This window comes from Pseudomonas sp. GNP013 (assembly GCF_054343995.1).
In genome coordinates this window covers 1,485,650-1,716,335 of sequence record NZ_JBTGUT010000001.1, presented here as the reverse complement: position 1 = coordinate 1,716,335, position 230,686 = coordinate 1,485,650, and the positions used below count along the sequence as shown (strand labels likewise).

The 230,686-nt window shown below is 61.2% G+C and carries 188 protein-coding genes, 5 tRNA genes and 2 pseudogenes (2 of these 195 cut by a window edge); 102 read left to right on the top strand and 93 right to left on the bottom strand.

Annotated elements, in window-relative coordinates:
- On the top strand, positions 1 to 518 hold the 3' portion of the coding sequence (gene wrbA, locus ACXX81_RS07805; RefSeq protein WP_209982791.1) for an NAD(P)H:quinone oxidoreductase. 88 nt of this gene lie to the left of the window's left edge; the window shows 518 of its 606 coding nt (coding positions 89–606); its start codon lies beyond the left edge, outside the window; the stop codon is at positions 516 to 518.
- Between the two features lie 81 nt (positions 519 to 599).
- Here wrbA and ACXX81_RS07800 read toward each other — a convergent pair whose 3' ends face one another.
- Positions 600 to 1,271 carry a DNA-3-methyladenine glycosylase I gene (locus ACXX81_RS07800; protein WP_057007494.1) on the bottom strand — a complete coding sequence of 224 codons (672 nt, stop codon included), beginning with the start codon at positions 1,269 to 1,271 and terminating at the stop codon, positions 600 to 602.
- A 67-nt stretch (positions 1,272 to 1,338) separates the two neighbouring features.
- Positions 1,339 to 2,163, bottom strand: a complete 825-nt coding sequence (ttcA, locus tag ACXX81_RS07795; RefSeq protein WP_003232138.1) for a tRNA 2-thiocytidine(32) synthetase TtcA — start codon at positions 2,161 to 2,163, stop codon at positions 1,339 to 1,341.
- Positions 2,164 to 2,341: 178 nt separating this feature from the next.
- Between ttcA and ACXX81_RS07790 the strand changes: the two genes are divergently transcribed.
- The 7 genes from ACXX81_RS07790 to ACXX81_RS07760 all read left to right on the top strand — a co-directional run bounded on the left by ACXX81_RS07790 (position 2,342) and on the right by ACXX81_RS07760 (position 6,442).
- On the top strand, positions 2,342 to 2,836 hold the full coding sequence (locus ACXX81_RS07790) for a SprT family zinc-dependent metalloprotease (protein ID WP_057007496.1): 495 nt from the start codon (positions 2,342 to 2,344) through the stop codon (positions 2,834 to 2,836).
- A 169-nt stretch (positions 2,837 to 3,005) separates the two neighbouring features.
- Positions 3,006 to 3,398: a sulfurtransferase complex subunit TusD gene (gene tusD / locus ACXX81_RS07785; RefSeq protein ID WP_458571444.1), complete on the top strand. Its 393-nt coding sequence runs from the start codon at positions 3,006 to 3,008 to the stop codon at positions 3,396 to 3,398.
- 1 nt (position 3,399) lies between these two features.
- Positions 3,400 to 3,750 (top strand): sulfurtransferase complex subunit TusC, encoded by a 351-nt coding sequence (gene tusC, locus ACXX81_RS07780; RefSeq protein ID WP_209982799.1) that lies wholly within the window; start codon positions 3,400 to 3,402, stop codon positions 3,748 to 3,750.
- Positions 3,750 to 4,028 carry a sulfurtransferase complex subunit TusB gene (gene tusB / locus ACXX81_RS07775; protein ID WP_209982801.1) on the top strand — a complete coding sequence of 93 codons (279 nt, stop codon included), beginning with the start codon at positions 3,750 to 3,752 and terminating at the stop codon, positions 4,026 to 4,028. The genes tusC and tusB overlap by 1 nt, the downstream gene beginning before the upstream one ends.
- Positions 4,025 to 4,360, top strand: coding sequence for a TusE/DsrC/DsvC family sulfur relay protein (locus tag ACXX81_RS07770; RefSeq protein ID WP_322213941.1), 336 nt, complete (start codon positions 4,025 to 4,027; stop codon positions 4,358 to 4,360). Before tusB ends, ACXX81_RS07770 begins: the two co-directional genes overlap by 4 nt.
- Entirely contained in the window at positions 4,357 to 5,358 is a 1,002-nt protein-coding gene (locus ACXX81_RS07765) for a glycosyl transferase family protein (RefSeq protein WP_209982806.1), read from the top strand. The genes ACXX81_RS07770 and ACXX81_RS07765 overlap by 4 nt, the downstream gene beginning before the upstream one ends.
- Positions 5,359 to 5,446: 88 nt before the next feature.
- Positions 5,447 to 6,442, top strand: a complete 996-nt coding sequence (locus ACXX81_RS07760) for a glutathione S-transferase family protein (protein WP_458571443.1) — start codon at positions 5,447 to 5,449, stop codon at positions 6,440 to 6,442.
- A gap of 378 nt (positions 6,443 to 6,820) precedes the next feature.
- Here ACXX81_RS07760 and cysG read toward each other — a convergent pair whose 3' ends face one another.
- From cysG to ACXX81_RS07730, 6 genes are read right to left on the bottom strand one after another with little or no spacing between them, the layout of a single operon-like run.
- Positions 6,821 to 8,215 carry a siroheme synthase CysG gene (cysG, locus tag ACXX81_RS07755; RefSeq protein ID WP_209982811.1) on the bottom strand — a complete coding sequence of 465 codons (1,395 nt, stop codon included), beginning with the start codon at positions 8,213 to 8,215 and terminating at the stop codon, positions 6,821 to 6,823.
- Positions 8,216 to 9,496 (bottom strand): serine--tRNA ligase, encoded by a 1,281-nt coding sequence (serS, locus tag ACXX81_RS07750; RefSeq protein WP_231422930.1) that lies wholly within the window; start codon positions 9,494 to 9,496, stop codon positions 8,216 to 8,218.
- Between the two features lie 16 nt (positions 9,497 to 9,512).
- Complete coding sequence (gene crcB / locus ACXX81_RS07745) at positions 9,513 to 9,887, bottom strand: fluoride efflux transporter CrcB (protein WP_209982814.1); 375 nt, start codon at positions 9,885 to 9,887, stop codon at positions 9,513 to 9,515.
- Positions 9,887 to 11,209 (bottom strand): replication-associated recombination protein A, encoded by a 1,323-nt coding sequence (locus ACXX81_RS07740; RefSeq protein ID WP_209982816.1) that lies wholly within the window; start codon positions 11,207 to 11,209, stop codon positions 9,887 to 9,889. Before ACXX81_RS07740 ends, crcB begins: the two co-directional genes overlap by 1 nt.
- 27 nt (positions 11,210 to 11,236) lie before the next feature.
- Positions 11,237 to 11,860: an outer membrane lipoprotein periplasmic chaperone LolA gene (gene lolA, locus ACXX81_RS07735; RefSeq protein WP_057007506.1), complete on the bottom strand. Its 624-nt coding sequence runs from the start codon at positions 11,858 to 11,860 to the stop codon at positions 11,237 to 11,239.
- Positions 11,861 to 11,914: 54 nt separating this feature from the next.
- Complete coding sequence (locus tag ACXX81_RS07730) at positions 11,915 to 14,323, bottom strand: DNA translocase FtsK (protein WP_209982818.1); 2,409 nt, start codon at positions 14,321 to 14,323, stop codon at positions 11,915 to 11,917.
- Between the two features lie 498 nt (positions 14,324 to 14,821).
- Between ACXX81_RS07730 and aat the strand changes: the two genes are divergently transcribed.
- The 3 genes from aat to infA all read left to right on the top strand — a co-directional run bounded on the left by aat (position 14,822) and on the right by infA (position 16,585).
- Positions 14,822 to 15,502: a leucyl/phenylalanyl-tRNA--protein transferase gene (gene aat / locus ACXX81_RS07725; RefSeq protein ID WP_458571442.1), complete on the top strand. Its 681-nt coding sequence runs from the start codon at positions 14,822 to 14,824 to the stop codon at positions 15,500 to 15,502.
- Positions 15,503 to 15,558: 56 nt separating this feature from the next.
- The gene (locus ACXX81_RS07720) at positions 15,559 to 16,266 is read left to right on the top strand and encodes an arginyltransferase (protein WP_209982822.1); all 708 of its coding nucleotides are present in this window, start codon (positions 15,559 to 15,561) and stop codon (positions 16,264 to 16,266) included.
- A gap of 100 nt (positions 16,267 to 16,366) precedes the next feature.
- Positions 16,367 to 16,585, top strand: coding sequence for a translation initiation factor IF-1 (infA, locus tag ACXX81_RS07715; RefSeq protein ID WP_002553999.1), 219 nt, complete (start codon positions 16,367 to 16,369; stop codon positions 16,583 to 16,585).
- A 162-nt stretch (positions 16,586 to 16,747) separates the two neighbouring features.
- Here infA and clpA read toward each other — a convergent pair whose 3' ends face one another.
- The gene (gene clpA, locus ACXX81_RS07710; protein WP_057007510.1) at positions 16,748 to 19,018 is read right to left on the bottom strand and encodes an ATP-dependent Clp protease ATP-binding subunit ClpA; all 2,271 of its coding nucleotides are present in this window, start codon (positions 19,016 to 19,018) and stop codon (positions 16,748 to 16,750) included.
- Between the two features lie 29 nt (positions 19,019 to 19,047).
- A complete protein-coding gene (clpS, locus tag ACXX81_RS07705) occupies positions 19,048 to 19,416 on the bottom strand; it encodes an ATP-dependent Clp protease adapter ClpS (RefSeq protein WP_057007511.1) in 369 nt (122 codons plus the stop codon).
- Positions 19,417 to 19,639: 223 nt separating this feature from the next.
- On the opposite strand from clpS, the gene cspD reads away from it, so the two are divergent.
- A complete protein-coding gene (gene cspD, locus ACXX81_RS07700; RefSeq protein WP_209982824.1) occupies positions 19,640 to 19,945 on the top strand; it encodes a cold shock domain-containing protein CspD in 306 nt (101 codons plus the stop codon).
- Positions 19,946 to 20,019: 74 nt separating this feature from the next.
- Here cspD and icd read toward each other — a convergent pair whose 3' ends face one another.
- Positions 20,020 to 21,276 (bottom strand): NADP-dependent isocitrate dehydrogenase, encoded by a 1,257-nt coding sequence (gene icd, locus ACXX81_RS07695; protein ID WP_458571441.1) that lies wholly within the window; start codon positions 21,274 to 21,276, stop codon positions 20,020 to 20,022.
- 497 nt (positions 21,277 to 21,773) lie between these two features.
- On the opposite strand from icd, the gene ACXX81_RS07690 reads away from it, so the two are divergent.
- The 25 genes from ACXX81_RS07690 (at position 21,774) to ACXX81_RS07570 (ending at position 48,819) form a co-directional block, all read left to right on the top strand.
- Positions 21,774 to 23,999 (top strand): NADP-dependent isocitrate dehydrogenase, encoded by a 2,226-nt coding sequence (locus tag ACXX81_RS07690; RefSeq protein WP_231423826.1) that lies wholly within the window; start codon positions 21,774 to 21,776, stop codon positions 23,997 to 23,999.
- A gap of 133 nt (positions 24,000 to 24,132) precedes the next feature.
- The gene (locus ACXX81_RS07685; RefSeq protein ID WP_209982831.1) at positions 24,133 to 24,579 is read left to right on the top strand and encodes an NUDIX hydrolase; all 447 of its coding nucleotides are present in this window, start codon (positions 24,133 to 24,135) and stop codon (positions 24,577 to 24,579) included.
- Between the two features lie 59 nt (positions 24,580 to 24,638).
- Positions 24,639 to 25,763, top strand: a complete 1,125-nt coding sequence (gene mnmA, locus ACXX81_RS07680) for a tRNA 2-thiouridine(34) synthase MnmA (protein WP_209982833.1) — start codon at positions 24,639 to 24,641, stop codon at positions 25,761 to 25,763.
- Positions 25,760 to 26,383 (top strand): high frequency lysogenization protein HflD, encoded by a 624-nt coding sequence (gene hflD / locus ACXX81_RS07675; protein ID WP_209982835.1) that lies wholly within the window; start codon positions 25,760 to 25,762, stop codon positions 26,381 to 26,383. The genes mnmA and hflD overlap by 4 nt, the downstream gene beginning before the upstream one ends.
- Positions 26,384 to 26,508: 125 nt before the next feature.
- The gene (gene purB, locus ACXX81_RS07670; protein ID WP_458571440.1) at positions 26,509 to 27,879 is read left to right on the top strand and encodes an adenylosuccinate lyase; all 1,371 of its coding nucleotides are present in this window, start codon (positions 26,509 to 26,511) and stop codon (positions 27,877 to 27,879) included.
- A gap of 83 nt (positions 27,880 to 27,962) precedes the next feature.
- Complete coding sequence (locus ACXX81_RS07665; RefSeq protein ID WP_209982839.1) at positions 27,963 to 29,129, top strand: ribosomal protein uL16 3-hydroxylase; 1,167 nt, start codon at positions 27,963 to 27,965, stop codon at positions 29,127 to 29,129.
- The gene (locus ACXX81_RS07660; RefSeq protein ID WP_209982841.1) at positions 29,122 to 29,544 is read left to right on the top strand and encodes a GNAT family N-acetyltransferase; all 423 of its coding nucleotides are present in this window, start codon (positions 29,122 to 29,124) and stop codon (positions 29,542 to 29,544) included. Before ACXX81_RS07665 ends, ACXX81_RS07660 begins: the two co-directional genes overlap by 8 nt.
- Before the next feature lie 218 nt (positions 29,545 to 29,762).
- Entirely contained in the window at positions 29,763 to 30,488 is a 726-nt protein-coding gene (locus tag ACXX81_RS07655) for a secretin N-terminal domain-containing protein (RefSeq protein WP_209982842.1), read from the top strand.
- A gap of 179 nt (positions 30,489 to 30,667) precedes the next feature.
- Positions 30,668 to 31,993: an isocitrate lyase gene (gene aceA / locus ACXX81_RS07650; protein WP_209982845.1), complete on the top strand. Its 1,326-nt coding sequence runs from the start codon at positions 30,668 to 30,670 to the stop codon at positions 31,991 to 31,993.
- Between the two features lie 636 nt (positions 31,994 to 32,629).
- On the top strand, positions 32,630 to 33,043 hold the full coding sequence (locus ACXX81_RS07645) for an NADH-quinone oxidoreductase subunit A (RefSeq protein WP_015372409.1): 414 nt from the start codon (positions 32,630 to 32,632) through the stop codon (positions 33,041 to 33,043).
- A 10-nt stretch (positions 33,044 to 33,053) separates the two neighbouring features.
- The gene (locus ACXX81_RS07640) at positions 33,054 to 33,728 is read left to right on the top strand and encodes a NuoB/complex I 20 kDa subunit family protein (protein ID WP_012724951.1); all 675 of its coding nucleotides are present in this window, start codon (positions 33,054 to 33,056) and stop codon (positions 33,726 to 33,728) included.
- A 71-nt stretch (positions 33,729 to 33,799) separates the two neighbouring features.
- A complete protein-coding gene (gene nuoC, locus ACXX81_RS07635) occupies positions 33,800 to 35,584 on the top strand; it encodes an NADH-quinone oxidoreductase subunit C/D (protein ID WP_209982847.1) in 1,785 nt (594 codons plus the stop codon).
- A 2-nt stretch (positions 35,585 to 35,586) separates the two neighbouring features.
- Complete coding sequence (nuoE, locus tag ACXX81_RS07630) at positions 35,587 to 36,084, top strand: NADH-quinone oxidoreductase subunit NuoE (RefSeq protein ID WP_056861694.1); 498 nt, start codon at positions 35,587 to 35,589, stop codon at positions 36,082 to 36,084.
- The gene (gene nuoF, locus ACXX81_RS07625) at positions 36,081 to 37,439 is read left to right on the top strand and encodes an NADH-quinone oxidoreductase subunit NuoF (protein ID WP_003232078.1); all 1,359 of its coding nucleotides are present in this window, start codon (positions 36,081 to 36,083) and stop codon (positions 37,437 to 37,439) included. Before nuoE ends, nuoF begins: the two co-directional genes overlap by 4 nt.
- Positions 37,440 to 37,574: 135 nt before the next feature.
- Positions 37,575 to 40,289, top strand: coding sequence for an NADH-quinone oxidoreductase subunit NuoG (nuoG, locus tag ACXX81_RS07620; protein WP_209982851.1), 2,715 nt, complete (start codon positions 37,575 to 37,577; stop codon positions 40,287 to 40,289).
- A complete protein-coding gene (nuoH, locus tag ACXX81_RS07615; RefSeq protein WP_003232075.1) occupies positions 40,286 to 41,293 on the top strand; it encodes an NADH-quinone oxidoreductase subunit NuoH in 1,008 nt (335 codons plus the stop codon). The genes nuoG and nuoH overlap by 4 nt, the downstream gene beginning before the upstream one ends.
- A gap of 11 nt (positions 41,294 to 41,304) precedes the next feature.
- The gene (gene nuoI / locus ACXX81_RS07610; protein WP_003174725.1) at positions 41,305 to 41,853 is read left to right on the top strand and encodes an NADH-quinone oxidoreductase subunit NuoI; all 549 of its coding nucleotides are present in this window, start codon (positions 41,305 to 41,307) and stop codon (positions 41,851 to 41,853) included.
- A gap of 9 nt (positions 41,854 to 41,862) precedes the next feature.
- The gene (gene nuoJ, locus ACXX81_RS07605) at positions 41,863 to 42,366 is read left to right on the top strand and encodes an NADH-quinone oxidoreductase subunit J (protein ID WP_016974946.1); all 504 of its coding nucleotides are present in this window, start codon (positions 41,863 to 41,865) and stop codon (positions 42,364 to 42,366) included.
- Positions 42,367 to 42,368: 2 nt separating this feature from the next.
- A complete protein-coding gene (gene nuoK / locus ACXX81_RS07600; protein ID WP_003174727.1) occupies positions 42,369 to 42,677 on the top strand; it encodes an NADH-quinone oxidoreductase subunit NuoK in 309 nt (102 codons plus the stop codon).
- Positions 42,674 to 44,527: an NADH-quinone oxidoreductase subunit L gene (gene nuoL, locus ACXX81_RS07595; protein WP_458571439.1), complete on the top strand. Its 1,854-nt coding sequence runs from the start codon at positions 42,674 to 42,676 to the stop codon at positions 44,525 to 44,527. The genes nuoK and nuoL overlap by 4 nt, the downstream gene beginning before the upstream one ends.
- Before the next feature lie 48 nt (positions 44,528 to 44,575).
- Positions 44,576 to 46,108: an NADH-quinone oxidoreductase subunit M gene (gene nuoM / locus ACXX81_RS07590; protein WP_003232072.1), complete on the top strand. Its 1,533-nt coding sequence runs from the start codon at positions 44,576 to 44,578 to the stop codon at positions 46,106 to 46,108.
- A gap of 7 nt (positions 46,109 to 46,115) precedes the next feature.
- On the top strand, positions 46,116 to 47,579 hold the full coding sequence (gene nuoN, locus ACXX81_RS07585) for an NADH-quinone oxidoreductase subunit NuoN (RefSeq protein ID WP_322213956.1): 1,464 nt from the start codon (positions 46,116 to 46,118) through the stop codon (positions 47,577 to 47,579).
- 239 nt (positions 47,580 to 47,818) lie between these two features.
- Positions 47,819 to 48,169 (top strand): toxin, encoded by a 351-nt coding sequence (locus ACXX81_RS07580; protein WP_209982858.1) that lies wholly within the window; start codon positions 47,819 to 47,821, stop codon positions 48,167 to 48,169.
- Positions 48,159 to 48,473: a helix-turn-helix domain-containing protein gene (locus ACXX81_RS07575; protein WP_209982860.1), complete on the top strand. Its 315-nt coding sequence runs from the start codon at positions 48,159 to 48,161 to the stop codon at positions 48,471 to 48,473. The genes ACXX81_RS07580 and ACXX81_RS07575 overlap by 11 nt, the downstream gene beginning before the upstream one ends.
- Before the next feature lie 109 nt (positions 48,474 to 48,582).
- Entirely contained in the window at positions 48,583 to 48,819 is a 237-nt protein-coding gene (locus tag ACXX81_RS07570) for a DUF6555 family protein (protein WP_209982862.1), read from the top strand.
- Positions 48,820 to 48,851: 32 nt separating this feature from the next.
- On the opposite strand, the gene ACXX81_RS07565 is transcribed toward ACXX81_RS07570, so the two are convergent.
- From ACXX81_RS07565 to ACXX81_RS07550, 4 genes are all read right to left on the bottom strand, one after another.
- Positions 48,852 to 49,046: a DUF6021 family protein gene (locus ACXX81_RS07565; protein WP_231423821.1), complete on the bottom strand. Its 195-nt coding sequence runs from the start codon at positions 49,044 to 49,046 to the stop codon at positions 48,852 to 48,854.
- A 14-nt stretch (positions 49,047 to 49,060) separates the two neighbouring features.
- Positions 49,061 to 49,237, bottom strand: coding sequence for a hypothetical protein (locus tag ACXX81_RS07560; RefSeq protein ID WP_209982864.1), 177 nt, complete (start codon positions 49,235 to 49,237; stop codon positions 49,061 to 49,063).
- 56 nt (positions 49,238 to 49,293) lie between these two features.
- Positions 49,294 to 50,433, bottom strand: coding sequence for an MFS transporter (locus tag ACXX81_RS07555; RefSeq protein ID WP_209982866.1), 1,140 nt, complete (start codon positions 50,431 to 50,433; stop codon positions 49,294 to 49,296).
- Positions 50,434 to 51,084: 651 nt separating this feature from the next.
- A complete protein-coding gene (locus ACXX81_RS07550; protein WP_458571438.1) occupies positions 51,085 to 52,449 on the bottom strand; it encodes an MFS transporter in 1,365 nt (454 codons plus the stop codon).
- Between the two features lie 299 nt (positions 52,450 to 52,748).
- Here ACXX81_RS07550 and ACXX81_RS07545 point away from each other — a divergent pair, with 299 nt between their 5' ends.
- On the top strand, positions 52,749 to 54,365 hold the full coding sequence (locus ACXX81_RS07545; RefSeq protein WP_231422803.1) for an NADP-dependent glyceraldehyde-3-phosphate dehydrogenase: 1,617 nt from the start codon (positions 52,749 to 52,751) through the stop codon (positions 54,363 to 54,365).
- A 135-nt stretch (positions 54,366 to 54,500) separates the two neighbouring features.
- A complete protein-coding gene (locus ACXX81_RS07540; protein ID WP_458571437.1) occupies positions 54,501 to 55,562 on the top strand; it encodes an FUSC family protein in 1,062 nt (353 codons plus the stop codon).
- 34 nt (positions 55,563 to 55,596) lie between these two features.
- Here ACXX81_RS07540 and ACXX81_RS07535 read toward each other — a convergent pair whose 3' ends face one another.
- The 7 genes and pseudogenes from ACXX81_RS07535 to ACXX81_RS07505 form a co-directional block, all read right to left on the bottom strand.
- Positions 55,597 to 57,249: an immunoglobulin-like domain-containing protein gene (locus ACXX81_RS07535; protein ID WP_458571436.1), complete on the bottom strand. Its 1,653-nt coding sequence runs from the start codon at positions 57,247 to 57,249 to the stop codon at positions 55,597 to 55,599.
- Positions 57,250 to 57,262: 13 nt separating this feature from the next.
- Positions 57,263 to 58,447: pseudogene (tnpC, locus tag ACXX81_RS07530) on the bottom strand (IS66 family transposase); the annotation flags it as partial.
- An 18-nt stretch (positions 58,448 to 58,465) separates the two neighbouring features.
- A complete protein-coding gene (gene tnpB / locus ACXX81_RS07525; protein WP_458571435.1) occupies positions 58,466 to 58,825 on the bottom strand; it encodes an IS66 family insertion sequence element accessory protein TnpB in 360 nt (119 codons plus the stop codon).
- A gap of 505 nt (positions 58,826 to 59,330) precedes the next feature.
- Complete coding sequence (locus ACXX81_RS07520; protein WP_458571434.1) at positions 59,331 to 62,990, bottom strand: hypothetical protein; 3,660 nt, start codon at positions 62,988 to 62,990, stop codon at positions 59,331 to 59,333.
- A 717-nt stretch (positions 62,991 to 63,707) separates the two neighbouring features.
- Positions 63,708 to 67,496, bottom strand: a complete 3,789-nt coding sequence (locus ACXX81_RS07515) for an immunoglobulin-like domain-containing protein (protein ID WP_458571433.1) — start codon at positions 67,494 to 67,496, stop codon at positions 63,708 to 63,710.
- 293 nt (positions 67,497 to 67,789) lie between these two features.
- The gene (locus tag ACXX81_RS07510; protein WP_458571432.1) at positions 67,790 to 71,464 is read right to left on the bottom strand and encodes a YncE family protein; all 3,675 of its coding nucleotides are present in this window, start codon (positions 71,462 to 71,464) and stop codon (positions 67,790 to 67,792) included.
- A 301-nt stretch (positions 71,465 to 71,765) separates the two neighbouring features.
- Positions 71,766 to 72,518: a TetR/AcrR family transcriptional regulator gene (locus ACXX81_RS07505; RefSeq protein WP_209982879.1), complete on the bottom strand. Its 753-nt coding sequence runs from the start codon at positions 72,516 to 72,518 to the stop codon at positions 71,766 to 71,768.
- A gap of 360 nt (positions 72,519 to 72,878) precedes the next feature.
- Between ACXX81_RS07505 and ACXX81_RS07500 the strand changes: the two genes are divergently transcribed.
- From ACXX81_RS07500 to ACXX81_RS07485, 4 genes are read left to right on the top strand one after another with little or no spacing between them, the layout of a single operon-like run.
- Positions 72,879 to 73,580, top strand: a complete 702-nt coding sequence (locus ACXX81_RS07500) for an ABC transporter ATP-binding protein (protein WP_209982880.1) — start codon at positions 72,879 to 72,881, stop codon at positions 73,578 to 73,580.
- On the top strand, positions 73,577 to 74,776 hold the full coding sequence (locus ACXX81_RS07495; protein ID WP_458571431.1) for an ABC transporter permease: 1,200 nt from the start codon (positions 73,577 to 73,579) through the stop codon (positions 74,774 to 74,776). The genes ACXX81_RS07500 and ACXX81_RS07495 overlap by 4 nt, the downstream gene beginning before the upstream one ends.
- Positions 74,769 to 76,247, top strand: coding sequence for a TolC family protein (locus ACXX81_RS07490; protein ID WP_209982886.1), 1,479 nt, complete (start codon positions 74,769 to 74,771; stop codon positions 76,245 to 76,247). Before ACXX81_RS07495 ends, ACXX81_RS07490 begins: the two co-directional genes overlap by 8 nt.
- Complete coding sequence (locus ACXX81_RS07485; RefSeq protein WP_231422808.1) at positions 76,237 to 77,484, top strand: efflux RND transporter periplasmic adaptor subunit; 1,248 nt, start codon at positions 76,237 to 76,239, stop codon at positions 77,482 to 77,484. The genes ACXX81_RS07490 and ACXX81_RS07485 overlap by 11 nt, the downstream gene beginning before the upstream one ends.
- A 315-nt stretch (positions 77,485 to 77,799) precedes the next feature.
- Here ACXX81_RS07485 and ACXX81_RS07480 read toward each other — a convergent pair whose 3' ends face one another.
- The 6 genes from ACXX81_RS07480 to ACXX81_RS07455 form a co-directional block, all read right to left on the bottom strand.
- Entirely contained in the window at positions 77,800 to 79,194 is a 1,395-nt protein-coding gene (locus ACXX81_RS07480) for an FAD/NAD(P)-binding protein (protein ID WP_458571430.1), read from the bottom strand.
- A 12-nt stretch (positions 79,195 to 79,206) separates the two neighbouring features.
- The gene (locus ACXX81_RS07475; RefSeq protein WP_209982895.1) at positions 79,207 to 79,974 is read right to left on the bottom strand and encodes an ABC transporter ATP-binding protein; all 768 of its coding nucleotides are present in this window, start codon (positions 79,972 to 79,974) and stop codon (positions 79,207 to 79,209) included.
- Between the two features lie 211 nt (positions 79,975 to 80,185).
- Entirely contained in the window at positions 80,186 to 81,565 is a 1,380-nt protein-coding gene (locus ACXX81_RS07470) for an LLM class flavin-dependent oxidoreductase (protein WP_458571429.1), read from the bottom strand.
- On the bottom strand, positions 81,565 to 81,891 hold the full coding sequence (locus ACXX81_RS07465) for an acyl-CoA dehydrogenase (RefSeq protein ID WP_458571428.1): 327 nt from the start codon (positions 81,889 to 81,891) through the stop codon (positions 81,565 to 81,567). The genes ACXX81_RS07470 and ACXX81_RS07465 overlap by 1 nt, the downstream gene beginning before the upstream one ends.
- A 12-nt stretch (positions 81,892 to 81,903) precedes the next feature.
- Positions 81,904 to 83,100 (bottom strand): SfnB family sulfur acquisition oxidoreductase, encoded by a 1,197-nt coding sequence (locus ACXX81_RS07460; protein WP_458571427.1) that lies wholly within the window; start codon positions 83,098 to 83,100, stop codon positions 81,904 to 81,906.
- Between the two features lie 154 nt (positions 83,101 to 83,254).
- Entirely contained in the window at positions 83,255 to 83,818 is a 564-nt protein-coding gene (locus tag ACXX81_RS07455) for a helix-turn-helix domain-containing protein (RefSeq protein WP_209982903.1), read from the bottom strand.
- Between the two features lie 92 nt (positions 83,819 to 83,910).
- Here ACXX81_RS07455 and ACXX81_RS07450 point away from each other — a divergent pair, with 92 nt between their 5' ends.
- The 7 genes from ACXX81_RS07450 (at position 83,911) to ACXX81_RS07420 (ending at position 91,031) form a co-directional block, all read left to right on the top strand.
- Positions 83,911 to 84,840, top strand: coding sequence for a DMT family transporter (locus ACXX81_RS07450; protein ID WP_458571426.1), 930 nt, complete (start codon positions 83,911 to 83,913; stop codon positions 84,838 to 84,840).
- A 151-nt stretch (positions 84,841 to 84,991) separates the two neighbouring features.
- Positions 84,992 to 87,913, top strand: coding sequence for a monovalent cation/H+ antiporter subunit A (locus tag ACXX81_RS07445; protein WP_209982906.1), 2,922 nt, complete (start codon positions 84,992 to 84,994; stop codon positions 87,911 to 87,913).
- A complete protein-coding gene (locus tag ACXX81_RS07440; RefSeq protein WP_003192163.1) occupies positions 87,913 to 88,257 on the top strand; it encodes a Na+/H+ antiporter subunit C in 345 nt (114 codons plus the stop codon). The genes ACXX81_RS07445 and ACXX81_RS07440 overlap by 1 nt, the downstream gene beginning before the upstream one ends.
- On the top strand, positions 88,254 to 89,936 hold the full coding sequence (locus tag ACXX81_RS07435) for a monovalent cation/H+ antiporter subunit D (RefSeq protein ID WP_057007547.1): 1,683 nt from the start codon (positions 88,254 to 88,256) through the stop codon (positions 89,934 to 89,936). The genes ACXX81_RS07440 and ACXX81_RS07435 overlap by 4 nt, the downstream gene beginning before the upstream one ends.
- Entirely contained in the window at positions 89,933 to 90,421 is a 489-nt protein-coding gene (locus ACXX81_RS07430; protein WP_057007548.1) for a Na+/H+ antiporter subunit E, read from the top strand. Before ACXX81_RS07435 ends, ACXX81_RS07430 begins: the two co-directional genes overlap by 4 nt.
- Entirely contained in the window at positions 90,418 to 90,696 is a 279-nt protein-coding gene (locus ACXX81_RS07425; RefSeq protein WP_010209507.1) for a K+/H+ antiporter subunit F, read from the top strand. Before ACXX81_RS07430 ends, ACXX81_RS07425 begins: the two co-directional genes overlap by 4 nt.
- Positions 90,693 to 91,031, top strand: a complete 339-nt coding sequence (locus ACXX81_RS07420; protein WP_209982912.1) for a Na+/H+ antiporter subunit G — start codon at positions 90,693 to 90,695, stop codon at positions 91,029 to 91,031. The genes ACXX81_RS07425 and ACXX81_RS07420 overlap by 4 nt, the downstream gene beginning before the upstream one ends.
- Positions 91,032 to 91,059: 28 nt before the next feature.
- Here the strand turns inward: ACXX81_RS07420 and ACXX81_RS07415 are convergent, their stop codons facing one another.
- The 5 genes from ACXX81_RS07415 to ACXX81_RS07395 all read right to left on the bottom strand — a co-directional run bounded on the left by ACXX81_RS07415 (position 91,060) and on the right by ACXX81_RS07395 (position 99,268).
- Positions 91,060 to 94,419, bottom strand: coding sequence for a hypothetical protein (locus ACXX81_RS07415; protein ID WP_458571425.1), 3,360 nt, complete (start codon positions 94,417 to 94,419; stop codon positions 91,060 to 91,062).
- Between the two features lie 284 nt (positions 94,420 to 94,703).
- Positions 94,704 to 95,129, bottom strand: coding sequence for a hypothetical protein (locus ACXX81_RS07410; RefSeq protein WP_458571424.1), 426 nt, complete (start codon positions 95,127 to 95,129; stop codon positions 94,704 to 94,706).
- A 38-nt stretch (positions 95,130 to 95,167) separates the two neighbouring features.
- Entirely contained in the window at positions 95,168 to 95,821 is a 654-nt protein-coding gene (locus tag ACXX81_RS07405; RefSeq protein WP_209982919.1) for a hypothetical protein, read from the bottom strand.
- Positions 95,822 to 96,159: 338 nt separating this feature from the next.
- A complete protein-coding gene (cysS, locus tag ACXX81_RS07400) occupies positions 96,160 to 97,548 on the bottom strand; it encodes a cysteine--tRNA ligase (RefSeq protein ID WP_458571423.1) in 1,389 nt (462 codons plus the stop codon).
- 19 nt (positions 97,549 to 97,567) lie between these two features.
- On the bottom strand, positions 97,568 to 99,268 hold the full coding sequence (locus ACXX81_RS07395; protein WP_209982924.1) for a glutamine--tRNA ligase/YqeY domain fusion protein: 1,701 nt from the start codon (positions 99,266 to 99,268) through the stop codon (positions 97,568 to 97,570).
- A gap of 260 nt (positions 99,269 to 99,528) precedes the next feature.
- Here ACXX81_RS07395 and ACXX81_RS07390 point away from each other — a divergent pair, with 260 nt between their 5' ends.
- Both ACXX81_RS07390 and lpxH read left to right on the top strand, forming a co-directional pair.
- Complete coding sequence (locus tag ACXX81_RS07390) at positions 99,529 to 100,032, top strand: peptidylprolyl isomerase (protein ID WP_209982926.1); 504 nt, start codon at positions 99,529 to 99,531, stop codon at positions 100,030 to 100,032.
- Positions 100,029 to 100,778: a UDP-2,3-diacylglucosamine diphosphatase gene (lpxH, locus tag ACXX81_RS07385; RefSeq protein WP_209982927.1), complete on the top strand. Its 750-nt coding sequence runs from the start codon at positions 100,029 to 100,031 to the stop codon at positions 100,776 to 100,778. The genes ACXX81_RS07390 and lpxH overlap by 4 nt, the downstream gene beginning before the upstream one ends.
- Positions 100,779 to 100,911: 133 nt before the next feature.
- Here lpxH and ACXX81_RS07380 read toward each other — a convergent pair whose 3' ends face one another.
- The 7 genes from ACXX81_RS07380 to ACXX81_RS07350 form a co-directional block, all read right to left on the bottom strand.
- The gene (locus ACXX81_RS07380) at positions 100,912 to 102,441 is read right to left on the bottom strand and encodes a DHA2 family efflux MFS transporter permease subunit (RefSeq protein WP_231422823.1); all 1,530 of its coding nucleotides are present in this window, start codon (positions 102,439 to 102,441) and stop codon (positions 100,912 to 100,914) included.
- A complete protein-coding gene (locus ACXX81_RS07375) occupies positions 102,441 to 103,643 on the bottom strand; it encodes an HlyD family secretion protein (protein WP_209982931.1) in 1,203 nt (400 codons plus the stop codon). Before ACXX81_RS07375 ends, ACXX81_RS07380 begins: the two co-directional genes overlap by 1 nt.
- Before the next feature lie 15 nt (positions 103,644 to 103,658).
- Entirely contained in the window at positions 103,659 to 105,110 is a 1,452-nt protein-coding gene (locus tag ACXX81_RS07370) for an efflux transporter outer membrane subunit (RefSeq protein WP_458571422.1), read from the bottom strand.
- Complete coding sequence (locus ACXX81_RS07365) at positions 105,107 to 105,580, bottom strand: MarR family winged helix-turn-helix transcriptional regulator (protein WP_458571421.1); 474 nt, start codon at positions 105,578 to 105,580, stop codon at positions 105,107 to 105,109. The genes ACXX81_RS07370 and ACXX81_RS07365 overlap by 4 nt, the downstream gene beginning before the upstream one ends.
- A gap of 238 nt (positions 105,581 to 105,818) precedes the next feature.
- Positions 105,819 to 109,502: a translocation/assembly module TamB domain-containing protein gene (locus tag ACXX81_RS07360; protein WP_458571420.1), complete on the bottom strand. Its 3,684-nt coding sequence runs from the start codon at positions 109,500 to 109,502 to the stop codon at positions 105,819 to 105,821.
- Complete coding sequence (locus ACXX81_RS07355; RefSeq protein ID WP_209982939.1) at positions 109,502 to 111,229, bottom strand: autotransporter assembly complex protein TamA; 1,728 nt, start codon at positions 111,227 to 111,229, stop codon at positions 109,502 to 109,504. Before ACXX81_RS07355 ends, ACXX81_RS07360 begins: the two co-directional genes overlap by 1 nt.
- Before the next feature lie 64 nt (positions 111,230 to 111,293).
- Complete coding sequence (locus ACXX81_RS07350) at positions 111,294 to 111,944, bottom strand: GNAT family N-acetyltransferase (RefSeq protein ID WP_231422827.1); 651 nt, start codon at positions 111,942 to 111,944, stop codon at positions 111,294 to 111,296.
- A 169-nt stretch (positions 111,945 to 112,113) separates the two neighbouring features.
- Here ACXX81_RS07350 and xthA point away from each other — a divergent pair, with 169 nt between their 5' ends.
- Together xthA and ACXX81_RS07340 are read left to right on the top strand one after the other, a co-directional pair.
- A complete protein-coding gene (xthA, locus tag ACXX81_RS07345) occupies positions 112,114 to 112,926 on the top strand; it encodes an exodeoxyribonuclease III (protein WP_458571419.1) in 813 nt (270 codons plus the stop codon).
- 332 nt (positions 112,927 to 113,258) lie between these two features.
- A complete protein-coding gene (locus ACXX81_RS07340) occupies positions 113,259 to 114,590 on the top strand; it encodes a substrate-binding domain-containing protein (RefSeq protein WP_209982945.1) in 1,332 nt (443 codons plus the stop codon).
- 121 nt (positions 114,591 to 114,711) lie between these two features.
- On the opposite strand, the gene ACXX81_RS07335 is transcribed toward ACXX81_RS07340, so the two are convergent.
- The gene (locus tag ACXX81_RS07335; protein ID WP_057007562.1) at positions 114,712 to 115,941 is read right to left on the bottom strand and encodes an acyl-CoA dehydrogenase; all 1,230 of its coding nucleotides are present in this window, start codon (positions 115,939 to 115,941) and stop codon (positions 114,712 to 114,714) included.
- A gap of 151 nt (positions 115,942 to 116,092) precedes the next feature.
- Here ACXX81_RS07335 and ACXX81_RS07330 point away from each other — a divergent pair, with 151 nt between their 5' ends.
- From ACXX81_RS07330 to ACXX81_RS07320, 3 genes are all read left to right on the top strand, one after another.
- A complete protein-coding gene (locus ACXX81_RS07330; protein ID WP_003238359.1) occupies positions 116,093 to 117,028 on the top strand; it encodes a LysR family transcriptional regulator in 936 nt (311 codons plus the stop codon).
- 138 nt (positions 117,029 to 117,166) lie between these two features.
- On the top strand, positions 117,167 to 117,559 hold the full coding sequence (locus ACXX81_RS07325) for a MerR family transcriptional regulator (protein WP_209982947.1): 393 nt from the start codon (positions 117,167 to 117,169) through the stop codon (positions 117,557 to 117,559).
- A 16-nt stretch (positions 117,560 to 117,575) separates the two neighbouring features.
- Complete coding sequence (locus ACXX81_RS07320) at positions 117,576 to 118,475, top strand: hydroxymethylglutaryl-CoA lyase (RefSeq protein WP_458571418.1); 900 nt, start codon at positions 117,576 to 117,578, stop codon at positions 118,473 to 118,475.
- Between the two features lie 707 nt (positions 118,476 to 119,182).
- Here ACXX81_RS07320 and ACXX81_RS07315 read toward each other — a convergent pair.
- The gene (locus ACXX81_RS07315) at positions 119,183 to 120,817 is read right to left on the bottom strand and encodes an AMP-binding protein (RefSeq protein ID WP_458571417.1); all 1,635 of its coding nucleotides are present in this window, start codon (positions 120,815 to 120,817) and stop codon (positions 119,183 to 119,185) included.
- Between the two features lie 149 nt (positions 120,818 to 120,966).
- Between ACXX81_RS07315 and ACXX81_RS07310 the strand changes: the two genes are divergently transcribed.
- Genes ACXX81_RS07310 through ACXX81_RS07295 form a run of 4 tightly spaced genes read left to right on the top strand, consistent with a single transcriptional unit; the run spans position 120,967 to position 126,496 of the window.
- Positions 120,967 to 122,130 (top strand): isovaleryl-CoA dehydrogenase, encoded by a 1,164-nt coding sequence (locus tag ACXX81_RS07310; protein ID WP_209982954.1) that lies wholly within the window; start codon positions 120,967 to 120,969, stop codon positions 122,128 to 122,130.
- An 11-nt stretch (positions 122,131 to 122,141) separates the two neighbouring features.
- The gene (locus tag ACXX81_RS07305) at positions 122,142 to 123,749 is read left to right on the top strand and encodes a carboxyl transferase domain-containing protein (protein WP_209982956.1); all 1,608 of its coding nucleotides are present in this window, start codon (positions 122,142 to 122,144) and stop codon (positions 123,747 to 123,749) included.
- 15 nt (positions 123,750 to 123,764) lie between these two features.
- Positions 123,765 to 124,571, top strand: a complete 807-nt coding sequence (locus tag ACXX81_RS07300; protein ID WP_458571416.1) for a gamma-carboxygeranoyl-CoA hydratase — start codon at positions 123,765 to 123,767, stop codon at positions 124,569 to 124,571.
- On the top strand, positions 124,568 to 126,496 hold the full coding sequence (locus ACXX81_RS07295) for an acetyl/propionyl/methylcrotonyl-CoA carboxylase subunit alpha (RefSeq protein ID WP_458571415.1): 1,929 nt from the start codon (positions 124,568 to 124,570) through the stop codon (positions 126,494 to 126,496). The genes ACXX81_RS07300 and ACXX81_RS07295 overlap by 4 nt, the downstream gene beginning before the upstream one ends.
- Here the strand turns inward: ACXX81_RS07295 and ACXX81_RS07290 are convergent.
- Positions 126,493 to 127,128, bottom strand: a complete 636-nt coding sequence (locus tag ACXX81_RS07290) for a LexA family protein (RefSeq protein WP_209982961.1) — start codon at positions 127,126 to 127,128, stop codon at positions 126,493 to 126,495. The two genes, ACXX81_RS07295 and ACXX81_RS07290, sit on opposite strands and share 4 nt — an antisense overlap.
- Positions 127,129 to 127,257: 129 nt before the next feature.
- Between ACXX81_RS07290 and ACXX81_RS07285 the strand changes: the two genes are divergently transcribed.
- The gene (locus ACXX81_RS07285) at positions 127,258 to 127,608 is read left to right on the top strand and encodes a DUF6124 family protein (protein WP_209982962.1); all 351 of its coding nucleotides are present in this window, start codon (positions 127,258 to 127,260) and stop codon (positions 127,606 to 127,608) included.
- 460 nt (positions 127,609 to 128,068) lie between these two features.
- Entirely contained in the window at positions 128,069 to 129,220 is a 1,152-nt protein-coding gene (locus ACXX81_RS07280) for a M14 family metallopeptidase (protein ID WP_209982963.1), read from the top strand.
- Positions 129,221 to 130,074: 854 nt separating this feature from the next.
- Here the strand turns inward: ACXX81_RS07280 and ACXX81_RS07275 are convergent.
- A complete protein-coding gene (locus ACXX81_RS07275) occupies positions 130,075 to 130,623 on the bottom strand; it encodes a cytochrome b (RefSeq protein ID WP_209982964.1) in 549 nt (182 codons plus the stop codon).
- Entirely contained in the window at positions 130,620 to 131,702 is a 1,083-nt protein-coding gene (locus ACXX81_RS07270) for a catalase family peroxidase (protein WP_209982966.1), read from the bottom strand. Before ACXX81_RS07270 ends, ACXX81_RS07275 begins: the two co-directional genes overlap by 4 nt.
- Before the next feature lie 170 nt (positions 131,703 to 131,872).
- On the opposite strand from ACXX81_RS07270, the gene ACXX81_RS07265 reads away from it, so the two are divergent.
- On the top strand, positions 131,873 to 132,379 hold the full coding sequence (locus ACXX81_RS07265; protein ID WP_057007574.1) for a sigma-70 family RNA polymerase sigma factor: 507 nt from the start codon (positions 131,873 to 131,875) through the stop codon (positions 132,377 to 132,379).
- Positions 132,376 to 133,113, top strand: coding sequence for an anti-sigma factor family protein (locus tag ACXX81_RS07260; protein ID WP_209982968.1), 738 nt, complete (start codon positions 132,376 to 132,378; stop codon positions 133,111 to 133,113). The genes ACXX81_RS07265 and ACXX81_RS07260 overlap by 4 nt, the downstream gene beginning before the upstream one ends.
- Here the strand turns inward: ACXX81_RS07260 and ACXX81_RS07255 are convergent.
- From ACXX81_RS07255 to ACXX81_RS07225, 7 genes are all read right to left on the bottom strand, one after another.
- Positions 133,110 to 134,090, bottom strand: coding sequence for a Csu type fimbrial protein (locus ACXX81_RS07255; RefSeq protein WP_209982970.1), 981 nt, complete (start codon positions 134,088 to 134,090; stop codon positions 133,110 to 133,112). The two genes, ACXX81_RS07260 and ACXX81_RS07255, sit on opposite strands and share 4 nt — an antisense overlap.
- Before the next feature lie 70 nt (positions 134,091 to 134,160).
- Positions 134,161 to 136,470 (bottom strand): fimbria/pilus outer membrane usher protein, encoded by a 2,310-nt coding sequence (locus ACXX81_RS07250; protein WP_458572569.1) that lies wholly within the window; start codon positions 136,468 to 136,470, stop codon positions 134,161 to 134,163.
- 111 nt (positions 136,471 to 136,581) lie between these two features.
- Entirely contained in the window at positions 136,582 to 137,370 is a 789-nt protein-coding gene (locus ACXX81_RS07245; protein WP_209982972.1) for a fimbrial biogenesis chaperone, read from the bottom strand.
- 25 nt (positions 137,371 to 137,395) lie between these two features.
- Complete coding sequence (locus ACXX81_RS07240) at positions 137,396 to 137,884, bottom strand: Csu type fimbrial protein (protein ID WP_057007578.1); 489 nt, start codon at positions 137,882 to 137,884, stop codon at positions 137,396 to 137,398.
- A 2-nt stretch (positions 137,885 to 137,886) separates the two neighbouring features.
- Entirely contained in the window at positions 137,887 to 138,429 is a 543-nt protein-coding gene (locus ACXX81_RS07235) for a Csu type fimbrial protein (protein WP_209982974.1), read from the bottom strand.
- Between the two features lie 18 nt (positions 138,430 to 138,447).
- The gene (locus tag ACXX81_RS07230) at positions 138,448 to 138,990 is read right to left on the bottom strand and encodes a Csu type fimbrial protein (RefSeq protein ID WP_209982976.1); all 543 of its coding nucleotides are present in this window, start codon (positions 138,988 to 138,990) and stop codon (positions 138,448 to 138,450) included.
- Positions 138,984 to 139,484, bottom strand: a complete 501-nt coding sequence (locus tag ACXX81_RS07225) for a Csu type fimbrial protein (protein WP_435532506.1) — start codon at positions 139,482 to 139,484, stop codon at positions 138,984 to 138,986. Before ACXX81_RS07225 ends, ACXX81_RS07230 begins: the two co-directional genes overlap by 7 nt.
- A gap of 183 nt (positions 139,485 to 139,667) precedes the next feature.
- Here ACXX81_RS07225 and zapE point away from each other — a divergent pair, with 183 nt between their 5' ends.
- Together zapE and ACXX81_RS07215 are read left to right on the top strand one after the other, a co-directional pair.
- Positions 139,668 to 140,759: a cell division protein ZapE gene (zapE, locus tag ACXX81_RS07220; protein ID WP_209982979.1), complete on the top strand. Its 1,092-nt coding sequence runs from the start codon at positions 139,668 to 139,670 to the stop codon at positions 140,757 to 140,759.
- A gap of 40 nt (positions 140,760 to 140,799) precedes the next feature.
- Complete coding sequence (locus ACXX81_RS07215) at positions 140,800 to 142,101, top strand: leucine-rich repeat-containing protein kinase family protein (protein WP_209982981.1); 1,302 nt, start codon at positions 140,800 to 140,802, stop codon at positions 142,099 to 142,101.
- Positions 142,102 to 142,371: 270 nt separating this feature from the next.
- Here ACXX81_RS07215 and ACXX81_RS07210 read toward each other — a convergent pair whose 3' ends face one another.
- Together ACXX81_RS07210 and ACXX81_RS07205 are read right to left on the bottom strand one after the other, a co-directional pair.
- Entirely contained in the window at positions 142,372 to 143,079 is a 708-nt protein-coding gene (locus ACXX81_RS07210; protein ID WP_057007583.1) for a YebC/PmpR family DNA-binding transcriptional regulator, read from the bottom strand.
- 100 nt (positions 143,080 to 143,179) lie between these two features.
- Complete coding sequence (locus ACXX81_RS07205) at positions 143,180 to 144,037, bottom strand: LysR substrate-binding domain-containing protein (RefSeq protein ID WP_209982983.1); 858 nt, start codon at positions 144,035 to 144,037, stop codon at positions 143,180 to 143,182.
- Between the two features lie 112 nt (positions 144,038 to 144,149).
- Between ACXX81_RS07205 and ACXX81_RS07200 the strand changes: the two genes are divergently transcribed.
- The 3 genes from ACXX81_RS07200 to ACXX81_RS07190 all read left to right on the top strand — a co-directional run bounded on the left by ACXX81_RS07200 (position 144,150) and on the right by ACXX81_RS07190 (position 146,768).
- Positions 144,150 to 145,262 (top strand): 2-aminoethylphosphonate--pyruvate transaminase, encoded by a 1,113-nt coding sequence (locus ACXX81_RS07200; RefSeq protein ID WP_209982985.1) that lies wholly within the window; start codon positions 144,150 to 144,152, stop codon positions 145,260 to 145,262.
- A 3-nt stretch (positions 145,263 to 145,265) separates the two neighbouring features.
- Positions 145,266 to 146,093, top strand: coding sequence for a phosphonoacetaldehyde hydrolase (gene phnX / locus ACXX81_RS07195; protein WP_209982987.1), 828 nt, complete (start codon positions 145,266 to 145,268; stop codon positions 146,091 to 146,093).
- A gap of 114 nt (positions 146,094 to 146,207) precedes the next feature.
- Entirely contained in the window at positions 146,208 to 146,768 is a 561-nt protein-coding gene (locus ACXX81_RS07190; protein ID WP_209982989.1) for a cytochrome b, read from the top strand.
- Positions 146,769 to 146,891: 123 nt separating this feature from the next.
- Here ACXX81_RS07190 and ACXX81_RS07185 read toward each other — a convergent pair whose 3' ends face one another.
- Both ACXX81_RS07185 and ACXX81_RS07180 read right to left on the bottom strand, forming a co-directional pair.
- Complete coding sequence (locus ACXX81_RS07185) at positions 146,892 to 147,782, bottom strand: 1-aminocyclopropane-1-carboxylate deaminase/D-cysteine desulfhydrase (protein ID WP_209982991.1); 891 nt, start codon at positions 147,780 to 147,782, stop codon at positions 146,892 to 146,894.
- 57 nt (positions 147,783 to 147,839) lie between these two features.
- Complete coding sequence (locus tag ACXX81_RS07180) at positions 147,840 to 149,879, bottom strand: NADPH-dependent 2,4-dienoyl-CoA reductase (RefSeq protein ID WP_209982993.1); 2,040 nt, start codon at positions 149,877 to 149,879, stop codon at positions 147,840 to 147,842.
- A gap of 338 nt (positions 149,880 to 150,217) precedes the next feature.
- Between ACXX81_RS07180 and ACXX81_RS07175 the strand changes: the two genes are divergently transcribed.
- The 4 genes from ACXX81_RS07175 to ACXX81_RS07160 all read left to right on the top strand — a co-directional run bounded on the left by ACXX81_RS07175 (position 150,218) and on the right by ACXX81_RS07160 (position 155,758).
- Positions 150,218 to 151,843 (top strand): methyl-accepting chemotaxis protein, encoded by a 1,626-nt coding sequence (locus ACXX81_RS07175; RefSeq protein WP_209982994.1) that lies wholly within the window; start codon positions 150,218 to 150,220, stop codon positions 151,841 to 151,843.
- Positions 151,844 to 151,895: 52 nt separating this feature from the next.
- Positions 151,896 to 153,398 (top strand): putative bifunctional diguanylate cyclase/phosphodiesterase, encoded by a 1,503-nt coding sequence (locus ACXX81_RS07170; protein WP_209982997.1) that lies wholly within the window; start codon positions 151,896 to 151,898, stop codon positions 153,396 to 153,398.
- A gap of 190 nt (positions 153,399 to 153,588) precedes the next feature.
- The gene (locus tag ACXX81_RS07165; protein ID WP_209982999.1) at positions 153,589 to 154,719 is read left to right on the top strand and encodes a carbon-nitrogen hydrolase family protein; all 1,131 of its coding nucleotides are present in this window, start codon (positions 153,589 to 153,591) and stop codon (positions 154,717 to 154,719) included.
- Between the two features lie 4 nt (positions 154,720 to 154,723).
- The gene (locus ACXX81_RS07160) at positions 154,724 to 155,758 is read left to right on the top strand and encodes an AraC family transcriptional regulator (protein WP_209983001.1); all 1,035 of its coding nucleotides are present in this window, start codon (positions 154,724 to 154,726) and stop codon (positions 155,756 to 155,758) included.
- A 236-nt stretch (positions 155,759 to 155,994) separates the two neighbouring features.
- Here the strand turns inward: ACXX81_RS07160 and ACXX81_RS07155 are convergent, their stop codons facing one another.
- The 11 genes from ACXX81_RS07155 to ACXX81_RS07105 all read right to left on the bottom strand — a co-directional run bounded on the left by ACXX81_RS07155 (position 155,995) and on the right by ACXX81_RS07105 (position 166,379).
- Positions 155,995 to 156,798, bottom strand: coding sequence for a DUF2242 domain-containing protein (locus tag ACXX81_RS07155; RefSeq protein ID WP_209983003.1), 804 nt, complete (start codon positions 156,796 to 156,798; stop codon positions 155,995 to 155,997).
- A gap of 179 nt (positions 156,799 to 156,977) precedes the next feature.
- Positions 156,978 to 158,852, bottom strand: a complete 1,875-nt coding sequence (locus ACXX81_RS07150) for a SurA N-terminal domain-containing protein (RefSeq protein WP_458571414.1) — start codon at positions 158,850 to 158,852, stop codon at positions 156,978 to 156,980.
- A gap of 229 nt (positions 158,853 to 159,081) precedes the next feature.
- Positions 159,082 to 159,369: an HU family DNA-binding protein gene (locus tag ACXX81_RS07145; RefSeq protein ID WP_221034285.1), complete on the bottom strand. Its 288-nt coding sequence runs from the start codon at positions 159,367 to 159,369 to the stop codon at positions 159,082 to 159,084.
- Positions 159,370 to 159,503: 134 nt separating this feature from the next.
- Complete coding sequence (lon, locus tag ACXX81_RS07140) at positions 159,504 to 161,900, bottom strand: endopeptidase La (protein ID WP_209983006.1); 2,397 nt, start codon at positions 161,898 to 161,900, stop codon at positions 159,504 to 159,506.
- Positions 161,901 to 162,072: 172 nt separating this feature from the next.
- Positions 162,073 to 163,356, bottom strand: coding sequence for an ATP-dependent Clp protease ATP-binding subunit ClpX (clpX, locus tag ACXX81_RS07135; protein WP_003238279.1), 1,284 nt, complete (start codon positions 163,354 to 163,356; stop codon positions 162,073 to 162,075).
- 112 nt (positions 163,357 to 163,468) lie between these two features.
- On the bottom strand, positions 163,469 to 164,104 hold the full coding sequence (gene clpP, locus ACXX81_RS07130) for an ATP-dependent Clp endopeptidase proteolytic subunit ClpP (protein ID WP_003238276.1): 636 nt from the start codon (positions 164,102 to 164,104) through the stop codon (positions 163,469 to 163,471).
- Between the two features lie 91 nt (positions 164,105 to 164,195).
- The gene (gene tig, locus ACXX81_RS07125; RefSeq protein ID WP_057007596.1) at positions 164,196 to 165,506 is read right to left on the bottom strand and encodes a trigger factor; all 1,311 of its coding nucleotides are present in this window, start codon (positions 165,504 to 165,506) and stop codon (positions 164,196 to 164,198) included.
- 395 nt (positions 165,507 to 165,901) lie between these two features.
- Positions 165,902 to 165,977 (bottom strand) — tRNA-His (locus ACXX81_RS07120).
- 76 nt (positions 165,978 to 166,053) lie between these two features.
- Positions 166,054 to 166,138, bottom strand: a tRNA-Leu gene (locus tag ACXX81_RS07115).
- Positions 166,139 to 166,194: 56 nt separating this feature from the next.
- Positions 166,195 to 166,270: transfer RNA gene (locus ACXX81_RS07110), tRNA-His, on the bottom strand.
- A gap of 32 nt (positions 166,271 to 166,302) precedes the next feature.
- Positions 166,303 to 166,379: transfer RNA gene (locus ACXX81_RS07105), tRNA-Arg, on the bottom strand.
- 276 nt (positions 166,380 to 166,655) lie between these two features.
- On the opposite strand from ACXX81_RS07105, the gene folD reads away from it, so the two are divergent.
- Positions 166,656 to 167,510: a bifunctional methylenetetrahydrofolate dehydrogenase/methenyltetrahydrofolate cyclohydrolase FolD gene (gene folD, locus ACXX81_RS07100; protein ID WP_338477830.1), complete on the top strand. Its 855-nt coding sequence runs from the start codon at positions 166,656 to 166,658 to the stop codon at positions 167,508 to 167,510.
- 208 nt (positions 167,511 to 167,718) lie between these two features.
- Positions 167,719 to 168,642: a D-alanyl-D-alanine endopeptidase gene (pbpG, locus tag ACXX81_RS07095; RefSeq protein WP_209983012.1), complete on the top strand. Its 924-nt coding sequence runs from the start codon at positions 167,719 to 167,721 to the stop codon at positions 168,640 to 168,642.
- 84 nt (positions 168,643 to 168,726) lie between these two features.
- Here the strand turns inward: pbpG and ACXX81_RS07090 are convergent, their stop codons facing one another.
- Positions 168,727 to 169,389: a peptidase C39 family protein gene (locus ACXX81_RS07090; RefSeq protein ID WP_209983013.1), complete on the bottom strand. Its 663-nt coding sequence runs from the start codon at positions 169,387 to 169,389 to the stop codon at positions 168,727 to 168,729.
- A gap of 188 nt (positions 169,390 to 169,577) precedes the next feature.
- Between ACXX81_RS07090 and ACXX81_RS07085 the strand changes: the two genes are divergently transcribed.
- Complete coding sequence (locus ACXX81_RS07085) at positions 169,578 to 169,745, top strand: hypothetical protein (protein WP_163001008.1); 168 nt, start codon at positions 169,578 to 169,580, stop codon at positions 169,743 to 169,745.
- On the opposite strand, the gene ACXX81_RS07080 is transcribed toward ACXX81_RS07085, so the two are convergent.
- On the bottom strand, positions 169,726 to 170,130 hold the full coding sequence (locus ACXX81_RS07080) for a PA0061/PA0062 family lipoprotein (protein WP_458571413.1): 405 nt from the start codon (positions 170,128 to 170,130) through the stop codon (positions 169,726 to 169,728). The genes ACXX81_RS07085 and ACXX81_RS07080 overlap by 20 nt on opposite strands.
- A 192-nt stretch (positions 170,131 to 170,322) precedes the next feature.
- On the opposite strand from ACXX81_RS07080, the gene ACXX81_RS07075 reads away from it, so the two are divergent.
- The 13 genes and pseudogenes from ACXX81_RS07075 to ACXX81_RS07015 all read left to right on the top strand — a co-directional run bounded on the left by ACXX81_RS07075 (position 170,323) and on the right by ACXX81_RS07015 (position 185,327).
- Positions 170,323 to 173,544 (top strand): efflux RND transporter permease subunit, encoded by a 3,222-nt coding sequence (locus ACXX81_RS07075; RefSeq protein ID WP_458571412.1) that lies wholly within the window; start codon positions 170,323 to 170,325, stop codon positions 173,542 to 173,544.
- On the top strand, positions 173,534 to 174,697 hold the full coding sequence (locus ACXX81_RS07070) for an efflux RND transporter periplasmic adaptor subunit (protein ID WP_209983019.1): 1,164 nt from the start codon (positions 173,534 to 173,536) through the stop codon (positions 174,695 to 174,697). The genes ACXX81_RS07075 and ACXX81_RS07070 overlap by 11 nt, the downstream gene beginning before the upstream one ends.
- Complete coding sequence (locus ACXX81_RS07065) at positions 174,687 to 176,090, top strand: efflux transporter outer membrane subunit (RefSeq protein ID WP_458571411.1); 1,404 nt, start codon at positions 174,687 to 174,689, stop codon at positions 176,088 to 176,090. Before ACXX81_RS07070 ends, ACXX81_RS07065 begins: the two co-directional genes overlap by 11 nt.
- Positions 176,091 to 176,460: 370 nt before the next feature.
- A pseudogene (locus tag ACXX81_RS07060) lies at positions 176,461 to 176,919 on the top strand (REP-associated tyrosine transposase).
- Positions 176,920 to 177,039: 120 nt separating this feature from the next.
- A complete protein-coding gene (copC, locus tag ACXX81_RS07055; RefSeq protein WP_209983023.1) occupies positions 177,040 to 177,405 on the top strand; it encodes a copper homeostasis periplasmic binding protein CopC in 366 nt (121 codons plus the stop codon).
- 3 nt (positions 177,406 to 177,408) lie between these two features.
- Complete coding sequence (gene copD / locus ACXX81_RS07050; protein WP_458571410.1) at positions 177,409 to 178,263, top strand: copper homeostasis membrane protein CopD; 855 nt, start codon at positions 177,409 to 177,411, stop codon at positions 178,261 to 178,263.
- Positions 178,264 to 178,428: 165 nt separating this feature from the next.
- A complete protein-coding gene (locus tag ACXX81_RS07045) occupies positions 178,429 to 179,691 on the top strand; it encodes an OprD family porin (protein ID WP_458571409.1) in 1,263 nt (420 codons plus the stop codon).
- A 169-nt stretch (positions 179,692 to 179,860) separates the two neighbouring features.
- Complete coding sequence (locus ACXX81_RS07040) at positions 179,861 to 180,676, top strand: NAD-dependent epimerase/dehydratase family protein (RefSeq protein WP_458571408.1); 816 nt, start codon at positions 179,861 to 179,863, stop codon at positions 180,674 to 180,676.
- 30 nt (positions 180,677 to 180,706) lie between these two features.
- Complete coding sequence (locus tag ACXX81_RS07035; RefSeq protein ID WP_458571407.1) at positions 180,707 to 181,582, top strand: SMP-30/gluconolactonase/LRE family protein; 876 nt, start codon at positions 180,707 to 180,709, stop codon at positions 181,580 to 181,582.
- 52 nt (positions 181,583 to 181,634) lie between these two features.
- Positions 181,635 to 182,597, top strand: coding sequence for a TRAP transporter substrate-binding protein (locus tag ACXX81_RS07030; RefSeq protein WP_209983033.1), 963 nt, complete (start codon positions 181,635 to 181,637; stop codon positions 182,595 to 182,597).
- Between the two features lie 63 nt (positions 182,598 to 182,660).
- Entirely contained in the window at positions 182,661 to 183,188 is a 528-nt protein-coding gene (locus ACXX81_RS07025) for a TRAP transporter small permease (protein ID WP_209983035.1), read from the top strand.
- Between the two features lies 1 nt (position 183,189).
- The gene (locus tag ACXX81_RS07020; protein ID WP_209983037.1) at positions 183,190 to 184,470 is read left to right on the top strand and encodes a TRAP transporter large permease; all 1,281 of its coding nucleotides are present in this window, start codon (positions 183,190 to 183,192) and stop codon (positions 184,468 to 184,470) included.
- On the top strand, positions 184,470 to 185,327 hold the full coding sequence (locus tag ACXX81_RS07015; RefSeq protein ID WP_458571406.1) for an aldose 1-epimerase: 858 nt from the start codon (positions 184,470 to 184,472) through the stop codon (positions 185,325 to 185,327). Before ACXX81_RS07020 ends, ACXX81_RS07015 begins: the two co-directional genes overlap by 1 nt.
- 365 nt (positions 185,328 to 185,692) lie before the next feature.
- Here the strand turns inward: ACXX81_RS07015 and ACXX81_RS07010 are convergent, their stop codons facing one another.
- The 5 genes from ACXX81_RS07010 to ACXX81_RS06990 all read right to left on the bottom strand — a co-directional run bounded on the left by ACXX81_RS07010 (position 185,693) and on the right by ACXX81_RS06990 (position 191,502).
- A complete protein-coding gene (locus ACXX81_RS07010; protein WP_338487475.1) occupies positions 185,693 to 186,838 on the bottom strand; it encodes an HlyD family secretion protein in 1,146 nt (381 codons plus the stop codon).
- The gene (locus tag ACXX81_RS07005; protein ID WP_458571405.1) at positions 186,835 to 188,478 is read right to left on the bottom strand and encodes an MFS transporter; all 1,644 of its coding nucleotides are present in this window, start codon (positions 188,476 to 188,478) and stop codon (positions 186,835 to 186,837) included. The genes ACXX81_RS07010 and ACXX81_RS07005 overlap by 4 nt, the downstream gene beginning before the upstream one ends.
- Before the next feature lie 585 nt (positions 188,479 to 189,063).
- Positions 189,064 to 189,870 (bottom strand): sulfite exporter TauE/SafE family protein, encoded by an 807-nt coding sequence (locus ACXX81_RS07000; protein WP_458571404.1) that lies wholly within the window; start codon positions 189,868 to 189,870, stop codon positions 189,064 to 189,066.
- A complete protein-coding gene (locus ACXX81_RS06995; protein WP_458571403.1) occupies positions 189,871 to 191,115 on the bottom strand; it encodes an NAD(P)/FAD-dependent oxidoreductase in 1,245 nt (414 codons plus the stop codon). It lies immediately after the preceding gene.
- Between the two features lie 51 nt (positions 191,116 to 191,166).
- The gene (locus ACXX81_RS06990; RefSeq protein WP_057007617.1) at positions 191,167 to 191,502 is read right to left on the bottom strand and encodes an ArsR/SmtB family transcription factor; all 336 of its coding nucleotides are present in this window, start codon (positions 191,500 to 191,502) and stop codon (positions 191,167 to 191,169) included.
- Positions 191,503 to 191,596: 94 nt separating this feature from the next.
- Here ACXX81_RS06990 and ACXX81_RS06985 point away from each other — a divergent pair, with 94 nt between their 5' ends.
- Positions 191,597 to 192,460, top strand: a complete 864-nt coding sequence (locus ACXX81_RS06985) for an MBL fold metallo-hydrolase (protein WP_209983049.1) — start codon at positions 191,597 to 191,599, stop codon at positions 192,458 to 192,460.
- Between the two features lie 40 nt (positions 192,461 to 192,500).
- Here the strand turns inward: ACXX81_RS06985 and bkdR are convergent, their stop codons facing one another.
- Positions 192,501 to 192,989 (bottom strand): Bkd operon transcriptional regulator BkdR, encoded by a 489-nt coding sequence (bkdR, locus tag ACXX81_RS06980; RefSeq protein WP_003234208.1) that lies wholly within the window; start codon positions 192,987 to 192,989, stop codon positions 192,501 to 192,503.
- A gap of 195 nt (positions 192,990 to 193,184) precedes the next feature.
- Between bkdR and ACXX81_RS06975 the strand changes: the two genes are divergently transcribed.
- The 5 genes from ACXX81_RS06975 to ACXX81_RS06955 all read left to right on the top strand — a co-directional run bounded on the left by ACXX81_RS06975 (position 193,185) and on the right by ACXX81_RS06955 (position 199,326).
- Positions 193,185 to 194,420, top strand: a complete 1,236-nt coding sequence (locus tag ACXX81_RS06975; protein WP_458571402.1) for a 3-methyl-2-oxobutanoate dehydrogenase (2-methylpropanoyl-transferring) subunit alpha — start codon at positions 193,185 to 193,187, stop codon at positions 194,418 to 194,420.
- Between the two features lie 2 nt (positions 194,421 to 194,422).
- Positions 194,423 to 195,481 (top strand): alpha-ketoacid dehydrogenase subunit beta, encoded by a 1,059-nt coding sequence (locus tag ACXX81_RS06970; protein ID WP_209983053.1) that lies wholly within the window; start codon positions 194,423 to 194,425, stop codon positions 195,479 to 195,481.
- On the top strand, positions 195,482 to 196,732 hold the full coding sequence (locus ACXX81_RS06965) for a dihydrolipoamide acetyltransferase family protein (protein ID WP_458571401.1): 1,251 nt from the start codon (positions 195,482 to 195,484) through the stop codon (positions 196,730 to 196,732).
- A 4-nt stretch (positions 196,733 to 196,736) separates the two neighbouring features.
- Positions 196,737 to 198,116: a dihydrolipoyl dehydrogenase gene (gene lpdA, locus ACXX81_RS06960; protein WP_458571400.1), complete on the top strand. Its 1,380-nt coding sequence runs from the start codon at positions 196,737 to 196,739 to the stop codon at positions 198,114 to 198,116.
- A gap of 190 nt (positions 198,117 to 198,306) precedes the next feature.
- On the top strand, positions 198,307 to 199,326 hold the full coding sequence (locus ACXX81_RS06955; RefSeq protein ID WP_209983059.1) for a branched-chain amino acid aminotransferase: 1,020 nt from the start codon (positions 198,307 to 198,309) through the stop codon (positions 199,324 to 199,326).
- Positions 199,327 to 199,453: 127 nt separating this feature from the next.
- On the opposite strand, the gene ACXX81_RS06950 is transcribed toward ACXX81_RS06955, so the two are convergent.
- The 5 genes from ACXX81_RS06950 to ACXX81_RS06930 all read right to left on the bottom strand — a co-directional run bounded on the left by ACXX81_RS06950 (position 199,454) and on the right by ACXX81_RS06930 (position 205,102).
- Positions 199,454 to 200,347 (bottom strand): GNAT family acetyltransferase, encoded by an 894-nt coding sequence (locus ACXX81_RS06950; RefSeq protein ID WP_322214033.1) that lies wholly within the window; start codon positions 200,345 to 200,347, stop codon positions 199,454 to 199,456.
- Between the two features lie 663 nt (positions 200,348 to 201,010).
- The gene (locus ACXX81_RS06945) at positions 201,011 to 201,844 is read right to left on the bottom strand and encodes a TIGR03915 family putative DNA repair protein (protein WP_458571399.1); all 834 of its coding nucleotides are present in this window, start codon (positions 201,842 to 201,844) and stop codon (positions 201,011 to 201,013) included.
- On the bottom strand, positions 201,841 to 203,061 hold the full coding sequence (locus tag ACXX81_RS06940; RefSeq protein ID WP_057007625.1) for a putative DNA modification/repair radical SAM protein: 1,221 nt from the start codon (positions 203,059 to 203,061) through the stop codon (positions 201,841 to 201,843). The genes ACXX81_RS06945 and ACXX81_RS06940 overlap by 4 nt, the downstream gene beginning before the upstream one ends.
- Positions 203,062 to 203,161: 100 nt before the next feature.
- Positions 203,162 to 204,499 (bottom strand): lysine N(6)-hydroxylase/L-ornithine N(5)-oxygenase family protein, encoded by a 1,338-nt coding sequence (locus ACXX81_RS06935; RefSeq protein WP_209983065.1) that lies wholly within the window; start codon positions 204,497 to 204,499, stop codon positions 203,162 to 203,164.
- 120 nt (positions 204,500 to 204,619) lie between these two features.
- Entirely contained in the window at positions 204,620 to 205,102 is a 483-nt protein-coding gene (locus ACXX81_RS06930; protein ID WP_269325487.1) for a sigma-70 family RNA polymerase sigma factor, read from the bottom strand.
- Between the two features lie 282 nt (positions 205,103 to 205,384).
- On the opposite strand from ACXX81_RS06930, the gene ACXX81_RS06925 reads away from it, so the two are divergent.
- The 5 genes from ACXX81_RS06925 to ACXX81_RS06905 all read left to right on the top strand — a co-directional run bounded on the left by ACXX81_RS06925 (position 205,385) and on the right by ACXX81_RS06905 (position 212,054).
- Positions 205,385 to 206,533 carry an efflux RND transporter periplasmic adaptor subunit gene (locus ACXX81_RS06925; RefSeq protein WP_458571398.1) on the top strand — a complete coding sequence of 383 codons (1,149 nt, stop codon included), beginning with the start codon at positions 205,385 to 205,387 and terminating at the stop codon, positions 206,531 to 206,533.
- Position 206,534: 1 nt separating this feature from the next.
- Positions 206,535 to 208,508, top strand: a complete 1,974-nt coding sequence (locus tag ACXX81_RS06920; RefSeq protein WP_209983069.1) for a MacB family efflux pump subunit — start codon at positions 206,535 to 206,537, stop codon at positions 208,506 to 208,508.
- A complete protein-coding gene (locus ACXX81_RS06915; protein ID WP_458571397.1) occupies positions 208,501 to 209,913 on the top strand; it encodes an efflux transporter outer membrane subunit in 1,413 nt (470 codons plus the stop codon). Before ACXX81_RS06920 ends, ACXX81_RS06915 begins: the two co-directional genes overlap by 8 nt.
- A gap of 107 nt (positions 209,914 to 210,020) precedes the next feature.
- Positions 210,021 to 210,776 (top strand): alpha/beta hydrolase family protein, encoded by a 756-nt coding sequence (locus ACXX81_RS06910; RefSeq protein ID WP_209983070.1) that lies wholly within the window; start codon positions 210,021 to 210,023, stop codon positions 210,774 to 210,776.
- Between the two features lie 414 nt (positions 210,777 to 211,190).
- The gene (locus ACXX81_RS06905) at positions 211,191 to 212,054 is read left to right on the top strand and encodes a LysR family transcriptional regulator (RefSeq protein WP_209983072.1); all 864 of its coding nucleotides are present in this window, start codon (positions 211,191 to 211,193) and stop codon (positions 212,052 to 212,054) included.
- 16 nt (positions 212,055 to 212,070) lie between these two features.
- Here ACXX81_RS06905 and ACXX81_RS06900 read toward each other — a convergent pair whose 3' ends face one another.
- Positions 212,071 to 214,473 (bottom strand): TonB-dependent receptor, encoded by a 2,403-nt coding sequence (locus ACXX81_RS06900; protein WP_209983074.1) that lies wholly within the window; start codon positions 214,471 to 214,473, stop codon positions 212,071 to 212,073.
- 241 nt (positions 214,474 to 214,714) lie between these two features.
- Between ACXX81_RS06900 and ACXX81_RS06895 the strand changes: the two genes are divergently transcribed.
- Positions 214,715 to 215,143 (top strand): VirK family protein, encoded by a 429-nt coding sequence (locus tag ACXX81_RS06895; RefSeq protein ID WP_231423046.1) that lies wholly within the window; start codon positions 214,715 to 214,717, stop codon positions 215,141 to 215,143.
- A gap of 51 nt (positions 215,144 to 215,194) precedes the next feature.
- On the opposite strand, the gene ACXX81_RS06890 is transcribed toward ACXX81_RS06895, so the two are convergent.
- From ACXX81_RS06890 to thrS, 12 genes are all read right to left on the bottom strand, one after another.
- On the bottom strand, positions 215,195 to 215,506 hold the full coding sequence (locus ACXX81_RS06890; RefSeq protein WP_231423047.1) for a cupin domain-containing protein: 312 nt from the start codon (positions 215,504 to 215,506) through the stop codon (positions 215,195 to 215,197).
- A gap of 386 nt (positions 215,507 to 215,892) precedes the next feature.
- Complete coding sequence (locus ACXX81_RS06885) at positions 215,893 to 216,786, bottom strand: hypothetical protein (RefSeq protein ID WP_231423048.1); 894 nt, start codon at positions 216,784 to 216,786, stop codon at positions 215,893 to 215,895.
- A gap of 296 nt (positions 216,787 to 217,082) precedes the next feature.
- Positions 217,083 to 223,712 carry an anti-phage protein ProA gene (proA, locus tag ACXX81_RS06880; protein ID WP_458571396.1) on the bottom strand — a complete coding sequence of 2,210 codons (6,630 nt, stop codon included), beginning with the start codon at positions 223,710 to 223,712 and terminating at the stop codon, positions 217,083 to 217,085.
- A gap of 326 nt (positions 223,713 to 224,038) precedes the next feature.
- Positions 224,039 to 224,115, bottom strand: a tRNA-Pro gene (locus ACXX81_RS06875).
- Positions 224,116 to 224,205: 90 nt separating this feature from the next.
- Complete coding sequence (locus ACXX81_RS06870) at positions 224,206 to 224,562, bottom strand: MerR family transcriptional regulator (protein ID WP_003174972.1); 357 nt, start codon at positions 224,560 to 224,562, stop codon at positions 224,206 to 224,208.
- Positions 224,543 to 224,845, bottom strand: a complete 303-nt coding sequence (ihfA, locus tag ACXX81_RS06865) for an integration host factor subunit alpha (protein ID WP_002553164.1) — start codon at positions 224,843 to 224,845, stop codon at positions 224,543 to 224,545. Before ihfA ends, ACXX81_RS06870 begins: the two co-directional genes overlap by 20 nt.
- A 3-nt stretch (positions 224,846 to 224,848) precedes the next feature.
- Positions 224,849 to 227,227, bottom strand: a complete 2,379-nt coding sequence (gene pheT, locus ACXX81_RS06860; protein WP_458571395.1) for a phenylalanine--tRNA ligase subunit beta — start codon at positions 227,225 to 227,227, stop codon at positions 224,849 to 224,851.
- Between the two features lie 26 nt (positions 227,228 to 227,253).
- Complete coding sequence (gene pheS, locus ACXX81_RS06855; protein ID WP_209983088.1) at positions 227,254 to 228,270, bottom strand: phenylalanine--tRNA ligase subunit alpha; 1,017 nt, start codon at positions 228,268 to 228,270, stop codon at positions 227,254 to 227,256.
- Between the two features lie 109 nt (positions 228,271 to 228,379).
- Entirely contained in the window at positions 228,380 to 228,736 is a 357-nt protein-coding gene (gene rplT, locus ACXX81_RS06850) for a 50S ribosomal protein L20 (protein ID WP_003234252.1), read from the bottom strand.
- 29 nt (positions 228,737 to 228,765) lie between these two features.
- Positions 228,766 to 228,960, bottom strand: a complete 195-nt coding sequence (gene rpmI, locus ACXX81_RS06845) for a 50S ribosomal protein L35 (protein ID WP_002553160.1) — start codon at positions 228,958 to 228,960, stop codon at positions 228,766 to 228,768.
- A 60-nt stretch (positions 228,961 to 229,020) separates the two neighbouring features.
- Entirely contained in the window at positions 229,021 to 229,572 is a 552-nt protein-coding gene (gene infC / locus ACXX81_RS06840) for a translation initiation factor IF-3 (RefSeq protein WP_015884933.1), read from the bottom strand.
- Positions 229,572 to 230,686: the 3' portion of a threonine--tRNA ligase gene (thrS, locus tag ACXX81_RS06835; protein WP_209983090.1), read on the bottom strand. The gene runs 808 nt beyond the window's last position; the window shows 1,115 of its 1,923 coding nt (coding positions 809–1,923); its start codon lies beyond the right edge, outside the window — the gene reads right to left on this strand; its stop codon occupies positions 229,572 to 229,574. Before thrS ends, infC begins: the two co-directional genes overlap by 1 nt.

The window sequence follows — 230,686 nt, the reverse complement described above, 5'->3', positions numbered from 1 at the left end:
AAGGCGGGCTGGAAGCGCGCCTGCGCACGGTGCCGGCGATTTCCGCCGAGTGCGAAGCCGTGGCGCCGGGCATTCCGGAAGAAGGCGCAGTGTATGCGAGCCTGGATGACCTGAAGAACTGCTCGGCCCTGGCCCTGGGCAGCCCGACGCGCTTTGGCAACATGGCCGCGCCGCTCAAGTATTTTCTCGATGGCACCAGCAACCTGTGGCTCACCGGCGCCCTCGTCGGCAAGCCGGCCGGGGTGTTCACTTCCACCGCCAGCCTGCATGGCGGCCAGGAAACCACGTTGATGTCGATGCTGCTGCCGTTGCTGCACCACGGCATGCTGATCACCGGCCTGCCCTACAGCGAGCAGGCGCTGCTCGACACCCAGGGCGGCGGCACGCCCTATGGCGCGAGCCACCATGCCGGAGCGGACGGCAAGCGCCTGCTCGATCAACATGAAACAGCCCTGTGCCGCGCCCTGGGCCAGCGCCTGGCAAAAACCGCCCGGCTGTTGGACGGCCAACCGGGCTAAGGTCCTGCCACCCCGCTCCCACAGCTTGCAATGCATGCCAAATGTGGGAGCGGGCTTGCCCGCGAAGGGCTCACCCGGGTCTCAATGATTGACGGTATAAGCCAGCATCATCGACAACTGACACATCGGCCGCCCGCTCTCGGCGTGCCACTGGTTGAACGCGCCCTGCACCGCCGCCAGATCCCGCAGGCTGGTGGGCGCCCTGTCGACGATCTTCTGCGCATTCAGCGCCGCCACCACATCATCACTGGGCACAAAGGTGTCCTTGCCCACCATGCGCAAAAAGCGCGGTGCCGACAGCCCGCCCAACTGGTGGCCGTGCTTGCTCAGGTATTTCCATAAGCCGACGATGTCGGTCACCGGCCAGTCGGCGACAAAGGCGCCGAAGCTGCCCTTTTCCTGCTCGATATCCAGGATCATCTGCGCGTTGCGCGGCACGCTCTTGAGTTTGCCCAGGTGGCGGATGATGCGCGTGTCCTGCATCAGCCGTTCCAGGTGCTCGGCGCCCATCAACACGACTTTCTCCGGGTCGAAGCCGAAGAATACCTGCTCGAATGCCGGCCACTTGGCGTCCACCACGCTGTGCTTCAAGCCTGCGCGAAACACCCGCAACGCCAGGGTCGACAGGTAGCGGTCATCGCTGATCTTGCGCAACTGCGCGGCCGTTTTGGGCGTTGGCAGGTGAGCTTCCAGCTTGGCCGCCGAGCCGAAGCGGTTCAGACAATATTCGTTCAGCCACTTGTAATCGCGCATGCCCTCTCCCGGGGATTGAAATGAAAACGGCGCCCGTGAGCGCCGTCCTTCAGAGCGTTGCAGGGCCTCAGAGGTTCACTACATTGACGAAGCGCGAGGCGGCGCTCTCGTCGATACGCAGGCTGGTGAAGTCGAACAGGTTGCGGTCGGCCAACTGCGACGGGATCACGTTCTGCAGGCTGCGGAAGATGCTCTCGGTACGCCCGGGTGTCTTGCGCTCCCAGTCCAGCAGCATCTCCTTGACCACCTGGCGCTGCAGGTTTTCCTGGGAGCCGCACAGGTTGCACGGGATGATCGGGAACTGCTTGAGGTCGGAGTAGGCCTGGATATCCTTCTCGTTGCAATACGCCAGCGGGCGGATCACCACGTTGCGCCCGTCATCGGCGCGCAGCTTGGGCGGCATGGCCTTGAGCGAGCCGTTGAAGAACATATTGAGAAAGAAGGTTTCGACGATATCGTCGCGATGATGACCCAGGGCCATCTTGGTCGCGCCAATCTCGTCGGCAAAGGTGTAGAGCGTGCCCCGGCGCAGGCGCGAGCACAGCGAGCAGGTGGTCTTGCCTTCGGGAATCAGTTCCTTGACCACCGAATAGGTGTCCTTCTCGACGATGTGGTACTCCACGCCCAATGCCTTGAGGTAGGCCGGCAGCACATGCTCGGGAAACCCCGGTTGTTTCTGGTCCATGTTGACGGCAACGATGTCGAACTTGATCGGCGCGACCTTTTGCAGGTGCAGCAACACATCGAGCATCGTATAGCTGTCTTTGCCGCCGGAGAGGCAGACCATGACCTTGTCGCCGTCCTCGATCATGTTGAAATCGGCAACCGCCTCACCGGCCAGGCGACGCAGGCGTTTTTGCAGTTTGTTCTGGTTGACCGTAAGAGTGCCCATGGCGCTTGGATCCGCTGGAGGTGTGTGACGAAAAGCGCAGCATTTTACCGATAAGGCCGGAGAAGTTCCAATGCGCCCGCTGAGCCTTTAAACCCTGGGCAATGACCATTCGGCGCCTGACAGATTCGGAAACACCCCGCTTTGCGGCATACTGGACCGCTCTGGAGATAGATACAGCATGTCCGAGCCACTCAATACCCGCGTCGAAGATTGTTTCCTGCAAGCCGAATCCTTTTTCAAACGAAGCTTCAAACGCCCCCAGATCAGCCTCAAGCTGCGGGGCCAGAAAGCCGGTGTCGCGCATTTGCACGAAAATCTGCTGCGCTTCAATCCACAGCTGTACCGCGAAAACAGCCAGCACTTCCTGAAGCAGACCGTGGCCCATGAGGTGGCGCATCTGATTGCACACCAATTGTTTGGCGAGCGCATCCAGCCCCATGGCGAGGAATGGCAACTGATCATGCGCGGCGTTTATGAACTGCCGCCGGATCGCTGTCACACCTATGCGGTGAAGCGCCGCCAAGTCACTCGCTACATCTACCGATGCCCGTGTGCGGACAGCGACTTTGCGTTTTCCGCGCAGCGCCATGGCATGGTGGCCCAGGGGCGCAGGTATCTGTGTCGGCGGTGTCGGCAGACGTTGGTGTTCAGCGGGGAAACCCGCGTGGAATAAGGGCCTCATCGGGAGCAAGCCCTCTCCCACAGCGATCTGCGCTTAACTGACTGGCATTGGGGCTTGCCTGCGACAGCGCCCGGCACCGTCACCCCACTGTTTTGATCACGGCGGGCTTTTTCGCAGCCGCCGCTTTATCATGAGGCTACGTTTGTTTGCCGAGTGTTCCATGAAGTTCGCGATTGCACTGTATAGCGCCGCCCATGCGCCCTCCTCGCGCCGCGCCTTGCTGTTCGCCCAGGCGGTATTGGCCGGCGGGCACGACATTGTGCGGCTGTTCTTCTATCAGGACGGCGTGTACAGCGCGTCCAACAACATCGTTGCGCCGCAGGATGAGCAAGACATTGCGCGCCAGTGGCGTGATTTTGTCGGCCAGCATCAGCTTGACGGCGTGGTGTGCATCGCCGCCGCCCTGCGCCGTGGCGTGCTTGACCGCGACGAAGCCAACCGTTATCAGCGCAGCGCGGTGAATCTGGATGCGCCCTGGGCGCTGTCGGGCCTGGGGCAACTGCATGACGCCATCCAGGACGCCGACCGCCTGATCTGTTTTGGAGGGCCGTGACATGTCCAAATCCTTGTTGGTAATCAGCCGCCAGGCGCCGTGGTCCGGCCCGAGCGCGCGGGAAGCCCTGGATATCGTGCTGGCCGGTGGCGCATTCGATCTGCCGATCGGCCTGCTGTTCATGGACGACGGCGTGTTTCAGTTGGCCTCGGACCAGAACGCCAGGGCCGTGCAGCAAAAGGATCTGAGCGCCAACCTGCAGGCGCTGGAGTTGTTCGGCATCGACGATGTGTTCGCCTGCAACCACAGCCTGGAAGTACGCGGACTGAATGCGCCAGCCAGCGCCCAAGGCCTGGGCAGCGACGCCATTGCCCAATTGATCGACCGTTACGACCAGGTGATAACCCTCTGATGTCGACTCTCCATGTGCTCTCCCACTCCCCGTTCACCGACAGCCGTCTCGACAGCTGCCTGCGCATCTGTGGCGCCGAGGACGCGATTCTGCTCTGCGGCGACGGCGCCTACGGCCTGCAAAATGCCGCGCTGCAAGGCAAGGGCGTGAAAGTCTTCGTGCTGGCCGAAGACAGCCAGGCGCGCAACCTGCCACTGCCCGACTGGGCCGACAGTGTCGATTACCCCGGCTTCGTGCAGCTATCCGTCGGCTACGACAAGGTCAACACCTGGCTATGAACACCCTCACCGTAGGCGCGCGCTGCCTCGAACTGGACAAGGACGGCTACCTCGTCGACCTCAACGACTGGTGCGTGGACGTCGCCAACGCCCTCGCCGCTGCCGAAGGCCTGGCATTGACCGCCGCGCACTGGGAAATCCTCGAGTTGCTGCGCGGCTTTTATGCCGAGTTCCAGTTGTCCCCGGCCACACGCCCGCTGATCAAATACACCGCCTTGAAGCTGGGCCCGGAAAAGGGCAACAGCCTGCACCTCAACAAACTGTTCAACGGCACTCCCGCCAAACTCGCCGCCAAACTGGCGGGCCTGCCCAGGCCGACGAATTGCTTATGACCGACTTTGCCCCACTGACCCTCGCTACGCCCGAAGAGCACCCGTTTGCGCCGTTCGTGCGCATCCTCGGCAAAGGCAAGCGTGGCGCGCGCAACCTGACTCGCGCCGAAGCCCGCGAAGCCATGGGCATGTTGCTCGACGAAAAGGTCGAGGACACCCAGCTCGGCGCCTTCCTGATGCTGCTGCGCCACAAAGAAGAAAGCCCGGAAGAACTCGCCGGCTTCACCGAAGCCGTGCGCGAGCGCCTGAACGCGCCGGCGTTGAATGTGGACATCGACTGGCCCACCTATGCCGGCAAAAAGCGCCACCTGCCGTGGTTCCTGCTGGCGGCCAAGTGCCTGGCGCAGAACGGCGTGCGCATCCTGATGCACGGCGGCGGCGCGCACACCGCCGGGCGGCTGTACACCGAGCAATTGCTTGAAACCCTGCAAATCCCCCTGTGCCGCACCTGGCAACAGGTCGAGGCGGCTTATGAGCATGGCAACCTGGCGTTTATCCCGCTGGGCGATTGGGCGCCGCAGTTGCAACGCATGATCGACCTGCGCAACACCCTGGGCCTGCGTTCGCCGATCCACTCGCTGGCGCGCCTGCTCAACCCGCTGAAGGCCCGTTGCGGCCTGCAAAGCATTTTCCATCCGGGCTACCAGGGCGTGCACCGCGACGCCAGCGGCCTGCTGGGCGATAACGTGATCGTGGTGAAAGGCGACGGCGGCGAAATCGAGATCAACCCCGACACCCTCAGCCATTTGTACGGCACCACGGGCGGCCAGAGCTGGGACGAAGAGTGGCCTGCCCTCTCCGCCCAGCGCCACGTCAAACCGGCCAGCCTTGAGCCCGAGCACTTGACAGCGCTGTGGCGCGGCGACGTCGAGGACAGCTACCCGCAACTGGCACTGATCGCGACCATGGCGCTAGCCCTGCGCGGTCTTGGCCAGCCACGGGAGCAGGCGTTCGAACTGGCCCGGCACTACTGGTTAGCGCGGGACAAATCGATTTAATCGATGATTGTCGCCGGGTATTTGCGCTTTTAGTTCGAACTCACGCCTTTAGACTGGGCTCCAACGCTTATTAGCCAAGGAGCCAATCATGGGTTTGCTGATCGAAGGACACTGGAAAGACCAGTGGTACGAAAGTAGCGCAGATGGCGCTTTCCAACGCGAACAGGCACAACGTCGTCACTGGGTGACCGCCGACGGCGCGCCCGGCCCGAGCGGCGAAGGTGGCTTCAAGGCCGAAGCGGGCCGCTATCACCTCTACGTGTCGCTGGCATGCCCGTGGGCGCACCGCACCTTGATTCTGCGCACACTCAAGGGGCTGGAAAGCCTGATTGACGTGTCGGTGGTCAGTTGGTTGATGCTGGAAAACGGCTGGACCTTCGACAAGGCCCACGGCTCCACAGGCGACGCTCTGGATGATTTCCAGTTCATGCACCAGCGCTATACCGCCGACACCGCCGATTACACTGGGCGCGTCACCGTGCCGGTGCTGTGGGACAAAAAACTCAAGCGCATCGTGAGCAACGAATCGGCGGAGATCATCCGCATGTTCAACAGCGCGTTCAACGCGTTGACCGGCAACACCCTGGACTTCTACCCCGAGCCACTGCGCCCGACCATCGATGCACTGAACGAGCGCATCTACCCGGCCGTCAACAACGGCGTGTACCGCGCGGGCTTTGCCACGTCGCAGCAGGCGTATGAAAGTGCATTTGATGATGTGTTTGCCGAGCTGGACCATCTGGAGCAACACCTGGGCACGCATCGCTACCTGGCCGGTGAGTACCTGACCGAGGCGGATGTGCGCTTGTTCACCACGTTGATTCGCTTTGATGCGGTGTATTACAGCCACTTCAAGTGCAACCTGCGGCGCATTGCCGATTATGCGAATTTGTCGAACTGGCTACGGGAGATGTATCAGTGGCCGGGGGTGGCCGAGACGGTGGATTTTGCGCATATCAAGGGGCATTACTATGCGAGCCATCGCACGATCAATCCGACCGGGATCGTGCCGAAGGGGCCGCTGCAGGGGTTTGATGGCGAGCATGACCGCAACAGGCTGACTGGCCAGGGCGTTCACGGCTGACTGCACAACTTTGGGAAGCGGGCCTGCCTTCAGTCAAGCGCAGATTCCCTGTGGCCAGCAGGCTTGTCCTGCGCTGGGCTGCGCAGCAGCCCCAAAACCAGACGCTGAGCCGTATCAGGTAAAACGCGCTTTCCTTGATTGGGGGCGCTTCGCACCCCAACGCGGGGCAAGTCCTAATGCCGTTCAGTCAAGCGCGGATTCCCTGTGGCGAGCAGGCTTGTCCTGCGTTGGGCTGCGCAGCAGCCCCAAAACCAGGCGCTGAGCCGTATCAGGCACACCGCGTTTTGCTCGATTGGGGGCGCTTCGCACCCCAACGCGGGGCAAGCCCGCTCGCCACAATAAGCCCACAAAACCCTGGGTTGCCATCAAGAGGCGATGTCAGACCTGGGATTGGGCGCCTTCGAACCATTTGAGTTTTTCACGCAACACCACCACCTCACCCACGATCACCAGTGTCGGCGCATGCACTTCATGCTCCGCCACCATGCGCGGCAGGTCGGCGAGGGTGCCGGTGAATACGCGCTGGTTGGCGGTCGTCCCCTGCTGGATCAACGCAGCCGGGGTGTCCGGCGCGCGGCCATGCTGGATCAGCTGTTCGCAGATGATCGGCAACCCAATCAACCCCATGTAAAACACCAGGGTCTGCGACGGGCCGACCAGGTCCCGCCAGGGCAGGTCCGAGGTGCCGTTCTTCAAATGCCCGGTGATGAAACGCACCGATTGCGCATAGTCGCGGTGGGTCAGCGGAATCCCGGCATAGGCCGCGCACCCGCTGGCCGCAGTAATGCCCGGCACCACCTGGAACGGGATGCCATGGGCCGCCAGCTCTTCGATTTCTTCCCCGCCACGTCCAAAAATGAACGGATCGCCCCCCTTGAGGCGCAGCACGCGCTTGCCCTGTTTGGCCAGGCTGACCAATTGCTGGTTGATCTGCTCCTGCGGCACCGCGTGTTCAGCGCGGCGCTTGCCAACGTAGACACGCTCAGCATCGCGACGACACAGATCCAGAATCGCCGGTGCCACCAGGCGGTCATACAGCACCACATCGGCCTGCTGCATCAGGCGCAGCGCGCGGAAGGTCAGCAGGTCCGGATCGCCCGGGCCGGCGCCTACCAGATACACTTCGCCCGGCGCATAAGGCGGCGCACCGTTGACCTTTTCGATCAACAGGCGCTCGGCTTCAGCCCCCTGCCCGGCCAACTGACGGTCGGCAATCGGGCCTTGAAACACCTCTTCCCAGAACGCACGGCGTTGCTGCACATCCGGGTACAAACCTTTGACCTGAGCGCGAAAGCGTGCCGCCAGGCCGGCCAGTTGACCGTAAGTCGATGGAATCCAGGTTTCCAGCTTGGCGCGAATCAACCGCGCCAGCACCGGCGCATCGCCGCCGCTGGACACTGCGATCACCAGCGGCGAGCGGTCGACAATCGCCGGGAAGATCACGCTGCACAACGCCGGCGCATCCACCACATTGACCGGCACACAACGGCGCTTGGCATCATTGGACACTTGCGCGTTCAACGGCTCGTCGTCGGTGGCCGCAATCACCAGCACGCAACCGTCGAGGTCAGCCTCCTGATAACCGCGCAGCACGACCTCCCCGCCACTGCCCAGCACCAGTTCACGCAACTGACCTTCGACCTGGGGAGCAACCACCTGCAGCAACGCACCGGCTTCGGCCAGCAGGCGGGATTTGCGCAAGGCAATTTCCCCACCGCCAACCACCAGTACACGACTGCCGCGCAGGTTATGAAACAGCGGCAGAAATTCCATTTAACCGATGACCTCGACACCCGCCATGTAAGGCTTGAGCACCTCCGGCACGCGGATCGAACCGTCTGCCTGCTGGTAGTTTTCCAGCACGGCCACCAGGGTACGGCCAACGGCCAGGCCCGACCCGTTGAGGGTGTGCACCAGTTCCGGTTTGCCGGTTTCCGGGTTACGGAAACGCGCCTGCATACGCCGCGCCTGGAAATCGCCGCAGTTGGAGCACGACGAAATCTCGCGGTATTTGTCCTGGCTCGGCACCCACACTTCCAGGTCGTAGGTCTTCACGGCGCTGAAGCCCATGTCGCCGGTGCACAGCGCCAGCACACGATAAGGCAACTCCAGCAGCTGCAGCACGCGTTCGGCGTTGGCGGTCAGGCCTTCAAGGGCCTCCATCGATTTGGCGGGTTCGACCACCTGCACCATTTCGACCTTGTCGAACTGGTGCTGGCGGATCATGCCGCGGGTATCACGACCCGAGGCACCGGCTTCGCTGCGGAAACACGGGCTGTGGGCGACGAATTTGAGCGGCAGCTGCCTGGCGTCGAGGATCTCGCCGGCGACGATGTTGGTCAGCGACACTTCGGCGGTCGGGATCAGGTACAGGTCGGCTTCGCCATCGCGGCTGATCTTGAACAGGTCTTCTTCGAACTTGGGCAACTGGCTGGTGCCCATCAGCGCTGGCGCCTGCACCAGGTAAGGCGTGTAGGCTTCCTCGTAACCGTGCTCGGCGGTGTGCAGGTTGATCATGAACTGCGCCAGGGCGCGATGCATGCGCGCAATCGGGCCGCGCAGCAAGGCAAAGCGCGCGCCGGACATCTTCGCAGCGGTTTCGAAATCCAGGCCGCCGGTCAATTCGCCCAGGGCGACGTGGTCCTTGATCTGGAAATCAAACGCTTTGGGCGTGCCCCAGCGACGCACTTCGACGTTGCCGTCTTCGTCGGCGCCAATCGGCACTGACTCATGAGGGATGTTGGGGATGCCGAGCAGGATCGAATCCAGCTCGGACTGGATCCTGTCCAGCTCGACCTTGCCCTCGGACAGCTCGCTGCCCATGCGCTCGACGTCCGCCATCAACGGCGCGATGTCTTCGCCGCGCTGCTTGGCCTGGCCAATGGATTTGGAGCGCGCATTACGGTCAGCCTGCAGTGCTTCGGTGCGGGTCTGGACGGTCTTGCGCTGTTCTTCCAGCGCTTCGATGCGCGCAACATCCAAGGCAAAGCCACGGGATGCCAGGCGGTCCGCTACGTCCTGAAGGTTGCTACGTAACAGTTTGGAATCGAGCATGTCGGTCTCTCGTTTATCAAAGTTTGGTCAAGGACAGGCCGGCCCAGGTGGCGAGCAGCCCGCCGAACACGCTGATGCCCAGGTACCCGAAGGCGACCAGGGCCTGGCCGCTTTCCAGCAGGCGCAGCGTGTCCAGTGAAAAGGATGAAAAGGTCGTCAGACCGCCTACAAAGCCGACAATCAAGCCGGCGCGAATCTCAATCGGCACATCCGGACGCAACAGGAACCAGCCGTACAACAGCCCGATAATCAGGCACCCCACCAGATTGACCGCCAGGGTCGCCGCGTAAAAATGCTTCGGCCAGTTGGCGCTCACCCACGTCCCGGTGGCGAAACGCAATAATGTACCAGCGATGCCGGCAGCGGACACGGCAAGAATCGTCTTGAGCACTACTTTCTCCGTTGCCTGGGGCTGAGACGGTCGAGTTGAGCGAGGTGATTGAGCTTTTCGCCGATCTTCAGCTCCAGGCCACGGGGCACCGGCTGGTAGAGCGGCAATGGCTCAAGCTCATCGGGGAAATAATCTTCGCCGGCGGCGTAGGCGTCCGGCTCATCGTGGGCGTAGCGGTATTCATCGCCGTAGCCCAATTGCTTCATCAGCTTGGTCGGCGCATTGCGCAGGTGCATCGGCACTTCGAGGGAGCCGTGTTCGGCCGCCGCGCGCAATGCCGACTTGAAGCCCATGTACACCGCATTGCTTTTTGGCGCGCAGGCGAGATACGTGATGGCCTGGGCCACCGCCAACTCCCCTTCGGGGCTGCCGAGGCGCTCCTGCACGTCCCAGGCGGCGAGGCACAGACTCAGGGCGCGCGGGTCGGCGTTGCCGATGTCCTCGCTGGCCATGCGCACCACACGCCGCGCCAGGTACAGCGGGTCGCAACCGCCATCGATCATCCGCGCAAACCAGTACAACGCGCCGTCCGGGTTGGAGCCGCGCACCGATTTGTGCAGCGCCGAAATCTGGTCGTAGAAGGCTTCGCCGCCCTTGTCGAAACGTCGACGCGTATCGCCCAACAGGCTTTGCAGGAGATCGACGCCAATCTCGCTGCCGTCTTCGGCCAGGTCCGAAGCGTTTTCCAGCAGGTTGAGAAAACGCCGGCCATCGCCATCGGCGGCGGTGAGCAAAATCTGAAAGCCTTCGTCGCTGACGCTCAACTGGCGCTTGCCCAGGCCCTTGTCTTCGCCCAGGGCGCGCTGCAACAGCTTCTGCATGGCGGCGGCGTCCAGGCTCTTGAGCACATAGACCCGCGCCCGCGAGAGCAAGGCGTTGTTGAGTTCGAAAGAGGGGTTTTCGGTGGTGGCGCCGATAAAGATCAGCGTGCCGTCCTCGACGTAGGGCAGGAACGCATCCTGCTGCGACTTGTTGAAGCGATGCACTTCGTCGACAAACAGGATGGTGCGCTTGCCGTACTGGCCGGCCTGCTGCTTGGCGACTTCCACCGCCTGGCGGATTTCCTTGACCCCGGCGAGTACCGCCGAGACCGTTTCAAAGTGAGCGTCCGAGACCTTGGCCAGCAGCCGCGCCAGGGTGGTCTTGCCCACACCGGGCGGCCCCCAGAAGATCATCGAGTGCAGCGCACCCTGCTCCAGGGCTTCGCGCAGGGGCTTGCCGCGCGCGAGCAGGTGTTCCTGACCGACATACTCATCCAGGTTGGTCGAGCGCAGGCGCGCGGCCAGGGGCTGGGCAATCGGATCACTTCGAAACAGGTCCATGGGCAGCGTTTGTAACCTCTGGGCAGTTTATTCCTGGATCACGTCGGCACCCTTGGGGATGTCGAACTTGAACCGGGACGCAGGCACCGGCGTATTGGCCTTGACCCCGGTGAACAGGATATCGGTGCGCTGGCCGACGCTGTCGATCAGGCGCATGTTGTTGATCACGCCATTGCCGAACGACAGTTGCAGGCTGTCAAACAGCGTGTCTTTGGATTTTGGCTTGAGGGTGAACTCAATCACGTTGCTGGTTTGCTTGGAGGTGATGTCGAAGCTGTCGTTGATTTTCGACACATCACCGGACAGCAGCAGCGCCGGGGTCTGATTCAGCCGCGGGTCGAGCTTCTTGATGGTCGCCTGCTCCAGGTCCGGGTCCCACAGCGTGACCTTCTGGCCGTCGGAGACGATGGTCTGCTCGGACTTGCCTTCGGTGTGCCAGTAGAACAGGCCGGGGCGCTGCACGGCCATCTCGCCGGCGGTTTCCTGCAAGCGGGTGCCGCCGGCGTCCAGGGTCAGCTGGGAGAAGCGCGCGGTGAGGGTCTGGGATTTGTCCAGCAGGTTTTTCAGGCTGGCGACGGAGGCCGGGTCGGCGTGGGCCGAAACAGCAGTCAGGGCCAGGGCCGGCAACAACAGCATGCGGATAAGGCGCATGGGAGTCCTCATTGAGTAATCAGGGCGCGCCGCGTGCTGCCACGCGGCGCGAGGTCAGTCGCGCGCCTGCCCGGGGGCAATGACTTCACGCGAGCCGTTGGTGTTCATTGCGGTGACGACGCCGGCGTTTTCCATCGATTCGATCATGCGCGCGGCGCGGTTGTAGCCGATCTTCAGCTTGCGCTGCACGGCGGAGATCGAGGCGCGACGGCTTTCCAGCACGAAGGCCACGGCCTCGTCGTAGAGCGCATCGGTTTCGGCATCATCGTCGCCACCGCCGCTGCCGCCGTCGAAGCCGCTGCCGGCCTCTTCCACACCGGCGAGGATGTCGTCGTTGTATTCCGGCGCACCGCGCAGTTTCCACGCTTCCACCACACGGTGCACTTCATCATCGGACACGAAGGCGCCGTGCACGCGAATCGGCAGGCTGGTGCCGGGCGGCATGTAGAGCATGTCGCCGTGGCCCAGCAACTGCTCGGCGCCGCCCTGGTCGATGATGGTCCGTGAGTCGATCTTGCTCGACACCTGGAACGCCATGCGGGTCGGAATGTTGGCCTTGATCAGGCCGGTGATCACGTCCACCGACGGGCGCTGGGTGGCGAGGATCAGGTGGATACCGGCGGCACGCGCCTTCTGCGCGATCCGCGCGATCAGTTCTTCGACCTTCTTGCCGACGATCATCATCATGTCGGCAAATTCGTCGACCACCACCACGATGGTCGGCAGCTTGGTCAACAGCGGCGCCTCGTCGTGAATGCTTTCACGTTTGTACAGCGGATCGGTCAGCGGCGTGCCGGCGTCCTGGGCTTCCTTGACCTTGGCATTGAAGCCCGACAGGTTACGCACGCCCATCTTGGCCATCAGCTTGTAGCGCCGCTCCATCTCGGCCACGCTCCAGCGCAAGGCGTTGGCGGCGTCCTTCATGTCGGTGACCACCGGGCACAGCAGGTGCGGAATGCCTTCGTAGATCGACAGTTCGAGCATCTTCGGGTCGATCATGATCAGCTTGGCGTCGTCCGGGCCGGACTTGAACAGGATCGACAGGATCATCGCGTTCACGCCCACCGACTTACCGGAACCGGTGGTACCGGCCACCAGCAGGTGAGGCATTTTCGCCAGGTCCGTGATCACCGGCTTGCCGCCGATGTCATGACCCAGGGCCAGGGTGACCGGCGATTTGAAGTTGTCGTATTCCGGGGTCGACAGCACCTCGGAGAAGCGCACGATCTGGCGGTCCTCGTTGGGAATCTCGATACCCACGGTGGTCTTGCCGGGGATCACTTCCACCACGCGCACGCTGGTCACCGCCAGGGAACGCGCCAGGTCTTTGGCCAGGTTGGAAATACGGCTGACCTTTACACCGGCGGCCGGCTGGATTTCGTAACGGGTGATCACCGGGCCCGGGTGGATCGAGTCCACCGAGACTTCGACGCCGAATTCCTTGAGCTTGATTTCCAGCAGATGGCCGACTGCCGCCAGGGATTCCGGGGAATAGTTGAGTTGTTTCTTTTCAGCCGGGTCGAGAATCGAGATCGGCGGCAAGGTGCCTTCCACCGCGCTGTCGATGAACAACGGCGCCTGTTTCTCTTTCTGCACGCGATTGCTCGGCTCGGGAGCCTTTGTCGGTGCCGGGGCGATCACCGGCGGCACCTGCTTCTCGCGGTCCGACATGTGTTTGCTCAGGGCCTGCTCGCGCTCGATCAGGCGTTCCTTGACCTTGGCCTGCTCACGGCGGTCCGGCGTGGTCGGCGCGACCACCTCGTTGACGCGGGTGTCCACCTCGCGCAACTGCGCCACCATGCGTTTGCGCTCGACACGCGCCGACCACCAGCGGTTGGCGGCACCCTGGAACAGCTCCAGCAGGTCGAGGGTGATCTTGCCGGTCACGTCCATCACCTTGAACCACGACAGGTCGGTGAACACCGTGAGGCCGAACAGGAACAGCGCGATGAACATCAGCGTGCTGCCCTGGATATTCAGGCTCTTGCGTGCCAGGTCGCCGAGGCTTTCGCCCAGCGCACCGCCCGCACCCGCCGGCAGGCCGGTGGGCGCATGAAAGTGAATATGCGCCAGCGCGGCGCCGGACAGCACGAGGAATACCAGACCGATCAGGCGCCAGGAGAACAGCCAGCCGCTCCACTGCCACGGCTCGTGACGCTGGCGGAAGATCTGCCAGGTCTTGATCGCCAGCAGCAACGGGAAGATATAGGCGAAGTAACCCAACACCATGAACAGGATATCGGCGCTGTAGGAACCGGCAGGCCCGCCGAAGTTCTGCACGTCTTCGATCTTGCTGTTGTGGCTCCAGCCCGGATCGTCCTTGCCGTAGGTAAGCAAGGCCATCATCAGGAACAGGCACAGGGCACCGATGGCGATCAGCGCACCTTCCTTGAGTCGGTAGTGCAGGTGCTGGCGCCAGGCCGGCACGACTGCTGCTTTGGGTGTTGCGGCGGATTTCTTCAAAACGGGTCTTTTCCTGCGCCTTTGGCGCGTCCATCTGTTGAATGACTGCACATGCTGCCCAATCCGAGCAGCTGAAAAATGAACGAATGTCGGTAAATCTACTGTTAATACAGGGCGTTGGACAGGCGAAACGACGATAACGCCACGATGGCCGCATTGTACGGGTTTGCGTGCGTGATGCCACACACTTGCCCCTCACCCGCCAGCCTGGATAATTGGCGTGTCATGGCCTGTTCAATTTGAGCATGCATTGCCTTAGCTGACAAAGGCTTATGCGTGGTTTTTAGCATTCAAGGCAAGCTTGGCAAAGGGCCTGCATTGGCGCGACCCGATTACGACCGCACCCCTTGCGCAGAGTTGCAGAAACACTCGTTTACGCTAATACCCGACAATGTGCCCTTCGTACTGGCCGTGCGCTGCCACCTCGACAATAATCACCGCTCAAGCGGCAGGCGTCATATCTGCCACTCCCCTCCCCTTCTGCAAAGCCTGGATGCCATGCTGACCTGGTTACAACGCGACACCCTGACTTTTCCGCCGCTGGCCAAAGCCATGCGTGAACCCAATGGCTTGCTGGCCGCCGGTGGCGACCTGTCGGCCGAACGGCTGATCCAGGCTTACCGCCACGGCTGCTTTCCCTGGTTCTCCGAGGGGCAGCCGATTCTTTGGTGGTCGCCGGACCCGCGCACGGTGATATTCCCCGACGAACTGCATGTCTCACGCAGCCTGGGCAAGTTGCTGCGCCAGCAGCGTTACAGCGTGACGTACGATCAGGACTTCGCTGCGGTGATCCAGGCCTGCGCGGCGCCGCGCAGCTACGCCGACGGCACCTGGATCACCGAAGGCATCCAGAGCGCGTACCTGGCCCTGCATCAGCGCGGTTATGCGCATTCGGTGGAGGTATGGGACGACGATGAACTGGTGGGCGGGCTGTATGGCCTGGCGATGGGCCAGTTGTTCTTTGGCGAATCCATGTTCAGCCGCGCCGACAATGCCTCGAAATTCGGCTTTGTCACCCTTGCCCGGCAATTGCAGGCCTGGGGGTTCGTGCTGATCGACTGCCAGATGCCCAACGATCATCTGCACAGCCTGGGCGCCCGCGCCATCCCGCGCAGGGAATTCGCCGATTTCCTGCACAAACATCTGGATCAGCCCAACGCAGGCCCGTGGGTTTCCTAGGCGACATCCGCGCACCTGGCTTACACTTATTTCAACGCTTATCCCGAGGGTTGATCATGACCGAGCTGGCGCGCTTGAAGTTTTATGCCACTCAAGCCCACTCCTGCAGCTATCTGCCCGATGAGCAGGCCACCACGCTGTTCCTCGACCCCAGCCAGCCCATGGACGTGCATGTGTACGCCGACCTCTCGGAGATGGGATTTCGGCGCAGCGGCGATCACCTGTACCGACCACACTGCCAGCACTGCAATGCCTGCGTGCCAGCACGCATCCCGGTTGCGCAGTTTGTGCCGGACCGCAACCAGAAGCGCATTCTCAAGCGCAACGCCGACCTGACGGTGACGCCGGCCCTGCCCAGGTTCACCGAGGAATACTTCGACCTCTATCAGCGCTATATCGAACAGCGGCATGCCGACGGCGATATGTTCCCGCCCAGCCGCGACCAGTTTTCCACCTTTCTGGTGCGTGACCTGCCCTTTTCACGTTTTTACGAGTTTCGCCTGGAAGGCCGCCTGGTGGCCGTCGCCGTCACCGACTTGCTGCCCAACGGCCTGTCGGCGGTGTACACCTTCTATGAGCCCAGGGAAGAGCGCCGCAGCCTCGGACGTTTTGCAATCCTGTGGCAGATCGGCGAAACGCTGCGCCAGGAACTGGAGGCGGTGTACCTCGGTTACTGGATCAAAAACTGCCAAAAGATGAACTACAAGACCCAATATCGGCCCATTGAGCTGCTGATTAATCAAAGATGGGTCACGCTTAACTAGAACCCCTTGGCTTGAACACTCTTTTTCGGGCACAATGCACGCCGCTTTTGCCTGGCGCAGTTGCACCGGGCCATTCACTGGATACCGAGGGCTTTACTGCATGTCGAAAGAAGACAGCTTCGAAATGGAAGGCACTGTCGTCGACACCCTGCCCAACACCATGTTTCGTGTGGAGTTGGAAAATGGGCACGTCGTAACCGCGCATATCTCCGGCAAGATGCGCAAGAACTACATCCGTATTCTTACCGGTGACAAAGTGCGCGTCGAGCTGACGCCCTATGACTTGAGCAAAGGGCGCATCACTTACCGCGCTCGCTAAGCAAGTCAATACAAAACGCCCGGTTATGCCGGGCGTTTTTGTGTGTGCGTATTATTTATTTACCAACACCACCCTCCCACATTTTTATCTCTGCTGTGCTGAAAGTGGATTGTAGACAGCAAAAAGGCGCCTTTCGGCGCCTTTTGTATTGCTGTGGAACGATCAGGCCATTTCTGCGGTGGTCTCGAACTCGAAGGTCAGCTCGCCATCCTTCAAATCGATATGCACCACCCCACCATGATCGGCCAGTTCGCCGAACAGGATCTCTTCGGCCAATGGCCGCTTGATCTTGTCCTGGATCAGACGCGCCATCGGGCGAGCGCCCATTGCCGCGTCGTAACCACCCTCGGCGATCCAACTGCGCGCCGCTTCCGTTACGTCCAACTGCACGCGCTTGTCTTCCAGTTGCGCCTGAAGTTCGGTAAGGAACTTGTCCACCACGCTTTTGATAACCTCATGGCTGAGGCGACCAAACTGGATGATGGTGTCCAGACGGTTGCGGAACTCCGGCGTAAAGCTCTTCTTGATCACTTCCATTGCATCGGAAGAGTGATCCTGATGACTGAAGCCAATCGAAGCCCGCGCGGCGGTTTCGGCACCGGCGTTGGTGGTCATGATCACGATCACGTTGCGGAAGTCCGCCTTGCGCCCGTTGTTGTCGGTCAGGGTGCCGTGGTCCATCACCTGCAACAGCAGGTTGAAGACTTCCGGGTGGGCCTTCTCGATTTCATCGAGCAGCAGCACGCAATGCGGTTGCTTGGTGATCGCCTCGGTCAACAGACCGCCCTGGTCGAAACCGACATAGCCGGGTGGCGCACCGATCAGACGCGAAACGGTGTGGCGCTCCATGTATTCGGACATGTCGAAGCGCACCAGCTCAATACCCATGGCCTTGGCCAGTTGCCGCGCCGCTTCGGTCTTGCCGACGCCGGTAGGACCTGCGAACAGGAACGAACCGACCGGTTTGTCCGGCGACTTGAGGCCCGCACGCGACAACTTGATGGCCGTGGACAGCGAATCGATCGCCGCATCCTGGCCGAACACAGTGAGCTTGAGGTCACGTTCCAGGTTACGCAGCAGCTCCTTGTCGGAACTGGTGACGTGTTTTGGCGGAATCCGCGCGATCTTCGCCACGATGTCCTCAACCTGAGGCACATCAATGCGCTTCACACGTTTTTCGACCGGCTGCAGGCGCTGGTAGGCACCCGCCTCGTCAATCACGTCGATGGCCTTGTCCGGCATATGCCGGTCATTGATGTAGCGTGACGCCAGCTCGGCCGCCGCGCGCAACGCCTCATCGGTGTACTCGATGCCATGGTGCGCTTCGAAGCGCCCCTTGAGCCCGCGCAGAATGCCGATGGTGTCTTCGACAGAAGGCTCGGAAACATCGACTTTCTGGAAGCGCCGTGCCAGCGCACGGTCTTTCTCGAAGATGCCGCGAAATTCCTGGAATGTCGTCGAACCGATGCAACGGATATCACCCGACGACAATAATGGCTTGAGCAGGTTGGAAGCATCCATCACCCCGCCGGACGCCGCACCGGCACCGATGATGGTGTGGATTTCGTCGATGAACAGAATGGCTTGCGGGCGTTTTTTCAGCTCGCCGAGCAACGCCTTGAAGCGCTTCTCGAAGTCGCCACGGTACTTGGTACCGGCGAGCAACGCGCCGAGATCAAGGGAGTAGACGACGCTGTTGGCCAGCAGATCCGGCACCTGGTTGTCGACGATGCGCTTGGCCAGGCCTTCGGCAATCGCGGTCTTGCCAACGCCCGCCTCACCCACCAGCAACGGGTTGTTCTTGCGCCGACGTGCAAGGATCTGCGCCACGCGCTCGACTTCAAGCTCACGCCCTACCAGCGGATCGATCCGCCCCTGGCGCGCCAGTTCGTTGAGGTTGCTGGCATAAGCGTCCAGCGGGTTGCTTGAAGAAGAAGACTCACCGCCCTCGTCGTCCTGCATATCCTGCTCACCCTCGGAATGATCGCCGTGCCCGGGCACCTTGGAGATACCGTGGGCGATGTAATTGACCACATCGATACGGGCCACGCTCTGCTGCTTGAGCAGGAACACGGCCTGGCTTTCCTGTTCGCTGAAGATGGCCACAAGCACATTGGCGCCGGTGACTTCACGCTTGCCGGAGCTCTGAACGTGGAACACTGCACGCTGCAAGACCCGCTGAAAGCCCAGGGTTGGCTGGGTTTCGCGGTCCTCGTCATGCACGGGGATCAGCGGCGTGGTGGAGTCGATAAACTCCTGCAGGTCATGCTTGAGTTTGTCGAGGTTGGCGCCGCACGCACGTAGAACGGTGGCGGCAGCTTCGTTATCCAAAAGTGCCAGCAGCAGGTGCTCGACGGTCATGAATTCATGACGCTTCGAACGAGCCTCCTTGAAGGCAAGATTGAGGGTGACTTCGAGCTCGCGGTTTAACATAGCTTCACCTCATACCCAAGTGGTCGGCGTTAACCGTCCTTCTCGATTTCACAGAGTAGCGGATGCTGGCTTTCCCTGGCGTACTGGTTGACCTGCATGGCCTTTGTCTCGGCGATGTCGCGGGTAAACACTCCACATACTGCTCGTCCTTCTGTGTGAACGGCCAGCATTACCTTGGTCGCCAACTCGCGGTTCAGGTTAAAAAACACCTCGAGCACTTCGACCACGAAATCCATCGGTGTGTAGTCATCATTGAACAAAACCACCTTGTACATCGGCGGCGCCTGTAAAGCAGGCTTGGCCTCCTGAACAGCAATGCCTGCAGAACCGTCGTCATCGTGTTGGTGATCCGGGCGATCCTGATTGAAGGTTAGTCGAATCTGGCTGATTGCATGCATGGAAAGAAAGGTTCGTCAGTGGTTCAATAACAGTGGTGGGGGCGGGCTGTCAGAATTTCAACTCCCGACGGCGGGTCGCCTTGACTATCGGCAAATCGGTGTTACAACCAATAGAACCCACAGTGGGTAAAAAAGGTCCGCGCAGTCAACCTTATTTATTCGGGTTAGGACGGATAAACTGGATGATACTCCAGTGATGGAGTCTGGTGCAGAGGGATATGGTATGTCTGGCGTCAAGATCAATGGCAAGGTCAAATGGTTTAACAATGCCAAAGGCTACGGCTTCATTAATGAAATCGGGAAAAATGAAGACCTCTTTGCGCATTATTCGGCGATTACCATGGATGGGTATAAAACGCTGAAAGCGGGCCAGGAAGTGACGTTTGAGGTTATCCAGGGGCCCAAGGGGCTGCATGCCGTCGCTATCTGTGCGGCTTGCGCGGCAGACTCAAGCAAAACCCACGACGAGGCACACGAGAAAACCGCTGACAACGAGGCCTCCCCATCAAAGGTTAAACAACCGGCCTGACCCGCCACCCCGGTACAGAGCCTAAAAAAACCGGCCACTTTGACTGAAAAGGTGGCCGTTTTTTTTGGGGCTGCTTACATATGCGAAATCAACGCCTCGCCAAAGCCCGACGACGACACCAGCGTGGCCCCGTCCATCAGGCGTTCGAAGTCATACGTCACAGTCTTGGCCGAAATAGCCCCGTTAGTGCCCTTAATGATCAGGTCTGCTGCCTCGGTCCAGCCCATATGGCGCAACATCATTTCCGCCGACAGAATCAGCGAGCCCGGGTTGACCTGGTCCTTGCCTGCGTACTTCGGCGCCGTCCCATGGGTAGCCTCGAACATGGCCACGGTGTCGGACAGGTTGGCCCCCGGCGCAATGCCGATCCCCCCCACTTCCGCCGCCAGCGCATCGGACAGGTAGTCACCGTTCAGGTTGAGCGTGGCGATCACGTCATATTCAGCCGGCCGCAGCAGGATCTGCTGAAGCATGGCGTCGGCAATGGCGTCCTTGACCACCACATTCCTGCCCGTTTTGGGATTCTTGAACTGCATCCATGGGCCGCCGTCGAGCAGGGTCGCGCCAAATTCCTTCTCGGCGATGCCGTAGGCCCACTCCTTAAAGGCGCCCTCGGTGAACTTCATGATGTTGCCTTTGTGCACGATGGTCAGCGACTCACGGTCATTGTCCACCACGTACTGCAGGGCCTTGCGCGCCAGACGCTCGGTACCTTCTTTAGAGACGGGCTTGACGCCAATCCCGCAATCCTGGTCGAAGCGGATCTTGGTGACGCCCATTTCCTCCTTGAGAAACTTGATCACCTTGATCGCTTCCGGCGAGCCGGCCTTCCATTCGATGCCTGCGTAAATGTCCTCGGAGTTTTCGCGGAAGATGGTCATGTCCACATCCCCTGGCTTTTTCACCGGGCTGGGTACACCTTCGAACCAGCGTACCGGGCGCAGGCACACGTACAGGTCCAGCTGCTGGCGCAGGGCCACGTTCAGCGAACGGATCCCGCCGCCCACTGGCGTGGTCAGCGGGCCCTTGATGGACACCACGTAATCCTTGACCGCATCGAGGGTTTCCTGGGGCAGCCAGGTGTCCTGATCGTAGACCTGAGTGGCCTTCTCGCCGGCATACACCTCCATCCAGGAGATTTTGCGCTTGCCACCGTAGGCCTTTTCAACAGCTGCATCGACCACCTTGATCATCACGGGGCTGATGTCGACGCCGATGCCATCACCTTCAATGTAAGGGATGATCGGGTGGTCAGGCACATTGAGCGAATGGTCTGCATTGACGGTGATTTTGTCGCCGACGGCCGGAACCTGAATCTTCTGGTATCCCATGCTGAACTCCATCTATGGATTGAACATCTGGCTGCGTTCGAGCCTACTCCAGATAAATGACACCTGACACCTGGCGCCCTGCTCATTTGCATCGAAAACAGCATCATTTGTCGCCTACAAGCTTTATACCCATGGCAAAATCGCCAATCCTGAGCACATCGCGCAACCTCAAGCCTGCCCCGCCCGCCTGCGACCTTTAGACCAATGGACGACACACCTTTTGTGTGAAGGCTCTGCGTGAGCATAGCGACCTATGTATAATGCCGCCGCTGACCCAAGAGTCACGACGGCTGACCGCTCTGGAACAGGTGCCTTCAGCTGCCGAGCCGGACTACTACAATAGTCCACCCGCTTGACGCTCGACTGATGCAACTCAACATCACCGCGAAGAAACCTCGACATTTCGCTCATGGATGACTTTGAACGAACGCGCTCAACCCAGGCGCATCTCGAGTTTCTGCGCACGCTTTCAGCAAATGAAGAGAGTTAATCCGAATATGCCCACCCGCTCGAAGATCATCTATACCTTCACCGACGAAGCCCCGGCCCTCGCCACCTATTCATTGCTGCCTATCGTAGAGGCCTTCACCGCTTCCGCTGATATTGCCGTGGAAACCCGCGATATTTCCCTCGCCGGGCGCATCCTCGCAAGCTTCCCCGAGCAACTGGGCGCCAAGGCTGTAGCGGACCACCTCGCCGAACTGGGCGACCTGGCCGTAACCCCTGAAGCCAACATCATCAAGCTGCCTAACATCAGCGCCTCGACCCCGCAGCTGCAAGCCGCGATCAAGGAACTGCAGGCCCAGGGCTATGCCCTGCCGGACTACCCGGAAACCGTAACCACCGACGCGGAAAAAGAAACCCGTGCGCGTTACGACAAGGTCAAGGGCAGCGCCGTGAACCCGGTACTGCGCGAAGGCAACTCCGACCGCCGCGCACCGCTGTCGGTCAAGAACTACGCGCGCAAGCACCCGCATAAAATGGGCGCCTGGGCAGCTGACTCCAAGTCCCACATCGCGCACATGAGCAATGGCGACTTCTACGGCAGCGAAAAATCCGTACAGATCGACGCCGCTGACGCAGTGAAGATCGAACTGGTCGCTCAGGACGGCACTGCCAGCGTCCTCAAAGAAAAGACCTCGGTACAGGCCGGCGAAATCATCGACACCGCCGTGCTGAGCAAAAACGCACTGCGCAGCTTCATCGCCGCCGAAATCGAAGACGCCAAGAAACAGGGCGTGCTGCTGTCGGTTCACCTCAAAGCCACCATGATGAAGGTCTCCGACCCGATCATGTTCGGCCAGATCGTTGCCGAGTTCTATAAGGACGCCCTGGCCAAGCACGCCGCCGTGCTTGAGCAGATCGGCTTCAACCTGAACAACGGCATCGGCGACCTGTACGCACGCATCAAGGCCCTGCCGGCCGAGCAGCAAGCGCAGATCGAAGCGGATATCCAGGCGGTCTACGCCGCTCGCCCATCCCTGGCGATGGTCAACTCCGACAAGGGCATCACCAACCTGCACGTGCCGAGCGACGTGATCGTCGACGCCTCGATGCCGGCAATGATCCGTGACTCCGGCAAGATGTGGGGCACCGACGGCCAGTTGCACGACACCAAGGCCGTGATCCCGGATCGCTGCTACGCGACCATCTACCAGGCGGTCATCGAAGACTGCAAGGCTCATGGCGCCTTCGACCCGACTACCATGGGCAGCGTGCCGAACGTGGGCCTGATGGCCAAGAAAGCCGAAGAGTACGGCTCCCACGACAAGACGTTCCAGATCAAGGCTGACGGCGTTGTGCGCGTCACCGACAGCAAGGGCAACCTGCTGATGGAACAGACCGTCGAAGCCGGCGACATCTTCCGCATGTGCCAGACCAAGGACGCGCCGATTCAGGACTGGGTCAAGCTCGCCGTCAACCGTGCCCGCGCCAGCGACACCCCGGCCATCTTCTGGCTCGATCCGCAGCGCGCGCACGATGGTGTCGTGGTCGAAAAAGTTCAGGCCTACCTGAAAGACCACAACACCGAAGGCCTGGACATCCGCATCATGTCGCCGGTCGACGCGATGAAGTTCACCCTGGAGCGCACCCGCAAGGGCCTGGACACCATCTCGGTGACCGGCAACGTCCTGCGCGACTACCTGACCGACCTGTTCCCGATCATGGAACTGGGCACCAGCGCCAAGATGCTGTCGATCGTGCCGCTGATGAACGGCGGCGGCCTGTTCGAAACCGGCGCCGGCGGTTCGGCGCCCAAGCACGTGCAGCAACTGCTGGAAGAAAACTTCCTGCGCTGGGACTCCCTGGGCGAATTCCTGGCCCTGGCCGCGTCCCTTGAGCATCTGGGTGTGACGTACAACAACCCGAAAGCGCTGGTACTGTCCAAAACCCTGGACCAGGCCACCGGACAGTTCCTCGACAACAACAAGTCGCCTTCGCGCAAAGTCGGCAACATCGACAACCGCGGCAGCCACTTCTACCTGGCGCTGTACTGGGCCCAGGCCCTGGCCGCCCAGACTGAAGATACCGCGCTGCAGGCGCAGTTCGGCGAACTGGCGAAAACCCTGGCCGCGAACGAAGCAACCATCGTTGCCGAGCTCAACGCCGTACAGGGCAAGCCTGTGGACATCGGTGGCTACTACGCGCCGAACCCTGAGCTGACCAGCAAGGCCATGCGCCCGAGCAATACGCTCAATGCGGCGATTGCCAAGTTGAAGTAAGGCTGTAACGCAGTACCACGAACCCCGGCCGAGTGCCGGGGTTTGTGTTTCCACCGCTCAGTCACTGAAGAAACCCGATCAAACTGTGGCAGGGGGCTTGCTCCCACCCACACTGGCATAGAGAGACTTGCCCATGACCTGGCTCCCCCACATCACCGTCGCCACCCTCGTCGAAGACAACGGCCGCTTCCTGATGGTCGAAGAACTCAAGGGCGGCCGCGCCGTGCTCAATCAGCCCGCCGGGCATCTGGAGCCCAATGAGACCCTCACCGAAGCCGCCGTGCGCGAAACCCTCGAAGAAACCGGTTGGGACGTCGAAGCCACCGGCATCGTCGGCATTTATCTCTACACCGCACCGAGCAATGGCGTGACCTACCAGCGTGTATGCTTTATCGCCAAAGCGCTTAAGCACCACACCGACTATCAACTCGACGAAGGCATCCTGCGCGCCCGCTGGCTGTCCCGCGACGAATTGATCGCCCTGCGCGCCGACTGGCGCAGCGAGCTGATCATCCGCTGTATCGATGATTATCTGGCCGGCCAGAAGCACAGTCTGGAATTGATCCGCCCTTCTCTTTAGCCTTAGCGGCTGCGGCCTGCTAGAATCGCGTCCTTTTTCAAGACACCCGTTGAAACCCTATGCGTGATCCAGCCCCTTCTGACACACAAAAGAAGCGCGTCATCGTCGGCATGTCCGGCGGCGTGGATTCTTCCGTTTCCGCCGTTCTGCTCATGGAGCAGGGTTATGAGGTGGAAGGCCTGTTCATGAAGAACTGGGAAGAAGACGATGGAACGGAATACTGCACCGCCATGGACGACCTGGCGGATGCCCAGGCCGTGTGCGACAAGATCGGCATCAAGCTGCACACCGCCAACTTCGCCGCCGAGTACTGGGACAATGTGTTCGAGCACTTCCTGGCCGAATACAAGGCCGGCCGCACGCCGAACCCGGACATCCTGTGCAACCGCGAAATCAAGTTCAAGGCGTTCCTCGACTACGCCCTGATGCTCGGCGCCGACCTGATCGCCACCGGGCATTATGTGCGCCGCCGCGATATCGATGGCCGCACCGAATTGCTCAAGGGCCTGGACCCGAACAAGGACCAGAGCTACTTCCTGCACGCCGTCGGCGGCGAACAGATCGCCAAGACCCTGTTCCCGGTGGGCGAACTGGAAAAACCCGAAGTGCGCAGGATCGCCGAGCAACACGGCCTGGCCACCGCCAAGAAGAAAGACTCCACCGGCATCTGCTTTATCGGTGAGCGCCGTTTCAGCGATTTTCTCAAGCAGTACCTGCCGGCGCAGCCGGGCGAGATCAAAACCCCTTCAGGCGAAGTGATTGGCCGCCACCACGGCCTGATGTACCACACCATCGGCCAGCGCCAGGGCCTGGGCATCGGCGGCTTGAAGGACGCCGGCGAAGAGCCGTGGTACGTGCTGGTCAAGGACCTGGAACACAACGTGCTGATCGTCGGCCAGGGCAACGAGCACCCGCTGCTGTTCTCCGGCGCGCTGCTCGCTTCCGAGATCTACTGGGTCAACCCTGTAGACCTCAGCACGCCGCGTCGCCTGACCGCCAAGGTGCGCTATCGCCAGGGCGATCAGCCCTGCACCCTGGAAAAAACCGCCAACGGCTACCGCGCCACCTTCGACGACCCGCAACGCGCGGTCACGCCAGGCCAGTCCGTGGTGTTCTACGACGGCGAAATCTGCCTGGGCGGCGGCGTGATTGAAGTCGCGCAAGCCTGGAGCCACCCGGCATGAGCCCGACCCAGGAGCAATTGACGGCGCTCGGCGGCGTGTTCCTCGCGGCGGTGCTGGTGGACAAGATCGCCAGAACCGGCCAGGTCACCGAAGCCGGCCTGACCTGCATGCTCGGCAGCCTGCTGATCCGCGACCCCAAGGACACTCTGGAAGTCTACGGTGGCGACGATCTGGCGCTGCGTGAAGGCTACCGCGCACTGATCGGCGCCCTGGAGCGCGACCCCAGCACCCTGCAGCGCGAGCCGTTGCGCTACGCCCTGTCGATGCTCGGTCTGGAGCGTCAACTGGCCAAGCGCGACGACCTGCTCGACACCATCGGCAAACGCCTGCCGCAGATCCAGTCCCAGGTCGAACACTTCGGCCCGGCCCACGAAAACGTGGTCGCCGCCTGCGGCGCGCTGTACCAGGACACCCTGAGCACCCTGCGCCAGCGCATCCAGGTGCACGGCGACATGCGCAACCTGCAGCAACCGAACAACGCCTCGAAGATCCGCGCCCTGCTGCTGGCCGGTATTCGTTCGGCGCGGTTGTGGCGTCAGTTGGGCGGCCATCGCTGGCAGCTGGTGATCAGCCGACGCAAATTGCTCAAAGAGCTTTACCCGTTGATGCGCAACGAATAAGTCGCCGCAACAGACTGTTTTCACGCCGCTACGCGTAATACGCCGGTCAGTTGGCAACGGACCGGCGGATCTTTTCATGTATGATACGCGCCCCATTTCGTTGCCCGACTGTCCGAGAGCACCCCATGCAGCTTTCTTCGCTCACTGCGGTTTCCCCTGTTGACGGCCGCTACGCCGGCAAAACCCAGGCCCTGCGCCCTATTTTCAGCGAGTACGGCCTGATCCGTGCGCGCGTGCTGGTTGAAGTGCGCTGGCTCCAGCGCCTGGCCGCTCACCCTGGCATCAGCGAAGTGCCGGCGTTCTCCGCCGAAGCCAACGCAGTGCTCAACACCCTGGCGGACAACTTCGCCCTGGAGCACGCCGAGCGTGTGAAAGAGATCGAGCGCACCACCAACCACGACGTCAAAGCCATTGAGTACCTGCTCAAGGAGCAGGCGGCCAAGCTGCCGGAACTGGCCCAGGTCAGCGAGTTCATCCACTTTGCCTGCACCAGCGAGGACATCAACAACCTGTCCCACGCCCTGATGCTGCGCGAAGGCCGTGATGACGTGATGCTGCCGCTGATGCGCCAGACTGCCGAGGCCATCCGTGAGCTGGCCATCCGTTTCGCCGCCGTGCCGATGCTGTCGCGCACCCACGGCCAACCGGCCTCGCCGACCACTTTGGGCAAAGAACTGGCCAACGTGGTGTATCGCCTGGAACGCCAGATCGCTCAGGTGGCGGCCGTGCCGTTGCTGGGCAAGATCAACGGCGCCGTGGGCAACTACAACGCGCACCTCTCGGCCTACCCCGAGATCGACTGGGAAGAAAACGCCCGCGCCTTCATCGAAGACGAGCTGGGCCTGGGCTTCAACCCCTACACCACGCAGATCGAACCCCACGACTACATCGCCGAGCTGTTCGACGCCATTGCGCGCTTCAACACCATCCTGATCGACTTCGACCGTGATATCTGGGGCTACATCTCCCTGGGCTACTTCAAGCAGCGCACCATTGCCGGCGAAATCGGTTCCTCGACCATGCCGCACAAGGTCAACCCGATCGATTTCGAAAACTCCGAAGGCAACCTCGGCATCGCCAACGCACTGTTCCAGCACCTGGCCAGCAAGTTGCCGATCTCCCGCTGGCAGCGCGACCTGACCGACTCCACCGTACTGCGCAACCTCGGCGTGGGCTTTGCCCATAGCGTGATCGCGTACGAAGCCAGCCTCAAAGGCATCAGCAAGCTTGAGCTCAACGAGCAGAAAATCGCCGCTGACCTGGACGCTTGCTGGGAAGTGCTGGCCGAGCCGATCCAGACCGTGATGCGCCGCTACAGCATCGAAAACCCCTACGAAAAGCTGAAAGAATTGACGCGCGGCAAGGGCATCAGCCCTGAAGCGCTGCAAACTTTCATCGACGGCCTGGACATGCCAGCCGCGGCCAAAGCCGAGCTGAAACTGCTGACGCCGGCCAACTACATCGGCAACGCTGTCGCGCAAGCCAAGCGCATCTGACCATCGCAAGACCCTTGAGACGCCCGGCCGCGCCGGGCGTTTTCATTTCAGTCTTAAAAGTGCTTTTTTTCAATAGGTTACACATGAATCCTGATATCCCTCTTCAACTCTTGGGCGGCATCACGGCACGGGAGTTCCTGCGCGACTACTGGCAGAAGAAACCCTTGCTGATCCGTCAGGCCATCCCCGATTTCGAAAGCCCGATCGACGCCGACGAACTGGCAGGCCTGGCGCTGGAAGAAGAAGTCGAATCGCGCCTGGTGATCGAGCATGGCGAACGTCCATGGGAACTGCGTCGCGGGCCGTTCGCCGAAGACGCTTTCAGCACCCTGCCCGAGCGCGAGTGGACCCTGCTGGTGCAGGCGGTTGACCAGTTCGTGCCGGAAGTGGCCGAGCTACTGCAACAGTTCCGCTTCCTGCCGAGCTGGCGCATTGACGACGTGATGATCAGCTTCGCCGCACCGGGCGGCAGCGTGGGCCCGCACTTCGACAATTACGACGTGTTCCTGCTGCAGGCCCAGGGCAAGCGCAACTGGAAGATCGGCCAGATGTGCAACTCGGAGAGCCCGCTGCTGCAGCATGCCGACCTGCGCATCCTCGCCGACTTCGAAGAAAGCGCCGAATGGGTGCTGGAGCCGGGCGACATGCTCTACCTGCCGCCGCGCCTGGCCCATTTTGGCATCGCCGAAGACGACTGCATGACCTACTCGGTGGGTTTCCGCGCGCCAAGCGCCGCCGAAGTGCTGACCCACTTCACCGACTTCCTCAGCCAGTACCTGACCGACGAAGAACGCTACACCGACGCCGATGCACAGCCGGTCAGCGACCCACACCAGATCCAGAGCGACGCCCTCGACCGCCTCAAGAGCCTGCTGGCCGAGCACATGAGCGACGAGCGCATGCTGCTCACCTGGTTCGGCCAGTTCATGACCGAGCCGCGCTACCCGGAACTGGTGGCCGGCGAAGAGTTGGGCGAAGACGACTTCATTGCCAGCCTGCAGGACGGCGCGATCCTGGTGCGCAACCCAAGCGCGCGCCTGGCCTGGTCGGAAGTCGACGACGACGTGCTGCTGTTCGCCAGCGGCCAGAGCCGCTACCTGCCAGGCAAGCTGCGCGAGCTGCTGAAGCTGGTGTGCTCGGCCGATGCGCTGCACAGCGACAACCTCGGCCCATGGCTGGCCGACGAAGACAGCCGTGACCTGCTGTGCGAGCTGGTCAAGCAGGGCAGCCTGGGGTTCGCCGATGAATAGGATTCACGTAAGTGTCGCGGACTGGCGAAAGGATATCGACGAGATTCGGCGCATTCGTGAAGCGGTGTTTATCGCGGAACAATCGGTTCCACCCGAGCTGGAGTGGGACGCGGACGACGCGGGTGCCATGCATTTTCTGGCGTTTGAAGGCGACTTTCCCATTGGCACCGCGCGCCTGCTGCCCAGCGGCGAGATCGGCCGCGTGTCGGTACTTAAAGACTGGCGTGGACTGAGAGTGGGCGACAAGCTGATGGAAGCGGTGATCGGCGTGGCCGAGCAACGCGGGCAGACCCGGCAGTTCCTCAGTGCGCAGGTGTACGCGGCGCCGTTTTACGAGCGGCTGGGCTTCAAGATTGTCAGCGATGAGTTTCTTGAGGTCGGGATTCCGCATGTGGATATGGTGCGCGGGGACTGATCCAGGACCGCGTCGCAGCTATCGGGGGCAAGCCCCCTCCCACATTTTGACCGAGTACATCTTCAAGTGTGGGAGGGGCTTGCCCCCGATGGCTGTTTCAGCAACACCATAAAATGCCCTGCCTTGCCAGGGCATTTTGCTGCCTGATATTCAACTTGCGCCCTGCCAGGCCGACAAACTGGCACTATCAAGCCAAATGAATTGCAGAGATCACGGACATGTCCCTACGCACCCTGCTCACCGCCCTCCTCCTGACCACCAGCGTGTCAGCCATGGCCGACACGGCCGTGGTCGACCTGAGCAACCGCACCAGCGCCGACCTGCTGCCCGTGGCGCAAAACTTCATTGGCAAGGACGGCACCGTCAGCGCCTATGGCAATCAGCTGATCGTCAATGCGCAACCGGATAAAATCGAGGGTTTGCGCGCCCTGCTCGCGCAGCTGGACACACCCGCCAAGCGCCTGCTGATCACCGTCGACACCCATGAAAACAACCAGCAAACCAATGGTCAGGTGATCAGCTACAGCACCGAGAGCCGTGAAGGCGGCATCCAGCAGATCCAGGCCAGCGAAGGCGTGCCCGCACTGATCCAGGTGGGCCAGAGCGTGCCGCTGACCAGCACTCAGCAGGACAGTTACGGCCGCCTGCAGAATCAGACCCAGTACCGCAATGTCACCCAGGGTTTCTACGTCACGGCCAGCGTCACCGGCGAGACCGTTCACCTGGCGATCAGTACCAACCGTGACCGTATGAGCCAGGAACGTCCCGATGTAGTGAATGTGCAAAGTACCGACACAACCGTCAGCGGTCGCCTGGGCGAGTGGATTTCCCTGGCCGGCATCAACCGCGCGACTCAAGCCGACAAATCCTCTACAACCCGCAGCTACTCTACTCAGGGCCGCGATGACCTGACTGTACGGGTCAAAGTCGACAGCCTGAACTGAGGCACCAAAAACTGACTGACAAGTCGCACAAAGGCAAATATGTAGTGCTTTTAAAAAAGCACTACAAAACATTTGACGCCCCAAAAAAGGCTGTGCATGATGGCCTCGCTCCCGCTAATCCAGGGCCCTGGCAAGGGGCCCTTGAACCCTAACAAGACGCGACGACGAGGTTTATCTCCATGGCACTGACACGCGAACAGCAAATTGCAGCCCTCGAAAAAGACTGGGCTGAAAACCCACGCTGGAAAGGCGTGACCCGCGCTTATTCGGCTGCTGACGTCGTCCGCCTGCGCGGCTCGGTTCAACCTGAGCACACCTTTGCCAAACTCGGCGCCGAGAAGCTGTGGAACCTGGTCACCCAGGGCGCCAAGCCGTCCTTCCGCCCCGACAAGGATTTCGTCAACTGCATGGGCGCCCTCACCGGCGGCCAGGCCGTGCAGCAGGTAAAAGCCGGTATCCAGGCGATCTACCTGTCCGGCTGGCAAGTGGCGGCGGACAACAACTCCGCCGAATCCATGTACCCCGACCAGTCGCTGTACCCGGTGGACTCGGTGCCGACCGTGGTCAAGCGCATCAACAACTCGTTCCGCCGTGCCGACCAGATCCAGTGGAAAGCCGGCAAAGGCCCGGGCGACGAAGGCTACATTGACTACTTCGCCCCCATCGTGGCCGATGCCGAAGCCGGTTTCGGCGGCGTACTCAACGCCTACGAACTGATGAAAAGCATGATCGAGGCAGGCGCTGCCGGCGTGCACTTCGAAGACCAGTTGGCCTCGGTGAAAAAATGCGGCCACATGGGCGGCAAGGTGTTGGTTCCGACCCAGGAGGCGGTACAGAAGCTGACCGCTGCGCGCCTGGCCGCCGACGTGGCCGGCACCCCGACCATTATCCTTGCCCGTACCGACGCCAACGCGGCTGACCTCTTGACGTCCGATTGCGATCCGTACGACCAGCCGTTCGTGACCGGCGAACGCACTCAGGAAGGTTTCTACAAGGTGCGCGCCGGCCTCGACCAGGCCATCGCCCGTGGCCTGGCCTACGCACCGTATGCCGACCTGATCTGGTGCGAAACCGCCAAGCCGGATCTGGACGAAGCGCGTCGTTTTGCCGAAGCGATCAAGAAGGAATACCCGGACCAGCTGCTGTCCTACAACTGCTCGCCGTCCTTCAACTGGAAGAAGAACCTGGACGACGCGACCATCGCCAAGTTCCAGCGCGAACTGTCGGCCATGGGCTACAAGCACCAGTTCATCACCCTGGCCGGCATTCACAACATGTGGCACAGCATGTTCAACCTGGCGCACGACTACGCCCGCAACGACATGACCGCCTACGTGAAGCTGCAGGAGCAGGAGTTCGCTGACGCCGCCAAGGGCTACACCTTCGTGGCGCACCAGCAGGAAGTGGGCACCGGCTACTTCGACGACATGACCACCGTGATCCAGGGCGGCACCTCGTCGGTGACTGCGCTGAAGGGTTCGACTGAAGAGGAGCAGTTCCACTAAGTAACGCGTACACGGCCACTGCGACCCCAGGGAAGACCTAACTGCAGTGCCACGCAACAATCACGCCCCGACTGGTTCGGGGCGTTTTTTTGCCTGCACAAAACCTACCGATGCACTACAGACCAAATGTGGGAGGGGGCTTGCTCCCGATAGCGGTGGATCAGCAACAGATGAGTTGGCTGATACTCAGCTATCCGGAGCAAGCCCCCTCCCACAAGGAATTTTGCGCAAAACATTGATCCAGAGCGGTATTCGCACACACCGAATCGGTTAAAAGAATCGCTGCGACAACTAAGCGACACTCAAGCAAGTAACGGCAACTTCCCCCGCCACATGAGAAACAATCGCTTAAACCCCACACAAACAATATTCATTATCATTTGGCCGCTGAAAACTTCGTTATAGCTTAAACAAGACGTAATTGATTCAAAGCCCGCTAATGCCCGCAGAGCAAGGGCTACAGCCCCACAAAGGTGCACTATGTGCTTCATCCACCGAATAATTTCGCCGCAGGAATTTTACTTGCCCGGTGTTTAGCCATAAAATCACCGGGATTGATTGCAGTGCGACATATCGTCACTGCATCGTTACTTTTTCGAGCTCAGAGACCTTTGCTCTCTGTTAAGGATTTCCAGCATGACCGAAGCGACAGGACTCATCGCCCACAACTGGGGCTTTGCCATTTTCCTCCTCGGTGTTGTGGGGCTTTGCGCCTTCATGCTCGGCGTCTCCAGCCTCCTCGGGTCAAAAGCCTGGGGGCGCAGCAAGAATGAACCGTTCGAATCCGGCATGCTGCCTACAGGTGGCGCCCGCTTGCGGCTCTCAGCCAAATTCTATCTGGTCGCGATGCTCTTCGTGATCTTCGATATCGAAGCCCTTTTTCTCTTTGCCTGGTCTGTGTCCGTCCGCGAAAGCGGCTGGACCGGATTCGTCGAAGCCCTCGTTTTCATAGCAATTCTGTTGGCAGGCCTTGTCTACCTATTTCGAGTGGGCGCCCTTGACTGGGCTCCGGAAGCTCGTCGCAAGCGGCAAGCGAAGCTGAAACAATGAGGCTTTGGCGATGCAATACAATCTCACCAGGATCGACCCGGATGCTCCTAACGATCAGTACCCCATCGGCGAACGGGAAACCGTCTCCGATCCGTTAGAAGACCAAGTCCACAAAAACATCTACATGGGCAAGCTCGAAGACGTGCTGAGTGGCGCGGTCAACTGGGGGCGTAAAAACTCCCTGTGGCCGTACAACTTCGGCCTTTCGTGCTGCTACGTGGAAATGACCACCGCCTTCACGGCGCCCCACGACATCGCGCGCTTTGGCGCCGAAGTTATCCGGGCATCGCCGCGCCAGGCGGACTTCATGGTTATCGCCGGTACCTGCTTTATCAAGATGGCGCCGATCATTCAGCGCCTCTACGAGCAAATGCTCGAGCCAAAGTGGGTTATCTCCATGGGTTCGTGCGCCAACTCCGGTGGCATGTACGACATCTACTCCGTGGTTCAGGGGGTGGACAAGTTCCTGCCCGTGGACGTCTACGTGCCTGGCTGCCCGCCCCGCCCTGAAGCTTTTCTGCAAGGCTTGATGCTGCTGCAGGAATCGATTGGCAAGGAGCGTCGCCCGCTTTCCTGGGTCGTCGGCGATCAAGGCGTGTACCGCGCCGAGATGCCGTCACAAAAGGAACAGCGCCGCGAACAGCGAATCGCAGTCACCAACCTGCGCAGCCCCGACGAAGTCTGATCCAGCCCGCTTCTTCTATAGAACGAACACCTGGCCTCATTCTTTACGTTGACCGAAAGCGATAAAAAACCATGACTACAGGCAGTGCTCTGTACATCCCGCCTTATAAGGCAGACGACCAGGACGTGGTTGTCGAACTCAATAACCGTTTTGGCCCTGACGCCTTCACCGCCCAGGCCACACGCACCGGTATGCCGGTGCTGTGGGTAGCGCGGGCCAAGCTCGTCGAAGTCCTGAGCTTCCTGCGCAACCTGCCCAAGCCGTACGTCATGCTCTATGACCTGCATGGCGTGGACGAGCGTCTGCGCACCAAGCGCCAGGGGCTGCCCAGCGGCGCCGATTTCACCGTGTTCTACCACCTGATGTCGCTGGAACGTAACAGCGATGTGATGATCAAGGTTGCCCTCAGCGAAGGCGACCTGAGCGTGCCGACCGTCACCGGTATCTGGCCCAACGCAAGCTGGTACGAGCGCGAAGTCTGGGACATGTTCGGTATCGACTTCCCGGGCCACCCGCACCTCACGCGCATCATGATGCCGCCGACGTGGGAAGGTCACCCGTTGCGCAAGGACTACCCTGCGCGCGCCACCGAATTCGACCCCTTCAGCCTGACCCTGGCCAAGCAACAGCTCGAAGAAGAAGCCGCACGCTTCCGCCCGGAAGACTGGGGCATGAAACGCTCCGGCACCAACGAGGACTACATGTTCCTCAACCTGGGCCCGAACCACCCTTCAGCTCACGGTGCCTTCCGCATCATCCTGCAACTGGACGGCGAAGAAATCGTCGACTGCGTGCCCGATATCGGCTACCACCACCGTGGTGCCGAAAAAATGGCCGAGCGTCAGTCCTGGCACAGCTTCATTCCGTACACCGACCGTATCGACTACCTCGGCGGCGTAATGAACAACCTGCCGTACGTGCTCTCGGTCGAGAAGCTTGCCGGTATCAAGGTGCCGGACCGCGTCGACACCATCCGCATCATGATGGCCGAGTTCTTCCGCATCACCAGCCACCTGCTGTTCCTGGGTACCTACATCCAGGACGTGGGCGCCATGACTCCGGTGTTCTTTACCTTCACCGACCGTCAACGCGCCTACAAGGTCATCGAAGCCGTCACCGGTTTCCGCCTGCACCCGGCCTGGTACCGCATCGGCGGCGTGGCGCATGACCTGCCGAACGGCTGGGAACGTCTGGTCAAGGAATTCATCGACTGGATGCCCAAGCGTCTGGACGAGTACCAAAAGGCCGCGCTGGACAACAGCATCCTCAAGGGCCGCACCATCGGCGTTGCGCAATACAACACCAAAGAGGCCCTGGAATGGGGCGTCACCGGTGCCGGCCTGCGTTCGACCGGTTGCGACTTCGACCTGCGTAAAGCGCGCCCGTACTCCGGCTACGAGAACTTCGAATTCGAGATTCCGACGGCCGCCAATGGCGATGCCTACGACCGCTGCATCGTGCGCGTCGAAGAAATGCGCCAGAGCCTGAAGATCATCGAGCAATGCATGCGCAACATGCCGGCCGGCCCGTACAAGGCGGATCACCCGCTGACGACGCCGCCGCCCAAAGAGCGCACGCTGCAGCACATCGAAACCCTGATCACGCACTTCCTGCAGGTTTCGTGGGGCCCGGTCATGCCGGCCAACGAATCCTTCCAGATGATCGAAGCGACCAAGGGTATCAACAGTTATTACCTGACGAGCGATGGCGGCACCATGAGCTACCGCACCCGGATTCGTACCCCAAGCTTCCCGCACCTGCAGCAGATCCCTTCGGTGATCAAAGGTGAAATGGTCGCGGACTTGATTGCGTACCTGGGTAGTATCGATTTCGTTATGGCCGACGTGGACCGCTAAGCATGAACAGCACGCTTATCCAGACAGACCGTTTCACCTTGAGTGAAACCGAGCGCTCGGCCATCGAGCACGAGCTGCATCACTACGAAGACCCGCGCGCGGCGTCGATCGAAGCCCTGAAGATCGTGCAGAAGGAACGTGGCTGGGTGCCGGACGGCGCCCTCTACGCCATCGGCGAGATCCTCGGCATCCCGGCCAGCGACGTTGAAGGTGTGGCCACGTTCTACAGCCAGATCTTCCGCCAGCCGGTGGGTCGCCACATCATTCGCGTGTGCGACAGCATGGTCTGCTACATCGGTGGCCACGAATCGGTGGTCAGCGAGATCCAGAACAAGCTCGGCATTGGCCTCGGCCAAACCACCGCAGACGGCCGCTTCACGCTGCTGCCGGTGTGCTGCCTGGGCAACTGCGACAAGGCGCCGGCGTTGATGATCGACGACGACACATTCGGTGACGTACAGCCTGCTGGCGTGACCCAATTGCTCGAGGGCTACCCATGACCCTGACCTCTTTCGGCCCGGCCAACCTGATCAAGCGTTCGGCCGAGACCCACCCGCTGACCTGGCGCCTGCGTGACGACGGCGAGCCGGTCTGGCTCGACGAGTACCAGACCAAGAACGGCTACGCCGCTGCACGCAAGGCCTTCGCCGACATGGCCCAGGACGATATCGTCCAGACCGTGAAAGACGCCGGCCTCAAGGGCCGCGGCGGCGCGGGCTTCCCCACCGGCGTGAAGTGGGGCCTGATGCCCAAGGACGAATCCATCAACATCCGTTACCTTTTGTGTAACGCGGATGAAATGGAGCCGAACACCTGGAAAGACCGCATGCTGATGGAGCAACTGCCCCATCTGCTGATCGAAGGCATGCTGATCAGCGCACGCGCGCTCAAGACCTACCGTGGCTACATCTTCCTGCGTGGCGAATACACCACCGCCGCCAAGCACCTCAACCGCGCCGTGGCAGAAGCCAAGGCAGCCGGCCTGCTGGGCAAGAACATCCTCGGTTCCGGTTTTGACTTCGAACTGTTCGTGCACACCGGCGCCGGGCGTTATATCTGCGGTGAAGAAACCGCACTGATCAACTCCCTCGAAGGCCGCCGCGCCAACCCGCGCTCCAAGCCGCCCTTCCCTGCCGCCGTGGGCGTGTGGGGCAAGCCGACCTGCGTGAACAACGTCGAAACCCTGTGCAACGTGCCGGCGATCATTGCCGACGGCGTGGACTGGTACAAATCGTTGGCCCGCGAAGGCAGTGAAGACATGGGCACCAAGCTCATGGGTTTCTCCGGCAAGGTCAAGAACCCTGGCCTGTGGGAGCTGCCGTTCGGCGTGACTGCACGCGAGCTGTTCGAGGACTACGCCGGCGGCATGCGCGACGGCTACACCTTGAAAGCCTGGCAGCCAGGCGGCGCCGGTACCGGCTTCCTGCTCCCTGAACACCTCGACGCACAAATGTATGCCGGCGGTATCGGCAAGGTCGGCACCCGCATGGGTACCGGCCTGGCGATGGCGGTGGACAACACCGTGAACATGGTTTCGTTGCTGCGCAACATGGAGCAGTTCTTCGCGCGTGAATCGTGCGGTTTCTGCACCCCATGCCGCGACGGTTTGCCGTGGAGCGTGAAGCTGCTGATGGCCCTGGAAAACGGCGAAGGCCGCGAGGGGGATATCGAAACCCTGCTCGGCCTGGTCGGCTTCCTCGGCCCAGGCAAGACCTTCTGTGCTCACGCACCGGGCGCCGTGGAGCCATTGGGCAGCGCAATCAAATACTTCCGCCCTGAATTCGAGGCGGGCATCGCGCCCACCCGCGCGGGCGAGCTGACTCAGGTGGTATCGCCGACCATGGTCGGCGCGTAACGCTTTAAAAGGCGAAGGGCCCGTGCCCTTCGCTTTCTCATGTGCTGACGCCTTGATGGCTGTATCGATGCACATGAATAACAAGATTCCATTAGCCACGCCCACTGACAACGGGCCAACGAAGAACTTTGAACCATGGCCACTATCCACGTAGACGGCAAAGCGCTCGAAGTCGATGGGGCGGACAACCTGTTACAGGCATGTCTGTCACTCGGCCTCGACATCCCGTATTTCTGCTGGCACCCCGCGCTCGGTAGCGTCGGTGCCTGTCGCCAGTGTGCGGTCAAGCAGTACACCGACGAGAACGACACCCGTGGTCGTATCGTCATGTCGTGCATGACCCCAGCCACCGACAACACCTGGATCTCCATCGAAGATGAAGAATCCAAGGCGTTCCGCGCCAGTGTCGTCGAATGGCTGATGACCAACCACCCCCACGACTGCCCGGTCTGTGAGGAAGGCGGTCACTGCCACCTGCAAGACATGACGGTGATGACCGGCCACAACGAGCGCCGTTATCGCTTCACCAAGCGCACTCACCAGAACCAGCAACTGGGCCCGTTCATCTCCCACGAAATGAATCGCTGCATCGCCTGCTATCGCTGTGTGCGTTTCTACAAAGACTACGCCGGCGGCACCGACCTGGGCGTCTTCGGCGCCCACGACAACGTGTACTTCGGTCGCGTTGAAGACGGCGTTCTGGAAAGCGAGTTCTCCGGCAACCTCACCGAGGTCTGCCCGACCGGTGTGTTCACCGACAAGACCCACTCCGAGCGCTACAACCGTAAGTGGGACATGCAGTTCGCGCCGAGCATCTGCCATGGCTGCTCCAGCGGTTGCAATATCTCTCCGGGCGAGCGCTACGGCGAACTGCGTCGCATCGAAAACCGCTTCAACGGTTCGGTCAACCAGTACTTCCTCTGCGACCGTGGCCGTTTTGGCTACGGCTATGTCAACCGCAAGGATCGCCCGCGCCAGCCATTGCTGGCCGATGGCACCCAACTGAGCCTGGACAGCGCGCTGGATAAAGCCGCCGACCTGCTGCGCGGCCGCAACATTGTCGGTATCGGTTCGCCACGCGCCAGCCTCGAAAGCAACTTCGCGTTGCGCGAACTGGTCGGCGCCGAGCACTTCTACTGCGGTATCGAAGCCGCCGAGCTGGAACGCGTCCGTCTGGTCCTGCAAGTGCTCAACGACAGCCCGCTGCCCGTGCCGAACATGCGCGACATCGAAGACCACGATGCGATCTTCGTGCTCGGTGAAGACCTGACCCAGACCGCAGCGCGCGTGGCCCTGTCCCTGCGCCAGTCGGTCAAGGGCAAGGCCGAAGACATGGCCGACGCCATGCGCGTGCAGCCGTGGCTCGACGCCGCCGTGAAAAACATCGGCCAGCACGCGCTGAACCCGCTGTTTATCGCCTCCCTGGCTGAAACCAAGCTCGACGACATCGCCGAAGAATGCGTGCACGCCGCACCGGACGACCTGGCCCGCATCGGTTTCGCCGTGGCCCACGCCCTCGACGCCAGCGCACCGGCCGTCGAAGGCCTGGACACTGAAGCCCTCGAGCTGGCCCAGCGCATCGCCGACGCCCTGCTGGCGGCCAAGCGTCCGTTGATCATTGCCGGCACCTCGTTGGGTTCCAAGGCACTGATCGAGGCCGCTGCCAACATCGCCAAGGCCTTGAAGCTGCGCGACAAGAACGGCTCCATCAGCCTGGTCGTGCCGGAAGCCAACAGCCTTGGCCTGGCCATGCTCGGTGGCGAGTCGCTGGACACCGGCCTGCAAGCGGTGATCGACGGCAACGCCGACGCCATCGTGGTGCTGGAAAACGACCTGTACACCCGCACCGACGCGGCCAAAGTTGACGCCGCGCTCAACGCCGCCAAGGTGCTGATCGTCGCCGACCACCAGCAGACCGCCACCAGCGAACGCGCCCATCTGGTACTGCCGGCCGCCACCTTCGCCGAGGGCGACGGTACGCTGGTCAGCCAGGAAGGCCGCGCCCAGCGCTTCTTCCAGGTGTTCGATCCGAAATACATGGACGCCAGCATCCTGGTTCACGAAGGCTGGCGCTGGCTGCATGCCCTGCGCGCGACCCTGCTGAACCAGCCGATCGACTGGACCCAGCTCGATCACGTGACCGCCGCCACTGCCGCCAGCGCGCCGCAGCTGGCGCGGATTGTCGATGCCGCACCGTCCGCCGCGTTCCGCATCAAGGGCATGAAACTGGCCCGTGAACCGCTGCGTTACTCCGGTCGTACCGCCATGCGCGCCGACATCAGCGTGCACGAACCGCGCACCCCGCAAGACCACGACACCGCGTTCGCCTTCTCCATGGAAGGCTACTCGGGTTCGGCCGAACCGCGTCAACAGGTGCCGTTCGCCTGGTCGCCGGGCTGGAACTCGCCGCAGGCCTGGAACAAGTTCCAGGACGAAGTCGGTGGTCATATCCGCGCGGGCGACCCGGGCACTCGCCTGATCGAAAGCACGGGTGATTCGCTGAACTGGTTCGCCGCCGTACCGCGTCCGTTCAACCCGGCGCCGGGCACCTGGCAGGTGGTGCCGTTGTTCCACCTGTTCGGCAGCGAAGAGACCTCTTCCAAGGCCGCGCCGGTACAAGAGCGCATTCCAGACGCCTACGTGTCGTTGGCCAAGTCCGAAGCCGATCGCCTGGGCGTCAATGACGGTGCCCTGCTCAGCCTGAACGTGGCCGGCCAGACCCTGCGTCTGCCGCTGCGCATCAATGATGAGTTGGGGGCTGGCCTGGTTGCATTGCCTAAAGGTCTTGCGGGCATCCCTCCGGCCATTTTCGGCAAAACCGTTGACGGTCTGCAGGAGGCAGCGCAATGACCTGGTTCACCCCTGAAGTGATCGACGTGATCATCTCGGTCCTCAAGGCCATCGTGATCCTGTTGGCCGTGGTCGTCGCGGGCGCCCTGCTCAGCTTCGTCGAACGCCGTCTGCTGGGCTGGTGGCAGGACCGTTACGGTCCGAACCGCGTTGGCCCGTTCGGCATGTTCCAGATCGCCGCCGACATGCTGAAAATGTTCTTCAAGGAAGACTGGACGCCGCCGTTCGCCGACAAGGTGATCTTCACCCTGGCGCCGGTGGTGGCCATGAGCGCCTTGCTGATCGCCTTTGCGGTCATCCCGATCACCCCGACCTGGGGCGTGGCGGACCTGAACATCGGCCTGCTGTTCTTCTTCGCCATGGCCGGTCTGTCGGTGTATGCGGTACTGTTCGCCGGTTGGTCGAGCAACAACAAGTTTGCCCTGCTGGGCAGCTTGCGCGCCTCGGCCCAGACCGTGTCCTACGAAGTGTTCATGGGCCTGGCGCTGATGGGCATCGTGGTGCAGGTCGGCTCGTTCAACATGCGCGACATCGTCGAGTATCAGGCACAGAACCTGTGGTTCATCATTCCGCAGTTCTTCGGCTTCTGTACCTTCTTCATTGCTGGCGTGGCCGTGACTCACCGTCACCCCTTCGACCAGCCGGAAGCGGAACAGGAACTGGCCGACGGTTACCACATTGAATATGCCGGCATGAAGTGGGGCATGTTCTTCGTCGGTGAATACATCGGCATCATCCTGATCTCGGCCCTGCTGGTGACGCTGTTCTTCGGCGGCTGGCACGGTCCGTTCGGCATCCTGCCGCAGTTGGCGTTCTTCTGGTTCTTCCTGAAGACCGCGTTCTTCATCATGTTGTTTATCCTGCTGCGCGCTTCCATTCCGCGTCCACGATACGACCAGGTGATGGATTTCAGCTGGCGCTTCTGCCTGCCACTGACCCTGATCAATTTGCTGGTGACGGCTGCCGTTGTGTTGTTGAACACGCCAGCGGCCGCGGTTCAGTGAGGATTTGACCCATGTTCAAATATATTGGCGACATCGTTAAGGGTACCGGTACCCAGTTGCGAAGCCTGGTGATGGTGTTCGGTCACGGCTTTCGCAAACGCGACACCCTGCAATACCCGGAAGAAGCGGTGTACCTGCCGCCGCGCTATCGCGGCCGCATCGTGCTCACCCGCGACCCCGATGGCGAAGAGCGTTGCGTAGCCTGCAACCTGTGCGCCGTGGCGTGCCCGGTGGGTTGCATCTCCCTGCAGAAAGCTGAAACCGAAGACGGTCGCTGGTACCCGGACTTCTTCCGCATCAACTTCTCGCGCTGCATTTTCTGCGGCCTCTGCGAGGAAGCTTGCCCGACCACCGCGATCCAGCTCACGCCGGATTTCGAGATGGCCGAGTTCAAACGTCAGGACCTGGTGTACGAGAAAGAAGATCTGCTGATCTCTGGTCCCGGTAAAAACCCTGATTACAACTTCTATCGTGTTGCAGGTATGGCCGTTGCCGGTAAGCCCAAGGGCGCCGCACAAAACGAAGCCGAGCCGATCAACGTGAAGAGCTTGCTGCCTTAAGGAAGAAAGATGGAATTCGCTTTCTATTTCGCATCGGGTATCGCGGTTGTGTCCACGCTTCGCGTGATCACCAACACCAACCCCGTGCACGCCCTGCTCTACCTGATCATTTCGCTGATCGCCGTGGCCATGACCTTCTTTGCACTCGGCGCGCCGTTTGCCGGTGTGCTGGAAGTGATCGCCTACGCCGGCGCCATCATGGTGCTGTTCGTGTTTGTGGTGATGATGCTCAACCTCGGGCCGGCCTCGGTCGCCCAGGAGCGCGTCTGGCTCAAGCCCGGCATCTGGCTCGGCCCGGTGATCCTCGCAGCCCTGCTGCTGGGTGAACTGCTGTATGTGCTGTTCGCTCACCAGAGCGGCCAGGCCATCGGCCACACCACCGTAGACGCCAAAGCCGTGGGCATCAGCCTGTTCGGCCCGTACCTGCTGGTGGTCGAACTGGCTTCGATGCTGCTGCTCGCCGCAGCCATCACCGCCTTCCACTTGGGCCGCAACGAAGCCAAGGAGCAATGACGATGCCTGCTATCCCTTTGGAGCATGGTCTGGCGGTCGCCGGCATCCTGTTCTGCCTTGGCCTGGTCGGCCTGATGGTGCGCCGTAACATTCTGTTCGTGTTGATGAGCCTGGAAATCATGATGAACGCTGCGGCACTGGCGTTCATCGTGGCGGGCGCACGTTGGGGCCAGCCGGATGGACAAGTCATGTTCATTCTGGTGATCAGCCTGGCAGCCGCCGAGGCCAGTATCGGCCTGGCGATCCTGCTGCAGCTGTACCGTCGCTTCCACACGCTTGATATCGACGCTGCCAGTGAGATGCGCGGATGAACATGATCTTTCTGACTTTCGTATTTCCCCTGATCGGTTTCCTGCTGCTGTCGTTCTCTCGCGGGCGCTGGTCGGAAAACCTCTCGGCCCTGATCGGCGTGGGCTCCATTGGCCTGTCGGCCATCGTGGCCGCCTATGTCATCTGGCAATTAAACGTGGCGCCGCCGGAAGGCGGTCACTACACGCTCGTGCTGTGGCAGTGGATGTCGGTGGAGGGCTTCAAGCCCAACTTCGCCCTCTACGTCGACGGCCTGTCGATCACCATGCTCGGCGTGGTGGTGGGTGTGGGCTTTCTGATCCACCTGTTCGCGTCCTGGTACATGCGCGGCGAAGCGGGCTACTCGCGCTTCTTTGCCTACACCAACCTGTTTATCGCCAGCATGCTGTTCCTGGTACTGGGCGATAACCTGTTGTTCCTGTACTTCGGCTGGGAAGGCGTGGGTCTGTGCTCGTACCTGTTGATCGGTTTCTACTACAGCAACCGCAACAACGGTAACGCGGCCCTCAAGGCGTTTATCGTCACCCGCATCGGCGACGTGTTCATGGCCATCGGTCTGTTCATCCTGTTCCAACAGGTGGGCACGCTGAATATCCAGGAACTGCTGGTGCTGGCACCGCAGAAATTCCAGGTCGGCGACTTCTGGATCACCCTGGCGACCCTGATGCTGCTGGGCGGCGCCGTCGGTAAATCGGCGCAACTGCCGTTGCAAACCTGGCTGGCGGATGCGATGGCCGGCCCGACCCCGGTTTCCGCACTGATTCACGCGGCAACCATGGTAACCGCCGGTGTCTACCTGATCGCGCGGACCCACGGTCTGTTCACCCTGGCGCCGGATATCCTGCATCTTGTGGGCATCGTCGGTGGCGTGACCCTGGTACTGGCCGGCTTCGCTGCGCTGGTGCAGACCGACATCAAGCGCATCCTCGCCTACTCGACCATGAGCCAGATCGGCTACATGTTCCTGGCCCTGGGCGTTGGCGCCTGGGACGCGGCGATCTTCCACCTGATGACCCACGCCTTCTTCAAGGCGCTGCTGTTCCTTGCCTCCGGTGCGGTGATCGTGGCCTGCCACCACGAGCAGAACATCTTCAAGATGGGCGGCCTGTGGAAGAAACTGCCGCTGGCCTACGCCAGCTTCATCGTCGGTGGTGCCGCCCTGGCCGCCCTGCCGTTGGTGACTGCCGGTTTCTACTCGAAAGATGAAATCCTCTGGGAAGCGTTTGCCAGCGGTAACCAGAACCTGCTCTACGCAGGCCTGGTGGGTGCATTCATGACCTCGCTGTACACCTTCCGCCTGATCTTCATCACCTTCCACGGTGAAGCCAAGACCGAAGCGCACGCGGGCCACGGCATCTCGCACTGGCTGCCGTTGTCGGTGCTGATCATCCTGTCGACGTTCATCGGCGCCCTGATTACCCCGCCACTGGCCGGTGTACTGCCGGAAAGCGCCGGGCATGCCGGTGGCGCCGCCAAGCACAGCCTGGAAATCGCCTCGGGCGCCATCGCCCTGGCGGGTATCCTGCTCGCGGCCCTGCTGTTCCTCGGCAAGCGCCGCTTCGTCACGGGCGTTGCCAACAGTGGCATCGGGCGCTTCCTGTCGGCCTGGTGGTTCGCTGCCTGGGGCTTCGATTGGCTCTACGACAAACTGTTCGTCAAACCGTACCTTGCGATCAGCCATGTACTGCGCAAAGACCCGCTCGACCAGACCATTGGTTTGATCCCGCGCGCCGCCAAGGCCGGTCATACCGCCCTGAGCCGCAGCGAAACCGGCCAGTTGCGTTGGTATGCAGCGTCCATGGCGATCGGTGCCGTGCTGGTGATCGGCGCCATCGTAGTGGTAGCGGTCTGATATGAACCTTGCGAATTGTAAGAACCTGCGAAAGGAAACGAGCCCGTCATGATTCTGCCCTGGCTAATCCTGATCCCCTTTATCGGCGGCCTGCTCTGCTGGATGGGTGAACGCTTCGGCGCCACCCTGCCCCGCTGGATCGCGTTGCTGACCATGTCCCTGGAACTTGCGCTCGGCCTTTGGCTGTGGGCCCATGGCGACTATTCATTTGCGCCGGCACCGGGCGTCGATCCCACCTTCGCGCTTGAATTCAAGCACGTGTGGATCCAGCGCTTCGGCATCAACGTGCACCTGGCCCTCGATGGCCTGTCGCTGTTGATGATCCTGCTGACCGGCCTGCTGGGTATCCTCTCGGTACTCTGCTCCTGGAAAGAGATCCAGCGTCACGTGGGCTTCTTCCACCTGAACCTGATGTGGATCCTGGGCGGCGTGGTCGGCGTGTTCCTCGCCCTCGACCTGTTCATGTTCTTCTTCTTCTGGGAAATGATGCTGGTGCCGATGTACTTCCTCATCGCGCTCTGGGGCCACAGTTCGTCGGACGGCAAGAAAACCCGGATCTATGCGGCGACCAAGTTCTTCATCTTCACCCAGGCTTCCGGCCTGATCATGTTGGTGGCGATCCTCGGTCTGGTCCTGGTCAACTTCAACAGCACGGGCGTGATTACCTTCAACTACGCCGACCTGTTGAAAACCAAGATGTCCCTGACCACCGAGTACATCCTCATGCTGGGCTTCTTCATCGCGTTTGCGGTGAAGCTGCCGGTGGTACCGTTCCACTCCTGGCTGCCGGACGCCCACGCCCAGGCGCCGACCGCCGGCTCCGTCGACCTCGCCGGTATCCTGTTGAAGACGGCGGCCTACGGCCTGCTGCGTTTCGCCCTGCCGCTGTTCCCGAATGCCTCGGCCGAGTTTGCGCCGATCGCCATGACCCTGGGTCTGATCGGGATCTTCTACGGTGCGTTCCTCGCGTTCGCGCAAACCGACATCAAGCGTCTGATTGCCTTCTCGTCCGTTTCCCACATGGGCTTCGTACTGATCGGCATCTACTCCGGCAGCCAGTTGGCGCTGCAGGGCGCGGTGATCCAGATGCTGGCGCACGGTGTCTCTGCCGCCGCACTGTTTATCCTCAGTGGTCAGCTGTACGAGCGCCTGCACACCCGTGACATGCGTGAAATGGGGGGCGTGTGGTCGCGCATCGCCTACCTGCCGGCGATCAGCTTGTTCTTCGCCGCCGCGTCCCTGGGCTTGCCGGGCACCGGCAACTTTATCGGCGAGTTCCTGATCCTGATGGGTGCCTTCGTGCAAACGCCGTGGATCAGCGCGATTGCTACCTCCGGCCTGGTGTTTGGTTCGGTCTACTCGCTGATCATGATCCACCGCGCCTACTTCGGCCCGGCCAAGTCCGACACCGTCCTGCAAGGGATGGATGCGCGCGAACTGATCATGGTGCTCGGCCTTGCGGTGCTGCTGATCTACATCGGCGTGTACCCGCAACCGTTCCTGGACACTTCTGCCGCAACGATGCATGGCGTGCAGCAGTGGTTCGGCACCGCCTTCTCTCAACTCGCTTCGGCCCGGTAAGAGCGCTATGGAATTCACGATCCAACACTTTATCGCGCTTGCGCCGCTGCTGATCACCAGCCTCACCATCGTGGTGGTGATGCTGGCGATCGCCTGGCGCCGCAATCATTCGCAAACGTTCCTGCTGTCCTGCGCCGGGTTGAACCTGGCCCTGCTGTCGATCATCCCGGCGCTCAAGGTCGCGCCACTGGCGGTCACGCCATTGATGATGGTCGATGACTTTGCGCTGCTGTACATCGCGCTGATCCTGGTCGCGACCCTGGCCTGCGTCACCCTCGCCCATGCCTACCTCGGCGAAGGCGGCACCGGCTACCCGGGCAACAAGGAAGAGCTGTACCTGCTGATCCTGCTGGCGGCGGCCGGCGGTATCGTGCTGGTCAGTGCGCAGCACCTGGCCGGTTTGTTCATCGGCCTGGAACTGCTGTCGATCCCGACTTACGGTCTGGTGGCCTACGCCTTCTTCAACAAGCGCTCCCTGGAAGCCGGCATCAAATACATGGTGCTGTCGGCCGCCGGTTCCGCGTTCCTGTTGTTCGGTATGGCCCTGCTCTACGCCGAAGCCGGCAGCCTGAGCTTCACCGGCATCGGTCACGCCCTGGCCGCCACCAGCATGCCTGCGCCGATTGCCCAACTGGGCCTGGCGATGATGCTGATCGGCCTGGCGTTCAAGCTCTCCCTGGTGCCGTTCCACCTGTGGACCCCGGACGTGTACGAAGGCGCCCCGGCGCCGGTGGCCGCGTTCCTGGCAACCGCATCGAAGGTGGCGGTGTTTGCGGTGATGGTGCGGCTGTTCCAGATCTCGCCTGCGGCCAACACCGGCGTGCTGAGCAACGTGCTGACCGTGATCGCCATTGCGTCGATCCTGTTCGGTAACCTGCTGGCACTGACCCAGAACAACCTCAAGCGTCTGCTGGGTTACTCGTCCATCGCCCACTTCGGCTACCTGCTGATCGCCCTGGTGGCGAGCAACGGCCTGGCCGTGGAAGCCATTGGCGTGTACCTGGTCACCTACGTGATCACCAGCCTCGGCGCATTCGGCGTGATCACCTTGATGTCGTCGCCGTACAAGGGCCGTGATGCCGACGCACTGTACGAATACCGCGGCCTGTTCTGGCGCCGTCCGTACCTGACCGCCGTGCTCACTGTGATGATGCTGTCCCTGGCCGGCATCCCGCTGACGGCGGGCTTTATCGGCAAGTTCTACATCGTCGCTACCGGTGTGCAAGCGCACCAATGGTGGCTGGTTGCTTCCCTGGTACTGGGCAGCGCCATCGGCGTGTTCTACTACCTGCGCGTGATGGTCACCCTGTACCTGATCGAGCCGAACCTGCGCCGCGTGGACGCCGAGCTGCACTGGGAACAGAAGGCAGGTGGCGTGATGCTGCTGGCCATCGCCCTGCTCGCCTTCTTCCTAGGCGTGTACCCGCAACCGTTGCTCACCCTGGTGCAGCATGCGGTGCTGGGCGTTTGATCACTTAGTCACATGCGATAAACAGAACGGCGCCTTCGGGCGCCGTTTTGCGTTTCCGGGTCGCGCTGCCGCTGCCCTTCCCTGTTCGCAGAATTTTCCTATTCCATCTACCTCTTCATCTGGCATCCATGCGCTGGGGGCGACCTTATGGTGGTTGCGTTTTAGGAAGGTTCCCACAGCGCGGTCACTTGACCCCTTGCGAGTGGGCCAGCAAACTATACGCAGGCTACGTATAGAACATGGATGCTCTATTTATCGAACTGCCGGCCTTCGAGCGGCATCGCAAGGATTATCTGAGTGACGAGCTTTTCCACGGTTTTCAACAGGCGTTGATGAAGAACCCGGAAGCAGGAGACGTGATCGAGGGAACCGGCGGGCTGCGCAAGGTCCGCTTCGTCGATGAGCGGCGCAACAAAGGTAAACGCGGTGGCCTGCGGATCATTTACTACTGGTGGTCAGGCGGCACCCAATTCTGGCTGTTCACCCTGTACGGCAAACACGAACAGGACGACCTGGCACCTCACCACAAAAAATCCTTAAAACAGATGCTGGACAGGGAAATCAAAGCGAGAACACATCATGAAACGTGAAATTTTTTCCGAACTGGTCGAAGGCTTCGACGCCTTGGCCGAAGCGCGCCAAGGCAAGGTCACCCTGCGTACCCACAAGGTTCAACTCACCCACCTGGCACCGCTTACCGCCGAAGAAGTGGTTGCCGTGCGCCAGCAGCTCAACCTTTCGCGCTCGGTATTCGCCCTGTACTTGCGCACCAATATCCGCACACTGGAAAACTGGGAACAAGGGCGCGCCAAACCCAATGCCCAGGCCGTGACGCTGATCCGTCTGGTGGCACGCTTTCCGGAAACCGTGGCGCATTTGGCCGCATTGACTTGATGGGCTGCGCGTTTCGCTCGCGAAGCGGCTGGGCATCGTGCACGTTGTCATTTTGAATGAACCTTTTAGAACAGCTTCCTATCCATTTATAACAAGACAGGGAGGCAACATGAGTACCGCAAAAATCTACACCATCCACTATCAACTGCACGGTAAGCCGAAATCCTTTGTCGTACGCGCCGAAGTCATGAACAACGCCGAAGCCTGGCACTGGGCGGCCGTTGATGCCGACATTGCACACGTTAGTCGTATTGGCCGCGTAGGCCATGAACAGGTGAAGAAAACCACGCGCCCCTGGGCGGAGAAATACGGCATCACCGAAGTCAGCTGGAACCCACCCAAATAAACAAAGCCCCGCACAATGGCGGGGCTCTTTTTTTACTTTTTCAAGTCGCCCAACGGATCGTAGGGCGGCTTTTTTTCCGACTGCTTTTTCTCGTCCAGCGGGGCGATGGCCGGGCCGATGGGATCGACCTGCGGGTCTGACACATTGGGAGAGTCCGGGTCGAAACCCAGCTCATCCTTGCCGCTTGAATGCTCGTTTGAACGCGGGCCTTTAGGGGGATTGCTCATGGTGACCTCCTCTCTTACAACGGGCGGGCTTTATCGTGGAGAGTGTCGAGGTTTTCCTCGACCTGCTTCACATCGTCGTCCGGTCGGTCCTGTGGGTCGTTGGGGCGCAACGCATCGTTGTCGCGCTCCTCTTCGCCGGGGGTGCGATGGGTATCGGGCGTACCCGGCGGTGGCTGCTTGTATTCGGGCATGATGGCGTACCTGTAAAGGGCTTCACAGGTTTAGAGAAACCGCCTTCGGCCATCGTTCAACTTGTTTGCCCGCGGGCCTGGGTGCGCCAGCAGCACAACGCACTGATCGCAATCGCCGCGCCCGCCAGACCAAACACCAGCGACGCCGAGGCCACCGGCAATACCAGACCCGCCAGCAACGGACCGAGCCCCGCGCCGATATCGCGCCATACCGCGTTGGACGCCAGCGCCGACACCCGCATCGAACCCGGGTTGCGCTCGGTCACCAGGGTGGTCACCAGCGGCAATTGCAAAGCACGCAGCACCAGCACCGCCGCTGCGCCGGCAATCACCCACTCACTGCCGAACGCCCCCAGCGCCAGGGCGCTCATGAATGAAAACAGCAGCAGCATTGAGGTGGCACCGAACCGCTGCGCCGCGTGACCGCCCAGCGGACTCAGGAGCAATTCCGACAGGTACCGCAAGCCCATCAGGCCACCGGCAATCAGCACCGCGTCACCGCCGACGATCTTCTGCGCCTGGATCGACAGCCCGAAAATAAACAGGCCGTCCAGCGCCACGCCTTCGATAAACGACCACAACGCCACGCTGTCGGGCCAGTTGAAGCGTCGCCCCGGCGTGCTGTGCAGATCGTGCCCGGTACTGGGCAGCCCGCGCGCCAGCCACAGCCCCATGAGGCAGCACAGGGTAAGGATCAGGAAAATCGGGCGCGGCCCGGCCCACAAGGTCAGCAGCCCGCCCAGCGGCAAGGCCAGCATCGGCCCCAGGGCAATCAACGCCCGTGAACGTCCGGCGCGGCGCGCGGCACCCTGCGGTTCGGCAGTGGCCAATACCTGAGTCGACAGATTCAACGCGGCATAAGACAGACCCCACACCAGCCGCAGGCCGAGCAAGGCAGCAAAGCCGGACAGCACCGAGTTGCCCAGGGCACACAGCGCAGCTGCGCCGGCGGCGAGCATGCAGGTAAGGCGATCGCCGTTACGTGCATAGAACTTGAGCACATGCCGATAGCCGAAGATCCGCACCAGGCGGTTGGCCGCCAACAGCACGCCGGCCTGGGCCAAGGTGATGCCGAAGGCTTCGGACTCCATCGGCAGCAGCAGATAAAGCAACACGTCACTGGGCAGGCAGAACCCGAGAGTCAGCGCGGCGCGGCGCGAGGTGGTATCGGCGATACGGTGGGCCTGACTGGTCATAAAGCTGAAACATTCAGAATCAAGTCGTCACACTAGCCTTCACCCGCGCTGTTTTACAAGGGTCAGATCCGCTGCCGGTCAGTGAGTTGGCGCCCTGTGGCGAGCGGGCTTGCCCTAATGCCGTTCAGTTAAGCCAGCGTGATGCTCGAAGCAACGAGCGGTGCGACTTTTCGGTGTACATATCGGTTGTGCGGTAACGGCGGCTTAGGGTTCCGCCCTTACGGCGGCTCACTTTTGAAAAGCGCAAAAGTAAGCAAAACGCTCTTGCCCCAACACTCGGCCAGCGTGTTTGACGGGGCGCTTCCAGATCAAAAGCAAAAGCAAAAGCGTGGCGGCCTGAGAGCCGACCGAAATGGTCTGCCGAACGCTGTACAAAATGTGGGAGGGGGCTTGCTCCCGATGGCGTCGGCCCAGCAAACATTGATGTTGAAGACCCACCGCTTTCGCGGGCAAGTCGAATCGTCGCACCACCGCTCCCACAGGAGATCTGAGCTTAACTGACTGACATTAGGGCTTGTCCTGCGTTGGGGTGCGAAGCGCCCCCAGTGAAGGAGAACGCGATGTACCTGATACGGCTCAGCGCCTGGTTTTGGGGCTGCTGCGCAGCCCAACGCAGGACAAGCCTGCTCGCCACAGGGAATGGCATTAGAGTCAGATTCGCTGTTGATACGGCAACAAACGCAGCCCGCTGGCCACACTGCCCACCAGCGCGAACGCACACCCCAGCCACAGCGCGTAGTGCGGGCCGCTGCTCACGGACAGGTGAAAACACAGGGCCACCAACGAGGCGCCCAGTGTCTGCCCCAGCAGCCGCGAAATCGCCACGATGCCGCTGGCCCCGCCACTGCGTGCCAAAGGGGCGCTGGTCATCAGGGCCTTGAGATTGGGCGACTGGAAAAACCCGAAACCGGCGCCGCACAACGCCATGCGCCAGCCGATATCAAATGCCGAGGCCTCATTGCCCAGAGTCGCCAGCGCGCCCATGCCGAGGCTCAGCATCAGCAGGCCGACGCCGCACAACAGGCCCAGGGACACACGATCCGCCAGACGCCCGGCCACCAGCGCCATCACCGCCACCACCGCTGGCCATGGCGTCATCAGAAACCCGGTCTCCACCTGGCTATGGCCCAACGCCGCCTGCAACAGAAACGGCAGTGACACAAACGCCAGGCCCTGGGCGCTGAACGCGCAAATGGCGGTAAGGGAGGACAAGGCAAATACCGGGCGCTTGAACAGGTCCACCGCCAGCATCGGCGCCGGGTGCCCGGCCTCGCGGCGCAGCAGCAGGGCACCGCACACCGCTGCCAGCGCCACCAGCCCGATGCTCAATGCACCCTGCGCGCCATGCACGGCGGCGCCCAGGCCCAGCACCAGCAACGCGAACAAACCGGCACACAGCAACGCTGCCAGGCGATCAAAGGCGTGCCCGCTGATCGGCAGCGTGGGCAGCGAGCGCACCCCCAGGCCCAGGGCCAGCAGCCCCAACGGCACATTGATCAGGTACAACCAGTGCCAACTGGCCACCGAGAGAATCGCCGACGCTGCCGTCGGCCCCAGCGTAAACGCCAGCCCCACCACCAGCGAGTTATAGCCCAGGCTCCGCCCGAGCATCTTCGAGGGGTAGATATGGCGCAGCAACGCGGTATTGACGCTCATCAACGCCGCCGCCCCCAGCCCCTGGGCCACACGCGCGGCGGTGAGGGTCAACAGCGAACCGGCCAGCCCGCACAACAGCGACGAGACGATAAATAGCAGCAGCCCGCTCAGGTACACGCGGCGATGCCCCAGCACATCGCTCAACGACGCAAACGGCAGCACCGTTGCGATGATCGCCAACTGGTAGGCGTTGACCACCCAGATCACCGAGGCCGAATCGGTGCCGATACCTTCGGCCAGGGTCGGCAACGCCGTGTTGACGATGGCCGTGTCCAGCGTCGCCATGCCGATGCCCAGGGACAGCGCGATAACAGCTGGCAGGCGTTTATTGAGGGCAAGCCCATCGGCAACAGAAGACATGAACGCTCCGTACGGGTGACAAGGGGCCTGTAGGTTACGGGCAGCGCGGATTTTTTTCAGGCAACAATCGGCTGGCTGTCAAAATATTCATCCTGGGGCGAGCAAGGTTCAGTTAAACGCAGACTCGCTGTGGGAGCAGAGGGTCAGCAAATATTGATGCTTACTGACCCACCGCCATCGGGAGCAAGCCCCCTCCCACATTGTTTACAGCGTTCGGCAAAGCTGCGTAGCCCTTGCCATCGAGCCGGTGGATGGGTAACTCTCTCGTCATGTTTGGACACTATTCCCGGGGTAGCGACATGACCACCAGCAACCTGCTCGCCCAGCTGTTTCCCACCGCCTCCACCGATATTCCCGAACAATTTCGCCTCGCCGCGCCGATTGAACAGCGTGATTACCTGGTCGATGGCCGCTTGCAGGTCTGGAACGGCCCGCTGGCCCGCGTGCAAAGCCCGGTGCAGTTGGGTGATGAACGCGTGCACATCGGCAGCACGCCGTTGCTGGACGCCGACACCGCTCTTACCGCGCTCGACGCCGCCGTGCGTGCTTACGACCGCGGCCAGGGTGAGTGGCCGACGATGCGCGTGGCGGAGCGTATCCAGCATGTCGAAGCATTCCTGCGGCGTATGCGCGAACAGCGCGACGCGGTGGTCAAGCTGCTGATGTGGGAGATCGGCAAGAACCTCAAGGACTCGCAGAAAGAGTTCGACCGCACCTGCGACTACATCACCGACACCATCAATGCCCTCAAGGAACTCGACCGTCGCTCCAGCCGCTTCGAGCTGGAACAGGACACCCTCGGCCAGATCCGCCGCGTGCCGCTGGGCGTCGCATTGTGCATGGGCCCTTACAACTATCCACTGAACGAGACCTTCACCACGCTGATCCCGGCGCTGATCATGGGCAATACCGTGGTGTTCAAGCCCGCCAAGCTCGGCGTGCTGCTGATTCGTCCGTTGCTGGAGGCGTTTCGCGACAGCTTCCCGGCCGGGGTGATCAACGTGATCTACGGCAGCGGCCGCGAAACCGTGAGCGCGCTGATGGCCAGCGGCAAGATCGATATCTTTGCGTTTATCGGCACCAACAAGGCCGCCAGCGATTTGAAAAAGCTGCACCCCAAGCCGCACCGCCTGCGCGCGGCCCTGGGCCTGGATGCGAAAAACCCCGGCATCGTGCTCCCGGAGGTCGACCTGGATAATGCCGTGAGCGAAGCGGTCACCGGCGCTCTGTCGTTCAACGGCCAGCGCTGCACCGCGTTGAAAATCCTGTTTGTGCATGAGGATGTGGTTGAGCGTTTCATCGAAAAATTCAATGCCAAACTGGCCACGCTCAAGCCAGGCATGCCGTGGGAAGATGGTGTGTCGCTGACGCCGCTGCCGGAGGTGGGCAAGGTCGACTATCTCAACGCGCTGGTGGCCGATGCCGCGCTGCACGGCGCCAAGGTGGTCAACCCGAATGGCGGCGAGAGTCGCGGCTCGTTTTTCTACCCGGCGGTGTTGTACCCGGTGAACCCGCAGATGCGCGTATACCACGAAGAGCAGTTCGGCCCGGTGGTACCGATCGTGCCCTACCGTGATCTGGACAAGGTAATCGACTACGTGCTCGATTCTGACTTCGGCCAGCAATTGAGCCTGTTCGGCACCAATGCCGTGGAAGTCGGGCGGCTGGTAGACGTTTTCGCCAACCAGGTGGGCCGTATCAACATCAATGCCCAGTGCCAGCGCGGGCCGGACACTTTCCCGTTCAACGGGCGCAAGAACTCGGCCGAAGGCACGCTGTCTGTGCATGACGCACTGCGCGTGTTCTCGATTCGCACCCTGGTGGCAACGAAGTTCCAGGAAAGCAACAAGGCGTTGGTCAGCGATATTCTGCGTAACCGGGATTCAAGTTTTCTGACCACCGATTACATCTTCTGACGAATGTGGGAACTGGTTTACCTGCGATGCAGGCTCCTCGGTCTGTCTGCCACGCAGCGGTGAGGCTATCGCAGGCAAGCCAGTTCTCACAGTGGATAGCATTTCCCCCTGATTACCGAGGTCACTTTACTACCGATGAATTTGCCCCTGTTTGCCCGGCGCCTTTTGCGCCCGTTGCTGGACCCCTACCGCCGCTATCGCCATGCCAAGCTGATCCACGCCGTGCGCGTGTCCATCGGCTTGCTGGCGACAATCCTGCTCACCACCGGGCTCAACCTGCCCCACGGCGAATGGGCGTCGGTGACCATGCTCATCGTGATCGGCGGCTTGCAGCACCACGGCAACATCGGCAAAAAGGCGGTGGAACGCGCCTACGGCACCTTGATCGGTGCCAGTGTCGGCTTGCTGTTAGTGGTGCAACAGGCCTACTTCGGCCTGCCGCTGTTGACCTACCTGCTGATGTCGGTGGTGTGCGGGTTCTTTTCCTATCACGCCATCGGCAAGGGCGGCTACATCGCGCTGCTGTCGGCGATCACGGTGTTTATCGTGGCCGGGCACGGCGACAATCCGATCTCGGACGGCTTGTGGCGCACCGTGGACATCCTGATCGGCATCGCACTGGCGCTGGCGTTTTCGTTCGCCCTGCCGCTGTACGCGGTGTACTCCTGGCGCTACAACCTGGCCAGTGCGTTGCGCGACTGTGCGGCAATCTACAGCCGGATTATCGGTGGCCAGTCGGTGACCGACGATGAACACCTCAAGCTGCTCAACCGCCTGAACACGGCGATGGTGCAACTGCGTTCGCTGATGCCGTCGGTGTCCAAGGAAGTGCGCATTTCAATGACTGAGCTGGACGCGATCCAGCGGCACTTGCGCCTGTGCATCAGCACCCTGGAGATTCTGGGCAACACCCGGCCTGACCCGCGTGATACGCAGACGATGGCACGCATGCAGGTGATGTTGAAGGCCGAGCACCGGCAGATCCGGGTGCACCTGGTGGGGATGGCGCGGGCGTTGAAATCGGGGTTTACCGAGCGGCTGGATCGGCCTGCGGCGCAGGTGGTGGATGAAGATGGGCTGGATGCGCCGGTGCAGAATGCGCTGGATGGGTATCGGTTGTTGACGTTGCAGTTGGCGGGGAATGTGGACGGGATGCGAGTGCGGTTGGCGAAGACGGCGGGGCATTGGAGGATTTGAGTGACAGATAATAACAGCGAAACCTGCACCAGACTTAAAACGAAGCTCTCCCGTAATCGTAATGCCCCAGCCAGTAGTGGCGGATAACGGGGAGACGCATGCCATATACACGCTGCAAGTCAGCGATGCCGTCAAAGCCTACCAACCTGGCACCGGTTAACATCCAAGGCTGAATCACAGGGAACGTTGTATAACTCTCGGCACCCACCAAACTGAATACATTACTGACGTGAACGGCATACGACACCACGACGCCTGCCTTATCTTTAACATCAATAAAGGTAGATCCCCAGCCATTGCCTGTTACTACGCCATGCGGGGTCACGGATGCAACACTGGGGCGACGAGAAGTGTAAGTAAATCCCCCAGAACCTCCGGTAGCAACCCGAGTCGCGGTATTACCAAATGAGTCATATCCTGTTCTTGGCCAAGAGGGCACTTTAATGGAAAGCCCATTCAATATCATTGGCGCTTGCTCAATCTTCAACTGGCCCAAAACCGTATAAGTGGTGGACTTGAAAGCGGCAGCATGTTCTGCAATGGCACTACCATCCAATGAAACTGCTACCTCAATCAACACCGCGCTGTTGGTGGCCAGGCCCTCCAGCCACGCTCTCAACACCGGTTTATTTATGAAACCCTGCGTTAGGTCAGCGTTCGTCACTTCGTAACCTTCAAGTATGTTCAAAGGCGTGGCCCCCAGGCTGCGCGCGGTTATCCAAACCCTTTGGCCGCAAGCCATGAATAACCATTTCGGCAGTTTTACCTCAAGCGTGCCGGTGATGGTTGCCAGATTCAAGACGCTGTTGTCAGCAACCCCATTAATCAACGCCTGCGGAAACTTGTCGACGGGGATCGTGCCAACCGTCAGTTCCTGAGTGGCGGAGGAAATGGTCTTCGTACCCGTTGTCACCTTGTAACGCAAGGTCACGACCTTGCCGACGCTCGCCGCGACAATCTGCGCGCTGATGGGAACGTCGGCATGTCCGCCACTGACTCCATTCTGCTTCGCGATGACGGCCAGGCTGCCGTCCGGAAAAATCCATTCAAGCGTGATGACCTGTGCAGTGGTCATGCCCGTGTACATCACGGCCACAAAAGCCCCTTGCACATAAGTCAGAGGAACGATGGTCAGTGCAGGGCCAGCCTTGTTATCGAAGGCTGGGGCCGGCAGGGTCGTTGGGACGGCCTGAACAAGATATTCGCTCTCCCCGAACGACACCTGCGTATCCGCTTCGTCTCTCTGCGCATAACTGACCCCAAACTGAAGGCTGAGCACTGAGCCTTCCTTGAGTCTCCTCAGGCTAGTCACATCTGCAAGCACGCTGACCCCATGAGCGACTTCTTCCGCGGTGACCTTATCGGCAAAGTACAGTACCTCGCTATAGCGTGTGCCGTCGGTGAACGTGCCTTTGACAGTCAAAAACTTCCTCTGGTCTTTCTGGATCAGAATCCACGGATCGACGTTTATCCTCGCCTCATCCCCCAATGCGAAGAGCGGGAATATCATGCCTTCGACCCCGTTGAGCGTTGGCGTCGGCATTGCTGTGACCAGCAGCAGCTTGATTTCCAGGGGTTGGGACCGGTAAGTGAACTGCCCGCGGGTGAAACGGTAATCCACTTTGATCGTGTTGCCATGTTCACGTATTGCCAAGGCAATGATTTCAGGCGGGATTCGCACATCCACGCTGTTCGTTGTGGGGCTGCGTCTTTTCGATCCAGCTTTTCAACTGAGCCAGTATCGGCAGGCTATGTGCCTGACGGCCGTTTTTACAGTCAGCATCACTACTGGCCTTCAAGTCGCGCTCGATGCCGTAAAGCTTGTTGATCAGATTCAGCGCGATATCCGCGCGTCCCGTCTTACCTTTGGGTTGCACTTTCTGTGCTTCAACAAACTTGCGACGCGCATGAGCCCAACAGCCTAAACGCTCAACTCCGGCTTGGGCGCCCAGTGCATTGTAACCGGCGTAATCATCGGTCATGACGTAACCGCGATAGCCTTCGAGCAGGCGCGTCGGTACCTCCTGCGCGCGGCTGGTGGAGTAGTCAAAAAGGATTACCGGCCTATCGGGTGGGCCGCCGGTTTGCACCCACATCCAGGACTGGCTGCTCGCCTCGCGGTCAGGCTCTTTCAACACCTGCACCCGTGTTTCATCGCAGTGGATCACGCGACCGGCCAGCAGGCTGTCGCGCATTAAATTCAGCAGCGGCTGGAAGTGATCGCCGCACTGGATGACCCAGCGAGCCAAGGTCTGGCGCGGGATATCAATACCGTGACGCCCCAACACTTTTTCAAAACGATGAAGCGGCAAACCGTCTACATATTTGGTCGTCAGCAGCATCGCCAGAACACTGGGGCTGGCGATGCTCTTTTCAATCAATTGCGCTGGCTTGTCTGCAGTGACCGGTGCGCTCTCGCAGTCGCGGCAACCGTAGGTTTTGCGGACATGTTTGATGACGCGAATCTGCATCGGCACGATTTCAAGCTGCTCGCTGACTTCCTCGCCAATGGCGTGTTTGCGGCAACCGCAGGCGCAGGTCAGTTCGTGTTCGGGCAGTTCGTGGATGACTTCGATGCGCGGCAGATCGGCAGGCAGTGGCTTACGCTTGCCACGGCGCTTGGCGGGGGCGACAACCTCTTCTTCAGCGTTCTCGTCGATAGCTTCGACGACGCTTTCGGCTTCGTGGAACAGGGCCAATTGTGGCGTCGCTGGATCGGCTGTTTGCTCGGACTTACGTCCGAACAAGCGCTGGCGTAGCAGCGCATTTTCTTCTTCCAGATGAACAATGCGGCCCTTGCTCGTTTCGCGCTCAAGCAACATCTGCTCAAGCAATTGTTTGAGCAGCACAGGGTCGTCAGGAAGATCTTTGGGCAGCGGAATCATGCCCTGGATTATACCGAATCAGGCCACGAATCGCGGCGTCAAAACCTGATGGGGACGGTTACGCCAGAGGTCAAAACCGTCGAGCAGCCAATTTAGCTCCTGAACGGTCAGGACAATCGCCTCGTCCGTCACATCGGGCGATGTTTTGAAACGCTCGGACTCCAGGCGCTTAAGCCAAAGGCAGAAGCCGTTACGCTCCCAGTACAAAATCTTCACCCGGTTGCGTGGCTTGTTGAGGAGGACGAAGAGCACGGGGTCGAACACCGCGACCTTGATGTCCAGTTCGACCAAGGCCGCTAAACCGTCGATGGACTTTCGGAAGTCGACGGGCTTGGGGTACAGATACACTTTTTCGACTTTTGCGTCGGGACGCATCATGGCGAATGGGCTCCAGAAAGAAATCGGGAGCACAGCATCCGGGATCACGCGGCGGCTTTGAATATGGGGTTCATGGAGCGCTTACATACGAAGGAACAGGAATAGTTGATATAACCATCACCTTGCTGGGGTTAGGTCGCGCGCTAATGACGCGACGGGGCAAGGTGAATGAGGCGCCAGAGCCGGCAGCGCGATCTACTGTCAGAATTGACAGTGCCGACGAACGGCAGCCCTCAACAAAAAATTCAGAAACATCAAAGTCATTACGATTTCGCAAGGTGAGCAATAATTCAAGACGCCGGGCTGTTTGATCCAGCGCTCAAGCAGCAAGTAGTGCCCACACTCGGATAAGTAGCGAGGGTGGACGGAAGATGGGTAAGATGGGTAAGAATATCGGCGTAACGCACCACCGGCTGTGCAAAACCGCCAGCCGGTGGATACTTAACATCACGCAACACACTTAAGATCTTAAATTTTCAAATATAATCTCCTTTTTTAACTTACATCAGGAAAGACGAAAAACCGTCACGAAGTGGATGTAGAAGTCATTTCCGCCCCTGCTATCAGCACCACCACCCAAGTCCATATGATTATATATCACCAGCGCAGCTGGCCCCGACTGCGAAACCGTAAAGTTGGCAGCTAGATTATAAGCAACGCCGTTTCTCGGCACCGTAAATCTAGACACAACAACTCTTCCTCCCACTAACACTTCTAATATCGGCGGAACATTTGAAGGCTGAGGGCTAACATTTGATACCTGGCAACCAAAGTCATAACGGTGCGCCTTGTTAAAATTAAACACCTGCTCAATGACCGACCCCGAATTCGAGAGAGCTGGAGTATTGAAATATATTCCTCGGCCATCTAGTGTTCCGCTGTAGCCTCCTCTGCCTTTTGACCAAGAACCCATCCCTCTTCTAAAATCAGTAAGCAAGTCAACCCAAGAATCATTTAAAATGTAGTGATTTAAAGGAAAGGCTAGCCGTTGCTCATAAATACCGGTAAATGAAACATGACAAACAACATGTATCACCTGTCCTTTGGGAACACTTTTCAGCCAACTACGCAACACCCCTATATCTATTAAACCGCCGGCTGCTTGCGCCGCAGTTATTTCTGCAGCATTTAACACCCTCAAATCTGCCACACCTACACTGCTGCAGGTCAACCAGACCAGTTGTCCAGCTGTGCTCAATGGCCATTTACCTATCGCTGCTACTGCATTGTCGATGAACGTGTTCAGATCCAACGTACCGCCAGTTGCAGTTCTATTGATCACTGGCATTGGCAGCTTGGCCTGCTGAATAGTCTCGACCTTCACCGTCTGCACATAAGAAGGAATCACCTTATCGCGCCGTATGATCGAATACTTTAACTGGACCCTGCTGTTCACACTTTTTTGTACGACTTGCAACGCAGTAAAGTCAAACACTACTACTCCGCTCGCCTGACCATTTAGAGTAATCGCCGACTGAGTACCATTTTGAAAAATCCACAGCAATGTGATGACATCCGTCGCGAGCATGCCCGAATATTTGACAGTCACGGTAATATTTTTTTCAATCGCTAACGGGTCAACTGTCGTCTCTTGCGCAGAACTTTCCGCACCGTTAAGCATCGGATAAGACAAACTCGAAGGCAATAGCTGGATCCTGTAATTCGCCACCCCGAACTTTATTGCCGCCGGCTTACTTGGGATGCCAGGCAAACTCACCCAGAACTCTATACTAAACACCGAACCGTCCATGAGCTGGAGGAGCTTATCGACGGGTAATGGACAGAAAACACCTTTTATGAGTTCTTCGGCGGTAACATTTTTCGCGATGTAGAGTTGCTCGACGTACGGAGTATCATCATCAAACGTTCCAGTAACTGTCAGCCATACAGGTTGGCCCAACAGCATGAACGCCCATATCGGTATATGGATAAGAGCGTTATTACTGAGCAAATACACCGGTAGCACCGTCGCGCCTTCAAACCCGGGAATACTGGGAGTCGGCAGCACTGCGAGGGGTAATAATTTTACGTAAAGCGTGTCAAAGCTGTATACAAACTGCCCACGTCTAACCTCGCAATTAATAGCGATGTCGTTGCCGTCTTGGCGAATGCCTTTGGCAATCACATCTGCCGGGATAAGCACATCGATGCTATTGGTACTCGGATTACCGATTGTCACTCCCTCATATTGACTGACATCATAGTATCCATCCCATCTATAAAAAATTTGATCGCCCTTGCGCATCGATTTATAGCTGATCCGCAGAGTAGCACCATTTATCACATTTCTTGGCGCCAATGTTCCCGAGAGCGGATCAGCTTCAAGGATCTTAAGAACATCCAACTCTACCGGTAAGCCGATAGTGACATCCAACGCTCTGGAGCGAAGAATTTTTGAGGGTGTGCCAGCACTTTGCACGCTATAGCTGATACGCAGGCTACCGTCCTTGTTCTTTGCAAGGACTTCTGTGCTGACCGGAATCGATAGGGTTGTCAAAATCACACCGGCGATCGCGTTCGTCACGTCGATGATACCTGTGGCCGAACGCTGTGAATCTTTGCCGATCACGCTCCACGACACCTTGTCGCCAGCGACTGTACCTGGGTAAGGCACAAACATTAGCCACTCATCTCCTGCCACTGTGGTCGGATCAATGTTTGCGTCAACAGCATCGGGGACGACCATCTCGTTCAAGTCTTCAACGCGAGTACCAATCTCGACGCCCAGCAACTGCGATTGGCGGATAGAGGAGGGTTTACCGCCACCGTCGTCGGTCTCGTAATAAGCGTGGAAAACACCCTTATCTTCAAATACTTTCAACGACGTCTTCGGCAAAATGCGCGTGCCGCCCTGCGGACCTGCCAGTTGCCGAAAGGTCAGACGCTGACCGCCGCCGTCTTCCCGTATCTGCTCACAAACCAAGGTTTCCAGGTTTTTCGGGTCGTGGGGAGAGTAGACCGGCAGTTGCGCGGTTACGTCAGTATTAGAGGGGACGAGGCCCGCCTCATACGGGATCAATGTGATCGGTGGCATCAAGGTAGGCGTGCCAACCACATTCAACAATGTGCTACTTGACGTTTCTACAGGCCGCCCGGCACGTGTTAACTCGAACCATACCCGAATCCGCCCTCCCGCCAGATTCGTCACCATGCTAGTGGGCAGTTGTACAAGCTCTCTCCGGCGGTTCTTGTCGTCGACAGTCGGCAAACGCACGGTAGAGGTGACGCCGTTTTTATCGGTCGTTTGTACTACCACTGTAACTTTATTCAAGGGAGCAGGCGTCGGCCTATAAAATGTTAAAGGTACGTCTACCTGTAGCTTAGCAGCGCTGTGGATATCGAGATCGAGTTGGTCGATCACATCGCCATCTGCCAGAAAAAGCGGGAAAGGTAATAAGCCTGCCTCCATCTCACTGATCAATGGGATTGATTTCGAAAAAAAATATTTTCCCTCCGGTATATTACCCACAACATCCTCAACAGTGAAGACCACGCCAATCGGCCCGGAAGCTGAAATCTTGAGGAGGGTTTCTTCGGGAATCGTTATCTCGATTGGCAGATTGCGGCTGGCCTCTGTCGGGCTCACAACGTGCACATAGGGGATGCCATCCACGAAGATACTAATTTGGTCGTTCTTACGAATATTCAGATACGGTTGAATCATGACGACCAAGCCGCCTGCGATGACATCCGGGCTTATGATGTCATTCTCCTTCAGGTCTCGGAACCACATGAACAAACCACTGTGCCATGGTTCTTCGGGCCTGCGGTCGTGGCCTGCCGGGATGGTCTGCTTGAACAACATCATCTCGGTGGTCGAACGGCTCTCTTGCAGACTCGCAACGCGTAAGACCCTGGAGAAATACTGGAGGTCACCCTCGCCAATCTTATTTGCATCGATATACAAGAAATAACGGATTTCATCGGTAACGACGTTACTTGAGGCGATCGGTTGAGTCAGGTCACCAATGCGCAAACCAAGATAATCGCCCACAGCTAAATCACGCCAACGCTCAATGCCGAAGCAGGCAAAGGGCACCATGCCGCGCCTCCCCAAGCCTTGGGCAGACTTTTCAGGGTATAGAGTCTTGCTCAGATCGCGCGGTGGATATACCGAATAGGCAGGAGGCGTGAGCTCATCATACGGAACAGGAATAGTCGACATAACCATCACCTTGCTGGGGTTAGTTCGCGCCGGAGCGGCGCGACGGGACAAGGTGAATGAGGCGCCTGAGTCTGCAGGGTGATCTACTGTCAGAATTGACAGTGCCGACAAATGGTCGAGTGGCGTCAGAAAATAAGCGAAAGCTCGAAGGAGTCTTAAAATATCCAAGCCGCAATGGATGCGCGAGGTGAACTCGATGTATTTGCGCCTGGCCAGAACCTTAATCGAAAAAATGTAGACCGTGAAAAGCGCAGCCTACGGTTAGATAGGCTGCCTCATTTCACTCAGGTTTATTAATAAATTCTGATATTGCTGACCTCAAACGCCGAGTTCGTGATGAACTGTACAGACTTTATAGCCTTCGTTACTCCTGAATCGACAGGAATCGTAATGTAATAATAATAAGTGTTTGGAAAGCTCAACACTTTCTGCACAACCAAAACCCCGGCCTCATCCAAAAAATTGATGAATAAAGAGGGGTTCACAATGCCGATATTCCCACCTTTAAGATTAAACGTAATCCTGCGCGAGGTCCTATTGGCAACCACCAGCTGATAGGCCTGGAACTTAACGTCACTGGCGTAACCCACATAATTGTAGATCGTCAACCCGAACACAGAATCTGAAAAATAGTGTATATAGTCAATCGTATGAGCCTGACTCATAAATTTGATATCCAGGAGCGGGCCGGATATCGACTGGCCTGGCACCCGTTCTTTAGTAAAGAGCAACCAAACAAATGCCGGCAAGTTGAGTGGTGTAGTACTGACACGCAACCGCCCCCGTATTGGGACTATTAGCGATATAGGGTGCCCAATACCCTGGACACCCACTTCCGGAACTCGTCCAGCGCTGCCGCGAAAAAACCGGTGCGTGAGCGCCGTAAACCCGCAAAACGTCGTAGATGGCAGCATCAAATAGAGGACCGCCTCCAACGGAAGCTGCCCACCTCAAGGTCGTTTCCCAGTTCATTAAGTTATCATTCAGCGCCATCGTGAATACATTGGAGACATACACAGGGTAAGACGCGCTTGCCCCGTTCCGGTCCTTGGCGGTGATGACAGCCGATCCGTTCACATTACCCGTCACGTTACCCCCTGCATCTACCGACGCCACTCGCGGGTTACTCGAACTAAAGGTATACGGACCCAAGCCACCGGTAGGCACTCGGGACGCAGTATTGCCAATTGAGACCAAACCGGTTCTTGCCCAGGTTGGATTCTTGATAGCCACGCCAGATAAGGACATTGCCGTTGGAGCGATCTTCAACTGCCCCATAACGGTGTAGGTTGTCGGTTTGAATATCACTGGATATTCCGGCTTGGCATTGCCATCAAATGTCGCGAACACGTCCACTGTGATCGCACTGTTAATGCCCAGCCCCTCCAACCACGTTCTCAGCACCGGTACATTGACCAACCCTTTTGCTACATCTGTGGCCGTGACCACGTAGCCTGCCAGCACGGGCAGCTGCGCCACACCTGCACTTCGCAGATTGATCCAGACGCGCTGGCCTGGGGAGATAAGCTTCCACTGCGGCAAACTCAATGTGGCATTGCCGGCAAAGCCCGCAAGATTAAGAGTGCCCTTGTCGGCTATTACATTGATCAATGCCTGTGGCAAGCCTTCCACGGGAATCAGACTCACCGTCAACACCTGAGGCTCTGACGTAATCGTCTTGCTGCCCGATGTCACTTTGTAGCGCAAAGTGACGATTTTACCCACGCTCTGGGCGATGATCTGCGGGCTGATAGCGAAATCGACACGCCCGGCGCTCCCCCCATTCTGAGTAGCGATCTGGGCGATGGTCGCATCCGGAAAGATCCACTCCAGCGTCACGATCTGCGAAGTGGTCATGCCTGTGTACACTACCGCCACCACGGCCCCTGAGACATAACTCAGCGGTGCAATAGTCAGCGAAGGCAAGGACTTGTTATCGAAAGCGGGCGCCGGTAGGGTCGCTGGGACAGCCTGGACCCGATATTCGCGATGCCCGAACGATACCGCAGTCTCCGGCTCGTCTCGCTCTGCGAAACTCACGCTGAAATCAAGGCTGAGAATGGTGCCGTCTTTTAAAGCACGAAGCCTGTCAACGGGTACAAAAACGGAAACACCGTTCGCGAGTTCATCGTCGGTAACCTCATCGGCGAGGTAAACCGTCTCCACTAGCGGCTTGCCATCTGCCAGGGTCCCTCTGATGGTCAAGAATTTCTTTTGATTTTTCCGAATGAAGATCCACTTGTTGACTTTGATCGTCGCCTCATTGCCCAACGCCAATAACGGGAAGACCATATCGGTGACGTTATTGAGCGTCGGCAGCGGCAGCGCTGTTACCAGCAATAAGCGCAGCGCCAACGGCTCGGACCTGTAGGTCGTTTGCCCACGAGTAAAACGGTAACTTACCGTGATGTAGTTGCCCCCCTCACGAATAGCCAGCGCGATAATGTCGGGTGGGATACGGACATCTACAGTGTTCGTCAACGGATCGCCCTTGGCAGTAACTTCAGTGATGCTGATGCCAAATTCGCCTTTCCAACTGACAATGATGTCGTCGTCAGCCCGCATGGTTTTGTAACTGACCCGCACGGTGGCGCCATTCAACACGTCCTTGGGATACAACTGGTCTTGCAGGACCTTATCGGCCTCGAGGACTTTCGGCAGTGCAAGCACAAGCCTTGGCCCCACGGTGAGGTTAAGCACCTCGGAGCGCAGGAACGTGTCTGGTGTGGTGGCTGTACCCGCCTTTTTCACGCTATAGCTGAAAGCTACCAGTCCACCGACGTTCCCAAGCAAGACCTGCGGCTTCAATTCAATCCACAGTTCCGTCAAAAGTGGACCCTCGGTCGCAGCGTCAATCAGAATACTGCCACAGTCCGAGCTATCGGAGTCCGCGCCAATCGCGGTCCAGTAAAGGGTGCTGCCAGGACTTGCGCCTATGTAGGGGAACGACATCAGCAACACGGAGCGTTTCACGTCTTTGGGGTCGATGTTGCCACCCTCGGCAAACTTGATAGCCGGCGCTGGCAAATCGATAACCCGAAAGCCAATTTCGGCGGTTCGACTCTCTGACTCACGAATCGAAGAAGGAAGGCCCCGACCGTTATTGGTGCGGTAGAAAATCGAGAACGGGCCTTTGCTATCAAACTGCTTGAGATCGTCCTTGCTCACGTCCCGCACGCCACCCTGTGGCCCGGCCAGTCGCGTCTGGACATGCAGCAAACCACCGCCACCCGACTCCCCCTCCTGGAACACGAGAGCTTCCAGCCAACTGCCATCATGGGGTTGGTACGTTGGCATCGTGACAGCGATATCCGTATCCATCGGAATCAGCGTGCCCTCGATCGGCATGATCTGCGGCGCGGGCATCCTGCTCGGCGTCCCCACCACCGAGACCTCCGTGCTGCCCGACCGCCCCAGCAGCGCGCCGGTGGATCTGTTCACCTCGACGTAGGCCAGAAAGCGCCCGCCTGCCGCCTTCTCGATAATGGAACCGGGCACATTGATCGGCTCGCCCCTGAGGTTCTTGTCGGGAACTGCCGGCAAGCGCACTGTTTCGTCCGGTTGGCCTGCCTGGATAATGGTGATAACAACCGTGACCATATGGCGCGGGTTAGGCACTGTGGTGTATCGCGGCAGCGTGGGTTTTAACGCAAAGACGGAGCGGCTTTGCGTATCAAAATCGACTTGAATCGCCTCGTCGGTGTCCACAGTAAAGATCGGCGGTTCATACAGTTTGGTGTCCAGTTCCACGCGTACCGGGTAGGGTTTGGAGAACTCGTATTTACCGCCAGACGTATTCCCCACCACATCCACAACCTTGAACACGACGTACACCAGCCCATATTGATTGCCTTGGGCGATCACGTCGGCAGGCACCTCGATCCGAAGCGGCCCGGCACCGGCAGCATCCGCGGGGCTCACAATGTAATCGAAGTAAATCCCGGCCCAGACAATGCTGATGGTGTCGTTCTGGCGAATGTGCTGATACTTTTCAATCAGGCACCACACTCCGTTCGCAACGCCATCTGCAGTGATGATCGAGCCTTCCGGCAAGCCTTCAAGGGACAGTTTCAACTCGCTGTGCCACGGCTCCCAGACTCTGAGATCGTAACCGCCCGGCAACGTTTGTTTGAACAGCGCCCACAGGGTGGGTGAGCGGCTTTCCTGGCGGCTGGCGGCACGAAGCACCCGGGAAAACACTTCAACGGTGCCCTCCGGTACTTTTTCCTTGTCGACCGACAAGTAGTAACGGTCAGTGACATCCTGAACGAACGCCGAAGCTGCCGGGTTATTCAAGTCCTTGATGCGAACAGCGTAGTAATCACCTACTGAAAGATTATGCCAAGCCTCAATCGCCATGGTCAGTTTGCCAAAGGACATGGCGCTGGTACCTACACCCCACGCCGCCTTTTCAGGATATTGGGCGTTGGTCAGGTCAACTGAAGGGTAGGCGGAATAAGGGTCAGACGGGAGATCGTCATACGATGGAACAGGAATAGTCGACATAACCATCACCTTGCTGGGGTTAGGTCGCACGGGAACGGCGCGACGGGGCAAGGTGAATGAGGCGCCTGAGTCTGCAGGGTGATCTACTGTCAGAATTGACAGTGCCGACGAATGGTCGAGTGGCGTCAGAAAATAAGCGAAAGCTCGAAGGAGTCTTGAAATATCCAAGCCGCAATGGATGCGCGAGGGGAACTCGATGTATTTGCGCCTGGCCAGAACCTTAATCGAAAAAATGTAGACCGTGAAAAGCGCAGCCTACGGTTAGATAGGCTGCCTCATTTCACTCAGGTTTATTAATAAAGTCTGATATTGCTGACCTCAAACGCCGAGTTCGTGATGAACTGTACAGACTTTATAGCCTTCGTTACTCCTGAATCGAAAGGAATCGTATTGTGATAATAAGTGTATGGAAAGTTCAACACTTTCTGCCCAACCAAAACCCCGGCCTCATCCAAAAAATTGATGATTAAAGAGGGGTTCACAATGACGATATTCCCACCTTTAAGATTAAACGTAATCCTGCGCGAGGTCCTATTGGCAACCACCAGCTGATAGGCCTGGAACTTAACGTCACTGGCGTAACCCACATAATTGTAGATCGTCAACCCGAACACAGAATTTGAACTATATTGTATATAGTCAATCGCATGAGCCTGACTCATAAATTTGATATTCAGGAGCGGGCCGGATATCGACTGGCCTGGCACCCTAATATATTGCATAGGTGCAACGCCCAGACTGACGAAATCGTAAATCTTCAGACGATACGTTGTATCCTTCATCGGCAGCGCATCTGACTCCTTTGCGTCAGTACCAAATCCCACCATGCTGCTCAGTAAAATCTGCCCTTCGTTAAATGCCGACTCCAGCCAACTTCTCGATACAGGAATATTGATCAACCCTCCTTTTACCTCGCCCGCCGAAACCACATGCCCCTCAAGTACGGATAATGGCAAGGACTCCTTGCTGCGCAAGGTTATCCACACCTTCTGACCGGAAGCAATAAATGGCCAGGCAGGTAATGCCAGGGTCAATAAACCAGGAATATCCCTCAGATCGAGTGTGGCGCCATCCGGCAAGTTGTTAATCCGCGCCTGAGGTAAGTTCGACACGGGGATAGTTTGCACCGTCAAAACCTGAGTGTCTGACGGAGTGGTCCTGGTTCCTGTCTTTACGTTGTAACGCAACGTAATGTCCTTATCCATACTTGCAGCAATAATTTGCGAACTGATGGGAACGTCGACCCGACCTCCACTTACCCCACTCTGTGCAGTAATGGCAGCAAGCCTGCCGTTCGGGAAAATCCATTCAAGGGTGATGACCTGTGCAGTGGTCATGCCTGCGTACTGTACGGCCACAAAGGCGCCACTCACGTAACTCAAGGGAGCGATAGTCAGTGCTGGCCCTGGCATGTTGTTGAAGGAGGGAGCCGGAAGGGTCGCCATCACCGCTTGAATGCGATATTCGCGCGTCCCAAACGGCACTTGCGTATCCGGTTGGTCTCTTTGTGCGTAGCTGACGCCAAACTCAAGACTCAGCACCGAACCGTCCTTGAGCCGTCCAAGGCTAGTCACATCACCGAATACGCGAATGCCATGCGCGACCTCTTCTGCGGTGACCTTGTCGGCCACGTATAGCGTCTCGACATACGGTTTTCCATCCGAGAAAGTGCCCTTGACAGTCAAAAACTTCCTTTGGCCTTGCTGGATCAAAATCCACGGAGCGACTTCTATCCTCGCCTCATCCCCCAACGCGAGCAGCGGGAAGACCACACCTCCGACCCCGTTGAGCATCGGTGACGGCAGGGTCGTGACCAGCATTAACCTGACGTTCAGTGGCTTGGACCGATACGTGGTTTGCCCACGGGTAAAACGGTAATCCACTTTAATGTTGTTGCCTTTTTCACGAATAGCCAACGCGATAATTTCGGGTGGAATGCGCACATCAACACTGTTCGTCAGCGGGTTGCCCTTGACGGACACCTCCGTTTGGCTGATGCCAAACTCTCCTTCCCACCGGACGATAATATCGTCCATGGCCTGCATGGTTTTGAACTCCACCCGCACGGTGGCGCCGTTCAACACATCCTTGGGATACAGTTGATCCTGGTAGACTTTATCGGCTTCCAATAACTTCGGCAGCTCCAGCACCATACGTGGACCGACGGTGAGGTTAAGCTTTCTGGAGCGCACGTACACACCCGCCTTGAGCACGCTATAGCTAAACGCAATGACGCCATCGATATTTCCGAGCAAGACTTGCGGTTTCAGCTCAATCAGCAGCTCCGTCAAAAGTGGACCTTCGGTCGCAGCGTCAATCAGAATACTGCCGCAGTCCGAGCTATCGGAGTCCGCGCCAATCGCGGTCCAGTAAAGGGTGCTGCCAGAAGTTGCGCCGATGTACGGAAACGACATCAGCAAGATCGAGCGTTTCACATCCTTGGGGTCGATGTTGCCGTCCTCGGCAAACTTGATGATCGGCGCCGGCAAATCGGTTTCCCGAAAACCGATCTCGGCCGTCCGACTCTCTGACTCACGAATCGAAGAAGGAAGGCCCCGACCGTTATTGGTGCGGTAGAAAATCGAGAACGGGCCTTTGCTATCAAACTGCTTGAGATCGTCCTTGCTCACGTCCCGCACGCCACCCTGTGGCCCGGCCAGCCGCGTCTGGACATGCAGCAAACCGCCGCCACCCGACTCCCCCTCCTGGAACACGAGAGCTTCCAGCCAACTGCCATCATGGGGTTGGTACGTTGGCATCGTGACAGCGATATCCGTATCTATCGGAATCAGCGTGCCCTCGATCGGCATGATCTGCGGCGCGGGCATCCTGCTCGGCGTCCCCACCACCGAGACCTCCGTGCTGCCCGACCGACCCAGCAGCGCGCCAGTGGATCTGTTCACCTCGACATAGGCCAGAAAGCGCCCGCCTGCCGCCTTCTCGATAATGGAACCGGGCACATTGATCGGCTCGCCCCTGAGGTTCTTGTCGGGAACTGCCGGCAAGCGCACTGTTTCGTCCGGTTGGCCCGCCTGGATAATGGTGATAACAACTGTGACCATATGGCGCGGGTTAGGCACCGTGGTGTATCGCGGCAGCGTGGGTTTTAACGCAAAGACGGAGCGGCTTTGCGTATCAAAATCGACTTGAATCGCCTCGTCGGTGTCCACAGTAAAGATTGGCGGTTCATACAGTTTGGTGTCCAGTTCCACGCGGACCGGGTAGGGCTTGGAGAACTCGTATTTACCGCCAGACGTATTCCCCACCACATCCACAACCTTGAACACGACGTACACCAGCCCATATTGATTGCCTTGGGCGATCACGTCGGCAGGCACCTCGATCCGAAGCGGCCCGGCACCGGCAGCATCCGCGGGGCTCACAATGTAATCGAAGTAAATCCCGGCCCAGACAATGCTGATAGTGTCGTTCTGGCGAATGTGCTGATACTTTTCAATCAGGCACCACACTCCGTTCGCAACGCCATCTGCAGTGATGATCGAGCCTTCCGGCAAGCCTTCAAGGGACAGTTTCAACTCGCTGTGCCACGGCTCCCAGACTCTGAGATCGTAACCGCCCGGCAACGTTTGTTTGAACAGCGCCCATTGGGTGGATGAGCGGCTTTCCTGGCGGCTGCCGGCACGAAGCACCCGGCAAAACACTTCAACGGTGCCCTCCGGTACTTTTTCCTTGTCGACCGACAAGTAGTAACGGTCAGTGACATCCTGAACGAACGCCGAAGCTGCCGGGTTATTCAAGTCCTTGATGCGAACAGCGTAGTAATCACCCACCGAAAGATTATGCCAAGCCTCAATCGCCATGGTCAGTTTGCCAAAGGACATGGCGCTGGTACCTACACCCCACGCCGCCTTTTCAGGATATTGGGCGTTGGTCAGGTCAACTGAAGGGTAGGCGGAATAAGGGTCAGACGGGAGATCGTCATACGATGGAACGGGAATAGTCGACATAACCATCACCTTGCTGGGGTTAGTTCGCGCGGGAGCGCGCGCGACGGGGCAAGGTGAATGAGGCGCCTGAGTCTGCAGGGTGATCTACTGTCAGAATTGACAGTGCCGACGAATGGCAGCCTGTTCGAAAAAACCAGGCCTTGATGAATTCCTGTTGAATCGGCCGCAGCGCACGCTTTTTCTTACATATTTTTCACGATTTATTCACACCCTGGGCCGTACTGTGAAGCCTCATCCGTTACAAATGCTGCACATTAAGAACCCGCCGCCCCAGCGGGTTTTTTTTGCCTGCAATTCGAGCTCAGCGCGTTGCCCTCGTCACAGGCGCTGCAGCTTCTTCACGAATGACGCGCTGGGTGTCCAACACCCTGGCCAGCGCGGTTTGTGCTTCGGGGCTTTGCTGCGGCACACGGATCGCGGCCGACACCAGGGTAATCAGCTTGGCCATCACCTCGGCGTCAGTGGCCGGGCGACCAAGACTCATGGAGTTCATCAGCAGGCGCAGTTCGGTCCCGGCCATCACGCCGGAAATCGCCTTGAGCGCAAACTGCAGGCGCACGCCCAGTTCATTACGCGGCAGGTCCGGCAGCGCCAGGGCAAAAGCTTCGAAGAAACGCTGGAACACCGGCTGGTAATGCACCTTGAGGTATTCCTGGATAAACGGCGATGTATCGCTGTACACGCGACCGAGGAAGCGGATGAACGAGCGCCCCTCCCCGCTGCCCGGGTCGCTGCGCTCCAGGCCCATGGCCGGGGCAAACAGCACGCCGAGCAAGGTATCGCAGTCGAGCGGCCCGTCGGATTCGGCCTCACAGCGCGCGAGCAATTCCAGGCGCTGCTCGTTGAGCGGCTCGAGGCGCTGCATCAGCAGGGTTTTCATCAGGGAGTCCTTGTCCCCGAAGTGATAGTTCACGGCGGCCAGGTTCACCTGGGCACGCTCGGTTATCTGCCGTAACAAAACCGCGTCGTACCCGTACTTGATAAAGAGTGCCTCTGTCGCATCCAGCAATCGAGTCTTGGTAATGTTTGGCGTGCTGATTTTCTTAGCGACCATAAAGGTTCCACGGCGGAAATATTGTTTTAAAAAATAATTTGATTTTTTATACCGGGGCTGTCCCTTGAAAGCAAGTACTGACAGGTTGCCATACGATCGAAAGCCACGGTCCACGGGCCTCCAAACAGTAGTCGAGCGCGTGCTCGGCGGCGGCGTCCAGTTGTCGGATAAATCTTTGCCAAGCGTAAAACCGCTCTACCCCAATGGCTGGCGAAGCGCCTGGAACGCGGTTACTATTCAAACAATATTTTAAAAACAAGAAACAAATCAGTCCTCGACACGCCTCACGCAGCCCTCGAAGTTATTTCAACGTTTTTCCGAGAGGTGACGGCGGCATCCAGACTGCAGGCGTAGGCGACGATGACAGAGCACTTCGCGCAACCCCCATTGATCTCCCTGCAAGGCATCGGCAAGCGCTATCAACTGGCGGGGCAAGACCTGCCGATTCTCAATGACGTGTGCCTGTCCATCACGCGCGGCGACAGCTGCGGCATCCTCGGCGCCTCCGGCTCCGGCAAAAGCACCCTGCTCAATATCCTCGGCCTGCTGGATTTACCCAACGGCGGCCAGTATCGCTTTGCCGGCCACGATATCTTCAGCGCCACGCCGGATGAACTGGCGGCGATCCGCAACCAGCAGATCGGCTTCGTGTTCCAGAGTTTCAACCTGCTGCCACGCCTCAGCGCCCTGGACAACGTCGCGCTGCCCCTGAGTTATCGCGGCGTGTCGCGCCATGAATCGGTGATACAGGCGCTGCGCATGCTCGACCAGGTGGGCCTGGCCGAACGCGCGCACCATCACCCTGCCGACCTCTCCGGCGGCCAGCGTCAGCGCGTTGCCATTGCGCGGGCGCTGGTGGGCAACCCCTCGGTGATCCTCGCCGACGAACCCACCGGCAACCTCGACAGCAGCACCGCCCAGGACATCATGGACCTGCTGCTGACGCTCAACCGCGAGCAGCAGGTGACCCTGATCATCGTCACCCACGATGCGCAGATCGCCGAGCGCCTGCAGCGCAAGATCCTGGTGCGCAACGGCGTGGTGAACGAGGCCGGCCCATGAGCCTGCGCGTTGAACAGAGCCTGAGCCAACTGCTGCATGAAGCGTTCGTCAGCCTGCGCACCCTGGGCAAACGCTCGGTCCTCGCGTTGCTGGGCATTGTGATCGGCAGTTCGTCGGTGGTGGCGCTGATCAATATCGGCCACAACGCGGCAGTGGATGCCGCGATGATTTTCAAGGACATGGGCACCGACACCCTGATCGCGCAATTCCCGACCAAACGCAGCGGTAACCTGAGCATGCGCGCCCATCTCGACCTGGACGCCGTGCGCAGCGCCGTCCCCGGCATCGCCCATATCGGTGCGCTCAGCCTGTTCAGCGGCCCCGTCGTGTTCAACGGCCGCACGGCGAATGCCAACCTGGTCGGCACCACACCGGGTATCCACGAGGCCATGCGCCTGGTGCTGCGCGAAGGACGCTTCCTGTCGCCCTTCGATGCCAATGAAACCTACGCGGTGATCGGCGACCAGGTGGCCCAGGCCCTCGGCGCACCGGGTGATCCGCTCAGGCTGGGCGACCGTGTGCGCATCCACGACTACCTGTTTCTGATCGTGGGCATCCTGCACAACCAGCCCCGGGCGATGCTGATGCCGGTGCAGGCCAACGAGTCGCTGTTCATCCCCGCCGAGGGCATGCGCCGCATCTACGCCAACCCGCAGATCGGCAATGTGATCATCCGCGCAGCGCCCGGGCAGGACATGGAGCGCATCGCCCGCGAGGCCGCCGCTGCGCTGCAACGTCAGCTGATTGACCACAACGTCGACATTACCGTGCCCCAGCAAATGATCGACGGCATGACCCGCCAGAGCCGCACCTTCGCCTATCTGCTGCTGGCCCTGGGCGCGATTTCGCTGGTGGGCGGCGGTGTCGGGGTGATGAACGTGATGTTGATGAACGTCTCGCAGCGGCGCCGCGAAATCGGCATTCGCATGGCGCTGGGCGCGCGCCAGCGGGATATTCGCAACCTGTTTCTGCTCGAAGCCGTCACCCTCACCGCTGTCGGCGCCGTCTGCGGCGCCGTGCTCGGCATGACGGCGGCGTGGCTGTATGCGTGGCTGTCGGGCTGGGTGTTTTCATTGGCGGTGGCGGCCCTGCCCCTGGGAGTGGGCAGCACGCTGCTGGTGGGCTTGTTCTTTGGCATTTACCCGGCGGTCTCGGCCTCCCGGTTGCAGCCGGTGGAGGCCTTGCGCGATGAGTAAATGGCTGTGGCTGCTGGCCCTGCTAAGCCTGCCCGGCATGGCCGCCGAGGTGGTGATCAAGCCGTCGGCACCGAGCACCTCCCGCAGCGGCTACGACCGAGGCGTGTCGCTGAATGCCCAGGCCACCAGCCTGACCCTGGGCGACGCCGTGTACCTGGGCCTGCGCAACAACCCGGCGATTCGCAGCGCGTACCTGCAGCGGGTCGCGCAGAAGTTCGACCTGCGGGTGGCCGAAGACGTGTTCAAGCCCAAGCTCACCCTCAACAGCTATTACCGTGGCACCCGCGGCTCCCAGGACAGCGCGCGCAATGCCAACCTCGCACCGTCCACCAGCCTGCTCGGCGAATACGGCACGCGCCTGAGCATGGCCTGGACCCAGCAACTGAACAACGCCGACCGCGCCGGCCGTTACCGCAGCGACGGTCTGGACCTGGCCGTCATCCAACCGCTGGCACGCGGCGCCGGCTGGGACGCCACCACCGCGCCGCTGCGTCTGTCGCGCCTGTCCGAACAGGCCAACCGCCTGAACCTCAAGGCCACCGTGGCGGGCACCATCAGCCAGATCATCGCCACCTACCGCGAATTGCTGCGCGCCCAGGAGCAACTGCTGATCGTGCAGGAAGCCCTCAAGCGCTCCAACACGTTGCTGGAGGTAAACAAAGCGCTGATCAGCGCCGGACGCATGGCCGAATTTGAAATCGTGCAGACCGAAGCCGATATCGCCACCCAGCAACTGGGCGTCGAAGAAGCGCAGAACCAGCTCGATAGCAGCCGCCTGGCGTTGCTGCGCCTGCTCGCGCTGGACCTGTCCACGCCGATTCGCGCCAGTGAAGCCCTGGAGGCCAGGCCCATGGAGATCGACAAGCGCCAGGCCTTCAACCTCGCGCAAACCCAGCAACCGGAATACCTTGCCGCCCTGCTCGGCAGTCAGCAGGCCGACCTTAACCTGGTGATCGCCAAGGACTCCGGGCGCTGGCAAGTGGACCTGGTGGCCGGCGCGAACCAGGTGCGCGACGCCTATGACAATGACAACGGGCGCAGTAACAACCGTAGCTGGGACAGCTATGCCGGCGTGCAGGTGCAGATCCCCATCGGCGACATCAGCACGCGCCAGGCCGAAGTGCGCGCGCGGGTGAATGTGGAAGATCAGGAGATCCGTATCACCGACGCCCGCCAGGAGCTCGAACGCTCGGTCAACGATGTGGTGCGTGACCTGGGCACCCGCTGGCGCCAGTATGAAATCTCGCGGCGCGCGGTGGAGCTGTCGCGGCGCAAGATCGAGATCGAGCGTGACAAACTCAGCGCCGGGCGCTCCACCAACTTTCAGGTGCTGAGCTTCGAGACCGACCTGCGCAACGCCGAGAACGCGCAGCTCAATGCGCTGATCGCTTACCTGAACGCCCAGACCCAGCTCGACCTGACGCTGGGCATGACCCTGGAAAGCTGGGAAATCGCCCTCAATGACTACTAATCAAAAACGCCTGCTGGTTGCTCTGTTGATCGTGCTGGCGGGCGCTGCCGGCCTGGCCCTGCGCAGCCCGGCGCAAACGCCGGGCAGCGCCGACGAGCAATGGCTGGCGGTGAAACCTGATCAGTTAGTGCACCAGATCGGCCTGGTGGGCAAAATCGAGCCCGACACTACCGTCACCCTCACGGCGCCGTTCGACGGCAATGTGCAGGCCAATCTGGTGGAGCAAGGCCAGCGCGTCGAAGCCGGACAGGTGCTGTTGCGCATGGACCCGGCCACCCTCGAGGTGCAACTGCGCGACGCCCTCTCCGCCCAGCTCAAGGCGCGCCGCGCCGTGCAGGACATGCAGGACTGGGACAGCAGCGCCAATGTGAGTCGCGCCCGCCGCAGCCTGCGCACCGCCGAAATGACCGCCGACACAACCCGGCGCAGGCTCAGCGAAAGCGAAGACCTGTTCAAGCGCGGCATCATCCCGCGCAACGAACTCGACGACCTCAAGCAGCAGGCCCGGCAGCAACAACTGGACCTGGCGGCAGCCCGCGCCGAACTGCAACAGGCCCAGGACCAGGGTCGCGGCGAATACCGGCAGATCGCCGATATGGAGCTGACCAACGCCACGGTGAAATACGAAGCGCTGCAGCAACTACTCGCTGGCAAGGAGGTCAAGGCGCCGTTCTCCGGCATTGTGGTGCCCGCGCCCGGCAACAATTCGGCGCAAGCGGGCGGCAATACCAATGCCCCGGTGCAGTCCGGCAGCAAGGTCAGCCAGGGCCAGGTGCTGTTCGGGCTGGCGAATATCGAGCGGCTGAAAATCGTCGCCAAGGTCTCCGAACTGGACATCAACCAGTTGCACCAGGGCCAGGCGGTGGAGGTACTGGGCGATGGTTTTGATGGCGAGCGGCTGAGCGGGACGGTGAGCGTGGTCAGCGGCCTGGCGATTGCCAGTGAGGGCCAGGGCAGCGCGCAATTTCCGGTGACCCTGGCGATCCCCACACTTACCCCGCAGCAGTTGCAACGGGTGCGCCTGGGCATGAGTGCGCGCCTGACCATCGTGACCTACAACAATGCGCAGGCAATGGTGGTGCCAGGCCAGGCGATTGGGGCGGATATGACCGTGGAATATCGCGCGGCGATGGATCAGCCGGTGGAGCGAGTGAAAGTGACCACCGGGCAATCGACGCCGCAGGGCGTGGAAGTGTTCGGCCTCAAGCCCGGCTTCGTGAAAATCCCGAGACCTTGAAGTATTGACTGCACATGAGTCATTTCAGCCCCCCACATCCCTGTGCCGAGCGGTTTTTTTGTGCCGAGCGGGCTTATTGTGGCGAGCGGGCTTGCCCCGCGTTGGGGTGCGAAGCGCCCCCAATCAAGCAAAACGCGGTGTACCTGATACGGCTCAGCGTCTGGTTTTGGGGCTGCTGCGCAGCCCAACGCAGGACAAGCCTGCTCGCCACAGGGAATCTGCGCTAACTGAACGGCATTAGGGCTTGCCCCGCTCGCCACAACAAGCCCGTTTGTCACAGTAAGCACGCTTGTTACAGTAGGCCCGCTCGCACTTTTAGATCGTCGTCAGTTCCAGGGCCAGGGCCTTGGCCTGGAGTGCCACGTCGGTCACTGCTGTGCTTTCCCACCACATCCCGCGCAATGGCGGGCCCATGGCGAACAGGCGCGTGCTGACCCTACCCTGGGCATCGAGCACCGCACCGGTCGCATCCGCCGCGATTCCCAACGCCAGCGGGCCGGGCTGGATCAGCCCGCGCTTGAGCAACTGTTGCGGCAGCGGCCGGGCTACGCGGCGCCAGTCGTATTCGATGCCACTGGAGTTGATCAGCGCGGCGCCGCTCACCTGGGTAATGCCTTGCTCGCCGCGAAAACGCAGGCGAATGCTCACGCCGCTGGCGGCAGGCGCCAGGCCCTTGAACGATGCCGCCCGGATGCGCAATCGCCCCTGCGCCTGCAACCGCGCCACCAACTCGGCACTCAACGGCGGCGCACGGTGGTGATGGCTTTCCCACCACGGCCGTACATGCCGCACGAACTGACGCTTCTCGCCCTCGCTGGCCTGGCTCCACAGCCGGGCAATGTGCGCACGCACGGTGTCCAGCGGGGCCTGCCAATCAATGCCCTGCGCCAGCGCGCGGCGGCACTGGCAGCGCAGCGCGCGCAGTAATTGCCGAGGGCTGCGCAGCGCAGGGTCGGCGCTCAAAAAGTCCTCCCAGGCCGGCGGCTGCCGGCGCACATGGGGCAGCAGGCCGTGGCGTGAAAACACTTCGATCGGCCCGCGATGCCCGGCCTGCTCAAGAGACACCACGGCGTCGACCATGGTCAGCCCGGAACCGATGATCAGCACACTTCCCTGCGGGTCGATCCGCGTCATCGCCTGCACGTCCCACGGGTCCACCGCCGCCGCGTTGACGCCGCTGGAGTCGGTCTGTGGCGTGCGCGCCGCCGGGAACATGCCGGTGGCCAGTACGGCATGGGCACCGCGCAATTGCTCGCCGTTATCCAGGGTCAACAGCGCAGCGCCCGCCTCGACCTGCAGGTCGACCGCTTCAGCGCGGACATGCTCGACGGTGGAGGTGGACTGCGCCTGGGCTTCGGCCAGGCGCTGCTGCACGTACAGGCCGAACAGCCCGCGTGGCGGGAACAATTCACTGACCGGCACGTGCTGCTGATCGGACTCCGGCCAGCCACCGGCGGCGATATGGTCGGTAAGCCACTGGGTCAGGTCATCGGCATTGTCCGGGTCGACGCTCATGCGCGCCGCGTTGCCGTTCAGCGTGTGACCCAGCTCGACCGCGCTGTAGGCCTCGCCGCGTCCCAGCTCGGCGCGCGGCTCGATCACCAGGATTTGGCGTGTGCCGGGCAGGCGCAACAGTTGCACGGCGAGCATCGTGCCGCTCAGGCCGCCGCCGATGATCAGAACATCAGCGTTGCGGGTGGATTCAGTCATGCGGGTTGGCCCTTACTGTTTGCCCAGGTAAATATCGTGCAGGTCGCCCCGCGCCAGCAGTTCAGCGGCGCTGCCACTCAAGGCAACGCGCCCAGTATCCAGCACGTAGCCATGGGACGCATAGTTGAGCGCAACGTTTATGTTCTGCTCGGCGATCAAAAAACTCACCTGCTGCTCACGGTTGAGCTGGGCGATGATCGCGAAGATCTCCTGCACGATCATTGGCGCCAGGCCCATGGACGGCTCGTCGAGCAATACCAGCTCTGGGCGCGTCATCAACGCACGGCCAATCGCGACCATCTGCTGCTCACCTCCCGACGTGAGCCCGGCGCGGGTGTGGCGTTTGGTCTTGAGCCGTGGGAACCAGCAGTAGATGCGCTCAAGGTCCTGGGCCATGGCCTTGCGACTCAAGCGCCGCACAAAGCCGCCGCTGCGCAGGTTGTCTTCGACGGTCAACTGGCCGAATACGTGGCGACCTTCGAGCACGTGCACCATGCCCTGGCGCACACGCAGGCTGGGGTCGATACCGGCGAGGTCCTGCCCGGCGTATTCGATTACGCCCCGGCTGACGTCGGCACGCTCGGCGCGCACCAGCCCCGAGATAGCCTTGAGCGTGGTGCTCTTGCCCGCGCCATTGGCGCCGAGCAAAGCCACGATGGCGCCCTTGGGCACGCTCAGCGATACCCCGGCCACAGCCAGGATCGCGCCGTCGTAGATCACCTCAATGTCGTCGACCCTCAGCAGCGCCGGGCGCGCGGGTTGTGTGGCAGGTTGGTTCATGGTGTTGATCTCCGCTGCAGGTTTGAGTCGGCCAGCGCCCCCCCCGGCAGGAAGGGCTTCTGTGGCGAGCAGGCTTGTCCTGCGTTGGGCTGCGCAGCAGCCCCAAAACCAGACGCTGAGCCGTATCAGGTACACCGCGTTTTGCTTGATTGGGGGCGCTTCGCACCCCAACGCGGGGCAAGCCCGCTCGCCACACCAAAAAGTTCGGCGGTTACAGCGCGCTTGCCTTGAGGTCGCGGTAGCCGGCGCCGGGGTGGTTGGGCGCCAGGCGGGCGCCGTCGCCGAACAGCTTTTCGCGCAGGGTGCCCCGGGCGTAGTCGGTCTTGTACACGCCGCGCTTCTGCAATTCGGGCACCAGCAGGTCCACGGCGTCGATGAAGGTTTCGTGGGTCAGCGCGTAAGCCAGGTTGAAGCCGTCCACGTCGGTCTCTTCCACCCACTCCTGCAGCAGGTCAGCGACAGTTTGCGGGCCACCGACGAACAGCGGACCGAAGCCGCCGATGCCAACCCAATCGGCCAGCTCATTGGGGGTCCAGACCTTGTTCGGGTCAGCCGTGGAAAACGCTTCCACCGCCGACTGGATAGCGTTGGTGTGCACATGCTTGAGCGGTTCATCCGGCTGGAAGCGGCTGAAGTCGATGCCGGTCCAGCCGGAAATCAGCGCCATGGCGCCTTCGTAGCTGACATAGGACTTGTAATCGTCGAACTTGGCTTTGGCCTTGGCATCGGTCTCGCCGACGATCACTGTCTGCAGGTTGAAGATCAGGATTTTACTCGGGTCGCGCCCGGCCTCGGCAGCACGACGGCGGATATCGGCGACGGTCTTTTTCAGCAGCACCTTGGACGGTGCGGCGACGAATACGCACTCGGCCTGTTCGGCCGCGAACTGTTTGCCACGGCTGGAAGCGCCGGCCTGGTAGAGCACCGGCGTGCGCTGCGGCGACGGCTCGCACAGGTGAATGCCAGGCACCTGGAAGTGTTTGCCCACATGGCGAATCTCGTGAATCTTGCTCGGGTCGCTGAAAATCCGCCGCTCACGGTCACGCAGCACCGCGCCCTCCTCCCAACTGCCTTCCCAGAGTTTGTAGCAGACCTCAAGGTACTCCTCGGCGTAGTCGTAGCGCGCGTCATGTTCGGTCTGGGCTTGCTGGCCGAGGTTCTTGGCGCCGCTTTCCAGGTAAGACGTGACAATGTTCCAGCCGATGCGGCCCTTGGTCAGGTGGTCCAGCGTGGACAACCGGCGGGCGAACGGATACGGGTGCTCGAACGACAATGAGGCGGTCAGGCCGAACCCCAGGTGTTCAGTGACCAGCGCCATCGGTGCGATCAGCGACAAAGGATCATTGACCGGCACCTGGGTCGCCTGGCGAATCGCCGCGTCGCCCGTGCCGTTGTACACGTCATAAATGCCCAGCACGTCGGCGATGAACAGGCCGTCGAACTTGCCGCGCTCAAGGATTTTCGCCAGGTCCGTCCAGTATTCCAGGTCCTTGTACTGCCACGAACGATCACGCGGATGCGCCCACAGGCCGGGAGACTGGTGGCCGACGCAGTTCATGTCGAAGGCGTTCAAGCGGATTTCACGGGCCATCAAAACACTCCGTTGAGGTGATAGTTGCCGACGACCCGGTATTTGTGGCGCAACGGGTCATCCAGGGTCGACGGCAGCGCGGTGCGTTGGCCGGTCAGTTCGAATTCGGCGTTGCTCACGGCGACCAGGGCCTCGGCGGCAGCGATATGCGCCTCGGTGAGCGCCACCGGGCTGGGGTGGGTGTCGACGCGTTCGAGCAGGGCCGCGGCCAGGTCGACGCGGATCTGCAAGTCGCCGAAGCGGCTGATCACATAGGGGTCGTCGCTGCGGGCGACGAAGCGCCGGGTGGTTTCCAGCAGTTGGCGGGCTTGGTTCAGGGCGGTCATGGGCGGGGTTCCTCAGTTCCAGGCGTGGCGCGCAGGTTTTACCCCGTTGAGCACGAAGTTGCCGATCAGGTGGTACTTCCAGCGAGCCGGGTCATGCAGGGTGTGGGTGCGCGCGTTGCGCCAGAAGCGGTCGAGGTTGTGTTTGCCGGTGACCGAGCGGGTGCCGGCCAGCTCGAACAGCTTGCTGCTGGCGAGCAACGCGGTTTCAGCCGACAGGACCTTGGCCTGGGCCACGATCAGCGACGCGTTGGCGACCGTGTCTTCGTTGGGTTCGCCGAGCGCCAGGTCGATCGCCCGGCCGGCCCGGGCGAGAATGGCTTCGGTGCCGTGCACACGCCATTGCAGGTCACCGATGCCGGCGATGGTGAAAGGGTCCTGCCAGCCGTGGTCCTGCTGGCTGTCGATCCACGGGCGAGCCTGACGTGCGTGCAGCTTTGCCTGTTCCAGCGCACCGACGGCGATGCCGGTGTCGACGGCGGCCTGGATAATCTGTGAGATCGGGCCGTGGGCGGTTGGCCGGTCGAAGGCCTCATGCGCCGGGATGACCGCACTCAGGGGCACCGTCACGCCGTCGAGGGTCACGCCGCCGCTGGCCGTGGTGCGCTGGCCGAAGCCGTCCCAGTTGTCGATCACGCTCAGGCCCGGCGCGTCGCGCTCAAGCAGGGCGATAAAGGCCTGGCCGTGTTCGTTGTTGCCAACGGTGGGCACGATATGGGCGAACAGCGCGCCGGTGCAGTAGAACTTTTCGCCGTCGACCTGCGCGGTGTCGCCGTGGAAGCGAATCTGCGTGTCGAAGGTGCCGGCGTTCCTGCTCTTGGCTTCGGAGAACGCGTTGCCGAAACGATAGCCCGCGAGGACCTTTTCGAAGTAATGGCGCTTTTGCGATTCGCTGGCGGTTTGCTGCAGGATATCCACGATGCCCAGGTGGTTCTGCGGGATCTGGCCCAGGGACGGGTCGGCGGCGGAGATCAATTTGATCACCTCGGCCACCGTCACATAGGACACACCGGCGCCGCCGTAGGCCTTGGGTACCGTGATGCCCCACAGTCCGCTCGCGGAAAACTCGTCGAGCTCGGCCACTGGCAGGCGACGCTCGCGGTCGCGCGCGCTGGCCTCGACGGCAAAGCGTGCGGCCAGGCGGGTGGCGACCTCGATGGCTTCGGCGTCCGAGCGGATGAGGTGGGCAGGGTGTTGAGGATGGGCTGACATGGGCCGACTCCAGGCTCCGATAGGTTATCGGCGTGATTGCAGGAGTCGTGCCTGAATGTAATCACCAGCAAAATCAGGCGTTTGCAACGGTATTCGGGGATTTTTACAAGGCTGAAACCAGCAAAGTGTTCAGCCACTGTTGCCGCACCAACAGTCAGATCACAACGTTGCGCACAAACCGCACGGCCACCTCGCCATCATTGCGATAGTCGTGCACATGGCGGCTGGCGAACATGTAGAACTCACCGGCGGCGACGCGCTTTTCTTCAGCGCCCACCAGCAAGGTGAGGCAGCCTTCGAAGACGAACAGTTGCACGCTCCAGCCGTCCGGGTCGGAACCGGGGGTGTAGCGATCACCCGGCGCCAGGTGCATCTCCCACAGTTCGACCTCGCGGCGCGCGGTGGCCTTGGCCAGCAACACGGCTTTACTGCCGGCAATCTCGCCGGCCCAGACCAGCTCGTTGATGCGGCTGTGGTCGGGTGCACCAGGCGCCTGGATCAGGTCGCTGAAAGCCACGTCCAGCGCTTCGGCCACGCGATCGAGGGTGGACAGGCTGACGTTTTTCTCGCCGGCCTCGATGGCCACCAGCATGCGCCGGCTGACCCCGGACTTTTCCGAAAGCGCAGTCTGGCTGAGGTCGGCGGCGTGACGCAGGCGACGCACGTTCTGACTGACGTGCTGCAGGACCGAGGCCCGGTGTGGATTTTCTTTGTGCACTATATTGCTCAATGAGTGGGTGTGCGCAGTATACTGCCCAGCGTGCGGCGCATTGTGCGGTCCGTGCCCTTCCCTTGCAAGACCGAGCCGCCATGACTACCCCGAACTCCCCGTCGCGTTTCAACCGTTTCAGCAAAGCCGAATGCATCCTGGTGGTGATCACCATGATCTGGGGCGGCACCTTTTTGCTGGTGCAGCACGCCATGGCGGTCAGCGGGCCGATGTTCTTCGTGGGGCTGCGCTTTGCCGCCGCCGCCATCGTGGTGGGGTTCTTTTCCGTGCGCACCTTGCGCGACCTGACCCTGTTCGAGCTGAAGGCCGGCGTGTTCATCGGCGTGGCAATCATGTTCGGCTACGGTTTGCAAACCATCGGCTTGCAAACCATCCTCAGCAGCCAGTCGGCGTTCATTACCGCCTTGTACGTGCCCTTCGTACCCTTGCTGCAATGGCTGGTGCTGGGCCGGCGCCCGGGGTTGATGCCGAGCATTGGCATCATGCTGGCGTTTGCCGGGTTGATGCTGCTGACTGGCCCGGCGGGCGCGTCGCTGAATTTCAGCGCAGGGGAAATCGCCACGTTGATCGGCGCTGTCGCGATTGCCGCCGAAATCATCCTGATCAGCGCCTTCGCAGGCCAGGTGGACGTGCGCCGGGTGACGGTGGTGCAACTGGCCACCGCATCGTTACTGTCGTTCCTGATGGTGGTGCCGATGGGCGAGGCGCTGCCGGGGTTCTCGTGGTTGCTGCTGTTCAGCGCGGCAGGCCTGGGCCTGACCAGCGCGGTGATCCAGGTGGCGATGAACTGGGCACAACAGAGCGTTTCGCCGACACGGGCCACGCTGATCTACGCGGGGGAGCCGGTGTGGGCAGGCGTGGTCGGGCGCCTTGCCGGGGAGCGTTTCCCGCCGATTGCAATGCTGGGGGCGGTGTTGATTGTGGTGGCGGTGATCGTGAGCGAGTTGAAGACCAAGGGGCAAAAGGCCTTGGAACTTCAGGATGCGCTGGAAGAGGAACAGCGGGGCTGAGGGCGGACCGTCCACATTGAACGGTGCGGCTTGAAATATTGCCAAATGAGATTATTCGACCGCTTCTGTAGGATCCTGCCACACCTTGGCGTTTGGTGATCGAGAAAGCGGCACGTATGATGCATCCCAAACTCCCGCAGATTAGAAGCCTATGTCCCTGATAGTTCTACTGCTTCTGCCATTTATTGGCAGCTGTCTGGCGGCCTTGCTGCCGCACAATGCACGTAATACCGAATCGCTGCTGGCGGGCCTTGTGGCGCTGGTCGGAACGGTTCAGGTCGCCCTGCTTTACCCTCAGATCGCCTACGGTGGCGTGATCCGCGAGGAATTCACGTGGCTGCCCAGCCTCGGCCTGAACTTCGTGCTGCGCATGGACGGCTTTGCCTGGCTGTTTTCGATGCTGGTGCTCGGTATCGGCACGCTGGTGTCGCTGTATGCGCGCTACTACATGTCGCCGGATGACCCGGTGCCGCGTTTCTTTGCGTTTTTCCTGGCCTTCATGGGCGCCATGCTCGGGCTGGTGATCTCCGGCAACCTGATCCAGATCGTGTTTTTCTGGGAACTGACCAGCCTGTTCTCGTTCCTGCTGATCGGCTACTGGCACCACCGCGCCGATGCGCGACGCGGCGCCTACATGGCGTTGATGGTCACCGGTGCCGGCGGCCTGTGCCTGCTGGCCGGGGTGATGCTGCTGGGGCATATCGTCGGCAGCTACGACCTGGATCAGGTGCTGGCGGCGGGCGATCAGATTCGCGCGCACTCGCTGTACCCGGTGATGCTGGCTCTGGTGCTGGTGGGCGCGCTGAGCAAAAGTGCGCAGTTCCCTTTCCATTTCTGGCTGCCCCACGCGATGGCGGCGCCTACACCGGTTTCTGCGTACCTGCACTCGGCGACGATGGTGAAGGCCGGCGTGTTCCTGCTGGCCCGTCTGTGGCCGTCGCTGTCGGGCAGCGAAGAATGGTTCTGGATCGTCGGCGGTGCCGGCGCCATTACCCTGGTACTCGGCGCTTACTGCGCCATGTTTCAAAACGATCTCAAGGGCCTGCTGGCCTATTCCACCATCAGCCACCTCGGGCTGATCACCCTGCTGCTGGGCCTCAACAGCCCGCTGGCGGCAGTCGCCGCCGTCTTTCATATCCTCAACCACGCCACCTTCAAGGCCTCGCTGTTCATGGCGGCGGGCATCATCGACCACGAAAGCGGCACGCGGGATATCCGCAAGCTCAGCGGCCTGGTGCGCCTGATTCCGTTCACCGCGACCCTGGCGATGGTGGCCAGTGCGTCCATGGCCGGCGTGCCGTTGCTCAATGGCTTTCTGTCCAAAGAGATGTTCTTCGCCGAAACCGTGTTTATCTCGTCCACCGAATGGGTGGAAATCGCCCTGCCGCTGATCGCGACCATTGCCGGCACGTTCAGTGTGGCCTACGCGTTGCGCTTTACCGTTGACGTGTTCTTCGGCCCGCCGGCGACCGACCTGCCCCACACACCCCACGAGCCGCCGCGCTGGATGCGCGCGCCGGTCGAGCTGCTGGTGTTTACCTGCCTGCTGGTGGGGATCTTCCCGGCCCAGGTGGTCGGCCCGCTCCTCGCGGCGGCGGCGCTGCCGGTGGTGGGCGGCGTGTTGCCCGAGTACAGCCTGGCGATCTGGCACGGCTGGAACGCGCCGATGGTCATGAGCCTGGTGGCGATGTCCGGCGGTGTGGTGCTGTACCTGATGCTGCGCAAGCAACTCAAGCGCGGGCGCTTCAAGTACCCGCCGCTGATCAGCTACTTCAACGGCAAGCGCGGCTTCGAGCGCAGCCTGGTGGTGATGATGCGCGGCGTGCGCAAAATCGAAAAACGCCTGAGCACCAAGCGCCTGCAGACCCAGCTGTTCCTGCTGGTGCTGGTGGCGGTGATCGGCGCCATGATCCCCATGCTGGGCAGCGGCCTCACCTGGGGCGACCGGCCGAAGATCCCTGGCTCGGTGGTGTTCGTGACCCTGTGGGTACTGGCCATCACCTGCGCCCTGGGCGCCGCCTGGCAAGCCAAGTACCACCGACTCGCGGCCCTGACCATGGTCAGCGTGTGCGGCCTGATGACCTGCATCACCTTCGTGTGGTTCTCGGCACCGGACCTGGCACTCACGCAACTGGTGGTCGAAGTGGTGACCACCGTGCTGATTCTGCTCGGCCTGCGCTGGTTGCCGAGGCGGATCGAAGAGGTCTCGCCGCTGCCGAGCACGCTGCGCAAGGCGCGCATCCGCCGCCTGCGCGACTTCCTGCTGTCCAGCGCGGTGGGCGGCGGCATGGCGCTGTTGTCCTACGCGATGCTGACCCGCCAGACGCCCAACGATATCTCCTCGTTCTACCTGAGCCGTGCCCTGCCCGAAGGCGGCGGCAGCAATGTAGTCAACGTGATGCTGGTGGACTTCCGTGGCTTCGACACCCTGGGCGAAATCACCGTGCTCGGCGCCGTGGCGCTCACCGTATACGCGCTGCTGCGACGCTTCCGCCCCTCGAAGGAAAGCATGCAACTGCCCACGCAACAGCGTCAGCTGGCGCCGGACGTGGCCACTGACCTGGTCAACCCGCGCCAGGCCAGCGACACCGCACTGGGCTTCATGATGGTGCCAGCGGTGCTGGTGCGCCTGCTGCTGCCGATTGCGATGGTGGTGTCGTTCTACCTGTTCATGCGCGGCCACAACCAGCCGGGTGGCGGCTTTGTCGCAGGCCTGGTGATGTCGGTGGCGTTTATCCTGCAATACATGGTGGCCGGCACCCAGTGGGTGGAGGCGCAGATGAACCTGCGGCCAATGCGCTGGATGGGCTTCGGGCTGCTCTCGGCCACCCTCACCGGGCTGGGCGCGTTGTTTGCCGGTTACCCGTTCCTCACCACCCACACCTGGCATTTGAGCCTGCCGGTGCTGGGCGATATTCACGTCGCCAGCGCGCTGTTCTTCGATGTTGGCGTGTACGCCATGGTGGTCGGTTCGACCCTGCTGATGCTCACCGCCCTGGGTCACCAATCGGTGCGCGCCCATAAACCCAGCAACCAGGCCAAAGTGGTTGCCGCAACACAAGGAGCCGCCTGATGGAAGAAGTCATTGCAATTGCCATTGGGGTGCTGGCGGCCTCGGGCGTCTGGTTGATCCTGCGGCCACGGACCTTCCAGGTGGTGATGGGCCTGTGCCTGCTGTCGTACGGGGTCAACCTGTTCATCTTCAGCATGGGCAGCCTGTTTATCGGCAAGGAGCCAATCATCAAGGACGGCGTGCCCCAGGACCTGCTCAACTACACCGATCCCCTGCCCCAGGCGCTGGTACTCACGGCCATCGTGATCAGCTTCGCCATGACCGCGCTGTTCCTGGTGGTGTTGCTGGCGTCTCGGGGCCTGACCGGCACTGACCATGTCGACGGCCGGGAGCCCAAGGAATGAATTGGGTCAATCAACTGATCGTCGCACCGATTCTGCTGCCGTTGCTCACGGCGGGGCTGATGCTGATGCTGGGCGAGAAACGCCGCCCGCTGAAGGCCAAGATCAACCTGCTGTCGAGCCTGCTCGGCGTCGGCGTGGCGGCTCTGCTGCTGTACTGGACGCAACAGGGTGGCCCGGGCTCCATTGGCGTGTACCTGCCGGGCAACTGGCAGGTGCCGTTCGGCATCGTGCTGGTAGTGGATCAACTGTCGGCGCTGATGCTGGTGCTGACCGGGATCATTGGCGTGAGCGCACTGATGTTCGCCATGGCCCGCTGGGACCGTGCCGGCACCAGTTTCCACGCGCTGTTCCAAATCCAGTTGATGGGCCTGTATGGCGCGTTTCTCACCGCCGACCTGTTCAACCTGTTCGTCTTCTTCGAGGTGCTGCTGGCCGCGTCCTACGGCCTGATGCTGCACGGTTCCGGCCGCGCGCGGGTGTCGTCGGGGCTGCACTACATTGCGATCAACCTGCTGGCCTCGTCGCTGTTTCTGATTGGCGCAGCGATGATCTACGGCGTGACCGGCACGTTGAACTTCGCCGACCTGGCGCTGAAAATTCCGCTGGTGCCGGAGGCTGACCGTGGCTTGTTGCATGCCGGTACCGCGATCCTCGCCACGGCGTTCCTGGCCAAGGCCGGCATGTGGCCGCTGAACTTCTGGCTGGCGCCGGCCTACTCTTCGGCCAGTGCACCGGTGGCGGCGATGTTCGCGATCATGACCAAGGTCGGCGTGTACACCGTGCTGCGCCTGTGGACCCTGCTGTTCTCCGGCCAGGCCGGTGCGTCAGCGCTGTTCGGCGGCGACTGGCTGGTGTACGGCGGCATGGCGACCATCGTCTGCGCGGCGCTGGCGATGCTGGCGGCACAACGGCTGGAGCGCATGGCCAGCCTGAGCATTCTGGTGTCGGCCGGCATCCTGCTGTCGTCGGTGGGTTTTGCCCAGCCCAGCCTGACGGCTGGCGCGCTGTTCTATCTGGTGAGTTCCACCCTGGCCTTAAGTGCGCTGTTCCTGCTGGCGGAGCTGATCGAGCGCTCGCGCTCGGCCAATGACCTGCCGCTGGATGAAGAAATCGACGCACTGCCCAAGGCCATGGAATCCTTGCACCCGCGCCCCGGCGTCAACCTCGATGACGAACAGAAAGCCGTGGTCGGCCAGGTGATTCCGTGGACGATGGCGTTCCTCGGCCTGAGCTTTGTCGCCTGTGCGCTGCTGATTATCGGCATGCCGCCGCTGTCCGGGTTTATCGGCAAGCTCAGCCTGTTGAGTGCGCTGGTCAATCCGTTGGGCCTGGGCAATGCGGTCAATGAGCCGATCCGTCCGGCCGCCTGGGGCCTGGTGGCCCTGTTGATCCTCTCGGGCCTGGCCTCGTTGATTGCCTTTGCGCGCCTGGGCACCCAGCGCTTCTGGACCCCGGAAGAGCGCCCGTCGCCGCTGCTGCGCCGCTATGAGTGCGTGCCGATCTTCCTGCTGCTGGGCCTGTGCATTGCGCTGACCTTCAAGGCCGAGCCGTTGATGCGCTATACCCTGGCGACCGCCAAAAGCCTGAACAACCCGGAGAGCTACGTGATGGCGGTAATGGCCACGCGCCCGGTGCCGAGCCCCGAAGGCAAGGCCGCCGCCCTGGAGGTGCAACCATGAAGCGCTTGCTGCCTGCGCCGTGGCTGTCATTGGCACTGTGGGTGCTGTGGCTGGTGCTCAACCTGTCGGTGAGCCCCGGCAATCTGCTGCTCGGCGCGTTGCTGGGGTTTCTCGCCCCGCTGATGATGGCGCCGCTGCGCCCGCAACCGATCAGCCTGCGCCGCCCTGGCGTGATCATCCGCCTGTTTTTCCTGGTGGGCCGCGATGTGATTGTGTCCAACCTGCAAGTGGCGTGGGGTGTGCTGGTGTGCGGCTCGCGCCCGCCGCGCTCGCGCTTTGTGAGGATCCCCCTGGACCTGCGCAGCCCAAACGGCCTCGCTGCGCTGTCGATGATCACCACCGTGGTGCCCGGCACCATCTGGTCGGAACTGGCGCTGGACCGCAGCGTGCTGTTGTTGCACGTGTTCGACCTGGAGGACGAAGCGCCGTTTATCGAACACTTCAAGTCCACCTATGAGCGCCCCCTGATGGAGATCTTCGAATGAGCGCCCTGCTCTCCAATGCGATCCTGCTCAGCCTGTTCCTGTTCTCGCTGGCCATGGTGCTGACCCTGATCCGCCTGTTCAAGGGCCCGTCGGCCCAGGACCGCGTTCTGGCGCTGGACTACCTGTACATCCTGGCGATGCTGATGATGCTGGTGTTGGGCATTCGTTATGCCAGTGACACCTACTTTGAGGCGGCGCTGCTGATCGCGCTGTTCGGCTTCGTCGGCTCGTTCGCCCTGGCCAAATTCCTGCTGCGTGGGGAGGTGATTGAATGATGCCAATGTGGATGGAAATCGTGGTGGCGGTGCTGCTGGTGTCAAGCAGTGTGTTTGCTCTGATCGGCGCGCTGGGGTTGTTGCGCATGAAGGACTTCTTCCAGCGCATGCACCCGCCGGCATTGGCCTCGACGCTGGGCGCCTGGTGTGTGGCGCTGGCGTCGATTATCTACTTTTCGGTGCTCAAGTCCGGGCCGGTGCTGCACGGCTGGCTGATTCCGATTTTGCTGTCGATCACGGTGCCGGTCACCACGCTGCTGCTGGCGCGCACGGCGTTGTTCCGTAAACGCATGGCTGGCGACGATGTACCTGCGGAGGTCAGCAGCCGCCGTTGAAGCTAACCGGGAGGGGGCGGCCCACCTGTTAATTGACAACGCTCGGTACCGATGCGAACGGTGCCGCGTTTGCCTTCTCGAGCATCTCGGACACACTGGGGAACGTGCCCTGGGAAAAGCGCGCCTTTTCAAAAAGATCCGCAGGTACATATACCCCCATCCCCACTTTCACGGGAAGGCCTCGTTGGGTACGCGTCAAAAACTTCGATAATTTGCCAGGTTGATCCCACAGTCCCAGAAATCCCTCTGTCGGATTGAACAACGCACGAAGCAACGCATTGCTTTCCTTAAGGGAGTTAGCCACGAAGGCCTGTCTGTTCAAGCGTGAAGCCAGTCTGATGGCCTTCCCCGTCTTGTAGACCGTCTGTAAACCGCCTGTGCCGATGAGCGACACAAGATCAATCAGCAACCCTTTCACTCCTTGACTGACACTCCCTTCGTAGATGTCGACCAGCGCGCCGACAAACGAAATCATCGACACCAGCGCGCGCCCGTTCTCCTTGCTCATCAAACGATCCACATAGCCCATTGCGTTGTCTTCGCTGGGTAGCACCGCATTCGCATAATCGAGCAGTGCCTGGCGATGACCGCTGTAATTGCCGATGTAGTTACCCTGAAGGAGGGTGTCGACGATCGCCTGAGTCTTGACCGACTCAAAGGTGTCGGGAACCCACTCATTGCGGCTGCCACCCTGCCCGGTCGCAGACGACCCACCCAGCGATGCGCCCACTCTCGAGATGATGACTTTCGACGATGCGCCGGGACGTGGTGCCTCGCCAGTGAGGTAAGCGTTGAAGTCGAACGGCTGCTGGGTACCACGCAAATACCGATGCACCCTGGAAGGTTTTCGCACCAGGTACTCTCGCACCTCTTCGATCACGCCCTCATTCAGTTTCAGGTTTTTTCCGGCCAGATCTGCCGTGCGATCAATGATTTTCCCGGACGCCGGGAAGAACTCACAGTAATGGGTTTTATCCTGATAGCGGACGCGCAACAACGACCCGTGCCAGCCTCGATTGCGGGCGACCTTGTTGCCTGTGGCGGCGTCTTGAGGCTGAGTCTCACCGGTTTCCTGGCGCAGTCTGTAGATATCAACGGTTCCCCATTCCAACGCCTGTCGAATGTCGAGCGGCAAGTTCGCAAGTGTCATTTTCATTAGGGCAGGCATCGCAGCTTTGGTGTCGCCCAGATACCCATCGACTGCGCCGGGGACCTGGTCGGCAATTTTTTCGAGTGATGCGATCCGCCTGTCGAACTCTGCCTGGGTGATGAGCGGATGGGTGAAGCCAAACGGCCCCTTGTGCAGATCCCCCGTTGCATAAGCCTCCACCAGCGTGGGCTTTTTTGCATTGACCCCACTCCCTATAAGATCGAATTTGGTGGCGGGCTTTCGCAACGTGAGGGTTTGCAGTTCGTCGTCCGTCAACTCCGGAAACGTCGGTTTAAGTGCCTTGAACGCCAGACCGGTGCGGGTAGGGGGCGATGCGCCGAGCGTTTCGATGGCGTTTTCGAGCATTTGAGCACGACGTTCAATGCCGTCGCGGGCCTTGTGGTAATCCTCAGCGGTGTATTGATCGTCGCTGCGCTGAGGCACGATGCCCGCCATGACCCCGACGTCGAGCACCACTTTTGCGCCCAACCCTTCGACCAGGGCCTGTTGCGCCGGCGGGAAGGCTTGCGACATGGTCAGCGCGCCCAGCTCATTGAGGTTCATGCCACGGCTGGCGCCTGCCCCTCCCCACACCTCCGCCAGGGCCGTTCCCAGGTTGAGGGTCATCCACGCAGGGCTGCCAATGCGTATTGCATCCACCGACAACCCAAGTTGCTCAAGCGTATTGTCGGCGTGTGGCGGATTCGGTTTTACCAGGAACTCCGGTGCGGCATGCGCCAGGAACAGGTGCGCCAACAAGGGCGCGGCGCGCACGCTCACGCCCTTTTCCTCCACCAGGTGCCTTTCGAAATCCTTGCGCACCGCCCTCATCTCGCGACCCATATTGGCCGGGGCGTAGAAGTGATAACCCGCCGAGTGGCCGGGGCTTGCGGGCGCCTGCGGATCGACACTGAGCAGGATGGCGCTGGTCACCAGCGCTCGTCGCTGCCTGGCACCGGCAGCATCGTCATCCGTTCGTTGAGTCCAGTTCAAATGCTGGGCGAGCTCTCTGCCCCACGCCTGCGCCAGCGGCGTGTTGAGCAACTGGTGCCAGATCCGGTCTGCATTAGCGGCGGTGTCCTGCGGGATAACCTGCGTCACGAGTCGACGCCCCAACTGGGCCCCTACCGTATTGGCGCCATACTTCTGATCGGTCGCCAACGCCGCCAGCGCGCGCTTGTCATTCGCCGACAAGGTACCAACAGCCCACTGCTTGGGCAGCAGCTGCGCGTAATTGCTGTCTTGTGGGGGCGGCGCAAAGCGCGTACGCAGCCAGTTGGCCGCGGCGCGAACGTCACCTGCCGTGTCGAGTTCATCCAGGTTCATCGACCTGGCGACCTCTTGCAGCGTACAACGCTCATCGGTGCATGGCGCGCCTGGCACGGGTTCACTCAACACTGGGCTGAACCCGATATTCGCCAACGAAATCGGCGCGCTGTCAGCGATGCCGCTGGCCGCCCGTTCCAGAGCGTCTGCGAGGTTTTCCTGATCGTCGAGCGCGTTGATTCCGCGTGTTGACCATTCGAGCCTGAGAAGGTGATTGCGTGTCTCTGTCGCAGACAACGGGGGCCAGTTCGCCTCCATCTGTTTCACAAGCGTGCTCGCCTGCTCTTGGGTAACGGCGGGCTGGACGCCGTAGAACAGACTCGCCACGTTTCGCGAAACGTGCGGGCTATCTGCTGTGACATAAGGAACACCGTGGTGAGTGGGGTCCAACGCCTCAAGCGCGCGCATCACGCGCGCGGACACCTGCCACCAGCCGGACGTGTCCTGCAGGCTGTAGGTCTGACGAGAGACCACGCCGTTATGGGTGACAAAGCCCGACACGCTGTTGCTGCCGATAACCACCGAGTCCAGCGAGAAACCCTTGCCCCTGAGCCAGGCCAATACCTCGGGCTGATTCACCACCTGCTTGAAGAGGGCGTAGGGTTGAGAAATCAGAGACCGTGCAGGCACCGTCACTGACGAATCAGTCACGCTGCCCATCGTTGAGATCAACTGCGCCTGAAGGTTTTTATCTGCATCGCCGGAATGAGATGGCGGGTTCCCCAACACACCTAGCGTATGGCGCCTGGGTTTTTCTGGCGCCTGCACGCTCTCACGTTTGCGGCGCCGTGACGCGCCGTGTTCAAACTCGACTGAGTCGGCGGGGTTGCGCAGCAGCCCAGGCAATACTGGCCCGCTGCGTGTCTGGTGGCGCGGTAAGCCAGGTACCGCTTGCTGATGCTCGGCAGGCATAAGCGGGCTGTCAGCAAGCGGGGTAGAAGGCGCTGGGCTATCCGGTTGGCTTTCAGGTGGGAATGGATACGCAATTGGGTGCGTGGGGTACCCGGTCAAGGAAGCAGGCATGTTCAATCCTCGGCAAAGCGCTAGTGAAAGCGTCCTCGTCCTGAGAACTGTTAACGCCAAGGTAGGAATAGAATTGCTCGCCCACTATAGGAAAACGCCGGTAACCCCCGCGAAAAACCCTGGCGTCCGCGACTGATTCAATACGGCGACAGGCTATGCAACCGTCCCCGGGGTTAGCTCAGTTGCTCGCACAAAAATGCGCTGCTGGCGGTCCTGGAGGACGGATGAAAGGCCAGTACCCGCGAAGCCACCTGCAGATCAATGAGTAACAGCGCGCGATCCTCCGGCGAGCCTTTGCGCGACAGCAATGCGCGAGACGCCAACGCGCAGGCCATCCCCAGATAGGACGCGCTGGCCAGCAATTGAAACCAGATGGCGAACACATGGCTGCCCATGCCTTGCTCGGTATCACCGAGTTGATCATCCAGCGCTGTGCTGAAGTGCATCATGGCGTCGGGCACCACGAGATTATTGAACCTGACCTCATGACTGTCCGCGGCCTGCAAATGCGGAACCGACCAGAACGGTTTGCGTTCGATACGTGGGTCGCCGGCAACACCTGCGCCGATCCCCAGGTGCGTGCGGCCTTCAGGGTCCACGTAGTTCACATCAAAGGTGATGACGTCGAAGTGGTGAGTCAGGGTGCACGGTTTTTTGCTTCCGCTGACGACGTAACCGCCGGCAGCTTGTTCTCCATTTGTGCCCGTTTGGCACTCACGGCATACAGGAAATTAGCGTCTGCCACCATCGAAGGACTATCACCACTGAATTCAGATCTACGCGTTGCCTGCGTCAGCTCAGACTTGGACAGGTGATACCAACGGTTATCGCGCATCTGGATGTTCCAGCCATCAGCCGAAGCGATCACCTGCTTGAAAATATCGGTAGGCTTCTGACCAAACCTCATCATCGCGATCTTTATCGATGCAGCCGTGGTGCAATTGCCCTTGTTGGACCCCTGCTTGAAACCACTCCAGATATTGCCGGGTTCATTGCCAACGCCAGGCCTCCTGCCAGGATCAGTCCTTGCCGTGTAGACATCGTGGTGATTCACCCACTGAGTGGGAGCCTGCTGATAAAAGCGCTGCGGGTTATGCAGTGAAGGTCTGTGGTACGCAGGTCGTTGAACGGCTACGGACCTCGGCTCGGGCCGTCGCAAAACGTCTGCATGCGGGGCCGGCTGCGTCGTCGGCTGACGAGCCATCCGTGACTGCCCGTAGGCCTCCACGGTATGAATCAGTTGGTTGAGATTGTTCTTGAAGCCGCCATCATCGGTTTTATCCCGAATCACCTTTAACCTGTCTACCAGGCCTGGCGCCCACTGCGTCCGGGCCCCCGGCGTAGCACGAAGCCACTCATTGACCCATTACCTGACCGCAGCAACGTCGGCCTCGTGCGCGGCAGGCCTCGCCTGCAGGTGCGACTGAATGGGCGAATAACGCGCACGCCCATCTACCGATCCCATCACTCCCGGATTCCACATGTTCGGTTTTTCTCCACTGGCTGATTGAAAGGCCGAACGGCCCAATCGCTCAGTGGCATGACGCAAGCCGGAGGTTCCATCGGCTATTTGCACGACAAAAAAAGCCCCGAACCAGTCGGGGCATTTTTTTGTTCAGCGTTTACCGATCAAACCTGATCTGCCAACCGCCACGTCGTCCCGCCCTTCCCGTCTTCCAACACCACACCCATCGCGGTCAGTTGGTCACGGATACGGTCGGATTCCGCCCAGTCTTTGCCAGCCCTGGCAGCCAGACGCGCCTGGATCAGCGCATCCACTTCAGCGGCATCCACGCGCCCTTCGGCGCCGGCTTGCAGGAAGTCGTCGGCTTCCATCTGCAGCACGCCCAGCACACTGGCCAGCTCTTTCAAGCGCGCCGCCAGGCCCGCCGCTGCGTCAAGATCCGTCTCACGCAGGCGGTTGATCTCACGCACCATCTCAAACAGCACCGCGCAGGCTTCCGGCGTACCGAAGTCGTCGTTCATCACTTCAGTAAACCGCGCGACGAACGCTTCGCCGCCGGCCGGGGCCACGGCGGGCAAGCCTTTCAACGCGTGGTAGAAACGCTCCAGGGCGCCCTTGGCGTCCTTGAGGTTGTCTTCCGAATAGTTGATGGCGCTGCGGTAATGGCTGGACACCAGCAGGTAACGCACCACTTCCGGGTGGTACTTTTCCAGCACGTCGCGAATGGTGAAGAAGTTGTTCAAGGACTTGGACATCTTCTCGCCATTGATGCGGATCATGCCGCAGTGCATCCAGGCATTGGCGTAGGTTTTGCCGGTGGCGGCTTCGCTCTGGGCGATTTCGTTTTCGTGGTGCGGAAACTCCAGGTCGCTGCCACCGCCATGAATGTCGAAGGTTTCGCCCAGGCAGCAGGTCGACATCACCGAGCATTCGATGTGCCAGCCCGGACGCCCGGCGCCCCACGGCGATTCCCAGCTCGGCTCGCCGGGCTTGGTGGCTTTCCACAGCACGAAGTCGAGGGGGTCCTGCTTGGCTTCGTCGACTTCGATGCGCGCGCCGATACGCAGGTCTTCAATTTTTTTGCGCGACAACTTGCCGTAGCCCATGAACTTGGCCACGCGGTAGTACACGTCGCCATTGCCCGGAGCGTAGGCGTAACCCTTGTCTATCAGGGTCTGGATCATTGCGTGCATGCCGGCGATGTGATCGGTGGCACGCGGCTCCATGTCCGGCTTGAGGATGTTGAGGCGCGCCTCGTCCTCGTGCATCGCGGCGATCATGCGCGCGGTCAGTGCGTCGAACGACTCGCCGTTTTCATTGGCGCGGTTGATGATCTTGTCGTCGATGTCGGTGATGTTGCGCACATAGGTCAAGTCATAGCCGCTGAACCGCAACCAGCGGGTCACCAGGTCGAAGGCAACCATGCTGCGGCCGTGGCCGATGTGGCAGTAGTCGTACACGGTCATGCCGCACACGTACATGCGCACCTTGTTGCCATCCAGCGGCTTGAAGACTTCTTTGGTCTTGCTGAGTGTGTTGTAGATCGTTAGCACGACAGTTCCTTAAACAGAATCACTGGCCCCACGAATCACGCAAGGTCACGGTACGGTTGAATACCGGCCGACCAGGTTTCGAGTCCTTGATATCCGCGCAGAAGTAACCTTCGCGCTCGAACTGGAAACGGTCTTCCGGCTGTGCGTCGCCCAAAGAGGGTTCGGCACGACAACCGGTGAGCACTTGCAGGGAGTCAGGGTTGATGTTGTCGAGGAAACTGGCGCTGTCTTCGGCCTTCTCGGGGTTTGGCGAACGGAACAGGCGATCGTACAAACGCACTTCGCACTCGATGCTGGCCGCAGCCGGCACCCAGTGCACCACGCCTTTGACCTTGCGGCCTTCAGGGTTCTTGCCGAGGGTGTCCGGGTCGTACGAGCAGCGCAGTTCGACGATGTTGCCATCGGCGTCCTTGATTGCCTCGTCGGCGCGGATCACGTAGCTGCCGCGCAGGCGCACTTCGCCGTTCGGCTCCAGGCGCTTGTAGCCTTTTGGTGGTTCTTCCATGAAGTCGTCACGGTCGATGTAGATTTCCCGCGCGAACGGCAGCTTGCGCACGCCCAGCTCTTCTTTTTGCGGGTGACGCGGCAGCTCGAGGTTTTCGACCTGGCCTTCAGGGTAGTTGGTGATCACGACTTTCAACGGCCGCAGCACGCACATGGCGCGCGGCGCGTTTGCGTCGAGGTCCTGGCGGATGCTGAACTCGAGCATGCCGAAGTCGACCACACCGTCGGAACGGTTGGTACCGACCATCTCGCAGAAATTGCGGATCGACGCCGGGGTGTAACCGCGACGGCGGAAGCCCGACAGCGTGGACATGCGCGGGTCATCCCAACCGTGCACGTGCTTTTCATCCACCAATTGCTTGAGCTTGCGCTTGCTGGTGATGGTGTAGTTCAGGTTCAGGCGGCTGAACTCGTACTGACGCGGTTGCGCAGGTACCGGCAGATTGCTCAGGAACCATTCGTACAGCGGGCGATGGCTTTCGAACTCCAGGGTGCAGATGGAGTGAGTGATGCCTTCGATGGCGTCGGACTGGCCATGGGTGAAGTCATAGTTGGGGTAGATGCACCACGTATCGCCGGTCTGGTGGTGATGGGCGTGGCGGATGCGGTACATGATCGGGTCGCGCAGGTTCATGTTCGGCGAGGCCATGTCGATCTTCGCGCGCAGCACGCGGGCGCCGTCCGGGAACTCGCCGGCGCGCATGCGGTTGAACCAGTCGAGGTTCTCTTCTACCGAACGGTCGCGGAACGGGCTGTTCTTGCCCGGCTCGGTCAGGGTGCCACGGTATTCCCTGGCCTGTTCCGGGCTCAGGTCGTCTACATAGGCCTTGCCGGCTTTGATCAGCTCGACGGCCCAGTCGAACAACTGGTCGAAATACTTGGACGCATAGCGCACTTCACCGGACCATTCGAAGCCCAGCCACTTGATGTCGCTTTCGATGGCGTCGATGTATTCCTGGTCTTCCTTGGCCGGGTTGGTGTCGTCGAAACGCAGGTGCGTGACACCGCCGAATTCCTGGGCCAGGCCGAAGTTCACGCAGATCGACTTGGCGTGACCGATGTGCAGGTAGCCGTTGGGCTCTGGCGGGAAGCGGGTGACGATCTGCGTGTGCTTGCCCGAATCGAGGTCCGCCTGGATGATCGGACGCAGGAAATTGACCGGGACGGCAGGTCCGGCCTTGGAATTCGAGGTAGGGTCGACAGTGGGCTTGCTCATAGGATCCTTGAACAGACAGGTTCGTGGCCGGGTGAGGCCAGATAAAACAAAGGGCTTATCATAGCCGAAGCGGTCAACCACCTGACAGGGCACGGCCGAAAACTGCTGCTTTAATTGCTGCTTTAATGACAGACGCGGTAAAAAACCACCTCAAAATTCGTGCAAGGCACGCTAAACTGCGCGCCCTGGCCGCCGTTTGGCCAGACAGGTAAAGCGTTCAAACGCCCAAACCCACGAATTCCCTGAAAAGAGTAGTGAACATGACTCAAGTCAAACTGACCACCAACCACGGTGACATCGTCATCGAGCTGAACGCCGAGAAAGCGCCGATCACCGTCGCCAACTTCATCGAGTACGTAAAGGCCGGCCACTACGAAAACACGGTTTTCCACCGCGTCATCGGCAACTTCATGGTCCAGGGCGGCGGTTTCGAGCCGGGCATGAAAGAGAAGAAAGACAAGCGTCCAAGCATCCAGAACGAAGCGGACAACGGCCTTTCCAACGACAAGTACACCGTCGCCATGGCCCGTACCATGGAGCCGCATTCGGCCTCCGCGCAGTTCTTCATCAACGTCGCCGACAACGCCTTCCTCAACCACAGCGGCAAGAACGTGCAGGGTTGGGGCTACGCGGTATTCGGTAAAGTCATCGAAGGCCAGGACGTCGTTGACAAGATCAAAAGCGTGCAGACCACCGGTAAAGCCGGTCACCAGGACGTTCCGGTAGAAGACGTCATCGTCGAGAAAGCCGAGATCGTTGGGTGATATTGCTGATTTCAGATTTGCATCTGGAAGAGGATCGCCCGGACATTACCCGGGCGTTTCTGGATCTGCTCCACGGCCGCGCCCGTGGTGCCCAGGCGTTGTACATTCTGGGGGACTTCTTCGAAGCCTGGATTGGCGACGATGGGATGACCGCGTTCCAGCGTTCCATCTGTGACGCGCTGCGCGAACTGAGCGACAGCGGCACCGCGATTTTTATCATGCACGGCAACCGCGATTTCCTGATCGGCAAGGCGTTCTGCAAAGCCGCAGGCGCCAGCTTGCTCAAGGACCCGAGTGTCGTGCAATTGTACGGCGAACCCGTGCTGCTGATGCACGGCGACAGCCTCTGCACCCGCGACCTCGGCTATATGAAGCTGCGGCGCATCCTGCGTAACCCGATTGTGCTGTTTATCCTGCGCCACCTGCCTCTGGGCACACGCCACAAGCTAGCGCGAAAGCTGCGCAGCGAAAGCCGCGCGCAAACGCGGATGAAGGCCAACGACATTGTCGATGTCACCCCCGACGAAGTACCGCAGGTGATGCAGCAATTTGGCGTGCGCACCCTGGTCCACGGCCACACGCACCGCCCGGCCATCCATAAGCTGCAGATTGGCGACCAGGCGGCCAGGCGCATTGTGCTGGGGGATTGGGACAGGCAGGGCTGGGCGTTGCAGGTGGATGAGCAAGGGTTTGCTCTGGCGACGTTTGATTTTGTGAACCCACAGCTGGCCCTGCCAGGCGCTTGACGCAAGAACACAACAATCAAATGTGGGAGGGGGCTTGCTCCCGATGGCGGTGGATCAGTCAGCCATTCTTTAGCTGACCCACCGCCATCGGGAGCAAGCCCCCTCCCACTTTTTGACCCGGTACAGGCTCAGATCAGTGCCCGGAAGCCTGCGGCCCGGCCTTGGCGCCGAATGGCGGCTTGGCCAGCCACACCAGCAACATCAACGCCACGAACAGCCAGCCCATCAGCGTGAAGTAATCCACGGTGGACATCATGTACGCCTGGCTGGTGACGACCTGGTCGAGTTGCGCATAGGCTTTCTGCCCTGCCCCGCCAAGCGCCTGCAGCGCATCGCGGGTGGCCGGGTCGTAGGTGTTGATGTTCTCGCTCATGTAGGCATGGTGCTGGTCCGCTCGGCGAATCCAGATCCAGGTGGTGAGCGAGGCCGCAAAGCTGCCGCCCAGGGTGCGCAGGAAGGTCGCAAGCCCCGCGCCGTCGGCAATCTGACTCGGTGGCAGGTCGGACATCAGGATGGTCAGGGTCGGCATGAAGAACAGCGCCACGCCAATACCCATGAACAACTGCACCAGCGCGATATGCGTGAAGTCCACCTCACTGGTGAAGCCCGCACGCATGAAACAGCTCAACCCCATGGCCAGGAACGACAGCGCCGCCAGCAGACGCAGGTCGAACTTGTTCGCGTACTTGCCCACGAACGGCGACATCAGCACCGGCAGAATGCCAATCGGTGCCACCGCCAGACCCGCCCAGGTGGCGGTGTAGCCCATCTGGGTCTGCAGCCACTGCGGCAGGATCAGGTTGATGCCGAAGAAGGCAGCATAGCCCCCGATCAACACGATGGTGCCGATCCGAAAGTTGCGGTAGGCAAACAGCCGCAGGTTGACCACCGGGTGCTTGTCGGTCATTTCCCAGATCACGAAAAACGCCAGGGCAACCGCCGAGATCACCGAGCCGATGATGATGAAGTCCGATTCGAACCAGTCCAGGTTATTGCCCTTGTCGAGGATGACCTGCAAGGCGCCGACCCCGACGATCAAACTCAGCAGACCGATGTAATCCATCGGCTGGTAACTGGTTTCCACTGGACGTTTCTTCAACTGGGAACGCACCACCATCACCGCAAAGACGCCAATGGGCACGTTGATAAAGAAGATCCACGGCCAGCTGTAGCTGTCGGTGATCCAGCCGCCAAGGATGGGCCCGGCAATCGGCGCCACCACCGTCACCATCGCCAGTAACGCGAGGGCCATGCCCCGCCTGGCGGGTGGATAAACCGCAATCAGCAAGGTCTGGGTCATCGGGTACAACGGCCCCGCGACCAGCCCCTGCACCACACGAAACGCGATCAACTCGGGCATCGAGGTGGAAATGCCACACATAAACGAGGCCAGCACAAACAGCATGGTCGCCCACAAAAACAGCTTCACCTCGCCAAAGCGCCGGCTCAACCAGCCGGTGAGCGGCAAGGCAATCGCATTGCTCACCGCAAACGAGGTGATCACCCAGGTGCCCTGCTCCGAACTCACGCCAAGGTTGCCGGAGATGGTCGGCAGTGCCACGTTGGCGATGGTGGTGTCGAGCACCTGCATGAAGGTCGCCAGCGACAGGCCAATGGTGGCCATCAGCAGGCTGGGCGGCGTGAAGGAGGCGTTATTGCTCATCAGCGTTGCGCTGCCTTGGGAGCGGCGACGCTGTTGTCATGGATCAACTGACTGATCATGGCATCGGCTTCGGCCAATTGGCGGTCATACACATTGGTGGTGAACGTCGCCTTTTGCGGCGCCTGCTGCGCCAGCACCGGACCGCTCTTGTCGTGCAGGTCGACATTGACCACGGTGCTCAAGCCCACACGCAGCGGATGCTGGGCCAGCTCTTCGGCGTTGATATGGATGCGCACCGGCACCCGTTGCACGATCTTGATCCAGTTGCCGGTGGCGTTCTGCGCCGGTAGCAGGGCGAACGCGCTGCCAGTGCCGGCGCCGAGGCTGTCGACGGTGCCGCTGTATTTGACGTCGCTGCCATAGATATCCGACTCGATGTCCACTGGCTGGCCAATGCGCATGTCGCGCAGCTGGGTTTCCTTGAAGTTGGCATCGATCCACAGCTGGTTCAGCGGGATCACCGCCATCAACGCGGTGCCGGGCTGCACGCGCTGGCCCAGTTGCACGGTGCGCTTGGCCACATAGCCGGTGACCGGCGCGATCAAGGTGCTGCGCGCATTGCTCAGGTAGGCCTGGCGCAGTTGCGCAGCGGCGGTCTGCACATCCGGGTGGGAGGAAATCACCGTGTCGTCCACCAGGGCATTGCTGGTCTTGAGCTGTTGCTCGAGGTTGGTCAGGGCATTTTTCGCGGCGGTCAGGCTGTCACGGGCGTGGGACAGCTCTTCCTGGGAAATCGCCCCACCCTGGGCCAGGGTCTTGCGACGGTTGTAGTTGTCCTGGGCGGTTTGCACGTCGGCCTTCTGCGCGTTGACCTGGGCTTTCATGCCATCGACATTGCTGTACAAGCCGCGCACCTGGCGCACGGTGCGGGCCAGGTTGGCCTGGGCACTTTGCAAACCGACGGCGGCGTCGTTGGGGTCGAAGTTGATCAGCACCTGGCCTTCGTGGACGAGGTCGCCATCGTCGGCGCCGATGCTGACCACGGTGCCGGTGACCAGCGGGGTGATTTCCACCACGTTGCCGTTCACATAGGCGTCGTCGGTGCTTTCATTGAAGCGCCCGTAAAACTCATACCAGCCCCACACGCCCAGGGCGCCGAGGATGACGATCAGCGCCAGGCCGACCAGCATGATCCTGCGTTTGCGCGGGTTGCTGTCGGTTTTGGGTTGCTCTGTTGCGTTGCTGTTTTCGGCAGTGGCCATGACAAATACCTCACATTATTCCGTGCGTGCAGCGGGGGTGGTCGACGCAACGTCTGCGGCGCTGTAGCCGCCACCCAGGGCCTGCATCAATTGAATCGACAGATCGATCTGCGCAGCCTTCAGGCTGGCCAGTTGGCGTTGGGCCTGGAGCAGTTGCTGCTCGATGCTCAGCACATCCAGGTAATTCCCGATGCCTGAGCTGTAACGTTGCAGCCCGGTGTCGTAGGACTGCCGGGCGATGTCCGCCGCGTGTTGCTGGGCCTGGATCTGCCGCGCGGTGTCACGCAGTTGCGCGAGCGTGCTGCCGATATCGCCCAGGGCCTGCACCAGGGTTTTGTTGTACTGAGCCACGGCCAGGTCGTAATCGGCGTCGCGCGCATCGAGGTCGGCGCGCAGGCGGCCGCCGTCGAAGATCGGCAGCGAGATCGTCGGCGCAATGTTGAAGAAGCGGCTGGCCGAACCGAACATCGCATCACCCAGCAACGACTCGGCCCCGGCGCTCGCGCTCAGGTTGAGGTTGGGGTAGAAGCGCGTCTTGCTGGCGGCAATGTCCTTGCTCGCAGCTTCGACGCGCCAGCGCGCGGCGATCAGGTCGGGGCGACGACCCAGCAGCTCGGCAGGCAGTACCGAAGGCACCGCCACGGCGGCGGGTTGCAGCACTGCGGGACGGGCCAGTTCATTGCCACGATCCGGACCTTTGCCGAGTAACACCGCGAGGGCGATTCTGGCGCTCTGCAGCTGTTTTTCCGCATCGATCAGTTGCGACTGGCTACTGGCTTCCAGGCTTTCGGTTTGCTGGTACTGGTACTGGCTGTCGATCCCGGAGTTCAGGCGGCGCTGACTCAGGTCGAGCATCTGGCGGGTGCGCTTGAGGTCGTCATTGGCCAGGTCACGCACGATATGCGCCTGGCCCAGGTCGCTGTAGGCCTTGGCGACGTTGGCGGCGAGGGTCAGACGCGCGGCCTGCTGGTCGACTTCGGCGGCTCGGGCCTGCCCCAACGCGGCTTCCCAGGCGGCACGCTGGCCACCCCACAGGTCGAAGGTGTAATTGAAGCTCGCGCCGATGTTGCGCACGGTCGAATAGGCATCGCCCTCGCCGCGCGGGTCCTGGTCCCGGGCCAGCCGCGAACGGCTCACACCGGCGTTGGCATCTACGGTGGGCAGGCGCGCAGCGTTGGCCGCATAGGCGGCCGCTTCGGCCTGATGGGCGCGGGCGCTGGCCACTTGCATGTCCGGGCTGTTGCGCAGGGCTTCCTGGATCAGGCCGTCCAGCTGCGGGTCGCCGAGGCTCTTCCACCAGTCGGCCGCCGGCCAGGCCGCACTCGAGAGCGTCACCCCAGCGAGGGACTTGCCGGTTTGCAGGGTGTTGGCGTCGAGGCGCCGACCCTGGGTGTCGAGGCCGCTGTAGTTGGCGCAACCGGCCATGCTCATGGCCACCAGCACCAGGCATAACGCACGTGTGTTCATTCTGTACCTACCCGCTGGATGACGATGGCGTCACCCGCTGCAACGAGGATTTTCTTGAGGATTCTTTCCAGGGTCTGCAGCTCGCCGGGCTCCAGGGCGCCGGCCAACTCGTTCATCGACTGCGCGCCGATGTGCGGCAGCATGTCCGCCAGGCGCTGGCCTTCTTCGGTGAGCACCAGCCGCACCTGGCGCCGGTCCTGCTCGGAACGCTGGCGCACCAGCAGGCCCTTTTGTTCGAGGCGGTCGAGCATGCGGGTCATCGAGCCGCTGTCCAGCGACAGGTTGCGACACAGCTCGGCCGGGGTGTCGACGTCGAACTGGGCAATGATGATCAACACCTTGAACTGCGCGGCAGTGACGCCGTGGGGTTCCATATGGGTGTCGATGATGCGGTCCTTGAGCAACGCCGCCCGTCCCAGCAACAAGCCGAGATGACAGTGGCGAAAGCTGTCAGGGGTGAAATGGGTCATCGGAAGTCACCTTATTACTGCCTAGGCAGCGAATGTGTGACGAGATGTTACTGCTTAGGCAGCGAATGTCAAATGGAATTATTAGCTTGCTTGGTATCTAGCTGAGATATGGCTGAAATGCCATCAACCATAAAAAGGGGGTTTGCGTCCGATGGCGGTGTGTCAGCCGCAGATAAGCTGACTGATACACCGCTATCGGGAGCAAGCCCCCTCCCACCGTTTCTGATTGAGTGATGGTTTAAAAATCGCGTTTGTAGAAGATGTCCAGCGAGCTGGCCACGCCGGTCGCCACTTCCAGGTAAACCTTTTTGCTCAGCAGGTAGCGCAAGGCGATGGTATTGGCCGGTTCGAACACCCCTACCCCGTAACGCAGGCTCAGCTTCTCGTTGATCTTGCCGCTGGCGACCACGGCGGTCTTGTTGCCGGCGCCCTGGGTGTCGAGGTCAAAATCCTGGATGCCCAGCTTGTTGGCAATGTCGGTGGTGACCCCCGAGCTGCCCATCAAGCCCAGGCCCAGCGCCGCTTCGGCGAGCATGTTGTTGTCTTCACCGTTGTTGGTACGCGAACGCCCCAGCACCAGATACGACAGCGCATCCTCCTGGGCCATGGCCGGCTCGGAGAAGATCTGCGTGGTGGGCTGCTCGGCGCTGCCGCTCAGGCGAATACCGGCCGTCACCGTTCGCGAGGCCTCGGTGGTGACGCGCACCGCTTCGATGTCCAGGAACGGTTGGTCCAGGGGCCCGGCGAACAACAATCGCGCACGCCGCACATTGAGGCGCTGCCCGTAAGCGCGGTAGCGACCGTCGTTGAGCCACAGCTCGCCGCGGGTGTCCATGTTGTCGCCGATATGCACATGGCCCTGCACCTTGGCGGTGAGGCCGAAGCCGGCGAAGTTGAGCTTGTCTTCACCAACCTCCACATCGATATCCATGGCCATTGCCATCGGCGCCTTGCCCTCTTCAGTCTGGCTGCCGACGATCACCGTGTCATCGGAGACCTTGACCGTGGACGGCGGCAACTCACGCACGGTGATGTCGCCACGCGGGATACGGACCTTGCCGGCAACCGCCAGCTTGTCGTTCTTGAGGCTGATCTTCAGGTCGGGCGCCACTTCCAGCACGGCGTAAGGCTCGACCGTCACCGGCAACTGCGAACCCGTGAGGCTGAGGTCGACCGCCAGCGCCTGGCCCCAGTCGATCTGTCCCTTGAGGCTGCCCTGCCCATCCTTGCCACTGCGCCAGCCGCCGTTGAGTTGCACGCTTTCGCCAGCGATCAGCGCTTGCACGTTGAGGTCCTGGAGGCTGAGGGGCAGCTCCGGCCCGGAGATTTCGCCGCCCACCAGATTGACGCTGCCGTTGACCAGTGGCGCAAGCAAACCGCCGGAAATGCGCCCGGTGCCGTTGAGCTTGCCGGTGAGCGTTTCCACCATCGGCACAAATGGCCGCGCCACCGCCAGGTCCAGGCCGGTGAGGCTGAAGTTGCCGGTGATCGGCTTGTTGGCGGGCAATGGATTGATCTGTGCCTGCAACAACAGCTCGCCCAGTTTGCCGCCACGGAAATTCAGCTGGGTGTCGATGCGCTTGGGATTGAGGGTGGTTTCCAGCTTGAGGGTGTCATAGGGAAAATCCAGCCACTGGGCCTTGTCCTTGACACGCAAGGTGCCGCCGCTGGCGTCCACCGAGACCACGCCCTTCGGGCCGCTCTCTGGAAGATCGAGCTGCACGTCGGCGTTGAGCCTGCCCTGCCAAGCAAAATCCTTGGGCAAAAACGCCGCCAGGCTGTCGATCGGGAATTGCTTGAGGTGGTAGCGCAGCTTGGGCTCGGGCATCAGGCGCTGGTCTTCACCGCACAGACTCGCGCCGCCGGAGACCCAGCAATGGGCGGCGAACGTCAGCTTGCCATCCGCCAGACGCTCGATCCGGGCCGGGGCCTGCAGCCGCCAGTCCTGGCCACCCGCTTGCACGTCGCCGCTGGCCAGCCGCCCGCGCCAGTTGCCTTTGTCGAGGTTGCCGTCCAGCGCGAGCGCCAGCTTGACCGGCGGGCCGGCAAGGTCCAACTGGACTTTCTGGCTCTTGATATCGCCCTGGGCACTGGCGGTGAGTGTGCCCACCTGAGTCTCGCCGCTTTGAATGCCACTGCCCTTGAGGTCGATCTTCGCGCGCTGGGCGTTATCCAGGGTGGCGTCGAGGCTGAGGTTTTGCAGCTGATTGTCGGCAAACGCCAGTTGTTGGCCCTTGAGGCCAAGCTTGCCTTGCGGCGCCTTCAAGGTGCCAGCCACGTCGAGCCGGCCGTTGACCTGGCCGCGCAGTTGCGGCCACAACTGGGCCAGGCGCGCCAGCTTGATGTCGATCTGGCCGGCCAAACGCTGTTGCAGGCTGCCGCTGCCGTTGATGCGATTGTCGCCCAGGCGCAGATCCAGGTTGGCGAGGGTCCATTGCTCGCCCGCGCCTTCGGCCTTGGCGGCGAACACGGCGGTTTGCCCGCGCAGTTGGCCCTTGAGATTGAGGTCGGCGTCGAGCTTGAGTTGATCGTTCCTGAACTCGCCCTTGCTGCGCAAGGGCCCGGCCAGGGTGCCAGGCAATTCAGCCACCCAGTACGCGGGGTTCAGCGCCGATAGATCCAGCGCCGTGTCCCAGGCGATACCCTCGGCGAACTGCAGATTCAGATGGCCTGCGGCCTTGCCCTGGCCTGCGGTGAGTTTCAGCTCGGGCAGGAACACCTGCTTGAGATCGCCACTGAACGGCGTGACCACCGTGAACTTGCCCGCCGGGCCGTCGAGATCGGCTTTGAGGTTGCCCAGGTAGTTGCCGTCTTTATAGGAGATTTCGCCGTTGAAGGTGTGCAAGGTGACCTGCGGCTCGTCAATCAGCGGGTAAAGGCGATGCCAGGGGAAGTCGAGCCAGTCGATTTTGGCGTCGGCGCTGAAGCCTTGCTGCCAATCCAGGTTGGCGCTGAGCTTGAGGTTCTGTTTGTCGCCGGCGTTCAGATCAAGACCGGCGATCTGCGCGCCCCTGGCGTCGACCCTGCCTTGCAGCAGAAGAGCCACCGGGCCTTTTTCCGCAGGCAATACGGCTTTGCCAAGCAATTGGTAACCGCTTTTCAGGTCGCCCCTGGCAGTGACATCCAGTTGATTGAGTTGCAGAGTCGCGGGCAGATCAGCGCTGGGCTTGAAGCTGTCCGCGGTGATGCGCACCTGTGCCGGCAGGTTCTCTTCCAGCGGTTGCAGCTCGCCGGTGAGCCTGGCTGGCAGGTAACCACTGCTGTCGGCATCAAGCTTAAGGGTTTTGAGCAGGTCGCCTTCGACCTTCAGCGCAACCGTCCACGGCGCGCCACCGGGCGCGTACGGCAGGCTGAGGTTGCCGCTAGCGTTCAGCGGCCAGTCGCCGACAGGTTGCAGCAGGCCAGCGAGGTCGAGCACCAGGCCATCGCGCTCCAGGTGCACCGAGTCGATACGCATGCCTGCGGCGGTCCAGTGCGCCGCCAACTGCAGGCCCTTGAGTTGCTCGCTGCCGTTGAACAGCAGGCTGCCGACGTGCACCTCACCGAGTTGAATCGCCAAGGGCAGCTTCAGATCCGGCAACGCGATGGGCCCGCTGCTCGCTTCGCCGCTCGGTGCAAATTGCAGGTTGACCTGCTCCACATCCAGCCGCTCGATGCACAGGGTCATGCGCAAAAGGCAGGCCGGCGACCAGACCAGAGTCGGCGCATCCAGCTCGACGCGGCTGGAGCCCTGCTGCCACAGCAGATGATCGGCGCTCCACTGCCCGCCCAAGCGGCCCTGGAAATTCTCCACGCTCAACCCCGGTACCTGGCCCAGCACCCAGCGGCTACCGGCCTGCGTACCCAGCACCGTCCACAGCGCCAGCAACAACAAGGCGAGGACAGCGATCAACGCCAGCCCCGCTATTTTCAAACCACGCATCACAGCTCAGGCCCCATGGAAAAGTGCAGTCGGATGCCGCCCGGGTCTTCCAGGGCATGGGCCAGGTCGAGACGGATCGGACCTACCGGAGAGACCCAGCGTACGCCGACGCCGACACCGGTTTTAAGGCTCGGCATGTCCAGGGTATTGAACGAGTTGCCCTGGTCGATGAAGGTTGCGATCCGCCATTTTTCGGCGATGGAATATTGGTACTCGGCGCTCAGGGCCACCATGTAACGGCCACCGATACGGTCGCCACGGTCGTTCTCCGGCGACAGGGTCTGGTACTCGTAACCCCGCACGCTCTGGTCGCCACCGGCGAAGAAACGCAAGGACGGCGGCACGGACTGGTAGCCGTTGGTGGCACTGCCGCCGAACTGCGCACGGCCGAGGAAACGGTGGTTGTCCCACAGGGTGGTCAAGCCCTTGATCGTCGCGGTGCCGTAAAGCAGGTTGGTGTCCGAACCCAGGCCTTCCTTGGCAACCTTGGCATCGAAAGCCAGGCGATAACCGTTATGCGGGTCGATGCGGTTGTCGCTGCGCAAGTAGGAATAGTTGATACCCGGCATCACCAGGTTGCTCAGGCCCGAGTCGTTGCCCAGGCGGTATTCTTCACGCTGGTATTTGAGCGAGATCACGCGGGTCCAGCCGCTGGGCAATTTGCTGTGCCACTCGGGGCCGACGGTGAGCAATTTACTCAGGGCGTCGGTGTTGGCGATTTCCTCATTCTGGTAGCCGCCGGCGAAGCGAAGCTTGTCGGTGAGCGGCGGGTCGAGCGGCACGTCGTACCACAGGCCAACGTTCTGCCGTGGCGCCGACAGCTCCGCCTCCCAGCCATAGCTGTGACCCTGGGGGTTGACCCAATGGCGCGTCCAGTTGGCCTTGCCGCGCGGGCCGACGTCGGTGGAGTAGCCAAGGCCCAGGCCCATGGTGCGTGGCTTGCGGGTTTCCAGTTGCACGGCCACCGGGATCACGTCGTCTTTGGCGCCGGCGGGGGTCGCATCCACCCGCACGCCTTCGAAGAAGCCGCTGGCTTGCAGGTTCTGGTTGAGCTCGGCGATGAGCTCGGAGTCGTACGGCGTGCCACTCTTGAACGGCACCATGCGTTGCAGCAGGTCTTCGTCGAACGGCGTATCGCCGGTAAAGCTGACCTTGCCCATGCTGTAGCGCGGGCCGCTGTCGTAGACCAGGTCGATATCGGCCACGCCCGCCTTCGGGTCTACCGAGAGGGTTTGACTGGTAAAGCGGCCACTGAAAAAACCATAGCGCGAGGCCTGGTTCTGGATCAGGCGCTTGGCGTCTTCGTAATGACCGTGGTTGAGCACCGCGCCGGACTTGAGGTCGTCGCTGGCAGGCAGGCGAAAGGCCTTGAGGCTCGCAGCCTGGCCATCGACCCGAATGGTCACGTTGCGCAAATGCACCGGCTCGCCGGGGTCGATGGTGAGGATCAGGCGCGGGTTCTTGCCGCCCTTCACGTCACTGGCGATCTGCGACTGATAGAAGCCCAACGCCTGGGCGGCTTTGCGCGCCTGCTCTTCGGCACCGCGACTGAACCGCAGCAAGGCTTCTTCGTCACGATCGCCAACCCCGCCGATATAGCCTTCGATGTTGGCTTTCAACGCGTCGTTTGAGGGCTTGATCCGCACGTCCAATTCGCTCTGCGCCCATGCGCCACAGCTTGTGAACAGCAGGACCAGGCTGCTGGTAAATCTTCCTGGAAGCTTCATAGGCGCGGATGCTACATGAGCGAGAGGGAGTCTTTGAACCCGGATTTTTCTGAAAAAATCTGTCTCAAACCGTTACAGCCCGCAAAGACTGGGGGTTGGCATGAAAGAACACATGCTCCAGGACGGGTCCTACGGCAACTTCACCGATTTCCTCGTAGCCCTGACGTTCGAGGAACGCCAGGTAGCGTGAATTACCCGTGTCGAGCACCACGCCCGAGGAATGCGGGTCGTCGGCACACCAGTTGTGGACCGCTTCAAGCAACTGCTCGCCATAGTGCTGGCCCTGGAATTGCGGGTGAACGCCCAGCAGCGGTAATACATGCACCGAATCGGTGGGCAGGCACGCCAGCACCGCGTGGTGGTAATCCAGATAACGTCGGGTGCCGCGCACGCCGGTGCTCAGCCACATGCGAATTTGCCAGGCCCAGCTCTCGGTGATACCCAGGCGCCGTTGCGGCGGCGCGATCAGGGCGATGCCGATCATCTTGTCATCAACAAACAGCCCAATGGCCGGGAGCTTCTGGAAGAAATGTTGCTTGACCAGCTCACGCACCGTGGCGCGCACCCGCAATTCATAGCCGGTGCGCTGCGCTTCGAAAATATAGGCGAAGGTCGGCTCATGGCGATAAGCCTGGTACAGCAGCGCGCGGGCCTCGCGGGAATAGCCGCTGTTGAGCACGCGGATCTGGGCAGTGGCGGTTGAAGTGTCAAGCATGCAGTCAATCTCCCTGGGCGCCACTCGAAAGGCGGCGTTCATAGGGTTACGAACCTGCGGCGCAGCAGTCGTTCCAAGACATTGGCAACGCAGATGCCCTGTCCCCACGCTGGCCCCGGCCGGAGTTGTCGGCTAGCATCGCCCTTTTTGCCAGACCGGATTGTCGACCATGAAAATCGTCTCCTTCAATATCAACGGGCTGCGCGCCCGCCCTCATCAGTTGGCGGCGCTGATCGACAAGCACCAACCCGACGTCATCGGCCTGCAGGAAACCAAGGTTCACGATGACCAGTTCCCCCTGGCCGAGGTGCAGGCGCTGGGCTACCACGTGTACTACCACGGTCAGAAAGGTCATTACGGCGTGGCCTTGCTGTCGCGCAAGGAAGCCTTGAGCGTGCACAAAGGCTTCGACAGTGATGAAGAGGACGCCCAGCGCCGTTTCATCTGGGGCACGTTTTCCGATGAAAACGGCCAACCGGTCACGGTCATGAACGGCTATTTCCCCCAGGGCGAAAGCCGTGACCACCCGATCAAGTTCCCCGCCAAGCAGCGCTTCTATGAGGACTTGCAACAATTGCTGGAAAGCCGGTTCAGCAACGAGCAGCCGCTGGTGGTGATGGGCGACGTGAATATCTCCCCGCAGGACTGCGACATCGGCATCGGCGCCGACAATGCCAAGCGCTGGCTGAAAACCGGCAAGTGCAGCTTCCTGCCGGAAGAACGCGAATGGATGGCCCGCCTGAAAAACTGGGGCCTGGTGGACAGTTTCCGGCACCTCTATCCGGACGTGACCGACCGCTTCAGCTGGTTCGACTACCGCAGCCGCGGGTTTGAGGACGAGCCCAAGCGCGGGCTGCGGATTGACGTGATCATGGCGTCCAATGGGCTGCTGCCAAGGGTCAAGGATGCCGGCGTGGACTACGACCTGCGTGGATTGGAGAAGCCGTCGGACCATGCACCGATCTGGCTCGAATTGAGCTGAACCCCTGACGGTCTTCGACCTGGCGCTGTCACGCAGCAAACTGGAACCTCCGTGGCGAGCAGGCTTGTCCTGCGTTGGGCTGCGCAGCAGCCCCGAAGCCAGGCGCTGAGCCGTATCAGGTACACCGCGTTTTGCTCGATTGGGGGCGCTGCGCCGCCCAACGCGGGACAAGCCCGCTCGCCACAGGGATGTAGTTGCTGAAAAACTCACTTGATAAGAGGCGGCAGCCCCCTCCCACACTCATTCCTGGCGCCGCTTGACGGGCGCGTCTCGGTCATATTTCTGCAAACTCTCTGACTTAATCTCGTCGCACTCTCTTTGAAGGTGCCGGCATGATGCTGCGCGTTCTGTTTCTTTTGACCCTTTTCCCTCTGATTGCCGTGTCGGCGCAACTGCCCGTACCCGAGCACGGCCCTGCCCTGCGCATTCAGGGCTCCAATACCATCGGCGCAGCGCTGGGCCCGGCTTTGGTGAAGGGCTTGCTGGAGCACGAGGGCGTGCAACGGGTGCACATCGAACCGGGCGACGGACCAAACGAGCAGCGCGTAGTCGGCAAGACGCGCCAGGGCAGGAGCGTGACCATCGAGGTGGCGGCCCATGGCTCCAGCACCGGCTTTGCCGCGCTGAAAAAAGCCAGCGCAGACCTCGCGGCAGCGTCCCGCCCGATCAAGGACAGCGAGCTGGTGGACCTTGAGCCACTGGGCGACCTGAAAAGCCCCGAAGCCGAACAGGTGATCGCCATCGATGGCCTGGCCATCATCGTTAACCCGCTCAACCCGCTGAACACCCTCGACACCGAACAACTGGCGCAGCTCTTCAACGGCGAGGTCAGCACCTGGGAAGCACTGGGCGGCGTCGGCGGGCCTGTTCATGTGTATGCGCGAGATGACCAGTCCGGCACCTACGACACGTTCAAGGAGCTGGTGCTGAACCGGCGCGGCAAACCGCTGGCTTCAAGCGCCCGGCGTTTCGAGTCCAGCGAAGCATTGTCCGATGCAGTCAGCCGCGATCCCCAGGGCATCGGCTTTATCGGCCTGCCCTACATACGCCAGGCCAAGGCGGTGGCGATTGCCGATGGCGATTCACAACCGATGTTGCCGCTCAATAGCTTGATCGCCACCGAAGATTACCCGCTGTCGCGGCGCCTGTTCTTTTACCTGCCGCCGGCGAGCCACAACCCGTGGGCCCGGGCGCTGGTGGACTTTGCCCAGAGCAGCCAGGGCCAGGCAATCGTCGCGGCCAACGGTTTTATTGCCCAGCAGGTGCAGGCCATTGGCGTGCAACCGCGTGCGTCGATGCCAGCGGACTATCAAGCGATTGCCCGCGATGCCCAGCGCCTGAGCGTCAATTTTCGTTTCGAGGAAGGCAGCGCCAGCCTGGACACCAAGGCACGCCAGGATGTGCTGCGGGTGGTGGACTATCTGAAAAGCCACGGCAAGCTCGACAAGCAGGTGACGCTGGTGGGATTTGGCGATGCCAAGAATGATCCCCAGCGCGCAGCGTTGCTGTCGAAGTTGCGGGCGATGGCGGTGCGCAGGGAACTGGTCAAGAGCGGCGTGGTGCTGCGCGATATTCGCGGGTTTGGCGCGCAGATGCCGGTGGCGGCGAATACGGCGGATGAGGGGCGGATCAAGAATCGGCGGGTGGAGGTCTGGGTGTACTGAGGCTGGAGTTTGGGGGTGTCAGGACGGGCCTCATCGGGAGCAAGCCCCCTCCCACATTTGCACTGTATTCACAATTCAAAATGTGCGAGGGGGCTTGCTCCCGATTGCAGGCGACGCAGTGCTACTGCCCGCCGCGCATCATCTCCCTGGGCACATACTTGCCAATCTCGAACTTGCCGATCGCCGCGCGGTGCACTTCATCCGGGCCATCGGCCAGGCGCAGGGTGCGTTGCATGGCGTACATGTAGGCCAACGGGAAATCATTGGAAACGCCGGCACCGCCGTGCATCTGAATCGCGCGGTCGATCACCTTCAGCGCCACGTTCGGCGCGACCACCTTGATCTGCGCGATCTCGCTTTTCGCTACTTTATTGCCCACGGTGTCCATCATGTACGCGGCCTTAAGGGTCAGCAGGCGCGCCATGTCGATTTCCATGCGAGAGTCGGCGATCTTGTCGATGTTGCCACCCAGGCGTGCCAACGGCTTGCCGAATGCGGTGCGGCTGACCGAACGTTTGCACATCAGTTCCAGCGCGCGTTCGGCCATGCCCACCGAGCGCATGCAATGGTGAATACGGCCGGGGCCGAGGCGCCCCTGGGCGATCTCGAAGCCACGGCCTTCGCCAAGCAGGACGTTTTCGTAGGGCACCCGTACGTTGTCGAACAGCACTTCGGCGTGACCGTGGGGCGCGTCGTCGTAGCCGAACACCGGCAGCGGGCGGAGGATTTTCACACCGGGTGTGTCCACCGGCACCAGGATCATCGAATGCTGCTGGTGACGCGGCGCGTCCGGGTTGCTCAGGCCCATGAAGATGAGGATCTTGCAGCGCGGGTCGCAGGCGCCGGAGGTCCACCATTTTTTGCCGTTGATGACCCACTCATCGCCCTGGCGCTCGGCACGGGCGGCCATGTTGGTGGCATCGGACGAAGCCACGTCCGGCTCGGTCATGGCGAAGGCCGAACGGATCTCGCCGCGCAGCAGCGGTTCGAGCCAGCGCTGTTTCTGTTCTTCGTTGGCATAGCGCACCAGCACTTCCATGTTGCCGGTGTCGGGGGCCGAGCAGTTGAACGGCTCCGGCCCCAGCAGCGAGCGGCCCATGATTTCGGCCAGCGGCGCGTATTCCAGATTGGTGAGGCCGGCGCCGAGTTCGGACTCGGGCAGGAACAGGTTCCACAGGCCTTCGGCTTTGGCGCGGGCCTTGAGTTCTTCCATGATCGCTGTGGGCTGCCAGCGGTCGCCTTCGCTGACCTGGCGTTCAAACACCGGCTCGGCCGGGTAGACGTAAGCGTCCATGAATGCAGTGACGCGTTCACGCAGTTCCTGAACCTTGGGCGAATAGGCGAAATCCATGGGCAGCTCCCTTCTCTGAGAGGTTGTTTAGGTCATGAATTCGATGCTAGAACAGCGCTGATAATTTACCTAGCCTATTCTCGGCGTGTATTAACATTCATCACCGATATATGATCAGCCTATCGGCACCTAACAATAAGAGCGCAACGCAATGAATCTGAGCAAGGTCGACCTGAACCTCTTCATCGTCTTTGATGCGATCTACACCGAAGCCAACCTGACCCGCGCCGGGCAGATCGTCGGCATTACGCAACCGGCGGTATCCAACGCGCTGGCCCGCCTGCGCGAGACCTTCAACGACCCGCTGTTCGTGCGCACCGCCCAGGGCATGGTGCCTACGCCGATGGCGCAGAACATCATCGGCCCGGTGCGCAATGCGCTGTCGTTGCTGCGGGTATCGGTGCAGGAAAGCCGGATTTTCAATCCTCAACAGGCGGCCAAGACCTATCGCATCAGCATGACCGACCTCACCGAGGCGGTGATTCTGCCGCTGCTGTTCCAGCGCCTGCGCCGGCTGGCACCCACGGTGGTGATCGAAAGTTTCCTGTCCAAGCGCCGCGAGACCACCAAGGAACTGGCGGCCGGGCGCCTGGATTTTGCCGTGGACGCACCGCTCAACACCGACCCGCAAGTGCGTCACGTCAAGCTGATGGAAGACCGCTACGTGTGCGCCATGCGCAAGGGCCATCCGCTGGCGGGCAAGGACAAGCTCAGCCTGGATGATTACCTGTCGCTGACCCACATTCATATCTCCAGCCGCCGCAACGGCCTGGGCCATGTCGACCTGGCCCTGGGCAAGATGGGCATCCAGCGCAAGATCGCGCTGCGTTCCCAGCATTACCTGATGGCCTCGCAGGTGCTGCAGCAGACCGACATGGTCATGACCGTGCCCGAGCGCTTCGCCCGCCGCCACGAACTGCACTGGGTCAACCTGCCGGTGAACGACGTGCCGCCCGTGGAAACCCATTTGTACTGGCATGAAAGCACCGACCAGGACCCGGCCAACCGCTGGATGCGCGAGCAGATGATCGAGCTGTGCCAGCAGGTGACGGCCCATGAGAAGAAGCTCGATGGCAAACAGGCCTGACCTTTGACTGGGCGGGCTTGCCGGGGTTGTCGTGGTGGCGAGCCCGCTCGCCACGGCAAGATGAAAGCCATGGGATGTTATTGACGTTTACGTCAACCAGCCATTAGCTTAGCGCCAAGCCATCCGCCGAGCGCCGCCATGAGCACCACCTACAGCATCTCCGACCTCGCCCGCGAGCTCGACATCACCACCCGCGCCATTCGCTTTTATGAAGAGCAAGGCCTGCTGACCCCGGAGCGTCGGGGCCAGGAGCGTATCTACTCGGCGCGGGACAAGGTCAGCCTCAAGCTGATTCTGCGCGGCAAGCGCATCGGTTTCTCCCTGGCCGAATGCCGCGAGCTGATCGAACTCTACGATCCCACCAGCGGCAACCACATCCAGCTCAACAGCATGCTGGCCAAGATCGCCGAGCGGCGTGAACAGCTGGAACAGCAACTGCTGGACATCGAACAGATGAAGCTGGAACTGGACACCGCCGAAGAACGCTGCACTCAAGCCCTGGCCCACACCATGAGCCAGTCTGGCCATTGAACAGAAGGTAATCCTCATGCCCCTCCCCTCCCACGTACGCCTGGTTGAAGTCGGCCCACGCGACGGTTTGCAGAACGAAGCCCAGCCCATCGCCGTGGCGGACAAGGTCCGTCTGGTGGACGCCTTGAGCGACGCCGGGCTGGGCTATATCGAAGTGGGCAGCTTTGTGTCGCCCAAATGGGTGCCGCAGATGGCCGGCTCCGCCGAGGTGTTTGCGCAGATCCGGCGCAAGCCCGGCGTGACCTACGGCGCGCTGGCGCCCAACCTGCGCGGCTTTGAAGATGCGCTGGCGGCCGGCGTCAAGGAGGTCGCGGTGTTTGCGGCCGCGTCCGAGGCGTTCTCGCAACGCAACATCAACTGCTCGATCAGCGAGAGCCTGGAGCGCTTCGCACCGATCATGAGCGCAGCCCGGCAGCACGGTGTCAGCGTGCGCGGCTACGTGTCCTGTGTGCTGGGATGCCCTTACGAAGGTGACGTCGCGCCGGAACAGGTCGCTGCGGTGGCCCGCGAGCTGTACGCCATGGGCTGCTATGAAGTGTCCCTGGGCGACACCATCGGCACCGGCACGGCAGGCGATACGCGGCGGTTGTTCGAGGTCGTTGGCGCCCAGGTGCCAAGGGAGAAGCTTGCCGGACACTTCCACGACACTTACGGCCAGGCGATCGCGAATATCTATGCCAGCCTGCTGGAAGGTATCCAGGTGTTCGACAGCTCTATCGCAGGCCTTGGCGGCTGCCCGTATGCCAAGGGCGCCAGCGGTAACGTCGCCACCGAAGACGTGGTGTACCTGCTCGACGGGCTGGGCATCCACACCGGCATCGACCTCTCGCGCCTGATTGACGCGGGCCGGCAGATCAGCCAGGTGCTGGGGCGCGCCAGTGGGTCGCGGGTGGCGAAGGTGCGTAGCGCCAGTTGAGTAGCATGGCTGTGACAATGTGTTACCGGGCGCCGACACAGCGGGTAACGCGGGAACATAATTGGCCGCCTTTGCGCAGAGGCAATCGCGGCATAAAAAATAAGCTATTGATTTTAATAGAAATTTAAAAGTTGGCATGGCTCCTGCTATCTCTATTGCATAACAAGAATAAAAAGCACCAAGCCTAATAAAAACAAGACGTAACGACTCTGACATAACAAAAACAACACGGCAGAGACGCAGCTAACAGATTTTTTTGGAAGCACTTCAGCGCTCAAAAAAATACGTTTGCTCTTGACCCCGGATGGGGGTCACCCAAAACAGCAGTAAAGGGCCACGGCTGCCAAAAACAACAACAGGCCGCCCCTCAATAATAAAAAAAGAGCACGCAGCGACACATTAAAAGGGACCTTCGGGTCCCTTTTGTCGTTTCTGCCCTTAAAGGTTGGAGGCTCCACGTTGCGCTGTCGCACAGCCAACAGAAAACCTTTGGTGAGCGGGCTTGCCCCGCGTTGGGGTGCGCAGCGCCCCCAATCGAGCAAAACGCGGTGTACCTGATACGGCTCAGCGTCTGGTTTTGGGGCCGCTGCGCAGCCCAACGCAGGACAAGCCTGCTCGCCACAGGGAATCTGCGCTTGACTGAACGGCATTAGGGCAAGCCCGCTCGCCACAACAAGCCTGCTCCCACAAGGGATTTTGCGTGGCTGTCAGGACTGCGTTCGCAGCTCTTGAAGCGTGATCTCGCGCATGCGGAATTTCTGTACCTTGCCCGTCACCGTCATCGGAAACTCATCCACGAACTTGAAGTGCCTGGGCGTCTTGAAGTGTGCGATGCGGCCCTTGCACCAGGCTTGCAGCTCAAGCGCATCGACCACATGGCCCGGATGGCATTTGATCCAGGCGACGATTTCTTCACCGTAGCGCTCGTCGGGAATGCCGATGACCTGCACGTCGGCCACCGCCGGGTGAGTGAAGAAAAATTCCTCCAGCTCGCGCGGGTACACGTTCTCGCCACCACGGATGATCATGTCCTTGTTGCGCCCGGCAATGCACACGTAACCGTGCGGGTCCATGGTCGCAAGGTCGCCAGTGTGCAGCCAGCCCGCCGCGTCGATCGTTTGGCGGGTGCCCTCGGGGTTGTTCCAGTAGCCGAGCATCACGCTGTAGCCACGGGTGCACAGTTCACCGATCTCGCCACGTGCCACGGTGTTACCGGCGGCGTCGATGATTGTATTTTCCAGGTGCGGCTGGGTGCGACCGACGGTGGTGACGCGTCGCTCCAGGTCGTCATCCGGGCCGGTCTGCAACGACACCGGGCTGGTTTCGGTCATGCCATAGGCGATCTGCACCTCGCCCATGTGCAGCTCGCTGATGACCCGGCGCATCACTTCGATGGGACAGGTAGCGCCGGCCATGATCCCGGTGCGCAGGCTGGCGAGGTCCAGCTCGCCGCGCTGCGGATGATCAAGCATGGCAATGAACATCGTCGGCACGCCGTACAGGCCCGTGGCGCGCTCCTCGGCGACGGCGGTCAGGGTGAGCAACGGGTCGAAGCCATCATTGGGGTAGATCATGGTGGTGCCATGGGTGATGCAGCCCAGGTTACCCATCACCATGCCGAAGCAGTGGTACAGCGGCACCGGGATCACCAGACGATCCTGCGCGGTAAGGCCAAGGCTTTCGCCGACCATGTAGCCGTTGTTGAGAATATTGTGGTGACTGAGGGTGGCACCCTTGGGAAACCCGGTGGTGCCGGAGGTGTACTGGATGTTCACGGGTTGATCGAAGTGCAGGCTGGCCTGGCGCTGCTGCAAGTGTTCATGAGCAATCTCCGCCCCCATGCTCGCCAGTTGCGCCCAGGGTACGAAGCCCTCGGGCGGGCTGGGGTCGAGGCTGACGGTGGCACGCAGGTCGGGCGCGAGCGCCTGCAGCATGGCGTGGTAATCGGACGTCTTGAACGCGCCGACGCACACCAGCCATTGGCAGCCGGATTGCTTGAGCACGTAGTCCAGTTCGCTGCTGCGATAGGCCGGGTTGATGTTGACCAGAATCACCCCGAGCTTGGCGCTGGCGATCTGGGTGATGCACCACTCGGCGCAGTTGGGCGCCCAGATACCGAGGCGGTCGCCAGCTTGCATGCCCAGGGCCAGGAAAGCGCGGGCGTGCAGGTCGACCGTTTCAGCCAGTTGCCGCCAGCTGAAGCGGCGCCGCTGATGGCGTACCACCAGCGCCTCGCCCTCGGGATAGCGTGCGGCAGTCTGATCGAAGGCCTGGCCGATGGTCATCGCCAGCAGCGCCTTGTCCTGGGCGCCACGGCTGTAGCTCTGGTTCGGTTGATCCATCACCATCCCCTGTTGTGTTTTTTGTGGGTTGACGTAAACGTAAACTACGATTGACAGCGCCTTAACGCAAGCTTACGTTAACGTAAAGGTCATAGCCCTCCCCGGCACTCGACCCACACAACAACAAAGCTCACAGTAAGGTGCCTGCCATGAGTTATCCGTCCCTGAACTTCGCCCTCGGCGAAACCATCGACATGCTGCGCGACCAGGTGCAGTCCTTCGTGGCCAAGGAAATCGCACCACGCGCCGCGCAGATCGACATCGACAACCTGTTCCCCGCCGACCTGTGGCGCAAGTTCGGTGACATGGGCCTGCTCGGCATCACTGTGGCGGAAGAATACGGCGGCGCCGGCCTGGGTTACCTGGCCCATGTGGTGAGCATGGAGGAGATCAGCCGCGGCTCGGCCTCCGTGGCGTTGTCCTACGGTGCGCACTCCAATCTGTGCGTCAACCAGATCAACCGCAACGGCAATCATGAACAGAAGCTCAAGTACCTGCCCAAACTGATCAGCGGCGAGCACATCGGTGCCCTCGCCATGAGCGAGCCCAACGCCGGCTCCGACGTGGTCTCGATGAAACTGCGCGCCGACAAACGCGGCGACTGCTACGTGCTCAATGGCAGCAAAACCTGGATCACCAACGGCCCCGATGCCAGCACCTACGTGATCTATGCCAAGACCGACCTGGAAAGGGGCGCCCACGGCATCACCGCATTCATCGTCGAGCGCGACTGGAAAGGCTTCAGCCGCAGCAACAAGTTCGACAAGCTGGGCATGCGCGGCTCCAACACCTGCGAGCTGTTTTTCGACGACGTCGAAGTGCCCGCAGACAACATCCTCGGTGTGCTCAACGGCGGCGTGAAAGTGCTGATGAGCGGGCTTGACTACGAGCGCGTGGTGCTGGCCGGCGGGCCCACCGGGATCATGCAGGCCTGCATGGACCTGATCGTGCCCTACATTCACGACCGCAAGCAGTTCGGCCAGAGCATCGGCGAATTCCAGCTGATCCAGGGCAAGGTCGCCGACATGTACACCCAGCTCAACGCCAGCCGCGCCTACCTCTACGCCGTGGCCCAGGCCTGCGAGCGCGGCGAGACCACGCGCAAGGACGCCGCCGGTGTGATCCTCTACAGCGCCGAGCGCGCCACACAGATGGCCCTCGACGCGATCCAGATTCTCGGCGGCAATGGCTACATCAACGAATTCCCCGCCGGGCGCCTGCTGCGTGATGCCAAGCTGTATGAAATCGGCGCGGGCACCAGTGAGATTCGGCGCATGTTGATCGGTCGCGAACTGTTCAACGAAACCCGCTGAAGGAGCGCGCCATGGCCACCTTGCACACCCAGCTCAACCCACGCTCGGCGGAATTTTCCGCCAACAGCGCGGCGATGCGTCAGCAGGTCGACGCCCTGCATGCCCTCCTCGCCCAGGTGCAACAAGGCGGCGGCCTCAAGGCCCAGGAGCGGCATACCTCGCGCGGCAAACTGCTGCCGCGCGAACGCATCAATCGTCTGCTCGATCCGGGCTCGCCGTTCCTCGAACTCAGCCAACTGGCCGCCCATCAGGTGTATGGCGAAGACGTGCCGGCCGCCGGGGTGATTGCCGGGATTGGCCGCGTCGAGGGTGTGGAATGCATGATTGTCGCCAACGATGCCACGGTCAAAGGCGGCTCCTACTACCCGCTGACGGTAAAAAAACACCTGCGCGCGCAGACCATCGCCGAGCAGAACCGCCTGCCGTGCATCTACCTGGTGGACTCCGGCGGCGCCAACCTGCCGCGCCAGGATGAGGTGTTCCCGGACCGCGAACACTTCGGGCGGATCTTCTTCAACCAGGCCAACATGAGCGCCCAGGGCATCCCGCAGATCGCCGTGGTGATGGGCTCGTGCACCGCCGGCGGTGCCTATGTGCCGGCCATGGCCGACGAGGCGATCATGGTGCGCCAGCAGGCCACGATCTTCCTGGCCGGCCCGCCGTTAGTCAAAGCGGCGACCGGCGAAGTGGTCAGTGCCGAGGACCTGGGCGGCGCCGATGTGCACTGCAAAATCTCCGGCGTGGCCGACCACTACGCCGACAGCGACGAACACGCCCTGGCCCTGGCCCGCCGCAGCGTGGCCAACCTCAACTGGCGCAAGCTGGGCGAGTTGCGCCTACGCCCGCCGGTAGCGCCGCTGTACAGCGCAGAAGAGCTCTACGGGGTGATCCCGGCCGAGGCCAAGCAACCATTCGATGTGCGCGAGGTGATCGCGCGGCTGGTGGATGCGTCGGTATTCGATGAATTCAAGGCGCTGTTCGGGACCACGTTGGTCTGCGGCTTTGCGCACTTGCATGGCTACCCGATTGCGATCCTCGCCAACAACGGCATCCTGTTCGCCGAAGCCGCGCAGAAAGGCGCGCACTTTATCGAGCTGGCCTGCCAGCGCGGGATTCCCCTGCTGTTCCTGCAGAACATCACCGGTTTCATGGTCGGGCAGAAGTATGAAGCCGGCGGCATCGCCAAGCACGGCGCCAAGCTGGTCACGGCGGTGGCCTGCGCCAGGGTGCCGAAATTTACCGTGATCATCGGCGGCAGCTTCGGGGCCGGCAACTACGGCATGTGCGGGCGCGCCTATGACCCGCGTTTTTTATGGATGTGGCCCAACGCGCGCATCGGCGTGATGGGTGCCGAGCAGGCGGCCGGCGTGCTGGTGCAGGTCAAGCGCGAACAGGCCGAACGCGCCGGCACTGCCTTCAGCGCCGAGGATGAAGCCGCGATCAAGCAGCCGATCCTCGACCAGTATGAAACCCAGGGCCATCCCTATTACTCCAGCGCCCGCCTGTGGGACGACGGCGTCATCGACCCGGTGCAGACCCGCGAGGTACTCGCCCTGGCACTGTCCGCCGCACTGAACGCCCCCATCGAGCCGAGCCGCTTCGGCGTGTTCCGCATGTAAATGGAGCTTGTCCCCATGCACGATTTCAACACCCTCGAACTGATCACCGATAGCCGTGGCTTTGCCACGTTATGGCTCAGTCGTGAAGCCAAGAACAACGCGTTCAACGCCGAGATGATCCGCGAATTGATCCTCGCCCTGGACCACGTGCAGGGCGACCCTTCCCTGCGCTTTCTGGTGGTGCGCGGACGCGGCCGGCACTTCAGCGCAGGGGCTGACCTGGCCTGGATGCAGCAGTCGGCCGAGCTGGACTACCACACTAACCTGGATGACGCGCGCGAACTGGCGGAGCTGATGTACAACCTCGCCAAGCTGAAAATCCCCACCCTGGCCGTGGTGCAAGGCGCCGCCTATGGGGGGGCGCTGGGTTTGATCAGTTGCTGCGACATGGCAATCGGCGCCGATGATGCGCAGTTCTGCCTGTCGGAAGTGCGCATCGGCCTGGCACCGGCGGTGATCAGCCCGTTCGTGGTGCAGGCTATCGGTGAGCGCGCGGCGCGCCGCTATGCTCTGACGGCCGAGCGATTTGGCGGCCAGCGTGCGCGGGAAATCGGCCTGCTGGCGGAGAGTTATTCGGCCGACATGCTGGAGCAGCAAGTGGACGTCTGGGTGACCAACCTGCTGCAGAACAGCCCGGCGGCCATGCGCGCCAGCAAGGACCTGCTGCGCGAAGTGGGCCACGGCGCCCTCACGCCAGCCCTGCGGCGCTATTGCGAAAATGCCATCGCGCGTATTCGCGTCAGCGCCGAAGGCCAGGAAGGCTTGCGTGCATTCCTGCAAAAACGCACGCCTGTCTGGCAGTCCCGGGAGCCACGCCCATGAGACCACTTACCACCCTGCTGGTCGCCAACCGTGGCGAAATTGCCTGCCGGATCATGCGCACCGCCAAAGCGATGGGGCTGACCACGGTAGCCGTGCATAGCGCCATCGACCGCGATGCGCGGCACAGTCGCGAGGCGGACATTCGCGTCGACCTGGGCGGCAGCAAAGCTACGGAAAGTTACCTGCAAATCGACAAGATCATCGCCGCCGCCAAGGCCAGTGGCGCCCAGGCGATTCATCCGGGCTATGGCTTTCTCTCGGAAAACGCAGCGTTTGCCCGCGCCATCGAGGCTGCAGGCCTGATCTTCCTCGGCCCGCCCGCCTCGGCCATCGATGCCATGGGCAGCAAGTCGGCGGCCAAGACGTTGATGGAAGCCGCCGGGGTGCCATTGGTACCGGGTTATCACGGCGAGGCCCAGGACCTGGACACCTTTCGCGACGCCTGCGCGCGCATCGGCTATCCCGTGCTGCTGAAAGCGACTGCCGGCGGCGGCGGCAAGGGCATGAAGGTGGTCGAAGACATCAGCCAGTTGGCCGAAGCCCTGGCTTCAGCCCAGCGTGAGGCAGTGTCCTCGTTCGGCAACGGGCAGATGCTGGTGGAGAAATACCTGCTCAAGCCGCGGCATGTGGAAATCCAGGTGTTCGCCGATGGGCACGGCCACTGCCTGTACCTCAATGAGCGCGATTGCTCGATCCAGCGGCGTCATCAAAAGGTGGTGGAAGAAGCCCCGGCGCCGGGGCTGAGTGTTGAACAGCGCAAGGCCATGGGTGGAGCGGCAGTGCGCGCGGCGCAGGCGATTGGTTATGTGGGCGCGGGCACGGTGGAGTTTTTGCTGGATGCCCGTGGCGAATTTTTCTTCATGGAGATGAACACCCGGCTGCAGGTGGAGCATCCGGTGACCGAAGCGATTACCGGCCTTGATCTGGTAGCCTGGCAGATCCGCGTGGCCCAGGGCGAAGCGCTGCCGATCACTCAGGCGCAGGTGCCGTTGAATGGCCACGCCATCGAGGTGCGGCTGTATGCCGAAGATCCGACCCATGATTTTCTGCCTGCCACCGGGCACCTGGCGCTGTACCGCGAGTGCGACCCGGGGCCTGGACGTCGCGTGGACAGCGGCGTGGAGCAAGGTGACAGGGTCTCGCCGTTCTACGATCCGATGCTGGGCAAGCTGATTGCCTGGGGCGAGGACCGCGAGCAGGCGCGCCTGCGTCTGCTGGCCATGCTCGACGAGTTCGCTGTGGGTGGGCTCAAGACCAATCTGGGTTTTCTACGACGCATCATCGGCCATCCGGCGTTTGCGGCGGCCGAGCTCGATACCGGGTTCATTCCGCGTTATCAGGCGCAGTTGCTGCCGACGGAGGGTGCGTTGAGCGACGGGTTCTGGCAGGCGGCGGGTTCGGCGTTCATGCAGAGTCTGCCGCGCGGTGAAGGGCCTTGGGCGGATACCCGGGGCTTTCGCGCGGGGCTGCCGGCGCAGGTTTCGCTGCACTTGAGCTGCAATGGGCAGGATCGGGTGGTGACATTGGCTGCCGGCGCTGCGCACAAGATGCACGGTGAGCAGTTGCTGATCGACGATCAGGGCATACGCCGCGCGCACCTGGCGGTGCGTCATGAAAGCGCCGTATACCTGCGCTGGGACGGCGAGATGCAGGCGGTCAGCCTGTTTGACCCGATTGCGGCGGTGGAGGCGGGCCAGTCGCAACAGGGCGGTCTCACTGCGCCCATGAACGGCAGCATCGTGCGGGTGCTGGTGGAGGTTGGTCAGCCTGTCGAAGCCGGCACGCAACTGGTGGTGCTCGAAGCAATGAAAATGGAACACAGCATTCGCGCGCCCGTGGCCGGAGTGGTCAAGGCGCTGTTTTGCCAGGAAGGCGAGATGGTGGCTGAAGGCAGTGCACTGGTGGAACTGGAAATAGCCGACTAGAACCTCGCGGTGGCTTGCACGACAACACCGAGGATGCGGCAATCGTCGGTGAACAGCAGCTTCGGGTAGGTGGGATTGAGCGGCACCAGGTACAGCTGGCCGCTTTCTTCCTGCAATTGGCGAAAGGTGGCCCGGGGGCTGTCGTCCCATTGCGCAACGACCAGCTTGCCGGGAACGGCATCGATGGAAGGGTCGACCAGGATCAGCATGCCTGCGCTGACGCTGAGCCCTGTAGGGGCGGTCATGGCGTCGCCGGTTACGGGGAGCCAGAAGGCTTCGCCGCCCGCGTGATAGTCCGTCAGCTCAAAGCGCTCGGGGCCATAGGGCGCACGTTCTTCGCGCACTTCACAGAGCCCGTTCCAGTCGCTGACCGGGTAGCGGAAATACGGGTTGTAGTGGTGTTCCAGTGGCCGCTCTGCGTCGACCCGCTCACGAATCTCCAGCGCCACCTCCAGATAGCCCAGTCCCAGTTCCGCCAGCACCCGGTTCATGTCCGCAAGGCTGGGCACCCGGCGTTTGTTGAGCCAATGGCCCACACCCCCCTGGGACATGCCCAGGCGTTCGGCCAGTTCATCCTGGGTGACCTTGCGGTCTTTCATGTTGGCCCGGACCAACGCTATCCATTTATCCATGGTGCGTGACAATACGTTGCGTATTTTTCAGGGCAATAAACAGTTTGTAGTAATCCACGAAACGACATAAATACGATACGTACTATTATCAATCTCAAGGATTCCGCCCCCATCAGAGTATCGCCCACGATGACGACCACCCCGTATCTACCGCTCGAAACACCTTCCACTGACGAAGCACTCGACATGCACACCAGCGGCGCCGCCCAACGTGCATTGGACTATTACTTGAAAGCGAATATGTCCGACTCCAGGGCAGACGACACCTTCTTTCACATCAAACCCGGCATCAGCCATGAAGAAGCCCTGGTGCATGCCTCCGACCTGCTGCGCAGTGCAGCCGCTACGGCTTACGAATCTGCGAGCAGCCATCAGGGCAATCAGCGCGACCTGGCGTTTTCAGTGGTGTATCTGATCGATATGGCGAAGGCGATGGTAGAGCGATCGTTGCTACGGCCGCAGGCCGAGGCAAACGTGTGAGGACGCGAAGCAAAAATATTTCTATCCAGTGGATAAAAACATTTGACTTGCAAATGATAATGATTATTATTGGACTCAGCTGATCGCGAGATCAGTCGATAGACCAAGAGACCTTAGGTCGGACTCTTGGAATATCTCCTCATCAGGCTAATCACGGTTTTTGACCCGGCTCTTTGGCCGGGTCTTTTTTTTGCCAGTTTCCCTGGCGTGGCTTCAGGCTAATGAAGACTGTGTGTTGCTTGATGGCGCGCATGGTAGCAAAAGACCATTGCCCAATGAAAGTCGCCCAACCGCTCTGGACGGGATCTTTGAGAAACAGCGCCTGAGAATCAATCTCACCGTTTTCAAGCCGCCGCCGGATCAGGAAGAATGCCCCCTCCCCTGCAACAATTTTGCATCAAGATTTTGCCCAGCCTCTGTGTAATATAGCCGCCACAACTCATATTCAGGCAACCAGACCATGACCGTGGCCTTGACCTCCATCAAGATCAGCACCGACTTCGACAGCGGCAACATCCAGGTCCTGGATGCCAGCGATGCCTATCAGTTGCTGCTGGCGATCAAACCCGATACCCGCAGCCAGCATTTCCAGTGGTTCCACTTCAAGGCCGAAGGCATGCACGTGGGCCACACCCACACCTTCCGCCTGAGCAACGCGAGCCATTCCTCGTATAAAAATGCCTGGAGCGGCTACAACGCCGTGGCGTCGTACGATCACGTCAACTGGTTCCGCGTGCCCACGCGCTTTGACGGCGAGACGCTGCACATCAGCCTTCAAAGCCGCGAGAAACATGCCTGGTTCGCCTACTTTGAACCCTACAGCCGTGAGCGCCACGATTGGCTGATCGACCAGGCCCTGAAACACGCCGGTACCCAACTGCTGGCCACCGGTAAAAGTGTCGAAGGCCGCGATATCCAGTTGCTGCGCCGTGGCAAAGGCGGCGAAGGCCGACTCAAAGTGTGGATCATCGCGCAGCAACACCCGGGCGAGCACATGGCGCAATGGTTCATGGAAGGCGTTATCGAACGTCTGCAACGCGACGGCGATACCGAGCTTAAAAAGCTGCTGGCGGTCGCCGACCTGTACCTGGTGCCCAACATGAACCCCGATGGCGCTTTCCACGGCCACCTGCGCACCAACGCCATGGGCCAGGACCTCAACCGCGCCTGGCAGAGCGCCAGCCAGGAAATGAGCCCCGAAGTGCTGTTCGTACAGCAACAGATGGAAAAGTACGGCGTGGACCTGTTCCTCGATATCCACGGCGACGAAGAAATCCCCTACGTGTTCACCGCCGGCTGCGAAGGCAACCCGGGCTATACGCCGCGCATCGAAGCGCTGGAAAAACACTTTCGCAGCCACCTCAGCGCCTTGACCCGCGACTTCCAGACCACTCACGGCTACACCCGCGACCTGCCGGGCGAAGCCAACATGACCCTGGCCTGCAACGCCGTGGGCCAGAAGTACGATTGCCTGTCGCTGACTCTGGAGATGCCGTTCAAGGACAACGACGATGCACCCAACCCCAAAACCGGCTGGTCAGGGGATCGCTCCAGGCAACTGGGCAAGGATGTGTTGAGTACCGTGGCGGATGTCGCCACGAGCCTGCGCTGATCCATTTACATGGCGCACCTGAAATTTCAGGCAGCCATACGCCCGTGGCGAGCGGGCTTGCCCCGCGTTGGGGTGCGCAGCGCCCCCCATCGAGCAAAACGCGGTGTACCTGATACGGCTCAGCGCCTGGCTTTGGGGCTGCTGCGCAGCTCAACGCGGGGCTTGCCCTAATGCCGTTCAGTTAAGCCAGCGTGATGCTCGAAGCAACGAGCGGTGCGACTTTTCGGTGTACATATCGGTTTGTGCGGTAACGGCGACTTAGGGTTCCGCCCTTACGGCGGGTCACTTTTGGAAAAGAGCCCCAAAAGTAACCAAAAGGGCTCTTGCCCCAACACTCGGCACCTCGCCCAGGCTCGGTGTGCCCGAACGCAGGCTTTGGAGCGTGGGCCGCCGCGATGGGCCATCCTTGGCCCAGCGCGGCTAACCCGGCGTCCTGCCGGGTTACCCACGCTCCAAAACCTGCGTTCGGCCAGCGTGTTTGACGGGGCGCTTCCAGATCAAAAGCAAAAGCAAAAGCGTGGCGGCCTGAGAGCCGACCGAAATGGTCTGCCGAACGCTGTACAAATGTGGGAGGGGGCTTGCTCCCGATGGCGTCGGCCCAGCAAACATTGATGTTGACTGACCCACCGCTTTCGCGGGCAAGTCGAATCGTCGCACCGCCGCTCCCCTGTGGCGAGCAGGCTTGTCCTGCGTTGAGCTGCGCAGCAGCCCCAAAGCCAGGCGCTGAGCCGTATCAGATACACAGCGTTTTGCTCGATTGGGGGCGCTGCGCACCCCAACGCGGGGCAAGCCCGCTCGCCACAGAGGCTCCAGTTTGCTGCGCGACAGCGCTAGGAGCCTCACGCAGTTAGCGCTCAATCTGCTCCAGCATCGCGCCCAGTCATGCTCTGCAACACCCCATCGCGCCGAATCCACCCGTGAAACAGCGCCGCCGCCAGGTGCGCCAGCACGGTAAAAAACAGCACATACGCCAAAAACCCATGGGCCCTGCGCAACAGCGCAAACAACGGCGCATTCGCCGCCACCAAGGCCGGCAACTGCACCGAACTGCTGAGCATTACCGGATCTCCGGCCGCTGAAATCATCGCCCAGCCAAGCAATGGCAACACCAGCATCAACCCATACAGCAGCAGATGAGACGCCTTGGCCGCCAACACCTGCCACAGCGGCAAATCAGCCGGCAGCGGCGGTTGACGCGTGGAAAAGCGCACCACCAACCGCACAATCACCAACGCCAGAATCGCGATGCCCAGCGGCTTGTGCAGGTGCAGCAGCCACTCATGCCGTTCCGATACCGATGCCGCAAGCCCCGCACCGATAAACAGCATGGCAATGACCATCAGCGCCATCACCCAATGCAGCAGGCGCGCCAGCGGCGCAAAAAAACGCGGTTGAGCACTCATGGTTTCGACTCCTGCGGGGCGCTGTGCAGCGGGCTGACTTCACCGGCGCGGCGTAAATACGAACTGGCGTAAGCCGCCGAACGCGCGGCCAGCAATGGGTCACTGGAGGCTTCGATGCCACTCGGCAAAATCAGCGGGTCGAAGTTGATGTCACGGCAATCGCCATCCGCCTGCGGCTGGCTGCCTTGCAGCACCAGCGTACCGGCGTTCAGCACCTTGTGTTCACCGCTCCAGGCCTTGCTTGCGTCGTCCACCGGATCGCCGGGGTTGGCCAGGGTCATGTTCAGTTGCCACCTTAGCGGCCCCGCCGTCAGGCGCTGCACCAGGTCCTTTTCCAGAAAGTCGCTGCCCGACGGGGCGACATCGCCCGCTGCATCCTGACTCTGCGGCACCACGCCCCACCTTACGGCCTGGCGCTTGCCCTCGGCATTCACCAGGTAAAACGCGTTGATGCCGTTATAGGACTCGGTGGCATAACTGGCAGAAGGCTTCGCTGTCTTGACCCACGCCAGAAACGCAGCCGTCTCAGGGTGCGCGGCAAAAAACGCCGGCATGTTCGCCGGGTTCGGCTTGCCGGTGGCCGGGTCGGGCGCACCGGCCTTGAGCATCTGGTAGAACGCCTCGGGCGTGCCCACCGGGAACACCGGCATGCTGTTCATGCCCGTGCGCCATTGCTGGCCGTTGGCCTGGCTGAACTGCACGGCAAAACTGCGGATCGGCACACTGCTGTCCGGCGCGTAGGGGTTGCCGCTGGGCAAGGCGAACCGGCCGATCACCGGCGTCCTCGCCTCGCTGAACACCTGCGCACGGGAGTACGCGCGGGCCTCGGCGCTGCTCTCGAAATATCCCGCCACGCACACGCCTTTGGCATGGTTGCGTCGAAAACCGGGATGCACACCGTTGTTGGTTTCCAGCGCATTGACCAGGGTCTTGGGACGCAGGCGTTGTGGGTCGAGTGTGCCGTTGACGTAGGCAAACGCCCCGGCTACAACCGCAACCACAGCACCGATACCGGCGAGTCGTGCGATCAGGCTCGCCGTGCTCAACGCGGGACGCGGCGGTGATGAGTGATCTACCATGAAGGAACTCCAGGGCCAATGGCCTTAGGGATGAAACATAAGGTCGGAGCATTGAGACGAATGCCGATCCACCCTATTCCCCGGCGCTGGATTTATTTTTTCAGTGCGGGGGAATAACCTTCAACGCCGGACGTCTCTCAAGTCCAAGCGTAGTGGACAGCCAGACGCCCATGCATGCACTCGACGAACCGTTACGTGAACTCATCCCCAGGCTGCGGCGTTTTGCCGTGTCCCTGACCCGTAACGCCAGCAGCGCCGACGACCTGGTGCAGTCGACACTCGAGCGGGCGATCATCAGCTGGGCCGACAAACGCGTCGAAGGTGACCTGCGCGCCTGGCTGTTCTCGATTCTCTATCGCCAGTTTCTCGACGCCCACCGTCGCAGCCGACGCTACGCGCGCATGCTCGAATTCTTCACCGGACGCGACGACGCGCAGCCGTCGGTAGAGCGCACGGTGATGGCCCAGTCCACCCTGCAAGCCTTCGATAAACTCAACACCGAGCAGCGCGCCCTGCTGTTGTGGGTGTCGGTCGAAGGCCTGAGCTACAAGGAAGTCGCCGACATACTCGAGGTGCCCCTTGGCACCGTGATGTCACGCCTGTCTCGCGCCCGCCAGGCCCTGCGCCAACTCAGCGATGGCGAAATTGCCAGCCCTTCCCTGCGGATACTCAAATGATCAGCCTGCCTCCCAGCGAACGCGATTTACATGCCTACGTCGATCATCAACTGCTGGAGAATGATCGCCGCACGATGGAAACCTGGCTGGCCGGCCACCCGGAGGTGGCGGCCCAGGTGCACGCCTGGCAACAGGATGCGCAATTGCTGCGCGCCTCGTTGAGCGGCGCCCTGCAAACACCCGCCAACCCGCAGTTGGACCCGGCACTGATTCGCCAGCGCATCCGGCATCGGTCGCGTCGGCACCTGGCCACAGCCGCCGTGCTGATGATCGCCGTCAGCCTCGGCGGGCTGGGCGGCTGGCACGCCCGCGAAGCCACCCATCCGCCGACGCTGCCAATGACCGATGCGATGCAGGCCTACCGCCTGTTTGCCCAGGACGGCATCATGCCCGCCGACTACAACACCCAGGACAGCGGCACAATGCAAGCCTGGCTCGACCGCTACTTCAACCAGGCCCATCGCTTGCCCGACCTGAGCCAGGCGGGTTTCAGGCCGGTCAGCGGGCGCCTGCTCACCACCGAGCAAGGCGCGGCCGCCATGGTGCTGTACGAAGACCCGCAGGGCCGACGCATCAGCTTTTACATTCGCCCGCCGGGCCCGGGAAACGGCTTCCTGCCCCGTGGCAGTCGCAGCGCCGACGGTCTGCAGGCCGAGTACTGGTCCGGTGACGGCTACAACTATGCGATGGTCAGCCCGGTGGGCCAGCCCGGCACGCCGCTGCTGAAGTTCTAGAAGCCGACGTCGAGCACCACGTTGTCCACATAGACGCCGGCCGGTGGCGTGGTCTGATCGGTGTAGACCCTGGCGTTGTAGTTGTACACCTGGCTGCCGATGCCCAGCCCATTGCCCGGGTTGACTTCGGCCGTCGAACTGGCGCGCCGCGCCGCGCCGACACTGCCCCAGCGCGTGGTGCCGGCACTTTTGAAAATATCGTAGGCCAGGTAGTTGGTGCCGGAAACCATCCGCCGCCGCCCGCCGACACTCACCGGGTTCTGCCCGTCGCTGAGCCCGACGGTATAGGCGCTGCCCTTGGTGCAGGCGATGTTGATGGTCTGTCCGGTCACTGCGGTGAAACCGCTGACCACCGGCGCACTGCCAAAGAGGATATTCGGCGCGGTGATCTGGCAGTCGTTGGTCACCGTCATGCTGACGGTCAGGGTGGCTGTGCCGTTACCGATATCGCGCCCCAGGCAGATGCCGCCAAGGCCCACCCCCGAGCAATAGTTCCAGTTCCAGGCGATGTTCAGTGTCTCGCTGTACAGGCCGGCGGCGACGTTGCTGCCGGTGATAGTGCCCATGTACAGCGGCACGGTTTTCGCGCTAGGCCCTGCGATCAGCCCGATAAGCTGGGCAATGCCGCCCGTGCCGCCAAAATCGAACTGAGTGTTGCGTGCAATCGGAAAGCTCGCGGTATTGGTGCCATAGATCGTGTAGCCGATCACATCACCGGTCGGGCCGACCATGCCGTTGCTGGCCGAGGTGATGGTGGCGTAAAAATGGTCCGACGGCACCAGCAGCGAAATCAACGCCGAGGTGCACGTCAACCCGGCGCTGGTGGTGGAACTGGCCTGCGCAGCCGTGCGTACCGTCATCGAACTGATCGAGCCGAAGCTGGCCGGCACACTGGCCGCCACCGAACACGCCGCCATCGCCTGGCCCGAACACAGCAGCCCCAGACCCAACAGCCATCCCTTGCCCCTCACCCGCATACTCCCCGTTCCTGTCCCTGTGGCGAGCGGGCTTGCCACAACAGCTTTTTCAACAAAGAAAATGGCGCGTTCATTGGCACACCAACGGCCCGATCAGCGGCACGTCCTGTTGTTGCTCGTCCATGTCGAATGTGGCCTGGCAGCTCTGGCCTTCGCCCAGGGTGACCTGCAGCGTGTTATGGGCGCTGAGGTTTTCCAGGTAGACCAGGCCATCCCAGCCCACCACCGCCTGGGTGTTGCTCTGCTCATGCACCACCAGGCTGCCCAGCGGCAATTGCTGATGCTGGCGGTCCACCAGGGTGATGCTCGCGGCAAGCACCCGTCGCAATGGAAACTCCAGCAGGTAGCCGCTGCCCCGACGCACCGAGACCCGCTGCTCGACATTCTGGCTCTGGATATTGGGCGGCAGGTTCAGCGGATCGATCTCGTATTTGGCGCGGTAATACGCACTGCTCCATGGCACCAGCAGGTGGCCATGCCGATCGGTCTGGCCGACCAACTGGTTCTCGTAACGCACCGGAATCCCGGCGAACCCCTGGGTGCTCACCACCACAAACGCGTCGTTGATGCGGTTGGCGGCAAACACGTTGCCACCCATCCAGACGAGTGAGCCGCTGGCGTCCGCCCAGCGCGTTTCGGCATCGCTGCTGCCGTACACGCCGGCCTGCAACTGCACCGACTGCAAGCGCCAGGTCAGGTCAGCCTGGCGATAGGTCGGGCCATCGCCCTGGGCATACCCGAGGTTGTAGCCCACCCCGCCTTCGCTGGGCACTGCGCTGCTGTAGTTGAGGCGCTGGCGACTGGCGCCGTCCTTGCTGCGCTCGGTGCTTACCGCCAGGCTGCCATTGAGGTCGAACGGAATCACCAGTTGCGCCTGCATGGCCCAGTTGCTGTCGCCGATCTCGCGGTTGGCCGACAGGTAAAAGCTGGTGTTGCGCCACAGCGGTTTGCTCCAGCTCAGGTTGAGCAGCCGCGTGCGCGAATCGTCCGCCGCCTGCACATCGAAATAGCCCACGCCCAGGCTGCCGAAACGCTGCAGATTGAGGCTCAGGGTGACCTGCTCGCTGCGCTTGCTGAGGCTGGCGTAGGGCGTGTCGACCAGGGTCAGGTCGGCATACTCGTCGCGGCGCTCGACCCGTTGGTACGACAGGCTGTAGCGCGTGCTGTTGTACTGGTAACCCAGGCTCAGTTGCTGGCCGCTACGGCCGTCGAATCGGCTTTGACTGATGGCGGTATTGAGCACGCCGAAGTTGCCCAGGCGCAGATTGCCGCCAAGCCCGCCAAGGGTAAGGTTGCTGGACGCTTCGGCATGGCTTTCCAGGGTCACATTGTCGGAGTAGCCATAGCGAAAGGTGCCGCTGGCCACGCCCGACCCGTAGCCGAAATCGCGCAGGGCATAATCGCGACGCAAGGTACCGGCGGCGACCGAGAAGTCGCTCAGGCCCTGTTGCAGCAGCGTGCTGGTGACGTAGAACGGCACCGTGGTCGACACCTGCCGGCCCAGTGCATCGGTGGTGACCACCACGGCTTCACCGGCGCCATTGATGAACGGAATGTTGGTGAGGGTGTAGGGCCCGGGTTGCAGCAACGCGCTTTCGGATTTGTAGCCGTTGATAAACAGATCCACTGACGACGGCACTGCCGCCTCCCCGGCAAACTGCGGCAAGGGATAGGTGACCAGGTCCGGGCGCACCGCAAAGTCCCGCGACAGCTGCACCCCGCCCAGGCGCACCGAACTGCTCCAGGGCAGCGAGCCGCTGATCAGATCGCCCGCCTCGTAGGTGAGCAAGCGCTCATCATCGGAAAAGCGCCAGGCGGTGTCGTAACGCCGGTAACCGTTATTGAGTGTGCTGTCGCTGATGCCGCCGGCCAGGGTCTGACGAAACTGCCCGGTGGTGGACAAGGTGCCCCAGTTGTCGAACAGCCGCACCTCGTTCCAGGCGGCCAGGTAGCTGCCGCCTTCATCGGTATCGTTGAAATAGACATCGTAGTTGAGCAACGCGCCGAAACTGCTCATGGCCTGGGTGCGCGGGTAGGTGCTGCGGTTGCCGATGAACTGCTCCTGCAGCCAGGACGGTGGCACATCCAGCAGCAGGCGCTGGCCGGTGCTGTCGTAGTCGCTGTGCAGGCCGGGCACCGTATCCAGAGCCACGCTGGGCCCGAAGTCACCGGGCAGGGTCATGCCCACCTCCTGCAATGCACCGGCGGGCACGAAAAGCTGCCCGGCACGCTGATCCACCGCGATCACACGTCCGGTGTCCATCTGGTTGACCACCAACTGCAGAAACAATTGGGCATCGGCGACCGCCTCCATGCTGCTCGGCGGCGGCGGCAGCTCGCCCGCCACCGCTGCGCCCCACAGCCCGCCAGCCACGGCCATCGACAGCCATATGCCGCGAGTCTGACCACAGCTCACCATGGCGTTGTGTCCTTCAATGGACATCTCCCTCCTGTTAACACCCGGGCAACCGCCCGTCCCGCTGCTTCACGCCTACCGCTTGGGCGCCAGGCTCTCCAGTTGCGGCGCACCGTTGATCCGTACCTGTAACGGCTGGTCGGCCGACACGGCGTCCGGCACCGGCCAGCGCATGGTCGCGCCGGGCAGCACATAGCCGAGCAAACCATCGACCAGCGGCCGGGTCTGCCCGTTCTGCTTGAAGGAAGCGTCAGTGAGCCGCGCATGCACGGCGCCCTGGTTACGCACTTCGATGTAGCTGCGCCCGGCCACATTGACCTTGTGCCAGCTCAGTTCCGGCTTGCCCGCGCCCTTGGGGTCACGCTGGCGGGTCGCGTCTTCCTTGCTCCACAGGCCCGCGCCGTAAGCAAACAACGGCACCGAATAGCGCATCTGAAAGCGAATCGCCGCTGCGGTGTTCTTGCCTTCCGGTGGCGCGGGCACCTGCAGCGCGGAGGGGATTTCATCGATGATGATGCGGTAGGCCTGCTCCTGCCCCGGCGGTACTTCCTTGGTGCGGGTCAGCCGCACCAGTTGCTTCTGGCCTGGCTCGATCCTTGCCACGGGCGGGCTGCCGATCACATCGCGCTGGTTCTGGTACTGCTCGTCGAAGTTCTGCTGGCTCCAGGCAAACACGCGCACCTGCAGGTTGGCGGTCTCGGTGCCACGGTTTTCCAGCCACAGTGCGCTGGCCTGCTGATCGGCCTCCAGCACCGGGTCAATCGGCCAGATCAGCACCGAGCTTGCGGCCTGCACAAGCCCGCTCAGGCCCGCGGCAAGCAAGGCAATGCCCACGGCGCACAAGCGCCGGGAAGGTGAACGCATAAAACCACTCCTCATACTCAAATCCCTACCAAGACAGCTGCACCTGCAGCGTGTCGCTGTACGTCCCATTCGGCTGATTGCCCGGCAGTACCACCCGCCCGTAGATCGGCAGACGGATGTTGTTTGCATCGCTGTAGCTCACGCTGACGCTCTGGCTCACGCCCAGGCTCTGGCTGAATGCGGCATCCCGAAATAACTGGTAACCCACCTGCGCACTGCCGCTGCTGTGCTTGAGGTTGCGCCCGCTGGTGCTGTGCAGCCCGCCGTCGACGCTCACGCTCAGTGCCACCCCCGGCGTGCATTGCAGAGTGATGCCACCGGTCATGGCCGCTGTCACGGTGCTGGTGGCCAGGGCGGAATAGCTGCCGTAGTTCAGCGAACCGTAATTGACCCCACCGCCCACGATCAGGCAGCCCGGCGTAATGGTCGCGCTCACCTGGAAGCTCTGGTTGGTAACCGCCGACAACGGCAACGGCAGCGCCAGCCCGAAGGCCAGCAACGCTGTGCGCCACATGGTCAGAACGTCAGTTCAACGGCCACCGTGTCCGTGTAGGTGCCCGCCGGCAACCCTGGTTTGCCGACGGCCCGACCGTACAGCGCAACGGTTTGCGCTACACCGGTGCTGGCGGCCAGGGTCACCACACCGTCAATCGCCAGCAGCGCGGAGTGCCCGCTGTCGGTGTAGAAGTCGTACGGCACAAAGTTGCCGGCGCCGTCGGCCAGGGCGCGGGTGCCGCCCGGCGAGGCGCCGTCATGGGCGCCGGCGCGCACCTTCACCGCCGGCGTGGTGCCGGCCGAACACAGGATCGACAAGGCCCCGCCGGTACCGGTGCCGCCCAGCAGTTGGGCGTCGGCATTGGTGAACAGGCTGTTGATGGTGCCGAAGTTCAAGGCACCGAAATTCAGCCCGGTTGCGGCACCGGAGCCGTTGACCTGACAGCTGGCGATCAACGTCAGGCTGGAGGTGATCTGCCCGGTGACAGTGGTCGCCGCATTCAGGCTGGAGGCCATCGCCAGGCCCAGGGCGCAGACGCCGATTCGCGATACAAGTGGGTGCATGAGAGTCATCCTTTGGGTTTACCAATCCAGTGTCACGGTCAATGTGTCGGTGTAGGTTCCTGCCGGGAGGGCGGTGGTATTGGCCACCACGGCGCCCCACACCGGGATGGTCATTTGCGTGCCATTGCTGGCGACGAAACTGCGTTGCTCGCCGATGCTGTACGGAATACGCCCGAGCGGGTCGGCCATCAGGTGGTAAGCGATTGTCTGGCGCCCGTTGCTCAGGCGCCGAGTGGTGCCGACGGCATTGGTGCCGCCGTCGATGGTCACGGTGAAACTGGCGACCGTCGGGTTGCAGGCGACCATCAACGGCGCGTTATCGCCGGCCGACATGCCGGCCGCCAACGGGTTGCTCCAGGTGGGCCCCTGGCTGCCGAAATCCAGCATGGCGGTGCCGCCGGTCGGGCTGACGGGGGCCACGTCCGTGCCTTTGCTCACCTCGCAACTGGCGGTGATCACCATGCGCGCCTGGATAAAGCCGCTGGCCACCGCCGCCCGGGCATCCGGCGCCAGCAACCACAGGCCGCCCATGGCCATCAGGGTCAAACGACGGCCTACCACGTGACCGTCACCTTGAGCAGGTCGGTGTAGCGGCCGACGGCGGGAATGTCCTTGAGCGGTTCGATGCGGCCGTAGAGCGGCAGGTCGACCGAGCCGCTTTCTGGCACGCGGCCGCTGACCGGCACGTTCACCGGCAACGGGATCAGCCGCGCGGCGTCCGCATAAATACGATAGGGAATGGGTGTGCTCGAAGAGGTGGCATTGCCCAGATAACGCACTTCGCCAGTGCCACCGTGCAGGCCGCCGTCTACGCGCATCTGATACGGCGTGTCGGGGTTGCACTCAAGGCGCGGCTGGCGCTGGCTGATCAACGCCGCACTCAGCGGCCCGGCCGGGTCGTCCAACCGCGGGCCGCTGCCAAAATCCAGCACGCCAAGCTGCTCCACACCCGCACTGCGCGTGGTGCCTACCAACTGGCAACCGCGCTGCACGTCGATACGCACCACAACCTGAAGTTGCGCCGCATAAACCGTGTTGCAGAGCATTGCGCCCATGATTGCCAATACCGCTCGTCCCTTCACAGCACCAAATCCTTATGCGCGGGTGACACCTGTGTATGAGGTTAGCCACTCGGGCGGAATCTGCCAGTCGAGGCAGGATTTAGCCTGGATCATGGCTTTTCGAGACTGCAGCGGTCGCCTAAAGTAGGCCACCACCGCACCCTGGAGTGACTTGTATTGGCCGGTTCCCTGATTCGTCGCCTGCTCGGTAAAAAACCCGACACCCGCACCGACGTATCCATCGCGATGTTCTTTCAGACAAAAGCCGCGCAGCAGGGCTATACCCTCAGTGCCGGCCAGACCCGGGCGATTGCCGCCATGCACCGCGAGACCACGCACCTGCTCGCCGGCCGGCCTACCCGCAGCCTGTATCTGCACGGTCCGGTGGGGCGCGGCAAGAGCTGGTTGCTCGACGGTTTTTTCCAGGCGTTGCCGTTGGCCGAGAAACAGCGCGTGCACTTCCATGAGTTTTTTAGCCGCCTGCACCAGGGCATGTTCCGGCACCGCGCGCAGGACGACGCCCTTGCCGTGACCCTGGATGAATTACTGGACGGCTGCCGGGTGCTGTGTTTCGACGAGTTCCATGTGCACGATATCGGCGATGCCATGCTGATCAGCCGGCTGTTCAAAGCGCTGTTCCAGCGTGGCGTGCTGGTGCTGGTGACGTCCAACTATGCGCCCGAAGGCCTGCTGCCCAACCCGCTGTACCATGAGCGCTTCAAGCCGGTGATCGACCTGATCGCCGCGCGCATGGAGGTGCTGGAAGTCAGTTCACCCGAGGATTTTCGCAGCCTGCCCCAGGCTCACGCGCAACAGCGTTTTACCAGCGGGCACTACGTGTGGCCGGGCACGCCGGCGCAACGCGAGGCGCTTGGCCTGCCCGGGCCGGACGCCGCCGAGCACAGCCTGACGGTGGGCAACCGGCAGTTGACGTGTCGCGGCCATCAGGCGCGCACCATCGCCTTCACGTTCGCCGATCTGTGCGAACAACTCACCGCCGTGATGGACTACCTGTTGCTGTGCCAGGACTATGACCATTGGATCATCGACGGCCTGCCCCACCTCGCCGACTGCCCGATTGCCGTGCAACAGCGTTTTATCAATCTGGTGGACGTGCTCTACGACCGTGACAAACAGCTGACGCTGATCGGTGAACAATCACTGGCACAGGCCATGAGCGGCCAGGCCATCGACCTCGCGCGCACCGCCAGCCGTCTTGGGCAATTGCAACAGGCGTGCCCGCAACCTGCGCCCGAGCCGCTATCATGAGCGCCTTTTTACGCCCCCTTGCCGAGTGACCGCGCCGTTCATGAATACCCTCGCCCAACTCAAGGCCGGCCAATTGGCCGGTGCCACGCGCCTGGACCTGTCCTGCGGGCTGACCGAATTCCCCCGGGAAATCTTCGAACTGGCCGACACCCTGGAAATCCTCAACCTCACGGGCAACGCCCTGAGCAGCCTGCCCGACGACCTGCACCGGCTGACGCGCCTGCGCGTGCTGTTCTGTTCGGACAACGCCTTTACCGAGCTGCCGGCGAGCCTGGGCCACTGCGCGACGTTGAGCATGATCGGCTTCAAGGCCAACCAGATCAGCCATGTACCGGCGGCCGCGTTGCCGCCGCAATTGCGCTGGCTGATCCTCACCGACAACCGCATCAGCCAGTTGCCCGACGAGCTGGGCCAGCGACCGCTGCTGCAAAAACTGATGCTGGCCGGCAACCGGCTGGCGCAATTGCCCGAGAGCCTGGCCAACTGTCAGAACCTCGAATTGATCCGCATCGCCGCCAATCGCCTGACCCACCTGCCGCGCTGGCTGCTGACGCTGCCCAGCCTGACCTGGCTGGCCTACGCCGGCAATCCGGTGGAAATGGCAGCGGACCTCGCAAGCGAGGACGCGACGCCGAACATTGCCTGGACCGAACTGGCACTGGGCGAGGTGCTGGGTGAAGGTGCGTCGGGGATCATCCGCCAGGCGCTGTGGACCCCCCAGGCGCTGCCGGTGGCGGTGAAACTCTACAAAGGCACGATCACCAGCGACGGCTCACCGTTGCACGAAATGCAGGCCTGCATCGCCGCCGGCCTGCACCCCAACCTGATCAAGGTGCGCGGCCGCGTGGTCGGCCACCCCGATGAACAGGCTGCGCTGGTGATGGACCTGATCGAGCCGAGCTACCGCAACCTCGCTGCCCTGCCGAGCCTGGCGTCCTGCACCCGCGACATCTACGCGCCCGCCACCCGGTTCAGCCTCGACGTGGCACTGCGCATGGCGCGCGGTATCGCCTCGGTGGCGGCGCACCTGCACCGGCACGGCATCACCCATGGCGATCTGTACGGCCACAATATTCTGTGGAATGAAGCCGGGGAGTGTCTGCTGGGGGACTTTGGTGCCGCGTCGTTCCACGCCATGGCCGACACGCTGGAGACCCGGGCCTTGCAGAGGATTGAAGTGCGAGCGTTCGGCGTGTTGCTGGGGGAATTGCTGGAGCGGGTTGACGGCCAGGTGAGCGACGAACTGCTGGCACTGCACAAAAACTGCTGTCAGCCCGATGTGCTGGCGCGGCCCGGCTTCGAAGACATCGAAGCCCTGCTCGATGCTCTCCAACACCGCTAAACAACGGTGCCTCTGTGGCGAGCGGGCTTGCCCCGCGTTGGAGTGCGCAGCGCCCCCAATCAAGAAAAACGCTGTGTGCCTGACACTGCTCAGCGCATGGTTTTGGGGCTGCTGCGCAGCCCAACGCGGGGCAAGCCCGCTCGCCACAAAGCCCGCTCGCCACAGGAATGTGACTGCCTGAAACTTCAGGTTTTAAAATCAATAAGTTATTTTGTGTTGGATAAGAGGGAGCAAGCTCCCTCCCACATTGGGTCTGCGTTTTCCCAGTGATCAGCCTGCCAAACCGACAAACATGTCCTGCACATCGTCGTGGTTATCCAGGCCTTCGAGGAACGCTTCGACCTCGGCCATCTGCTCATCGCTCAACCCGGTCACCGGGTTCTTGGCGATATAGCCCAGCTTGGCCGACAGCACGGTGAAGCCCTGCTCCGGCAGCGCTTTCTGCACGGCGTCCAGGTCGGTGGTCTCGGTGATAAACAGGCTGGTGCCTTCTTCTTCACCCTCTTCAAAATCCTGGGCACCGGCTTCGATGGCAGCCATCTCGGGATCGGCGTCCGGGCTGTCCGGCGAGGCTTCGATCAGGCCGACATGGTTGAAGTCCCAGGCCACCGAGCCGGATGCGCCGAGTTGGCCCTTGCGGAACGCCACGCGGATTTCCGCCACGGTGCGGTTGATGTTGTCGGTGACGCATTCGACGATCAACGGCACCTGATGCGGGGCAAACCCTTCGTAGGTCACGCGGTGGTACTGCACGGTTTCACCGAGCAGGCCGGCGCCCTTCTTGATCGCGCGCTCCAGGGTTTCCTTGGGCATCGAGGCCTTTTTGGCCTGCTCCACCACCAGACGCAGGTGGGCGTTGGTGGCGGTGTCGGCGCCGTTGCGCGCGGCAATGGTGATTTCCTTCACCAGCTTGCCGAAGATCTTGCCCTTGGCATTGGATGCCGCTTCTTTATGTTTGACTTTCCACTGTGCGCCCATGACTCACTCTCTAACTGTCCATGGCGCCGAAACGTCTACTGGCCGGCGCTTTGGGGGCAGAGTTTATAGCGCAGCCACGCTTCCTTCCAGCAAAAAACCCTCAGGGCGCCAACTCGAAAACCGCCTGGATCATGCGCTGCGAGCGCCGCCGTTGCAGACAGCCGAGCAAGTGCCGGTTGACCAGGCCATCGCCCTGGATCGGCACCGCGCGCACCCGCGGGTCGGGGCTGACTTCAATCGAGGACACCACCCCGACGCCCAGTTCGGCCGCGACCGCTTCGGTCACCGCTTCACGGCTGTCCAGTTCCAGCAACACCCTGGGCTGCACATCGGCCGCCCGGCAGGCGTCGTCAAAGGTGCGCCGGGTGATGGAGCCAGGCTCGCGCAGCACCATGATCACGTCATGCAACTGCTTGAGCGCAATACCTTCGCGCAGGCTCGCCCACGGGTGCGCCGCCGGCACCAGTGCGCAAATACGCGACTCACTCAAGGGCTGCAGGTGCACGCCATTGCGCGGCGCCACTTCGGTGAGCACGGCCACATCCGCGTGCTCGGCCAACAGCGCTGCCAGGGTTTCCTGGGCATTGCCCAGGCGCAGGTTCACGGTGATACCCGGATAGCGCGCACGCAGGCTGGCAATCATCGGCATCACCAGGTGCGGGCCGTCCGCCGCGACTTCCAGGCGTCCGCTGAGCAGTTGGCGATTGGCCTCCAGCAGGGTCTGCGCTTCGTCCACCAGGCCGAAGATCGCCCGCGTGATTGCCGCCAGGCGCGTGCCCTCTTCGGTCAATTCCACCCGTCGTGCGGTGCGGCGCAGCAGTGGAATCTGATAGTGCTCTTCCAGCGCCTTGATGTGCCCGGTCACCGCCGGCTGGCTGATAAACAGCCGCGCCGCCGCCCGGGTAAAGCTGCCCTCGCGAGCCACGGCGTCAAACGCCCGCAATTGAAACAGATTCATGATTATCGGCCTCACTGATGGCTCGCATAACAACAAACAATTTGATTGATGACAAGCCAAACTGCAATTTAGGCGCCGTAGCTTTCACACCAACGCCTCGCGAGAACCTGAAATGACCACTGCCGCGCCGCTCCTGCTGACTCCCGGGCCCCTGACCACCTCGCTGCGCACCCGCCAGGCGATGCTGGAAGACTGGGGCTCATGGGATGCGCGCTTCAATCAACTCACCGACAGCGTCTGCGCCCGGCTGCTGACGATTCTCAACGGTGCGGACAGCCACCATTGCATCCCCCTGCAGGGCAGCGGCACCTTCGCCGTCGAAGCCGCCATCGGCACGCTGGTGCCCCGCGACGGCAAGGTGCTGGTGCTGATCAACGGCGCCTACGGCAAGCGTCTGGCGAAGATCTGCGCGGTGCTCGGGCGCACGTTCAGCACCTTCGAAACCGCCGAGGACGCCCCCACCACCGCCGCCGATGTGGACCGCCTGCTGCACGCCGACAGCCGCATCAGCCATGTCGCCCTGGTCCACTGCGAAACCAGCACCGGCATCCTCAACCCGCTGGCGGAGATTGCGCAGGTGGTGGCACGTCACGGCAGGCGGCTGATCATCGACGCCATGAGCTCGTTCGGTGCGCTGCCCATCGATGCTCGCGAAATACCCTTCGACGCGCTGATCGCAGCCTCGGGCAAATGCCTGGAAGGCGTGCCGGGCATGGGCTTTGTGTTCGCACGGAAAGCTGCGCTGGCCGCAGCTCAGGGCAACAGCCACTCCCTGGCGATGGACCTGTTCGACCAGCACAGCTACCTGGCCAGCACCGGCCAGTGGCGCTTCACCCCGCCGACCCACGTGGTTGCCGCCCTGCATGAGGCGCTGCTGCAATTTGACGAAGAAGGCGGCCTGCCCGCCCGTCACCGGCGCTACGCCAGCAACTGCCAGGCGCTGCTGGACGGCATGGCCGCCCTGGGCCTGCGCAGCTTCCTGCCGGCCGCCATCCAGGCACCGATCATCGTCACCTTTCACGCCCCGCAAGACCCGCGCTATCGGTTTCAGGACTTCTACGAACGGGTCAAGGCCCGCGGCTTCATCCTGTACCCCGGCAAACTGACCCAGGTGGAGACGTTTCGCGTCGGCTGCATTGGCCACGTCGACGCCGCGCACATGCAAGCAGCGGTCACCGCGATCGGTGAAGCGCTTCTACTAGACACCAGCCTCCACAGGACTTGAACCATGCAGTATCAAAACCCCAACACCCTGCAAGCCGTGATCCTCGACTGGGCCGGCACCGTGGTCGATTTCGGCTCGTTCGCGCCCACGCAGATTTTCGTCGAAGCCTTCGCCGAATTCGGCGTGCAGGTGTCCATCGAAGAAGCCCGTGGCCCCATGGGCATGGGCAAGTGGGACCATATCCGTACCCTCTGCAACCAGCCGGCGGTGGCCGAGCGCTACCGCCAGGCGGTCGGCCGCACGCCCACCGATGCGGACGTGACCGCGATCTACCAGCGCTTCATGCCGTTGCAGATCGAAAAAATCGCCGAGCACTCGGCGCTGATCCCGGGCGCCCTCGATACCATTGCGGAACTGCGTGTGCAGGGCATCAGAATCGGCTCCTGCTCCGGCTATCCCCGGCAGGTCATGGACAAGGTGGTCGCCCTGGCGGCGAGCAACGGTTATGTCGCCGACCACGTCGTGGCCACCGATGACGTCCCCAACGGCCGCCCGTGGCCGGCCCAGGCCCTGGCCAACGTGATCGCCCTGGGCATTGACGATGTGGCGGCGTGCGTGAAGGTCGATGACACCGTGCCGGGCATCCTCGAAGGCCGTCGCGCCGGCATGTGGACCGTGGCGCTGACCTGTTCCGGCAATGCGCTGGGCCTGACCTACGCGCAGTTTCTGGCCCTGGACAGCGCCACGCTCACCACCGAGCGCATGCGTATCGAAGCGATGTTCGCCGGCTCGCGCCCGCACTACCTGATCGACACGATCAACCAATTGCCGGCGGTGATCGCCGACATCAACGGGCGCCTGGCGCGCGGTGAGATGCCCCAGGGCGCCTGACGCAAATAAGGAAAACGGCATCCCGGACGCGCGCCGCGGCTGAATCAGGCATACAGTAAACAGACTCCGTCGCCAAAGAACGGAAACATGCCCTGATGAGTGAGGAAACCAGCGATGCCGTGGAAAAATTCCGATACGCGCTACAGCACCATGTCGATTGCGCTGCACTGGTTGATGGTGGTGCTGCTGGCGGTGGTCTATGCCTGCATCGAATTGCGCGGGCAGTTCCCCAAGGGCAGCGGCGCACGCACGCTGATCGTCGAAATGCACTTCATGTTCGGCCTGACCGTGTTTGTGCTGGTGTGGCTGCGATTGTTTGCGCGCAGCCTGGGGGTTGCGCCAAAGATCGTCCCCGCCCCGCCGCTATGGCAGCGTCTGCTGGCCAGGCTCACGCACACCGCACTCTATGCGCTGATGATCGGCATGCCGATCGCCGGTTGGCTGATCGTCAGCGCCGAAGGGCACTCGGTGATGTTCTACGGGATGGAATTGCCGCCGTTGATCGCCGAGAACAAGGCATTGGCCAAGGAGATCGAGGGCTGGCACGTACTGTTCGGGCAGATCGGCTACTGGCTGATCGGGCTGCATGCGCTGGCAGGGATTTTTCACCATTATGTGATGCGCGATAACACGGCGTTGCGAATGCTGCCAGGCAGGCGGCAACCGGTTGAGTGACACACCGCTGTCGGGAGCATGAGCGATTTCAGGCAACCACACTCCTTTGACGAGCGCGCTCGCCACAGAGGCTCCAGTTTGTTGCGCCACATTGCCAGGCAGAGCCTCCCGCAGGGTGTCGCATCAGGGATTGAATCCGCGGCGGCCCTGAAGGCCGCCGGTGTGGATGAAGATCAGGCGGGTGCCGGGGGCGAAGCGGCCGGCCTCGATCTGCTGTTTCAGCGCCAGCAGCGCCTTGCCGGTGTAGAGTGGCTCCAGCGGCAGGCCGCATTGCTGTTGCGCGGCGTCAATAAACGCCAGCAACAACGGGTCGACGTTGGCAAAGCCGCCCCTGCTCGCGTCCAGCAGTTCATAACCTTGCGCCACGATTGACTGCACAGTGCGCGCCACACCGTGGTCATCCGGCACGGCCAGTGCGCCGTACACCGGATGGCCGCCCGCCTCGGCCAGCACCAACCCCGCCAACGTGGTGCCGGTGCCGGCGGCCAGCCACCAGGCGTCATAGTCGTCCCAGCCCAACGCATTCAACTGCGTACGCGCCTGTTCGACCAATACCCCACATCCCAACGCCCCGGTCAATCCGCCACCGCCCTCGGGCACCGCATGCAGGTGGGGATAGTGCTCATGCCACGGTTCCCAGAACCGCGGTTCGTGACGCGCACGATAGCCGTCATACCCCAGCCAGTGCAGGTGCATGCCGAACGCTTTGAGGTCGAGCACCGTGGGCGTGTCCTGCGGGTGACCGCGCAACAGGCCGACCGTGGCAAAACCGAAGCGCTGGCCTGCCGCCGCCAACGCGTGCAGATGGTTGGAGTAGGCACCGCCCAGGCTGATGATGCCGCTGGCGCCGGCCTGCCGCGCCTGGGCCAGATGCCCGCTGAGCTTGAACCATTTGTTGCCGCTGATCAGCGGGTCGATCAGGTCCAGGCGCAGCACCGCAAGCTCGACGCCGCGCAGCCAATCAAGCTGCACGGGTTCAAGGGGCGCGTGGGGGAGCCAGTCGAAGGGGGCCATCCGGGTGGCACCTGCGCGAAAAAGGGGCGGTAGTCTAACACCGCCCCCGCCCGGGTCTTACAGCTCGGCGGCGAGGCGCGAGCCCTGGTTGATGGCGCGCTTGGCGTCCAGCTCGGCCGCCACATCGGCGCCGCCGATCAGGTGCACGTTCTGACCCGCCGCGACCAGACCGTCGTGCAGTTCGCGCAGCGGGTCCTGCCCTGCGCAGATGACGATATTGTCCACCGCCAGCACCTGGGGCTCACCCTCGGCGCCGATGCGGATATGCAGACCGTCGTCATCGATCTTCAAGTACTCGACGCTGTTGAGCATCTGCACCTGCTTGTTCTTGAGCCCCGTGCGGTGGATCCAGCCGGTGGTCTTGCCCAGGCCGTCGCCGACCTTGGAGGCCTTGCGTTGCAGCAGGAAGACTTCACGCGCCGGCAGGTGCGGCTGCGGCTTGATCCCGGCCACGCCGCCACGGGCCTGCAGTTGGGTGTCGATGCCCCACTCCCGCCAGAACGCGTCGCGGTCCAGGCTGGTGGACACGCCCTGATGCACGAGAAACTCCGAGACGTCGAAACCGATGCCACCGGCACCGATCACCGCAACGCGTCTGCCGACCGGCTTGCGTTCGAGAATCACGTCCAGGTAGCTCAACACCTTGGCGTGGTCGACTCCCGCAATGGCCGGAGTACGCGGTGCAATACCAGTGGCCAGGATGATTTCGTCATAGCTGCCCGCCGCGAGCTGCGCGACATCCACGCGCGTGTTCAGGCGCAGCTCGACCTCGGTGGTTTGCAGCTTGCGCGTGAAGTAACGCAGGGTTTCGAAGAACTCTTCCTTGCCTGGCACACGCTTGGCGATGTTGAACTGGCCGCCGATTTCGCTCGCCGAATCAAACAGCGTCACCTGATGGCCGCGTTCGGCGGCCACGGTGGCAGCGGCCAACCCGGCCGGGCCTGCGCCGACCACGGCGATTTTTTTGCGGTGGGTGGTCGGTAAATAGTTGAGTTCGGTTTCGTAACATGCGCGCGGATTGACCAGGCAGGTGGTCAGCTTGCCGCCAAAGGTATGGTCCAGGCAGGCCTGGTTGCAGCCGATGCAGGTATTGATCTCATCGGCACGCCCGGCCGCAGCCTTGTTGACGAACTCCGGGTCGGCCAGAAACGGGCGCGCCATGGAGACCATGTCCGCATCGCCCTGGGCAAGGATCTGCTCGGCAATCTCCGGGGTGTTGATGCGGTTGGTGGTGATCAGCGGGATCTGCACCGCGCCACGCAGCTTGGCCGTGACCTTGCTGAACGCACCCCGTGGCACCTTGGTGGCGATGGTCGGGATTCGCGCTTCGTGCCAGCCGATGCCGGTGTTGATAATCGTCGCGCCGGCCTGCTCGATGGCCTTGGCCAGTTGCACGATTTCTTCCCAACTGCTGCCACCTTCCACCAGATCAAGCATCGACAGGCGAAAGATGATGATGAAATTCGGGCCGACGGCTTCACGCACCCGACGCACGATTTCCACCGCCAGGCGCATGCGGTTCTCGTAGCTGCCGCCCCAACGGTCGGTGCGGTGGTTGGTGTGGGCGGCGAGGAACTGATTGATGAAGTAGCCTTCGGACCCCATGATTTCCACGCCGTCGTACTCGGCGACCTGGGCCAGCCGCGCGCAGGTGACGAAATCCCGAATCTGTTTTTCGATGCCCTCTTCGTCCAGCTCCCTGGGCTTGAACGGATTGATCGGCGCCTGAATCGCGCTCGGCGCCACCTGCTTGGGGCTGTAGGCGTAACGGCCGGCGTGAAGGATCTGCATGCAGATTTTGCCGCCAGCTGCGTGCACCGCCTGGGTGACGATTCTGTGCTGGTGCGCTTCTTCCTCGGTGGTCAGCTTGGCCGCGCCGGCATACACCCCGCCTTCATCATTCGGACCAATCCCGCCGGTGACCATCAGGCCGACGCCGCCTCGGGCACGCTCGGCGAAGTAAGCTGCCATGCGTTCGAAACCGCCGGGTTTTTCTTCAAGGCCGGTGTGCATCGAACCCATCAGGGTGCGGTTGCGCAAGGTGGTAAAACCCAGGTCCAACGGGGCCAGCAGGTGCGGGTAGGCAACAGCGGTCATGGTACAGCTCCACAACGGATCATCACGGGACGTGAGGTATTCGAATGACACCCCATCGGTTTATGTCCCACAGACTAAGAGGCGATGGACTGCCGCTCAATGACCCAAACTGACAACTTATTGACCGAAATGCACAGCGCCGTATCTGTCACTTCACTGCGCGCACTGATGTAGCGCCCCTATCAACCCGATCCAATTTGCTGACTTCATTAAACCGCGCGACGCCATCATTCTGCTACCAAGCGGCCATCCGGGATTTGCCTGGAGCCCCTGTCTTCCACCTGTTTAATGCCGCCGTGCATTTACCACGTCCCAATCCTGGCCATCGGAGGCCCCCAATGACTCTCAGATCATTGAATATTGCACGCCGCGCATTCGTCTGCTTTGGCTTGATCACCCTACTGCTGTTCAGTTTCGCCGGTTTTTCCTACGTGCAGATCGGGCACTTGCGCAGCGCCGAGCAGGATATCGAGACCAACTCGCTGCCCAGCATTCAAGTCATCGACGATATTCAAATCGCCTTGCTGCACATCCGCCTTGAAAGCATTCGCATGCTCTCACGCGCGACTGAAGAGGTGCGCGCAGCGTCATTGAACAAGGTTCAAGAGGGTTTGCAGACGCTCACTTCACGCACGGAGTTCTATCGCACCCACCTGATATCGGGAACCCAGGACCAGGACCAGTTTGAAAAAACCAATCAGGTGATGAACAGCTACATCGAAGGGTTGAATCGCGTCATAGCGCTGGACACGTCCAATCACGAACAGGCAGTGGCGATGGCCAACACCGAACAGATGCAGCTTGGCAATGACTACCAGGAGCAACTGACGCTGCTGCGCGAGCAAAACGCGCGTCAAGCCGCTGAATCCGGCAAGGAGGCCGGCAACGTGTACGATCACAGCGTCAGCGTCCTGATCGCCGTGCTGCTCGCCGCCGCCATCCTCACCGTCATGCTCGCGACGTTCTTTACCCGCAGTATTGTCCGTCCGATGACCTCATCGCTGCGGTTGGCAGAGGACATTGCCGAGGGCGACTTGACCCATGGGCTTGAGGTCAGTGGCTCGGATGAAGCCTCGCGCCTGATGAACGCACTCAACCTGATGCGCGAAAATCTGCGCAACACGATTCTGGAAATCTCGGGAGCCTCCGCCCAATTGAGCACGGCAGCGGTGGAGATGACCGCGATCACCGAGAATGCCGATCGCACGTTGCAACAGCAGAACAGCGAAATCGAACAGGCAGCAACGGCCGTTAACGAGATGAGCGCTGCCGTTGAGGAAGTCGCCAGGAACGCCACTTCCACCTCCGAGGCCGCCCAGCAGTCGAGCCTGTCGGCAGACCTGGGGAACACGCGTGTGAACGAAACGCTGATCGCCATGCAAAACCTGACGGGCCTGGTTGAATCGTCTTCGGATCAAGTCAAAGTGCTGGCCGGGCAGGCACAGGACATCAGCAAAGTCTTGAGCGTTATCCGTGCCATTGCCGAACAGACCAACTTGCTGGCATTGAACGCGGCCATCGAAGCCGCGCGCGCAGGCGAACAAGGACGCGGATTTGCGGTGGTGGCCGATGAAGTGCGGGCGTTGGCGCATCGCACACAAACCTCGACCGAAGAAATCGAGCACATGATCACTGCGATCCAGGTAGGCTCACGCGCAGCCGTCGACTCAATGAGCAAAAGCACATCACAGGTTCACAACACCCGAGACACGGCCGAACAGGCAGGCCAGTCCCTGCGCCAGATCACCGATTCGGTGCTTGAAATCAATGATCGAAACCTGCAGATTGCGACCGCGTCCGAGGAACAGGCGCACGTTGCACGTGACGTTGACCGCAGCTTGATCAGCATCCGTGACCTTGCCATTCAGAGCAGCGAGGGTACTCGCCAGACCTTGACCGCGAGCAACGAGCTCTCACGTCTGTCCGTCAACTTGAACGGGCTGGTGCTGCGCTTTAAAACCTGACGCGCTGCCCGGCACACGCCACCTTGTTCATTGCCCTTACAGGATTGAAAAAATGCCCAATTCCTTATCCGAGTTGACTGAACAAGCGCGTGTGCCCGAGGTGGATGAGGTGCTCGACAGCATCGTGGCCATGGTGTCGGCGCATTTTGCGGCGCCGACTGATGCAGGCAGACGCACGCCGATGAGCGAGCAGGACAACCTGTTTTTGCATAACGCCGCCGCAGTCGCCGCCGCCCGCCTGGACTTCATTCACGACAGGCACTTCGTCGATGCGCTGACCGGGCTGCCCAATCGCGCGTGTTTTGAACGCGACGTTGCCAGAGAAGCGGCAGGCCTGCCGCAACGTCTGGCCATACTGGTCGAGCCATTGACCGCATTCGGCATGGACAGGCTGGTGAAAGCCCTGGGCCTGGACTGTTTCGTCGAGTTCATGCTGGGGGTAAAAAATGTACTCGCCGCTGTACTGCCCGGGCATGCACGCCTGTATCGCGCCGGCACGCTGAGCTTCGCCGTGCTGATGGAGGATGGCCCCGAGGTTGACCTGCCCGCACTTATCCAACGACTCACCGCCGCTCTGGCGCAGCCCGTGCACTTCCAGAATGTGCCGGTGTTCGCCGACGTGGGCATCGGCGTGCTCAGGATCGGCCCCAGCGCCCTGCCCCCTGTCGATAACGTGCGGCTGATGGCCAGCGTGACTGACACGGCACGGCGCTCCGAGCACCGGTGGCTGTATTACGACGCCACCATCGATGCCCACGCACAGCGCAGTGCAATGCTGCTTCACTCGATCGAGTCCGCATTGCTCGCGCCGGACCAGCTACGCCTGGAATATCAGCCTCGAATCAATCTGGCCGACAAACGCTGTGACTCGGTCGAAGCGCTTTTGCGCTGGACGCACCCGGTACTGGGAGAAATCGGGCCGGCCGAATTCATCGGCCTGGCGGAGACCACCGCCGCCATCCGGCATATCACCAGTTGGGTGGTGAGAAACGTGTGCAAGCAGATAGACGCGTGGCGGAGCCAGGGTCTGCACCTGAACGTGTCGCTCAATGTGTCGTCGATAGACCTGACCGATGGCCAACTGATTGATGAGCTGACCCACTCACTGGCGCAGTTCAACCTGGCGCCGCAATGCATTGAACTGGAGTTCACCGAAAGCGTGCTGATTCCCGACTTCGACGCCGTCCAGCACCAGCTCATGCGCCTGCACCGGTTGGGTGTGGCCATCGCCATCGACGACTTTGGCAGCGGCTACAGCAACTGGCGGTACCTGCGGGACATCCCGGCAAAAAGCGTCAAGCTCGATCGCTCGCTGCTGGTGGATCTGCGGCCCGACACCAGCAATTGGCATATCGTCAAAGGCATCATCAGCCTGGCGCGAAACCTCAATCTCACCGTGGTGGCCGAGGGCGTGGAAACCCTGTTGAACTACCGGCTCTTGCGTGACTGGCAGTGCCATCAGGGCCAGGGCTATTTCTTCTGCAAACCCCTGTCGCCCGACGCCCTGCGTGAATGGATAGCCGGCGGGCAAGCCTTTGCGGGCGGCAAAGAATAAAGCCGGGCAGGAACCAAGCCGGACGATCCGGTTCCAACGCGCAGGCGTCAACATTGGCGAAACTGCCGTCGGTGCCAGGAAAAAGCTGCGCATCGCCCCAATAATTCCTGTAACCCGCTGACTCTGTGTATCCTCATTCGCACTTCAGTCGAAAATTCATGCCCCGTCCCAGGTTCGTTGTCCGTTATCCATGCGTAAACTCTTAGCCCTCACCGTCACCATGGCCCTGGTTGCCGCCCTCACCGCCTATCTGGTCTGGACCCAGGATCGCCCTGTGGCGCATTACCTGTCGGACCTGCGCATCAATGTCGCCGTCAACCAGGGCCAGCCTGCCGACCGGGGCAACCTGCTGGGCATCCAGCCTGAGCTGTTCCCCGCCGATTACCAGAGTGTGGAGCGCCTGCACCTGAAACTCGCAGCCTATCTGCAAAAGGCGCGCGACCAAGGCTTTATCAACGACAAAACCATCGTGGTCATGCCCGAACATATCGGCACCTGGCTGATGCTCGGCGGCGAAAAAAACGAGTTGTACCAGGCCACGCATTGGCAGGACGCGATGAGCTGGCTGTCGCTCAGCAACCCGCTGTCGTTCGCGCGGGCATGGATCAGCGCCACCGGCGACAACCGCATGAACGACGCGTACCTGCGCATGAAAGCCGAAACCATGGCGCGCGACTATCAATTGCTGTTCGGCGGGTTGGCCAAGGAGTTCGGTGTAACCCTGGTGGCCGGTTCCATCGCCCTGCCCAACCCGACTATCAGCCAGGGACAACTGCAGGTCGGCCATGGCGCGCTGTATAACGCCAGCGTGGTATTCGCCGCCGACGGCCTGGCAGTGGGCCAGCCACAACGCCAGTTCTACCCGATCTACGACGAGCGCGGTTTTATCGAGCCGGGCGATGAAAACATCGTCAGCGTGGTCGACACCCCGGCCGGGCGCCTGGGCATCCTGATCGGCAGCGACAGCTGGTACCCCGACAACTACCGCAAGCTCAACGAACAAGGCGCGCAACTCATCGCGGTGCCGGCCTATGTGATCGGTCGGGATACTTGGGACCGCCCATGGCGCGGTTTCAAAAGCGTGTCCACCCCCACGGAAATCAGCCTCAAGCCCGAAGAACTCAGCGAGGGTCAGGCCTGGCATCGCCTGACGCTGATCAGCCAGCAACCGATCAGCCAGGCCACCGCCGGCATGAGTGTGTTCCAGCGTGGACAGTTCTGGGACCTGGGCAGCTCCGGCCAGAGCTTTTTGAGCAGCAACGGCCAGGTGTTTGCCGACGGCAGTGCCCGTGGCGCACGCCTGCTGAATATCTGGCTGTAACAGCGTGAAGCCGGTGCGCCTTGGGGACTTGTCGGTCGGCTTCGTGCACAGCCTGGCCGACGCGATCCAAAGCCATGGCCTTGATCCGCAACCGCTGCTGCTGCAATACGGATTTGACCCGGCGCGCCTCGCTGAGGCCGGCGCACGCTTGTCGATCCCGCGCTACATGCGCCTGGGCCATGCGGCCATCCAACTCACCAACGACCCGGGGCTGGGCCTGCGCATGGGCAGGCTCAGCCGGCTGAATCAGACGGGCCTGGCGGGCGTCACCGCCGCCCAGGCGCCTACGGTGCGCGAGGCCGCTCGCACGCTCACGCGCTTCGAAGCGTTGTACGGCTCCAACTATCGAGGGCAGTCGAGCTTTCACGAAGATGCCGATGGCGCGTGGCTACGGTTCTATTCCATCAGCCCTTACAACGCCTATAACCGCTTTGTGGTGGACTCGATCATTGCCGGCTGGCTGCAGCAATTGTCGAGCCTGGCGCGACAGCCCGTGCAAGCGCAGCGCATCGACATCGAATTCGACGCGCCGGACTACCACGAACAATACAGCGTGTTGGCGGACGGCCCGATCCACTTTGGCGCCGAGGCCAACCAACTGCGACTGAGCCGACAGAGCCTCGCCCTGCGCAACCCACAGCATTGCCCGAGTACCTGGCAGCTGTTGCTGCAACTGTGCGAAAGGGAATTGGAGCAGCTTACACGCACACGCAGCCTGCGCGAGCGCATCACCCGTTTGCTCGGGCCAATGCTCAATGGCGGCCGGGAACCCGACCTTGAAGAAGTGGCAGCACGCTTGCAGCTGCCGACCTGGACACTGCGGCGCAAACTGGCCGACGAAGGCACTCAATTTCGCGCCATTCTCAACGACACTCGCCGCGACCTGGCCATGACCTACATTCGCGATACGGAACTGGCATTTGGCGAGATCGCCTACCTGCTCGGTTTTGCCTCGGCCCAGGCGTTTCAACGGGCCTTCAGGCGCTGGAACAACCAGACCCCAGGGGAATTTCGCCGCAGTCAGCGGCATTCCGCCTGAAGTCGGGGGTTACAACTCGGTGGCGTCGTCGACCGGATCCAGTGGATCCAACTCAAAGGCCTGATACTCCAGCAGTTCTTCCTGATAATCGTCCATGGTGGGCTCCTTTTTGAATGGACAGCGATGACAGGTTAATGACCTGTATCACCAGCCTAAAGTGCCGTCATGACGAAAAAAAGGCAACACCGTGAAGTTCCTGCACTTCAGGATGTGCGGCTTTCCACTGTATACAAGGCTCAAGGCTGCGTTGGCAGCGGCGGAATCGCCTCCGTGGGCGCGGGCAGGTTTGGATTGGTCGGCGCAGGTGCCGGCTCGGTTGCAGGCGCCGCCGCCGGTTCTGCCTGCGGCGCAATCGGCGCTGCCTCAGGTGGCGGAGCGAGCGGCTGCGACGCGGCCGGCTCTTGATTCGGCGTTTCGACCTTCTCGGCTGTCGGTGTCGCCAACGGCGCAGCCTTGGGTTCCGGCATGCCCAGGTCTGCCTTGGGCGTCTCCGGAATGTGCGCCGCCTTTTTCACTTCCTGGGGCAGGAACACGTCCACCAGCGCAAAGTAGCGGTCATAGAACTTGGGCGCTGAAACCGTCTCACTCGCCACTTTCACCATCGAGTCGTCGGTGGAGCCGATAGGCATCGACACCGAGCCCAGCACGCCCACGCCGAGGCTCGCAGAGTTGTTGACCTTCTTCAGCGCGTAGCGGTCCTGCAAGGCGTTAGCGAACATCGTCGAATGCTTGCCACTGCCATCATCGGCGCACACCACGTTGAAGCTGATCTGCAGGTGCGTCTCGCCGGTCTGCTGAAAGCTCTTGTTGCCCACCACCAACTTCGGATCGCTGCTGGTGATGATATAGCCCTGGCTGAGCAATGCACGCCGGGCGGCTTCGCACGCGGCGACGTCGCTGACCGGGTAATCACGGGAAAACGTGCCGGAGTCGTCGAAGTTCTCATGCTCATAAATAGCGGTCTTGGGTGACGAGCAGCCCGCAGCGCCCGCCAGCACCAACGCCAGCCCGAGGCCACGCAAGTGAAATGATATCGACATCGAAAATCCTGAGAAAAACAGTCCGGCCGGTATTGTGCAACAGAACGGTCTCCGGGCGCGCGCATTCCTGTCAGGAAAAATTCCAGGGCCCTCACACATTGGCGCTTCAATATTGGATCAACAGGCGCAAAAAAAGACCCCGGCCTTTTCAGGACGGGGTCTTTTTGTTCAAGCCGACATCAGTACTTCTTGATGTCCGCCTGCGCTTCCAACTGCTTGCGGTACGCAGCGAAGTCCTGCTGACCAACACGGGAAGCGAGGAAACGACGGTATTGCGCCTTTTCTTCATCCGTTGGGGCAGCCGCTTCGTTGACACCGTTCAAGCGCACCAGCACCAGGCTGCCGTCAGCCAGGGTCACGGTGGTGAAGGACGGCTTGTCCTTGGCCGCAGGCTTGGGCATGCGGAACAGGGCCTGCAACACAGCCGGGTCAATCCCTTCCTGGCTACGGGTAGCCGCTTCGGTGACTTTCCAGGCCTGACCATCAATAGGCTGGTTCAGCGCGGTCTTGCCATCACGCAGGCTGGCGATCAACTCGTCGGCGTGGGTTTTGGCAGCGGCGATTGCGCGCTCCTTGGTCATCTGTGCACGGATCGCGTCAGACACTTTTTCCAGCGGCAGTTGCGCAGGCTTCAGGTGTTCCTTGGCGCGCAGCACGATGATGGTTTCAGGGTCCAGCTCAATGGCGCTGCTGTTGGCGCCTTCATCCAGCACTTCCGGGCTGAACGCAGCCGTTACCACGGCACGGTTGGCTGCAACACCTTCGCCACCTTCACGGCCAAACGGCGCAGACGTGTGCACAGTGAGCTTCAGGTCCGACGCCGGCTGGGCCAGGTCGGAGGCTTCGAAGGCCGCATCTTCCAATTGCTTGGTGGCTTCGACATAACGCTGTTCAACCTGCTGGGTCTTCAGCTCGCGGGTCAGCTTGTCTTTCAAACTGGCAAACGTCGGCACCTGAGGTGCTTCAACGCCCAGCAGCTTGATCAGGTGCCATCCGAACGCACTGCGTACCGGCGCCGAAACCTGGTCCTTGTTCAAGGCGTACAAGGCCGTTTCGAAGTCCGGATCGTAGACGCCAGGGCCGGCAAAGCCCAGATCGCCGCCATTGTTGGCAGAACCTGGATCCTGGGAGAACTCCTTGGCCAGCGCCTCGAATTTCTCGCCCTTGGCCAGGCGTGCCTGGATCTCTTCAATCCTGGCCTTGGCCTGTGCCTCGGTGACCTTGTCGTTGACTTCAATCAGGATATGCGCGGCACGACGCTGTTCAGCGAGGTTGGCGATTTCTTTCTGATAGGCCGCCTGCAGCTCATCATCCTTGACCGTAACCTGGTCGAAGAAAGACGACTTCTTCAGCTCCAGATAGTCGATGACCACCTGGTCCGGCGTCATGAACTCCTTGGCGTGCTGGTCGTAATAGGCCTTGACCTCGTCGTCGGTGAGTTTCACCGCCGCAGGGTCAGCCTTGATGTTGACGGTGGCGAAGTCGCGGGTCTGTTTTTCCAGTCGGGCGAATGCCAGCACTTGGGCGTCGGTCACGAAACCACTGCCGGCGATGCCTGCGCGAACCTGGCCGATCAGCATTTCCTGAGTCAGCATCTGACGGAACTGCATCCGGGTATAGCCCAGTTGACGGATCACCTGGTCAAAGCGCTCGGCGCTGAACTTGCCGTCCACCTGGAATTCCGGTGTCTGCAGGATCACCTGGTCCAGAGCCGCTTCAGAGAAGCCGAACTTGGAATCCGCCGCGCCTTGCAGCAGCAGCTTGCGATCGATCAGGCCCTTGAGCGCCGCTTCGCGCAGCAGTTTCTCGTCGAGCATGGAAGCGTCGAAATCCTTGCCCAGCTGTTGCATCAGCTGGCGCCGTTGCATGTCGACGGCCTGGCTCAGCTCAGTCTGGGTGATTTCATCACCGTTGACCTTGGCCACGTCCTGCTTGGTGTTGGTCGAGGCCTGGAAAATGGCCTCGATACCGGTGAACGCCATCAATGCGACGATGATCCCGATAATGGTCTTGGCAATCCAGCCTTGTGAATTGTCCCTGATATTTTGCAGCATGCGTCCCCCAGAAACGGTTGAACTTCAAAAATTGGCAACCGTGGAGCGTGGGTAGAATCCGGATAGAAGAAAGGCGCATCCGAGGATGCGCCTTCTCGTAACTGGCGGAGCGGACGGGGGTTTGAACCCACACCCCCGGCGTGCGACCCAATGGATACGTGGGTCAGCTGCCGCTCCGCTGCCAGGCCAGACCTGCGTCTGGCCCGGGTAGGCAAGGCGTGAACGAAGCTTAGTTAACGGCTTCTTTCAGGGCTTTACCGGCTTTGAAACCTGGTTTCTTGGCAGCAGCGATTTGCAGTGCTTTGCCGGTCTGTGGGTTACGGCCAGTGCGAGCTGGGCGATCAGTCACGGAGAAAGTACCGAAGCCTACCAGTACCACGGAGTCGCCAGCCTTCAGAGCGCCAGTGACGGATTCGATTACTGCGTCCAGCGCACGGCCGGCAGCAGCTTTCGGGATATCAGCGGATGCAGCGATAGCATCAATCAGTTCCGACTTGTTCACTCTAAGTCCCCTTATATATCTATTGAGTATGATTCTAAGTTTTTTTGTAACAGCAAAAAACGGTGCTGAATGGCCTACAGACACTTAAGAGCCGCTTTATAACAAGGGCTCTAAAAAGCTGTCAAGGAAACCCCCAAGGCTTCAACACATTAATGCGTGCTAATTCTTTCCTTGGAATCAGACTCGCGTTTTTCATCCTTGGCGACTATCTCCGGAGCCACATCCGGCAAGGGCTCCGGCGCGTATTGCAGCGCAATTTGCAGGACTTCGTCAATCCATTTAACCGGTTTAATCTGAAGATCCTGCTTGATATTGTCAGGAATTTCCTTCAAGTCGCGAACATTCTCTTCAGGAATGATCACGGTCTTGATGCCACCCCGGTGTGCCGCGAGCAATTTCTCTTTAAGGCCACCAATGGCCAGCACCTGACCGCGAAGGGTAATTTCCCCGGTCATGGCCACATCGGCACGCACCGGAATGCCGGTCAGAGCCGATACCAACGCGGTGCACATGCCTACGCCAGCGCTGGGGCCGTCTTTCGGGGTCGCGCCTTCCGGCATATGGATGTGAGTGTCGTGCTTCTCGTGGAAGTCCAGAGGGATCCCCAAGCTGCGAGCGCGGCTGCGCACCACGGTCTGCGCGGCCGTGATGGACTCGACCATCACATCACCCAGGGAGCCGGTCTTGATCAACTGACCCTTGCCCGGAATGACCGCCGCTTCAATGGTCAACAGTTCGCCGCCCACCTGGGTCCATGCCAGCCCGGTCACCTGGCCAACCTGATCCTGCTGCTCGGCCAGGCCATAGCGGAATTTACGCACACCGAGGAAGTGCTCCAGCGAGTCGGACGAAACCTTCACCGAGAAGCGTTTTTCCAGCGCATGTTCCTTCACCGCCTTGCGGCAGATCTTCGCGATCTGGCGCTCAAGACCCCGTACACCGGCCTCGCGGGTGTAGTAACGCACGATGTCGCGGATCGCCTCGACCTCGAACTCGATCTCGCCTTTTTTCAGACCATTGGCCGACGTTTGCTTGGGCGCAAGGTACTTGACCGCAATGTTGATCTTCTCGTCTTCGGTGTAACCCGGCAGACGAATCACCTCCATCCTGTCCAGCAGCGCCGGCGGAATGTTCATGGAGTTGGAGGTGCACAGGAACATGACGTCGGACAGGTCGTAGTCGACTTCGAGGTAATGGTCATTGAAGTTGTGGTTCTGCTCGGGATCAAGCACTTCCAGCAACGCCGACGCCGGATCGCCACGCATGTCGCTGCCCATCTTGTCGATTTCATCAAGCAGGAACAGCGGGTTACGCACCCCGACTTTCGTCATCTTTTGAATCAATCTTCCTGGCATCGAACCGATGTAGGTACGGCGATGACCACGAATTTCCGCTTCATCACGCACGCCGCCAAGCGCCATGCGCACAAATTTACGATTGGTGGCACTGGCGATCGACTCGGCCAGGGACGTTTTACCCACGCCAGGCGGACCGACCAGGCACAACACCGGACCGCGAATCTTCTTCACACGCTTTTGCACGGCGAGGTATTCGAGGATGCGCTCCTTGACCTCTTCGAGGCCGTAGTGGTCGGCATCCAGGATTTCTTCGGCACGGGTCAAATCCAGACGCACCTTGGTCTGGGCCTTCCACGGCACCTGCACCAGCCAGTCAATGTAGGACCGCACCACGGTGGCTTCAGCCGACATCGGTGACATCTGCTTGAGCTTGTTCAGCTCGGCGGTCGCCTTGGTCAACGCATCCTTGGGCAGGCCGGCGGCATCGATACGCTTTTTCAGCTCTTCGATTTCGTTGTGGCCTTCCTCGCCGTCGCCGAGCTCTTTCTGAATGGCCTTCATCTGCTCATTCAGGTAGTACTCGCGCTGGCTACGCTCCATCTGCTTCTTCACGCGGCCACGGATGCGTTTCTCGACCTGCAGCAGGTCGATTTCCGCATCCAGCAGCGCCAGCACGTGCTCGACACGGGCCGACAGATCGATGATTTCGAGGATGTCCTGCTTCTGCTCGATCTTCAACGCCATGTGCGCAGCCATGGTGTCGACCAGGCGGCTCGGCTCATCGATGCTGTTGAGGGACGACAACACTTCAGCCGGGACTTTCTTGCCCAACTGCACATACTGCTCGAACTGCGAGAGCAGGCTGCGTACGAATACTTCGGACTCGCGCTCAGGCGCTTCGACTTCGTCGATCAGCGCCACTTCAGCGCGCAGGTGACCGTCCACTTCCATGAAGCGCTCGACCGCACCGCGCTGCTCGCCTTCCACCAGCACCTTGACGGTGCCATCAGGCAGCTTGAGCAATTGCAGGACAGTGGCAATGGTACCGACGCGATACAGGGCGTCTTCGCCCGGATCATCATCAGCAGGATTTCTCTGGGCCAACAGCAGGATCTGCTTGTCGCCCGTCATCGCGGCCTCGAGGGCTTCGATAGACTTCTCGCGCCCCACGAACAGCGGGATAACCATGTGCGGATAGACGACGACATCACGCAACGGCAGGAGAGGCAATTCAATGGTTGTCTTCATGATTTCGCCTCTATGACAGTTGAAAAATAAGCATGAAACCAAGATGGGGGCTGCATGCAAAAAAAACAAGCTTATTGCCAGCAGTTAAACGCAGTAAACGCTCGCAGGTAAAAACCCAGCCAAAACAAAGGGGCCCCTGGAGGCCCCTTGTTTGTATCGCGGCTGCAAACGCTTACGCGTCTGGCGCAGCCTTGGCAGTCGGCTCACTGTTTTCATAGATATACAGTGGCTTGGACTTGCCTTCTATAACGCTTTCGTCGATCACCACTTTACTCACTTCGGACTGCGAAGGGATTTCGTACATGGTGTCGAGCAACACGCCTTCGAGAATCGAGCGCAGACCACGAGCGCCGGTCTTGCGCTCCAGTGCCCGCTTGGCCACCGATTTGAGCGCGTCGGTCCGGAACTCCAGGTCTACACCTTCCATCTCGAACAGCTTGGCGTACTGCTTGGTCAGGGCGTTTTTCGGCTCGGTGAGGATCTGAATCAAAGCAGCCTCGTCCAGCTCGTCCAGCGTGGCCAGGACCGGCAGACGACCAACGAATTCCGGGATGAGACCGAACTTGACCAGATCGTCAGGCTCGACTTCACGCAGGGACTCGCCCACCTTCTTGCCTTCTTCCTTGCTGCGCACTTCTGCACTGAAACCGATGCCGCCACGGGTGGAACGCTGCTGGATAACTTTCTCCAGCCCCGAAAATGCCCCGCCACAGATGAACAGAATGTTGCGCGTATCCACCTGAAGGAATTCCTGCTGCGGGTGCTTGCGGCCGCCTTGTGGCGGTACGGAAGCAACCGTGCCTTCGATCAGCTTCAACAGGGCCTGCTGCACGCCTTCACCGGAAACGTCCCGGGTGATCGACGGGTTGTCGGACTTGCGCGAAATCTTGTCGATTTCGTCGATGTAGACAATACCCATCTGGGCCTTTTCCACATCGTAGTCGCACTTCTGCAGCAGCTTCTGAATGATGTTCTCGACGTCCTCACCCACGTAGCCAGCCTCGGTGAGGGTGGTGGCGTCGGCGATGGTAAACGGAACGTTCAGCAGGCGGGCCAGGGTCTCTGCAAGCAGGGTCTTACCCGAGCCTGTAGGACCGATCAGCAGGATGTTGCTCTTGCCGAGTTCGACTTCGTCGCCTTTCTTGTCACGCTGGTTCAGACGCTTGTAGTGGTTGTACACCGCTACGGCCAGAACCTTCTTTGCACGCTCTTGACCGATGACATACTGGTCAAGGATGCCGCTGATTTCTTTAGGCGATGGCAATTTATGCGCGCTGCTTTCGGCCTGGGCTTCCTGCACCTCCTCGCGGATGATGTCATTGCACAGGTCGACGCACTCGTCGCAGATAAAGACCGAGGGACCGGCAATCAATTTGCGTACTTCATGCTGGCTTTTGCCACAGAAGGAGCAATAGAGCAGCTTGCCGTTGTCCTCGCCGTTGCGGGTGTCAGTCATTCGTTCGATCCAAATCCGATAGGCTTGCAACACAAGATGAAGGCTTATGCGGGCTTTTTCAAGCCCGCCGATGATCGGACAAACCGATCAGCCTTGTTTTGCGCTGCTTATATTAGGCTGGGCGCTTTTCGATCACGGCGTCGATCAACCCGTACGCACGTGCGGCTTCGGCGCTCATGAAGTTGTCGCGATTGGTGTCGCGCTCGATTTCTTCCAGGGTGTGACCGCTGTGCTTGGCCATCAGCGTATTGAGGCGCTCGCGGATGAAGAGAATCTCCTTGGCGTGGATTTCGATGTCCGACGCCTGGCCCTGGAAACCACCCAGTGGCTGGTGAATCATCACTCGCGAGTTCGGCAGGCAGAAACGCTTGCCCTCAGCACCCGCGGTCAGCAGGAAGGCGCCCATGCTGCAGGCCTGGCCGATACAGGTCGTCGACACGTTCGGCTTGATGAACTGCATGGTGTCGTAGATCGACATGCCCGCCGTTACCGAACCGCCTGGGGAGTTGATGTACAGATGGATGTCCTTGTCCGGGTTTTCCGCTTCAAGGAACAGCAGCTGCGCACAGATCAGGTTGGCCATGTAGTCCTCTACCGGACCCACCAGAAAGATTACTCGCTCCTTGAGCAGGCGCGAGTAGATGTCGTAGGCGCGTTCGCCACGAGCGGACTGCTCGACAACCATCGGGACCAGGCCGCCTGCGGCCTGGATATCAGAGTTCTGCTGAATATAGGAATTACGGAACATGCTCTGCAGTTACTCCCAAATAGTCATGTCTTGAAAACGCATAAGCCAGCGCGAGGCTGGCTTATGGTTGAATTTCCAACGAGTTGGACAATCAGTCGGCTTGTGCTGCTTCCGCCGGCTTGACTGCTTCTTCGTAAGAGACCGTCTTGTCGGTCACCTTAGCCTTCTGCAGAACAGTATCCACAACTTGTTCTTCCAGCACAACCGAACGTACTTCGTTCAGTTGCTGGTCGTTCTTGTAGTACCACGACACAACCTGCTCAGGCTCCTGGTAGGCCGAAGCCATTTCCTGGATCATCTCACGCACGCGGTCTTCATCAGGCTTGAGGTCGAATTGCTTGACCACTTCAGCCACGACCAGACCCAGTACAACGCGACGCTTGGCTTGCTCTTCGAACAGCTCGGCCGGCAGTTGGTCAGGCTTGACGTTGCCGCCAAACTGTTGAACAGCCTGTACGCGCAGACGGTCCACTTCGTTGGACAGCAGAGCCTTTGGCACTTCGATCGGATTGGCGGCCAGCAGACCGTCCATGACCTGGTTCTTGACCTTGGACTTGATAGCCTGACGCAGCTCGCGCTCCATGTTCTTGCGAACTTCGGTGCGGAAGCCTTCGATGCCGGATTCCTTGATACCGAATTGAGCGAAGAACTCTTCGTTCAGCTCAGGCAGCTTTGGCTCGGACACGGTGTTGACCGTGACGGTGAACTCGGCGGCTTTGCCGGCCAAATCCAGGTTCTGGTAGTCAGCCGGGAATTCCAGGTTCAGCACGCGCTCTTCGCCGGCCTTGGCGCCAACCAGACCGTCTTCAAAACCCGGGATCATGCGGTTGGAGCCCAGCACCAGCTGAGTACCCTTGGCGGAGCCGCCAGCGAATGCTTCGCCGTCAACCTTGCCCACGAAATCGATGTTCAACTGGTCTTCGTTCTGGGCGGCACGTTCGGCCACTTCAAAACGGGTGTTCTGCTTGCGCAGGATGTCGAGCATGTTGTCCAGGTCGGCATCAGCCACTTCGGCACTCAGGCGCTCGATTTCGATACCGTCGAAACCGGCAACTTCGAACTCCGGGAACACTTCAAATACGGCAACGTATTCCAGGTCCTTGCCCGCTTCCAGGGACTTGGGCTCAATGGAAGGCGAGCCAGCCGGATTCAGCTTTTGTTCAACCACAGCTTCGTAGAAGGAAGCCTGGATCACGTCACCTACCGCTTCCTGACGCGCATCAGCACCAAAACGGCGCTTGATTTCGCTCATTGGCACTTTGCCTGGACGGAAACCAGCGATCTTGGCTTTTTGGGCGGTCTGCTGCAGACGCTTGTTGACCGCAGTCTCGATACGCTCAGCCGGCACGGTGATGCTCATGCGGCGCTCGAGAGCAGTAGTATTTTCAACAGAAACTTGCATGGATATTCCTCGTTGCACAGACATTAGCCGGCCATTTCCGACCCCAATCAAGGGCATGCATTCTAGTGGGTCAAACTCAAGAAGTCACCCTGCTGAAAATGCGCGCGAAAACAGCCGCCGTTTTATCGGTACGAAGGCACTGACGGACTTCGCCCCGGTGACAAATACAGCCAATCGCGCCAGAGCTCTGCGCCGCCTCTTCTATATAGCAAAGAGGCCATTCATCTCCCTGACGACCCTCCCTGCTGACAGGGACGGCAGGCAGCGCGGCATCATCGAGACACAAAAACGATGAAGCGCCCTGCCCTTGCGACCCAATACCTGCAGCCGCCGAATTCTCGAACCGCCAAAACCAAAAAAGGCGCCAGACTGTTAAATCTGGCGCCTTTCGAATATGGGGTGGACGAAGGGGATCGAACCCTCGACAACGGGAGTCACAATCCCGTGCTCTACCAACTGAGCTACGCCCACCATCTAGCATCGACGAAGCACTCAAACAACTTCTTCGTCTGGCCTCATCAAGCCCAGTGGCTCGATGACGCTTGATTGGTGCGGATGAAGAGACTCGAACTCTTACGCCTCGCGGCGCTGGAACCTAAATCCAGTGTGTCTACCAATTCCACCACATCCGCGCTTGCAGCTCTTAAAGCAAAGGCGCCAGATGGTTAATCTGGCGCCTTTCAAAATATGGGGTGGACGAAGGGGATCGAACCCTCGACAACGGGAGTCACAATCCCGTGCTCTACCAACTGAGCTACGCCCACCATCTAGCGCTACTTGTGCCAAAGCTGCCTAATGGCGCACCCGGCAGGACTCGAACCTGCGACCATCCGCTTAGAAGGCGGATGCTCTATCCAGCTGAGCTACGGGCGCCTTATTAATCTGTACTCTTGGAGGATTACAAACTAAGTGCTTTCCAGCCTTGCAGAACAACGATTCTGCTCGACCTTCTTAACCAGTGCTAGGCTGTGCCCGACAAGTGCGACGAATAGTATAGAGGGCCCGGAAACCCGTCAAATCTTTTTTGAAAAAAACTGATTTTATTTAAGGGCTTAGGGCAATTTGCGGACCAAGCGCCTTTGCCCTCACGCCTCGGCGTGCGAGAATGCGCGCACTTTTCTTCCCCCTCTCGATGGTTAATCACGCGTAATGACTGCACAACTTATCGACGGCAAATCAATCGCCGCCAGCCTGCGCCAGCAGATCGCCAAACGCGTCACCGAGCGTCGCGAGCAAGGCCTGCGCACGCCGGGCCTCGCGGTGATCCTGGTGGGCAGCGATCCTGCCTCTCAGGTTTATGTCTCGCACAAGCGTAAAGACTGTGAAGAGGTCGGCTTTATTTCCAAGGCCTACGACTTGCCCAGCGACACCACTCAACAGGCGCTTACCGACCTGATTGACGGCCTCAACGACGACCCGCGCATCGACGGCATCCTGCTGCAACTGCCACTGCCCGAACACCTGGACGCGTCCAAACTGCTCGAACGCATCCGCCCGGACAAGGACGTCGACGGCTTCCATCCTTATAACGTCGGTCGTCTGGCCCAGCGTATCCCGCTGCTGCGCCCGTGCACCCCGAAAGGCATCATGACACTGCTCGAAAGCACCGGCATCGACCTCTACGGTCTCGACGCGGTAGTGGTTGGCGCCTCGAATATCGTTGGTCGCCCGATGGCGATGGAGCTGTTGCTGGCCGGCTGCACCGTGACCGTTACCCACCGTTTCACCAAGGATCTGGCCGGCCATGTCGGTCGTGCCGACCTGGTCGTGGTCGCCGCCGGCAAGCCGGGCCTGGTGAAAGGTGAGTGGATCAAGCCAGGCGCCATCGTTATAGACGTGGGCATCAACCGTCAGGACGACGGCAAGCTGGTGGGCGACGTGGTGTATGACACCGCCCTGCCCCGCGCCGGCTGGATCACACCGGTACCGGGCGGCGTGGGCCCGATGACCCGCGCCTGCCTGCTGGAGAACACGCTGTACGCCGCAGAGACCCTGCACGGCTAATAACCTTGCGGACTGAAAAAGCCCTGCGTTATCGCGGGGCTTTTTATTGCCTGCTGAAAAACTGTTTTTTGTTATTTTTTAAGCACTTTCGTCTGGTTCTGGAAGAACATTCGACAGTTATCCATCCATACTCCTAGAATGTAACGTCATTTTTCTTACCAGCCGTTTCCCCAGCGGTCTTTCATTACTTTTTAGCGAGTTCACCCGCGTGAAAATTCGTCTTTCTCTCGTCAGTCTTTTTTTCGCTTTGACCGGCACATTCGCCCACGCCGCCGAAACCACCCAGGCCCCGCGTGACACTTCCAAACTGCAGATCGCTTCCGGCAGCGCCATGCTGGTGGACTTGCAAACCAACAAAGTCATCTATTCCAGCAACCCCGATGTGGTGGTACCCATCGCCTCGGTGAGCAAGCTGATGACCGGCCTGATCGTGCTGGAAGCCAAGCAGAACATGGACGAGTACATCGATATCAACATCACCGACACGCCGGAGATGAAAGGCGTGTTCTCCCGCGTGAAGATCGGCAGCCAGATGCCGCGCAAGGAAATGCTGCTGATCGCCCTGATGTCCTCGGAAAACCGCGCCGCCGCGAGCCTGGCGCACCACTATCCGGGGGGTTACGCGGCCTTTATCGCGGCGATGAATGCCAAGGCCAAGGCGCTGGGCATGACCAGCACCCATTATGTGGAGCCCACCGGCCTGTCGATCCACAACGTGTCGACCGCCCGCGACCTGAGCAAGCTGCTGGCCGCCGCACGGCATTACCCGCTGCTCAGCCAGTTGAGCACCACCAAGGAAAAGACCGTGTCGTTCCGCAAGCCCAACTACACCCTGGGCTTCTCCAACACCGACCACCTGATCAACCGCGCCAATTGGGACATCAAGCTGACCAAGACCGGCTTCACCAATCAGGCCGGCCACTGCCTGGTACTGGTGACCAGCATGGGCAACCGCCCGGTGTCACTGGTGATCCTGGATGCGTTCGGCAAATTCACCCACTTTGCCGATGCCAGCCGTATTCGCAACTGGGTCGAGACCGGCAAGAGCGGTTCGGTGCCGGATGTGGCGCTGCGTTACAAGGCTGACAAGAATCTGAAAAGTCGCCCGAATGCGGCGCACGTGCAGCGCTGAATAACGCAGCAGGCGCCAATGTAGAAGCAGCTCCAACGGTGGGAGGGGGCTTGCTCCTCCCACCGTTATTTGCATGCCAACCGTCTATTTGTGTTCGGCCAACACTTTGAGCGCCTGGGCCGCTGCCTGCTCCTGCCCGGCCTGGGCGGTGGCATTGGCGGCGTCGCGCCAGCGCTGCGCATCGACATTCGCCGGCAACTGACTCGGGCGCTGGGTCAGGATTGCCCAACTCCCGGCGCTGTTCCATTTCGATTCGAAATCACTGAAGTCCATCAACAGGCGCCGGTTCATGCCCGAACGCAGCAACACCGTGCTCTTCTGCTGGTTGAAGCCGACCACCACCACGTACCGCGCGTCCGACCACAGCCCGCCACCCAGGCGCGCCATCACCGGGTAACCCGCCGCCACCTGCGCCAGCACCGCCGTCAGCCTGGCATCCAGCGGGTACACCATCAGCCCGTATTCACGCGCCAGCACCTGCATGTTGCGCGCAAGGTCCGCCTCGGCGCCGGGCAAGTGCAACGGTTTATCCAACAGCCCCGGTGTCATGACAATGCCTTGTTGCGACAGCATGCTGGCTAATGCCGTGGGACCGCTTTGATAGGCCTCGCTGCGAAAGGTCGGCACGCCGTTGAGTTCGACGCGTTCCGGCAGGCCCGCGAGCTTCGAGGGGTGCGACGAACACGCCGCCAGCCCCAATGCACAGGCCAGCAACAAGGTGGGTTTCAGGTTCGAGGGTAAGCGCAATTTTCTACTCTCTTGTTCAACCGCCGATGAGGGCTCAAATCATAGCCCAATCACGCGCTCACCACGGCCGTGGTTATAGCAAACGAGTTGGACGCCATGACCATTGGTCAATAACAGGCAACCGCCACGTCGCTACACTGTCAACCAAGAAGACCGAGTGTGCCCCGTGCGGGCGAGAGGAGGCCGGAATGAGCCTTGTAACAACCATTGCGATGTTGATCTGCGGTTGGCTGGCGGTAGCCGCCGCCATGTTGTGGGGGGTATTGCGCATTGCCCGTCGGCACCATCACCCCCACGCCACTCCCGTAAAACCGCAAAAGGCGCGGTGCGCCACGCCTAGCCAGGCATGCAACTGAAGTCCTGAGTCGCCGCTACCTCCTTGCCGTGCCCATCCATCAGGGCTGCGCGCACGGCGGTGCCCAGGCTGGACTCCACCAACGTGTAGTGCTCACCCGCCTTGAAATGCCTGTACTCGACCCGGCCCTGGCAGTCCTGCTGATTGTCGTCGCCCGCCGGCTCCTCGAATAACGTCACGCCCAGCCGATGGTCCCCCGGTGTCACTTCGAAAAAGCGCCCGTCGTCCACGCGCTTGCCGTCCACCCGCTCGGCCATCAGGTCATTCGGCGTTTCTTCCTTCAGGCCGATCCATGCATCGCCCGGATCCGCCTTGGGCACGGGACCGGCGCAGGCCGAGAGCAATACGCCAACAACAGGAATCAGGCACAGCGTTTTCAATGACATGACAAAGCTCCGAAAAAGACAGTTGCGATGGGCAACAAGCTTGAAGAGCGGTCGTTCGCAGAACAAATGAATAGAGATGAAGCAATCTTAAGCCGCTGACTAAATCTTCCTTCATCTGGCTGAAAGGTGCGTGTTAGGTGGGTCGCCCAAGACTGCCGGGGTTTGCAATCCCGCCTTTTTGGAGAGTCACGCATGCTCGGGCTGGTAAAGACCGCACTGCACAAGCCGTACACCTTCATCGTGTTGGCCATCATCATTTGCATCATCGGGCCGATGGCGGCCCTGCGTACCCCCACCGATGTGTTCCCGGATATCGGCATCCCCGTGGTTGCGGTGGTGTGGCAATACAACGGCCTGTCGCCGGACGCCATGGCCGGTCGGGTGATCTACACCTACGAACGCGCCTTGAGCACCACCGTCAACAACATCGAACATATCGAATCGCAATCGCTGCCCGGCATGGGCATCGTCAAGATTTTCTTCCAGCCCGGCGTGGATATCCGCACCGCCAACGCCCAGGTCACCGCCGTTTCGCAAACCGTGCTCAAGCAGATGCCACCGGGCATCACGCCGCCGCTGATCCTTAATTACAGCGCGTCCACGGTGCCGATCCTGCAAATGGCGTTTTCCAGCCCCAGTCTCTCGGAAGCGAAGATTCGCGACCTGGTGCAGAACAATATCCGCCTGCCCCTGAGCGCCCTGCCCGGCCTGGCCATGCCCACCCCCATGGGCGGCAGGCAGCGCCAGATCACCCTCGACTTGGACCCACAGGCCCTGGCCGCCAAAGGCCTGTCGGCGCAGGACGTCGGCACGGCCCTGGCGCTGCAGAACCAGATCATCCCGGTGGGCACCGCCAAGCTTGGCCCCAACGAATACACGATCCTGCTCAACAACAGCCCCAAGGCCATCGACGAACTCAACGACCTGCCGATCAAGACCGTCGACGGCGCGCTGATCACCATCGGCCAGGTGGCCCATGTGCGCGACGGCTCGCCGCCGCAGACCAACATCGTGCGCGTCGACGGCCACCGCGCGGTGCTGATGCCGGCGCTGAAAAACGGCAGCATCTCGACCCTGTCGATCATCGACGGCATCCGCCAGATGCTGCCGCGCATCAACGAAACCCTGCCGCCGTCGCTGAAGACTTCGCTGCTGGGCGACGCCTCGGTGTTCGTCAAACAATCGGTGGGCAGCGTGGCCCGGGAAGGCATCATCGCTGCGCTGCTGACCAGCGCAATGATCCTGCTGTTCCTCGGCAGTTGGCGCTCCACGGTGATCATCGCCGCGTCGATTCCGCTGGCCGTGCTGTCGGCCATCGCGCTGCTCGCCGTCAGCGGGCAAACGCTCAACGTGATGACCCTCGGCGGGTTGGCGCTGGCGGTAGGGATTCTGGTGGACGACGCCACGGTGACCATCGAAAACATCAACTGGCACCTGGAACAGGGCAAGGCGGTGAAGACCGCGATCCTCGACGGCGCCGCGCAGATCGTCGGCCCGGCCTTCGTTTCGCTGCTGTGCATCTGCATCGTGTTTGTGCCGATGTTTCTGCTGCAAGGCATCGCCGGCTATCTGTTCCGGCCGATGGCGCTGGCGGTGATGTTCGCCATGGCCAGCTCGTTCATCCTCTCGCGCACTCTGGTGCCGACCCTGGCGATGTATTTGCTCAAGCCACACGCACCGGAGCCGGGCCCAGGCCAGCATCCGGAAGACGCCTTCATCAATCACCATGAGGGCGAGTATCACCCGCAGCCGCGCCATCGTGTGCTGCAATTGGTGGTGAATGTCCAGCAGGGCTTCGAGCGCCACTTCTCGAACCTGCGCGATACCTACCATGACCTGCTGAGGCTCGCCCTGGGCCGACGCAAGCACTTTATCGCAGGCTTTCTCGCCTGCGTGCTGGCCTCGTTCCTGCTGCTGCCGAGCCTGGGCGAGGACTTCTTCCCCGCCACCGATGCCGGTGCCCTGGCGCTTCACGTGCGCCTGCCGCTGGGCACGCGCATCGAAGAAAGCGCGGCCGCGTTCGACCGCATTGAAGCGCGCATCCGTCAAGTGATCCCGGCCACGGAGCTGGACACTATCGTCGACAATATCGGCATACCGCTCAGCGGCATCGACATGGCCTACAGCAGCAGCGGCACCATCGGTCCGCAGGACGGCGATATTCAGGTCAGCCTGAAAAAGGATCACGCGCCCACCGCCGACTACGTCAAACAACTGCGCGAAGCCTTGCCGCAAAGCTTCCCCGGCAGCCAGTTCGCGTTCCTGCCTGCGGACATCAGCAGCCAGATCCTCAACTTCGGCACGCCGGCGCCCCTGGACATTAAAATCTCCGGGCGCAGCGATGCCGAAAACCGCGCCTATGCCGTGGCACTTGAGCGTCGCTTGCAGCATGTGCCGGGCATCGCCGACCTGCGCCTGCAGCAGTCCACCGGCTACCCGTCGTTGCAGGTGAATGTCGACCGCCTGCGCGCCAATGGCCTGGGCATCACGGAAAGGGACGTGACCAACAGCATGGTCGCATCGCTGGCCGGCAGCTCCCAGGTGGCGCCGACGTTCTGGCTCAATCCGGCCAATGGCGTGTCGTATTCGATTGTGGCGGCGACGCCGCAATACCGCCTCGACAGCTTGCCGGCGCTCGAAGCGCTGCCGGTGACCGGCGCCGACGGCCAGTCGCAGATCCTCGGCGGCGTTGCCAGCATTTCCCGCACCCACAGCCCGGCCGTGGTGACCCACTACAACATCCAGCCGACCCTGGACCTCTACGCCAACGTGCAGGGCCGTGACCTCGGCGGCGTCGCCCGTGACGTACAAACCGTACTGGACGACACCGCGCACCTGCGCCCCAAAGGCGCGACGATCAGCCTGCACGGGCAGATCGACGCACTGCACGAAGCCTTCACCGGCTTGAGCGTCGGCCTGCTCGGCGCGGTGCTGCTGATCTACTTGCTGATCGTGGTCAACTTCCAGTCCTGGGCCGACCCGTTCGTGATCATCACCGCCTTGCCGGCCGCGCTGGCCGGCATTGTGTGGATGCTGTTCCTCAGCGGCACATCGCTGTCGGTGCCGGCGCTCACCGGCGCGATCCTGTGCATGGGCGTGGCCACTGCCAACTCGATCCTGGTGGTGAGCTTCTGCCGTGAGCGCCTGGCCGCCCATGGCGATGCGTTGAAGGCCGCGCTGGAGGCCGGCTACACACGCTTTCGTCCGGTGTGCATGACCGCCCTGGCAATGATCATCGGCATGTTGCCCCTGGCGCTTTCCGAGGAGCAAAACGCGCCCCTGGGCCGTGCCGTCATTGGCGGCCTGATCTTCGCCACCGTCGCCACCCTGTTATTCGTTCCCGTGGTTTTCAGCCTGGTCCACGGGCGCCACCCTACTCGCGCTACTGCCGGAGAAACCCCTCATGTCGTCTGATCACACCCCCTCGCGCAAGCGTTTGATGCTCCTGGGCGTCGGCGGCCTGACCCTGGCCGCCCTGCTGGTCGCCAACGGCTTGCACGCGCGCGCGCTGCACGCACGGTCGGTCAGCGCCTGGACCGAAACCGCCGCCATCGCGCAGGTAAGCGTGGTGCAACCCGAACGCAGCGCCGCCGGCGACACCCTGCGCTTGCCCGCGCACCTGGAGGCCTGGAGCAAGGCGCCGATCCATGCGCGGGTCAGCGGCTATCTCAAGGACTGGAAAGTCGATATCGGCAGCCGGGTCAAGGCCGGGCAAGTGCTCGCCGACATCGACAGCCCGGACCTGGACCAGCAATTGGCGCAAACCCATGCGCGCCTGGTCCAGCAGCAAGCCAATGCACGCCTGGCGGCCACCACCGCGACGCGCTGGCAACACCTGCTGGCGAGCCATTCGGTGTCACGCCAGGAAGCCGACGAGAAAACCTCGGCTGCGGCTGCGGCCAAGGCCAACGCCGAAGCCGCCGCGGCCGACTATGCGCGACTGTGTGCACTGGAGCGCTACAAGACCCTGCGCGCGCCGTTCGCCGGCATCATCACCGCGCGCAACACCGATATCGGTCAGTTGATCAAGGCCGATACCGACAGCAAACTGGCCTTGTTCAACCTCGCCGATACGCACCAATTGCGTCTGTATGTGCCGGTGCCGCAGAACTACGCGGCGGTTATCCATCCCGGCCTGCAAGCCGAACTGACGGTGCCCGAGCATCCCGGCGAACACTTCAACGCGCGCCTGATCGGCGATTCCACCGCCATCGACCGCCGCTCCGGCACGCTGCTCGCGCAGTTCGTCGTCGATAACCCCGGCGACACGTTGCTGCCCGGCGATTACGCCGAAGCCACCCTGCCGCTTCCGGCCGATACCCACGGCGTGAGCATCCCCGCCAGCGCGTTGATCTTCCGCGCCCAAGGCACTCAGGTGGCGCTGCTGGATGCGCAGAACCGTGTGCACTTGCAAGGCATTCATATCGGCCTCGACCTGGGCGCACGGCTGGTGATCGATCAAGGGCTCAACCCCGCCGACCGTGTGGTCGACAACCCGCCAGATGCCTTGCGCGAAGGCGATCCGGTGCAACTGGCCGCTGTCGCGGGAGGTGCGCATGCGGCGTGAATCGGTCGTGATGTTGCTGCTGCTGGCGTTGCAGGGTTGCTCGATGGCACCGACCTACAAGGTGCCGAGGGTGGACCTGCCGGCGGATTACCACGAGGGGCCGTGGCACAGCGCACAGCCGTCCGACCGAGTGACGCCGCAATGGTGGACGCTCTACAACGATGCGCGTCTGGATGACCTGCAGCAGCGACTGCTCCAGGCCAACCCGGACCTGGCGGCGGCGCTCGCGCATTACGACGCGGCCCAGGCGTATGCCAGCCAGTTGCATGCCGGACTGTTCCCGCAGATCAGCGCCAGCGCACAGCCGCTGCGCCAGCGGCAGTCGGATTCGCGGCCGCTGCGCGGGGGTACGCAGCCGTCGCTGTACAACAGCGATACGGCCGGATTTTCCCTGAGCTACGACCTGGACCTGTGGGGCAAAATCCGCAACCAGGTGGCGGCGGGTGATGCCCAGGCGCAAGCGTCCGGGGATGAGCTGGCGATGGCACGCTTGAGCCTGCAGCAGCGGCTCGCGACCCTGTATGTGCAGCTCGACGGACTGGACGCGCAAAGCCGGATTCTGCAGCGTTCGCTGGATGACTTCAGCCAGGCGCTGCAACTGACGCGCAGTCGCTATGAAGGCCAGATCGCTTCAGAGCTGGACCTGACGCGCGCGCAAAGTCAGCTGGCAGAGGCCAGGGCGCAGCTGGATGAAGTGCGCGGCCAACGCAACCTTGCCGAACATGCCATCGGTGAGCTGGTGGGCGTGGCGGCGAGTGACTTTTCCTTGGCGCCCAGCCCGCATCTGCTCGCCCTGCCGCAGATTCCTGCGCAACTGCCCAGCCACCTGCTGCAACGTCGCCCCGACATTGCGGCAGCGGAGCGTCGCGTGTTTGCGGCCAACGCAACGATCGGCGTGGCCAGAGCGGCGTGGTACCCGGATTTCAGCCTGACCGGCTTGATCGGCGGACAGACCCAGGGCGTTGGCAACCTGCTGTCTGCCAGCAATCGTTATTGGGCGCTGGGACCGCTGGTGAACCTGCCGATCTTCGACGGCGGGCGCTTGAGCGCCAATGAGCGCCAGGCCAAAGCCGAGTTCGAAGAAGCTTCGGCGCAGTACCGCAGCCAGGTGCTGAAGGCTGTGCGCGAGGTGGAAGACAACCTGGCGCAACTGCGCGACTTGCAGCGCCAGGCCGAGGATGAACAGGCCGCGGCGGATGCGGCGCAGCACACCCAGGCGCTGGCCATCAACAGCTATCAGGCGGGCGCGGTGAGCTACCTGGATGTGGTGACCGCGCAGACTGCGGCATTGCAGGCCCAACGGGCGTTGCAGGCGGTGCAGACGCGGCAGTTACAGGCAAGTGTGGGGCTGCTGGCGGCGCTCGGAGGTGGTTGGGAACCCGTCACGTTTTAAGGCCCTACGCAACGCCAGATATGGGAGCTGGCTTGCTCCCGATTGCAGTAGGTCAGCCAATACAAGTGTGACTGACCCACCGCTATCGGGAGCAAGCCCCCTCCCACAGGCTTTGCGCCAGACGCACTAGGTATGAACACTGCTGGATTCATGTGGAGCTTGCTTCTGATGGCAGCGGGTCTGTTGATGCAATGTGTCGCTGACCCACCGGCTCTGCGCCAGACACACTATGTATGAACACCGCTGGCCCCTGTGGGAGGGGGCTTGCTCCCGATGGCGCCCTTCCAGACACATCCTGCCAAAAGCTTGCCGATCAAGCTCAGCCACAGCACCTAGCCTCTCTTGAACACCCATGCAGAGAGGCCAGGGAATGCCTGATCTACCCGCGTCACACCGCCTGCGCATCGGCCGATTCAGCGAGCCGAACCGCATCTACCTCATCACCACCAATACCCACGAACGCATCGCCATTTTCAGCGATTTCCAGTTGGGCCGGCTGGTTGTCCGGCAGATGCGGATCGCTCAGTTCCAAGGCCGGGCGAACTCCCTCGCCTGGGTGATCATGCCCGACCACTTTCACTGGATTATCGAGCTGCAAAAAGGCTCGCTGGCGGACCTGATGTGCCAGGTAAAATCCCAAAGCACCCGCACGGTTAACGGCGCGAGCGGGCGCAAGGGCCGGCTTTGGCAGGAGAGTTTCCATGACCGGGCGCTGCGCAAGCAGGATGACCTGCTGAAAATGGCGCGGTAGGTGGTGGCCAATCCTCTGCGGGCCGGGCTGGTGCGCAGAATTGGCGACTACCCGCTGTGGGACGCGATATGGCTGTAGCGCCGCGAGCCCCCTTCCGCCTTTTTTAACTGCATTCCTGGCTTAAACACTAACTCCCACTCACAGCCTTATCCGAAACTTCGTACACTGCCCGCCCTACTCATTGATTGGTATTGCGCAATGTTGATCAAAAAAGCCCTCACCACCGTCGCGCTGCTGGCTTCTCTGCTGGGCGCTGCGTCAGCTTTCGCCCACGCGCACTTGAAAAGCTCGGAGCCTGCGGCGGACAGCAGCGTCGCTGCCCCCAAGGATCTGCGCCTGACGTTTACCGAAGGCGTTGAAGCCACGTTCAGCAAAGTCTCACTGAGCAAGGACGGCACCGAAATCGCGATCAAAGGCCTGGAGACACTGGATAAAGACAAGAAGGTGTTGGTCGTGACACCCGCTGCGCCACTGGCGGCCGGTCACTACAAGGTGGTGTGGAACGCCGTCTCCGTCGACACCCACAAGAGCAACGGTGAATACAGCTTCAAGGTCGGCCAATAATCCATGGCGACGCTGCTGGTGCTGTGCCGTTTCGTGCATTTCATCGTCGTGTTGCTGATGTTCGGGGCCTGCGCGTTCAGGCCCTGGCTGCTGGGCACGCACGCGCAACCGGCGCTGGACCGGCAACTGCTGCGCATCACCCGTGGCCTGGCCTGGCTGGGGCTCGTTTCGGGCGTGGTGTGGTTGCTGTTGATCACCGCGAGCATGGCCGGTAACTGGGACGCGGCCCTGCAACCGGCGACAGTGCGACGGGTACTGGGCAAGACCTTCTTTGGCCAGGTGTGGGTGTGGCATCTGTTGCTGAACCTGCTGCTGGTGATCGCGCTGATCAAACCCTGGCCAGTGCTGCGCCTGCCATTGCTTGCGTTGTTACTGGCGACCCTTGCACCCGTGGGCCACGGCGCAATGCTTGACGGCCTCAGCGGGCAGTTGCTGATCCTCAATCAGGTGGTGCACCTGGTGTGCGTCGGCGCCTGGCTCGGAGGTTTAATGTTGCTGGTGCTGATACTGCGCTCGCCAACGCCGGCACTGGAGCCGATCCTGCGGCGCTTCAGCGGCGTCGGTTATGGTCTGGTGGCCGGACTGCTGGTGACAGGTTTGATCAACGTGCGCGTACTGACCGGGCAACTGTGGCCGACACCGTTGTTCAGCGGGTTCGCGCTGATTTTGTTGATCAAGGTGCTGCTGGTACTCGGCATGCTGGGGTTGGCGCTGCTGAACCGTTTGCGTCTGGAGCACTGTGAGCAGCGCGTGAGCACGTTGAAAGCCAGTGTGACGCTGGAATGGTTACTCGGTGTTTCAGCAGTGGCAGCGGTTTCCCTGTTGGGCACCCTTCCGCCAATGACCATGACGGGCTGACTTGACACGCCGTCCGACCTTGAAGGTGCTCACCTGGGTAGTTTATTCAGTCATCGTATAACTTCCGCTTGACACCCCCACCAAACCCCGCAAATATCCGTTCCAATGTTGTACGACAACGTATAACAAATAATAAAAACAACAAAAGAAAATGGGAGCTTCACTGTGAGTCAATTCGCCTGCAATTCCTCCTCGCGCCTCGGTCTCATCAGCCTCGCCAGCCTTGCGTTCACCCTGCCCCTCGCCGCCCAGGCGGATGGGTTTCTCGACGATGCCAAGGCCTCGCTCAACCTGCGCAACGCTTACTTCAACCGCAATTTCACCAACCCGGCCAACCCCCAGGCCAAGGCTGAAGAGTGGACGCAGAACTTCATTCTTGACGCCAGGTCCGGCTTCACCCAGGGCACCGTAGGTTTCGGGCTGGATGTGCTGGGGCTGTACTCGCAGAAGCTCGACGGCGGCAAAGGCACCGCCGGCACGCAACTGCTGCCGGTGCACAGCGACGGCCGCCCGGCGGATAACTTCGGGCGCCTGGGCGTGGCCCTGAAAACCCGGCTGTCGAAGACTGAACTGAAGGTCGGCGAATGGATGCCGGTGCTGCCGATTCTGCGCTCCGACGATGGCCGCTCCCTGCCGCAAACCTTTCGCGGCGGTCAGGTCACCTCCAACGAGATTGCCGGGCTGACCCTCTACGGCGGCCAGTTTCGCGGCAACAGCCCGCGCAACGATGCGAGCATGGAAGACATGTTCATGAACGGCAAAGCGGCGTTCACCTCCGACCGCTTCAACTTCGGCGGCGGCGAATACACCTTCAACGACAAGCGCACCCAGGTCGGCCTGTGGTACGCCGAACTCAGCGATATCTACCAGCAACAATACCTCAACCTCACCCACAGCCAGCCCGTGGGCGACTGGACCCTGGGCGCCAATCTCGGTTTCTTCAACGGCAAGGAAGACGGCAGCGCCCTGGCCGGTGACCTGGACAACAAAACCGTCTCCGCGCTGTTCTCGGCCAGGTACCAGGGCCACACTTTCTACGTGGGCCTGCAGAAACTCACCGGCGACAGCGTGTGGATGCGCGTCAACGGCACCAGCGGCGGCACCCTGGCCAACGACAGCTACAACTCCAGCTACGACAACGCCAGGGAGAAATCCTGGCAGGTGCGGCATGACTTCAACTTCGTGGTGCTGGGCGTACCGGGGCTGACCTTGATGAACCGCTACATCAGCGGCAGCAACGTGCACACCGGGGCGATCACCGATGGCAAGGAATGGGGACGCGAGTCCGAGCTGGCCTACACCGTACAAAGCGGTGCGCTGAAGAACCTGAATGTGCGCTGGCGCAACTCAACCATGCGTCGGGATTACAGCACCAACGAGTTCGATGAAAACCGGCTGTTTGTGAGCTATCCGATTTCCCTGCTGTAACACTCAACCCCCACTCGCCGGCAACCCTGTGGGAGGGCGCTTGCTCCCTCCCACATTTTGATCCTCACTGTGCTTTCATTCTGTCTGCAAGAACGTTGACAAGCCGGTGAAACCCTAACGATACTTCGACAAAGTCATACGACAACTTACAACAATAAATGGAACGCCCATGACCACCTCCTCCGCCATTCCATTCAACCGCCTGCTGCTCACCGGCGCCGCCGGCGGCTTGGGCAAGGTACTGCGCGAGCGCATGCGCCCTTACGCCCAGTTGCTGCGCCTGTCGGACATCGCCGACATGGGCCCCGCCGCCGCCCACGAAGAAGTGCAGCCGTGCGATCTCGCCGACAAACAGGCCGTGCACCACCTGGTCGAAGGCGTCGACGCCATCCTGCATTTTGGCGGCGTGTCGGTTGAGCGCCCGTTCGAAGAAGTACTCGGCGCCAATATCAGCGGGATTTTCCATATCTACGAAGCCGCACGCCGCCATGGCGTCAAGCGCGTGATCTTCGCCAGCTCCAACCACGTGATCGGCTTCTACAAACAGGGCGAGCCACTCGACGCCCACTCACCCCGCCGCCCGGACAGCTACTACGGCCTGTCCAAGTCCTACGGCGAAGACATGGCCAGTTTCTACTTCGACCGCTACGGCATCGAGACCGTCAGCATTCGCATCGGCTCCTCATTCCCCGAACCGCAGAACCGCCGGATGATGCACACCTGGCTCAGCTTCGACGACCTCACCCAACTGCTCGAACGCGCGCTCTACACGCCAAACGTCGGCCACACCGTGGTGTACGGCATGTCGAACAACCTCGACACCTGGTGGGACAACCGCTACGCCGCGCACCTGGGCTTTGCTCCCAGGGACAGCTCCGAGGTGTTCCGCGCCCAAGTGGAAAAACAACCGCCCGTGCCTGCCGATGACCCGGCGGCGGTGTATCAGGGCGGCGCGTTCTGCGCGGCCGGGCCGTTCGGTGACTGAGTCTGCCTCCAACCCAGGGAGTGAGTGGCCATGACCGCTGAATTGATTGTCGACGCCCGCAATGCCGTGGGCGAATGCCCGGTGTGGGTGCCCGAGGAAAACGCTCTGTACTGGGTGGATATCCCCAACGGCGGCCTGCAGCGCTGGAGCGCCGGCAGCGGCCACATCGCCGCGTGGACAGCCCCGCAAATGCTCGCCTGCATTGCCCGCACCACCGCGGGCAATTGGGTGGCGGGCATGGAGTCGGGCTTTTTCCAGCTCACGCCTTACAACGATGGCAGCCTCGACACCACGCCACTGGCCGGCGTCGAGCACCCGCGCGACGACATGCGCCTCAATGACGGCCGCTGCGACCGCCAGGGCCGTTTCTGGGCCGGCAGCATGGTGCTGAACATGGGCTTGAACGCGGCCGAAGGCACGCTCTATCGCTATGCCAGCGGCGCCGCGCCGCATGCCCAGTTGAACGGTTTCATCACCCTCAACGGCCTGGCCTTCAGCCCCGATGGCCGCACGATGTACGCCTCGGACTCGCACCCGCTGGTGCAGCAGATCTGGGCCTTTGACTACGACACCGACAGCGGCACCCCGAGCAATCGCCGCGTGTTTGTCGACATGCATAAATTCCTCGGCCGCCCCGATGGCGCGGCGGTGGATGCCGACGGCTGCTACTGGATCTGCGCCAACGACGCCGGCCTGGTGCACCGTTTCACCCCCGACGGTCGCCTCGACCAGTCACTCACCGTACCGGTGAAAAAACCCACCATGTGCGCCTTCGGCGGCAGCCGTCTGGATACGTTGTTCGTCACCTCGATTCGCGATGACAACAGTGACCAGTCCCTGTCCGGCGGCGTGTTCGCCCTCAACCCAGGCGTCAAGGGACTGCCCGAACCGCGCTTCATCCTCTAGCTGCATCGCTGTGCCTTGAATACAAAAATAACAAGACAGGAGTGATACCCCCATGGACTTCAAACGCACGTTGCTCGTCGCCGCACTGTTCACCCTCAGCAGCGCCGCTCAGGCGCTGGAAATCAAATTCGCCGATATCCACCCCGACGGCTACCCCACCGTGGTGGCCGAAAAGAACATGGGCGCCGCGCTGACCAAAGAGAGCAACGGCGAACTGACCTTCAAGTTCTTCCCCGGCGGCGTCCTGGGCTCCGAGAAAGAAGTGGTCGAACAGGCCCAGGTCGGCGCCGTGCAGATGACCCGCGTCAGCCTCGGCATCGTCGGCCCGGTGGTGCCGGCGGTGAACGTGTTCAACCTGCCGTTCGTGTTCCGCGACCAGGCGCACATGCGCAAGGTCATCGATGGCGAGATCGGCGACGAGATCCTCGCCACCATCACCGACTCCGAATTCGGCCTGGTGGCCCTGGCCTGGATGGACGGCGGCACGCGCAACCTCTACACCAAAAAGCCGGTGCGCAAAATCGAAGACCTCAAGGGCATGAAGATTCGCGTGCAGGGCAACCCGCTGTTCATCGACGCCTTCAATGCCATGGGCGCCAACGGCATCGCCATGGACACCGGCGAGATCTTCAGCGCCCTGCAGACCGGCGTGATCGACGGCGCGGAAAACAACCCGCCGACCCTGCTTGAACACAACCACTTCCAGAACGCCAAGTTCTACACCCTCACCGAACACCTGATCCTGCCCGAGCCCATCGTGATGTCGAAGATCACCTGGAACAAACTCACCCCCGCCCAGCAAGACATGGTGAAAAAAGCCGCCAAGGCCGCGCAGGCCGATGAGCGTGTGTTGTGGGACGCCAAATCCGCCAGCAGCGAAACCAGGCTCAAGGCTGCGGGCGTGGAGTTCATCAGCGTCGACAAAAAGCCCTTCTATGACGCCACCGCAGCAGTGCGCGCCAAGTACGGCGCGCCTTACGCCGACCTGATCAAGCGCATCGACGCGGTTCAATAACGCCCTCCTTCCTGACAAGGCCCGGCGCGGTCGGCACCGACGCGCCCGGTCACGGTGAACGCCATGAAGAATCTACTGCTGCGCTTCAATGACCGCCTCTACATGACCTGCATCTGGGTCGCCGGCCTCTCGGTGCTGGGGGTGGCGCTGATCATTCCGTGGGGCATCTTCGCCCGCTACATCCTCGGCACCGGCTCCAGCTGGCCGGAGCCCACCGCGATCCTGCTGATGCTGGTATTCACCTTCGTCGGCGCCGCCGCCAGCTACCGCGCCGGCGCGCACATGTCGGTGGCCATGGTCACCGACCGCCTGCCGCCCACCCAACGCCGCATCGTCGGCCTCCTCTCGCAACTGTTGATGGCGACCATCTGCCTGTTCATGACTATTTGGGGCAGCAAGCTGTGCCTGTCCACCTGGAACCAGTTCATGAGCGCCATCCCCACCCTGCGCGTGGGCATTACCTATATGCCGATCCCGATCGGCGGGCTGCTGACGCTGGTGTTCGTGTTGGAAAAACTCGTGCTGGGCGACCAGAGCCAACGGCGCGTGGTGCGCTTTGACCTGGTGGAAGAAAGCGAAGGAGCTGCCTGATATGGACGCATTGATTCTGCTCGGCAGCTTTATCGCCCTGATCCTGATCGGCATGCCGGTGGCCTACGCCCTGGGCTTGTCGGCGTTGATCGGCGCATGGTGGATCGACATTCCGTTCCAGGCCCTGATGATTCAGGTGGCCGGTGGGGTGAACAAGTTTTCGCTGATGGCGATTCCATTCTTCGTACTCGCCGGGGCGATCATGGCCGAGGGCGGCATGTCGCGACGGCTGGTGGCGTTTGCCGGCGTACTGGTGGGTTTTGTGCGCGGCGGCCTGTCGCTGGTCAACATCATGGCCTCGACGTTTTTCGGCGCCATCTCCGGCTCGTCGGTGGCCGACACGGCCTCGGTGGGCTCGGTGCTGATCCCGGAAATGGAACGCCGTGGCTACCCCCGGGAGTTTGCAACGGCGGTCACCGTCAGCGGTTCGGTGCAGGCCCTGCTGACCCCGCCCAGCCACAACTCGGTGCTCTACTCCCTGGCGGCCGGCGGCACCGTATCGATTGCCTCGCTGTTCATGGCCGGCGTGGTGCCAGGGCTGCTGATGAGCGCATGCCTGATGGTGCTGTGCCTGATCTTCGCGAAAAAACGCAACTACCCCAAAGGCGACGTCATCCCCCTGAAGCAGGCGCTGAAAATCGCCGCCGACGCGCTCTGGGGCCTGATGGCCATGGTGATCATCCTCGGCGGCATCCTCTCGGGCATTTTCACCGCCACCGAGTCGGCGGCGATTGCGGTGCTGTGGGCATTCTTCGTGACCATGTTCATCTACCGCGACTACAAATGGCGCGAGCTGCCCAAGCTGATGCACCGCACGGTGCGCACCATTTCCATCGTGATGATCCTGATCGCCTTCGCCGCCAGCTTTGGCTACATCATGACGCTGATGCAGATCCCGGCGAAGATCACCACGATGTTCCTGACCCTGTCGGACAACCGCTACGTGATCCTGATGTGCATCAACGCCATGCTGCTGTTGCTGGGCACGGTGATGGACATGGCGCCGCTGATCCTCATCCTCACGCCGATCCTGCTGCCGGTGATCGTCGGCATCGGTGTCGACCCGGTGCATTTCGGCATGATCATGCTGGTGAACCTCGGCATCGGCCTGATCACCCCGCCGGTAGGCGCGGTGTTGTTTGTCGGCGCGGCGGTGGGCAAGACCACCATCGAGAAAACCGTGAAGGCGCTGCTGCCGTTCTACGCGGTGCTGTTTCTGGTGCTGATGGCGGTGACCTACATCCCGGCGCTGTCGCTGTGGCTGCCAAGCGTGGTGCTGTAATGATTGAACTTGAAGATCGGCTGACCCGCCTCACCCTGTCCCCGGCAGTGGGTGGCAGCCTCGTCAACTGGACGGTGCGCGCCACCGGGCAGCCGCTGTTGCGACACAGCGATGAGCACGCGATCACTAGCGGGTTGCCGGGCAAGCTGGGGTGCTATCCATTGGCGCCCTGGTCGAACCGGGTGGCCGAGGGCGGTTTTGCCAACCCTGAGGGCTGGCTGGCGTTGACGCCCAACAGCCTCACCGATCCCCTGCCGATTCATGGCTCGGCGTGGCAACAGGCCTGGCAGGTGGTGAGCCGGACAGCGGATGATGTGGTGCTGGCGGTGGTCTGTGAGACGCCGTTCGCTTATCGCGCCGAGCAGCGGTTTCGCTTGAGCGACGGTGAACTGAGTATTGCGCTGCGGGTGACTCATTTGGCTGCACAGCCGGCCTGGCACGGGTTGGGATTGCACCCCTACCTGCCCCGCAGGCCAGGCACGCGGTTGCAGGCCAAGGCGTCGCAGGTGTGGATGAGCGATGCGTCCAAATTACCCACGGCGTTGGCGCAGATACCCGAAGCGTGGGACTTTCGCCAACTCAAGGGCCTGCCGGAGGAGCCGGTGGATAACGGTTTTTGCCAGTGGGACGGGCACTGCCGGATCGAACAGCCGGAACTGGGCTATGCGCTGGAATGCCAGGCCACCGGGGCCGATTACTTCCTGCTGTACTGCCCTGCGGGGCTTGAGTTCTTTTGCATCGAGCCGGTGAGCCATCCGGTGAATGCCCACCACCTGCCCGGCCGACCCGGCTTGAAGCTGCTGGAACAACACCAGTCAACCCACCTCGATTTCACCTTGAAATACACGCCCCTGTAACACCAAAAAAATCTGTGGGAGGCTCCGCCAAGTCTTCGACTTAGCGCTGTCGCGCAGAAAACTGGGCCTCTGTGGCGAGCGGGCTTGCCCCGCGTTGGGCTGCGCAGCAGCCCCAAAACCATGTTTTGCGTAGTGTCAGGTACACCGCGTTTTTTTTGATTGGGGGCGCTTCGCGCCCCAACGCGGGGCTTGCCCCAACACTCGGCACCTCGCCTGGGCTCGGTGTGCCCGAACGCAGGCTTTGGAGCGTGTTTGACGGGGCGCCTAAGATCAAAAGCAAAAGCGCGGCGGCCTGAGAGCCGACCGGAATGGGGAATGTGAACGCGATCAAATGTGGGAGCTGGCTTGCCTGCGATAGCGGTGTATCAGGGCGGGCTGTTTTTCAGGCGGCCGGCGGTGTCGATACTGACCACCACCGACAACCCCGGCCGCAGCCGCTCACTCTCTGCCTGCCCCGGGTCCACGGTGATCCTCACCGGCACCCGCTGGGCGATCTTCACAAAGTTGCCAGTGGCGTTGTCCGCCTGCAACAGGCTGAACTCCGAGCCCGTCGCCGGCGAAATATGCTGCACCGTGCCATGAAACCTGCGGTGGTTCAGCGCATCCACGGTGAAGGTCACCGGCTGGCCGACCTGCACGTCGGCCATCTGGGTTTCTTTCATATTGGCGATCACCCACAGCTGATTGGGCACCAGCGCCATCAACTGCGCGCCGGAATTGACGTAGGCGCCCAGGCGCACACCGATCTGCCCCAACTGGCCGTCGCGGGGCGCGGTGATGCGCGTGTTGGCCAGGTCGATGCGCGCCAGCGCCACTGCGGCATCGGCGCTCGCCACCGCCGCTTCCAGCGAACCGCGATTGACGATCACCGTCTGCAGGTCCTGCCGCGCGATCTCCAGGTTGGCCTGGGCCTGGGCCACCGCCGCAACGGTTTGCGCCTGGGCGGCGCGGGCCACGTCCAGTTCGCGCCTGGACACCGAGCCGTCGCTGATCAGCTCTTCATTGCGGCGCAGGTCGGCGCTGCTTTTGCGCGCCTGGGCCTGGCTGTCCACCAGCGCGGCCTGGCGCAGCTTGATGGTGGCTTGCGCGCTGTTGCGCTGCTGCACCACGTTGGCCAACGCCGCCTTCTGCACCGCCCGTTGCGCCAGCGCCTGATCGAGGCGCTGCTGGTAGATGCGGTCGTCCAGGCGCACCAGCAGGTCGCCGGCCTTGACGTACTGGAAGTCCTGCACCGGCACCTCGAACACATAGCCGCTGAGCTGCGGGCCGATGATCGTCACCTGGCCGCGCACCAGGGCGTTCTCGGTGGTTTCCACCGCACTGCTGAACGGCGGCAACTGCCAGGCGTAGAGCACGATCAGCACACCGACGATGGCAATCGCGGCAAAGCCCAGGGAAGAGATGATGCGCACCCGCAAGGAGCGCGGCTCGGTCGCCGTGGCGCCCGGCGGCGTGCTGCCTTCCGGCGTGGCAGCGATGGCATTGGTGGTTGTGGTGGTCGGTTCGGTCATGAAGGTGCGCCGCTGGGTTGAACGGGAGGAACTGCCTGGGTGGTGCTCATCAGCCACAGGCTGCGAATGAAGATCCAGCTCATGGTGAGGATCGCGATGATCGCGATCAGCATGAAGACATCGTTGTAGGCCATCACATTCGCCTCACGGATCGCCGCCGTGGCGAGGCTGCGAATGCCCTGCAGGTTGCGCAGCTGCGGATCGGCGATCACCCCGCCATAGGCCGCCCCGCCGCTCTGCACCCGCGCCGCCACGCGCGGGTCGAGCAGGGTCAGGTGTTCGACGATCATGCTGGAATGATACTTCTCGCGCACGATCTGGAAGGTGCCGAGCAATGCCGCGCCGATCAGCCCGCCGAGGTTCTGGCAAATGCCGAACATCACCGAGAAGCTCACCAGGTTGCGCGGGTTGGCCAACACGTTTTTGGTGCCGAGCACCATGGTCGGCCCGAGGAAAAACGTGCCGCCGAAGCCCAGCAGGAACTGGCTGACATACAGGTTCTGCGGCCGGGTGAGGTTACTGGAAAAACTGTCCATGACGGAGCCGGTTGCCATCAGCGCCAGGGAGATCACCAGCGGCATCAGCAGGTGCGCCGGGTTGATCGTCAACGCACTGACCACCAGCCCCGCTAGCGCCCCGGCCAGCATCACCACGTACAGCGTGTGCATCTGCTCGTAGCTCATGTTGAGCATCTGCATGAAACCCACCGCGCCGGTGGACTGCTCCGACAGCACCATGCGAATCAGGATCACCGCCAGCGCCAGGCGAATCATCACCCCGCTGCCGAGCCAGCGCGTCATCAGCAGCGGGTTGGCGCGGTTATGCTCGATGGCAAGGCCCGCCATGATCAGCACCAGGGAACAGGCCGACGCCACACCGATCCACGGCGCCTCCAGCCACCAGTCGATACGCCCCAGGGACAGCACCGCGCAGAGCAAAGCCACGCCGGTGGCGAGGATGGCGAAGGTGAGAAAATCAAGTTTTTCAAAGGTCTTGAAGCGGTCGCCGGGCGGCAATTTGAGCAGGAACACACAACCCAGGCAGATCAGCGCCAGCCCCAGCTCAAACAGGTACAAGCCGCGCCACTCGGCAATCTGCAGCAAGTCTTCGGAGAACAACCGCGCCAACGGCAAGGCCAACTGCGCGGTGCCCAGCCCGAGCACCAGCGAGCGCAAACGCCATTTGGCCGGGAAGGCCTGGATCATGTAGTACAAGCCCAACGAACTCAGCGCCGCCCCCACCATGCCATGGGCCGCCCGCACGGCGATGGCCGAGCTGAGGTCGTTCACGAATAAATGGCCGAAGGTCACCAGCACGTACAGCACCAGAAACACCTCGGTGAACGCACGCAGGCCGAACTGCTGGCGAAACTTCACCAGCAACAGGTTCATGCACACGTTGGTCATCACATAGGCGGCGGGCAGCCAGGCCATCTCTGCGGTGGTCGCCCCCAGCGCGCCTTGCAGGTATTGCAGGTTGGCGATGACCAGCGCGTTACCCAGCCCCCCGGTGATCGCCACCAGCGCACCGACCAGCGCGAACAGCCAGCGCTTGTGGGTGGGATGCAGCGGCGTCGACGGCGAGCCGGGCAAGGTCGGTCGCTCGTGGGGCTGCCAGGGGTGGGGGGTGTAGTTGTCCATTCGGTGACCTTGGTGAGCCGACGGGGAAGTCGGTGAAATCCATGCTCAGAGACAGTAAACGCGAGTGGAGTTCATCTTGCCAGCGGTGGTTGGGCAAATGAGGGGGGTAGCTGTTGGGGGTTTGTGGTGTACATATCTGTTATTTGAGTAACGGCGGCTTAGGGTTCCGCCCTTACGGCGGGTCACTTTTTGAAGAGCGCTGTATGGACCGGACACATGGTTGACGGGGCGCCTGAGATCACGATCAAAAGCCAAAGCAAAGCAGATCAAAAGCAGCGTGATAGCCATTAGACCAATGGAGATTACATGTGGGAGGGGGCTTGCTCCCGATAGCAGTGGGTCAGCTACACATAAGTTGACTGACCCACTGCTATCGGGAGCAAGCCCCCTCCCACAGTTTGTACAGTGTTCGGCAGAGAATTCCGGTCGGCTCAGGCCGCCGCGCTTTTGCTTTTGATCTGAGGCGCCCCGTCAAACACGCTGGCCGAACGCAGGCTTTGGAGCGTGGGTAACCCGGCAGGACGCCGACCCGCCGTAAGGGCGGAACCCTAATCAGCCGTTACCCCAATAATGGATATGTCTCCCCTAAACCAAAGCCTTCAACAACATCCCAACCGCAACCAATACGCACAAACTGGCAAACCCCACCTGCAATGCCCGCGCTGGAATCACCGACCCCAGCAGCCGCCCAACCAACATGCCGACGACACTCGATCCGATAAACGCCCAGCCCACCGGCTCGATGCTCACCCCCGCATGAAACGCCCCCACCACGCCGATCAGCGAAAGCAGGCTGACAACCATCAGCGAAGTCGCAACGATCCCGCGCATTTGCACATCGGTCAGTTGCTTGAACGCCGGCACGATCAGGAAGCCGCCGCCCACGCCCAACAAGCCCGATACAGCACCGGTAACGGCACCCAATGCAGCCAGGGTGGCGCTGCACTTGGCGGTCCAGGCCAGGCGCCCGGTCTGCTGATTGAGCATGCAGTTCTTCTGCCCCCACAGCGCGGCACCATGGTCGCTCGGCCCGGGCTCGATCTTTTCGCGCTGCAGCATGCGCCAGGCCACCAGTACCATCAGCGCGCTGAACAGCCCCATCAGCACCGTTTCCGAGAGCTGATGAGCGACAAACACGCCCAACGGTGAAAACAGCGCACCGAGCAAGGCGATCAACAGCGCCGCGCGATAACGCACCAGTCCGTGGCGCAGGCCGTCAATCGCCCCGACCGCTGCCGCCGCGCCCACGGCAAGCAACGACACCGGCGCGGCCTGGGTCATCGTCAACCCCAGTCCCAACACCAGCGCCGGCACCCCAAGAATGCCGCCGCCCGCGCCGGTCAGGCCCATGACCAGGCCCATCAATACCCCAAGAACACTCGCCAGCAGCATTCAGTCCACCTTGCTCAGGCGGGTCAGCCACTCGCGCCCCTTGAGCATGCCGTTCCAGTAGAACCACGGCAGCAGCGTGGCCTTGAGGAACCACATCGAACGCCGTGCCCGGGTGGGGTCGAGGGGAAAAGTCGGCAGCAGCTTGCCGCCGTAGCCGAATTCGGCCAGCACCACCTTGCCCTTCTCCACCGTCAAGGGGCAGGAGCCATAGCCGTCGTACTTGAGCGGCAACGGCGCCTGTTTGCGCAGGGCCAGCAGGTTTTCGGCAACCACCACGATCTGCTTGCGCACCGCTGCGGCGGTCTTGGCATTGCTGGTGCCGCACACATCGCCCAGGCCGAAGATGTGTGGATAGCGCACATGCTGCAGGCTGTGAGGGTTCACGTCACACCAGCCGGCCGCGTCGGCCAGCGCGCTTTGGCGGATGAAATCCGGGGAGACTTGCGGCGGCACCACGTGCAACAGGTCGAAGGACTTTTCCTCAACGCTGACGTTGCCGTCGGCACCCTTCACCTCGAACCAGGCCTTGCGTGCCGGGCCGTCGACCTTGATCAGGTTGGAGTTGAAGGCCAGCCGCGCGTTGTACTTTTCCACGTACTTCATCAGCGGTGGCACAAAGGTCGCCACGCCGAACAGCGCGGCACCGGCCAGGTTGAATTCGACGTCGATGTTTTTCAGGCTGCCCTGCTTGAGCCAGTGGTCGCAGGACAGGTACATGGCTTTCTGCGGCGCACCGGCGCATTTGATCGGCATGGCCGGCTGGGTAAAGATCGCCTTGCCGCCCTTGAGTTGCTGCACCAGTTGCCAGGTGTAGGCGGCATGTTCGTAGCTGTAGTTGGAGGTGACGCCGTGGCGACCGAGGGTATCCTGCAGGCCTTCGACTTTCTCCCAGGCCAGGCGCAGGCCGGGGCAGACGATGAGGTTGTTCCAGGTGACACGCTGGCCGCTGTCGAGCACCAGGGTCTGCTCGTCAGGCAATAACTCGCTGGCGGCGGCCTGGATCCAGGTGACCCCGTTGGGCAGTACGTCGGCCAGCGGGCGCCGGGTCTTTTGCAGGTCGTAGGCGCCGCCGCCCACCAGGGTCCAGGCGGGCTGATAGCAATGAAAGTCGTTGGGTTCGATCAGGATGATGTTCAGTTGCGGGTCGCGCTTGAGCAGGCTGGCCAGCAGGCCGATGCCTGCCGAGCCGCCGCCGATGACGACGATATCGCCACTGATGGTGGGGCCCCAGTGTTGTTCGGTCATTGTCTACTGCCTTTTTGAGTCAATGCACACAAGGGTCGCTGCCGGATGGCGTCACGCCCAGCTTTTTATGACCGCGCCGCAGTACAGGCCGGACAGGGTCTTCATCACTTGGATCACTTCGTGGCTGGCCAGCCCGTAGAAGATGTATTTACCTTCCCGACGGGTGGCGACCAACCCTTCGTCCCGCAAAATGCCCAACTGTTGTGACAGCGTCGGCTGGCGCACGCCCGTCTGGGCTTCCAGCTCGCCGACGTTGCGTTCGCCCAGGGTCAACTGGCAGAGGATCAACAGGCGGTCCTCATTGGCCAACGCCTTGAGCAAGGAACAGGCCTTGGACGCCGATGCACGCAATTGGGCGACTTCGCCCTCGCTCAACGTAGATTCCATTTGCCTCGGCTCCTTTATCTCACTTAAGCTCAAAACATTATGTTTAAACGTAAACTGATTGTAACCACTTTTTTCTTCATCGGGGATAGCCGCCATGCCAGCGTTGATTCAAGCCTTTCTGGACGAGGCATCGTCGACCTACACCTACATCGTCTATGAAGCCGAGGGTGGCCCCTGCGCCATTGTCGATTCAGTGCTCAACTACGACCCGGCGTCCGGGCGCACCGATACCGCACAGGCCGACATGGTGATTGCCTTCGTGCGGGCGCATCGCCTGCAGGTGCAGTGGCTGCTGGAAACCCATGCCCATGCCGATCACCTCTCCGCCGCACCGTACCTGCGCCGCATCATGGGCGGCAAGATCGCGATCGGCCAGTCGATCAGCAAGGTGCAGGGCGTGTTCAAGAACCTGTTCAACCTGGAGCCGGAGTTCCGCGCCGATGGCTCGCAGTTCGACCATCTGTTCGCGCCGGACGAAATCTTTCATATCGGCGGCTTGAAGGCCCAGGCGCTGCATGTGCCGGGGCATACGCCGGCCGACATGGCCTACCTGATCGACGACCGCCTGATCCTGGTGGGCGACACCCTGTTCATGCCCGACGTCGGCACCGCCCGCTGCGACTTCCCTGGCGGCGATGCACGGCAGTTGTACGCCTCCATGCGCAAGCTGCTGGCGTTCCCGCCGCACACTCAGCTGTATGTGTGCCATGACTATCCGCCAGAGGGCCGCGAAGCCAGGTGCCTGACCACCGTGTCCGAGCAGCGCGCGGGCAACATCCATGTGCATGACGGTGTGGATGAGGCGACGTTTGTAGCGATGCGCACCACCCGCGACGCCGGGTTGGGGATGCCAACATTGTTGCTGCCGGCGATCCAGGTGAATGTGCGGGCGGGAAATATGCCGCCAGCGGAAGAGAATGGCGTGACCTATCTCAAGATCCCCATCAACAAACTTTGACATGCGATTCAAGCCCCCACCGACATTGTTCAGTGTTGGGTCAGGAACCGAGGCTGATGCCGTTGGCCGGCAGTGGTAACGCCGTCTTGTAGCGCACCTGCTTTAACGCAAAACTCGACCGGATATTGGCCACCCCCGGCACTTTGGTCAGAAAGTCCATCATGAACCGCTCCAGCGCCTGAATCGTCGGCACCAGCACCCGGATCAAGTAATCCGGGTCGCCGGCCATCAGGTAGCACTCCATCACTTCCGGCCGGTCCGAAATCGCCCCTTCAAACTGCTGCAGGGCCAGCTCGTTCTGCTTCTCCAGGCTCACGTGAATGAACACATTCACATGCAGCCCCAGCAGATCGGCATCCAGCAGCGTCACCTGCTCGCGGATCAACCCCTGCTCTTCCATGGCCTTCACCCGATTGAAGCACGGCGTGGGCGACAGGTTGACCGAGCGGGCCAGGTCGGCGTTGGTGATGCGGGCGTTCTCCTGCAGTGCGTTGAGAATGCCGATATCCGTACGGTCCAGTTTGCGCATGAGACAAAATCACCTGTTTATTATGTTTATGCAGTTTTTTTATCCGCAAATGACCGGCAGCGCAACGAAACACAGATAAATATTCTTCTACGCCCCGCCTATGATTGTTGTAGGACAGGATTTCTTCTACCCGAAGACTGACTGTCAGCTAGCGCGCCCACTACAAGAAATTCACAAGATCGAGCGTAGAAAGCCATGAATCAGCCGTATGCACCGCTGCGCCTGCACGTTCCCGAACCCTCGGGGCGCCCAGGCTGCAAGACCGACTTCACCTACCTGCGCCTGACCGACGCCGGCCTGGTGCGCAAACCCGCCATCGACGTAGAACCCGCCGACACCGCCGACCTGGCCAAGGGCCTGATCCGCGTGCTCGACGACCAGGGCCAGGCCCTGGGCCCATGGGCCGAAGGCATCCCCGTCGACATCCTGCGCGCCGGCATGCGCGCCATGCTCAAGACGCGCATCTTCGACAACCGCATGGTGGTCGCCCAGCGCCAGAAAAAAATGTCGTTCTACATGCAGAGCCTTGGCGAAGAAGCCATCGGCAGCGCCCAGGCCCTGGCCTTGAACATCGACGACATGTGCTTCCCCACCTACCGCCAGCAAAGCATCCTGATGGCCCGCGATGTGCCGCTGGTGGACCTGATCTGCCAACTGCTGTCCAACGAGCGCGACCCGCTCAAGGGCCGTCAGTTGCCGATCATGTACTCGGTGAAAGACGCGGGCTTCTTCACTATTTCCGGCAACCTCGCCACTCAATTCGTACAAGGCGTGGGCTGGGGCATGGCCTCGGCGATCAAGGGCGATACCAAGATTGCCTCGGCCTGGATCGGCGACGGTGCCACTGCCGAATCGGACTTCCACACCGCCCTCACCTTTGCCCACGTGTACCGCGCGCCGGTGATTCTCAACGTGGTCAACAACCAGTGGGCCATCTCCACCTTCCAGGCCATCGCCGGCGGTGAAGCCACCACCTTCGCCGGACGCGGCGTGGGTTGCGGCATTGCCTCCCTGCGTGTGGACGGCAACGACTTCATCGCCGTGTACGCCGCCTCCGCCTGGGCCGCCGAGCGTGCGCGCCGCAACCTGGGCCCGACCCTGATCGAGTGGGTGACCTACCGCGCCGGCCCGCACTCCACCTCCGACGATCCGTCCAAATATCGCCCGGCCGACGACTGGAGCCACTTTCCCCTCGGCGACCCGATTGCGCGCCTCAAGCAGCACCTGATCAGGATCGGCCAGTGGTCCGAAGAGGAACACGCGGCGGTCAGCGCCGAACTTGAAGCCGACGTGATCGCCGCGCAAAAACAGGCCGAACAGTACGGCACCCTCGCCGGCGGCCAGATTCCAAGCGCCGCGACCATGTTCGAAGACGTCTACAAAGAGATGCCGGAGCACTTGAAGCGCCAGCGTCAGGAGCTGGGGATCTGACCATGAACGATCACAACAACAGCATCGAAGTGGAAACCGCCATGACCACCACCACCATGACCATGATCCAGGCGCTGCGCTCGGCCATGGACGTGATGCTTGAGCGCGACGACAACGTGGTGGTGTTCGGCCAGGACGTCGGCTACTTCGGCGGCGTGTTCCGCTGCACCGAAGGCTTGCAGACCAAGTACGGCAGCTCGCGGGTGTTCGACGCACCGATCTCCGAAAGCGGCATCGTCGGCGTGGCCGTGGGCATGGGCGCGTATGGCCTGCGCCCGGTCGCCGAAATCCAGTTCGCCGACTACGTCTACCCTGCCACCGACCAGATCATCTCCGAAGCGGCGCGCCTGCGTTACCGGTCGGCTGGCCAGTTCACCGCACCGCTGACCATGCGCATGCCCTGCGGCGGCGGCATCTATGGCGGCCAGACCCACAGCCAGAGCATCGAAGCGGTGTTCACTCAAGTGTGCGGGCTGCGCACGGTAATGCCGTCCAACCCGTACGACGCCAAGGGCTTGTTAATCGCCTCCATCGAAAACGATGACCCGGTGATCTTCCTTGAGCCCAAGCGCCTCTACAACGGCCCGTTCGACGGCCACCACGACCGCCCGGTGACGCCGTGGTCGAAACACCCGCAGGCGCAAGTGCCGGACGGTTACTACACCGTGCCGCTGGACGTGGCCGCCATCGTGCGCCCGGGGTCTGCCGTGACCGTGCTGACCTATGGCACCACCGTGTACGTGTCGCAGGTCGCCGCCGAAGAAACCGGCATCGACGCCGAAGTCATCGACCTGCGCAGCCTGTGGCCGCTGGACCTGGACACCATCGTCAAGTCGGTGAAAAAGACCGGCCGCTGCGTGGTGGTGCACGAAGCCACGCGCACCTGCGGCTTCGGCGCCGAGCTGGTGGCGCTGGTGCAGGAGCACTGCTTCCACCACCTGGAAGCGCCAATCGAGCGCGTCACCGGGTGGGACACGCCCTACCCGCACGCGCAGGAATGGGCGTATTTCCCAGGGCCGTCCCGCGTGGGCGCGGCGTTGAAACGGGTCATGGAGGTCTGAATGGGCACGCACGTTATCAAGATGCCGGACATTGGCGAAGGCATCGCAGAAGTTGAGTTGTCGGTGTGGCATGTAAAGGTCGGCGACATGGTCGTCGAAGACCAGGTGCTGGCGGATGTGATGACCGACAAGGCGATGGTGGACATTCCCTCGCCGGTGCACGGCAAGGTGATTGCCCTCGGCGGCGAGCCGGGTGAAGTGATGGCCGTGGGCAGTGTGCTGATCAGCATTGAAGTGGAAGGCGCGGGCAATGCCAAAGAGGCGCCGGCCGTGGCTGCAAGCGAGCCCGTGCAGGCCGCGCCGGTGGTCGCCGCCAAACCAGCGCTGGCGGTGACGCAAGCGAAACCCGCAGCAGCGCCGGTGGCCCGTGAAGGCGACGAACGCCCGCTGGCCTCCCCCGCCGTGCGCAAGCATGCGCTGGATGCCGGCATTCAATTGCGCCTGGTGCAGGGTTCCGGCCCGGCCGGGCGAATCCTGCATGAAGACCTCGATGCGTATCTGCAACAGGGTTCGGCGAAGGCTTCCATGGCGTCGAACCCTTACGCCGAACGCCACGATGAAGAGCAGATCCCGGTGATCGGCATGCGCCGCAAGATCGCTCAGCGCATGCAGGACGCCACCCGCCGCGCCGCGCATTTCAGCTATGTGGAAGAAATCGACGTGACGGCGCTGGACGAGTTGCGCGTGCACCTTAACGAGAAGCACGGCGCCACCCGCGGCAAGCTGACCCTGTTGCCGTTTATCGTGCGGGCCATGGTCGTCGCGCTGCGGGAGTTTCCGCAGATCAACGCGCGTTACGACGATGAGGCTCAGGTGATTACTCGCTTGGGCGCGGTGCATGTGGGCGTCGCCACCCAGAGCGATGTTGGCCTGATGGTGCCGGTGGTGCGTCACGCCGAGGCGCGCAGCCTGTGGGGCAGTGCGGAGGAAATCGCGCGATTGGCCGCCGCTGCGCGCAACGGCAAGGCCAGCCGTGAGGAGCTGTCCGGCTCGACCATCACCCTCAGCAGCCTCGGCGCGCTGGGCGGCATCGTCAGCACGCCGGTGCTGAACCTGCCGGAAGTGGCCATTGTCGGCGTCAACCGCATCGTTGAGCGGCCGATGGTGGTCAAGGGCCAGATCGTGGTGCGCAAGATGATGAACCTCTCCAGCTCCTTCGATCACCGCGTGGTCGATGGCATGGACGCGGCGCAATTCATCCAGGCCATTCGCGGCCTGCTCGAACAACCCGCCAGCCTGTTCCTGGAGTAAGGGCATGACCCAGACATTACACACCACGCTGCTGATCATCGGCGGCGGCCCCGGCGGCTATGTGGCGGCGATTCGCGCAGGCCAGCTGGGCATCCCGACCATCCTGGTGGAAGGCCAGGCCCTGGGCGGCACCTGCCTGAACATCGGCTGTATTCCGTCCAAGGCACTGATCCATGTGGCCGAGCAGTTTCAGCAGACCGAGCATCACAGCCAGGGGTCAGTGCTGGGCATCGAAGTGGCCGCGCCAACCCTGAACATTCAGAAAAGCGTGGAATGGAAAGACGCCATCGTCGACCGCCTGACCAGCGGTGTCGCCGCGCTGCTGAAGAAGCACAAGGTGCAGGTGATCCACGGCTGGGCCAGGGTGGTGGACGGCAAGACCGTCGAGGTCGGCGACCAGCGCATCCAGTGCGAGCACCTGCTGCTGGCCACCGGTTCGAAAAGCGTCAACCTGCCGATGCTGCCCATCGGCGGGCCGATCATTTCGTCCACCGAGGCGCTGTCGCCGCAACAGGTGCCCAAACGCCTGATCGTGGTGGGTGGCGGTTATATCGGCCTGGAGCTGGGCATTGCCTATCGCAAGCTGGGGGCGGACGTGAGCGTGGTTGAGGCGCAGGATCGCATCCTGCCGGCGTACGACGCCGAGCTGACGCAGCCGGTGGCCGATTCGCTCAAGCACTTGGGCGTGACGCTGTACCTTCAGCACAGCGTGACCGGTTTTGCCGACAACCGCCTGCAGGTGCGTGATCCGAATGGCGAGACCCTGTCCCTGGACACCGACCAGGTGCTGGTGGCCGTGGGCCGCACCCCCAACACCCGGGGCTGGAACCTCGAAGCGCTGAACCTGGACATGAACGGCGCGGCGATCAACATCGACAGCCGCTGCCAGACCAGCATGCGCAATGTGTATGCCATCGGCGACCTCAGCGGCGAGCCGATGCTGGCGCACCGCGCCATGGCCCAGGGCGAAATGGTCGCCGAACTGATCAGCGGCAAGGCCCGCGAATTCAACCCGGCGGCGATTCCGGCGGTGTGCTTCACCGACCCGGAGCTGGTGGTGGTCGGCAAGACTCCGGAGCACGCCACGGCCGCAGGCCTGGATTGCATCGTGGCAAGCTTCCCGTTCGCGGCCAATGGGCGGGCGATGACACTGGGGTCCAAAAGTGGCTTCGTGCGAGTGGTGGCGCGGCGTGACAACCACCTGATTGTCGGCTGGCAGGCGGTGGGAGTGGGTGTGTCGGAGCTGTCCACCGCGTTTGGCCTGAGCCTGGAGATGGGCGCGCGCCTGGAAGATGTGGCGGGCACCATCCACGCCCATCCGACCCTCGGCGAAGCAATGCAGGAGGCGGCATTAAGGGCATTGGGTCACGCGTTGCACCTGTAAAACCGGAGCGAAGCCATCGCAGGCAAGCCAGCGCCCACCGGGGTAATGCATTCCAATGTGGAAGCTGGCTTGCCTGCGATGGCGATACAGAGGCTGGAGCTGTCCACCCTGTGGCTCCCACACCGGCCAAGAATGCAGTATTGTTGCCACCATCCAGAAAAAACCGACTTGACCAGAGATAGAGGGTGTCATGGGTAACGAAAGTATCAATTGGGACAAGCTGGGTTTTGACTACATCAAGACCGACAAACGTTTTCTCCAGGTCTGGAAAAACGGCGAATGGCAGGAAGGCACCCTGACCGACGACAACGTGCTGCACATCAGCGAGGGTTCCACCGCCCTGCACTATGGTCAACAGTGCTTTGAAGGCCTCAAGGCCTACCGCTGCAAGGACGGCTCGGTCAACCTGTTCCGCCCGGACCAGAACGCTGCGCGCATGCAACGCAGCTGTGCGCGCCTGCTGATGCCGCAGGTGTCCACCGAAGACTTCATCGACGCCTGCAAACAAGTGGTCAAGGCCAACGAGCGGTTCATCCCGCCGTACGGCAGCGGCGGCGCGCTGTACCTGCGCCCGTTCGTGATCGGCACCGGTGACAACATCGGCGTACGTACGGCGCCGGAGTTCATCTTCTCGGTTTTCGCCATCCCGGTTGGTGCCTACTTCAAGGGCGGCCTGGTGCCCCACAACTTCCAGATCTCCACCTTCGACCGCGCTGCGCCACAAGGCACCGGTGCCGCCAAGGTCGGTGGTAACTACGCCGCCAGCCTGATGCCGGGTTCCGAAGCCAAGAAGTCCGGTTTCGCCGATGCGATCTACCTCGACCCGATGACCCACTCGAAAATCGAGGAAGTCGGCTCGGCCAACTTCTTCGGGATCACCCACGACAACCAGTTCATCACGCCGAAGTCGCCGTCGGTGCTGCCGGGCATCACCCGCCTGTCGCTGATCGAACTGGCCGAGACCCGCCTGGGCCTCACCGTGGTCGAGGGCGACGTGTTCATCGACAAGCTGGACCAGTTCAAGGAAGCCGGCGCCTGCGGCACTGCTGCGGTGATTTCGCCGATTGGCGGCATCCAGTACAACGGCAAGATGCATGTGTTCCACAGCGAAACCGAAGTGGGCCCGGTCACCCAGAAGCTCTACAAAGAGCTGACCGGCGTGCAGACTGGCGATGTTGAAGCGCCGGCGGGCTGGATCGTCAAGGTCTGATCCGGCAACACCGCAAAACACTGTGGGAGGGGGCTTGCTCCCGATGGCAATGGGTCAGTCAGCACCTGTATGGACTGACACACCGCCATCGGGAGCAAGCCCCCTCCCACATTTGGTTGCAGCGCTCTCAGGAGGGCGGCGGAATATTCTCGGCAATCTTCTTGCCCATGCTGGTCCTCGGCTCCACGCCATACCCCAGCGCCTCATAGAACCCCACCACGGCCTCATTGCCGCCGCTGATCTGCAGGTTGATCTTCATGCAACCCAGCGCAGTCAACGCCTGTTCCGCATGGCGCACCAGTGAAGAGCCCAGGCCGTGCCGACGATAGTCCGCGTGCACCGCCACCGAATACAACCAGCCGCGATGACCGTCATACCCGGCGAGAATCGTGCCGATCACGGTTTTTTTATCCGTCGCCACGAAGAACAAACCGTCGTTGACCGCCAGCTTTTTATCGATGGCCAGGGTTGGCAGGTTATGCGCGGTGTCGTAGCCAAAGGCTTCCCGCCACAACGCCGCCACCTGTGCACGATGCTGACGGTCGCGATACGGCCCGATGGGGTGGCGCGACGACAGCGCCTTTTCCATCACCAGCGTGCGCTCATTGCCGTGGTAAACGTTGCGTACCGTGTGAAACCCCAGCCGGGTATAGAACGGCTCGGCCGTCAGCGAGGACGGCACACTCAATACCGTTACGCCGGCTTCACGGGCCCGCAGTTCGATTTCGATCATCAGCAGCCGGCCAATGCCCTGCCCTTGCAGCGCCGGGTTGACGAACACCGAACGCACCACATTGCCATCGAGGGCCGCCGTGGCGACGATTGTCTGATCCTGAGTGGCCACCAGCACGACGCGGCGTTCGAGCAGCGCCAGCACCGCCTCGGGACTGAAGTTGCTCGCCACCCGGGCAATCACATCGGCCGGGTAATCCCGCGCATTGCTGCTGTGCAAGGCCGCCAGGACGACCTGGCTGATGCCTTCGGCATCGGCGGTTTGGGCGAGGCGAACGGCGGTAGACATGATTCCTCCTGGCTGACGGCGGTTAAGCAAACACCACAATACCAATGTGGGAGCGGGCTTGCTCGCGAATGCGGCGTATCAATCACTGAAGATGTCCATCAATCCAGCGTCTTCGCGAGCAGGCCGCTTTTATCAAGCACAGAATAACGTGTTGATTTTAAAGCCTTAAATTTCAGACAGCCGCATCACTGTGGCGAGCGGGCTTGCCCCGCGCTGGGCTGCGCAGCAGCCCCAAGACCATGCTCTGCGCAGTGTCAGGTACACCGTGCTCTCCTTGATTGGGGGCGCTTCGCGCCCCAACGCGGGGCAAGCCCCAATGCCGTTCAGTTAAGCGCAGATTCTCTGTGGCGAGCAGGCTTGTCCTGCGTTGGGCTGCGCAGCAGCCCCAAAACCAGACGCTGAGCCGTATCAGGTACACCGCGTTTTGCTTGATTGGGGGCGCTTCGCACCCCAACGCGGGGCAAGCCCCAATGCCGTTGAGTTAAGCGCAGATTCCCTGTGGCGAGCAGGCTTGTCCTGCGTTGGGCTGCGCAGCAGCCCCAAAACCAGACGCTGAGCCGTATCAGGTACACCGCGTTTTGCTTGATGGGGGCGCTTCGCACCCCAACGCGGGGCAAGCCCGCTCGCCACAGAGCGTGCATATCCAGCAGCCTCCCACGGGTTTTAACCCTGCCCGCTCGAGATGCGTTTACCAGGCTTGGCGCCGATCAAACTGGTCTGCCCATCCTTCTGCTTACCCGTGCGCGCTTCGGTGATCAGCCCCGGGATCAACTTGCCCTCCGGCAGATTCTTCCAGAATCGGCTCGGAAAGTGCCCTTCCATGACCTTGGGGTTGAGCCGCGCCGGGTTGAAGATATGGCTGTAATAGGTCAGCCACATGGCGCTGTGCGGGTCGTCGACATTCTGCGCCAGTTGCTGCCACGCCTCGGGGCACTTGCGTTGATGAATCAACTGCTCGCCGTCGTAATACACCCCATCCAGCGGCGTGGCGATCATCCAGCGGTGGCGGCCCATGCGCCCGATAAAGTGCTGGCTGGCCGAGTGCAATATGTCATGGGCCGGTTCGTGCCAGGCCACGTATTCCGGTAACTGCGGACCCGCCTCGGGCGGCAGCGCGATGAAGCGTACGAACGCGTGCAAATGGTGCGCCTCGCGACTCACCTGCTTGATGCGCCGCTGCAACTCACTGCCCAGTTTGTCGCCGGCAAGCATCGCGGTGCGGTCGCCATGGCTGACCCGCCACAACACCTCGTACAGCAGGCTCCAGCGTTGGTCGCCGTGATAACACGCGGCAGACGCCAGCAGGTCGATCAGCGCCTTGGGAATCCGCGCCTGGAACGGCCCCGGCGTGTCGGGAATGGCCTGGTCGGTGGCAAACAGGTCGGCGACTTCCGTCGCGCCCCAGCTCACCTGACTCGGGTCGACCTGATGACTGAGCAGCCAGCGCGCCTGTTCGCGCCAGGTGCTGAACAGGTTGTCGCATTCCAGGCTGATCATCCCCACAGGCCCATTTGCTGCGGCGCCGGGCGGTCGCGCAATTGCTCGCGCAGCAGCACGCTGGTGCTCTCGGCCTGTTGCGGGTGGTAGTCGCTGGTGATGAAAAACGGCTTGGCCTTGGCCAGCACGCAGCGCATGCGCGCCAGGTCTTCAAAGCGGATCTTGCGTTCGCGACGCAGGTCGACCAGCCGCTGGGTGGTACGCAGGCCAATGCCCGGGATGCGCGCGATCAGGGTCGGTTCGGCGCGGTTGAGGTCGAGGGGGAAAACTTCGCGATGCTCAAGCGCCCAGGCCAGCTTGGGGTCGATATCCAGCGCCAGGTCGCCGGGGCCAGCAAGCAGCTCGCCGGCGCTGAACCCGTAGCTGCGCAACAGGAAATCCGCCTGGTACAGACGGTGCTCGCGCATCAGGGGTGGCGCGGCCAGGGGCACGCTTTTCGGGCTGTTGGGGATCGGGCTGAACGCCGAGTAATACACACGGCGCAGCTTGAAATTGCCATAGAGCGCTTCGGCGCCGTGGAGGATGGTGCTGTCGTCGGTGTCGTCGGCGCCGACGATCATCTGCGTGCTCTGCCCGGCCGGGGCGAAGCGTGGCGCGCGGGGTTCGTTGCGCACGGTCTGTTCGCCGGTGTAGATAGTCTGCATGGCCTGCCTGATGGAGACAATCTGCTTCTCCGGCGCCAGGGTGTGCAGGCTGGCTTCGGTCGGCAGCTCGATGTTCACGCTGAGGCGATCGGCATAACGCCCGGCCTCGGCAATCAGGGCCGGGTCGGCGTCGGGGATGGTCTTGAGGTGAATGTAGCCGCGAAAGTCGTGTTCTTCGCGCAGCAACTTGGCCACCCGCACCAGTTGCTCCATGGTGTAGTCCGACGAGCGGATGATGCCGGAACTGAGAAACAGCCCGCTGACGCAATTGCGCCGGTAGAAGTCCAGGGTCAGGGTGACCACCTCCTCCGGGCTGAACCGTGCGCGGGGCACATCGCTGGAGCGGCGGTTGACGCAGTATTGGCAGTCGTAGAGGCAAAAATTGGTAAGCAGTACCTTGAGCAGCGACACGCAACGGCCGTCGGGCGTATAGCTGTGGCAGATGCCCATGCCATTGGTGGAGCCCAGCCCCGCCTTGCCTTCCGAGCTGCGCTTGGGCGCGCCACTGCTGGCGCAGGAGGCGTCGTACTTGGCGGCATCGGCGAGGATGCTGAGTTTTTCGATCAACTGCATGAAAGGCTACCGATACTGGTTTTTTGTACAGTATCAGCGGCCCAACGGTGTCACAAGTACCGTCTGTAGGAGCGAGCGAACTCGCCCCTGCAAAGGGGGATCAACTGGCGGTGGCCAGCAACAGATCCTGGACCGAGCGGCCTTGACCACGATGACGATCGTTTTCATACAACGAAGTGGCAATCTCATCGGCGCGGATCGGCAGCACTGACAGCAAGGTGTCGCTCAAGCCATGGCTGGCCTGGCTGAACCCCTGGATGTATATGCCCGCCTTGCAACGCTCGTCGGTGACGATGCGGTAGTCGCGCGCCACTTCGAAATCGCCCATGTAGGCGTGCAGCGGCGCCAGCAGTTCACGGTGCATCTGGCGCTCGTAGCCGGTGGCGAGGATCACCGCGTCGTAGTGGCTGACGCTGGTTTCGCCGGTGGCGTTGTCGCGCAGGGCCAGTTCGATGCCCAGGGGGCCGGCGCTGGCTTTCTCGACCACGGTCATGGTGCGGAACGTCTGGCGCGCGATGCCCGAGACTTTCTGACGATAGAAGATGCCGTAGATGCGCTCGATCAAGTCCAGGTCGACCACCGAATAGTTGGTGTTCTGGTACTCGGCCACCAGCCGCTCGCGCTCGGCACCGACCTGCTGGAACACCAGGTCGGTAAAGGCCGGCGAGAACACTTCGTTGACGAACGGGCTATCGTCGGCCGGCTTGAGCGCCGACCCGCGCAGGATCATGTCGACCTGCACCGAAGGGAAGCTGTCGTTCAGGTCGATGAAGGCTTCGGCCGCGCTCTGGCCGCCGCCGATCACCGCGATGCGCATCGGTTTGCCCTCGACACACGGTTGCTGGGCCATGCGCGTCAGGTACTGGGAATGGTGGAAGACGCGGCCGTCATCCTTGAGCGCCTTGAACGCATCAGGCACTCGCGGTGTGCCGCCGGCGCTGACCACCACCGCACGGGTGGTGCGCACGTGCTGCTCGCCTTGTGTATCACGGGAGATCACGCGCAGCGCCTCGACCTGCTGCTGGTGCAGGATCGGTTCGATGGCCAGGACTTCCTCGCCGTAGTTGGCCTGGCCCTGAAACTGCCCCGCCACCCAACGCAGGTAGTCGTTGTACTCCATGCGGCACGGATAGAAGGTGCCCAGGTTGATGAAGTCCACCAGACGGTCGTGGGCCTTGAGGTAATTGACAAAGGAATAGGGGCTGGTGGGGTTACGCAGGGTGACCAGGTCCTTGAGGAAGGAGATCTGCAGTTCACTCTGGGTCACCAGGGTATTGCCGTGCCAGCGGTAGTCGGCCTGCTTGTCGAGAAACAGCACGTCCAGTTTACCCTGGGCTTTTTCACGCTCCTGCAGGGCGATGGCCAGCGCCAGGTTCGAAGGGCCGAAACCGATACCGATCAGGTCGTGAACCGCGGGCGAAGCAATTGCCTGTGTCATTCCAGTGTCCTCTGGATAAGCCCCTTGGCGGACGGGGCGGGAATACCGTCAAGGCCTGAACAACAGGCCGTGTGTTGATAGGAAACGAGGACAGTGAAATAAAATTTAACTAACAGCTGATCAGTGCGCGTCCCACTCGCGCATGCGCACGCGGCAGTGCTTCATGGCGTTGACGATGTGTTTTTCCACCAGCGCGCGGGAAATGCACAGGCGCTCGGCGATCTGCAGGTGGGACAAACCGTCGAGCTTGCGCAGCAGGAAACTGTCGCGGCAGGCGCTCGGCAACTCGGCCAGGGCGCGTTCGAGCATGTCCAGGCGCTGGGCCTGATCGTGAGTGGCATGTGGCGAGCCGCTGGCGAAACGCTCCTCGCTGTCGAGCACCTCCAGTGGCTCGACCTGGCGCAGGGCGTTGCGCCGGTGGCCGTCGATCACCAGGTTCAGCGCGGTGCGGTACAAAAAGGCGCGGGGCTGGTCGATGGGCGTGTCGCTGGTGCGCTCCAGCACTCGCACGTAAGCGTCATGCACCACATCTTCGGCCACCTGACGGTTGCCCAGCTTGGCGTTGAGGAAACACACCAGCTCGCGATAGTAGTTTTCCAACATGACTCCCGTCCGTGTCGCGCAGCGATAAGACTCTTGAATAAGAACACCCCTGCAGACGCAAGCTTGTCCGCGCCTGCAGGCAAGCCACCGTGATGGCAGTTTGAGTGCGTGCAATTTATAGTAATTCTCATCTACTTTTAAAGAAGTCTCGCCTTTGACGCGGTTTTTTTTACTCATCGGCGCTGTTACAGCCTGTGTAACCGCCTAAATTTGCGCGCAATGCCCTCGTATAACAGTCAGCTCTCCGCGACTGCGGCCATACCTCCCGGCTGGAACCCACGCATGAAACGCCCTCGCCTCGCCCGACGCGCCCTGCCTGCTGTGGCGTGCCTGATTGCCCTCATCGCGCTGATCACCTGGTACGCCCTGCCGCCGAGCCGCGATGCACTGACTACCGTCACCGTCACGCGTGGCAACATTGAAAACAGCGTCACCGCACTGGGCACCCTGCAACCGCGCCGGTACGTGGATGTGGGTGCCCAGGCGTCGGGGCAGATCCGCGCCATTCATGTCGAGGCCGGCGATCAGGTCGAGGCAGGCCAACTGCTGGTAGAGATCGACCCTTCCACACAAAAAGCCAAACTCGACGCCAGTCGCTACGCCATCGACAACCTCAAGGCCCAACTGCAGGAACAACAGGCCCTGCATGCACTGGCGCGGCAGAAATTCCAACGTCAGCAGCGCCTGGCGGCGGGTAACGCCACGCGCGAAGAAGACGTGCAAGCCGCCAGGGCCGAGCTGAGCGCCACCCAGGCGCGCGTCGAAATGTTCCAGGCGCAGATCCGCCAGGCCCAGGCCAGCCTGCGCAGCGACGAAGCCGAGCTGGGCTACACACGCATTTATGCGCCGATGAGCGGAACGGTGGTGGCGGTGGACGCCCGCGTCGGCCAGACCCTCAACGCCCAGCAGCAGACGCCCTTGATCCTGCGCATCGCCAGGCTGTCGCCGATGACGGTGTGGGCCGAGGTGTCGGAAGCCGACATCGGTCACGTCAAACCGGGCATGACCGCCTACTTCACCACGCTCAGTGGCGGCAGCCGTCGCTGGACCAGCACCGTGCGGCAAATCCTGCCGATTCCGCCCAAGCCGCTGAACGAAACCAGCCAGGGCGGCGGCAGCCCCAGCAGCAAGAGCGGCAGCGGCCGCGTGGTGCTCTACACCGTGCTGCTGGACGTGGATAACACCGACAACGCGTTGATGGCCGACATGACCACCCAGGTGTTTTTCGTCGCAGGTCAGGTCAAGGACGCCCTCACCGCGCCGGTCGCCGCCTTGCACGGCAGCTCGGCCCGCGTGGTCGCGCAGAACGGGCGCATTGAGGAGCGCCAGGTGCGCCTGGGCATCAGCGACCGGCTGCGGGTCGAAGTGCTCGACGGCCTCAGCGAGGGCGATCACCTGCTGATCGGCCCGGTCGACGGCAGCGGAGGTTGAAGTGAACACGCCGCTGATCGAACTCAAGAACATCCGCAAATCCTACGGCGGCGGCGACAGCCCGCAGGTGGATGTGCTGCGCGGCATCGACCTGTCGATCCATGCCGGCGAATTCGTCGCCATCGTCGGCGCGTCCGGGTCCGGCAAGTCCACCCTGATGAACATCCTCGGCTGCCTCGACCGCCCGACCGTGGGCGACTACCTGTTCGCCGGGGAAAACGTCGCGCACCTGGACGGCGATGCGTTGGCCTGGCTGCGCCGCGAAGCCTTCGGTTTCGTGTTCCAGGGCTACCACCTGATTCCGTCCGGCTCGGCCCAGGAAAACGTCGAGATGCCGGCGATCTACGCCGGCATCAGCGCCGCCGAACGTCATGCCCGCGCCAACGCCCTGCTCACCCGGCTGGGCCTGGCCGAGCGCACCGCCAACCGCCCGCACCAGCTTTCCGGCGGCCAGCAGCAGCGGGTGTCCATCGCCCGCGCCTTGATGAACGGCGGCCATATCATCCTCGCGGACGAACCCACCGGCGCCCTCGACAGCCACAGCGGCGCCGAGGTCATGACCCTGCTCGACGAACTGGCCAGCCAGGGCCATGTGGTGATTCTGATCACCCACGACCGCGAAGTCGCGGCGCGCGCCAACCGTATCATCGAGATTCGCGATGGCCTGATCATCAGCGATTCCGCCGACAGCGACAGCAGCGTGCCGGCATCGGCCAACGGCAACGCGCTGCAGGCCGTGGACCTGCGCCAGCGCCTGGCCGACGGCGCCGAACACAACGGCGCCTGGAAGGCCGAACTGGTGGACGCCGTGCAAGCGGCGTGGCGCGTGATGTGGGTCAATCGCTTCCGCACCGCGCTAACCTTGCTGGGCATCATCATCGGCGTGGCATCGGTGGTGGTGATGCTGGCGGTGGGCGAAGGCAGCAAGCGCCAGGTGATGGCGCAGATGGGCGCGTTCGGCTCCAACATCCTCTACCTCAGCGGTACCTCGCCCAACCCGCGCACGCCGCAGGGGGTGGTCAGCCTCAGTGACGTTGCCGCCCTGGCCACGCTGCCTCAGGTGCAGCGCATCATGCCGGTCAATGGCAGCGATGCCGGCGTGCGCTTTGGCAATGTCGACTACATGGCGTATGTGGGCGGCAATGACACCCACTTCCCCGGCATCTTCAATTGGCCGGTGGTCGAGGGCAGCTATTTCAGCGAAGCCGACGAACGCAATGCCGCCACAGTGGCGGTGATCGGCCATCGCGTACGCCAGAAGCTGCTCAAGGATGTCGCCAATCCCATCGGCCAGTACATCCTGATCGAAAACGTGCCGTTCCAGGTGGTCGGCGTGCTGGCGGAAAAAGGCGCAAGCTCCGGCAACAAGGACAGCGACGACCGCATCGCCATCCCCTACACCGCCGCCAGCGTGCGCCTGTTTGGCAGCTACAACCCCGAATACGTGGTGATCGCCGCCGCCGATGCGCGCAAGGTGCGGGAGGCCGAACAGGCCATCAATGAATTGATGCTCAAGCTGCACAACGGCAAGCGCGACTTCGAACTGACCAACAATGCGGCGATGATCCAGGCCGAGGCGCACACGCAGAATACGCTGTCGCTGATGCTGGGTTCGATTGCCGCGATCTCCCTGCTGGTGGGCGGGATCGGCGTGATGAACATCATGTTAATGACCGTGCGCGAACGCACCCGTGAAATCGGCATCCGCATGGCCACCGGCGCCCGCCAGCGCGACATTCTGCGCCAGTTCCTTACCGAGGCGGTGATGCTCTCGGTGGTGGGCGGCCTGTTCGGCATTGCCCTGGCATTGCTGGTGGGCGGTGTGCTGGTGCTGGCCAAGGTGGCGGTGCAGTTTTCGCTGCTGGCGGTGCTCGGCGCGTTTGGCTGTGCACTGGCCACCGGCGTGCTGTTCGGCTTCATGCCGGCGCGAAAAGCGGCCCGGCTCGATCCAGTCAAGGCATTGTCCAGTGAATAAATCTTCGTTTATCCCGCACCTGTCGGCCGTCAGCCTGTGCCTGCTGCTCAGCGCCTGCGGCGGCAACCCGCCGATCGTCGACGGCGGCATCACCGCCCCCGCCGCGTGGCAATTCGCCGAGCGCGATGCGGCCCGGGCGACCCACCAGCGCTGGTGGACGCAGTTTGGCAGCCCGCAGCTCAATCGGCTGATCGGCCAGGCCCGGCGTGACAGCTTCGATGTTGCCGCCGCCATCGCGCGCGTACGCCAGGCCCAGGCGAGCGCCGTGATTGCAGGGGCGCCATTGTTGCCCGAGGTAAAATTCAACCTCGCCACCGGCCATCAGAAACTGCTGCGCGGTAAGGGCGGCCCCGACCTGGATGTGTCGCAGAATGATGATGCCGTCGACAATTTCGGCGCCAATTTCAGCGCCAGCTATGAAGTGGACTTCTGGGGTGGGCGCGCCGCCGCACGGGACAGCGCCCTCTATGGGTTGCGCGCCAGCGAGTCCGACCGGGCCACCGTGGAGCTGACCCTGCTTGGCAACGTCGCCGACCGCTATGCGCAAACCCTGGCGGCACGCGAGCGCCTGCAGATTGCCGAGCTGAACCTGACCAACGCACGCAACGTGCTCAAGCTGGTGCAGACCCGCTACGACGCAGGCGCAGCCACGGCGCTGGAGCTGGCCCAGCAGAAAAGCCTGGTGGCCGGACAGCAGCGCCAGGTGCCCTTGATCCAGCAACTGGCCGAAGAATCGCGGATCAGCCTGGCCACCCTGCTCGGCCAACCGGTGCAGGCTCTGGCGCTGGAGGCCGAACCCTTCCACACGCTGACGTGGCCGAGCATCGGCCCCGGCGTGCCCAGCCAACTGCTGAGCCGGCGCCCCGACCTGGCCAAGGCCGAAGCACAATTGGCGGCGGCCAAGGCAGATGTCAAAGTCGCCCGCGCCGCCATGCTGCCCGCCGTAACCCTGGGTGCCACCGTTGGCTCAGATGCCTACAAGGCCGCAGAGATCCTGCGCAGCCCCTACTACACGCTGACGGCCGGCCTGGTGGCGCCGATTTTCGACCATGGCCGTCTAAGCGCCGAGCGCGACAAGGCCCGTGCACGCCAGGATGAATTGCTGCAAACCTATCGCGCCGCCATCCTCAATGGCTTTGCCGATGTGGAGAAATCCCTGAGCAGCATCACGCGCCTGGACCAGCAGCGCCAATGGCAGGACGAAGAATTACAGCAAGCGCAGACGGCATTGCAGATCGCCGAAAGCCGCTACCAGGCCGGCGCCGAAGACTGGCTGGCGCTGCTTGCGGCCCAGCGCACCCTGTACGCGGCCCAGGACGCGAACGTGCAACTGCGGCTGTCGCGCCTGCAAGCCAGCATCGCGCTGTTCAAGGCGCTGGGGGGCGGCTGGAATACCGACAGTTGATAAACGAATCTCCGCTTTCCTACACAAACCTTTTATTCACCCTACATTATCCAGACTGGGGTCCTTGGTAAAAAAGCCGCTATTTCACGGCTGACCGAACCCCCTCGATGAAACTCCGCGCTCTAGCAAAATGCCTGGCCTGCCTCGGCTGTTGGCTTGCAGCTCCCCTGTTGCTGGCCGATCCGTTGATCACGCCGACCGCCATTGACTGGCTGCTGGATTGCCCCTTTTCCGGCGTTGTGCCGCTGGACCCCGAGGTGGTGGCGCGCACCCAGTGCGGTCAGGTGAGCGTGCCGCGCGACCATGCCGCCCCCGGGCGCGGTCGCGTGAATCTCACCCTGACCCGGGTAGGTGCCCGGCAGCCGCTGAACCGCGAAGGCGTGGTGTTTATCCAGCCGGGCACATCAGGCACGGCCAGCGGCGTGCATTTCGCACTGCAATTGGCCAGCCGCTGGGAATCCCTGGCGACACCGTCCTACCGCAAGCTGGTTGACCGGTATGACGTGATCGAACTGAGCGTGCGTGACCTGTCGCAGGACAACGCGGTCGAGCAGGCTGCGCAGGACATGGAATACGTGCGCGGGCAGTTGGGCGAGGCGCAGCTCAGCTTTGTGGGGAATGCCGACGCCACCCTGCTCGGCAGCCGGTATGGCTCGCTGTTTCCCGAGCGGGTCGCACGCATGGTGCTGGTGAACGCGAGCAAAGGCTCGCCGATGGCCACAGGGGTGGAGCAATTGCTGCTCAAGGACGCCTCCAGCGCCGACGTGAATGGCTGCGTGACCCGTTGGCTTGGCGACTTCCTCGCCGACGGCAAACAACCGCCTGCGTCCGCGCGCTGCCTGGACCGCGGGGCGTGGGAATGACAACCGCCCGTCCCAAGTGACCGCAGCTCCGTGGCGAGCGGGCTTGCCCCGCGTTGGGGTGCGAAGCGCCCCCAATCAAGCAAAACGCGGTGTACCTGATACGGCTCAGCGCCTGGCTTTGGGGCTGCTGCGCAGCCCAACGCAGGACAAGCCTGCTCGCCACAGGGAATCTGCGCTTAACTGAACGGCATTAGGGCTTGCCCCGCGTTGGGGTGCGAAGCGCCCCCAATCAAGCAAAACACGGTGTACCTGACTGCTGGTTTTGGGGCTGCTGCGCAGCCCAACGCAGGGCAAGCCTGCTCGCCACAAGAATCTGCGTTTGACTGGGCGGCACTGGGGCTTGCCACAGGAGTGCGAACGCTCACAGCCCCACGCATTCCACTACAATGCCCGGACTCAATCGCAAGGCATTTTATGGACATCGAACTGGCTCGCACCTTTCTTGAAATTATCCGCTGCGGCAGCCTGGCGGCGGCGGCCGAGAAGCTGCACGTCACCCAGACGGCCATTACCGCGCGGGTCAAGAGTCTCGAGAGCCAGCTGGGCAGCACGTTGTTCATCCGTAACCGCGCCGGTGCGCGGTTGACTGCCGACGGCGAGGCCTTCGTGGTGTATGCCAACCAGTTGCTGCAGACCTGGGAGGCCGCGCGCCGCGACCTGCCATTGCCCGAAGGCTATCGCAACATGCTGCACATCGGCGGCGAGGTCAGCCTGTGCAACCCGCTGATGCTTGGCTGGGCCCAGGCCCTGCGCGAACATATTCCCGGGCACGCACTGCGCACCGAAATCGGCGAAGGCCAGCACCTGCTGCGCCAACTGGAACTGGGCGTGCTCGACGCCGCGCTGGTGTTCCAGCCGCAGTACTGGCCGGGGTTGCAGGTGGAGCAGGTGCTCGAAGAAAAACTGATTCTGGTGCAATTGGTGAGCAAGCCGGCGCCTTACGTGTATATCGATTGGGGCCCGGGCTTTCGCCAGCAGCACGACGCCGCCCTGCCCGACAAGGCCCGCGCGGCGTTGAGTTTCAATGTGGGGCCGCTGGCCTTGCAGTACATTCTGGAGAATGGCGGCGCGGGGTATTTCCGCACGCGCGTGGTGCAAAGCTACCTGGACAGCGGCGTGATGCAGCGTGTGCCCAAGGCACCGGAGTTCAGCTTTCCGACTTACCTGGTGTACGCGCGGGCGCGGGACTCGGCCGTGTTGCAGCAGGCACTGGCACTGCTGCGCGAGGTGGTCAGGGCGGAAAGTGACTGGTCACAGCGCTGGGACCCGCTGATCTGAATCCCCCTGTGTCAACTCAGAAATCGACCGTGGCCGACAACAGATAGGTGCGCGGCGTCGAGAGGGTCAAACCCGGCTCGCTGTCATCCGAGGCACCGGCCGAGCTCCAGTAGCGCTTGTCGGCCACGTTCTCCACGTTTGCGCGCAGGGTGATGTGCTTGTCATCCACCTTGAAGGCGTAACGCGCGCCAACATCGATGCGGTTCCAGGCATCGATCTGCTTGACGTTGGCCTGGTCCAGGTACTGGGAGCTGGAATAGATGCCGCGGCTGGTCAGGGTCAGGCCTTCGAGGGTCGGCACATCCCACTCTGCACCCAGATTGACGTTGTACTTGGGCGTTGCCGGCGCGCGGTTACCGTCGAAGGTGCCGTTGGTGGTGTGGGTCAATTCGCTGTCGATGTACATCACGCCGCCGAGCAGACGCAAGCCCTTGAGCGGCTCGCCAAACAGGCTCAGCTCAACCCCATCGTTCTGCCGCTTGCCATTGGGGCCGAACACCCGCGAGCCGGCATTGGTTTCGTAGGCCGGTTGCTTGATGCGGAATACCGCCGCCGTCACAGCGAAGGCTCCGGCATCGTACTTGGCGCCCACCTCAACCTGACGACTGATAAAGGGCGGGAAGATTTCATCTTCGTTGATCGAGGTGGACGGCGCGATCTTGCCCTGGCTCAAGCCTTCCATGTAGTTGGCGTACAGCGAGAGGGTGTCGGTGGCCTTGAACAGCACGCCGCCCGAGGGTGAGATCTTTTCTTCGTCGTAGGCGGTGGCGCCTTTGACGTTGTCCGTCCAGTCGTCGACCTTCACGCGCTGCCAGCGTGCGCCCAGGGTCAGCAGCAGGCGGTCGTCAAAAAAGCCCAGGGTATCGGACAACGCCAGGCCGCTGAACGTGTTTTCGGTATACACCTTGGAGTCAAAACGCGTCGGCCGCGAAGGCGTAGGGGTTTGCACGGGGTTGTAGAGGTTGCTCGGCGGGGCCGCGTAGCGCGCGCCGCCGTTTTCAAAGTCCATGTAGAAGTAGCTGGCCGCGAGGTTGACCTCATGGCTCACCGGCCCGCTGTGAAACCAGCTGCGCACGCCGGCGGTGGCGGTGCGCACATTTTCGTCACGGGTAAAATCACGCGGCTGCACACTGAAGTCGCCGGCGTTATTGCTGACCGACACCGCATGGCGCAGGAAGTCGTGGTTACTCTTGCGCGCGCCGACCCCGCCGTACAGCAGCACATTGTCGCTGAGGTCGAACTCACCATTGAACGTGCCGAAGGTGTCGTTGGTGCTGGCCTTGCTCCAGGACTGCGCGTAGTTGCGGCGCACATCGCTGGCGCTTGGCACCCTGGCATTGGCGGCCACCTGCACACGCTCCTGAGGCGCGTCGGTGTCCCGCGCGGTGCGGCCGATGTCTGTCGAGAGACGCAGGCGCTCGCCGCGAAAATCCAGGCCGAGCACGGCCATCTCGCGGTCTACGCTCTGGTGGTCCCACTCGGTGTCGCCGGCCTGCTTCACGCCGTTGAAACGAATGCCGAACTTATTGTCCTCGCCGAACCGACGGCCAATATCCACCGCCCCGCCCGCCTGGCTGCCCGAAGCCCAAGTGCCGGTAAACGAATTGATAGCCTTGTCGGTCGCCCGCTTGGGCACCACGTTGATGCCGCCACCCACACTGCCGCGCGGCGAGATGCCATTGATCAACTGGCTCGGGCCCTTGAGGATGTCGACGCGGTCGGCCATTTCCATGTCAATCGTGTATGTCGGCAATACGCCGTACAGGCCGTTGTAGGACACATCACTGTTGAACAGGCTGAAACCGCGAATGGTGAACTGCTCATACCGCCCACCCGCCGGGTTGGTGGTGCGCACTGAAGGGTCGCTGGCAATCAGGTCGCCCAGCGTGCGCGCCTGCTGATTCTTGACCGCCTCCTGGGTGTAGGTGGTCATGCTGAAGGGCGTTTCCATGAAGTCCCGCGCGCCCAACAACCCCTGCGAGCCCCGGCGCGCAACCTGCCCACCGGCGTAGGCATCACCGCCCGCCAGGTCGTTGGTGGCGAGGATAGACGTCGGCGCCAGTTGCAGGCTGCTGCCTTCGGGCGCCGGCACCAGCATGAACGCCTGCTCGCCCATCGGCTGCAACTGCAGGCCGGAACCTTGCAACAGACGGGCAAAGCCCTCCTCCACAGCATATTCGCCCGTCAGGCCGCTGCTGTTGCGACCGCTGACCAGCGCCGGGTCCACCGACAGATTGACGCCAGCCAGGCCGGCAAACCGGGTCAGCGCGGCGCTCAGGCTCCCGGCGGGTACCTGATAGCTGCGGCGTGTGGTGTCTTCGGCGTAGCTGAGGGAGACGAACAGCGGGCTGGCGCTGAGGCTCAGCATCAGGCTCAAACGGAACAAAGGGCGCAAGCGCGGGGGCAAAACGGCGGACATGGGAAGGCTCTCGATTTTGTTCACTTACCGGGTATGACAGGTGAAGTGAAAAAAAGGGACAGGCGCAGGCGCAATACCAGAGTCCATCGAAAACAGGTGCTGGGGAACATTCAGTGGAACAGCTCGTCAATTGGCTAGCCGCTCTCTGGGCAAGACCGCACTGCAACGTTCATCCACGCGGCGTACTGTCAAAAACCGCTACAGAGAACCTGCTCCCACCCTGACCACTACTGGAGACGCTATGAACAAGTCCTGCCTCTTTCTGCTCGCCCTGTCAGTCCCCGCCATGAGCTGGGCCGGCGATGCCTTACCCGACTTGCCCGCAGTGACACAGTCGTTATTGGCCGGAAAGTCCGTCTCCGTGGTACTTGACCTGGGGCTCTGCAAACCGGGATCGAGCGACGTAGAGCCCACCAAAACCCGCGGTGGGCTGCGTATTGACGCCTTTCGCGTGACCGAAGACGGCACCCTGGCATTCGCCGACGATCATTTCAGTGTGAACCGTGACGGCAAGCCTATTAATCAATTTTTGCGCTATCGGGTGCACCCGGACGGCAGCGGCGAGTTCAGCATGACGATATTCTCGGTGCCTGATTACCGGCAGATTGATAAAACGCTCACGTATCAATGCGGTATTGGCAAGGGTTTGAGGTTTTTTGCGGGGGGTTGAATTCAGGAGGGTTGAGAGTGCGCTGGTAGCATCGGACCAGCCCGCTCTCAATCAAACGCTACCCTCGCGCTCAATCACAAGTATTCGAGCTTCGCCAAGAGGGTGAGCAACGTGCTCACAACCGATACCCGCAAAAAACACATCTCCCGCCGACAGCACAGCAATGTGTTCAATACCTAGCTCGCGATAGTGCATTTCGACGACGCCGTCCAGAACCGCAAATACTTCCTCGCCATCGTTCACATGCCACTTGTAAGGCTGATCCGTCCAATGAAGACGCACCGTCGTGCCGTGCATGTTTGCAATATCCAGTGCACCCCATGCGCGAGCAGCGGTGAACTCTTTACTCCGGATTACCTTCAATTGTTTTCTCCCTGGTGGCTGAGTTGAAGTTGCCTATCACGCATTCTTTGGCTTGAAGAGACCGTAGCATTTCCGGTATCGAAATCTCTTAAAGAGTAACGTTGTCAAAATGCATCGTCGGTGCTGAAAATTAACGCTTCAGAGCATCGCATTGAGCACGTAGATTCCTGTCGGAGATCGAACCGCAACCACCGTTATTGGTTTTCGCGTTACGCTGATAGCGCTGATCACTGTCGCTGATGCTATTGCAGCTAATCCCGCTGGTTTCCACGTTACAGGCATAACGCAGGTCGTTCGCTAAGATCGAGTTGCAACTACCATGGCCTTGCTTGGCTCTGCAGTAAGCGCGCTGGCCATGTCATTCTCTGGATTCTCAGATGATTCAGTTATACGAATACGGCGAAGCGCTGAGCATCAAGGGTGGCAACAGCCGAGAACCCAGCGCCCTTTTTGAAGCACATGTTATGGACAAAATTCTTCATAGCATCAGACGGATCGATGGTTTCGAGGTTAAGTCCGTCAACAGTTGACCTAGAGAATGCAACACTCAGAATCGGCTGCTCCTCCATATGACCTGTCGAGCTGTTGAGCACATTGTCCAGAGCGGTGACGATGACCAAATCATCCGGCAGGATTGCCAACAACTCTCGACCTACTCGCAGCGCGCAGCTGCACACGTAGTCCTGATGGAGTTCGTTGAACCGACCAATTGGCATAGCTTTGGTCGACAACTTGCCGCTTTTGAGTAGAGATTTGATTTCGGTAGGAATCACGTCGGAGCCATGGATAGCGACTTTGGCTTCTAGGACACCACCGTCATGAACAATCATCTGAATAGCTGAGCCGAGGTGTGATATTTCTGCAAACGACTCGAAAGCTTCGATGGCATCTAGCTTGGCCTGACGGTCACCATCAAGGATACGGATCGCAATGCCCCTCTCCTCTGCCCACTCGGTATGGGCAGTTTTCCATTCATCAAGCTGAGCCTGATATCGCCTTTCGTCTTCCGCCTGCGCGGCGCCAATCTTGCTTTTCAGGGCTGCACGCTGACGAGCCTCTAGCTTGAAGAGCCTAGCCCAGAAATTGGGGTGATATGTAGCGGCCGCGTGCGTAGCTTCTTGTTCAAGAGTACCGCTCTTGAGTGGCTGTCTAGGTTCAGGATTGGAGAGAAGTCGTTTCCATTTCACAGCCTCAGCACACTCCTTGTGCATTGAAAGGATGATATCTATGTGATTTTCGTACACCTCAACTTCATACGCTGCTTGTTCCAGCGCTTCCATCTTTGCGTACTCTTTCTGTCGCTTTTCAAGTTCACGCTGACGGCGATGAGCGTTACGCTCTGATCGCCGCGCAGACGCTTGCAGCGAACGTACAGTCCCTTTCCAACCCATCACGACTCTCCATAACGCCCATATGATGGCACGTTAAAATAACTCTTGGCGTTGACTGAATCACCTACGCATTTCGTTACCGAAACATCAGCTAGCCCATAAGGAATGCATTTGTACTCCACGCTTCTCAGAGCGAGGGCGCGTTCAGTTTCCCAGAAGTAAGAGGACCTTGACGGCCCCCTTGTTTACCCCGCCATTTGACGTACGGCTCTCTCAATCCGCTGGCGTCCCGCATGAGCAAGCTTGCTTACACCAGCTTCCTTCGCGACCGCATATATTAGGGCCTCCCCTTCGTGCCCCCGCTGCACCATCTCGTCAACCAAAGCACGTAGTTCTGGCAGGCAGATTTCAGATAGCCCTCTCGTGGTGTCTTCATCGCCGGGCTTACGAAAGACGACACTGGCATCCGACTCGATATGAGTCGGCCAGAAAAAGACTCCTGTCTGCTCCTCTTCATGTGAGCGGAATCGCGCCCGAGCAATTTGGTCAACGCGATCACGTATCCGTGAGCCGGTTCGTACCCAGCCATGAGCACGGGCAATGCGCCTCGCAAGCGCCGTGTCCAGAACCGGTCCCTCTTCCGCCACGACATGAGCAATCATCTGCTCCAACGTTTCCGTGTAACTCGCCTCAAAGAACTGATCTGGATCGACCAACCCTACCGCCTGACGAGGGTCGGATTCTTTATAAATCAAATATTCAAGGGGACGAGCAAGAGCCAGGACATCCTCATCTGGCTTGATAGATGCAGCCTTGGCGTACTTAAAATCAGGGAATGCACCTGAGGGATCATTGGATTCGCCCGCACTATCCACTGTGGCGACCACAGCAACCTGACTTACTACTTCAATGACTTCAGCCATAGCTACATCGACTTTCAGTCGCTCTGCCTCTTGAGCGGCATCGATGACAGCCTGCTTGGCTCGGGACTCAGCAAGGAGTTCGTTCAGACGTAGATGTACCTTTTCGGCAGTTCCAATTGCATCAACCCACCAGTCTGTCGACCATATCCTAACGATCTCCCAACCAAGTCCACGCAGTACAAACTCACGGAGCTTGTCACGATCACGAGCGGTCGCACTGCGGTGATAGGTAGCACCGTCGCATTCAATCCCGACAAGGTACCGTCCAGGTTTGTCAGGGTGAACAACCCCAAGGTCTATCCGAAAGGAGGAAACGCCAATCTGGGTAAATATCTGCCATCCCTTTTTAGCCAAGGCCGCTGCAACTGCCTCTTCGAATGGGCTGTCAAAACTACCCACGCTACCAAAGTCAGCTTCTGCGAGAGCCCGTGGGCCACGCTCTGCAAACTCCAAGAAGTGCTTAAGATCTCGAACCCCGATCGCTTGCGTACGAGCTAGATCAATATGCTCTGGGCGCAAGGTCGAAAACACCACAAGCTCCTGGCGAGCACGGGTTATTGCCACGTTCAGTCGACGCTCACCACCAGGGCGGTTCATCGGACCGAAGTTCATGGACAGCACACCGGCAGCGTCTTTTCCGTAGGTGGTCGAGAAATAGATGATGTCTCGCTCATCGCCTTGAACGCTCTCAAGGTTCTTGACGAATACAGGCTCCAGCTCGGACTCAGCGAAATACGAATCGAGTGATGGGTCTTTCCGGCAAGCCTCATCCAGCATGTCCATGATGAGCTTCTGTTGCTCGCCGTTAAAGGTTACGACCCCCACGGTCCGCCCGCTTTCGCGGAAGGCCGGAGACTGTAGGCGGGCAACCAAATCAGCAACTAAATATCTTGCTTCAATTAAGTTTGTTCGCGACCCACCCTTGTCATATACACCCGGGACTGGGCATAACCGTACTGCTTTGTCGGCCGTAAACGGTGATGGGAAGGTCACCAGCTTCGACTGGTAGTATCGCTGGTTCGAGAAAGCGATCAGACTTTCGTGGCGGCTACGGTAGTGCCAGTTCAGATTACGCATTGGCAAATTGGCACTGATGCACTCGTCCAGAATACTCTCGAGATCAGCCTCTACATCCTCATCTTCAGCGGTCGACTCAGCTCGGTTAAAGAACGAAGTCGGAGGGAGCTGTTTGGGGTCGCCCACCATCACCACTTGCCTCCCTCGGGCCATTGCGCCGATGGCATCCCAGACAGGTATTTGAGATGCCTCATCGAAGATAACGAGATCGAATGGCGTCGAGGCAGGAGGCAGATACTGAGCAATGGATAGAGGGCTCATGAGCAAACATGGAGTCAGCTTGGTTAGCGCTTCTGGCGCACGACTCATCAGCTCCCGCAATGGAATGTGCTTGGTCTTCTTGCCCATCTCATGTCGCAGGACTCCCCACTCTGAAGAGCGACTTACACTGTCTTGGCTTGGTAGGTCGGAACATAGCCGAGCCCGGAGCCAGTCCTTGGTCAACTCAGTGAACTTGTCATCCAAAGCCCGGAAATCACGAATGCGCTGTTCATGCTCTACGCTAACGAACGTCCGGATCACCTCTTCGTTGTCGACCGTCGTGTTCAGCCACCAGCGGGCATAATTTACTTCCAATGCACGACGGACTTTTCCAGAGCTGATGGCTCCTGTTTCCATCGATTGAACAATCGGAGCCAGGCCGACAGCGTAGGCCTCATCGCGAACCTTCCGCCAAGCGCACCATGCCTTCAGGCGCGATTCAGACGAAACAACAGTTTCGCAATTTTTCTTGATATCACTTAGTGCCAGGTTGGCAGTTTCGATGACGCCCATTTCGGTGAAATGACCGACGGTAGTCAGGTGCGTTGCTCGCTCCTGGAGCAGCTCGAGTTTTTCACGAAGGGTAGCGCCGGCAATGGCTATAGCAGCCTCCGGCTCAAGTAATGCGTTACCATCACCCAGCAAAGTTTGAAGCGGTGCTTTGTAGGCCGCGACCTGCTCAGGATTGAGTGCTAGCTTCGCTACCGCGGCAGCCATCTCCCCTTGGAAGGCTACCGCCGTAAGTGCGACGTCAACCTTCGTTTTTAAGTCATTCCAGACAGGAACGATTTCTCGCAGATCAGCCAGATCCACCAACTCTCGTTCAACTGCTGCTCTTTTCTTGAGCAGTTCAAAATCAGCTTTGAACGACGAGCCACAACGCCCTTCCTCTATATGAGGATGATCGTCGACAAGCCGACCACGTTCTTCAATGTCACGTCGTTCAGCCTGGAAACGTAGCGCTGCAGTCAGCACGTCAATATCAGTGGTCAAACCGCTCCAGAGAGAGCTAGTTGCTAAGCTGAGATCAACCAGCTCATCTAACCCAGCATCGAGACGAGTCAGCGCACGCAGCCGGCGGAGTTCCTCCTTCAGCTCATCACCTAGCTGGCCCTGCTCAACCAACTGCAAGCCGTCATCGATCCAAGCAGAATTACTTTTCTGAAGCCGCATAGCCTCTTGCAGCTTGATCGCTGTCGCGAGATGCGTTGATTCGGATTTGGCACCTTGCCAAACAGCAACACACTCATGACCTGGCTCCAGCTCGTCGATTGCTCGACGTACCGACCGAATCTCTACCCAAGTAGCGAGATCCTTGCCATTGTCGATTTCACCTGTTGATGTCTGCGTCGGCGCCAATAGCCCAGCGATGCGGCGTTTTCCGAACCAGGACTTAGGCCAGAAAGACTCCTCCGCTTCTTTCCATTCGCGCAGTAGGCGTTCGGTATCAAGTACTTCAATCGCATCCCCGTAGGACGCCGTTAGCTGGTGCTTGAGGTCGTCTATCTGACGCAGCAATATGACAGCTTGCCCGAGAACGTCAGTGACATTTTCTGGCCAGGCCGGGCCTAGATCAACGAATGTAGCGCGGCGTTGTTGCAGCAGATCAATGCCTTGTTTAGCTTCAGCAGTAATACGGGAGGACCAGAAGGATGAGAGTCTGGAGTTAATGTTCCGGTGTTCGTCGACCCAAGTGCAGCCGTCACTCAGGCGTTTAGAAATCGAGCGAGCATCGGGGCGAAGTGCGAACCGCCAATCATGCCCAGCGGCAGCGGGAAGTACTCGAGAAAGAATCGACAGCCCCTCAAGCGCTGTTGGGGTGTACTCCGTAACAGGAAGCCCTGACAGCTCAACGAAGCGATCGGCAGCTCGCTGGACTTCAAGCACAGCAGGAAGCACGTCACGAGCCGCCTGCACGAATTGTTGCTGCCAATGAGGCGACCACTCTGCTTGGCCTACCCCGGACAAAGCGTTGCCTGCCAGCTGACCGTAGCCCACAGCCTGCGCGTTCACTTCAAGGCGGTCGCCCAGCTCTCGAAGCGCAAGCATGGCCTTCTGATCATGAATGTCCGGGGATGGCCAAGAAAGCGCAGCTACTGCCTCATCAACACCCGATGTCACTGTCCCGATAGCATCGTAGATGGTGTAGCCGTTGCGGTGCCGGCGGTGCAGACGCTCGACATAAATATTGAGGCTGTCACGCAGGGAAGCCAGCCGCTGCGCTTCCACCTCCCAAGCGGAAGCATCTACCTCACCTTTCGCTTCCCAAGCCGACTGCAACTGAGCAAGGACATCCGTTTTTCGAGCCTTGCTGGAGTGAAGTTCAAGGCAAAACTCACCCAGACCGATTTCACGCAAGCGCCGGTACACGACATCCAGAGCAGCAATTTTCTCAGATACGAACAGCACCCGGCGCCCTTGAGCGATGGACTGGGCGATCATGTTTGAAATCGTTTGGCTTTTACCCGTGCCCGGTGGACCTATGAGAACGAAATCTTTTCCCTTCGCTGCTGCCATCACAGCAGCAAGCTGAGATGAATCAGATGGCAATGGGCAGAATACATCAGTCGGACCGTAATCACGGTCCAGTGACTCCGCCTCCGGAAACGGGGTCTCGGAGATGAACGAATCACGTGGCGTATCCAGAAGGTGCTGGACTACAGGGCTCTGTCGAAGGTGCTCTGCATTCTCGGCAAGATCCTTCCACATAAGATACTTGGCAAACGAAAACATCGAGAGAACAACGTCCTCGTTCAGCTCCCAGCCAGGGATATCCTTGATAGCATGACCAACTTTGTTCCAAATGGATGCGATATCCAGACCGGAGTCGTCCCGAGGCAGCTCCTGCTCCAGTGAACCCAAGCCCAGTTCAAAGTCTTGACGCAGCATCTCGATCAGAGTCGGGTTAAAACGAGGCTCATCATCGTGCAGCACCATGGTGAATCCAGAACGCGCACTCTTACGCTCCAAAGTGACAGGAACCAAGACCAGTGGCGCTTTGTACTTCTGCCCGGCCCTATCCTCACGCGTCCAGCTTAGAAAACCGATGGCCAGGAAAAGCGTGTTGGAGCCACCTTCCTGCAAAGCAGTACGAGCGCTTCGATATAACTCGGTTAATCGGACATCCATTTCGGCAGACGTCAGCGCAACGAATACTTCCCTACGTTTGAGAGCATCTTCAGCATGACGGCGGCGAACATCTTCTCGCTCACGCTGCTCATAGAGTGCGCGCTCACGCGGATCTGCGCCATCCATTAGGTCAGGCCTGGTAAGCAGCTTTAGAGACTGTCCACTTGCAAGAATGTCCTCAAGAGCACCAGGATCAGGAGATTCAAGCTTCAGCGCTCGCTTACCCATTTTGAAATTGAGCAAGTTATTTCGAAGCGACAGATCCAGAAGCTTTCGCTGCCATCGGCCGAGGCGATCTGCTGGGTCGAGCTTAGACAGATCCTCAACCTGTGCCTTAATATTGTCATCGGAGATGCCGATCCCGTCCTCCACAAGAATCGATGGGGCTTCATCAGACTCAGCAACGGCGACGCGTGTAATCTGAGCCTCTGAGCTGGCGAGCGGTTTGATACGTTGCAAACGGGCGCGACGGATATCTAGCAGCATCTCGAAAACACTTTCAGCATCTTCGGCTACCTGTTTCGTGCCCATCTCTACCGCATAAGAGAATGGCGGTATCGAGGCGTGGGTTATGAGAGTGGTCTCAAACAGCACGAGCTCCTGAAGCTTCACCCGCTTACGTACTGCAGTGACATCATCCACCACGGCAGTCGTGAACTCTTCTGGCTTAAGCCACAAACCAGCAAAGGCATGACCATGGGTGAATACGATCACAGGGTTAAGACCGATCTGCTCCAATGCTGCACAGAAAAGCAGAGTCAGATCGAGACAAGTAGCCAACCCGGAGTCAGCAATCTGACTGGGGCTACGAATCTTCTGTCCTGATTGTTCAAAGCTAGCCGGCGGCAACGCATAGTCGAGCTTCATGCGCGCCACAGCGCCCCACACTGCCGACGCCAACTGCCAAGCTCTTTTGGGGCCACCCTCATATCCATCAAGTGCCGACGGCTTATCGCTAAGACGAAGCAACTCGGCCGCCTGTTTGAGCAACCGCTCAACCGCTGCATCATTCGGCTGAACAAAAGCCGCAGTCATATCTGGTATATGCCGCAATCCGCCCCACTGGTTTCTGGGCAAAAGGTCTACAACCTGTTCAAGCCGAGCGACTTCCTTGCGACCGCTCTCCGCCTCCTTGTCATCGGCTTCGAGGACAAACGTAAAGGTCGACATTTCTGACTCTGTCAGGCGACTCAACAACGGGCCGTCCAAGACAAGATCAAGCCCAGGTATGACCCGGAAGCTATCTGCAGCGATCTCGTCGATCCGCCAAATCTTGGACTTAAATACCTCGGGGGCCGAGCTAAGCGTAAGAGTGGCATTGACGAAACGATTACTCGTTTCGTTCGAGATACGAAGCTCTCGAATCACAGGGATAGCGTTCTGGAAATCTGCAAGATTTAGCTTTGCTACCAAGGTGGCAAGGACCTTTACTTCCTTAGGCGGGGCTTCTTCTTGGGGTGTGAGGGGCTGAACGATATCGTCCATGCGCAACAATCCTTGTCGTTATGCTCAAGGGAGTGCCGAAACTGAACGGCCAGGGAGCCCCTCTTGAGCTGATGGCGGGATGATATCTCTTATAGCGACAGCCGTAATGTGCCTTTGGTCGTCACTGATTTCTCAGCCCATCATCGAACGTCACATACTACGACCGACACAGCTCAATATCGAAAAAGGATCGAAGTGCACTGGGCAAACTCCGATAGTGGTATCACATCGAAATGTCCATCAAGAGCCGGGCGTTTTGTGGGGTAAAAACACCTGCAAACAAAAAAGGGGTCGCGAGATAAAATCTCGCAACCCCTTGAATTATATGGTCGGGACGGAGTGATTCGAACACTCGACCCCTAGCACCCCATGCTAGTGCGCTACCGGACTGCGCTACGCCCCGACTAGGCGTGTTACTGGGTTTGCTTCGCAACGAAGCGATCAGGAATATACCGCAAGCTTTTGAAATGTGGAAGTATTTTAAAAGCTCAATTCACTTCTTCAGCACCACCAGCACATCTTCGAGTTCGGAGATCATCTGGCGGATCAGTTGCTTGTATTGGGTGGTGTCGTCTTTGGCCTCATCACCGGACATGCGCTGACGCGCGCCGCTGATGGTGAACCCCTGGTCGTACAGCAACGCGCGGATCTGTCGGATCATCAGCACGTCCTGGCGCTGATAATACCGACGGTTCCCGGTGCGTTTGACGGGGTTGAGTTGAGGAAACTCCTGCTCCCAATAGCGCAGCACGTGCGGTTTGACCGCACACAGCTCGCTGACCTCACCAATGGTGAAGTAGCGTTTGCCCGGGATGACGGGTAGCTCGTCGTTATGACTTGGTTCCAGCATAAGCCTCAACTCGGGCCTTTAACTTCTGCCCTGGACGAAAGGTGACCACACGGCGAGCCGTGATCGGGATTTCTTCTCCCGTTTTTGGATTGCGGCCAGGACGCTGGCGTTTGTCCCGCAGGTCAAAATTGCCGAAACCGGACAATTTGACCTGTTCGTTGTCTTCCAGAGCGTGCCTGATTTCTTCAAAAAACAGCTCGACCAATTCCTTGGCCTCGCGCTTGTTCAGACCCAGCTCTTCGTACAGACGTTCCGCCATCTCAGCTTTCGTCAAAGCCCCCATACGTCACTTCCTTAACGTGGCGTTTAACCTTTGTTCAAGCGAGGTGAGGATATTTTGTGTCGTGGTATTCACCTCATCGTCGTTAAGAGTGCGCGATGGATGCTGCCAGGTCAAGCCGACGGCGAGGCTTTTTCTATGCGGATCAATGCCTTTACCCTGATAGACGTCAAATAGCCTGAGGTCTGTCAGCCATTCCCCTGCATTTTCACGGATTACGTCCAGAACAGCAGTGGCAGCAACCTCACGATCGGCAATCAGGGCCAGGTCGCGGCGCACTTCAGGAAAGCGCGACAACTCGCTGAATTTCGGCATTTTGCCCGCAGCGACTTCCGCCAGAACCAGTTCAAAAACGAACACCGCACGGTCCAGCCCCAGGTTTTTCGACAGCTCGGGGTGAATCGCGCCAACAAAGCCTACCAGGCGACCGTCGCGCTCAATGCGCGCTGTCTGGCCCGGGTGCAGCGCAGGATGACTGCCCGGCACAAACGTGAAGGCATCCAATGCACCGGCAAAGCCCAGCACCGCTTCCACGTCAGCCTTGACGTCGAAGAAGTCCACGGGATCGCGGCCCTGAGCCCAGCCTTCCGGCAAACGGCTGCCGCAGACCACGCCAGCCAACATAGGCTCTTGCTTCAGGTCGCCCAACTGACCGACAAAACGCAGGCCGCTTTCGAACATGCGCACGCGGTCTTGCTGGCGATTGAGGTTGTGGGAAAGCGCTTTGACCAAGCCTGGCCAGAGCGATGAACGCATGGCCGCCATGTCATTGGAGATCGGGTTAGCCAGCAACAGCGGCTCGACGCCTGGGTTGAACAGCTCGAACTGCCGGGGATCGATGAAACTGTAGGTCACCGCTTCCTGATAACCACGGGCTACCAGCAGACGACGCAGCTCAGGCAGGTGCGCGCGCGCTTCGGCCTTGGGTTGCGGTGCCAGGCGAGCCTGTGGGTAACGAACCGGCAGGCGGTTGTAGCCGTACAGGCGAGCCAGCTCTTCGATCAAATCGACTTCGAGACTGATATCGAAGCGATGGCTTGGCACATCAACGTGCCACTGCCCTTCCCCGCTGGCCGAAATGCCCAGCCCCAGGGCCGACAGTAATTGCTCGATTTCAGCAGGCGCGATCACCAGGCCAAGCATTTGCTCGACACTTTTGGCACGCAGGGTAATAGGCGCAACGGACGGCAGGTGCTGCTCGCTGACCACTTCGGTGATCGGGCCGGCTTCGCCGCCAGTGATTTCCAGCAGCAGGCCAGTGGCGCGCTCCATGGCTTCACGGGCCAATTGCCAGTCCACACCGCGCTCGTAACGGTGCGAGGCGTCGGTGTGCAGGCCGTAGGAACGGGCCTTGCCGGCGATGGCGATCTGATCGAAAAACGCGCTTTCGAGGAACACATCGCGCGTGGTTGCGGATACACCGCTGTGCTCACCCCCCATCACACCGGCAATGGCCAGCGCTCGGGAATGGTCGGCGATCACCAGGGTATCGGCACGCAGGCTGACTTCCTGGCCATCGAGCAACACCAGCTTCTCGCCTTCTTCGGCCATACGCACGCGGATGCCGCCGTTGATTTCGGCAAGATCGAAAGCGTGCAGCGGTTGGCCCAGCTCCAGCATCACGTAGTTGGTGATGTCGACTGCGGCGTCAATGCTGCGCACGTCGGCGCGGCGCAGGCGCTCGACCATCCACAGCGGGGTTGGTCTGGACAGGTCGACGTTACGGATAACCCGGCCCAGGTAACGCGGGCAGGCATTGGGGGCCAGCACTTCAACCGGGCGCACTTCGTCGTGCACTGCTGGCACGGCGGTGACTACCGGGCGGGTAACCGGGGCGTTGTACAGCGCGCCCACTTCACGGGCCAGGCCCGCCAGGGACAGGCAGTCGCCACGGTTCGGGGTCAGGTCGACCTCGATGCTGGCGTCTTCCAATTCGAGATAAACGCGAACGTCCTGACCCACGGGCGCATCCGCCGGCAGCTCCATCAGGCCGTCATTGCCCTCACCGATTTGCAGCTCGGCCTGGGAGCACAGCATGCCGTTGGATTCGACACCGCGCAGCTTGGCCTTCTTGATCTTGAAGTCGCCCGGCAGCTCGGCACCGATCATGGCAAACGGGATCTTCAGGCCCGGACGCACGTTGGGCGCTCCGCACACGACCTGAAAGGTCTCGGCGCCGTTGCTGACCTGGCACACACGCAATTTGTCGGCATCCGGGTGCTGCTCGGTGCTCAGCACCTCACCCACCACCACGCCGCTGAAAACACCGGCGGCCGGCGTCACGCTATCGACCTCAAGACCGGCCATCGACAGACGAGCAACCAACTCGTCGCGATCTACCTGCGGGCTTACCCAGCCACGCAGCCATTGTTCACTGAATTTCATCCTGCTCTCCTAAAGATTCGTTACGACTAGCGAAATTGCGCGAGGAACCGCAAGTCGTTGTCGAAGAACAGACGCAAGTCGTTCACGCCGTAACGCAGCATGGCCAGACGCTCAACGCCCATGCCGAAGGCAAAGCCCGAGAACTCTTCCGGGTCGATCCCGGACATGCGCAGCACATTGGGGTGCACCATGCCGCAGCCCATCACTTCCAGCCAACCGGTCTGCTTGCAGACACGGCAGCCTTTGCCGCTGCACATCACGCATTCCATGTCGACTTCAGCGGACGGCTCGGTGAACGGGAAGAAGGATGGACGGAAACGCACGGCCAGTTCCTTCTCGAAGAACACCCGCAGGAATTCTTCGATGGTGCCCTTGAGGTCGGCGAAGTTGATATCGCGGTCAACCAGCAGGCCTTCGACCTGGTGGAACATCGGCGAGTGGGTGATATCGGAGTCGCTGCGGTACACGCGGCCAGGGCAGACGATGCGGATCGGCGGCTTGTTCGCTTCCATGGTGCGCACCTGTACCGGCGAGGTATGGGTGCGCAACAGCATGTTGGCATTGAAGTAGAAGGTGTCGTGCATCGACCGGGCCGGGTGATGGCCTGGGATGTTGAGCGCCTCGAAGTTGTGATAGTCGTCTTCGACCTCAGGGCCTTCGGCGATGCCGTAGCCGATGTGGGTGAAGAACTGTTCGATACGTTCCAGAGTCCGGGTGATCGGGTGCAGACCGCCCGACGCCTGGCCACGGCCAGGCAAGGTCACGTCAATGGACTCGGCCGCGAGCCTGGCCGCAAGATCGGCCTCCTCGAGCGACGCCTTGCGCGCATTGAGAACCTCGGTGACGCGCTCCTTGGCAACGTTGATCAGCGCACCGACTTGCGGACGCTCCTCTGCCGGCAAATTCCCCAGGGTCTTCATCACCTGAGTCAATTCACCCTTTTTGCCAAGGTAGTGAACCCGGATTTGCTCCAGGGCATTGATATCTTCAGCGCTATGCACAGCCTCAAGAGCTTGGGCAACGAGCGCGTCCAGGTTTTCCATGTACAGACTCCAGATACAAAATAGGGGAAGAGCTTGAAGGCTCTTCCCCTATTTATGACGTTTACCACCCTGGGCTGCAGGAGCAACCCAGAGTGACTGTCGGGGGTACTTAAGCCAAGGTGGCTTTAGCTTTCTCGACAATCGCAGCAAACACCGCTTTTTCGTTCACGGCCAGTTCAGCCAGAACCTTACGGTCGATTTCGATGGACGCTTTTTTCAGGCCAGCGATGAAACGGCTGTAGGACAGACCGTTAACACGAGCACCAGCATTGATACGAGCGATCCACAGAGCGCGGAACTGACGTTTTTTCTGACGACGGTCGCGGTAGGCGTATTGGCCTGCCTTGATTACCGCTTGCTTGGCAACACGGAATACGCGTGAACGCGCGCCGTAGTAACCTTTAGCAAGTTTCAGAATTTTTTTGTGACGCTTACGGGCCATGACGCCACGCTTAACACGAGCCATGAGTTACTTCCTCTATTCTTGATCCAAAATTAACGAAGGCGCAGCATGCGCTCGACTTTTGCCACGTCAGACGGATGCAGCAAGCTGCTACCGCGCAGTTGACGCTTACGCTTGGTCGACATTTTGGTCAGAATGTGGCTCTTGAAAGCGTGCTTGTGCTTGATACCGTTAGCAGTTTTCAGAAACCGCTTAGCAGCACCACTTTTAGTCTTCATCTTTGGCATGTTCGGATACTCCGCATTCAGTTGATAAACATAATCAGAAGGCCTGCCGTGCCCTGTTGATTACTTCTTCTTTTTCGGGGCGATGACCATGATCAGCTGGCGTCCTTCCATCTTAGGATGCTGTTCGACCGAACCGTACTCGAGCAGGTCAGCTTCAACCCGCTTGAGGAGTTCCATCCCCAGCTCCTGGTGGGCCATCTCACGGCCGCGGAATCGCAAGGATACCTTGGCCCTGTCCCCATCACTCAGGAAACGTACCAGGTTGCGCAGTTTTACCTGGTAATCCCCTTCCTCCGTCCCTGGACGAAACTTGATTTCTTTTACTTGAATCTGCTTCTGGTTCTTCTTCGCCGCGGCAACCTGCTTCTTCTTCTCGAAGATCGACTTGCCGTAGTCCATCACCCGGCATACGGGTGGGATTGCATCGGCGGAGATTTCCACCAGGTCCAATTTGGACTCTTCTGCAATACGAAGCGCTTCATCAATCGAGACGATGCCAATCTGCTCGCCGTCAGCGCCAATTAACCGAACCTCGCGTGCCGAGATATTCTCGTTGATCGGGGCTTTCGGTGCAGCTCGTTTATCTTGTCTCATTTCACGCTTAATAATAATTACTCCGAATCTGGGCGACCACGCCGGGAAACCGCTTGCGCGAGGAACTCAGCGAACTGGGCGACGGGCATCGAGCCCAGGTCAGCACCTTCGCGAGTACGCACAGCGACAGTCTGCATCTCGACTTCCCTATCTCCAATAACCAAAAGATAGGGAACCTTGAGCAAGGTATGCTCGCGGATTTTAAAGCCGATCTTTTCATTTCTCAAGTCGGACTTGGCACGAAATCCGCTTTCGTTGAGAGTTTTTTCAACCTCAGCGGCAAAATCTGCCTGTTTATCAGTGATATTCATGATCACTGCCTGAGTCGGAGCCAGCCACGCGGGGAATGCACCCTCGTAGTGCTCGATCAGGATACCGACGAACCGCTCGAACGAGCCGAGGATCGCCCGGTGCAGCATAACCGGGTGTTTACGGCTGTTGTCTTCGGAGACATATTCGGCTCCCAGACGGATCGGCAGGTTAAAATCGAGCTGCAGGGTACCACACTGCCAGACGCGACCAAGGCAATCTTTCAGCGAGAACTCGATCTTCGGACCGTAGAACGCGCCCTCCCCTGGCTGCAGGTCGTACGCAAGGCCCGCACTGTCGAGCGCTGCGGCGAGTGCAGATTCAGCGCGATCCCACAGCTCATCGGAGCCAACGCGTTTTTCCGGACGAGTGGACAGCTTCATTTCGACTTCGGTAAAGCCGAAATCGCGATACACGTCCATGGTCAGCTTGATAAAGGCGGCGGATTCGGCCTGCATCTGTTCTTCGGTGCAGAAGATATGCGCGTCGTCCTGGGTAAAGCCACGAACACGCATGATGCCGTGCAGCGCACCCGATGGCTCGTTACGGTGACAGGCACCGAACTCGGCCAGACGCAGCGGCAACTCGCGGTAGCTCTTCAGGCCCTGATTGAACACCTGCACGTGGCACGGGCAGTTCATCGGCTTGATGGCGTAGTCGCGGTTTTCCGACTGGGTGGTGAACATGTTGTCGCCGTAGTTGGCCCAGTGCCCGGATTTTTCCCACAGGCTGCGATCAACGACCTGCGGCGTCTTGACCTCCAGGTAACCGTTGTCGCGCTGAACCTTGCGCATGTACTGCTCGAGCACCTGGTACAAGGTCC

Bases quoted from the DNA above. Each gene is read 5' to 3' on its own strand.
- ACXX81_RS07800 (WP_057007494.1), bottom strand. From the start codon at position 1,271: ATGCGCGATTACAAGTGGCTGAACGAATATTGTCTGAACCGCTTCGGC.
- ttcA (WP_003232138.1), bottom strand. From the start codon at position 2,163: ATGGGCACTCTTACGGTCAACCAGAACAAACTGCAAAAACGCCTGCGT.
- ACXX81_RS07790 (WP_057007496.1), top strand. From the start codon at position 2,342: ATGTCCGAGCCACTCAATACCCGCGTCGAAGATTGTTTCCTGCAAGCC.
- tusD (WP_458571444.1), top strand. From the start codon at position 3,006: ATGAAGTTCGCGATTGCACTGTATAGCGCCGCCCATGCGCCCTCCTCG.
- tusC (WP_209982799.1), top strand. From the start codon at position 3,400: ATGTCCAAATCCTTGTTGGTAATCAGCCGCCAGGCGCCGTGGTCCGGC.
- tusB (WP_209982801.1), top strand. From the start codon at position 3,750: ATGTCGACTCTCCATGTGCTCTCCCACTCCCCGTTCACCGACAGCCGT.
- ACXX81_RS07770 (WP_322213941.1), top strand. From the start codon at position 4,025: ATGAACACCCTCACCGTAGGCGCGCGCTGCCTCGAACTGGACAAGGAC.
- ACXX81_RS07765 (WP_209982806.1), top strand. From the start codon at position 4,357: ATGACCGACTTTGCCCCACTGACCCTCGCTACGCCCGAAGAGCACCCG.
- ACXX81_RS07760 (WP_458571443.1), top strand. From the start codon at position 5,447: ATGGGTTTGCTGATCGAAGGACACTGGAAAGACCAGTGGTACGAAAGT.
- cysG (WP_209982811.1), bottom strand. From the start codon at position 8,215: ATGGAATTTCTGCCGCTGTTTCATAACCTGCGCGGCAGTCGTGTACTG.
- serS (WP_231422930.1), bottom strand. From the start codon at position 9,496: ATGCTCGATTCCAAACTGTTACGTAGCAACCTTCAGGACGTAGCGGAC.
- ACXX81_RS07740 (WP_209982816.1), bottom strand. From the start codon at position 11,209: ATGGACCTGTTTCGAAGTGATCCGATTGCCCAGCCCCTGGCCGCGCGC.
- lolA (WP_057007506.1), bottom strand. From the start codon at position 11,860: ATGCGCCTTATCCGCATGCTGTTGTTGCCGGCCCTGGCCCTGACTGCT.
- aat (WP_458571442.1), top strand. From the start codon at position 14,822: ATGCTGACCTGGTTACAACGCGACACCCTGACTTTTCCGCCGCTGGCC.
- ACXX81_RS07720 (WP_209982822.1), top strand. From the start codon at position 15,559: ATGACCGAGCTGGCGCGCTTGAAGTTTTATGCCACTCAAGCCCACTCC.
- infA (WP_002553999.1), top strand. From the start codon at position 16,367: ATGTCGAAAGAAGACAGCTTCGAAATGGAAGGCACTGTCGTCGACACC.
- clpA (WP_057007510.1), bottom strand. From the start codon at position 19,018: ATGTTAAACCGCGAGCTCGAAGTCACCCTCAATCTTGCCTTCAAGGAG.
- clpS (WP_057007511.1), bottom strand. From the start codon at position 19,416: ATGCATGCAATCAGCCAGATTCGACTAACCTTCAATCAGGATCGCCCG.
- cspD (WP_209982824.1), top strand. From the start codon at position 19,640: ATGTCTGGCGTCAAGATCAATGGCAAGGTCAAATGGTTTAACAATGCC.
- icd (WP_458571441.1), bottom strand. From the start codon at position 21,276: ATGGGATACCAGAAGATTCAGGTTCCGGCCGTCGGCGACAAAATCACC.
- ACXX81_RS07690 (WP_231423826.1), top strand. From the start codon at position 21,774: ATGCCCACCCGCTCGAAGATCATCTATACCTTCACCGACGAAGCCCCG.
- ACXX81_RS07685 (WP_209982831.1), top strand. From the start codon at position 24,133: ATGACCTGGCTCCCCCACATCACCGTCGCCACCCTCGTCGAAGACAAC.
- mnmA (WP_209982833.1), top strand. From the start codon at position 24,639: ATGCGTGATCCAGCCCCTTCTGACACACAAAAGAAGCGCGTCATCGTC.
- hflD (WP_209982835.1), top strand. From the start codon at position 25,760: ATGAGCCCGACCCAGGAGCAATTGACGGCGCTCGGCGGCGTGTTCCTC.
- purB (WP_458571440.1), top strand. From the start codon at position 26,509: ATGCAGCTTTCTTCGCTCACTGCGGTTTCCCCTGTTGACGGCCGCTAC.
- ACXX81_RS07665 (WP_209982839.1), top strand. From the start codon at position 27,963: ATGAATCCTGATATCCCTCTTCAACTCTTGGGCGGCATCACGGCACGG.
- ACXX81_RS07660 (WP_209982841.1), top strand. From the start codon at position 29,122: ATGAATAGGATTCACGTAAGTGTCGCGGACTGGCGAAAGGATATCGAC.
- ACXX81_RS07655 (WP_209982842.1), top strand. From the start codon at position 29,763: ATGTCCCTACGCACCCTGCTCACCGCCCTCCTCCTGACCACCAGCGTG.
- aceA (WP_209982845.1), top strand. From the start codon at position 30,668: ATGGCACTGACACGCGAACAGCAAATTGCAGCCCTCGAAAAAGACTGG.
- ACXX81_RS07645 (WP_015372409.1), top strand. From the start codon at position 32,630: ATGACCGAAGCGACAGGACTCATCGCCCACAACTGGGGCTTTGCCATT.
- ACXX81_RS07640 (WP_012724951.1), top strand. From the start codon at position 33,054: ATGCAATACAATCTCACCAGGATCGACCCGGATGCTCCTAACGATCAG.
- nuoC (WP_209982847.1), top strand. From the start codon at position 33,800: ATGACTACAGGCAGTGCTCTGTACATCCCGCCTTATAAGGCAGACGAC.
- nuoE (WP_056861694.1), top strand. From the start codon at position 35,587: ATGAACAGCACGCTTATCCAGACAGACCGTTTCACCTTGAGTGAAACC.
- nuoF (WP_003232078.1), top strand. From the start codon at position 36,081: ATGACCCTGACCTCTTTCGGCCCGGCCAACCTGATCAAGCGTTCGGCC.
- nuoG (WP_209982851.1), top strand. From the start codon at position 37,575: ATGGCCACTATCCACGTAGACGGCAAAGCGCTCGAAGTCGATGGGGCG.
- nuoH (WP_003232075.1), top strand. From the start codon at position 40,286: ATGACCTGGTTCACCCCTGAAGTGATCGACGTGATCATCTCGGTCCTC.
- nuoI (WP_003174725.1), top strand. From the start codon at position 41,305: ATGTTCAAATATATTGGCGACATCGTTAAGGGTACCGGTACCCAGTTG.
- nuoJ (WP_016974946.1), top strand. From the start codon at position 41,863: ATGGAATTCGCTTTCTATTTCGCATCGGGTATCGCGGTTGTGTCCACG.
- nuoK (WP_003174727.1), top strand. From the start codon at position 42,369: ATGCCTGCTATCCCTTTGGAGCATGGTCTGGCGGTCGCCGGCATCCTG.
- nuoL (WP_458571439.1), top strand. From the start codon at position 42,674: ATGAACATGATCTTTCTGACTTTCGTATTTCCCCTGATCGGTTTCCTG.
- nuoM (WP_003232072.1), top strand. From the start codon at position 44,576: ATGATTCTGCCCTGGCTAATCCTGATCCCCTTTATCGGCGGCCTGCTC.
- nuoN (WP_322213956.1), top strand. From the start codon at position 46,116: ATGGAATTCACGATCCAACACTTTATCGCGCTTGCGCCGCTGCTGATC.
- ACXX81_RS07580 (WP_209982858.1), top strand. From the start codon at position 47,819: ATGGATGCTCTATTTATCGAACTGCCGGCCTTCGAGCGGCATCGCAAG.
- ACXX81_RS07575 (WP_209982860.1), top strand. From the start codon at position 48,159: ATGAAACGTGAAATTTTTTCCGAACTGGTCGAAGGCTTCGACGCCTTG.
- ACXX81_RS07570 (WP_209982862.1), top strand. From the start codon at position 48,583: ATGAGTACCGCAAAAATCTACACCATCCACTATCAACTGCACGGTAAG.
- ACXX81_RS07565 (WP_231423821.1), bottom strand. From the start codon at position 49,046: ATGAGCAATCCCCCTAAAGGCCCGCGTTCAAACGAGCATTCAAGCGGC.
- ACXX81_RS07560 (WP_209982864.1), bottom strand. From the start codon at position 49,237: ATGCCCGAATACAAGCAGCCACCGCCGGGTACGCCCGATACCCATCGC.
- ACXX81_RS07555 (WP_209982866.1), bottom strand. From the start codon at position 50,433: ATGACCAGTCAGGCCCACCGTATCGCCGATACCACCTCGCGCCGCGCC.
- ACXX81_RS07550 (WP_458571438.1), bottom strand. From the start codon at position 52,449: ATGTCTTCTGTTGCCGATGGGCTTGCCCTCAATAAACGCCTGCCAGCT.
- ACXX81_RS07545 (WP_231422803.1), top strand. From the start codon at position 52,749: ATGACCACCAGCAACCTGCTCGCCCAGCTGTTTCCCACCGCCTCCACC.
- ACXX81_RS07540 (WP_458571437.1), top strand. From the start codon at position 54,501: ATGAATTTGCCCCTGTTTGCCCGGCGCCTTTTGCGCCCGTTGCTGGAC.
- tnpB (WP_458571435.1), bottom strand. From the start codon at position 58,825: ATGATGCGTCCCGACGCAAAAGTCGAAAAAGTGTATCTGTACCCCAAG.
- ACXX81_RS07520 (WP_458571434.1), bottom strand. From the start codon at position 62,990: ATGTCGACTATTCCTGTTCCGTATGATGAGCTCACGCCTCCTGCCTAT.
- ACXX81_RS07515 (WP_458571433.1), bottom strand. From the start codon at position 67,496: ATGTCGACTATTCCTGTTCCATCGTATGACGATCTCCCGTCTGACCCT.
- ACXX81_RS07510 (WP_458571432.1), bottom strand. From the start codon at position 71,464: ATGTCGACTATTCCCGTTCCATCGTATGACGATCTCCCGTCTGACCCT.
- ACXX81_RS07505 (WP_209982879.1), bottom strand. From the start codon at position 72,518: ATGGTCGCTAAGAAAATCAGCACGCCAAACATTACCAAGACTCGATTG.
- ACXX81_RS07500 (WP_209982880.1), top strand. From the start codon at position 72,879: ATGACAGAGCACTTCGCGCAACCCCCATTGATCTCCCTGCAAGGCATC.
- ACXX81_RS07495 (WP_458571431.1), top strand. From the start codon at position 73,577: ATGAGCCTGCGCGTTGAACAGAGCCTGAGCCAACTGCTGCATGAAGCG.
- ACXX81_RS07490 (WP_209982886.1), top strand. From the start codon at position 74,769: ATGAGTAAATGGCTGTGGCTGCTGGCCCTGCTAAGCCTGCCCGGCATG.
- ACXX81_RS07485 (WP_231422808.1), top strand. From the start codon at position 76,237: ATGACTACTAATCAAAAACGCCTGCTGGTTGCTCTGTTGATCGTGCTG.
- ACXX81_RS07480 (WP_458571430.1), bottom strand. From the start codon at position 79,194: ATGACTGAATCCACCCGCAACGCTGATGTTCTGATCATCGGCGGCGGC.
- ACXX81_RS07475 (WP_209982895.1), bottom strand. From the start codon at position 79,974: ATGAACCAACCTGCCACACAACCCGCGCGCCCGGCGCTGCTGAGGGTC.
- ACXX81_RS07470 (WP_458571429.1), bottom strand. From the start codon at position 81,565: ATGGCCCGTGAAATCCGCTTGAACGCCTTCGACATGAACTGCGTCGGC.
- ACXX81_RS07465 (WP_458571428.1), bottom strand. From the start codon at position 81,891: ATGACCGCCCTGAACCAAGCCCGCCAACTGCTGGAAACCACCCGGCGC.
- ACXX81_RS07460 (WP_458571427.1), bottom strand. From the start codon at position 83,100: ATGTCAGCCCATCCTCAACACCCTGCCCACCTCATCCGCTCGGACGCC.
- ACXX81_RS07450 (WP_458571426.1), top strand. From the start codon at position 83,911: ATGACTACCCCGAACTCCCCGTCGCGTTTCAACCGTTTCAGCAAAGCC.
- ACXX81_RS07445 (WP_209982906.1), top strand. From the start codon at position 84,992: ATGTCCCTGATAGTTCTACTGCTTCTGCCATTTATTGGCAGCTGTCTG.
- ACXX81_RS07440 (WP_003192163.1), top strand. From the start codon at position 87,913: ATGGAAGAAGTCATTGCAATTGCCATTGGGGTGCTGGCGGCCTCGGGC.
- ACXX81_RS07435 (WP_057007547.1), top strand. From the start codon at position 88,254: ATGAATTGGGTCAATCAACTGATCGTCGCACCGATTCTGCTGCCGTTG.
- ACXX81_RS07430 (WP_057007548.1), top strand. From the start codon at position 89,933: ATGAAGCGCTTGCTGCCTGCGCCGTGGCTGTCATTGGCACTGTGGGTG.
- ACXX81_RS07425 (WP_010209507.1), top strand. From the start codon at position 90,418: ATGAGCGCCCTGCTCTCCAATGCGATCCTGCTCAGCCTGTTCCTGTTC.
- ACXX81_RS07420 (WP_209982912.1), top strand. From the start codon at position 90,693: ATGATGCCAATGTGGATGGAAATCGTGGTGGCGGTGCTGCTGGTGTCA.
- ACXX81_RS07415 (WP_458571425.1), bottom strand. From the start codon at position 94,419: ATGCCTGCCGAGCATCAGCAAGCGGTACCTGGCTTACCGCGCCACCAG.
- ACXX81_RS07395 (WP_209982924.1), bottom strand. From the start codon at position 99,268: ATGAGCAAGCCCACTGTCGACCCTACCTCGAATTCCAAGGCCGGACCT.
- ACXX81_RS07390 (WP_209982926.1), top strand. From the start codon at position 99,529: ATGACTCAAGTCAAACTGACCACCAACCACGGTGACATCGTCATCGAG.
- ACXX81_RS07380 (WP_231422823.1), bottom strand. From the start codon at position 102,441: ATGAGCAATAACGCCTCCTTCACGCCGCCCAGCCTGCTGATGGCCACC.
- ACXX81_RS07375 (WP_209982931.1), bottom strand. From the start codon at position 103,643: ATGGCCACTGCCGAAAACAGCAACGCAACAGAGCAACCCAAAACCGAC.
- ACXX81_RS07370 (WP_458571422.1), bottom strand. From the start codon at position 105,110: ATGAACACACGTGCGTTATGCCTGGTGCTGGTGGCCATGAGCATGGCC.
- ACXX81_RS07365 (WP_458571421.1), bottom strand. From the start codon at position 105,580: ATGACCCATTTCACCCCTGACAGCTTTCGCCACTGTCATCTCGGCTTG.
- ACXX81_RS07360 (WP_458571420.1), bottom strand. From the start codon at position 109,502: ATGCGTGGTTTGAAAATAGCGGGGCTGGCGTTGATCGCTGTCCTCGCC.
- ACXX81_RS07355 (WP_209982939.1), bottom strand. From the start codon at position 111,229: ATGAAGCTTCCAGGAAGATTTACCAGCAGCCTGGTCCTGCTGTTCACA.
- ACXX81_RS07350 (WP_231422827.1), bottom strand. From the start codon at position 111,944: ATGCTTGACACTTCAACCGCCACTGCCCAGATCCGCGTGCTCAACAGC.
- xthA (WP_458571419.1), top strand. From the start codon at position 112,114: ATGAAAATCGTCTCCTTCAATATCAACGGGCTGCGCGCCCGCCCTCAT.
- ACXX81_RS07340 (WP_209982945.1), top strand. From the start codon at position 113,259: ATGATGCTGCGCGTTCTGTTTCTTTTGACCCTTTTCCCTCTGATTGCC.
- ACXX81_RS07335 (WP_057007562.1), bottom strand. From the start codon at position 115,941: ATGGATTTCGCCTATTCGCCCAAGGTTCAGGAACTGCGTGAACGCGTC.
- ACXX81_RS07330 (WP_003238359.1), top strand. From the start codon at position 116,093: ATGAATCTGAGCAAGGTCGACCTGAACCTCTTCATCGTCTTTGATGCG.
- ACXX81_RS07325 (WP_209982947.1), top strand. From the start codon at position 117,167: ATGAGCACCACCTACAGCATCTCCGACCTCGCCCGCGAGCTCGACATC.
- ACXX81_RS07320 (WP_458571418.1), top strand. From the start codon at position 117,576: ATGCCCCTCCCCTCCCACGTACGCCTGGTTGAAGTCGGCCCACGCGAC.
- ACXX81_RS07315 (WP_458571417.1), bottom strand. From the start codon at position 120,817: ATGGATCAACCGAACCAGAGCTACAGCCGTGGCGCCCAGGACAAGGCG.
- ACXX81_RS07310 (WP_209982954.1), top strand. From the start codon at position 120,967: ATGAGTTATCCGTCCCTGAACTTCGCCCTCGGCGAAACCATCGACATG.
- ACXX81_RS07305 (WP_209982956.1), top strand. From the start codon at position 122,142: ATGGCCACCTTGCACACCCAGCTCAACCCACGCTCGGCGGAATTTTCC.
- ACXX81_RS07300 (WP_458571416.1), top strand. From the start codon at position 123,765: ATGCACGATTTCAACACCCTCGAACTGATCACCGATAGCCGTGGCTTT.
- ACXX81_RS07295 (WP_458571415.1), top strand. From the start codon at position 124,568: ATGAGACCACTTACCACCCTGCTGGTCGCCAACCGTGGCGAAATTGCC.
- ACXX81_RS07290 (WP_209982961.1), bottom strand. From the start codon at position 127,128: ATGGATAAATGGATAGCGTTGGTCCGGGCCAACATGAAAGACCGCAAG.
- ACXX81_RS07285 (WP_209982962.1), top strand. From the start codon at position 127,258: ATGACGACCACCCCGTATCTACCGCTCGAAACACCTTCCACTGACGAA.
- ACXX81_RS07280 (WP_209982963.1), top strand. From the start codon at position 128,069: ATGACCGTGGCCTTGACCTCCATCAAGATCAGCACCGACTTCGACAGC.
- ACXX81_RS07275 (WP_209982964.1), bottom strand. From the start codon at position 130,623: ATGAGTGCTCAACCGCGTTTTTTTGCGCCGCTGGCGCGCCTGCTGCAT.
- ACXX81_RS07270 (WP_209982966.1), bottom strand. From the start codon at position 131,702: ATGGTAGATCACTCATCACCGCCGCGTCCCGCGTTGAGCACGGCGAGC.
- ACXX81_RS07265 (WP_057007574.1), top strand. From the start codon at position 131,873: ATGCATGCACTCGACGAACCGTTACGTGAACTCATCCCCAGGCTGCGG.
- ACXX81_RS07260 (WP_209982968.1), top strand. From the start codon at position 132,376: ATGATCAGCCTGCCTCCCAGCGAACGCGATTTACATGCCTACGTCGAT.
- ACXX81_RS07255 (WP_209982970.1), bottom strand. From the start codon at position 134,090: ATGCGGGTGAGGGGCAAGGGATGGCTGTTGGGTCTGGGGCTGCTGTGT.
- ACXX81_RS07250 (WP_458572569.1), bottom strand. From the start codon at position 136,470: ATGGCCGTGGCTGGCGGGCTGTGGGGCGCAGCGGTGGCGGGCGAGCTG.
- ACXX81_RS07245 (WP_209982972.1), bottom strand. From the start codon at position 137,370: ATGCGTTCACCTTCCCGGCGCTTGTGCGCCGTGGGCATTGCCTTGCTT.
- ACXX81_RS07240 (WP_057007578.1), bottom strand. From the start codon at position 137,884: ATGTGGCGCACAGCGTTGCTGGCCTTCGGGCTGGCGCTGCCGTTGCCG.
- ACXX81_RS07235 (WP_209982974.1), bottom strand. From the start codon at position 138,429: ATGCACCCACTTGTATCGCGAATCGGCGTCTGCGCCCTGGGCCTGGCG.
- ACXX81_RS07225 (WP_435532506.1), bottom strand. From the start codon at position 139,484: ATGGGCGCAATGCTCTGCAACACGGTTTATGCGGCGCAACTTCAGGTT.
- ACXX81_RS07215 (WP_209982981.1), top strand. From the start codon at position 140,800: ATGAATACCCTCGCCCAACTCAAGGCCGGCCAATTGGCCGGTGCCACG.
- ACXX81_RS07210 (WP_057007583.1), bottom strand. From the start codon at position 143,079: ATGGGCGCACAGTGGAAAGTCAAACATAAAGAAGCGGCATCCAATGCC.
- ACXX81_RS07205 (WP_209982983.1), bottom strand. From the start codon at position 144,037: ATGAATCTGTTTCAATTGCGGGCGTTTGACGCCGTGGCTCGCGAGGGC.
- ACXX81_RS07200 (WP_209982985.1), top strand. From the start codon at position 144,150: ATGACCACTGCCGCGCCGCTCCTGCTGACTCCCGGGCCCCTGACCACC.
- phnX (WP_209982987.1), top strand. From the start codon at position 145,266: ATGCAGTATCAAAACCCCAACACCCTGCAAGCCGTGATCCTCGACTGG.
- ACXX81_RS07190 (WP_209982989.1), top strand. From the start codon at position 146,208: ATGCCGTGGAAAAATTCCGATACGCGCTACAGCACCATGTCGATTGCG.
- ACXX81_RS07185 (WP_209982991.1), bottom strand. From the start codon at position 147,782: ATGGCCCCCTTCGACTGGCTCCCCCACGCGCCCCTTGAACCCGTGCAG.
- ACXX81_RS07180 (WP_209982993.1), bottom strand. From the start codon at position 149,879: ATGACCGCTGTTGCCTACCCGCACCTGCTGGCCCCGTTGGACCTGGGT.
- ACXX81_RS07175 (WP_209982994.1), top strand. From the start codon at position 150,218: ATGACTCTCAGATCATTGAATATTGCACGCCGCGCATTCGTCTGCTTT.
- ACXX81_RS07170 (WP_209982997.1), top strand. From the start codon at position 151,896: ATGCCCAATTCCTTATCCGAGTTGACTGAACAAGCGCGTGTGCCCGAG.
- ACXX81_RS07165 (WP_209982999.1), top strand. From the start codon at position 153,589: ATGCGTAAACTCTTAGCCCTCACCGTCACCATGGCCCTGGTTGCCGCC.
- ACXX81_RS07155 (WP_209983003.1), bottom strand. From the start codon at position 156,798: ATGTCGATATCATTTCACTTGCGTGGCCTCGGGCTGGCGTTGGTGCTG.
- ACXX81_RS07150 (WP_458571414.1), bottom strand. From the start codon at position 158,852: ATGCTGCAAAATATCAGGGACAATTCACAAGGCTGGATTGCCAAGACC.
- lon (WP_209983006.1), bottom strand. From the start codon at position 161,900: ATGAAGACAACCATTGAATTGCCTCTCCTGCCGTTGCGTGATGTCGTC.
- clpX (WP_003238279.1), bottom strand. From the start codon at position 163,356: ATGACTGACACCCGCAACGGCGAGGACAACGGCAAGCTGCTCTATTGC.
- clpP (WP_003238276.1), bottom strand. From the start codon at position 164,104: ATGTTCCGTAATTCCTATATTCAGCAGAACTCTGATATCCAGGCCGCA.
- tig (WP_057007596.1), bottom strand. From the start codon at position 165,506: ATGCAAGTTTCTGTTGAAAATACTACTGCTCTCGAGCGCCGCATGAGC.
- folD (WP_338477830.1), top strand. From the start codon at position 166,656: ATGACTGCACAACTTATCGACGGCAAATCAATCGCCGCCAGCCTGCGC.
- ACXX81_RS07085 (WP_163001008.1), top strand. From the start codon at position 169,578: ATGAGCCTTGTAACAACCATTGCGATGTTGATCTGCGGTTGGCTGGCG.
- ACXX81_RS07080 (WP_458571413.1), bottom strand. From the start codon at position 170,130: ATGTCATTGAAAACGCTGTGCCTGATTCCTGTTGTTGGCGTATTGCTC.
- ACXX81_RS07075 (WP_458571412.1), top strand. From the start codon at position 170,323: ATGCTCGGGCTGGTAAAGACCGCACTGCACAAGCCGTACACCTTCATC.
- ACXX81_RS07070 (WP_209983019.1), top strand. From the start codon at position 173,534: ATGTCGTCTGATCACACCCCCTCGCGCAAGCGTTTGATGCTCCTGGGC.
- ACXX81_RS07065 (WP_458571411.1), top strand. From the start codon at position 174,687: ATGCGGCGTGAATCGGTCGTGATGTTGCTGCTGCTGGCGTTGCAGGGT.
- copC (WP_209983023.1), top strand. From the start codon at position 177,040: ATGTTGATCAAAAAAGCCCTCACCACCGTCGCGCTGCTGGCTTCTCTG.
- copD (WP_458571410.1), top strand. From the start codon at position 177,409: ATGGCGACGCTGCTGGTGCTGTGCCGTTTCGTGCATTTCATCGTCGTG.
- ACXX81_RS07040 (WP_458571408.1), top strand. From the start codon at position 179,861: ATGACCACCTCCTCCGCCATTCCATTCAACCGCCTGCTGCTCACCGGC.
- ACXX81_RS07035 (WP_458571407.1), top strand. From the start codon at position 180,707: ATGACCGCTGAATTGATTGTCGACGCCCGCAATGCCGTGGGCGAATGC.
- ACXX81_RS07030 (WP_209983033.1), top strand. From the start codon at position 181,635: ATGGACTTCAAACGCACGTTGCTCGTCGCCGCACTGTTCACCCTCAGC.
- ACXX81_RS07025 (WP_209983035.1), top strand. From the start codon at position 182,661: ATGAAGAATCTACTGCTGCGCTTCAATGACCGCCTCTACATGACCTGC.
- ACXX81_RS07020 (WP_209983037.1), top strand. From the start codon at position 183,190: ATGGACGCATTGATTCTGCTCGGCAGCTTTATCGCCCTGATCCTGATC.
- ACXX81_RS07015 (WP_458571406.1), top strand. From the start codon at position 184,470: ATGATTGAACTTGAAGATCGGCTGACCCGCCTCACCCTGTCCCCGGCA.
- ACXX81_RS07010 (WP_338487475.1), bottom strand. From the start codon at position 186,838: ATGACCGAACCGACCACCACAACCACCAATGCCATCGCTGCCACGCCG.
- ACXX81_RS07005 (WP_458571405.1), bottom strand. From the start codon at position 188,478: ATGGACAACTACACCCCCCACCCCTGGCAGCCCCACGAGCGACCGACC.
- ACXX81_RS07000 (WP_458571404.1), bottom strand. From the start codon at position 189,870: ATGCTGCTGGCGAGTGTTCTTGGGGTATTGATGGGCCTGGTCATGGGC.
- ACXX81_RS06995 (WP_458571403.1), bottom strand. From the start codon at position 191,115: ATGACCGAACAACACTGGGGCCCCACCATCAGTGGCGATATCGTCGTC.
- ACXX81_RS06990 (WP_057007617.1), bottom strand. From the start codon at position 191,502: ATGGAATCTACGTTGAGCGAGGGCGAAGTCGCCCAATTGCGTGCATCG.
- ACXX81_RS06985 (WP_209983049.1), top strand. From the start codon at position 191,597: ATGCCAGCGTTGATTCAAGCCTTTCTGGACGAGGCATCGTCGACCTAC.
- bkdR (WP_003234208.1), bottom strand. From the start codon at position 192,989: ATGCGCAAACTGGACCGTACGGATATCGGCATTCTCAACGCACTGCAG.
- ACXX81_RS06975 (WP_458571402.1), top strand. From the start codon at position 193,185: ATGAATCAGCCGTATGCACCGCTGCGCCTGCACGTTCCCGAACCCTCG.
- ACXX81_RS06970 (WP_209983053.1), top strand. From the start codon at position 194,423: ATGAACGATCACAACAACAGCATCGAAGTGGAAACCGCCATGACCACC.
- ACXX81_RS06965 (WP_458571401.1), top strand. From the start codon at position 195,482: ATGGGCACGCACGTTATCAAGATGCCGGACATTGGCGAAGGCATCGCA.
- lpdA (WP_458571400.1), top strand. From the start codon at position 196,737: ATGACCCAGACATTACACACCACGCTGCTGATCATCGGCGGCGGCCCC.
- ACXX81_RS06955 (WP_209983059.1), top strand. From the start codon at position 198,307: ATGGGTAACGAAAGTATCAATTGGGACAAGCTGGGTTTTGACTACATC.
- ACXX81_RS06950 (WP_322214033.1), bottom strand. From the start codon at position 200,347: ATGTCTACCGCCGTTCGCCTCGCCCAAACCGCCGATGCCGAAGGCATC.
- ACXX81_RS06945 (WP_458571399.1), bottom strand. From the start codon at position 201,844: ATGATCAGCCTGGAATGCGACAACCTGTTCAGCACCTGGCGCGAACAG.
- ACXX81_RS06940 (WP_057007625.1), bottom strand. From the start codon at position 203,061: ATGCAGTTGATCGAAAAACTCAGCATCCTCGCCGATGCCGCCAAGTAC.
- ACXX81_RS06935 (WP_209983065.1), bottom strand. From the start codon at position 204,499: ATGACACAGGCAATTGCTTCGCCCGCGGTTCACGACCTGATCGGTATC.
- ACXX81_RS06930 (WP_269325487.1), bottom strand. From the start codon at position 205,102: ATGTTGGAAAACTACTATCGCGAGCTGGTGTGTTTCCTCAACGCCAAG.
- ACXX81_RS06925 (WP_458571398.1), top strand. From the start codon at position 205,385: ATGAAACGCCCTCGCCTCGCCCGACGCGCCCTGCCTGCTGTGGCGTGC.
- ACXX81_RS06910 (WP_209983070.1), top strand. From the start codon at position 210,021: ATGAAACTCCGCGCTCTAGCAAAATGCCTGGCCTGCCTCGGCTGTTGG.
- ACXX81_RS06905 (WP_209983072.1), top strand. From the start codon at position 211,191: ATGGACATCGAACTGGCTCGCACCTTTCTTGAAATTATCCGCTGCGGC.
- ACXX81_RS06900 (WP_209983074.1), bottom strand. From the start codon at position 214,473: ATGTCCGCCGTTTTGCCCCCGCGCTTGCGCCCTTTGTTCCGTTTGAGC.
- ACXX81_RS06895 (WP_231423046.1), top strand. From the start codon at position 214,715: ATGAACAAGTCCTGCCTCTTTCTGCTCGCCCTGTCAGTCCCCGCCATG.
- ACXX81_RS06885 (WP_231423048.1), bottom strand. From the start codon at position 216,786: ATGGAAGCGCTGGAACAAGCAGCGTATGAAGTTGAGGTGTACGAAAAT.
- proA (WP_458571396.1), bottom strand. From the start codon at position 223,712: ATGGACGATATCGTTCAGCCCCTCACACCCCAAGAAGAAGCCCCGCCT.
- ACXX81_RS06870 (WP_003174972.1), bottom strand. From the start codon at position 224,562: ATGCTGGAACCAAGTCATAACGACGAGCTACCCGTCATCCCGGGCAAA.
- ihfA (WP_002553164.1), bottom strand. From the start codon at position 224,845: ATGGGGGCTTTGACGAAAGCTGAGATGGCGGAACGTCTGTACGAAGAG.
- pheT (WP_458571395.1), bottom strand. From the start codon at position 227,227: ATGAAATTCAGTGAACAATGGCTGCGTGGCTGGGTAAGCCCGCAGGTA.
- pheS (WP_209983088.1), bottom strand. From the start codon at position 228,270: ATGGAAAACCTGGACGCGCTCGTTGCCCAAGCTCTTGAGGCTGTGCAT.
- rplT (WP_003234252.1), bottom strand. From the start codon at position 228,736: ATGGCTCGTGTTAAGCGTGGCGTCATGGCCCGTAAGCGTCACAAAAAA.
- rpmI (WP_002553160.1), bottom strand. From the start codon at position 228,960: ATGCCAAAGATGAAGACTAAAAGTGGTGCTGCTAAGCGGTTTCTGAAA.